This is a genomic window from Actinomadura madurae, assembly GCF_047130825.1.
In the GTDB taxonomy this organism is placed as follows: domain Bacteria; phylum Actinomycetota; class Actinomycetes; order Streptosporangiales; family Streptosporangiaceae; genus Spirillospora; species Spirillospora madurae.
In genome coordinates this window covers 3,683,565-3,913,161 of the sequence record NZ_CP083237.1, presented here as the reverse complement: position 1 = coordinate 3,913,161, position 229,597 = coordinate 3,683,565, and the positions used below count along the sequence as shown (strand labels likewise).

Below are 229,597 nucleotides of genomic sequence, written 5' to 3'. Positions count from 1 at the left end.
GGCTGGCTCGGGCTGCACCTGCCGGAGTCGGCCGGCGGGTCCGGGTTCGGCCTGCCGGAGCTGGCGGTCGTCGTCGACGAGCTGGGGCGCGCGGTCGGTCCCGGTCGGCTGCTGCCGACCGTCACCGCGTCCGCCGTGCTGGCCGGCTCGGGCGGCGAAGCGCTGCGCGAGCTCGTCACGCGGCTGGCCGACGGCTCGGCCGTCGCCGGGCTGGGGCTGGCGCCCGGCCTGACCCGCGAGGCCGACGGTGGCTTCACCGGGGAGCTGACGGTGCTGGCGGGGCAGTGGGCCGACGTGTTCGTGCTCGCGGCCGGCGACGATCTGCTCGTCGTCCCCGCCGGTGCCGGCGCGCTCGCCGTGGCCCCCGTGACCGGGTTGGATCCGTCGCTGGGGCTGGCGAAGGTCACCGTCACCGGCCTGGCCGCGGCCGACGGTCACGTGCTGGCCGGAGCGGCGGGCGCCGCGGTCTCGCTGCTGCGGACGCTGGCCGCCGCCGAGGCCGCCGGCGGGGCGCGGGGCTGTCTGGACTTCGCGTTGGAGTACGCCAGGGTCCGGGAGCAGTTCGGCCGGCCGATCGGCAGTTTCCAGGCCGTCAAGCACCACCTGGCCACCATGCTCGTCGGCGTCGAGCTCGCGACCGCGCTCGCCTGGGACGCGGCGAGGGGCGCGGCCACGGCCGACGAGGCCGGGCTGACGGCGGCGGCCGCGGCCGGGTTCGCGCTGCGCAACTACCAGGACTGCGCGCGCAGGGCCATCCAGATCTTCGGCGGCATCGGCTTCACCTGGGAACACGACGCGCACCTGTACCTGCGGCGTGCCGGTGCGCTCCAGGCCGTGGTGGCGGCACTGGGCTCGCCCGAGGACGAGGTCTTCGCGGCCACGAAGGCCGGCGTGCGGCGGCAGTTCACGATCGACCTGCCCGAGGAGGCGCAGATCCACCGGGCCGAGGCCCGGAAGTTCCTCGAGCGGTACCGCGCCACGCCCGACGGCGAGCGCCGGGCGCTACTCGCGTCGTCCGGCTACCAGGTTCCGCACTGGCCCGAACCGTTCGGGCGGGGCGCCACCGCCGTCGAGCAGCTTGTCCTGGAGGAGGAGCTGTCCGAGGTCGAGGCGCCTTCGCTCGGCATCGGCGGATGGGTGCTGCTGACCCTCGCGCAGACCGCGAACGAGGAGCAGATCCGGCGGTGGATCGCGCCGGGGCTGCTCGGCGAGCAGCGGTGGTGCCAGTTGTTCAGCGAGCCGAACGCCGGCTCGGACGCGGCCGCCGTGCAAACGCGTGGCACGCGGGTCGACGGTGGCTGGCGCGTGAACGGCCAGAAGGTCTGGACCAGTGACGCGCAGAACTGCAACCGGGGCCTGGCGACCGTGCGCACCGACCCGGAAGCCCCCAAGCACAAGGGCATCACGGCGATGGCCGTCGACCTCACCGCGCCCGGTGTCACGATCCGGCCGCTGCGCGAGATCACCGGCCAGGCGTTGTTCAACGAGGTCTTCTTCGACGACGTCTTCGTTCCCGATGAGGACGTGGTGGGGGAGCCGAACGACGGCTGGCGGGTCGCCCGGGCCACGCTCGGCAACGAGCGGGTGTCCATCGGCGGCGGTTCCCGGGAGGGCCTCTCGGCCTGGGATCTGCCGGGCATCGCGAGCCGGTACGGCGTCACCGACACCGAGCACACCCGCGCCATCGCGCGGCTTGTCACCGAGGAACAGGCGATGCGCGCGCTGAACCTGCGTCAGGCGACGCGCGCCGTGGCCGGTGCCGGGGCGGGACCGGAGGGCAACGTGACGAAGCTGCTGTCGGCCGAGCACGCCCAGCGCGTCACCGAGCTGGCGGTCGAGCTGTCCGGCACGGCCGCGGTGACCGGGGACGAGGAGGCGATCATGTTCGAGTACCTCTTCGGTCGCTGCCTGTCGATCGCGGGCGGCACGTCCGAGATCACCCGCAACGTGATCGCGGAGCGGATCCTCGGCCTGCCGCGGGATCCGCTCGCGCGCTGAACCGGCTTTCCGGCGGGAACCCAGCCGTTCAACGCGCTGAGCAGCGCGGAACCGGAGAGCGCGTGACTCAGGACAGCACGTCGAGCACGGTCTCCGCGGGCCCCGCCAGCACGAACTCGCTGACCTGGGTGAGGTGCCGGCGCCAGTGGGCGACGGCCTTGTCGACGTCCTTCTGCCTGATCAGGTCGACGACCTTGGCGTGCGCCTTCTGCACCAGCTGGACCGAGGGCCCGGCGTTCGCGCTGTCGCGGTTGGCGTTGATGACCGACTGGTTGTGCTGTTCGATGATGGCGTAGAGCATGTCGAGCAGCACGATCATGGTCTGGTTGCCGGACAGCTCCATCAGCAGCCGGTGGAACTGCAGGTCGGCCTGCTCGGAGAACGCGATGGGATCTTCCAGCAGCTGCTCTCCCTCGGCGAGTGCCTTGCCGAGGGTCTTCAGGTCCGCCGCGGAGCGCCTGCGGGCAAGGAACTCGACGCCGCTGGCCTCCAGCGCGGTACGCGCGGCGTACACGTCGGCCAGCGTGGTGCCGCGGTACTGCAGCAGGGTCCCGGCGTAACGGCCCGCTGTTCTGGGGTCGGGGACCAGCACGTGTGCTCCGCCGCGGGCACCACGGCGGATCTGGATGATCTGCTCGGACTCCAGGATGCGGAAGGCTTCGCGCAGGGTGGGCCGGGAAACGCCGAACTGCTGCATCAGGGTGTTCTCCGAGGGGAGCCCGTCGCCCTCCTTGAGTTCGCCGGTGACGATCTGCCGCCGCAACTGCGCGGCCACCATCTCGCCGGCCTTCGGCACCCGTACGGTGGTGGGCCTGATCCCGGCCACGACTTCCCCTTCCGGATGATGAACGCGATTATCCTACTTGCCGCGTGCGACCGTAGGGGCGCGGTCGAATCCTATTGTTCAGATCACTCATTCACCGCATTCGCCTGGGCGGCTCGTGGGTGGTCAGCCCGCTTCCCGCACCGCCACACCATGCTGTACGGCGAGCGTGCCCTGTTTTCAGCGCGGCTCGGCGCCGAGTGCGCGGAAGACGAAGTCCGTCACCAGTTCGGCGGCCTTCGTGGCGCTCATCGTGGTCGGACGGGACATCCGGTCGGTGAAGGCTCCGCTGACGACGGCCAGGATCAGCCTGGCGTCGGTCTCGGGTTCGGCCGCGGGGAAGGATCCGTCCGCGTGGCCCTCGCGCAGGATCTGGGCGATGGTCGCCTTGTGCTCCGCCATCACCCGCGTGTGTTCGGCCGGGTAGCCTTCGGCGCGCACGACTTCGGGGGAGTTCAGCAGCGTGACGCGCCGGCGACGCCCGGAGTGCGCGGTGAGTTCGAGGAAGCCGCGGATCCAGGTCTGCATGGCCTCGCGCGGCGAGCCTGCCGCGGCCGTCGCGGCGCGCAGCTCGGCGTCCACGCGTTCGCCGTCCTGGCGGTACAGCGCCAGGAGCAGGCTGTCCTTGGACTCGAAGTGGCGGTAGAAGGCACGTGTGGACAGGCCCGCGGCCGTCAGGATGTCCGTGACCGAGATGCCGCCGGGGCGTGCGGCCAGGCACCGGTAGGCCGCGTCGACGATCCTCGCGCGTTCCGAGGCCTCCGCCTCCACGGCCGTCACCCTATCTGTCTGTTCTCGTGTCCGCTGTCCGGTGGTCGACCGAGAATAGCATTCTCGCCGCCGCGATCTGGGCGGTCAGCGCAGCGCGGTATCCGGCGGTCGGAGCCGTCGTCCGGCGAGCCGGCCCGAGGGCGCGGAGGTCCCGCCATCCTCCTCCGTCACGACAGGTAGGTGGAGCCGAAGGCCTCGATGAACTCGAGCGTTGCGGAGCGCTCCGCGGTGGGGCAGCTGACCGTCACCCAGGTCACGCCGGCCTTCTCGATCTCGGCGAGAGATTCGCGATGGCGGTCGGCGTCGGCGTCCGGACTCTTCAGTCCTGGTGCGTGATAGGGGTGGAGGACGTCGATCTCCTCGGTACGGCCGGCCGCCGCCGCCGCTTCACGGAGATCACGGATGGCCCTCGCGAGTTCGGGCACTCCCTCGAGAACGGCTGTCCGGGTGGTGGCGGCCAGCTGGGCGCTGCCACCCATGGGCATCCACCCCTGCGCGTGCAGCGCGACGCGACGGCGGCTCAGTTTCGAGTTGCCGCCCACCCAGATCGGGATCGGGTTCTGGACCGGCCGCGGCCGTGCGATCACCTCCCGGGCGCTGAAGTGCCGCCCTTGATAGCTGAACGGTTCACCGGCCCAGTGCAGGGGAAGCGCTTCCAGCGCCTCGTCGAACAGCGCGTTGCGCTCGTCCATGTCGACCCCGAGCGCGTAGAACTCGCTCTTCTGGTAACCGGTGCCGAGGCCGAGGATCATCCGGCCGCCCGAGAGCTTGTCCAGCGTTGCGGCGGACTTGGCGAGCAGGAACGGGTTCCGGTACGGCGCCACCGCGAGGTAGGTCAGCAGCCGAATCCGCTCGGTGGCGGCGGCGGCGAAGCTCAGCGCGACGAACGGGTCGAGGCTCTGGTGCCCGCCCGTGTTGAGCCACCGGTTCCCCGGGATGGGGTGCTCGGTCGTGGAGAATCCGTCGAACCCGAACCGTTCCGCGGCCGCGGCCACCTCCGGAATGGGGCCGGCGTCCAGCATGTCCGCGTCGACGCCGCGTGTCTCGGGGTACTGGAATACGAACCGCATCGTCGTCGCCGCTCCTGTCGCCGTGCCCCGGCCTGATCGTCCCGGGCGAACCGAATCGTTGACAATACTACGGTAACCATAACTGTAAGCCTGTTGACGTGACCTCGATGGTCAGTGGACGGGTGCGTCCGGAGAACCTCGCTATGCGATGTTTCGGTATGCCTTACTGTATAGTGGTATGCAAGGTTGCGTTCCCGTGCAAGCTGTCCCGTTGGGTGCTCCGGTATCGGGCTCGGCAATGAGTACTGGATCGCGTGCGGTGCGGCCGGGCGCGGAGGTCAGACTGGTATGCTGCCCGGAGGTTTCGGGCGAGTGCACAGGTGACAGGGAGACGGTGTGCCGAAGGCTGACAGTGCTGGACCGCGGAAGCGGCGTCAGCGTGGCTCGATCAACGCCGAGGATATTCTCGCGGGCGCGTTCGAGATCGCGCGGAGCACTTCGGTCGACGAGCTGAGCATGCCCATCCTCGCCAAGCACCTCGATGTCGGTGTCACGAGCATCTACTGGTACTTCCGCAAGAAGGAAGAACTGCTCAACGCGATGACCGACATCGCGGTGGACAAGTACGCCCGGCTGACGCCCGAGGTCCGCGCGGACGACACGTGGCAGCACGTGCTGATCGAGCACTTCACGGCGCTGCGGGACATCCACCGGGAGGACGAGGTCCTCTCGGACCTGATGTTCATGCGCACGTCGACCTACAGCCGCGACGCCGCGAAGAAGACCATGCAGATCATCGAGTCCGTGGTGGCGAAGCTCGTCGCGGACGGGTTCACCCCGGCCGACGCGCTCAAGGTGCACAGCGCGATCGGGGTGTACACGCGGGGCTCGATCATCCACGACCGCGTGCTGCGACTGGCCAACGCGCCCACCGTCGACCCGGCGCGGCAGCGGAAAATGACCGACTGGTCTGACATGCCGGTACTCAACCAGCTGATCGACCAGCACGCGATCTCCGGGACGAGCGACGAGGACTTCGAGTTCGGCATCGCCGGGCTGATCGCGGGGTTCGAGGTGCTCCTCGCCGAGAGGAAGGGCGGCCGGGCCGCTTCGGCTCGCCGCCCCTCCGCCGCCCGGAGCGGGACGGCGGGGCGGGCCAAGGCGGCGACCACGCGCAAGTCCTCGGCGCGCCGGGCCGCGGGCTGACTCCCACCTTTTCGCGGGCCGTGTCGAGGACGGCGTAGGAGACCATCGCCGATCCGTGCTCCCGAGTCTCGCCGATCGAGCCGGGGTCCACGACGAGGGGTGCCGTGGTGTCGTTCCGCCATTGGCACGTGGGTGTGGCTCAGGAGCAGGAAGTCCTCGATGACCTGCCCGGCGTGAGCTTGATGGTGTCAACGGCCGCGGCCTGCGGCGGGCTATATAGTTAGATTAATACTTTACATCGCAGGATACGCCTGATACCACTGTCGGAGGCGGCCGCGCCGACGCTGGATGGTGACGGGAGTTCGTTGGGGTATGTTCCTGAAGGATGAGACGGCGGTGGTCGGCATCGGGTCGACGCCGTACTACAAGCGCGGGGCGTCCCTGCCCCAGACGAAGATCGAGATGGCGTGCAAGGCCATCCTCGCCGCGTGTGAGGATGCCGGGCTGTCGGTCGAGGACGTCGACGGGTTCGCCTACTACTCGGGCGGTTCCGATACCGCGTTGATCGCGCAGACGCTGGGGATCCCGGAGGTCAGGTTCACCGGGACGCTCACCGGTGGTGGCGGCGGCGCGGCGGGCAGCGTCGGGCTCGCGGCGGCGGCCATCACCTCGGGCCACGCGAATGTGGTCGTGTCGCTGATGACGTTGCAGCAGGTGACCGGGGCGCGGTTCGGCGCCGCGTTCGCGGGCAAGGGGGGCGGGACCTACTCCCGCCCGGTCAGCCCCGAGATGGACTTCGTCGCGCCCCATGGCCTGTTCGCGCCCGGGCAGATGTTCTCGCTGCTGGCCCGGCGGCACATGCACCGCTACGGCACGCGTCGCGAGGCGTTCGCCGAGGTCGCGATCAGCACCCGCGAGAACGCGATCAACCGGCCGACCGCGCGGTTCCGCGATCGGATCACGCTGGACGACTATATGAGCGCGCGGATGATCTCGGATCCGTTGTGCCTGTACGACTACACACAGGAGAACGACGGCGCGGTCGCGGTCATCACCACCGCGGCCGACCGCGCGCGGGACCTGCGCAAGCCGCCGGTCTATGTGGCCGGCGCCGCGAACGGGTCCGCGGGCCGATGGGGGCAGGCCATCACGTGGATGGGCATGCCGGATGAGTACTTCGCCTCGTCCGGGCACCGGACGGTGGCCAGGGACGTCTACGCGCGCGCGGGGGTCACCGCGGCCGACATCGACGTGGCGTTGCTCTACGACCACTTCACCCCGATGGTGGTGATGCAGCTCGAGGACTACGGGTTCTGTGGAATCGGAGAGGGCGGGCCGTTCGTGGAGAGCGGCGCGATCCGGTGGAAGACGGGGTCGATCCCGGTCAACACCCACGGCGGCAACCTCTCCGAGGCGTACATCATCGGCATGACGCACGTGAAGGAAGCGGCCGAACAACTGCGCGGTGAAGCGGTGAACCAGGTCGAGGACGCCGAGTTCGCCCTCGTCACCGGCGGCCCCGCGCCCACCCCGGTCAGCGCGCTCATCCTCAGAAAGTGACGACCATGCCCCGACCCGCGGACGCTCTGCCCGCCGACTTCGCCGACATCCACCCCGACGCGTGGACCGAGCCGTTCTGGCTCGCCACCCGTGAGCACCGGCTCACCATCCCCAAGTGCACCAACTGCGACACGTTCCGCTTCCCGCCCGGCCCGTTCTGCCACGTCTGCCGCCGTCAGGAGGTCGAGCAGGTCGAGATCTCCGGCGTCGGCACCGTGTACACGTACACGGTCGTGCGGCACGCCGTCGTACCGGCCCTGGCCGGCAGCGTGCCCTACGTGATCGCGGTGCTGGAGTTCGACGACGCGCCGGGCGTCCGCATGATCGCGAACATCGTCGAGTCCGATGTGGACGCCGTGCGCGTCGGCTCACGCGTCCAGCTCGCCTGGGACGACATCGACGACGAGGTCACCGTGCCCCGCTTCCGGCCCGCCGCCGGCTGAGCGGTACGACCCGATCAAGATACAGTACATATATATTACTGATTAATGTGGTAAAACGCTGCTCGGGAGATGCCGATGAACCTGGCGATGATCCTCGACATGGTCGCGGAAGGGATGGCGGACCGGGTCCTCCTCGGAGACCGGACCGAGGGCCTGACCGGAGCCGCGATACGGGAGAGGGCGATCGCGGGTGCCGGCCGCCTCGCGACGGAGGGCGTCGACCGCCTGGTCTTCCTCGGCGGCAACGGGCCCGCCTTCCCCGTGGCGATGTTCGCCGCGACGCTGGCCGGTGTCCCGTTCCTGCCGGTGAACTACCGGCTGAGCGCCGAAGCGCTCGGCGACATTCTCGCCCGGCAGGACGCCCCGCTGGTCGTCACGGACAGCCCGGAGCGGGCGCCGGGGCTGAACACGATCAGCACGAGCGAGTTCCTGGCACTGCCCGCCGCCGAGGCGCCGGCCACCGACGACCTCGACCCCGATGCCGTCGCGGTGCTGCTGATGACCAGCGGTACAACGGCCGCTCCCAAGAGTGCCGTGCTGCGACACCGGCACCTCGCCTCCTACATCTTCGGGACGGTCGAGTACGCGTCGGTGCCCGAGACCGACGCGACGCTCGTCTGCGTGCCGCCGTACCACGTCGCCGCGGTGGCGAACGCGCTGTCCAACCTCTACTCCGGGCGCCGGGTGGTCTACCTCGACGAATTCACGGCCGCCGGGTGGCTCGACACGGTGGAGGAGCAGCGGATCACGCACGCGATGGTCGTGCCGACCATGCTCGTGCGCATCGTCGCCGAGCTCCGCGACCGTGGGCGGGCCGCGCCCGCGAGCCTTCGGTCGCTGTCCTACGGTGGTGCGAAGATCGCCGGTGAGGTGCTTTCGGAGGCCCTGACGTTCTTCCCCGCCACCGGGTTCGTCAACGCCTACGGCCTCACCGAGACCGCGTCCTCGATCGCGGTGCTCAGCCCCGAGGACCACCGCGAGGCCTGGGCCAGTGACGACCCCGCGGTGCGCTCCCGGCTCGGTTCGGTGGGCCGTGCGCTGCCGTCGGTGGAAATCGAGGTGCGCGACCTGGACGGCCGCCCCGCGGCGCCCGGTGAGGTCGGGGACATCGTCGTGCGCGGTCCGCAGGTCGCGGGGGAGTACCTGGAGGCGGGCAGCCTCGTCGACGCCGACGGCTGGTTCGCCACGCGCGATCGCGGCTACCTCGACGAGGCGGGCTTCCTCTTCGTGCGGGGCCGCGCCGACGACACGATCATCCGGGGCGGGGAGAACATCGCGCCCGCTGAGATCGAGGAGGTGCTCAGCCGCCACGAAGCGGTGCTCGAGTGCGCCGTCGCGGGCGTCCCGGACCTCGAGTGGGGGCAGCGCATCGCCGCGTTCGTGGTGCTGCGCGACGGCCACGAGACGAGTGCGGACGAGCTGCGCGAGTTCGCCCGGGCGCGGTTGCGCGGGTCGAAGACCCCCGGCGAGATCGTGTTCCTGGGAGAGTTGCCCACCACCGCCACCGGGAAGATCCTGCGCCGCGACCTCATCGCGATGGTGAGCGAGAAGAACACCCAGCACGCCTGAGAGGGCGAGAACGGACCCACAGATGGCCGCGTTGCCCCTGTTGAACCATCTCCGGGTGCCTGTCTTCTGCGCTCCGATGTTCCTCGTCTCGGACCCCGATCTCGTCGTCGCCGCCTGCACCGCGGGCGTCGTCGGGACGTTCAACCATCTGAACGCGCGGACGGCCGGGGACTTCGAGAGGTGGATGGACGAGATCACCGCGCGGCTGGACGAAGCGCGCCGGGCCGATCCACGGCGCACGGTCGCGCCCTTCGCCGTCAACGTCGCGGTCCGCCGGGCGCCCCTGGAAGAACGCTACGACCACGACATGGAGGTCATCCGCGAGCACGAGGTGCCGCTCGTGATCTCCATGAACGGCAGTCCCCGCCGGATCGCGGAGACCGTGCACGGCTACGGCGGGGTGCTGATCCACGACGTCCCGTCCGTGGAACTGGCCCGCAAGGCGGTCGACGCCGGAGCCGACGGCCTCATCGCCCTGTGCGGGGGAGCGGGCGGGCACACCGGCACGGCCAGCCCTTTCGCTCTTGTGCCGCAGATCCGCCGGTTCTTCGACGGCCCCCTGGCGCTGGCCGGCGCCGTCAGCGACGGCCGGGGCATCAGGGCCGCGCAGGCCCTGGGGGCCGACTACGCCTACATGGGGACCCGGTTCATCGCCACCCAGGAGTGCGGTGTGCCGACGGCGTACAAGGAGCTACTCGTGTCACAGGGCACCGAGGACGTCATCGCCACCGATGCGATCACCGGTCTGCAGGCCAACTTCCTCCGCGGCTCGATCGTGGGCGCGGGCCTTGATCCCGCGGCGCTGCCGGTGCCGAAGGGGCTGTTCCAGCCGGCCATTCCCGAAGACGTCAAGGGGTGGCGTGACGTGTGGAGCGGCGGCCACGGCGTCGGGCTCATCGACGACATCCCTTCCGTGGCGGAGCTCGTCGACCGGCTGCGGCGCGAATACCTGGCCACATCCTGAGCGCCCACGGGCCATGACAGAAAGGACAGCGCGGTGGAGCCCGCACTCGTCACCGAACGGCGCGGCCGCGTCGTCATTCTGCGCATTCAGCGGGAGAAGAAGCGCAACGCGATTGACCGGGAGACCGCGCTGGCCATCGACGCCGCGCTGAACGCGCTCGAAGACGATCCCGGGCTCCGGGTCGGTGTCATCACCGGCACGGACAGCATCTTCTCCGCGGGCACCGACCTGAAGGACGGGCGCGACGCCCGCACGGAGCGGGGCGGCGAGTACGGGGTGATCCGCCGACGACGGAGCAAACCGCTCATCGCCGCCGTGGAGGGCGCCGCGCTCGGTGGCGGATTCGAGATCGTCCTCGCCTGCGACCTCGTCGTGGCGTCGAGCACCGCGCGGTTCGGGCTGCCGGAAGGCCTTCGCGGGGTCATGCCGACCTCGGGCGGTCTTTTCCGGGCGCCTCGGGCACTGCCGCGAATGATCGCGAACCAGCTGATGCTCACCGGCGAGAGCCTCTTGCCGCTGCGGGCTTTCGAGCTGGGACTGGTCAACGAACTGGTCGAGCCGGGCCAGGCGGTCGGCAGGGCGGTCGAACTGGCCGAGCGGATCTGCCGGTCCGCGCCGACCTCCGTGGCGCAGATCCTGACGCGACAGCAAGACCTGATCGCCGACGACGAGGCGCGGGGCTGGGAGGCCACCGCGGCCGCGGTGGAGGTCGTCCTTGCCTCCGACGACATGAAGGAAGGTGTGACCGCCTTCTTCGAGAAGCGACCGCCCGCCTGGCCTGGCAGCTGACCGGCGCGAAGAGTGAGGGGCATTGGCGCCCGCGGAGAGGAGTGACGACGTGGTCGAGGACATCCGTAGGGTTTCGCCCGAGGAGCATTGGGACCAGTTCGAGAAGGCGTGGACGGCGCTGCTGACGTATCGGTATCTGGGGAAGCGGAGCCCGGGTCTCGACGCGGGCGTCGAGCGGGAGACGATGCCGTTGCGTCCCGATATGCGTACCTCGTCGGGCGGGATCATGGCCGCGCCGTTGTGCATCGCCGCGCCGGAGCCCTATTGGCGGGATGACCAGGTCATTCCGGCTCCTGTGGTGATGAGCTACGAGATCCTCGACAGCGCCCGTGACGTCACGCAGGTCGACGTGATGCGTGAGGTGGTGCATCTCGGCCGCACGATGGGCTTCAGCAGGTCGAAGATCGTCGATGCCGCTGACCACGGGCGGGTCATCGCGGTGTCGTGTGGGACGGGTGTCAGTCTCGGTGACGTGCCCGACGGGTACGAGAAGGTGACCAACCCGCCGATCGACGTCTCGGATCGGGTGCTTCCTCCGTTGCCGGTCGCGTTCGGCGCTGAACGTGGCGAGGACGGGGTGTGGCGGCTTCCGGTGATGAAGCGGGAGCTGGCCTCGCCGCATGCCGCTCTTCATCTGGGACCGATCAATGTGGTGCTCGAGGCGGCCGCGATGGAACGGGTGGCCGATCATGCGGGCACGGAGTCTGTGCAGGTGGAGAGCTGGACGGTGATGATGATCCGGCCCGGCGTGGTGGGCCCGTTCCGGGCGGAGGCCGAGATCGTCGACGGCGGTACAGAGCGCATGGCCACCCAGCTCACACTGCGCGACGAGGGCAAGGACGATCGGGTGATCAGCGTGGCCAGCGCTGTCTTCCGGCGCGTCTGACAACGAACGAGCTCGTCCTTGAGTGCTATTCATGCTCCCGTATAGGCCGCTGATCCGCTGGCCAGGCGGGCTCGGCTCACGAATTCCTGCAGGGAGTTACCGTGAGGCGTCTCCAAAATTGGGTGTCCTGAATCCTTGACACGCCGCAATCCCGACGTGAGACTCCACACGAGGAAAACGGCGTTTGCGCACAGGCGCGGCCGCACGGGCTCCCCCGCGCCGGACATGACCGGCAAATCCTGGAGGTGTCATGGTCGAGATCGCCACGGAGGTCCGCTGGCAGGACCACCGTCTGGAAATCCCGATGGAGCGGATCCGGCTGTCCGAGGAGCTGGGGTTCGATGCGGTGTTCACCGCGGGCGGCTACGGCTGCGAGGAGCTTGTCGAGCTGGGCTACATCGCGGCACAGACGAGCCGCCTGAAGATCGGGACCCGGATCACGGAGGTCACCGGGCGTGCACCGGCGATGGCCGCCATGGCCTTTCAGACGCTCAACCACCTGACCGGCGGCGGCCGGGTCATCGCCGGACTCGGCACCGGTTCGGTGCCCACCGCGGAAGGGATGCAGGGCAGGCCATGGGGGCGGCCGGTGTCCCGGATGCGCGACTTCGTGACGATCATGCGGCAGCTCCTCGCCGGTGAGAAGGCCGACCACCAGGGCAAGGAATGGTCGGCTCCCTACCAGGGGCCCGGCGCGCGGGGCGCGGAGCCCTCCGCGATCGGGCTCGTACCCCTCGGCGAGATCCCGGTGATGGTCGGCGCCGCCGGCCCGCAGATGACGACCCTCGCCGCCGAGATCGGCGACGGCTGGATGCCGGCCTCCTGGGCGCCGGGGATCATGCCGCTGATGGAACCGTTGCTGCAGAAGGGGTTCGAGCGGGCGGGTGATGGGCGGAGCCTGAAGGATTTCGAGATCTGGGGCCACGTCGACATGAACGTGCACGACGATGTCCGCGAGGCGATGCGGCCGTTCAAGGAATACGTCGTGACCTGGTCGCAGATGCAGCACCAGTTCATGGCGGCCCGCGGCTACCCCGATCTCTCCGCCACCCTGGGCGCGATCATCGCCGAGGCGACCGAGGCCGGCGCGGCCGACGATCCCAGGGCTCGCCACCTGGAGGGCCGCCCGATGCTGGACGAGCCGTACTGGCAGCGTGCACTCGACGCCGTGCCCGACGAGTACATCGACGACGGCTGGCTGGTCGGGCCGGTGCGGCGCATCCGGAACCGGGTGGCGCCCTGGCTGGACTGCGGGCTCACCGGCGTCGTGTTCCGCTACGGCGACCAGCTGACCCATGACCGGCATGTGGAGAACCTCGACGCGTTCCGCGCCGTCGCCGCGGCCGCCGGCCGGGCGTCGTTCACAGGCTGAGCCGCTCGTGCCAGAGCCCACGTCACGGAGGAGCCGCTCGTGCAGTTCGGCCTGAACACCGTCCCTGTCCATCCTGGAGAGTTGAGCAAGGTCGCGATCCGCGCCGAAGAGCTCGGCTTCGAGTCGCTGTGGAGCGGCGAGCACGTCGTCACGCCGACCGTGCTGCAGCACAGCTATCCGGGCCGGACGAGCAAGCCGCCGTTCGCCTGGAACTCCCGGTTCCTGGATCCGCTGGCCACGCTGACCTTCCTCGCCGGGATCACCAGCCGGGTGCGGCTGGGTACCGGGGTGCTGGTCATGCCGCTGCACGACCCGGCCACCCTGGCCCGCGCGATCACCACCGTTGACGTGCTCTCCGGCGGCAGGTTGTCGCTGGGCATCGGCGTGGGCTGGATGCGCGAGGAGTTCGACGCGACCGGGCGGGAATTCGGCAACCGCGGCAGGCGGACCGATGAGATGATCATGCTCCTCGACAGGCTGTTCAGCGAGGAGACCCTGAGCTTCGCGGGCGAGTTCTACTCGATGCCCGAAGTCGGCTTCGAGCCCAAACCGGTCCAGAAGCCCCGGCCGCCGCTGCTGATCGGCGGTCGGGCCCCGGCGGCACTGCGCCGTGCCGCCCGCGATGGTGACGGCTGGTACGGCAGCCTCGAGTCCCCCGACGAGATCCGGCGGATCCTCGCCGCCGTGCACGCGATGCGAGCCGAGCACGGTCGTGCCGACCTGCCGTTCGAGGTCACCGCGATCATGGGGTGGGGCAAGGGCTACGACCATGAGCTCGTGGAGTCGTATGCCGCCGCCGGCGTCGACCGGCTCGTGGTGACGCCATGGACCCGCAGCAGGCAGGCGATGGAGGCGATCGAGCGGTTCGCCGCCGACGCGGGACTGGAGGCACGGTGAGCGAGAACGAAACAGGCGAAGAGTTCGCGGGGCGCACGGCGCTGGTCACCGGCGGCGGCAAGGGGATCGGGCGTGCCATCTCGCTCGAGCTCGGCCGGCGTGGGGCGGACGTCGCCATCAGCTACCGCAGCGACACCCCCGCCGCCGAGGAGACCGCGGCGCTCGTGCGGAAGATGGGCAGGCGGGCACTGCTGGTGCAGACGGACGTCGGCGACGAGTCCGCCAACGTCGCCACCGTCGAGCGGATCCGGGCCGAGCTCGGTCCGATCACCCTGCTGGTCAACAACGCGGCCTACACCAAGCGCCAGCGCCCGGCCGACATCACGCCGCGCAGCTGGCGGGCGATCTTCACGACCAACGTGGACGCGGTCTTCCAGCTGATGTGGCTGGTCCGCGAGGACATGGTCGCGGCGGGTGGGGGAGCGATCGTCAACATCTCCTCCCAGGCCGGGGCCCATGCCGAGCCCGAAATGATCGCCTACGGCGCGTCGAAGGCCGCCCTGAACTCGCTCACCGCGAGTGCCGCACTGGCCTTCGCCAGGGAGAAGATCAGGATCAACGCCGTGTCCCCGGGGTTCATCCGCACCCCGCGCATGGACACCGTGGACGAGGCCACCGTGCAGCAGCTGCTCCGCGGCATTCCGATCGGCAGGATAGGCGAGCCCGAGGACATCGCCGCCACCGTCGGCTTCCTGCTGTCCGACGCCGCCTCGTTCGTCACCGGCCAGGTCTGGGCGGTCAGCGGCGGCAAGTGATCCCGACACATCAGGAACGTCTCAGAAGGGATGCACGAAATGGCGTCAACCAAGGTTCCGTTGCCAGAGCTGGTCGAGCCGCAGACCACAGCCGTGGTCTGCGTCGAATGCCAGAACGGGGTGATCGGCCCGGACTCGATACTGCCTGCGCTGGCCGGTGATGCGCAGGACCTGGTCGCGGGCCTCGGCAGGCTGCTGAAAGTGGCCCGCGAGGCGGGCGTGCTCGTCGTGCACGCGACGTTCGAGGGGACCCTGGGCGCCACCGATCACGGGACGGCGCCGCTGTCGCGGGTGACCCGGCCGCATTCCGCGGCCTGGGGGCCGGGACATCGGGCCACCCAGGTCCTGCCGGAGCTGTTCGACCCCGAAGATCTCGTGCTGGCACGGCACCACGGGTTCAACCCGGCGTGGGGGACCGAACTGCTGCCGGTGCTGCGCGGACGGCAGATCCGCACCCTGGTGCTGGCCGGGGTGTCGCTCAACGTGGCGCTGCCCCTGACCGCCGGCGAAGCGATGCACGGCGGATTCCGCGTGGTCGTGCCGCGCGACGCCGTCGCCGGCACACCCGCCGAGTACGGCGAACAAATGCTGCGGCACACCATCGCGATGCTCGCCAAGGTGGTGACGGTCGACGACCTGGCCTCCGCCTGGGCGAAGACCGCCGGGTGAGCCCGCTGGGGAAGCCCGTCGTCCGCGGCGCCGATGTGTCTTCTTCTGCGGAGTGGGAGGCGTGGACGTGAAGTTCGACGTTCAACATGCGGTGGCTGATCCGCGATGGACGCCCGCGGTTCTCTCGCCGGCGGCGATGACCAGGTTCGCGCGCGCAGCCGAGGAGTCCGGGTACGGGGCACTCGGGTTCACCGATCACCCGGCGCCGTCCGGCAAGTGGGTGCGCTCCGGTGGCGAGGGCAGTGTGGATCCGTTCTCGGCGCTCGGGTTCTGTGCCGCGGTCACGTCGAGGATCAGGCTGCTCACCTGGGTTCTCGTGCTGCCCTACCGTAATCCGATGCTCACCGCGCACCAGACCGCGAGCCTGGACGCGCTCAGCGGCGGGCGGCTGATCGTCGGCGTGGGTACCGGGTACCTGCGCGGCGAGTTCCGCGCGCTGGGCGTCGATTTCACCACCCGGCACGAAGCGTTCGACGAGGCGGTCGAGGTCGTGCGCGCCGCTTGGTCGGACGGGGATGTCACCTACCAGGGCAAGGGCTTCGAGGCCAAGGAGAACCGGGTGCAACCCAGCCCGGCGCAGGGGCCCGGGCCCCCGCTGTGGATCCACGGCAACAGCCGGTTCGGCCTGGAACGCGCCGCCCGGTACGCGGACGGGTGGATGGGCGTGCTCGCCACCGGCCGGCTTGCCGAGACGATGCGAACCGCACCGATCGACGGCATCGACGAGCTCGCGCGACGTATCGAAAAGCTACGCGAGCTGACCCAGAAGGAAGGCCGTCCCGCGGACGGCGTGGAGGTGTCGATCAGCGGGCGCTGGGGAATGCTGGATATCCGCCGTGGCTGGGACACGGCGCGTATCCAGGACGACGTGGCCGCGCTGGAGGCCCGTGGCGTGGACCGGGTGGTCATGGTCATATGCGGCGACGATCCCGGCGCCGCCGAGGACACCGTCCGCCGGTTCGGGGAGGAATTCGCCCTCCCCCCGGGCCAGGCGGGAGCAGGCAAAAGCTGATGCGTTCGACGCATAGGAACGCCGTCGAGATGCATTGGACAAAAGGCTGCGCTCCGGTTCTGATGGACTTATGGAGCGTGGTCTGGGCGCGTGCCGTCCGGTCCAGGGAGCAAGGAGGGCGATGGACCACCGCGAGGGTCGGCTGAGTTTGGTGTTGTTCTTCAATCCGGTCGGTCGTTTCACGCACAGCTGGCGGCGGGTGGGTAGTGGGGTCGAGGACCTGCTGGGTTTGGATATGGCGGCGTACTCGGCGCGGCGGGCGGAGGAGGCGAAGTTCGATGCGATCTTCATTTCGGACAAGGCCTCGTTCGATGATGACCCGGTGAATCCTGACCTGTGTCCTTATGAGCCTTTGACGACGCTGGGTGCGTTGAGTGCGGTGACCCGGAATGTGGGTCTCATCGCGACCGTGTCGACTACTTTCACCGAGCCGTATAACACCGCGCGGATGATGGCGCAGCTCGACTTTCTGTCGAAGGGGCGGGTCGGGTGGAATGTGGTGACGTCTTACAGCGGTGCGCAGAATTTCAATGCGGCGATGCCTGTGAAGGCGGAGCGGTATGCGCAGGCGCAGGAGTTTTTTGATGTGACGCGGTTGTTGTGGGACGCGTGGGATGACGATGCGGTCGTTCTTGACCGGGATGCTGGTGTGTGGGCCGATCAGAGCAAGATCCACCATCCGCGGTTCGAGGGTGCCCGCTTCAAGGTTCATGATGCGTTGACGATGCCGCGGTCGCCGCAGGGCCGTCCTGTCATCGTTCAGGCGGGGCAGTCGGAGGAGGGTGTCGCGTTCGCCGCCCGTAACGCCGAGGTGGTCTTCGCCGCGCAGAGCGATATCGAGGGCGCTGTGTCGTTCTATACGAAGCTCAAGGGGCGTGTCGCCGAGTTCGGGCGTTCGCCGGAGGCGGTCACGGTGTTGCCGGGGCTGATCCCGGTGGTGGGTGAGACCCAGGCGGAGGCCGACGAGATCGCCGAGATGCTCGCCGATCTGATCACCGTGGATGTCGGTCTGGCCGATCTGAGTTTCCAGCTTGTCGGTGCCGACCTGACCGGTCTTGATCTCGATGAGCCGATTCCGGTGGAGCGTCTGCCCACTGTTGAGGAGGCGGCGGCCAGCACGATGCTCAATGCCAGCCGGTATCGGAACATGTACCGGATCATCACCGAGGAGAAGCCGACGCTGCGTCAGCTGATCCGGACCCGGACCAAGTCGGCGAGCCATCAGCTGTTGCGGGGTACCGCGAGCGGTATCGCCGACCAGATGCAGGAATGGTATGACCGGCGGGCGTGCGACGGGTTCACCATCACGCCGCCGTACATGCCCGAAGGACTGGACCGGATCTGCGACCTGCTGGTGCCCGAGTTGCAGGACCGCGGGATCTTCCGGACCGAGTACGAAGGGACAACGCTCCGGGACACGCTGGGGCTTGAGCGGCCGGCCCCGGTTCGAGAGGTCGAGCCGCCGCTGTCCGAACAGAGCAGCCCGGTCCCGTAGCCCGGCGGCCGGTCAACGGGCCGGCGTCGCGCGACCGAGCGGCGAAGAACACGTGAACGCCGGCGGGGCGACCCGCGCCGGGCATTGGGTAGGGAGAGGTATGAAAGCCAGGGCAGCGATTCTCCGGCGCAAGCACCAGGACCACGAAGTGGTCGACATCGAGGTCGACGAGCCGCTGGCCGGCGAAGTGCTGGTACGGATGAAGTTCGCCGGGATCTGCCACTCCGACAACCACTCGAAGTGGGGCACCGTGCCGATGCCGATCGTGGGCGGGCACGAGGGCGCGGGTATCGTCGAAAAGCTGGGGGAGGGCGTCAAGCGGGTCGCCGTCGGTGACCACGTCGCGATGTCGTTCATTCCCGCCTGTGGTGTCTGCCGGTGGTGCGCCAGCGGGCGCGGCAATCTGTGCGACCTGGGCGCGAAGATCCTGAGCGGGGAACTGGTCAACGGCGGTTACCGGTACCGGCTCGACGGAGTCGGCATCCCCGGCGGGGGCGGGCTCGGCACGTTCTCGAACTACGCGGTGGTCGACGAGCGGTCGCTCGTCAAGGTCGACCACGACATTCCCCTCGAATGGGCTTCGCTCGTCAGCTGCGGTGTCGCCACCGGGTGGGGCGCCGTGGTGAACGCGGGCAACCTCCGCTCGGGCGACACGGTGGCGGTCTACGGCGCCGGCGGGATCGGGATCAACACGGTCCGGGCCGCCGTCGCCGGTGGCGCGTCGCTCGTCGCGGTGATCGACCCGATGGAGACGAAGCGGGACTTCGCCAAGGCGTCCGGTGCCGACCTCGTCTACGCCACCGCGGCCGAGGCGCACGCGGATCTGTGGGAGCACACCCATGGGGTGGGTATCGACATCTGCGTGGTCACGGCGGGCGTCGTCGACAGCCAGATCGTGAGCGAGGCGTTCCAACTGGCCCGCAAGGGCGGCTCCATCGTCCTTGTCGGCCTCGCGAACGACTACTCGGAGAACACGATCCAACTGTCCGGGTCGATGCTGACGCTGTTCGAGAAGCGCATCGTCGGCACCCTGTACGGCTCGTGTAACCCGTCGGTCGACATCCCGAGGTTGCTGGGCATGGCCCGGCAGGGCAAGCTCGAGCTCGACGACCTGGTCACTCGGCGGTACTCGCTCGAGGACATCAACGAGGGCTTCGCGGACATGCTGGAAGGGCGCAGCATCCGTGGGCTCATCGTGCATGAGGACTGAGTCCGCGGAGTCCGATGGTTCGGTCCCCCCTCCGGCTCGCATGCTGACTTCCACCACCCCGATGCGACGAAGGAGCTAGAACGATGAGTGGCCCCCTTGACCACCTGCGCGTCGTCGAAATATCCAACGGCCTCACCGGCGCCCAGGCCGGCCAGTTCATGGCCGATCTCGGTGCCGAGGTCGTCGCCGTCGAACCGCCGGGCGGGAGCGTGCTCCGCTCCGAAGCGGCGTACCCGTTCCTGGCGCGTGGCAAGAAGAGCGTGGTGCTCGATCTGCACGAGCTGGCCGACGCGGAGGTGGCGTGGTCCCTGGCCAGTGAGGCCGACGTCCTCATCACCACCCTGCGGCCGGCCGCGCTGGAGCGGTTCGGGCTCGACCACTCGGTGCTCTCCGTGGTCAACCCAGGGCTGGTCTACGGCTCGGTGACCGGGTGGGGCCGGACCGGCCCGATGCGCGACGCCAAGGGTTACGAGGGGATGGTGCTGGCCAAGCTCGGTGCCATGGCGACGACGTACGCGGCGGCTTCCCTCCGCCCCGGCCCGACCTTCATCTCGGTCCCCTTCGCCTCCTGGAGCGCGGCGCAGGCCTTGTTGCAGGGAATCTTCGCGGGCCTCGTGGAGCGGGAGACCAGCGGGCTGGGACAGCTCGTCGAGGTGAGTCTCGCCAAGGCGCTGTCGGGCCAGGACCCCTGGAACCAGGCCAACACGATGATCGCCCAGCGGTTCCCGGACGCGTTCAAGGCCGAGCCGCCGATCTCCAAGGACGGCGTGCCGAACTACACCTTCACGTTCCTGCTGCTCGTCGCGATGACCAAGGACGGGCACTGGTTGCAGTTCTCCCAGACCCAGCCGCGCCTGTTCCGGGCGTTCCTTCGCGCCTGTGGCCTGGAGTGGATGTACGACGATCCCGAGTGGAAGACCCTGCCCAGCTTCGAGGCCACCGAGCAGCGAATGAAGTTCTGGGACATCCTGCTGACCGAGGTGCGGAAGAAGACCCTCGCCGAGTGGGAGGCGGTCTTCGACCAGGACCCGGACGTGTTCGCGGAGACCTTCCGGCACGCCAGAGAAGTGCTGCACCACCCGCAGATGCAGTTCGGCGGCCACACGGTCTCGATCGACGACGCGGAGCGAGGCCCGGTCCTGCAGCCGGGCGCGCTGGTCGAGCTGTCCGGTACCCCGGCCACGCTGGGACGCAGTGCGCCCCGGCTCGATGAGCACGGCGCCGAGCTGCGGGCCAGGGCCGCCGCCGTCCGCCGGGAGCCCGTCATCAGCGACGAGAGCCCCGGCGGCGAGCTGCCCCTGGCCGGGACGACGATCCTCGAACTTGGCACGTTCTACGCGGCGCCCTTCGGGGCGACCATGCTCACCGACCTCGGTGCGCGGGTCATCAAGATCGAGCCGACCGGCGGCGACCCGATGCGGACGATGCAGGCGTTCCCGGAGGCGGGCGGGCTGAAGGTGCTGCAGGGTAAGGAGTCGGTCGCGCTGGACATCTCCACGCCGGAGGCGAAGGAGATCGTCGAGAAGATCGCCGCCACCGCTGACCTCGTGTTGTGCTCGTTCCGGGCCGGGGTCGCCGAGCGGCTGGGCGTAGGCGCGCGCGACCTGCTGTCCCGCCACCCCAACCTGTTCTACCTCGACGCCCCCGGCTACGGGTACGGCGGTCCGCACGGGCACCGGCCGGCGTTCGCGCCGACCATCTCCGCCGGCGCGGGCATCGCGATGCGCAACGCGGGAGCGCTCATCGCCGAGGACGAGCCGGGCGGGCTCGCCGAGCTGCGGGCCCGCTCGATCCAGATCAGCGCGGCGGGAATGAGCTCGGCGACCCAGCCCGACGGGATCGCGGCCTACGCGGTGGCCACGGCGCTGTCTCTCGGTGCGTACCTGCGCAGGCGCGGCGTGGCGGGTCAGCACGCGCTCACCACGATGCTGAACTCGACCACGCACTCACTCTGCGAGGATGCGATCGAGTACGCGAACAGGCCGGCCGCGCCGACCGTGGACGCGGACGGTTTCGGGTTCGGCCCGCTCTACCGGCTGTACGAAACGGCCGAGGACTGGGTGTTCCTCGCGGCACCGGCAACGGGTGACTGGGAGGACCTGACCGCGGTGCCCGCCTTCGCCGCGCTCGGGGAGGATGCCCGCTTCGCTGACGCCGAGGCGCGCGCCGCGCACGCGGACGAGCTGGTCGGCGAACTGGCCGCGGTGTTCGCCACCCGCACGGCCGACGACTGGGAGCGCGAGCTGCTGGCCGCCGACGTCGGTTGCGTGAAGGCCGACACGAGAACCGTCGACCGGAACTACATCGGCGAGTTCGGCGAGCAACACGGCTATCTGGCCACGGTCCACAGCCCGATCTTCGAGGACTATCCCCGGGTGGGCCCGGTCGTCGACTTCTCGCGCTCGGTGACCACCGCGACCGTGGGCTGCACACTGGGGCAGCACACCGAGGCGGTCCTGCGCGAGTACGGCTACGACGACGCGACCATCGCCGACCTCGCCGCACGCGGCGTCATCGTGATCGGCTGATCCCGGCACGGAAACCCACTACCAGGGAGGAAGGATCATGGCGATCCCCAAGAAGATCTGGGCGAATTCCGGTGACTCGCATTTCCTCGAGCCGCCGGACCTGTTCGAGGAGCGGCTGCCGAAGGCGCTCGCGGACCGGATGCCCAGGAGCCAGAAGTTCGACGGCTACGAGATCATCACCGTCGACGGGCAGCAGTTCAAGCGGAACATGCCCAAGCCCGGCAGCTCGGGCGACACGATAAGTGACATGGTCGCGAAGCGCGCGCCGGGGGCGAACGACCCGGTCCTGCGGCTGCGGGACCTCGACGAGGAAGGCATCTGGGCCGAGGTCACCTTCCCCTCGATCGGCATCTGGGCGAGCTCGATCAAGAGCCGGGACCTGCTGGCCGCGGGTGTGCGGGCGCTCAACGACTGGGCCAAGGAGTACATCATGGCCGCGTCACCGCGGCTGGTGCCCACGGCCTCGATCTCGCTGCTCGACGTCGAGGACGCGGTGGCCGAGGTGCGCCGCGCCGCGGACCTCGGGTTCCGGGCGGTGTTCCTGCCGACCGCGGTGCCGCCGGGCCAGAAGCCGTACCACTACATCGACTACTGGAACCCGTTGTGGACCGCGCTCGAGGAGACCAACCAGGTCCTCGCGTTCCACATCGGCACCGAGCCGGTGGACGCCGACAAGGGCTTCGGTCAGGTTTTCCGCGGACCCGGCGGCGCGGTGCTGAACTACACGCAGACCACGTGGGGCGGTCAGGTCGCCACCATGCAGATGATCGCTTCCGGGGCGCTGGAGCGGCATCCGGACCTGCGGATCCTGGTGTCGGAGGGGGGCGCGACGTGGGGCCCGTTCCTTGGTGACCGGATGAACGAGGGCTACCGTCAGCACGGGATGTTCGTGCGGCCGCAGTTGTCGAAGCCACCGAAGCAGTACCTGTACGAGCAGGTCTACGCGTCGTTCCAGCACGACGAGACCGCGGTGGGCGCGATGCAGTACATGGGGTGGAACAACGTGATGTGGGGCAGTGACTACCCGCATCTCGAGGGCACCTACGGGCACACGCAGAAGACGCTGCACGAGCTGTTCGACGACGCGCCCGAAGCGGTGCGTCGGCGGATCACCGTCGGCGCCTTCCAGGACCTCTTCCCCGAGGTCGGCGAACCGCCCGCCGACGAGTACTGAGGCCGGTGCGATGCGGGAGATCGAAGAGGAAGAAGAGGTCCTCGGCACCCCGTCGTTCGAGGTCCTGGTCGTCGACGGCGAGCCGATCGTCAGCGGCTCGTACTACATGGCGCCGCCGCTCTACATGCGGAAGGCGGAGTGGGACCCGGCCGAGCCGGGCAGGCTGACCGTCTTCGCATCGGACGACACGGTCTGGTACGCGACGGATGTTCCCCGGCAGGGGCGCGTCAACGTCGTGCTGGTACCGGTTGAACCGCACCCCTCGATGGCGCGGTGAGCGCACTGCTCCCGGCCACCTCGCGGTGGCCGGGAGCAGTCTCTCATTCGTGACGGAGGGCCTGGGCGAAGCCGGTCGACGCCTGGGCCTTCGGGCGTGCTGGTGGCTCGTCGGGTACCTCGAGTACGACGGTGTGCACGAGTCCGGTGAACACGAAGGGCGGCGTGTAGTCGTCGCACACGGGGAATCCCTGGTCCCGGCCCACGAGCAGGCCGGGGTGGCCCATCTGCCAGAACCACGGGAGGTCCTCGGCGATCCGGCCGTCGCCGCTGGACTTGTCGTCGACGTGGAGTACCACCGTTCCGCCGGATCCCTTCACCTGACGGTAGTCGACGGACAGGGTGTGATCACCGGCGCTGAGGACGACCTCGGCCGGGAAGCGGTACAGGCGACCGAACAACTTGACCACGAAGACCGGCCGGCCGTCGAGGACATACCAGGACCACCCCTGGTTCCAGTCCGCGAACGCGGCCAGGATGCCGTTCGCGGACTCGCCGGCGGTCACGGTGGCGGTAAGGGTGAATCCGAACCTCAGCGGCGGTAGGACGAATTCCGACACCGGGGAACCTCCCGGCCGGAACACCCATCGTCGCGGCGGCTGTTGTGGGGCCCGCCTGCGGTTGCGCCTGAAGAGCCACCCGTCGTCGAGCGGGAGGACGTTGTTGCGGCCGGCTTCGGTCCACCACATGTTGACCAGCCGTGTGACGATCTCGGGGTGCTGGGCGGAGAGGTCGTTGTTCTCCGCGAAGTCGCTGTTGAGGTCGAACAGAGCCCAGTGGTCCGTGTCGTAGGACGGGCTGCCGGGGATCAGCTGGTTCTCCAGCGGAGGTGTGGGTCCCACATGGTTGGTGGTGACCTTCCAGCCGTCGCAGTACATCGCACGCGATCCGACCATCTCGAAGTACTGAGCCGTGCGGGCACTGGGCGTTTCCCGTGCCGAGAAGGACTCTCGGAAGCTGGTGCCGTCGAGGTCCATCTGGGTCACCCCGTTGATCTCCGCCGGGGGAGTGATGCCGGCGATGTCGAGAACCGTCGGCATGACGTCGATGACGTGGCAGAACTGGTCGCGCACCGTGCCCGGTTCCGAGATGCCGTTCGGCCAGTGCGCGATGAGTGAGGTCCGGGTCCCGCCCAGCCAGGTGAACTTCTTCCACAGCCGGAAAGGGGTGTTCCCCGCCCAGGCCCAGCCCCACGCGTAGTGGTTGTAGGACTTGAACCCGCCGAGTTCATCGATCTGTTCGAGAGTCTCCTGCTCGTCGCGCTCGTGGTCGCCGGCGACCTGGTGGTAGTTGTTCGATCCGAAGAGGCCGCCCTCGGGGCTCGCGCCGTTGTCCGACATGACGAAGATCAGCGTGTCGTCGAGGATGTCGAGCTCGGCCAGGAACCGCGTCAGGCGGCCGATCTGCTCGTCCGTGTGGCTCAGGAACGCGGCGTAGACCTCCATGCTCCGCGCGCACAGCCGCCGCTCCTGGGGCGACATCTCCTCCCACGGCGTCACCCATTCGGGCCGGGGGCTCGGTTCCGCGCCGGCGGGCATGATGCCGAGTTCCTTCTGCCGCTCGACGAGCCTTTCGCGCCAGACGTCCCACCCCTCGTCGAACTGTCCCCGGTACCGGTCGATCCATTCCTGCGGAGCATGGTGCGGCGCGTGCATGGCGCCCAGGGCGTAGTACATGAAGAATGGCTTGTCGGTACCGGTCTGCTGCTGGTCCTGGATGAGCCGGATGGCTTTGTCGGTCAGGTCCTCGGTCAGGTGGTAACCCTCTTCGGGCCCCTTCGGGGGTGCTACGGGACCGTTGTCGCTGACGAGGTCCGGGGCCCAGTGATTGGTCTCGGCCCCGAGGAACCCGTAGAACCGTTCGAATCCCATTCCGAGTGGCCAGCGATCGAAGGGTCCGCGGGCGCTGCGTTCCCACCGGGGGGTGAGGTGCCATTTCCCGACCGCCATGGTGTTGTACCGGTTGTTCCGCAGCACCTGCGCGAGGGTCCCCGCGGAGGTGGGGATGTGCGCGGAATAACCCGGACTGGTCTGCGGGCTCTCGGTGAGCTGTCCCATGCCCACCCGATGATGGTTGCGACCGGTCAGCAGGGATGCACGGGTCGGTGAACACAGACCCGTCACATGAAAGCGGTTGTAGCGCGCACCCCCTTCGGCGAGCGCGTCCACGTTGGGCGTCGAGATATCGGAGCCGAAGCATCCGAACTGGCCGTAGCCCAGATCGTCGAAAAGAATGATGACCACATTTGGCTGAGATTTTGGCACGCGAAACTCCCGGTTTGTCGCTATGGCTTCATGCCGAGTATTCAAGGATGTGGGCAGCGAATCGGCTACCCGACTGACAGTGGAATTCGTCTCACCCTGAGCCGCTGCCGCGATCCGGCCCGGGTAAGGCATCGATCAGGAAGTCGGTTCCTTGCCTGCCGCCTCCGCGATCGCCACGAACACGTCGAGGTTCTCCACCGGCGGCGTCGATCCGAGCTGCGGGCCGTAACGTACGATCAGCCCGGTGAGGCCGCAGTCCAGCCATGGTCCGACCCGCTTGCGAATGCGCTCGACCGGGCCGACCAGCCAGCCGTCGTCGATGTACTCGTCCGGGACGGCGTCCAGAGCCTGCTGCCACAGCGGGTCGGGCAGGAGGTTCAGCCCCTGCTGCACGCGTGCTTCGGCGTCGGCGGCGGTCACGTTGCCCATGATGTCGGCGAGCCGGTCCGCGAGGTCGGCGTAACCACGCGCCTCCATGTTCGCGCGCTGCATGCTTGACCAGGTGACGACGTACTCCTTGAACGGCCGCATGGCCGCTTGCACGTCGTCGTCGACCAGGACGTCGACGTGGGACCAGATCTTGAAGTCGTCGAAGCCCTTGCCGCCGCCGGCCTTGTCGAAGCCCCGCCGCAGAATCGGCCGGTAGGCGTCCATCATTCCGGGGGCGAATCCCGGAGGCATCCACCCGTCGCCGATCTCGGCGGCCAGCTCGATCATTCTCGGATAGGACGCGCCGATGCAGATCGGGATGTCGCCCATGGGCTGGAGCCCGATCGGCGCCGGGGCGATCCCCTGATGGCCGGGACCACGGTAGGGCGCCGCCCACTCGCTGCCCTGGTGCTCGATGGTTTGACCGGCGAAGACCTGACGCAGGATGGTGACGTAGTCGCGCATACGCGGGACCGTGCGGCCCCACTTACGGCCGTGGAAACCCTCGGCCGCCTGCGGGGAACCGCTGCCGAGTCCGGCGATCACGCGGTTGCCCCCGCTGATGTGGTTGAGCGTCTGGTAGGCCATCCCGGCGAGCACGGGCGGGCGCCCGGTCACCTCCGTGATGCGCGTCCCGAGCTTGAGTCGTTTGGTGCGGCCGGCGATGTAGCCCAACGGGACGATGCCTTCGTTGCCGTATCCCTCGGCGGTGAAGACGGCGTCGTATCCGACCTTCTCCGAGAGGAGCAGGCGTTCCATCGGGATCGTGCAGATGGGGTCCTGCCATCGAAGCTCCGTGGCGAGTTCAATCATCTTACTGATCCTCCACGGCGGTGCGGGGTGGCGAACCGTTCAGACAGTACGCGAAAACCGCATTTTCGTCGAGAGAAGTGGCTGGCTGGGCGATGTCTCGTGCGATGACCGGGTCGCGCGTGGACGATGTTCTCGGCTGTGCCGTCCCTGGAACGGCAGTCCGAGATCACGATCTCGGACTGCCCTACTGGGCTTCTTCTTCGCTGCGGAGCGCGGCGGAGATGGTGTCGACGAGGACCGTCGAGACCTTCGCCGCGACCGGCGACATGCCATGCTCGCTGGAGTAGATCAACGCGTAGGTGACCGGTCTGGGCGTGGTGAGCGTGTCGAGGTTCAGCGCGACGACTCCGAGGTCGATGCGGTATCTGCTGAAGATGGAGCTGCTGACGAGGATGGCGTCGGTGGTCCGGACGAGGTCGGTGAGCAGGTCGTAGTCGTCGATCTCGATCGTGGGGCGCTGGATGCCCAGGCTGACGACGTCGGTCTCGGAAAGGGTGTCACGGACGAACGTCGCGGCCACCAGCGGGTATGCCGCGATGTCATCGCGAGTCGGTGTGATCTTGAGCAGCGGATGCCCCTCGCGGACGATGAGCTGGAGCCGGGACGTGACGGCGATGGGTTCGACGGTCAGCTCGGAAGAGGTCATGAAGGTGTCCGAGTCCTGCGGTACCCCGCCGATGTAGAAGTCGATCTCGCCGGACCTGAGCAGATTTCGCAGCGCGCTGTTGGAGCCGACCCGGATCCGCACGCGGATGTCGGTGGCACTCTCGAGCAACAGGGGGAGCGCGCCCGGCAGAAATGTGAAGGCGGAGGCCGGGCCGATGCCGAAGCTGATGGTGGCTCCGTGACCTGCCGCGAGCCTCTGGATGTCTTCCTCTAGGGCCTGCGCGTGCCTGAGTAGCCGCTCCGCCTGGGAGATGAAGCGGACGCCGTCGGGGGTCAGCCGGGTACCGGACTTGTCGCGTTCGAACAGGGTCAGGCCGTACTGGCGTTCGAGTGACTGGATGCTGCGGGTCAGTGCCGGCTGGGAGAGGGGGATGGCCTGGGCGGCGGCAGTGTAGCTTCCGGCAGCGGCTACCGCCACCGCGTGGCGGAGCTTCGACAGGTCGATCATGGTGAGCGTTCCCGGGATCGAAAGGTTGATGCGTTCGATGCATAGTAACGGCGTCGAGATGCATTAGACAAAAGGTCGCGCTCCGCTTCTGATGGTGTTGTGCACGTTGGGTTGAGCGTGTGCCGTCCGAGCCAGAAACCGAGGAGGGCGATGGACCACCGCGACTCGGTCGAGCCGACCTTAACGAGCCACTGAAGACAGCCAGTTCAGTAGGTAACGCCGTCGGCGGCGCGGACAAGGGCGTAGGTGTTCGGAGAGGAACCCGTCAGGACAGGGCGGTTCTCCGGGGGGCCCCTTTTCGTCAAGCCGAATCCGTGCACGCCTGCCAGGGGGAACGGTCCGCTGAATTCAAGTGAGCCGTGAAAATGTCCAACGCTCCCACTGACGCTGCCTGAAGGGAAGGCGCTCGATGTCCACCCCTGAAATAGAGCGACCGCGTCGCGACGAAAAGTCGCCCGCACGGAGTGCCGAAGATCCGCCGATGGCCGCCGCGCCGCCGCGGTCCACCGCGCATTATGTATTCATCCTGGTCATCGTTCTGCTCATGGCCGAGACCACGACCTATGGGGCAACGGCGTTCGTCACCGTGCTGCCGCACATGATCCCTCCGTTCACCCCGGCCCAGCTGCCCTGGGTCTTCAGCGTCACCCTGCTCGTCGCGGCGGCCATCCAGCCGCTGATGGGGAAGCTGGCGGACGTCTTCGGCCGCAAGCGGATCCTGATGGTGGTCGCGGTGGTGTTCATCGTCGGCTCACTGGTGGGGGCGTTGACCACATCGTTCGCCCTGATCATGGTGGCCCGGGTGCTCCAGGCGTCCGCGGTGGCCCTGCCCGGCGTCATCTACTCCTTCTTCCGCGAGTACATGCCGCCCAGGATGGTTCCCGTCGCGGTCGGCATGGGCTCGACGGCCACCGGTGTCGCGATCCTCGCCTCGCCCCTGCTCGCGGGAGCGTTGCTGAGCGTCGGCGACTATCACGGGATCTTCTGGTTCTGCGCCGTCTACATGCTCGTCTTCGGCTCCCTGGTCGCGATCTTCGTTCCCTCCACACGTCCTACCGGCGAGCGTTCGAGCCTGCGGCAGGTCGATCTCAAGGGTTCGCTGCTGTTGACACTCGGTGCCCTGTCGCTCCTGATCGGCATCACCCAGGGCGGTTCGAAGGGCTGGGGCTCGACGGCCGCACTGCTCCCGATCGTGATAGCCGTGGTCCTTCTAGCGGGATTCCTCTTCACCGAATCACGCGTGCGGGAACCCATGATTCCGCTGCAACTGCTGCGAACGTCCGGGCTCAGCCGTGCGATGGTCCTCGCGTTCCTCGGTCAGGTGCCGTTGCTGTGGACCTACATGGTTTCACAGATGCTGCAAACGAAGAGCACACCCGGAGCGAGCTATGCATTCGGCCTCTCCGCTTCCGAGGTCGGCGTGGTCATTCTCGGCTGGGGACTCCTGAGCATGGTGTTCGGTCCACTGAGTGGCTATCTCACTCGCCGGATCTCCCCTCGCAAGGTCATGATCATGTGCCTGGGAGTCAGCTCGACCACCTCCCTGCTGACCGCGTTCTTCCATGATCGGTTGTGGTACTTCGCCGTTTTCGCGATCATCGGCGGAATCGCGGGCGGCAGCTACTACGGCGGGCTGAACAACCTCATCATCGAGTCGGTGCCCGGGAAAATGACCGGCGTGGCAACAGGTTTCGGTGCTTTCTGCTCCGCTTTCACGTCGTCCGCGATTCCGGTCATCATGGGCGCCCTCCTCTCTTCGCACGTGCTGACCCACACCGGCCATAAGCCGGTCTATACGGACGCGGGCTACACCATCGTGTTCCTGCTGTTCGCCGCGTGCGCACTGGTCGGTCTCGTGATCGCGGTCCGGATGCGCTACGGCCGCGCTCTGGCCACCGGCGGAGCCGCCCACTGACCCGGATCATCGTCGGGGTCAGGTGCCCCGCAGGCCAAGCGGATCCGGGAGGAATCTTCGGAGGATGGATGCCATGAGCCAGTTGCGAGAGATCATGCGGCACGTGCCGTCCAGCGTCGTGGTCATCACCGCCATGCATGATGGTGCCCCGACCGGCATGACCGTCGGATCGTTCACGTCAGCGTCGCTGGATCCGCCTCTGGTGTCCTTCTTCGCGGGCAAGTCCTCCACGACGTGGCCGTTCATCGAGGTGGCCGGGCGGTTCTGCGTGAACGTGCTGTCTGCGCGTCAGCCGCACGTCGCCGCATCGTTCGCCTCCCAGGGCGCCGACCGGTTCGACGGGCGGACCTGGAGCCTCAGCCCGCTGGGATCTCCGCTGCTGGAAGGTGTCCTGGCCTGGCTGGACTGTGAGCTGTACGCGGTCCATGAGGTAGGTGACCACATCGCGGTGACGGGCCTGGTTCACGGCGCGCATGCACTCGGCGACGCCAAGCCGCTGGTCTTCTTCCGCGGCGAACTGGCGCCTCTGAACTGAGGCCCTTCGTTTGTGACCCATGGCCCGCTGCGCAACGCACATTGCGCAGCGGGCCATGCCGAGATGTTGACGATCCTGCCCTGGCCCTGCGCGGTCATGTGCGGGGCGACGGCTCGGGCGCATCTCAGGTAGCCCAGCACCTTTGTGTCGAAGTCCCGCTGCACCTCGCCGTCGGTCAGGTCGGCGAGGGTCGGGGGCGCGGAGGCGAACGATGGCTGGGCGGCCGCGTTCACCAGGACGTCGACGCCGTTCGTCTCGGGCGCCGAGCGCTACCCTTGCCCCCTCCACCAGGAGGCGGTGGGCTACGGCGAGCCCGATTCCGCGCGAGCCCCCTGTCACGATCGCACGCGCACCGCTCAGACGCAGATCCATGGGTGTCCTCTCGTATCGCTAGCGTTGGAACCGCGGCGTGGTTCTGATGGACGTCGTTGTCGAGGTGATGGCCGAGTCGTTCGCGTCGCGCAGGGATGTCAGGATTCGCTCGACCGCCGCCGGTGCGTTCTCCGTGCATTTGTCGACGAGGCCACGTGCGGCTGCCTCGTGGCCGTTCCAGCGCTCCCCTCCGTACAGGAGCAGACCGGCCGGTCCAGAACCCACGACCTCCACTTCGCCGAAGCGTGCCGCCATGCCCTCCAGCGCCTCCGGGCGCGGCCGGTCCCGCGGCGGCCGGGCGCTCAGCCGCGGCGGTGACCAGGCGGAGTCCTCCACCTCCACGCCGAGTGGTGGACCCGACCGTTCGGGTCAGTGGGCGAGCTGGTGGAGCCAATCACGGAGGAGAGCGGTTTCGGTCGGGCGTAGCGGGAGGTTGAGCTGGTCCGCGGAGGCGAGGGTGGCATCAAGGGCGAGGGCGCGGGCGGCGAGGGCGGGGTCTGCGGCGGCCGCCTGGGGCGGGTCGGTGATGAGGGAGTCGATCAGGGTGTCACGCACTCTGACGGAGATCTGAGGATTGCGGTCCTCTGCGGGAGCGCCGAGCAGCGACAGGGTGACGCCGCTGACGGCGGCCAGGCTGAGGTGGGCGGCGAGGGCGGCCGGGACTCGAAGGCGCCCCGCGGCGGCCACGCGGTCGAGGAATCTCAGCAGGAGCTCGTTGGCCTTGTCGGCGGCGGGTGGACGGCGGCCGGGACGGTCGGTGCCGAACATCAGCAGGTAGAAGGCGGGGTGGCGCAGGCCGAAGTCGACGTGCATGTCCCAGCCGCGGCGCATGTCGTGGACCGGGTCGTCGGTGTGCGCCAGCGTGTGCTTCTCAGCCAGGTAGAGGTCGAAGGCGTGGACGGCCAGGGCCGAGAGGAGGCCGTCCTTGTCGCCGAAGTGCTGGTAGAGGGAAGCGGCGCGGATGCCCGCCGCCGCGGCAACCGACCGGGTGGAGACGGCCTGGGCACCCTCCCGTTCCAGGATGCCGGCCGCCACCTCGATGATGTGCCGCCGAGTTCGGGTCTTCGCGTCGTCCACGTTGCAATGTTACGGCATTCCATGTATCACTGAGTCGATCAGTGATACGTACTTTTGCGGATCAGTGAGACACCGAGGAGAAGCCAGTGAACCGTGTCGGATACGGCGCCATGCAGCTCGCCGGGCCGAACGTCTGGGGACCGCCGGAGGATCCCGAGTTGGCGCGGCGGGTGCTGCGCCTGGCGGTCGAGTTAGGAGTCACGTTCTTCGACAGCGCGAACGCCTACGGGCCGCGCATGGTGAACCGCCTGATCGGGGAGGCGCTGCGGCCGTTCCCGGAGGGGGTGATCGTCGGCAACAAGGTAGGCGCCGGGCGTGGCCCGGGTAAGTCGTGGATCATCACGAACCACCCGGACACGGTCCGTCGGCAGGTGCACGAGGCACTGGCCGACCTGGGGACGGAGACAAGCGAGCTGACGTACCTGCGGCTCGCCGGAGACACTCCGGGAGCGCACAACGATGTGCCTCTGGAGGAATCGCTCGGAGTGCTCGTCGAGCTGCGCGACCAGGGGCTCATCCGCCGCATCGGTCTGTCCGGCGCGTCACCGCAGATGCTGGCCCGCGCGCAGACGATGACACCGATAGCGGCCGTGCAGAACCGCTTCAACCTCCTGGACCGCAGTGGCGTCGAGGTCCTCGCCGACTGCGAGTCTCAGGGCATCATGTTCGTCCCCTATACCCCGCTGGCCTCCGGGCAGCTCACCAGCTACGACGAGCTGACAGGCCCGGCGGAGCGCCTCGGCGCAACGCCGACCCAGGTCGCGCTGGCCTGGCTGCTGCGCCGTTCGGCGGCCATGGTCGTCATCCCCGGTACGACCGATCCCGGTCACCTACGCTCCAACATCGCCGCGTCCGAGGTCGCCGCGAACCTGACCGATGCTGAGGTGGCCCGCCTGACCGGCCTGGTGGACGAGTCGAAGGCCGTCATCGACCAGCCGCCCCAGCCCACGCTCGATGCTCTCCGAGCAGCGACGGAAAGCCGCCACTGAGAGCCCCTCGACAGCGGTGTTCATCCGCTGTACTGGGAGGAGGCGCACTCGCACACGCGTACATGGTGACGCTCTCCGGTCGGCCGGCGTCTCGGCCGGAGCCGGTCCGCAGGCAGCGGTCTGCACGCGAGTCCCCGCCCCGTCACCACGGCCCCCGCGGAGGGTGCGGGCGGGCCGGCTTCCTGGCCGCACAGCGATGGCGGACGCATCGCCATTCACCTCCTGGTAGGCGCATGCCGCGTTGACCAGGCAAGTCTCCAGGCGGACGAGCCTTGACGGCGAACGTGGCTTGTGACACATTGCTCTTGTGTCAACATATTCGACAGTGATGAAGACGGTAGCGCCGGCCGATACCGCGGCAGCGTGGGGCGACGAGTTCCCGCCCGCCGCCTCCACACCCTTCGTGCTCGGGATGGCCGAGCTCGCCTGCCACCGGATTCTGGCGCCGGAGCTGTCACCCGACGAGTTGACCGTCGGCGCCGGGGTCGAACTGAGCCACGACCGACCCAGTCCGGTCGGCATCACGCTGACCGCACGGGCGAGACTCGTCGATCGGCAGGGCCGCCGAGCGACTTTCGAAGTCGAGGTCAGCGACGGCCAACACGTCGTCGCGACCATTCGCCATCGCCGTGTGGTCGTCCCCCGTGCCGCGATCGAGGCCGCCCTGCACTCGGCCGACGGCTGACCGCCTGCCCCAGCCTGGAAGGTATCGACGTGTCTGGCATCAGAACCGCCAATGCCGTGCTCGAACGAGTGCTGGAGACCTGGGCACGGTTCGCCGGCCACCGCGGGCCCGGCTTCCTCGTCGGCGATGAGCCAGGACTCCCGCGACCCTCGCACCCGACGACACCGGCCCCATCCGGGCCCGGCGTGCCGTCACAGGCTCGCCGAGCGCGGCGAACCGAACTCACCTCCGGCCGCGAGACCGCGGCTCCCGCTACTGAGAAGGCAGGTGCGTGACCATGTCAGAGCGCTGGCTCACGTTCGATTGCTACGGCACGATGATCGACTGGCGCACCGGGATGACCGAGGCGCTGGAAAGCGTCGCGCCCGGACGGTCGGCCGACCTCATCGACGCCTACTTCCGGTTCGAACCGCAGGTGGAAGCCGAAGGTCCGTTCCGCGACTACGACGCGGTGCTGACCGAGGGCCTGCGCCGTGCCGCCTACAGCATCGACGTCTCGCTGGCCAACGACCAGTTCGACGTTCTGGCCGCCACCCTGCCGACATGGCAGGCGTTCCCCGACAGCATCGCCGCGCTGCGACGGCTGCGGGACACCGGTTACAAGTTGGGCATTCTGACCAACACCAGCATCGAGATGATTCGCGGGACGCTCGCCGGTCCGCTGCCCGTTCCGTTCGACGAGGTCATCACCGCCGAGGAAGTGCGCAGCTACAAGCCCGGGGACGGCCATTTCGATGAATTCCTGGCCCGCCATGCTCCCGGTCCTCGCGACTGGATTCATATCGGTAACAGCGTCTGGCATGACTGCGAACCAGCGCACAAGCGCGGATATCGCACCGTGTTCGTGCACCGCTCGGACGCCCCGGAGAACAACGAGTGGTTCGATATCGCTGACCGTTCGGACAGCATGAAGCATGGGGGCTGCCCCACGCTGGTCGTGCCCGATCTCGCCGGGCTGCCGGCCGCACTTCAAGAGCTGCCATGACCGAAGTGCTCACCTGGTCCAACGAGCGCGTCCACGCGCTGGAACTCGACCATCCGCGTCGTCGCGACACGCTACGGCGGCACCCGGCCGGGGCTGCAAATGATCGGGCCGGCTCGTACCCGATCGGCGCCACGCAGAACTCGTGCCATCACGGTGCCCACTCGACGACATAGAGATGGAAGGAGCGGATCGTGCTTATTCGGCAGTTCACCGGTCGCCAAGGGACGAATGTGAGTGAGAAGACCAGCCCCAGTCCCGAGTTCCGGGCTGTGATCGAACTCGAAGACGTCGAGAAGTGCTTCGGAGACCATGTGGTTCTCAAGAACGTCTCGATCTCCGTGGACTCCGGTCAAGTATTCGCGCTGATCGGTCCCAGTGGAGCCGGCAAAAGCACACTGCTGCGGTGCATAAATCTGCTGGAGCGCCCGACCTCGGGCACCATCAGGGTCGACGGGGTGACCGTTCACGTCGACCACGCCATCAGAGCAAAAGAGCTGACCGCGCTGCGGTCCCGGGTCGGGATGGTCTTCCAATCATTCAACCTGTTCCCGCACATGACCGCGCTGCGCAACGTTGCGCTTCCGCAGCAGCGCGTGCTGGGACGCAGCAGGGCCGAAGCCGAGGAACGAGCCAACGCCCTCCTGAAGCGAGTTGGGCTGGCCGACAAGGCGACGCAGTACCCCGGCCGATGCTCCGGCGGGCAGCAGCAGCGCATCGCGATCGCGCGGGCCCTGGCCCTGGAGCCCAAGGCCATGCTCTTTGACGAGCCCACATCGGCCCTCGACCCCGAACTCGGACTCGAGGTGCTCAGCGTCATGCGTGAATTGGCCGACGACGGCATGACCATGATCGTGGTCACCCACGAGATGCAGTTCGCTCGCGATGTCAGTGACCATTTGGTCGTCATGAGCGATGGGGCGATCATCGAGGACGGTGAGCCGCACCAGGTCTTCTCCTCTCCGCGCAGGGCCCGCACTCGCGAGTTCCTTCGGGCCGTTCTGGACCGGCAATGACCGGTGGTGTCTGGGAAGCGGTGGCCCAAGGAATCGTTGCGACGATTCAGCTGACGGTGCTGGGCTTCGCCATTGGCGCAGTCCTTGGAATCCCGTTGCTAGTACTCCGCGTCGCTCCCTTTTGGGCTCTTCGTGCGACCGCGCGCGCCTTCATCGAAGTCTCGCGTGGCGTTCCTCTTCTCATATGGCTGTTTCTGATCTACAACGGCACAACCCAGTTCGACCCCGCTCTGGGCGCGGTATTCACACCTTCCCGGTCGGCGATACTTGCCATCGGCCTAGTGTCGGCCGCCTACATGGCGGAAATCTACCGAGGATCGCTCAGGGCCATCAACCAAGGACAGTTCGAGGCGAGTCGGGCACTGGGCATGTCCCAACTCGACACCGCATCACGCATTGTCGGCCCGCAGATGATCAGAGTGGCGATACCGGCATCCGCCTCGTACGCCATCGGGCTGCTCAAGGATTCCTCGCTCGCGTCCACGATCGGGGTCTTCGAAATGACCTACTATGCCAGCACCGCGTCGAGCAACACCAGTTCCGTCACCCCGTTCTTTGTCGCGGGCGCATACTACGTCGCCCTGACCTTCCCTTCAGCGTGGGCGGCTCGGCGGCTCGAGTGGCGAATGCGGAGGAGGGTCGCCTGGTGAGCGGCATCTGGAACGATTGGCTTACCTACCACGACCGGCTTCTCTCCGGCCTTTGGACGAGCGTGCGCCTCACGTTCATGGCGCTGTCGCTGGGTCTCCCGGCGGGCCTCATGCTCGCCGTCGGCGCCTCATCTCGGCACCGCATTCTCCGTTCAGGAGTGATCCTGCTCATCGAGGTCGGCCGGGGAACACCAGCGCTGGTCGTGCTGCAAATCGTCTACAACGGCATACCTGTGACGCTCACGGCGTTCATCTGCGCCTACATCGCTCTGTCTCTGACGACCGCCGCCTACACCAGTGAAATCCTTCGCGGGGGCATCCAGGCGGTGCCCAGCGGTGAAATCGAGGCCGGCCATGCACTGGGTATGAGCCGGTTCCACGTACTGCGAGACGTGGTGATACCACAGGGTGTCCGCATTGCCATCCCCCCGCTCATGAGTTTTTGCATCCTGGTATTCCAGGCCACCTCACTCGCCTTCATCATCGCCGTTCCGGAGTTGACGTCCCAGGCGAAGTCGATTGCGAACAACACCTTCCACTACCTCAACCTCTTCCTGATCGCGGGCGCCCTCTACGCGGTGATCACGATCTCGGCGAGCGTGCTGACGGAGCGAGTCGAGAAGGCTCTACGCCATCCTGCACGGTGATCAGAGCCCTCCAATGAAAGGCGGTACATGACATGGGCGGAAAGACGGCATTCGCCATGGGGGCGATACTCGCGGCCGCGACGCTCGGTGCGTGCGGGATCGGTTCGGCGAACGAAGCTGGACCCAAAGCGGGCTGCACGCCCTCCCACTCCGGCCTGAAGACGGTGAGGCCGGGCGCACTCACGGTCGCGACATACAATTTCCCGCCATTTCTGCAGGTCCAGGGCTCGACAGTCTCCGGTGTCGAGGGAGACATCCTCGAAAAGATCGCCGACCTGGAGTGCCTGACCCTCGCTTCGCAGCCTCTCGATACGGGTTCGGTGATTCCGGCGACTCAGAACGGCCGTACCGATGTGTCGGCCGGGGACTGGTACTGCACCGGGGCAAGGGCGAAGGTCCTCTCCCTGGCCGGTCCGGTTTACGGCGACCAGATCGTGATCGTATCCAGCGATGGCGCCACCACATTCGACGACCTCAAGGGGCGATCAGTCGGCACCGTGGACGGCTATCTTTGGAACAAAGAGCTGGCGGAGATCTACGGGTCGAGCCTGAAGGTGTATCCGAACCCGACGGCAGTGTACAGCGACCTCGAGGTCGGTCGGCTCGACGCGGCGATCGATTCGATCGGTACCGCCTCATACGCCAAGAAGCAAAACGGAGAATCATGGCATATCGAGCGCCCTGAGCCGGATCCGCGGGTGGCGTCGAGTCAGGTTCCGGGGCAGGTTTGCTTTCCGATGTCCAGAAGCAATCCAAACCTGTTCAAGGCCGTTTCGGAGGATATTGTCGAGCTCCGTCGGAACGGAGGCATCGCCCAGGTGCTCACGAAGTACGGGCTGGATCCCGCGGCCGCCGACCCGGGGCCCCTTCGCCTGATCGGCTGAGAGGTCCGGGCGCAACCTTCGGGTCGGGCCGACACTGTCACCTGACCATGAGAGACGGCGCATGACTCGACGCACGTGACCACGACGAGAAGAGATGCAACGGCGATGTTGATACAATCCAGACAGGGAGCGACCTCGATCGAACTACGGGAAGGCGGGAGCGACCGGTGACAGACCAGTTGGGTCGAGTGTCGACGGTGGATGCGCTGGTTTCCGCGATTCGCCAGCGCGTACTCTCTGGTGAGTTTCCGCCGGGTAGCAAGCTGCAAGAAGTGCCGCTGTCAGAGAGTTATGGTGTGGGGCGCTACTCATTGCGCGGTGCGCTGAGGGTACTCACCGACGAAGGTCTGTTGCGTTATGAACAGAACCGGGGCGTATTCGTACCCTCGCTGGCCCGTGACGATGTCGCGGATCTCTACAGGCTCCGGGCCGCCCTTGAGATCGAGGCAGCACGATTGGCCATGAGCCGCGGTGCCTCGTTCGCCGACGCGGAGGGGATGGTCCAGCAGCTGGAATCCATGGACGGCCGGGAACCGTGGGCCGAGGCGATCGCAGTAGACCTGGGCTTTCATTGCGAAGTCGTTCGTGCAGCGGGGAGCCCCCGCATCTTGCGGGCGTTCACCGCAATGTCATCGGAGCTTCGGCTCGCTCTGGCGGGAAGTCGTGAACACTATAAAGATCCCAAGCGAATCGGCCGAGAGCATCGGGAAATTCTGGACGCATTGATCAGCGGTGACAGCGCTGCGGCAGAAGGAGCCCTCCGGTACCACCTTGAGGACGCCGTCGTCGAACTGCTTACTTTGTTCGACTAGACCGTCACGTGCCGTCCGGCCTCGGGGCACGGCCCGACGTTCCGTCGTATGTCACCCTGGTTTGCCGGCGGAAGCATGCGCGCGTCACCTCCTGTGCATTCTGATGTGAGCGTCGGTCGGGTTGTTAGGTCAATGCGTCTGGTTAGAGGAGTTCTCAACAATGCCTTGACCTCCGTCGCGTTTCATGTCACGTTGATATTGTATCAATCTTAATCGCCCGGACGTCGAGTGGAGCGAGCCTTGACTCTTCACGATCTTCAACGCATCACCGACTATGCCGCACACTGGGCAAGAGTCGATGCTGACCAGGAGATGCTGACCCACGCCGAGATCCGGCTGACGAGAGGTCAGGTAGAAGAGCAGTCGGCGGCGCTTGCCCGCGCATTTCTTGCGGCAGGAGTACGACGCGGCGATCGCGTCGCGGTACTCGGCAACCCGCGGCCGGAGTTCTATGTGTCGTTCCTCGCCGCGGCGAGGATTGGAGCCATCTGGCAAGGTCTCAACCCGAAGTACACGGGAGGCGAACTCGACCACGTCGTCTCCGATTCCGGGCCGTGTGTCCTCATGGGCCTCTCCGACGGCTACCGCGACACGCTTGAGTCGCTTCGCGATCGGCTTGGTCTGGGGAGCCAGGTCGTCACCGCGGGCGAATCCTGGGTTGCCTTCCTTCGAGCCGGCGAGACCGTTACGGCCGACGAGCTGGGGCGTGCGGAAGCGGCGGTGGAAAGCGGCGATCCGGCCGTACTCGTCTACACATCCGGTACATCAGGCCGGCCGAAGGGTGCGCTGCTGTCCCATCGTGGTCTGGTCAAGTGCTGCGTGATCCAGGCGGACCGATGGTACGACGAACGTCCTCGCATGCTGTGTGACCTGCCGATCAACCACATCGGTTGCCTTGGAGACATCTGCTCCTCGGTAGTCGTGGCAGGCGGCGTGGTTCACTTCATGGAGAGATACGCCCGCAGCGGCGTGCTGGAGGCGATCGCGCGTGAGCGGATCGAATACTGGCTGGCCATCCCGACCCAGTTCCTACTGGCGGTCGGCACACCCGAATGGGCCAAGGTAGATCTGTCGAGTCTCAAACGCGCTATTTGGGGCGGCGCAGCAGCACCCCGAGAACTGATCCTGGAACTGCAGAAGCGAGTGCCCGTCGTCTGTACCAGCTACGGAATGACGGAGACCGTTGGCTCAGTCATCTACACCGACGACGATGACGACATCGAAGCCCTGGCCAATACCGTCGGGCGGCCTGATCCACGCTACGATGTCCGCGTGGCCCGCTCCGATGGCACTCGGTGTGATATCGGTGAAGAAGGCGAGATCCACGTGCGCGGCGATTTCATTATGTTGGGCTACCTGAATCGCCCGGACGCGACCGCTGAGGCAATCGACTCAGATGGCTGGCTGCACACCGGCGATGTCGGCCTGGTAGACGAAGACGGTCGCGTGCGGTTGGCGGGTCGGCTTACCGACATGTTCAAGTCGGGCGGGTACAACGTCTATCCGCGCGAGATCGAACTCGCCCTGGAGGAGCATCCTCGGGTCTTGGCGGCGGCCGTGATCGGTACTCCGGACGAGCTGTACTCGGAGGTCGGCGTCGCCTTTGTCATCCCTCATGATGACAAGGGTCCGACCGGAGATGAACTGCGGACCTTTCTACGCACTCGGCTGGCGAACTACAAGATCCCCAAACGTTTCGACGTGCGCAGGGAACTACCCCGGCTCGCGATCGGCAAGGTCGACAAGCGAGCGCTGCGAGACATTGCCTCGCGCCAAGCCGCCGGTGAGATGTGACGGAGAAGCCACGATCGACGTAGCCGACGGCCCAGCCCCACACTCGAGGAGCTTCATGAGTCAGGCAAACACCGACGCGACCGGGCGCGACGAACTCGTTGTCACCGGGGCCCAGGAGAATCCCGTCGTCGTTCTGCGGCTCAACCGCCCGCACCGCCTCAACGCGCTCAACACGAACCTGGTCGACGCTCTCGAATCGGCGCTGACGCAGGCGGCCCAAGACGGCCGCAGGGCGATTATCCTCACCGGCACCGGACGCGCATTCTCCGCGGGGTTCGATCTCAAGGAACAACGCGACGACGACGGTGTGCATCAGATCGAGGCTCAGCAGCGCCTGGGTGAGATCCTGACCGCGCTGCCCGTTCCGGTGATCGCCGCGATCAACGGACTGGCCGTGGGCGGAGGCTGTGAGATCGCGCTCGCATGCGATTTCGTGCTGGCGACCAGCAACGCGAGCTTCAGCCTGCCCGAGGTCCGCGTCGGCACGGCGATGGGCGGAGGCTCCTCGTTTCTCCTGGCCCGCGCGGTCGGGCGCCTTCGGGCCTCGCAGGTCGTGCTCCTCGGCGAGCAGATCACCGCTGAGGAGGCTCACGCCATCGGACTCGTGAGCCGGATGGTCGATCCCGATCACCTCATGACGGCGGCAGAGGAATTGGCTGCCAAGCTTGCCGCACGCCCGCCCCACGCGGTCGCCACCGTTAAGGCCGCGTTGTTCCGGGGCCTCAACCAGACGTTTCCCGAAGCCCTCAGAGCCGAGGTCGAAGAGGTCCACGCGACACAGTTCCATCCCGACTCGGCGGCGATCATCGAACGCTTCCGGCAGGACTCCACCTACGGCGAGCGCACCTGACGCCGGCGAGCGGGCTTCCTCGGTTGCCGGCCCGGTGATGGCGGGATCGTTCAGGACGTCTTGGGACGGCTTGGTGGTTCGGTGTCCTGGAGGTATGGGGGAGCCTTGAGGACGAGGAAGGTCATGCGGGTGCGGGTGGGGGCGTCCACCCCGCGTCTGCCGGTGCGCAAGCTTGTTCAAGCAGCCGGGCACCTGACCAATGGCGCCCGCGTCGAACGCGACCACACAACCGGTCGAGCAACGCACCGGCAGTCACGTTCTGGACGCCGACAAACGCACCTGCACGCGCCGCTGCTCGCCTTGCGCCACCTGGCCGACACGGCTTCGTCCCCTCACCCAACCCTGGCGCATCCTGCACATCACCGCCGGCACCAGCCGAATCGGCGAGATCCCCAGAGCCGGCCCCGTCCTCACCCATCTCGAACACGGCCACGCCCGCTGAATCGCTGAGATCAACTCATTGGGTCGACGTGCGTTGGGCGAGCCAGCCTGCCATCGCGCGGACGCCGATGCCAATGGCTCGTTCATCAGGGTCGAAGGTGCCCAGGTGCGGATAGCAGGTGGTGATGTCGGCGCCGGGCGTGCGGACGCCGAGGAAGGTGTAGGTGCCGGGAATGCGGTCCAGGAACAGCGCGTAGTCCTCGCCGTTGAAGGGGACCGCAGCCTGCAGCACGGTGACCGAGTCGGGGCCGAGGACGCGGCGCAGGTGGTGCTTGAGGGCATGGCCTTCCTTCTGCGGGCAGACCATGGCGGGAAATGGCTCGGCGGAGAAGCTCAGCCGAGAGCCGGCGTAGGGCTGGGTGAGGCGTCGGATGGTGTCACGTACCTCGACGTATCGCTCCTCGGGCCAGCACTTGTAGGACGCCTCCACCTTGATCCTTCCTTCGGCGTCGGCCTCGCCCGCTTGGGCCCGGATGGCGATGAACCGGGCCAATGGTCCCGCCGGTGTTTGGATGTCTCGGACGAGTCGCTCGAAGTCCGCGGGGGTCTGCGGGATGGCCACGGTGCCGAGTGCGTTGATCCCGGTCGTGAGCTGCCGTGCCTGCTCGGCCGCGTCGGGGCCGGTCAGGGTGATGGCGGCATGGTCGTGGCCCGGCAGCCCGGTACCGGGGGTGACGGCGAATTGGCCGACCGGGAACGGGCCGCAGTGCAGGGCGTGGATCTCCTGCGGCCTGGTCCGTTCCAGCACGCCGTCGGCGAGCATCGCGCGGGCACCCGTCAGGTTCTCCTCGGCGGGCTGGAAGAGGAAGACCAGCTTGCCGCCGAGTCCGTGCCTCAACCGTGCCAGGACCTGCGCGACGCCGACGCCCACCGTGGTGTGCAGATCATGCCCGCACAGGTGCGCCGCTTCGGCGCCGCCGCCGATCTGATCGGCTGGAGGCACCGCGTCCATGTCCGCGCGATAGGCGACCGTGGGTCCGGCATGGGCGCCTTGGAGGACACCGACGACCCCGTGCCCGCCCACGCCGACGGTCACGCGCAGTCCTGCGGCACGGAGCCGGCCCGCCACCGTTGCGGCGGTGCGGCTTTCGGCACCGGCGAGCTCGGGGTGGTGATGGATGCGCCGGCGCAGGGCGATGAGAGCGCGGTCGAGCCGCGCCGCCACGGCGTCGATCGACTTCTGGTCTACCGGCCGGCCGGCCGGGGCGTGGCGGGGGACAGCGTCGGCGTGGACGGGGGCGGCGACGGCTCCTGCGCCGATCACCGCGGCGCTGCCGAGAAGGGTGCGGCGGGTGAAGTGGTGTTCGTCCGACTGCGGCATTGTTCCCTCCGTTGATGTGGGGAGATACGGCGGTAACCCGAGGTGACCGTGATGCATGCGTCCCGGCGACCCCGGGGGGTGTGGTGAGGCAACGCGGAACACTCCAGTCCGTATTGCAGAACTCTTTGCAAAGAACTATGCAACGAGCTTTGGTAGAGTGCAAGCGATGTCGGACAGTCCGGAACCCCGCCAGCTCTCTGATGCCGCGGCGCTGCGCGCGCTGCGCCACCCGCTGCGGAAGCGGATCATGCGGGTGCTCGATCGGGACGGGCCCGCGACGGCCACTTCACTGGCCCGGGCGCTGGGCGAGAACACCGGTGCGACCAGCTACCACCTGCGGCAGTTGGCCGCGCACGGGTTCATCGAGGAGGCTTCCGAGCACGGCAGCGGCCGGGAGCGCTGGTGGCGGGTTCCTCGGCATGACTTGCGCTTCCCGCCGCGCAGCCGGATGAGCCCGGAGATGCGCCGAGAGTTGGCGAAGTTCGAGCAGTTCGAGGCGGTCGAAGACGCCGAGGCGCTGGCCCGGTTCCAGGCACGGCGCGACCTGATGGGCAGGTGGGGCGACGCCGAACTGTTCGCGCGAGGGGAACTGGCCCTCACCCTTCCGCAGGTCACCGAGTTCTGGAACGACTACATGGCGCTCTTCACCCGCTACGTTCAGGCGAGCGATCCCCCTGACCCGGACGCGCGCACGATACTGGTCCGCTTCATGGCATTCCCCGAAGTCGACTGATGTGCCGCGGCCGGGAGCGCGCCGGTGGTTCCGGTCCGGGCGTGGTGCATGGCGACCTGCGGCGGCCACGAGGGCGGTAACTGCGTTGAGGCGCCGATAATCTCCATCTCGCCGGACAGCGAGTGTTCCTTTACGTGCGGCGAGGTAAAAGCGTACCGCGCATTGCGCGGTATTCCGCTGTGTACCACATCGGGGGCCTGCGGGGCCTCCCCGGACCTTGGCTGATCTACGCCCTCCGGGCCATAAAGTGCTACCCAAATCGTCATGGGCTCTGACCGGGAATGGGGCGGCTGTCATCGGGTACGGCTCGCGCAGGGGGAAGGATGCTGTTCATCTTCGATGCCATGATCCGCGCGCTGGGCTACTACTTCGGGACCGGCCACAAGGTCATGCTCTCTATCGGCTTTATAGTGCTGGTCGCGCTCGTACTATGGCGGATCGTGTTGATCCGGCGGCGCGCCCAAAGACGTCGCCGGTAACGCTCCCGCACAGGTGCCGGCTGCGAGGAGCCCTCAGTCCACGACAAACAGGAGTTACTGCTTGATGCTCCGGCGACGGCCACGCACGCAGGCGGGGTACTGCCCGACCCCGACCACACCGACCACACCACCCCCGGCGGCGGAGACGCGCCCATCCCCTCGTCTTTTCGAGGCACGAGCCGACGGGGCCGGTGGCTGATCGATATCCGATCTCCGGGGGTTGTCCTGTGGCCGCGGACCGGGCGCCGGATCCTGGGTGTCTCGGGCCTGTCGTCTGGCCGTCCGGAACTCTCTCCTTCGAGGCCGATGCGCGATGCCGAGGCGGCTCGCGCGGTGTGCCGTGACTCTGCGTGACACTGTGAGCCTTGACACAGCTCATCCTTGCTGGTGACTATGCGCTTATTCACTTTCGGCTCATCCCTCGGAAGAGTTGAGAAGCATGTTCCGCACCACATCGCTCCGCGCCGGTCTCCCCGCCGGTGTGCTCGGGCTGACGGCCGCGGAGCCCCGCTGGGTCTGCTGGCCGGTGCGCTGTCGGTGGCCCTGCTCGCGCAGGTCGTCGCGGTCACGGCCATGCCCGACTACTTCACCCAGTTGCTCTACGCTGCCCTGCTCGGAGCGATCGTGGCCATCGAGAGCCCCGAACTGCATCAGGCGATGGACCGGCTCCGAGCACACCGCGCGGACGCGACGCCGCACCGGCGGGCGGAACCAGTCAGCGCTGTCGAGGGAGGCCGACGATGACGGAAACGGCCATGTCCATGGTCGAGGACGGTCCGACCTGCGCGTGGAGGCGCGCGTCCTCGAGCAACCGTCCGGGCTCGGCCGGCTTCCCGACGGACGGTCGCCGGTCGTCTCCATGGTCGACCGCAAGATTCTTGCCGCCTGGACGCGGAGGGCGGGCTGTGCGGGCCGACCATGATCCCGCAGGTGGTTCAGGCCGAGTTGCCGACGCTCCGCTTCGGGCCGTCACCCGATCGGCTCGACAGGGATGCGGCGGTCTCCGCGACGAGCGGCCCGAACTCTCGAGCCGACTGGGCGTTCAAGCGGAAGGACGGGCCGCCGATGCCGAGGGCACCCACGACGGCGCCGGTTGAGTCGAAGACGGGGGCCGCGAGCGAGTTCAGGCCCTTTTCCCGCTCCTGTTCGGTCAGGATCCAGCCCTGCTCGCGGGTGAGCGCCAGCTGCGCCTCCAGCTCGGGTGGGACCTCGATCCCGGCGCCCTCATTCATTTCGACGAGAACTGCGCTGAGGAGATGTCGGTCGTAGGCCAGGAACACCTTTCCGGCGGCGCCGGCGCGCATCGGCATCAGTTGCCCGACATAGCCCCGGAAGATGATCGATTGGTGAGAAAGCTTGACCACGACCGCCACACGCGTGGTACCGCGCGGGATGTACATACCCGCTGTCTCGCCCGTCTGGTCGCGGAGATGTGCCGCTGCCCGGTCTGCCGCTTCCAGGAGGTCCGAGGCGGCTGTCGCGGCCGCCGTCCAGGTGAGCACCCGCAACCCGACTTTGTAGGTATCTCCGGTCTTGTGGAGCAGTTCCAGTGCCACCAGCGTGTTGATCAGTCGAGCGACGGTGGTCACCGGCAAACCGGTCAGGCGGTGGAGATCGCCGACGGATAGGTGTGTGCGCTCTGGTGTGAAGCAGTCGAGGAGCTTGACCGCCTTCTCGAGCACGAGGACGGAGGGACCCGCCGCCATGCCTTTCTCCCTTCCTCGCCAGGCGAGTTTCCGTGAGGTCGTTTTCTGTGATGTCGCCTTCATCTGGCCACTGCCCCCGGATCAGGAGCCCGGCGCTTCAGTTTAGGCATTGTGTCCGTAGCGCTCGGCGGTCCAGCGCTCGGCCCAGGTGAGGAGTGCGGTAGGCGCGAGGGCGAGCACCGCGATAAGGATCACCTCTCCCGCGATGTTCTCCATGCGCCCGATGGAGACGTTGCGCAAGAGTTCCTGGCCGAGGCCCGATGAACCAGCGAACATCTCGGCGAGGACCAACCCGAGGAAGGTGAATCCGAAGGACAGCCGCAACCCGCCGGCGATCGCGGGCAGGGCGGAGGGCCACACGATCTTTCGCATCACCTGGATCTCCCCCACACGTAGCGACGCGGCCAGCTTCAGGTGGGTTCGGGACACACCGCGGGTCGCCTCGGCCGCGATGATGAACATGGGCACGACGCCACAGGCGAAGGCGAACGAGCCGCGACTCAGGTCACCCAGCCCGAGCACGAGCAGGAAGACGGGGAACAATGTCACCTTCGGCACGGAGTTCAGCACATAGACCAGGGGAAGGAGCGCACGCGACCAGAAGGCGCGTACGCCCAGCAGGGTACCGGCGATGGCGCCGGCGGCCGCGGCCGCCATGTAGGCGATGGCGAGGACACGCACGGTGTCGAGGACACTCGCCCGGAACCGGGGATTGCCGAGTTCGGCCTGCAATCCCTTGACGGCCGCTCCGGGTGCGGGGACGACGGTGCTCTTCAGCACTGTTGCCGTCCCCCACCAGCACGCCACGACGAGGAGCGCGAACAGGATCGGTGGCCAGAGCCGCCCGAGGCCGTTGGCGACCGCCCTCCGCCGGGGCGAGACGGGGGTTTGCGCGGTCATCGTTGCCTCCAGTCGATGGCGGAACCGAGGCGGTCGACGAGCAGGACGAGAGCGAGGGCGAGGATGGAGACGAGGAAGATGCCGCCGTAGGTATCGCGCGAGTCGAAACTCTCGTAGGCCCGCGAGATGAAGTGTCCCACTCCCCGTGTCGCGAGGATGAACTCGGTCGCGAGGACGGAGATGATCGCGTAGGAGAGCGCGAGTTTGAGGCCCGAGATGATGTCCGGGAGCGCGGCGGGCCCCAGGATCAGGCGGAAGTGCTGCCATCGGGTCAGCCGCAGCGAGTGGGATACCTTCGCGACCGAGGCGGGGACCGAGGAGAAGCCGTCGCGTGCCCGGGCGATCACCACGACTACGCTGAACGATGTCGAGATCAGGATGATGGGCGTCAGCCCGGTGCCGAGGATCACGACCAGGAGCGGATACATGGCGAAGGTCGGGACCGCGTAGAAGACCGAGACATAGGGCTGCAATGCGCGGTCGCACCAGCCGAAGCCGTGCATGCCGAACGCGATGGCGACCCCGAGGATTCCGGCGGCGACGAAGCTGATGCCGACCGCGAGCGCCGTCCACGCGAGGTCATCGCGCAGGAAGGTCGACTCCCTGATGAGCTCGGATGCACGGACCGCCATGTCGGTGACGGGCACGAGTTCGAACGGCGTCGCCAGGACGTAACGCGCATACACCTCCACTCCACCCAGGAAGACGACAAGGGCGGCGATGCGCCACACCGGAGGGGGGAGGCCGAGCGATCGGCCCTGGTCCAGCCGGAGGTAGCCGGGGAGCGTCGAACGCGAGCCCGAGGATGCCAGGCGGGTCACGATGTTGCCTGCATGCTGGTCGAGGCTTCGTGGCGAAGTGTGCTCCAGATGCGTTCGGTCGCCTCGACTGCCATCGGCATGGTCAGTGTGTCCTCGGCGCGGGGTCGAGGCAGGTCGATGCCGATCTCGTCGAGGAACGTTCCGGGGCGGGCACCCATCACCAGCACTCGGTCCGAGAGGAGGACCGCCTCCTGGATGCTGTGGGTGATGAACAGGACGGCCGCGTCCAGCCGTTCGACCACGGCGAGGAGCTCGAAGGCCATGAGGAGGCGGGTCTGTTCGTCGAGCGCACCGAACGGCTCGTCGGCCAGAATGAGGTCCGGCTCCATGATCAGAGCGCGCGCGATGGCGACGCGCTGCCTCATCCCGCCCGAGAGCTGGCCGGGGTGGTGGGCGGCGAACCCGGACAGCCCCACTTTCTCCAGCAGGGCGGCGGCCTGAGCGCGGCGTTCGGCTCGGGCCACCCGGCGGACCTCGAGCGGGAAGGCGACGTTGTCGAGGACCGTGCGCCACGGGAGGGTCGCCGAATCCTGAAAGATGACCGCGGTGTGGCGGCGCGGTCCCTTCAGGGGCTCGTCCGCGACCCTTACCGCGCCCGACGACGGGACCTGGAGTCCGGCGACGAGCTCGAGCAAGGTCGACTTCCCACACCCACTGGGACCGACGATCGACACGAACTCTCCCTGCCGGATGTCCAGGTCGACCGGTCCGAGCGCGTCGACAGTTCCGAACCTGCGCGTCACCTGTCGAGCCTGCACGTGACTCGTGCGGATCGGTGGCTCTGGAACGGACGTTGCGGTCGATTCGTGTGGTGCCACGATGATCAGCCCTCCTGGGTCAGGCTCGTTCACGAGCAGTCGGTGGGTAGCTCCGCGGTGGCGCCTCTGGGAAGGAAGCTGCCGTCGAACAGGCCGCAGTAGTCGACCCCGCCCTTGAGGCCGCTCAGCTCGGCGGACTTGGTGCCCGACTTGAGGGACTCGGGGTTGAAGCCGATATTCCAGGCCACCGCTCCCGTCGCGCCCTTGACGACCTCAAGGGCGGCGTCATACGACACGTCAACGTGGGCGGCGTAGAGTTTCGCCGTTTCCTCGGGATTCCCGGTCGCCCACTTGATCGCCTCCTGATAGCCGGCCAGAACGGCCTTGACGACATCGGGGTGGTCCTTGGCGAATCGCGGGCTCGTCGTGATCACGCTGGCCTGGAACTTGTCGACGTAGTCCTGGGTCCTGACGACGAGCTTGAAGTCGTCCTTGTGGCGGCTGGCCAGCGTGGGAGGAAGCCAAGCGACGTCCACCTTGCCGGCTTCCAGGAGGGCGACGCCTTCGCCGACACCGCCTGCGGCGACGCGCTCGGCCTTGGTCGGCAGGCCGGCCTCCTCCAGGATCATGAAGGACAGCGCGTAGATCGAGGAGCCGGGATTGGTGTATGCCCAGGACCGGATGTCGGCGAGCTTGTTGACCTCATCGTTGTCCTTGCGCGCGTAGTACTCCCCGCCGTGGGTGTTCTGTACGCCACCGCCGACGGCCACGATCGGCACGCCTTCCTTGGCGGCGTGGAGGACGGAGTTGTAGCCGACCTCGCCGATCGGAAGGTCACCGGACAGCTGCGTCCGCAGGGTCGCGCTACCGCCGCTGCCGGCCACGATCTTGCCGACCTTGACGCCGTGTTCCTCGAAGAATCCTCGCTTCTGACCGACGAGCCAGGGGATCGAGTAGAACTCGTTGGCCGCCAGGACCGCGACATCCAGTTGGTAGGGGTTGTCCGGGTCGGCTCCTCTCTGCGACGACGAGCACGCGGCGCTGAGGCTCAGGGCGGCCGCCAGCCCGACGAGGCTCAGGCGTGACGTCAAGCGGTTCATGCGAACCCCCTCTCCAGGATGTGGTGTCATCAACCACATCGTGGCGTGACCGTACTCACGTCGTCGAAGCATTGTCAACGCACAACGCATCGTTCGTCCGCAGGTCGTGAGGGCTAGCATCCAGATCTGCACTGCACTATGGTTTCGTAAACCACGATGTGGTTGATCGGTCGAAGGGAGCGCCGCATGGGCAGGTACGACATCAAGGGTGACGCGCAGAGGATCTACGAGACGGTGGCCGGCGGAGGGGCGGTCATCATGCCCGGGGACGTCGGCTACGCGGCGACCGCGATCTCCTCGGACGCGTTGCTGCGCCTGTTCCAGGCCAAGCGACGCGCCCCGCACAAGCGGCACGCCATGGGCGGCAACTACGAGCTCCATCGTGAGGTCCACCGGCTCGGCAAGCGGGAACAGGACATGATCGACGCGGTGGTCGTGGACGCGGGGCTCCCGCTGGCGATCGCAGCCCACTACGACCCGTCTCACCCGGTGGTCGCCTCGATCGAGCCGGAGACGCTCGCAGCCAGCACCGTCGGCAGCACGCTGGCGATGCTGATCAACGGTGGCGCACTGCACGACGAGGTCGTGCGCATCGCGCACCGTGACGGTGTCGCCCTGCTGGGCTCGTCGGCCAACCTGACCGGGACCGGGACCAGGTTCCGCGTCGAGGACATCCAGCAGGAGATCATCGACGCGGTCGACCTGGTCGTCGACCACGGACTCCGCAAGTACCACCACTACGGCCGGTCCTCGACGATCATCGACTTCAGCACGATGGAGGTCGTGCGGGTCGGGACCTGCTACGAGCTGATCAGCGACATCTTCGAGCGGCAGTTCGGGATCACCCTCCCGGCCGACCCCGGTCGGGACGTGCTTCCGTCGGGCCACCTGCGCGAGCAGGCATCCGCCGGCTGATGGGGACCGCCAAGCGCCTGCGAGAACTGCTCGCGGAGCCGCACCTCCTGGTGGCACCCGGGGTGTACGACGGAATCACCGCGTCCCTGGTACGGTCCGCCGGTTTCGACGCCGCCTATATGTCGGGCGCGGCCGTGTCCGCCTCGGCGGTCGGCCTGCCGGACATCGGACTCGCGACGATGTCGGAGATGGCGGCGCAGGCCGCGGTCATCAGGCGCCAGCTCGACGTACCACTGATCGCGGATGCCGACACGGGCTTCGGTGACCTGAAGAACACCTACCGGACGGTCCGGGAGTACGTCCGCGCCGGGGTTGCCGCCATCCAGCTCGAGGACCAGGCATTCCCGAAGAAGTGCGGGCACCTGGATGACAAGCGTGTCATCGATCCCCCCGAGTTCATGGAGAAGATCGCCGCGGCGGTCGAGGCGCGCGGTGACGGTGATCTCCTGGTCGTCGCCCGGACCGACGCCCGCGCGACCCATGGCTTCGCGGCCGCCGTCCAACGGGCACAGGCCTACGTCGAATCCGGCGCAGACGTGATCTTCATCGAGGCCCCGCGGTCGCTCGACGAGATCCGGGCCATCCCCCGCGAGATCGACGTCCCGGTGCTCTTCAACCTCGTGGGACGCGGCAAGTCGCCGGCCGTGACGTTCCGCGACCTCGAGTCCTTCGGCTATGCCCTCGCCATCGTTCCCGGCGCGTGCCTGAGCCCGGTCGTCTCGTCACTGACGACGGCACTGCGGTCGCTGCGTCGCGGCGACCCCGAGCCGGCAAGCCGGGTCTCGCCTCGCGAACTCTTCGACAACTTGGGCCTGCCCTTCTGGGAGGCACTCCACGAGAACCACGATCGGGGGACGAGAAGTGCCTAGCACGATGATCGAGAAGATCCTGGCAGAGGCGGCCGGAGTGGAGGCGGCCACGCCAGGCGACATCCTCACCTGTGACGTCGACATGACCGTGATCATCGATGTCCAGTTCGCCATGACCAGGCTGCTGGACGTGGTCGCGGTCCACGACCCCGACAAGATCGCGATCGTGATGGACCACGCGGTGCCCGCGCCGACGGTCCGCGACGCCACGCATGGCACCCGGGCGCGCGCGTTCGCCCGGGAACACGGCATCGAGCGCTTCTACGACATCGGCCGGCACGGGATCGTGCACCAGGTGATCGCCGAGCGAGGGCTGGCCACGCCGGGTTCGGTCGTCGCCTGCACCGACTCCCACACGTGCGCGGCGGGCGCGTTCAACGCCGCCGCCCGCGGACTCGGACCGGCCGAGGTGATGCAGATCGTCTGCACCGGGAAGACCTGGCACCAGGTACCGCCGACCATCCGGTACGAGCTGGTGGGGACCAAACCGGCCCACATCAACGGCAAGGACGTCTTCCTCGCCATCGCGGCACGCTACGGCGACGCCACGGACCACGCCATCGAGTTCGGCGGCCCCGGCCTGGCGTCGATCCCCATGAGCGACCGCCGGACCATCGCGACGCAGGGGGCCGAGGTGGGCGCCGACTTCACACTCTTTCCCGCGGACGAGATCTGCGTCGACCACCTGCGCTCGGTGAGGCCCGGCCTGGCGGTGAGCCCCGTTGACGCCGACGCCGACGCCCGGTACGCCGCCGTCCGCACGATCGACCTCGACGAGATCGAGTCGATGGTCGCCCGTCCGGGAACGGTCATCAACAACGGCGTGCCGGTGGCCGAGCTGGAATCCACGACGATCCACCAGGCCTTCATCGGTTCGTGTGCCAACGGTCAACTGGCAGACCTCGAAGAAGCGGCACGAGTGATCGCCGGCCACCGGGTCGCGCCAGGCGTCCGGTTGATCGTGACCCCTGCTTCACAACAGGTGTACCTCGACGCGGTCGAACGTGGATACGTGACGACCCTGACGAAAGCGGGCGCGGTTGTCACGAACTCGACCTGCGGCGCATGTTTCGGCTATGCCATGGGGGTCCTGGCGCCCGGTGAAGTCTGCGTGACGGCCAGCACCCGGAACTTCCAGGGAAGGATGGGCAGCACGAAGGCGTCGGTCTTCATGGCATCGCCGGCCACGGTCGCCGCCTCCGCGGTCGCCGGGTGCATCGTTTCCCCCGAACAGCTGATGGAGGCGTCCCGCGCATGAGCACATCGAGCGACCTCGTCGTCGCTGGACGCGCATGGCTCTTCGGAGATGACGTCAACACCGACGACATGTATCCGGGCTTCGCCATGAAGCTGTCCGCGGCAGAGGCCAGCCGATTCATGTTCGATGCGACCAGACCGGGTTGGCCGGAACTCGTCCAACCCGGGGACATCGTGGTCGCCGGGCGCAACTTCGGACTCGGCTCCAGCCGGCCCGTCGCCGAGTTGTTCACCGAACTCGGTGTCGCGGCGCTGATCGCAGAGCAGTACAACTCACTGTTCCTGCGCAACTGCCTCAACTTCGGGCTACCCGCCATCACCATCGCGGATGCTCGAGCCTTCGTGGTCGAGGGCGACGTCGTGACCCTCGATGTCGATCGCGGCATCGCCAAGAACGAATCCACCGGAGCCCGACGCACGTTCGCCAGGTTCCCGGACTTCATCGTGGACATGCTCCGCAGTGGTGGGCTGATCAGTCAACTCGAAGTGGCCGGGCACCTCCGCCCACCGAGTGTGAACACGAAGGCGGCCGGGCAGTGACGGACACCGGCGCCACAGAGCCACTCGCCGTCGCCGAGCTGGGCAGCTTCCACATCGGGGGTCGCGAGGCCGCCCTGTCCGGGCTCGCCACGCGGATATTGCAGGTGACGCCGGCGGCGCCGCCCCTAGAGATCAACCCGAACGGTGAGTTCGAGGTCGAGCAGATGTATGTCCAGTACGCGCGTCTCGCCGCGCCCAGATCCCGCTACCCGCTGTTGATGTGGCACGGCGGCGGCCTGACCGGCGTCACCTGGGAGACAACGCCCGACGGCCGGCCCGGGTGGATGAACCTCTTCCTCCGCTACGGCCACGACGTCTTCGTGTCCGACGCCGTCGAGCGCGGACGCGCATCGTGGGCCAGATTCCCCGAAGTGTTCGCCACCGAACCCTTCTTCAGGCCGAAGCAGACGGCCTGGGAGGACTTCCGCATCGGACCGTCCTGGCACAGCGATCCAGAGAACCGAATCGCCTATCCGGACACCCAGTTCCCGGTCGCCGCCTTCGACCAGTTCGCCAAGCAGATGGTCCCGCGCTGGGGGACGAACGACCTGTGCACGCAGGCCGCATACGACGAACTGGTGGAACGCGTTGGTCCCTGCGTGCTCCTCGCGCACAGCCAGGGAGCGATCTTCGCTTTGCGGGCCGCTGCCGCCGCGCCTGCGATGGTGAAGGCGGTCGTCGCGCTGGAGCCCGGAGGGGCACCCGATCCGGGACGCGAGGACATCTCCGCAATGCGCGACACCCCCGTCCTCTGCGTCTGGGGCGATCACATCGACGACAGCGAGGTGTGGTCGGACCTGCGTCGTTCGTGTCAGCGCTACTGGCAGGCGCAGTCTGACCAAGGCGGCATCGCCGAAACGATCGACCTGCCGAGAGAGGGCATCACAGGCAACTCGCACATGATCATGATGGATCGCAACTCCGACCTCGTCGGCGCCAGAATCCAACAGTGGCTGAAGTCGCGTGGCCTCATGAAGTAGTCGGCCGCAGTAACTGCGTCAGATCTCCATCACCAGTTCCCGGACCTGCTCGTGAGCCGGGTGAATGATCGTCCAACTTGCAGAAAAAGGGATGAGCCGTGGCCTGTGGGCTTGTCTAGGAGCGCAGCGCCACCGAACGTCCCGCGTCGAAGCACGACACTCCGAGGCCGCAGTGGACGCTTCTCTCGCTGCAGCGAAGCCTTGCCCAGGCAGCCGCCCGCGAACATCGCGAGGCGTTTCGTGCCCTGGTAGGCGGACGCGGCGATGGCCGGTCCAATTTGGCCGGATGCACTCTCGAGCGAGAATGTCTTGGTCGGGCGGGGTGCGCCGTCAGGGACTTGAACCCCGAACCCGCGGATTAAGAGGTCGGAACGATCATCCCGGGTGATCCACTAGCGTCCAGAAACCCCATCAAACCAGGGCACCCCGGACGCCGCTGGACACCCCCGGACGCCACCGGACTGCAACGGCAACCGCAACCGAGGGCAGCCCGATCGGGCAATGTCTCTGTCTCTTGGCTACCCAACCTGCCACTACAACGACGGCCCGGCAGGCTATCCTCCTGCAATCCGCTCCTGGGAGACATTGAGCCATGCGACATGCATTCGCTCGGTCTCTTCTATGACTCTGTCCCAGGTTCGGAACGCTAAACGGATGTCGGTTGAGCTTTCGAGGCTGCGCCTCAGACCGTTCGCTTGAGCCGTATAGCCTTGTGTGATCATGAGGCCGCGCACAGTGGGATGTTCTGTGCTCTTCTGGTAATACTCCCTGACTGCCAACACATAAAGGTGAAACTTGTTGATCTCTTGAGGGGTTACTCTCCGCTCCCGGCCCTTTGAGTCCGTGCCTCGTTTGATCTCGACGACGATGATCTCGTCCAATCGGGCCGGCGCGTGAGGAGCGAGGGCGAACATAAAGTCCAGTCGAAGACCTTCTTCGTCCTGTTCCGGTTCGTAGGAGACACCGAGGGTGGAGACATCGACTTCATCTGCGATGATGTTCCATCTCGGATCTAATAGCCATGGATCGGCGATTACGATCTTATGTATCTCCGGTACCTCGCGCGCCCCCTGCTTGATAGCGTCCTTTAGTTTACGGATGGTTGCTAGACGTGCCTTAATGATGCTAAGAAGTCGACGTGCATCAATAAGCCCGAAATCATGAACGATCTGCCACACGCGTTCCTGAAAGGCATCGTCCTCTTGTTCTATCTCCTCCATCATTTCCCGGACGGCTTTCTCGGACTGTGCATCGACAACCGACTTCATGGTGTCGGCTATGCCCTGCTCATCTATCTCAGGTATCCTGGATACCGTTTTTGCCACGTTGAGAAAGCGTCGTTGCTCGGTTTTGGTGTAAGGTTCTAACATTCGTTTAACGTCATCGTTTACGGTGATTTTTTCGTAAGTTTTTTCGCGCCTTAGCCTGTTCCGCTCTTTGAGGGCCCAGCGGAGACGTTTGCGCCCCCATTCGAGAAAGAATTGAATTCTTTCGTCTTCGAGTTGAAGTTGGTCCCGATTGGATTGAATGAGGTCATCTTCAATGTCTGCCCCGGTGTCGAGCCAGTCGGCATGTGCTTCGCCAACTAGGTACTCTTGGCCGAGTTGTCCCTCTGTTCCCTGTGAAGTCTCGAACTTGAACGGACGTTGCGCCATCTTGCCGTTCGCTATGATGGATATCCCCTGCTGAGAGTCGTCATCAAGCGGCTTCTCAGTAAAGCCGATCCACCACCGTACGAGGCGAGAGTTTCCTTCGCCATCGATGAGAGTCTCTTCTGCCCAATCGTCTGCGGCTTCTCTAACGTCGTCGTTAGGAACTCCGTCTCGTGGGAACCTGAACTGACATTCAATGTCAAAACGCTTCAGCCTATCTTCAGTATTGATGAAGATTTGCATCTCGTTCTCGTTCAAGGCGAAACGTCGGGACATTGAACGCATGAATAGGTCACGAGAAATGCTCTTTTTTAACTTGAGCCGCGACAATCGCACTCGCGTGCCTTGATCCAAGGGTTCGCCGGTTGGAGCAGTGAGGGGCTGAAGGTTGGGAATCTCTTCCACTGTGTAATCATCGGTGGGACGGAGACGGCGAATATTGTCATAGTCTAGGCGGAAATCAGTACGCTCCCCTGAGCGGATAGTTGTGCAGTCCAGTAGACCGGCCGTGCCGAAAGCCGCGAGTTTCCCGATACCTTTTCTTCCATGTACTAGACGCTTCTTGCTCTCCGATTTATTGCCAAACTGGAGCCGGCGCTTCCTGCCAACCACGAGATAGGTGTCCTGCGCCTGTTGCCGAGTCATTCCATGACCGTCATCCAAAACGATGATCTCGTCGTCCGGCTTCCACCTACCGAATGGGATCTGGATCCAGACTCGTGTGGCATCGGCATCCCATGCATTGGAAACCAACTCGGCAACGGTTGCAGTTACGCTTGGGTAGAGTTGGGCGCCAAGCTGCTCAACCAACGACCCTCCGAACTTCAACTGCAACCGATCGTCCGTCATGCTAGGACACTCCTCGAAGGGCGGTGTTCGCGACCTCGGAGCCTAGGATCCTAGGCTTAGGCTAAGCGTCTCTGGTTTCATGGGCGCAGAGCAAGACAAGAGCCGGTTCCGGCCAGTACGATCACACACGTGGGTACTGTGAGAGCTGTGGACCTGTTCGCGGGCGCAGGAGGCGCTACCGCTGGCCTGCGTCAAGCTGGCATCTCGGTTCTGGGCGCTGTTGAGAATGACCCGCAGGCAGTTGAGTCGTTCCGCGCTAACCATCCCGAGGTCCTACTAAAGAGTTGCGACATACGTCTAGTTGATCCAGAGGCTTTCAGGCGCGAGCTCGGGCTGCGTCGAGGAAGCTTGGATCTACTCAAGGCGTGCCCACCTTGTCAGGGCTTCTCCTCACTGGCTAGCGGTGAGATCGATGAGAGTCGCAACGACTTGGTACTGGATATAGCAAACTTCGTGCTGTCTTTCAAGCCCCGTGTCATTCTTCTTGAGAATGTGCCAGGCTTGGCGCGAGATAACAGACTGTCGCAACTCTTGGAACAATTGAGCGCGGAAGGCTATCGTTTTCGTCAATACAGGGTGGACGCCTCGACATTAGGTGTTCCTCAACGACGTAAGCGGCTCATCGTCCTTGGAGTGTCTCGGGCAGTTCGGCGCCAACTTCCCGAAGTCATTGCCGAGATGATTCCTGATAGCTTTGACTTGACAAAAACTACAGTCGGGGACGTTCTGCAAGAGTTGGAGTGGCACATTCTCCCTGACGACCCGCTAAATCGTTACCGGAATAGTAGTCCCGAGGTGGCGGCACGGATCGCGGCTGTTCCGATAAATGGGAACAGGTTCGATCTTCCCCGGGAACATCAATTAGCCTGCCATAAACGCCTGTCCGGTCGGCGAGCAACCGCCTCTTATGGTCGCATTCGTCTGGACGACCTTGCACCGACGATGACAACTCGGTGCACTACGCCTGCCTGTGGTACGTTCATCCATCCCACGAAGAATCGCGGACTTACGCTCCGTGAAGCCGCTGCCTTCCAGACCTTTCCGCCGACGTATAGGTTTATTGGGCATTACGGGTCAATTGAGCAGCAGATAGGAAACGCGGTTCCTGTTCGCATGGCGGCTGCCCTTGGAGAAGTTGTGCGAACACTCCTTGGCCGCTGATTTGCGACTATTTTGATGCTGGTTGTTTCTACGTGCAGATGCCCCGGAGCGCTGTACTCCGGGGCATCTACCGGGTCGACTATTGGTCTAGGTAGTGAAATTTTGGCTTCGGGTGCATGAGGAAGTCGTGGTGGGAGATGTTCCAGGCGTAGGCGCCGGACATGGAGAAGGCGACTAGGTCGCCGACGGCGATGCGGTCCGTGGGGACCTCGCGTGCGAAGACGTCCTTTGGTGTGCAGAGTTGGCCGACCAGGGTTACGGGTTCGCCAGCGACTGCCGGACCGTCGCCGTTGTGGGGCATGACGGTGAACGGGTGGTTGTGTTGCTTGGTGACCGGTGTCCGGATGTGCATGGTGCCGCCGCGTAGGACGGCGTACCACTGGCCGTGTGCCTTCTTCACGTCCAGTACCTCGGTGATGTACCACCCGGCGTAGACGCTGATGGAGCGGCCCGGCTCGGTGCGCAGCGTCTCGCCCGACTCGGCGAGCACGGCGACGTCGGCGCCGTACTGCTTCCAGTCGAATCGGGTGTCGGGCGTCGAGTAGTCGACGGCCATGCCGCCGCCGAGGTTGAACTCACGCGGCCCGGTGTGGCCGATTCTGTTGAGCCACGCGCGACCCCACGCGAGGATCTCGGCCGACTGGGCGACCATGGCGGACGCGTCCAGCCCGGACGCCAGGTGCGCATGGATGCCGCGTAGGCGCACGTGGGGCGAGGCGGTCAGGATGTCGGTGCAGGACTCGATCAGTTCGGGGTCCATGCCGAACGGGCCGCTCATGGCGAGCGCGACGCCGCTGCGGTCGCCGGCGAGGTTGAGGCGTAGCAGGATGTTGACCTCGCGCCCGGCAGCCTGCGCGATGTCGGCGAGGCGCGATAGCTCGTACGGGCTTTCGACGTGGATGCGCTCGACGTCGAGGGCGAGCGCCTGGCGGAGTTCGTCGTCGGTCTTGCCAGGGCCGCCGAACGCAAGGCGCGCGTCCGGTAGCGCCTCGCGGACGTGCGCCAGCTCGCCGCCGGACGCGACCTCGATGCCATCGACGTACGGGGCGAGTGCGCGCAGGATCGGCGCGTCCGGGTTGGCCTTTGCGGCATAGAAGATCTCCGGCGCACTGGGCGCCGAAAGTGCGGCCTTGACCTCGGCCGCGTGCTCGCGCAGCGCGGCCAGGTTGTAAACGAACGCGGGCAGCTCGCCCTTGCCAGCAAGGGTCTGGGCGTGGTCTTGGACTAGGCGCGTGATCATCGGTTGCGATCTTCTCCGGTTGTCAAGCGAGCGGGAACTCGTACTGGGCCGTCAGGTAGTGGGCGGGCGCCACTGTGACGGTCACCTCGACGGCCCGGCCCTCGGCGGTCGTGCCGACGTGCGTGATCTGGATGACAGTCCGCTCGGGACTGATCTCCAGCGCCCGCGCCTCGGTGTCGGTGGGCAGACGGCTAGGGGTGATCCGTTCGCGCGCCGAAACCTGCGGGTAGCCGAGTTCGGCGAGCGCGCTCTTAACACCGCCGACGATCACCGGACCGTCTTCCTCCATAACGGTGCCCTCGGCGATGTCGAGGGGGAACCAACTCTCGTTGAGCCGGACGGGGATGTCGCTCGCGAGGAGACGTCGGCGACGGACAAGGCAGTTCGCCTCACCGGTTGGCACGCCGAGCAGCTCGGCGACATCCGCCGGCGGTTCGGCGTGTTCGGTGGTGATCTCGTGCTTGGGCTCCAGGCCGAGGGCGCGAACCTCGGCGTCGAACGCCCCGCGGGCGCCCTGGTTCTCGCGCGTCGCCCGGTCGTAGCGGGCAGGTGAGTGGAGCATCGGCGGAAGCCAGGTGACCATGGTTCCCCGTCCCTGCCGAGGACGGACCATGCCCTCGGCCGCGAGTACCTGCATTGCCCTGTTCACCAAGCTACGGGACGCCCCGTACCGGTCGGCAAGCTCCGGCTCTGCTGGCAGCACGGACCCCGTGGGGTACTGGCCGTCGATGATTTCCTCACGGATTTTTGCGGCGATGTCGCGGAACCCGTGGCGCTCCGATGTGGGCATCTACCTGCTCCTCTCCACTGTCGACCCGCTGTCTTAGGTCCACCTAACCAGAGCGAGCGCGAAACGCCAAACGATTGGTGCCCCTTGACATCTGCTCCCGGGTGGCCACAATCGAGAGTATGGCAAACGCCAAACGTTTGGCGTATCACGATTTGAGGAGTGCCCGGATGTTCCCGCAGAAGTCCAGCAACATCCCGCAGTGGCTCGCCGGCATCGCTGTCGCGATCTTCGCGATCAACAACCCGGAGAAGGCCGCTGCGCTGGTCAACCAGGTGATCCACGCGATCACGACGTTCTCCGGCTCGCTGGGCTGACCGGCGATGACGACCTACCGCCCGAACCCGCCACCCCTCGACGCACAAGCCACCAAGCACGCCGTCGAGGGCCGCCCTACCCGACCGATCACGACCCGCGAGGAGGACCGCATGCCCGTCGCCCCTTCGTCGCTGTCGCTGGTGGACCTGGTGACCGAACTGGCGACGCGCGGCGACTGCCGGCACGACCCGGATCTGCATATGGGTCCCGATGCGTTCGAGTCCGAGCCGATCGCCGAGCGGCTGGCCCGTCAGGACGTGGCCCGCGAGGTGTGCGAGGACTGCCCGGTCTGGGACATGTGCTTTGACTACGCGCTGCGGATCCGCCCGACGTTCGGTGTCTGGGCGGGTCACCTGCCGCGTGAGCTGGCAGCGTTGCGTCGCGAGGTCCGGACCCTGCCCGCGCCCGACCTGGGCGAGGTGGCGTGATGACCGCCCTGCTTCTGTCGCTGGCCGTGCTCGCCGGTCTGTGCTGGTTGAGCCTGTCCCCGTTCCGTCTCGCCGGCGCCGGTGTGGTGCTGCTGATCACGCACCCCGTGCCGACGTTCGCTCTTGTCACCGTGGTGGCCGTTGCGTTGACGGTGGCCGCCGCTCGGGTGGCGTACCGGTCGCTGCGTGAGGACGGCTGGTATCTGGTCACTGTTCAGCGGCCCGCGCTCGCCGTGAGCCGTGCGGGAGGTGTGACGTCGTGACCCGCCGCCGTAGCCCTGCCCGGTTCTTCGACCCTGCCGGCGCCCGGTTCGGGATCCCCACCTGGCCGTGGCGGATGGCGCCGCCGCACCTGCGCACCCGCCGCCAGCTCGCCGCCGAGGGCCTGCGTCCCGGCGGTCAGGAGGTCGCCGGACAGGTGCTGTGGAACTCCCGCCGGTACAACGCGCCCGGTGGGGTGCGCGCCGCCTATCTCTACGATGTCCGCCTCGCGCTGCCCAAGCGCGTCCCGTCCGAGCGTCAGCGCCTCGCCCTGGGCAAGGCGCTTGCCGCCCGGCGACGGTGCCCGACGTGTCGGCGCGATGCCGGTTACGTCCTGCCCCGCCACCTCGGTACCTGCCTTGAGTGCGCCGAGGTCGCCGCCCTCGGCGAGCCGGAGGTGACCGCGGCATGACCACGCCCACCCCCGGCTACGCCGTCGCGCCGCGCCGGACCCTGCACGCCGGTCCGGTCAAGCGCTGCCCGACCTGCCGCACGCCGCTGGACGGCGGCCCGGTCCGGTTCCGCTGCCACCCGTGCGGCGCACCGGTCATGGCCGCCGACCTCGACCCCGAATACCACCCCGCCGACCACTCGACCGGCCGCTCGACCGGCGACCGTCCGGGCGGCGACTCCAACCCGGCCCGGACCGCCCCCGATGGGAGGCACAACCCATGACCGCCGCCCCGTTCCACGTCCCGGCGAACCTCGGCGCACAGGCCACCAACCCGCACGCCGCCGACCACGCCGCCATCTCGCTCCGACCGCTGACGCCTCCCAACGAGGTTTCGACCGACCCGCCCGCCTCGCCGACCACGCCCGACCACGCCCGACCACGCCGAGGGTGGCGCGTCGCAGGGGCGTGCGCTCACCAGTAACGAGTTCACCGCGGTTGCCGTGGTGGCCGCGCTGGTGACCGTGCTGGGGCTGCTGGGGTTCGTCAACAGCTTCGCCGCGGTCGCCGACGCTGCCCGCCCATCGTTCGGGTGGCTGGCGTGGTCGGTGCCGATCGGTATCGACCTGGGCATTGCGATCTTCGCCGCCCTCGACATCGTTCTTGCCCGGTTGGACATGCGGGTTCGGTGGCTGCGGTTCATCCCGTGGGCGCTGACCGCCGCGACGGTGTATCTGAACGTCGCCGAGCAGTCGACCGCGTTCGGGCGCCTCGCGCACGCGATGCTCCCGGCGCTGTGGGTGTGCGCGGTCGAGATCGCCGCGCATGTGATCCGGATCCGCGCCGGCATCGCCGCCGGAACCCGCATGGACGGGATCCGCGCCTCGCGCTGGATCCTCGCCCCATGGCCCACGCTCAAGCTGTGGCGCCGGATGGTGCTGTGGGAGGTCCGGTCCTATCCCGACGCCCTGAGCCGTGAACGCGCCCGCGTGCTCGCCCTCACCGACTTGCAGGACGCCTACGGCCGGTGGGCATGGCGGCGCCGCGCGCCCCGCCGCGTCCGCGCCTTGTACCGGCTCGGTGACCTCGCCCCCGCCCCGCTGGCCGGTGGTCCGGCCGCCGAGGTGACCGCCGCCCCGTCCGCGGGACCGGTGGTGGACCGTCCGGGCGTCGCCGAGGTGGACCGTCCGGCGCTGGAGTCCGGACCGTCCGCGCCATCGTCCGGTGGACCGTCCGGCACCCGGTCCGGAACCCGCAACCGGACGAGCGCACCCAAGGGGGGAGGCGGTCCCGGCGGACGGTCCGCACGCCCGTCCCGCACACGCAAAGCAGCCAAGACCCCGCCGCCTGACGTGGACGACCTTATGCCCCTTGGCTGGCGCATCGCCGCCGGCCTTGCCGAGTCCGGCGAACCCCTGACGCGCAACAGCCTCGCCGCGCGGCTGCGCGCCGCCGGACAGACCGCCGGTAACGCCCGTGTCGGCGCCCTGCTCGCCCGCCTCAAGACCGAAGCACCCGCCGACACCGCGACCAACGCCGCCCCGGCCGCCGAGGGAGAGAACGCATGATGAACCACGCAAAGGCCATGGGCGAAGTCGTCCGCCTGCCCGTCCAGCACGCCGACCACACCGCCGACCCGGTGCCTGACCTCGACGCCCCTGCCGCCGCACCCGACGACGCTGGCGCCGGTAACCCGCCGAGCGACCCGCCCGCCGTCGTCCCGTCCGGGGACGGCGCCGAGGATGACGGCGAGGCGCTTGAGGGCCGCGTGCTGGTGGACCGTCCGGACACGTTCCGGCCGGACGTGCGTGCCCGCCGGATGTCGGGTGAGCGTGCGCAGCGTCGTCCGATCATCGCGCCGTGGCTGCGCGACCGCAGCGAGGCCAGGGCCACGGTGCGGTGGGCGGTCGGGTACGCCGGTCACGTCACCGGCTACCACGCCGCCCGCGTCCCGCTGTACTCGCTGCGGCTGGCCGGACGCTCGCCGCGTGGCCTGTACCGGGTGGTGGCCGGTACGTGGCGATGGACGTTCGATCTGGAGTCGCGTCCGCTGCGCACGCACGCCATCGACCGCCGCAACGACGAGTCGTATTTGAAGCTGATGGGCGAGCGCAATGACCGCGTCCGGTCCCGCCTGTTCATCTCTGGCGCGGGTGTGGTCGGTGCCGGGCTGGCCGCCGCGTCGGTGGCCGCCGCCGGTGGCGTCACCCAAACCGCCGTCCTGGCCGCGCTGGTGTTCCTGCTGGGCTGGATCGGTACCCCGACCGACCGCCGCATCCTCGACACCGCCGTTGTGTCGACCAAGGCACCCAAGCTCACCTCGGAAATCGTGGTGCGGGCACTGGCCGCGCTGGGAAACGCCGAGATCAACAAGGCGGTCGGCAAGGGCGGATCCGGGATCACCTTCCCCGCGCCGATCACCCGTGACGGCCCCGGCTGGCGCGCCGAGGTTGACTTGCCGTACGGCGTGACGGCGACCGACATCATGGAGCGCCGTGACCGGCTGGCGTCCGGTCTTCGCCGCCCGCTGGGGTGCGTGTGGCCCGAACCCGCGCACGACCAGCACGCGGGGCGGTTGGTGCTGTGGGTTGGTGACCAGGACATGAACCAAGTCCGCCCGCCGGCGTGGCCGCTGGCCAAGACCGGCGCAACCGCGGACCTGTTCAAGCCGTTCCCGTTCGGCACCGACCAGCGCGGACGCCCGATCACCCTGACCCTGATGTCCGCCAACATGCTGATCGGCGCGATGCCCGGCGCTGGCAAGACGTTCGCGCTCAAGGTCCCGCTGCTGGCCGCCGCCCTCGACCCAACCGCGCAGCTTCGCGTGTTCGAGCTCAAGGGGACCGGTGACCTGGACTTCGCCGAGAAGGTCGCCCACCACTACGGGTCCGGTCCCGACGACGTCACCATCGGCGAGTGCCTCGCCAGCCTGCGCGAGGTGCACAAGGACTTGGAGACGCGCGCCAAGACTCTGGCACGGCTACCCAAGGACGTCCGCCCTGAGAACAAGGTCACCCCGCAACTGGCCGCGTCCAAGACCCACGGGCTCGGGCCGCTGGTGTTCGTGATCGACGAATGCCAAGAGCTGTTCTCCCACCCCGAATACGGCAAGGAGGCCGGCGAGCTGGCAACCGCGATCATCAAGCGCGGGCGCGCCCTCGGCGTCATCCTCCTGTTGGCGACACAGCGACCGGACAAGGCGTCGCTGCCGACCGGCATCTCGGCGAACGTCGGTATCCGGTTCTGCCTGCGTGTGATGGGCCAGACCGAGAACGACATGATCCTTGGCACCTCGATGTATCAGAACGGGATCCGCGCCACCACCTTCACCAAGCGGGACCGCGGTATCGGCTACCTCGGCGGCGAGACCGACACCCCGCAGATCGTTCGCGGCTACTACCTCGACGGCCCCACCGCCGACCGCATCGCCGACCGCGCCCGAGCCGCCCGCCGCGCGGCCGGAACCCTCACCGGCTACGCCATCGGCGAGGACACCACCCCCGGCGCCGAGGACGGTTCCTCGCTGCTGGACGACGTCGCCGCCGTGCTGCTGCCCGGCGAGGACAAGGTGTGGTCGGAGGTCATCGTGACCCGCCTCGCCGAGCTACGCCCCACCGTCTACGGCGCCTGGAACGACCTCGACCCCACCGGCAAGGCCAAGCACCTGACCGCCGCCCTCAAGCCCTACGGCATCACGACCGCGCAGCTTTGGGGACAGGACGAAACCGGCAAGGGCACCAACCGCCGCGGCATCACCGCAGCACACATCCTCGACGCCCTCAACGACCGCGGCAACACCTCCCCGTGACGCCCGACCGGCCCGCTAGGTCTAGCAGCCGCCACCGCTAGACCTAGCGGCCCCGCTAGCGACCCACACCCATCCCCACCTGTGATCAAGCACCTAGCGGCCCCTACCTGCACCCATGCCAAAACCGCCCCGGGAGGCACCTGTGAGCCCCCTACTCGCCACCGCTAGCCACACCGCCCACCCGTCCGGCGCCTGGATCCTGCTCGCCGCGCTCGCCGCCGGTGGCTACCTGCTCCACTGCGTGATCTGGCCGTATCGGGCCTGCCGTAAATGCGGCGGCGCCGGACGGTTCCGCTCCCCGTCCGGCCGCGCCTGGCGGTACTGCAACCGCTGCTCAGGCCGCGGCGCGCAACTCCGTGCCGGCCGCCGTATCTGGACCCACCTCAAGAACCTCGACCGCAACCGCCGTTGACCACTCGACCGGCCCCCGGCGGCGCCGCCGACCGCCCGACAGCAAGACGGGCGGCCCGACGCACAAGCCACCAAGCACGCCGCCGGACCGCCCTACCCCAACCGCTCACGTGCCCCAACGAGGACCCGCGAAATGGAGGTCCATCCATCATGACGCACAACCCGTCCGAGTTCCCGCCTGTCGAGCAATGGCCGCTGCTGGCCGGACCCGACTGCCCCACCTGCCAGCGGCCCGCCGACGTGGCATGGATCGGACCCGCCACCATGGCGGACGGCGCCGAGGTCAACGTCTGGCGCTGCCGAGCCTGCCCCGCCGACTTCTCCATCCCCGCCGTCCGCTGGCCCGTCACCGACGGCCCTGACTGCCCGTACTGCCGCACCGAGGTGACGTGCTGGGCAGCGCTCGCCCCTGACGCCCTCGGCGACCTGTGGACGTGCGAGCACGGACACGAATTCGTTCTCACGCCGGATGGGACGGTCATCGTCTCCGGCAACGAGGACCTGTCGGACTGGGCACCGGTCTGGCCGCCCTCCAAGCGAGACCCCCAAGACGGGGGTGCCGCATGAGCGCCGGTCGCCGCCCGCTGGCGGGCGTTCGGATCCTGGATGCGTTCTGCTGCATCGGTGGCGCGGCCCGCGGCTACCTCGACCTGGGCGCGCACGTCACCGGGGTCGACATCGCCCCGCAACGCGACTACTGCGGGCACCGGTTCATCCAGGGCGATGCGGTGGCGTTCATCGCCGAGCAGGGGCACCGCTTCGACTTCATCCACACCTCGCCGCCGTGCCAGGGGGAGGGAGCGCCGACCAAGGGCAGCAACGCCGCCCGCAACGCCGCCGCCGGCCGCACCCACCCCCGTCTCATCGCTCCGACCCGTGCCGCGCTGAAGTTGACCGGTCGCCCGTACGTGATCGAGAACGTGGCCGGTTCCACCGTCCGCAAAGACCTGCGGTTGTGCGGGGAGATGTTCGGACTCGGTGTGATCATGCATCGCTACTTCGAGTGCGGCGGCGGCTTCACCCTCGACCAGCCAGCGCACCCACGGCACCGTGGACGCGTCCGGGGATGGCGGCACGGCGCCTACTACGACGGCCCCTATGTGGCGGCCTACGGCAACGGTGGCGGCAAGGCCACCGTTTCGGAGATGCAGCGCGCCAAGGGCATCGACTGGAGTACCGATCACCTCGGCCTACGCGAGGCGCTCCCACCCGCCTACACACGGCACCTCGGCGCCGCCCTGGCCGCCCTGCGGGCCGTGGGGGAGGTGGCCGCATGACCCGCCCGGCCAAGCCCGCCGAACCTGTGACCCGGATGACCGCGGAGTTGCGTTGCGGGAACGCGATCTACGTCCGCGGCATCGGCACCGTGCCCGTCGTCAGCGTGCTGCCACTGCCGCGCGGTCAGGCGCTCGTTGTGCTGGCGCGTGACGACCTCGCCGTGATCAGCACTCCCGCCGCCGAGTGGGAAGCGCTCTGCCCCGATGCGCCGGTGGAGTTCCTCGCCCGCGTCACCTTCTGCTCCACCTGCCGAGGGGTAGGCCGCACATGCCGACTCTGACCACCAACCCCGCCAGCCTCGCCGCCGCAGCGCTGGCGTGCGCGGCGCGCGGTTGGCATGTGTTTCCGCTGCGGTCCGGTGACAAGCAACCCCTTGCCCGGTTCACCAACTGGGAGGCCAACGCCACCACCGACCCGGCCCGGATCCGAGCCTTCTGGAGCCGCGGCCCGGCCTATAACGTCGCGGTTGCGTGCGGCCCGTCCGGGCTCGTGGTGGTCGACCTCGACATGCCCAAGCCCGGTGAGGTACCGCCGGACGAGTGGGCCATGCCGGGAGTCAACGAGGGCGCCGACGTGCTCGCCGTCCTCGCCGCCCGGCACGGCGAGGCGTTCCCGCTCGACACCTTCACCGTGACCACCCGCCGCGGTGGGATGCATCTGTACTTCACCCCGCCGCCCGGCACGGCGCTGCGCAACACTTCGGGCCGGTACCGCACCGGTCTGGGATGGCTGATCGATACCCGCGCCGCCGGTGGCTACGTCGTGGCGCCTGGCAGCCATGTGGATCTGCCGGACGGTGCCGGCGCCTACCGCATCGTCAACGAGGTGGCGCCCGCCCCGCTCCCGGCATGGCTGGCCCGCCTGCTTACCACGCCGCCAGCTTTCCCCTTGGGTGCCCCAAGCGTTGCCGGGACGGTCGCCGACCCGCCCGCCTACGTTCAAGCGGCACTCAAGGGGGAAGCGGCCCGGGTCACCGATGCGGTGACCGGTGGCCGCAACCATGCCCTCAACAAAGCCGCCTACAACCTTGGCCGCCTCGCCGGCGCCGGCGCCCTTGACGCCGACGTCGCCGGATCGGTGCTGTACGAGGCCGCCGCCGTCCACTTCTGCACCGGCCCCAACGCTTTCACACCCGCCGACGCCCGCGCCACCATCCGTTCCGCGCTCGCCGCCGGCGCCCGCAACCCGCGCACCATCACCAGGGGGAATGCCGCATGACCAACCTCGGCCCCGCCGCCCCGGACGATCAACCGGTGGACGGCGCCGCGCTGCTCGATTCGCTGCGCGCCGCCCTCACCCGGTACGTGATCCTGCCGAGTCCGCAGGCCGCCGATGCGGTCACGCTGTGGATCGCAGCCACGCACGCCCAACCCGCATGGCCGCACGCCCCGCGGTTGGTCATCCGCGCCCCGGAAAAGCGGTGCGGAAAGTCCCGGCTGCTGGACGTGGTGGAGGCGACGTGCCACGTGCCGTTCATCACCGTGAACTCGTCCCCGGCCGCGGTCTACCGGTCCATCACTGACGACCCGCCCACCCTGCTCGTTGACGAGGCCGACACTATTTTCGGTGCGAAAGCCGAGGGCAACGAGGATCTGCGCGGACTGCTGAACGCCGGACATCAGCGCAACCGACCGGCGAAGCGGTACGACGCCAACGCCAACCGAGTCGAGTCCATCCCGACTTTCGCTATGGCGGCGCTCGCTGGAATCGGCGCCATGCCCGACACCATCGAGGACCGCGCCGTCATCATCCGAATGCGCCGCCGCGCACCCGGCGAAAGCGTCGCGCCATTCCGGCATCGCCGCGACCGGCAACCGCTCCGCCAGTTGGCCGCCGACCTTGCCACGTGGCTGCGCGCCGACCTCGCCATCCTCGAATCGGCCGAACCACAAATGCCGGTAGAAGACCGTGCCGCGGACACCTGGGAACCCCTCGTGGCCGTCGCCGACCACACCGGCGGGCAATGGCCCGAACGCGCCCGAACCGCCGTTCTCGCCCTCACCGCCGAAGCTGACGACAACGGCGAGATGTCCACTCGCCTGCGGTTGCTCACCGACTGCCGTAACGCATTCGGCACCGATTCGGCGCTGCCCACCGCCGTCCTACTCGACCGGCTCAAGGCCGAACCGGAAGCGCCATGGGGCGACTACGGCCCCAACGGGCTCACCGCCATGAAACTCGGCACCATCCTGCGTGAATACGAGATCCGATCCGACACCATCCGATTCCAGACCGGGCAGGCCAAGGGCTACCGCCGCGCCGACTTCACCGACGCATGGGCGCGCTACTGCCCTGCCGACGACATCGGCGATGCCGAACCGGCGACCGTCCTCCCACTGCCGGGGGTGAGCCGTACCAGCCGTACCAGCCTCAACGCCGCAGGTCAGACCCAATGAGGCTTGCCCGCCTGGTACGGCTCAAGCCGTACCAACGCCCGCCCCCTGGTACGGCTTGAGCCGTACCGCCCATGCCAAGCCGTACCGCACCTGACCAGCAAAAACGAGGCTGGTACGGCTGGTACGGCTACCCCTCGGCCAACCACCCACCGGTGCCGGCGCACACGCCACCAAGCACGCCGCCGGCCCGCTCTATCAACCGCTCACGGCACATCCTCTGGAGAGGCCGCCATGACTCGTTCCGTGCCCACACTCGCCAAACCGCTCTACCGCGTTTCCGAAGTGGTTGAGCTACTGCCCTACAGTCGAAGCAAGCTCTACGAAATCATCAGCGCGGGACGTCTCCGCACCGTCAAGGAGGGCGGAACCCGATTCGTCACCGCGCAGGCAATCGCCGAGTATGTCGCTCTGCTTGAGCGCGAAGCAGGGGCGGCCTAAATGGGGAATCGCAAGCCGAACGGTCGCTCATCTATCCACTACAGCGAGCGTGACGGAAAGTGGCACGGTTGGGTGACCATGGGCGTAAAGGCCGATGGATCGCCCGACCGGCGTCACCGCCAGGGCAGCACCGAAACCGAGGTCACGCGAAAAGTCAGGGAACTGGAAGGGAAGCGCGACGCCGGAAAGGCAACCAAGCCCGGACATGTGCCGACCGTCGCGGTATGGATGGTGACGTGGCTGGACAAGGTCGCCGCCCGCAAGGTCGACCAGTCCACCATGGACAGCACCTATCGGCCAAAGGTGCACCGCTGGATTATCCCGCGCTTGGGTCATCACCGCTTGGACCGGCTGTTGCCGGAACACCTCGACGCCTTCTACCTGGCGCTCGCCGAGGATGCCGGACTCGCGCCGAATACCATCCTGCAAATCCACCGCATCCTGTCCCGCGCCCTCAAGGTCGCGCATCAAAGGGACCTTGTCTCCCGCAACGTGGCCACCCTCGTAGACGCCCCGCACGGTGAGGAGACGGAAACCGAAACGCTCACGGGAGAGGAAGCAAGCACGCTCTTGGCCCTCGCCGGAGGACTGCGTAACGGAACGCGGTGGTCCGTCGCGCTTTCCCTTGGCCTACGGCAGGGCGAGGCGCTCGGACTGCGCTGGAAGTACGTGGACCTGACGCGCGGCATCATCAAGGTTCATTGGCAATTGAAGTTCGTGGCGTACAAACACGGATGCGCCGACCCGCACGAGTGCGGCGCGCGGTTGCACCGGTGGCCATGCCCGCAGGACTGCCCGAAAGCCGAGCGTAAGGCCGGACGGCGCCACGTCTGCCAGGCGCGTTGTGCGTCGCGCTGTCGGCGCCATGCCAAGGGGAAATGCCCTCGGCTATGCCCGCCGGACTGCACGGCGCACGCGCGTTCCTGCCCGGAACGGACGGGAGGATGGACGTTCACGCGCCCCAAGGGGAAGCGCAAGCGGGAGGTGCCGATACCGCCTCAACTGCTGCCGCTTCTCAAGGCACACAAGGCGATGCAGGACGCCGAACGGCGCGACGCTGGCGACGCTTGGCAGGAATGGGGACTCGTCTGGAGCGGCCCGACCGGCGCCCCGATTCGAGCACGTGACGACTGGGAGGCTTGGAAGGCTCTCCTACGAGCTGGCGGAATCGAAGCGGACGCCTACCGTCTGCACGACGCGCGGCACACCGCGGGGACGCTGCTCGGCGAGCAGGGCGTGAGTATCCACGTGATTCAGCGGATCCTCGGCCATGCCCAGCTCAGCACGACGCGCCGCTACGTCCAGCCGACCGACCCTCTGACGACCGACGCCGTGAGCCGCATCGGGGGAGCGCTCTGGGGCTCTCTAGGGACCTAACTGCAACGGCAATTGCAACGGACACAAACAGGGCGTACGCCGATGATCGGTGTACGCCCTGGTAGTCGTGGGTGCGCCGTCAGGGACTTGAACCCCGAACCCGCGGATTAAGAGTCCGCTGCTCTGCCAATTGAGCTAACGGCGCCTGTCGGTGTGGGCCCTGTGGGCCTTGCGACAGGAAGAACAGTATCAGGAGCGGCGGACCAGTGCGAACCGGTTCAGTCGCGGGCGGGGAGGACGCTCATCATGCCGCGCCAGAGGGCGATGGCGGTGGCGCGGGAGCTGACGCCGAGCTTGCCGTAGATGCGGTTGACGTGGTTCTTCACGGTCTTCTCGCTGAGGAAGAGCTGGCGGGCGATCTCGCCGTTGGAGCGGCCGGTGGCGATGAGGTCCATGACCTCGGCCTCGCGCGCGGACAGGCCGAGGCTGGTGCGGGACGCGGCGCGGACGCCGCGGATGAGGTCGCGGGCGGTGAAGGAGCCGGGGACGAGGTGGCCGCAGGCGCCGGCGCGCAGGGCGGCGTCGACGGCGTGCTGGTCGTCGGTGGCGAGGACGAACACGCGGGACGCGGTGCTGAGGGGGGAGGTGTGGTCGGCGGCGGCCGCGTCCAGCAGGACGATGTCGGGGCGCAGGCGTTCGGCGAGGTCGAGGGCCGTGGCGGGGTCGTGGGTGTCGGCGACGACCTGGAGTTCGTCGCTGGCGTCCAGCAGGGAGATCACGTCGGCTCGGACCCGGGGGTCCCCGTCCACCACGAGTATGCGGAGCGGGGCCGTCTCGTCGACACTCATCCGTCGCCCTTGGCGTGTCGGTGACATCTCTAGGGTGGGAGCATAACGGGACGATCTTCGAGAGTCGATCGGCCGCGCCGAGGGGACGGCGAAGGCCCCGGCCTTGAATGACCGGGGCCTCGCGTCTGGGGTGAGTGAGGGGACTTGAACCCCCGACATCTTGGACCACAACCAAGTGCTCTGCCAGCTGAGCTACACCCACCGTGGCCGGGATCGCGCCCGGCTCCCAGTAGTGTAGCGGCTCCCCGGGGGTGGGTCAGCCGGAGGCGACCTTGGCGGCGATGGCGCGGGCGGTGTCGGAGTCGGGGCCGGGCTGCTGGACGAAGACGGCGGCGCGGTAGTAGCGCAGTTCCTGGATGCTCTCGGTGATGTCGGCGAGGGCGCGGTGGCCGCCCTTCTTCTCGGGGCTGGCGAAGTAGACCCGGGGGTACCAGCGCCGGGCGAGCTCCTTGATGGAGGAGACGTCCACCATGCGGTAGTGGAGGTGGGCGTCGAGGGCCGGCATGTCGCGGGCGAGGAAGGAGCGGTCGGTGGCGATGGAGTTGCCGCAGAGGGGGGCCTTCTTGGCGTCCTTGACGTGCTTCTTGATGTAGTCGAGGACGACGTCCTCGGCCTCGCCGAGGGTGATGCCGCCGGGGAGGGCCTCCAGGAGGCCGGACGTGGTGTGCATGTCCCGGACGACCTTGGTCATCTGCGTGACCGACTCGGGCGGGGGCTTGATCACGACGTCGACGCCCTCGTCCAGAATGTTGAGCTCGCTGTCGGTGACCAGTGCGGCTATCTCGATGAGCGCGTCGTTGCGCAGGTCGAGTCCCGTCATCTCGCAGTCGATCCAGACCAGCCGCTCGTTCATGGACTCACCCTACGGCCATGACCGACCGCACGGGGCATCGCGGGCGATCGATTTAGGAGGTCACACGGCGGGCGATATGCCCCGGGACGGGGATGCCGGGACGGAGGAGGGGGTCCGGGGCGGGTGTGCCGAAGGTCTGGTGGACGGGGAGGACCCCGGCCCAGACGTCGAGGTCGTAGTCGGGTTCGTCATCGCTGGGTGGTCCCTGCCGTACCTTGACGGACGCCTCGTCCAGGGGAAGGGCCAGTACGGAGACGCCTGCGAGTTCCTTGCGGGTGGGCCGGCGAGCCGCGTCCCACTGGCCGGGGGCCATCTGCTCGGTGATGACGCGGAGGCTGTGCAGCTTCTCGTCGGTGTCGGAGACCAGGCGGGGCGTCCCGTAGATGAGGGCGCTGCGGTAGTTGATGGAGTGGTGGAACAGGGACCTGGCCAGGACGATCCCGTCCAGATGGGTGACGGTGATGCAGATTTCCTGGGACGGTCCGGCTCTGAGGCTGCTCGCTCCGGACGAGCCGTGTATGTAGAGGGTGTCGTCCTGACGGCCGTAGCCGGTGGGGATGACGCGTGGTGAGCCGTTCACGATGAGGCCGAGGTGGCAGATCATGCCGTCGTCGAGGATCTCGTAGAGGACGGAACGGTCGGTGCTGGAGCGCTCGGGGTATCGGCCCAGGCGTGTGCGGGCGGTGGAGGAGAGTGGGTTCATGCCCGTTTACGCTAGGAGGGGAGTGGCCTGGTGGGTATGGCCACTCGACGCGTATAGGCGGGGACCACTTGTCGATCGATCTGCCCCTGTCCGTGGAGAGGGACGGTAAGGAGCCGATGAGCGCGCAGCTCGTCGGTCAGTTGCGTGCCGCGATGGGGGAGGGACGTCTGGCCGCCGGGGAGCGGCTTCCGTCCAGTAGGGCGCTGGCAAATCTCCTTGGTGTCAGCCGGACGGTCGTGACCGAGGCCTATGAGCAGTTGTACGCCGAGGGCTGGCTAGAGGGACGGCATGGTTCCGGCACGTACGTCACAGAGGGAGTGGCGGCCGCACCTGTTCCGGCGCCCCAGAGGGTGAAGACGAAGCCGCTCCGCAGGATGGCGGCCGCACATGAGATAGATCTGAGACCTGGAACGGCGTGGATCGGGGCGCTGGACACGCCCGCATGGCGCAGGGCATGGCGGCTGGCGGCGGGGATGCCGCCGCAGCAGCGTCAGGAGGGGCACGGGCTGCCCGGCCTGCGGGAGGCGCTCGCCGACTACATCAGGCGTAGTCGCGGCGTGACCTGCCCTCTGGACGGCCTTCTCGTGACGCGGGGAGCGACGAACGGGCTCGATCTCCTGGCGGCGACCGTGCTCCGGCCGGGCGATCGCGTGGGCGTCGAGGAGCCCGGCTATGGCAAGGCCCGGACGGTCCTCATGGGGCGTGGCGCCGAGCTCGTCCCCTGCCCCGTCGACGAGCACGGCCTCATCGTCGACGGCCTGCCCGATGACCTGCGCATCGTCTATACGACGCCGTCGCACCAGTTCCCGATGGGCGGTGTCCTGCCCGTGCCGCGCCGGCAGGCCCTGCTGGCGTGGGCGAGGCGCAACGGGGCGCTGATCGCCGAGGACGACTACGACGGCGAGTTCCGCTACGACGTCGCGCCCCTGCCCGCGCTGTACGGGCTGGATCCGGACGTGGTGATCTATCTGGGCACCTCGGCCAAGATCCTCACGGCGGACATGGGCGTGGGCTGGCTCGTCGGACGCCCCGACCTGGTCGCCGAGGTGGCGCTGCGGCGGGAGGAGCTGAACGACCGGACCGCCGTGGTGCCCCAGGACGCGCTGAGGCTCCTCCTGGAACGCGGCGATCTGGACCGGTACATCCGCCGGATGCGCGGGGAGTACGCGCGCCGCCGCGAGGTCGTGGTGCGGGCGCTCGACGGCCTGTCCCTGCGCGGCGACACGGCGGGCCTTCACCTGGTCGTGGACGTGCCGGGGCCGGTGGCCGGGCGGGCCGCGGACGAGGCGGCCGAGCGCGGCGTCCTGGTCGAGACGCTCGACCGCCACCACATGGGTCCGGTGCGCGCGTCGGGCCTGGTGATCGGGTACGGCGCCGCCGCTTCCCTCACCGAGCTGCGCAAGGGGTGCGAGGTCGTCCGGGACCTCGTCGGGTAGCGCGAAAGGGCCGACGCGCCCTGGGGCCCATCGGCTGCGAGCCGGTCAGTTGGCGGACGGTCCCACGGGCACCGGCTCGGAGGCCGGGCGCAGCGGTGCGGGGCGTCCCGGGGGCGGGGGGTCGTTCTGCGGGGGGCGGACGGTGTCGGGCGTGCGCGGACGGGGCGGCAGCAGGCGGGGTCCGGCCGCGGTGCCCGGGACGCGGGGCTTCGGGATGGCGGCGAGCGGCGTGTCGGGCCCGGTGATGCGCCGGATGTCGATGCCGCCGGGATCAGGGCGGTCGAGCACCGGGACCTGGGACGCGCCGTAGTGCCCGCCGCGCGCCCAGTCCCTGCGGTTCCGGTGCGCGTGGTACGACTGGGGCGAGGGGAGCGGCGGGCCGGCCGGCCAGCGGCGCGCGACGCCCCACGCGTCCAGCCAGGCGACGATCGCGTCGATGCCGGTGAGCAGCGATCCGGTGAACGGCGACCGGGACTGGCCGATCACCATGAGCTGCGCGCAGACGCGCCCTTCCCGGCCGATCCGCCCGCCGAGCAGCCGGGCCGCGCGGGTTATCGGGAGGAGCTGGACGATCTCGCCGGTGCCGGGATGCCACACCAGGTGCGCCGCCCGGTCCTCCTTGAGGAGGTCGGCGGCCACCGAGCGCGCGGAGACGGTGTGCGGGTCGTACTCGCCGGCGCACCATACGGCGCGGGGAGCACCCCCTCTCAACGCTCCACCGTCATGTCGTGCCGGCATGCGGCCGGCTCCCGGCAGCCATGCGTCTGCCACGGTGCGTCCCCCCCAATCGGGCGGTCTGACCCCGAGTGGTCTAGTCCTCTTCTCTTAGCCCAGCGGGACTCTTAAGTCCAGCCTGCCGTCTCATGGGCCGGATGACGGCTAAGGACATCCGTGCCGGGTAGAGCCCAGTTTGCTCGGGTGTCGGTGCAAATGGGTACCCCGCGTGTCCGAGCATTCCACCTTGTGTCACCTTTTTCCTCCGGGTGTCCCCGGGAATCCGACTCCGGTGTCCGCCGGTCGGCGGTGTCCGCGCAGGTCAGCCGCCATGCTGAAGGTCCGGTGAAGCCCGGCTGCAAGTCGGCCGGAAGTGGCCGGGGTGGCGTCGCTCACGGCGCGGGTACCCCGGTGGGGTTCACAGCCCAGACCGAGCCGCGTTCTAATAGGACGTCATGACCGTTGACGCAGAACTTCCGGCCGGGGTGCCCGGTATCGACGTCCCCCGGCTGGCGGCCTGGCTGGCCCGCGAGCTGCCCGGATCGGGACGGATCACCGCGATCGACCTGATCGCGGGCGGGCGTTCGAACCTCACCTACGGCATCACGCTGGACGGCGGCCGCCGTGTCGTGCTGCGCAGGCCGCCGCTCGGGCACGTCCAGCCGACGGCCCATGACATGGGACGCGAGTACCGGGTGCTCAGCGCCCTCGGCCACGGGACGGCGGTGCCGGTGCCGAAGACGCTGGCGTTCTGCGACGACGAGGACGTCATCGGCGCCCGCTTCTACCTCATGGACTTCGTCGAGGGACGCGTCCTGCGCGCCCGCGAGGACGCCGGGGACATGACCCCCGAGCAGGCGCGCGGCCTCAGCGAGGCGCTGGCCGGGGCGCTCGCCGCGATCCACACGGTCGACGTGGAGGCGGTCGGGCTGGAGGACTTCGGCCGTCCGAGCGGCTACATGGAGCGCCAGCTCAGGCGCTGGGGCAAGCAGTGGGACGGCTCGCAGGAGGCCATCGGGGCGACCGGCACGAGCCGCGACCTGCCCGAGTACGACCGGCTCGTCGCGCGGCTCGCCGAGCGGATGCCGGCCGACTCCCCGGCGCGGCTCGTCCACGGCGACTTCCGGCTCGACAACGCCCTGGCCCGGCTGGAGCCGCGCCCGGAGATCGCCGCCGTCGTCGACTGGGAGATGTCGACGCTGGGCGACCCGCTGTCCGACCTCGGGCTGACGCTCGTCTACTGGGCCGAGGCCGCCGACGAGCGGGAGCTCCCGGTCGGCGCCACGATCACCTCGGCGCCCGGCTTCTTCACGCGCCGCGAGTTCGCCGGCCGGTACGCCGCGCTGACCGGCTTCGACCTCGCGGACATCGACTTCTACGTCGCGTTCGCGTGCTTCAAGCTCGCGGTGATCCTGGAGGGCATCCACGCCCGCTACCTGCAGAACGCCACCGTCGGGGAGGGGTTCGACCAGATCGGCGCCGGGGTCCCGCACCTGCTGGAGCGCGCACACGCGACCCTCGACGCCGGTTTCCTCCGGTAGGCGGCCCGGACCTGCCCCGCGGGCGCGCGCAGATCACGCGGCGCGCACCCGCTCAGCACGTATAGGTGACCGACACGGAGCGGCCCGAGACCGACACGGTGCCGGTCTGCTGGCCCAGGCAGAAGCCGGACGTGCGCGACACGCGCACACCGCTGCTCTCTCCCGCGTCGAGATGCCCGGAGCCGCCGGCCCGCACGGGGCCGGACGTCCCGGTCACGCGCCAGTTCACCGGACCGCCGACCGCGGTGACCCGGACGGTGCAGGAGTTCCCCCGCCCCATGTCGCAGCCGCTCACCGACAGGTCTCCCGGCGTCGGCGGCTTCGGCGCCTCGGTCGAGGGCGGGGCCGGCGGCTTGCTGGACGGCGTCTTCGACGGGCTCTTGGACGGCGACGGCGACTTCGACGGCGACTCCGACTCGCTCGGGGACGGCGACGACACCGTGGGGGACGGGTCTCCCGGCGTCGGCTCGGGCGCGCCCGAGTCACCGGGCGAGCCGCCGCCGGGGGACGCCGGGCCGGTCGCGGAGGCGTTCGTCCCGCCGTTCCCGCCGCCCAGCCAGGCCATCGCGCCGCCGAACAGCACCAGGACGCCGACGCCCACGGCGACGGCGGCGAGCACGGGGCCGCGGCGGCGGGGCGCCCGGTCGCGGGCGCGGGGCGCGGTCTGCTGGTAGGGCAGGGGCCAGCCGTACTCGTCGAACGGCTCGGTCCACGCGGCGATGGCGCGGCGGTTCCCGGCGCGGTCCTCGGCGGTCGCGGCGGTCAGCACGTCCAGCCGCAGCTCGGCGGGGATCGCCGCGATCGGCAGCACCGACAGCAGCCGGTCCGGCGGCAGCGGCGGCGTCTCGCGGGCGCCGCAGACCGGGCAGCTCGCCACGTGCCGGACGAGCGAGGCCGACGTCTGCGGGGACAGCGGCCACGACTCGGTCAGCGCGGAGACGCTGGGGCAGTCCTTCCAGTGGTTCTGCGCGATGAGGGACGCGTGCAGCGCGGCGGCGAGGTCCTCGCGGGCCTTCTCCACCAGCGCGAGGGTCTCCTCCAGCGGCATGCCGAAGACGCCGGACAGGTCCACCTCGTCCAGCTCGTGGCGGACCGAGAGGTCGATCGCCTCGCGCTGCCGCCCGTTGAGCGCGGCGAGCGCGCTGTGCGCGAGCAGCCGGCGCTCCTCGCGGCGGGCGAGCTGCTCGGGGGTGAGCTCGTCGTCGGCCTCCGGGGCCTCCTGCCCGGTGTGCCGGTTGGGGCTGTCGCGGCGCCGCATGCACTCCTTGCGGGCGATGGCGTACAGCCAGCCGCGCAGCCGGTCCGGCTCGGTGAGCCGGTCCACGTGCTCGCGGGCGGCGATCACGACGTTCCGCAGCGCGCCGGCCGCCTCGACGCGGTCGCGCAGCAGGCCGTGGCAGTAGTCGTACAGGAACGGCGCGTAGGTGTCGTACACCTCGGTCAGTGCGATGACGTCCCCGGCTCGCAGCGAGTCCGCCAGCCTGACGTCATCGTTCTGCCGGGGCCCTGGCTCACCGGCCAAGGGAACCCTCCCAGTCGATGGTCTTCGATGTGCTAGATCGTGCCCCCGGTGAGCCCCGACACCTGGCCGGCCGACTCTGGTTGCCTGATCTTGCCACCAAGTCGCTGGAATTTCTCCCCTTTGGGCCGATTTTAGTGACCGGGGCGGTACTCGCTGTGGCCGAATCGCCTTGTGGAACGGTACTTGCGAGTAGGAATGTGATCTAGATCACGTTTGCGTCAGTCGCCGCCCGGACCGTCGCCCGGGGGCTCCTCGTCGCACGACAGCGTGACCGAGCCCGTGCCGCCGGGGGAGAAGCTGACCGTCCCCGATCCACCGGGCGGCGTGCACGTGCCGGAGACACGGACGGAGGTGCTCTGCCCGCTGCGGAGCGTGCCGCCGCCGCCGGCGCTGAGGCCGCCGGATGTGCCCGTGACGGACCAGGTGACCGTCCCGCCCACGGCGCGCACCGGGAGATTGCAGCTGCCCCGTCCGGGACCGCTGATCGTGCAGCCGCCCACCGACAGCCTGCCGGTCCTCGGCGCGCTGCTGGTCGCGGACGGCCTGGACGTGCGCGTCGGCGTGCGCGTCCGGGTCGGCGTCGGGGTCGGGCTGGTCGTGGTGGGCGTGGGCGTCGGCGTCTCCGACTCGGTCGGCGACGGGCTGTCCGACGGGCTCTCGGAGTCGCCCGGGGAGGACGGGGAGGCCGCCGAGCCCGGCGCCCCGCCCGAGGGTCCCTTGGCGGCCGTCGGCTCGCCCGACGAGCCGGACATCACGTAGAAGGCCCCGGCCACGATCACGATGACGGCCACGGCGGCGGCCAGCGCCGCCAGGAGCCCGCGCGGGGGGCGCCGCCCGGAGGGGTCCCGCGCGTCCGCGCGGTCGAGGCCGTGCGGCCAGCCCCAGGCGTCGAACGGTTCGGCCCCGTGCGCGATCGCGGCGAGGTCGGCCGCCAGCGCGGGGTCGGTGGCGGTCGCCATGACGAGCCCGCGCAGGTCGGTCGGCATCATCGCGACCGGCAGCACCTGCAGGAGCCGCGCCGCGGACACGGTCCGGTCGCGCCGCGGACCGCAGATGCCGCACGTCTGGATGTGGTGGACGAGCCGCCGCAGCACGGGCGGCGGCAGCGGCCCGGTGCCGTCGCCGGCGATCGCGGCGATCTCCGGGCAGTCGTCGCGCCCCGCGCGGGCGAGGTAGCCGGCGGCGAGCGCGTCGTCCAGGCGGGCGTGCGCCTGGCCGGTCAGGTCGGTGGCCTCCTGGGCGTCCATGCCGAGGACGCCGCCGACCTCGCCCGCGTCCAGGCCGTGCCGCAGCATGAGGTCCAGCGCCTCGCGCTCGCGCCCGCGCAGCCCGGCCAGGGCGCCGTGGACGAGCCGCCGGGCCTCCTGCCGCCGGGCCTGCTCCGCCTCGTCCAGGAAGCCGTCCTCGACCTCGGGCGCCTCGTGGCGCTCGGCGGGACGGTCCGGGTCGCGCAGCCGCCGCATGCACTCGTTGCGGACGAGCGCGTAGAGCCAGCCGCGGAACCGGTCGGGCTCGCGCAGGACGGACACGTGCGCGTAAGCGGCGATGAGCGCGTCGTGGAGCGCGCCGGCCGCCAGGTCCTGGTCGCGCAGCAGCGCGTGGCAGTAGTCGTACAGGCGGGCCGCGTAGCGGTCCATGACCTGGATGAGGGCGCCTGGGTCGCCCGCCGCCAGCGACCGGGCCAGGCGCTCATCGTCGGCGCGATCGAGACTGGGCCAACCGGACACGAGGTCCTCCCGCGGGCTGTTCGGAATCCTCGTCCGCACCATCGGGGACGGGCTGAGAAGAGCTGAGAGGGGAGCGGTGTTCTCTCCCGGCGGCCCCGGTCCTCCGGACCGGCCGCCTTCCCTGTCACGGGCCAGGGAGGAAGGTGAGTCGGAGGCCCGACGGCCCCGCTCCCCGTCGGGCCTCCACATAGAAAGACGATCGGGTCCCGCACCCGGTTGACACCGAACGCAGGGAAAATTCCAGAACTACCCGGCGCGTCCGGAAGATCACCGGCAGGTGATCACTGGATGCGGCGGGACAGCATCTTCAGGAAGATCTTGGAGATCTCCTGCGGCGTCTGCGCGACCTGGACGTTGCCGTTCGTCGCCGCGGCGATCTGCTCCAGCTCGTTCTTGTCGACCCCCTTGCCGAAACCGATCATGTTGACCTGGATCGGCTTGTTCGGGTCCTGCATCTCCTTCAGCTGCTTCAGCGTCTCCTCCAGCGTCGGGCCGCCGTCGTCGTCGTTCTTGCCGTCCGTGAGCAGCAGGATCGAGTTGCCGAACTCCGGCTTGTAGGTCTCGTTCATCTTCTTGTAGGCGGCCAGCATCGTCCGGTACAGGCCGGTGTCGCCGTTCGGCTTCGGCTTCATCTGGTTCAGCGTCGACAGGACGAGCCCGCGCCGCGTGTTCGACCCGATCCGGTCGCCGAGCGCGCCGATCGGGACCGTCTCCTTGTAGGGGATGCCGCCGTTCATGTTCGTCGAGAACAGCCACTGCCCGAGCTCGGTGTCGTTGGACATCATGCTGAGCCCGCCCTGCGACACCTGCGCGATCGCCTGGAGCCGGTTGGTGTTCGGCCCGACCTTCTCGGCCATCGACCCGGACACGTCGATCAGCGTCAGCATGCGCAGGCCGAGCGACAGCTTCGACCACGCCTGCATGACCTTCGCGACGTCGGCGCTCTTCGGCATGGGCAGCTGCCGCGGCCGGGCCGGGCTGACCCCGGCGGCCGGGGTGAACCCGGAGGGCGCCTTGCCGTCCGGCGTCCGGAACCCGGCGTCGAGGACGTCCTTGCGGGTGGCCTCGGTGCCCATCGCCTTCTCCAGCAGGCGGGCGCCCTTCTGCTTGGCGCCGTCCTTGCTGGTCACGGTGAACGGGTAGTCCATCGACAGCGTGCCCTCGATCGGGTACAGCGCCACCGCGGGCTCGGCCGGCTTGGTCCGGTTGTAGGCGTAGAGGGCCTGCTCGGACGACAGCGAGATCGGCTGCTTGCCGCTGCGGTCCTTGCGGAAGCGCTGGAACTCCGCCGACACGTTGGGGACGGTGCTCTCGCGGACGGTCCGGACGATGCCGGTGAAGATCGAGTCGCGGTTGGGGTCGTTCGCCAGCAGCATGCTCGTGACCATCAGCGAGCCCATGCCCGCGGCGTTCTTCATCGGGTCGGGCGCGAGGAGCCGCACCGAGCCCGCCGGGATCATCTGGTTCTTGGTCACCGCGCCGCCCGCGACGCCGCCGGCGGCCTTCAGCAGGTTGTCCCAGGACGGGCTGGCGGTGACGCCCTGCTTCTTCAGCTGCACCGCGAGCGACTGGGGCAGCCCGACGACGATCGGGCTCTGCGCCACGGACGTCTTGGTGGAGACGACGCCGCCCTGCCCGCCCTTCTCGTCACTGGCCTGGGCCAGGGACGTCCACAGGGACGAGTCCGGGATCCACACGTCCGGCCGGTCGTTCGCCACGGCCTGCCCGGACAGCAGCGTCGTCACCGACGCCGGCTCGACCTTCTTCACCGTCGCCTTGACGCACTTGCCGTCGACCTTCTCCTTGGAGTCGTTGAAGCGCCCGGCGGCCTTCTCCACGACCGGCGCGATGTCGGGCGCCGCCGCGACCGACAGGTTCAGCGCGTCGTCGCCGGAGCAGCCGCCCCCGCTCTCGGCGAACGCGTAGACGCCGACGCCGAGCAGCACCGCGAGGCCGACGGCCCCGGCCATCGGCCCGATCAGCGCGGTCGCGTTGCGCTTGCGCTTGCGGCGCCCGTACTCGTAGCCGCCGGAGCCGCTGCCGTACCCGCCGGAGCCGCCGCCGTAGCCGCCCGAGTCACCGGACCCGCCGCCGTAGCCGCCGGATCCGCCGGAGTCGCCCGGCCCTCCGGAGCCGCCGAAGAAACCCGCCCGGCCGCCGTCCGACCTGCTGATGGCGTCGTACTCGCTGTACCCGGTCCCGGCCAGCGGCGAGGACTCGGGGGGCGGTCCCTGCGGCGAGGAGGCCCCGGGCTCCCGCCCGTAGCCGCCGGACCGCCCGGTCCCGTACCCGCCCGTCTCGGACGGGCCGGACCGCCCGCCGTACACCGGCTGCTCCGACGACTGCCGGGGCGTGAACCACTCCGGCGTCTCGCCCGAGGCCCCCGGCGCCATGCCGGGCGGCGCGCCCTGCGGACCCGCCTGCGGCTGGGCGAGCGGCTGCCCCTGCCCGTCGCGCGTCCCGAACCAGTCGGACGACCCGTCGTTGGCCGGGCCGAAGACGGGCGTGGACGGGTCGTATCCGCCGTCGCCCATCCCCTCGGGGATGTCATTGCGATGACGTCCGCTCATGGCCTGACCTCGATTCACCAGAAACCCGCCGATGTTCCACGGCACTGTAGTAGTACGAACCAGAGGTTACAAAGAACTCAAAACTGATAATGACGCAGGTCATGAGCGTATGTCTTGAAGATCCCGGCATTGCCCTCGACCGTCACAACCAGCGATCACAGCGGTACACCCCGGCGTTGACTGTGGACGGCCCGGGTGGAAAAGACCTCCGGGCGGCCAGATCCGGCCGCCGCTTCGCTGAACCATCCCCTGCCCGGCGGCACACTTGGGGGATGGCCCGCCTGATTCCCGTCCCCGACCCCGCGGACCCGCGCCTCGCGGACTACGTCCGGCTCCGCGACGTGAACCTGCGCAAGAGCCTGGAGGCCGAGCACGGGCTCTTCGTCGCCGAGGGCGAGAAGGTGATCCGCCGGGCCGTCGCCGCCGGCCACCCCGTCCGCTCCCTGCTGATGGCCCGCCGCTGGGCCGAACCGCTCGCCGACGTCCTGGACGGCCTGGACGCACCCGCCTACATCGTCGACGACGCCACCATGGAGTCCCTCACCGGCTTCCAGGTCCACCGAGGCGCCCTCGCGTCCTTGGAACGCCTCCCGCTGCCGCCCCTCGAAGCCGTTCTGGCCGGCGCCCGCCGCATCCTCGTCCTGGAGGACCTGGTGGATCACGCGAACGTCGGCTCCATATACAGGTGCGCCGCCGCGCTGGGCATCGACGCGATCGTCCTGTCCCCCCGCTGCGCGGATCCCCTGTACCGGCGGTCGGTGAAGGTCTCCATGGGCGCGGTCTTCGCGATCCCCTACATGCGCTTGGCCAACTGGCACGACGGCCTCGGCAAGGTGCGCGCCGCCGGCTTCACCCTGCTGGCTCTGACGCCCGACCAGGCGGCCAGGCCCATAGACGAGGCGTCCACGGGCGACCGTGTCGGCCTCATGCTCGGCTCGGAGGGGGACGGCCTCTCCTCGCACTGGCTCGACGAGGCGGACGAGCCGGTGTGCATCCCGATGAGCCCGGACGCGATGTCCGCCGGCGTCGACTCCCTCAACGTCACCGCGGCCGCCGCCATCGCCTGTCATTCCCTCATGCACAAGAGCGCGTCCGGGAAACGGTGAGGTAACACGCCTCTTCTTATCGTGCCGGCAACGGCAGCTCCCGTCGAAGTCCCGTCCTGGATTCGAGATCCGGCCGGCCGGGATATCGACTCCGATAGGCAGGGGAATCGCAAATGGGTAAGTTCGCTTATGTGGTCAGGGCGTCCGCGGCCGCCATTCTTGTTTCGATTCCTCTTGCGGGGGTCGCGGATGCTGGACAGGACGCCCGTGCCCAGACCGCGGCGGCCGGCCGGTACCCCAAGGGCGCCGGGAGCATGGAGTTCAAGGCTCACGGAGAGCACTTCATCCTCACCGACAGTTCCCCGGACGGCGCCGGGGTCCATGTGGAGGCCGTGGCCGGTAACCAGATCCTCCCGGACATGGTGAACACGCGAGGCGCGGGCACCTCGAAGGATTTCAACTATTCGTTGCCGGAGGGCGCCGTCGTTACCTACAGGGTGTGTCTCATCGACAACGGAAACGTCCTCGTAAATACGTGCACCGCGGGGCAGGCCGTCGCCTGAGCACAGAGCCCGCCGGCCAGGAGCTCAGCCGGTCGGTTCCGCCCCGAACGTCGGGCGGCCCGGCGTCGGCTGCGGGCACGGCGCACGGAAGCAGTAGATGGTCCCGCCGGGCTTCCTCTGCGGTGACGGCGTGGGGCTGGTCGTCGGCTGCGGGCACGGAGCCTGGACGCAGTAGATGGTGGGCGGCAGCTCCTTCGACGGACGGGTGGCGGGCGCGTCGTCGTCCTCGCAGCCGCCGTCCTGCACGAGCCGGCAGGTCGCGGCCCCGATCGATCCGCTGATCCGCTCGCCGATCCCGCTCACCAGGGTGGCCACGACCGTGGCTCCCACGCAGATGACGGCGACATAGGCGACGGCGCCCTCACCCCTGTCCCGGCGCTCGTTCATGACCGCTTCTCCCCGCTCGCATGCGTCCCGACCATCGAATACCAGCGGCCGGAGAAACGCATGAGCCCGGAGTCCCAAAAGGCGATGGGGCGGCGGACCCGGGCCGGGCCTACCTGCCGAACATGCCGTGGCGGGGACGGCGGTGCGTGCCCTTCGTGCGCCTGGGCGCCCCCGCCGGCTGGCGGCGACGTCCGAGCCGCACCTGCGTCAGCAGCAGCGAGAACGCGACCAGCAGCGCCGCCAGCCACGCGATCTGCGTGCTGGCCATCCGCTCGAACGTCAGGTCCTGCGCGACGGGCGCCTTGTTGCCCTGCAGGCGGCTCTGCGGCGTCCCCGACCCGGGAGCCGGGCTCGGCGCGACGGACGGGCTGGGCGCCTGGATCGGCGGCAGCGCCACCTGCGGGTTCCGCGCGTCGAACGACGAGTTCGGCGACGGCCCCGCATAACCGCCCGACCCCGACCCCGACCCACTGGACCCGCTGGAGCCACCGGACCCGCTGCCACCACCCGACGACGTCCCGGAGGACGACGAGGAACTGGCGGACGGCGACGGCGACTTCGTCGGCTTCTTGGTCGGCTTCTTCGTCGGACTCTTCGTGGGCGTCTTCGTCGGCGTGGGCGACTTCGTGGGCACGACGTAGGTGAGACTGATGGGCTCGGCGGAAGCGGGGTCCACGTCGGCGGCGTCAACGGTGACGCTGATCGTGAACTTGATGGTGCTCTCCGGTCCCTTCTCAGGCACCGTCACCACCGACCCGACGGAGTCGGACTCACCCTCAGCGATGTCACCCAGGTCGCAACCGGCCGTCGCGGCGAACGGATCCCTGCACGTTCCCGAGATCGTCGTGCCCTCAAGGGCGGGCGCGATCCTCGTGACCTTGACGTCCGTCAGGTTGCCGTCCACGGCGCTGACGGTGGTCGTGACAGTCACCGACTGCCCAGGAGCCACGGTGGTGTCACTCGCTTTGACGCTCACCGCGAGCTTGCCCACAGCCGGGGTGCCCGGGTCGGAGGGGGTGGGCGAGTCGTCGGCGATGGCGGATGCGCCGCCGGCGGCGAGGATGGCCGCCGTGCCGAGCCCCACAAAGACCGGTTTTACCGCCGATCGGCAGATCACTGCCGCCGCACCTCCGTCGCGTCGCCGTTGAGCGCCCGTTTCACTACCCGAGGGATCGCCCCGGGAATCATGCGAACATGGATCCCCGGCGCAAATCAACCCGTGTCCGCGATCAGATGAACTCCTCCCGGATGTCCTCGATCTCGGCGCCGGGTGCCCACGTCTGCCAGATGCCCTGGTCAATGCGGTCGAGGCCGAGCGCTTCGGCGACCGGGGCGCGCCCGCCCGCGTACTCGACGCGCAGCCACGATTCATGCTCGCCGACGATGACGAAGCGCTCGCCGCGCCAGCGGCACGTCGTCCGGACGTAGCGGAGCTCCTCGACCTCGGACGCGGGGACGATGCGGCGGAAGCGTCCTGGCCGGAGCTCCTCGAAGCCGTCCGTCGGGCCGGGCGCGTACAGCCTGATCTCGCCGTCGGCGCCCGGCGCGGCCTCGAAGTCGCGGCCGAGCCAGCGCGCGACGTACCCGTCCCGGATCACTGGGTGGCCTCCGTCCGTCCGTCCCAGGCCTCGGCGTTGGCGTCCGGCCGCAGCCAGGCGAGCCGGTCGGGGTCGTACATGGCGATGAACCGTTCGGACCGGTCCCGGCCGAGGAAGTACATCTCCGCCCCGTACGGCAGCCGGACGCTGACCACCTTGTACTCGCGGATCGACCCGGCGCTGCCCGGCGCGAAGCCGCTGCCCAGGAACGGCGGCCGCTCGATGACCCATCCGGCCTCGCCCCAGGCCGCCATCTCCTCGGCGTCCCTCCCCCCGAAGGGGACGCGGTACAGGTCGGGGCAGTACGCGGGCCACCGGATGACGTACACGCCTTCATCGCCGGGCGAGAACGGGGAGCCCTCGTAGAGCAGCCCGAGCGCCTCGTACAGCTGGGCGGGCGTCTGCAGCTCGGCCACGTCGCCGGTCGAGTGCACGAACCCGCCGACCCGGTCGTACCCCTGCTCCAGGTACCAGGCGACGTGCCCGTGCGGGACGACCTTCTGCATGATGGTCGGGGACGAGAGACGGTCGTCCAGGTCGGACGGCGGTTGCGGCGCCGGCTCCGGCCGCGGCGGCGGGACGGGGACCTCCGGCCGCGCCGGGACGAGCCCGACCCGGATCGCCCACTCGCTCAGCGCCCGCACCTGGTCGCCGCGCAGTGACGCGCCGATCCGCGTGCCTGGGTTAAGCAGCATCGTCCAGTCTTCACGGGGCCAGGCGCCGATCAGCTCCCGGAAGTCCGCGTACACGAACCGGGACTCCGGCATCACCTCGCGCAGCCTCACGAGCGACGTGAACACCTGCACGGCCGTCGCGCTCCGCAGCGCCGCGTCCCACCGGAACTCCGGCTGCATCGGCGTGACCTCAAGGGGCGCGTCACCGGGGATCGGCACGAGCACGTTCGCGTTCAGCAGCACCCGCAGGAAGGCGTCCGAGTCACCGCCCGCCGCCGCGTCGAAGAGCTCCTGGTCGATCCGGTTCCCCGGCTCGAACGGCGGCTCGGGCTCTTCCACGGCGCGCAACGCCCGGCCCTGCGGAACGTCCGAGCCCCCCGCGTGCCCGGGACCACCCGCATCGGGTGCACCGCCGGCGTCCGGGACGGTGGGCTCCGCCGGGTGCACAGGGCCTGGGGGAACGCCCGGCGCGCCATGCCTGGGACCTTCTCCCTGTCCACCGACCGCCCCGACGCCGTACCCGCCTGGTTCTCCCGCGGGCGCAGGCGCTTCCTCCCGCCCGCCTTGCATGGCCGGGGGCGGGACGTTGGGCGCCTCCATACCGCTTCCGCTCGGCTCACTGGCGGGCGCAGGGTTCTGTGGGCTGGGGTGCTGCCCGGGAATGTCTCTCTGTCCGCCAGGCGCGGTCTGTGGTGGGACGTCGAGTGCGCCTGTGCCGCCTCCGCTCGGCTCGTTGGCGGGCGTGGGAGTTTGGGGTGTGCTGTGGGTGTCGGGGTCGGCCTCGGGGGGGTTTGGTTGTCCGCCGAGTGTGCTTGCGAGGCCTCCGGTGGGTTCGCTGGGTTGCGGTTCTTGCGGGGCGTTCTGTGGGTTGGGGTGTTGCTGCGCGGGGGTGTCTGCTTGCCCGCTAGGCGCGGTCTGTGGTGGGACGTCGAGTGCGCCTGTGCCGCTTCCGGCTGGTTCGCTGGCGGGTGTAGGAGTTTCGGGCGCGCTGTGCGTGCTGGGCTCGTGCCCCGGGACTTCTGCTTGTCCGCCGGGGATGCCTGCGCTGCTCGCGAAAGGCTCGCTGGGTTGCGGCTCTTGGGGGGCCTGCTGAGGCGGGACGTTGGGCGCGCTTGTGTCGCTCCCACCTGGTTCGCCGACGGGTGCGGCGCCTTGGGGAGTGCCATGCGTTGCGGGGTCGTGCCCCGGTGTTTGTTCCTGTCCGCTTGGTGTGGCTTGGGGTGGGAGGTTGGGTGTCCCTATGTCGCTTCCGGACGGCGTCGGCTCGTTGGCGGGCGCGGCGTTCTGGGCTGCGCCTTGCGTGCTGGGGGCGGGCCCCGGGACTTCTACCTGTCCGGCGGGTGTGGCTGCGCCGGTCGCGAAGGGTTCGCCGGGCGCGCTTGTGCTGCTCCCGCCCGGCTCGCCGGCTTGGGGAGTGCCGTGCGTCGGCTCGTTGGCGGGCGCGGGGTTCTGGGGGGCGGCGTGGGGGCCCGGGGGTGCTTCGGGCGTCGGTGCCGCGGCCAGGGCTTGGGGGTCGCTGGACGGGCCGGAGTGTCGGCCGGTTCCGCCCGGTGCCGCGGGCACTGGACCAGTGGCCTGGGCGGGCTCGATGGGGGCGGCTTCCGCGGGCGCCGGCGGGGCGGGGTCGGTGCTGGGGACGGCCGGGGCGACGGGGACCGCCGGCGCCTCCGGGGGCGGCGGGGTGGACGCGGACGGCGGGGTGGCCGGGCCGCGGAGCGTGCGGACCTGGTCGCCCGGCATGGACGCGTCGATGGGGGTGCCCGGGTTCAGGACGAGCGTCCAGTTCGTGTCGGGCCAGGCGCTGACCATCTCCAGGAGGCTCGGCATGATGAAGCGGGACGTGCCGAGGGCCTCGTTCATCCACTTCAGTGACGTGAACAGCTGGATGGACGTGCGGCCGTGGACGGGGACGGGCCGCCACGGGAACTCGGCGTCGCCCGGGACGATGCCCCACGGGGTGTCGGTGTCGGCGGGCACCAGGACCTGCGCGCCGAGGAGGATCTTGAAGAAGCCGTCGGTGTCGCGGCGGCGGGCGGCGTCCAGGAGGCGCTGCTCGATGTCGTTCTGCGGTTCGAAGCGGTCCGCCATGCGCTGGGCGGCGCGCTGGTCGGCCCAGGTGGCGAGGCCGGGGAGCTGCTGGGCGAGGACGGTGCCGCCGGCGGGGGAGCCGGAGTTGATGGCGAGGAGCCAGTCGTGGTTCGGCCAGTAGCGCAGCACGACGGTGAACGGCAGCGTGATGAACTCGGTGCCGGTCCCGGCGGCGCGGGCGGCCTCGGTGAGGCGCTCGGGCGAGGTGAAGACGGGGACGACGGTGGCGCCGTCGACCTCCCTGGTCTGCCAGGGGAAGCCGGGCCGGCCCGGACGCAGCGAGAAGTCGAGGTCGTCCGGGACGGGCAGCAGCACCTCGGTGCCGGCGAGCGTCTGCAGGAACAGGTCGTGGTCGTTGGTGGAGGCGGCCCGCAGCAGGTCGCGCTCGACGTCGTTCGCCGGCTGGAACTCGGTGCGGGACGTCTCGCGGGGCAGGTCGCGGTGCTGGTCGCGGAGCTCCTCCCAGGGGGCGGCCACGCGGCCGACCTGCGGGGGGCGGCCGTCGCCCTCGGTGACCTGCCGGATGAACCAGGACGGCATCCGCGCCTCGATGGGCAGGACGGTGCCGACGCCGTGGGCGGGCGCGTCGATGGCGAGCCACCAGCGGGAGTCCGGCCAGGTCTCCGCGATGTCGCCGAACCGGACCGTCATGAAGTGCTGGTAGGACGGCCCCATGCAGGCGCGCATCGCCGAGGCCGACGTGTAAACCAGGACGTGGACCCGGCCGTCCTCCTCCTGGGTGGGCCAGGACGGCTGCGCCTCGCCCGCGAGGACGCCGTCCACGGCCTCGGGCGGGACGGGTACGACGAGCTCACTGTCCGCTAGCAGGCGGAAGTAGCTCTCCTGGTCCCCGGCCCGTACGGTCTCCTGCAGTCGGTGCTCCAGTTCCGACGTGGGTCGCCACGCGTCGGCCACGGTCGCCACCCCCTGTTTCCTCCGTGCTCGTCCCCGCGCGACTGCCTACGCTACATGGGCGAACAGGACCAAAGAGCCTAATCATCTGACTGCGCGGGAGAGACCGCAGGTCAGCGCTTTGACAGCCCGGCGAGAGCGGTCAGGAGACGGTCGACGTGCTCCTCGGTCGTCCCGATGCCGAGGCTCGCGCGGACGGCGGAGCCGGGTTCCGAGCAGCCCGCCTCACCGCCCAGCAGGTGCCGGACGAACGGGTGCGCGCAGAACTTCCCGTCCCGGACTCCGATGCCGTGCTCGTCCGACAGCGTGAGCGCCACCTCGCGGGCGTCCCAGCCGTCCACGACGAACGACACGATGCCGACGCGCGGCGCGCGGGCGCCCCACAGGGACAGCTCCCGGACGGCCGGGAGCGTGGCCAGCCCGGACCGCAGGCGCGCCACCAGGGCCTCCTCGCGTGCGGCCAGCGCCTCCCACGAGGCGGACAGCGTCTCGCAGGCGGCGGCGAGCGCGATGGCCCCGAGGACGTTCGGCGACCCGGCCTCGTGGCGCTGCTCGGCGGACGGCGCCCACCGCGTCGCCGTCCCGACGGAGGCGCTCGCGCCGCCGCCCTTCAGGTACGGCTCGGCGGCGCGCAGCCAGTCGGCGCGCCCGGCGAGCACGCCCGCGCCGAACGGCGCGTACAGCTTGTGCCCGGAGAACGCGACGTAGTCGAGGCCGAGCGCGGTCATGTCCAGGGGGCGGTGCGGGACGAGCTGGGCGGCGTCGACCGCGATGCGGGCGCCGTTGCGGTGCGCGACGCGCGCCAGTTCCTCGATCGGCCACAGTTCGCCGGTGACGTTGGACGCGGCGGTGACGACGAGCAGCCGCGACCCGATCGGGCAGTCGCGCAGAGCGCGGTCGGCGGCGGAGACGGCGTCGGCGGGGGTGGCGGGCGCGGGGAGGCGCACCGCGCGCTTCCAGGGCAGCAGCGACGCGTGGTGCTCGGTCTCGAACACGACGACGCTCGTCCCGGTGGGCACGGCGCGGGCGAGCAGGTTCATCGCGTCGGTGGTGTTCCGGGTGAACACGACGGCCGAGCGCCGCCACGCCCCGAGGAACCACCGGACGGTCTCCCGCGCCTCCTCGTAGGCGCGGGTCGTGACCTGGGACGCGTAGCCCGCCCCGCGGTGGACGCTGCTGTAGTACGGCAGCGCATGGGTGACGGCCTCGTGCACCGCCTCCAGACAGGGCGCGCTCGCCGCGTAGTCGAAGTTGGCGTAGGGGACCTGTCCGCCGTCCCGCACCGGAACCGGGACGTCCGCCCCGATGACGCGGGGAACGGGGCGAACCCGGACCCCCTCGGGCGGCGTCACAGCAGGGGTGGCGATGGGGGAGCTTGCGAGCAGCGTGGGCATACCGGAACCCTTCGGGTCAGGGACCCCGGGAGAGTCGGCGGGGTCCGCGCTTGCCGGGACGCGGTGGTGCGTCCGGCCAGGTCCTCACCCGGGGCACCCCATCGCGGACGAAGGGTTGCCGGCCAGCAAGCCGGGGCTTGACGCTGGCGCTCATGACCTAATGCGGAATCATATACGCGGCCGATCTGGGCGCAAAGGGGAGGGTGCGATGCGGTACGGGGTGGTGCGGACGGTGGCCGGGGGCGTGGTGGCGCTCGGCGCGTCCGGCCTGCTGGGCGGGTGCGGGATGCTGGGCGGCGGGAACTCCGCCCAGGTGTGCACCGACACCAAGAAGGCGTTCCAGCAGTACGTCACCCAGGTCAGGAGCATCCCGGCGGCGGAGCCGGCGCGGTGGCGGCAGGCCACCGAGCAGCTCGCCGGACGGGTCGACGGCCTGGCGAAGCAGGCCGACGACGCCGCGCTGGAGAAGGCGCTGAAGACCGAGGCGGGCAGGCTCCGCGCCGCCGCGCCGGCCGTCGGCACCGGTGACGTGTCCAAGCTCGACGCCGTGATGAGGGACACGCCGGCCACCATCGGCAAGGCCTGCGACTGACGCGCGGCCCGGGTGCGGCGGCGCGCCGCACCCGGCGCTAGCCTCTGGGGAAGCCGCCGATCGGGCCGTCGCCGCCCCCGCCTCCGCCGCCGTTGCCGCCGCTCCCGCCGTCACCGTCGCCGTCGCCTCCGCCGTCACCGTCTCCGCCCCCGCCGGGCGGTGTCGGGATGCCGGTCGGGATGCCGGTCGGCGGCGTCGGGATCTCGGGCTCCTCGGTGGACGGCGGCGGCGCGGACGGACCGTCGTCCCCGGGCCGCTCCGTGCCGTCCGGCGGCGCCTCGCGCGTCGGGCCGCCGTAGCCGCCGCCCGGCGTCATCGACGGGGACCCGAACGACTCCGGCTCGTAGTCCTTGATGTTCACCGCGTCGCTCATGTACGTGCGCCACATCTGCGCGGGGAGCTGCCCGCCGTACGCGCCGTAGCCGGGGATGTTCAGCGGCTTGCCGTCGCTGCGGAACATCGCGACCGTCGTCGCCATCTGCGGGATGAACCCGTTGAACCAGATCGCGCGGCCCTTGTCGGTCGTGCCGGTCTTGCCGGCGACGTCGCGGCCGTCGGGGAGCTGCGCGTTCGTCCCGGTGCCGCCCTGGACGACCCGCTGCATCGCGTACGTGGCGTCCCGCGCGTTCTGCTGGCTGAACGCCCGCTTGCCCTTCTCGGTGAAGGTGCGCTTGTGGTCCTGGTTGTCGGTGACGGACTTGACGACGAACGGCGCCCGGTACAGCCCCTCGGACGCGAACGTGGAGTACACGCCCGCCTGCTGGACAGGGTGCAGCGACACGATGCCGAGCGGGAACGTGGCGGCGGACCGCTGCTCCGGCTTCATCTGCGACGCCGGGATGCCCATCTTCTCCGCCATCTCGGCGATCTTCTCGGTGCCGATGTCCTGGCCGAGGTTGACGTACGCGGTGTTGATCGAGTGCTGGGTGGCGGTGGCGAGGTTCACCATGCCGAAGTTCTCGTTGCTGTCGTTGCGGATGTCGGAGCCGGCGAAGTACTGCGGGGAGCTGCCGTCATAGGTCGTGCTGAGCGACCTGCCGTCGTCCAGCGCGGCGGCGAGCGCGATCGGCTTGAACCCGGACCCGGCCTGGGCCCAGTCGCCGAAGGCGCTGCTCAGCGCCTCGTCCAGGTAGCCGCGGCCGCCGTAGAACGCGAGGACCTGCCCGGTGGACGGGTCGACCGACACCGCCCCGGTGCGGATCTTCTTGCTCATCCCCTGCGGGGTGTTCTGGGCGACGGAGCGCTTCATCGCGTCCATCAGCCGCTTGTCGAACGTCGTGGTGATCTTCAGGCCGCTCCGGTTGATCTCGTCCTCGCTGTAGCCGCGGCGCTCGGTGAGCTCCTTCTTGGCCACGTTGACCATGTAGCCCTTCTGGCCCTTGAGGACGTCGGTGATCTTCGCCTTGTCCGGGACGGGGAACTTCAGCGACGCGGCCTCGGCGGAGGTGAGCGCGCCGTCCCGGACCATGTTGCCGACGACCGCGCGCCAGCGCTGCTCGGCGTAGGCCCGCTGGGGGCCGCTCGGGTCGGCGAAGTTGCTCGGCTGCTGGATCGCGGCGGCGAGGTAGGCGCCCTCCGCGGGCGTCAGCTGCGAGACGTCCTTGTCGTAGTAGGCGCGCGCGGCGGCCTGCACCCCGTAGGCGTCGCGCCCGAAGTAGATGGTGTTGAGGTACTGCTCCAGGATCCAGTCCTTGGACTTCTCCCGCCCCACCTTCAGGGAGACCATGACCTCCTTGAGCTTGCGGGTGACGGAGCGCTCCTTGCCGATGCCGCCGTAGTAGTTGCGGACCATCTGCTGGGTGATCGTCGAGCCGCCCTGCAACTGCCGGCCGGTGACCGTGGACCAGACCGCCCGCGTGGTGCCCTGGACCGACACCCCCGGGTCGTCGTAGAAGCTGCGGTTCTCCGCCGCGATCACCGCGTTGCGGGTGCTCTCGGGGATCCGGTCGAGCTTGACGGCGTCCCGGTTCACGCCGGTCTTCGCGATCGGCGTCTTGCCGTCCGAGTAGTAGAACGTGGGGCCCTGCGCGATCGCCTGCTCCTGCGGCGACGGCACCGGCGTGAACAGGTAGGCGACGGCGAACGCGACGACGCAGAAGCCGATGAGGCCGAGCAGCGTGAACAGCGCCCGGCGGAGGAAGCGCGACCTGCGGCTCCGCGGCTTCCGGGGGTCCTTGCCCCCGCCCGCGCCGCCTCCGCCGCGGCCGGATCCGGCGCCGGGCGGCGGCGCTCCACGTTCGGGCGAGGCGGCCATGGTCTTGGTATCACCGGTCGTCGCCTCGCCGACACCATCCGGCACCGTCGCATCCGTGACCGCGTCCTGCTCGGAAGACGTTCCGGACCCGGCCGTCTTCGCCGCGCCCCCGGCGGCGGGAGATTCGGCCGCGGATTCGGCGGCCGTTTCGGTTCCGGCCTTATCGGCGGCGGGCGATTCGGTCTCGCCCGCCTCTTCGGCGGCCTTATCGCCGTTCCGAGATATGTCGCCCTCGCGGGTGAATTCCGCGTCCTGGGTGGATTCTCCGGTGCCCGGTTCGATGTCCTCGGTCAGCGTCGCGGTCGCGGGACCGTCGGCGCCGGCCGGCGTTCCGGCCTCGGTGTCGTGCCGCTCCACCTCGCCCGTCCCGGCGGGCCGTTCGCCCTCCGGAACCTTTTCGCTGTCGCTCACAAGCCCCCCGTGATCAATGCGTTACCGACGATACCTGAGGGGATCCGTGCGCCGGCCGCCCAATGCGCATCTCCTGGCCTCCCAATAGGAGGACGGGCAATGCGCCTCGCCGGTTGTCGTGATGGATGTCGCATCTGCCGGCCTTTCGCAAACGCCGAGCGGCGGGACCCGGCCCCGGGTGCCCGCCGCTCTCGCGTCCGCGCCTCGCGGCCTACTTGTAGACCTTGGCGAGGATGTCCACGACGAACACCAGGGTGTCGTCGCCCTTGATGGTGGGCGGGCTGCCCTTCTTGCCGTAGCCCTCCTCGGGCGGCAGGACGAGCATCACGCGGCTGCCGACCTTCGCGCCGGTGAGGCCCTTGTCGAAGCCGGGGATGGTCTGCCCGCCGCCGATCGGGAACGTCGCGGGCTGCTTGTTGTCCCAGCTGGAGTCGAACTTCTTGCCGGTCTTCCAGATCTTGCCGGTGTAGTTGACCACCGCCTCGTCGCCCTTGGCGAGCGCGGGACCGGAGCCCTCGACGAGCGTCTTGACCTGGAGCTTGTCCGGCGCGTCCTTGTCCGGGACGGTGACCTTCGGCTCCTTGCCGGCGCCCTTGTCCTCGACCTTGGGCAGCGCCTTGTCGTCCAGCTTCTTCTCGGTGCCCTGCGGCTGCTGGCTCTTCGGGACGACGGCCTGGATGTCCATGACGAACAGGATCGCGTCCTTGGCCGAGATCTGCTGCGGGCTCAGCTGGGTGAGCTCCTTCGACGGCGGCAGTTGCAGGACGAGCCGGCTGCCGGCGGTCTTGCCGACGAGGCTCTTGTCGATGTCCTTCAGCCCGCTCTTGCCGACGACGAGGTGCATGGGGCCGCCGCCCTGCGGGTTCTGCGCGCCCTCCTCGTAGGACGAGCGGACCTTCTCGCTGGAGCTCTTCACCCGCGAGTTCTCCTCGTCCTTGTCCTTCGCCCACTTGTACGTGGCGAACTGGACGTAGACGGTGTCGCCGTCCGCGATCGCGGGGCCGGAGCCCTTGATCGGGGTGCTCGTCTTCAGCGTTCTGGTCGGCGCCAGCTTGGTCGGGATCTCGACCTTGGGCTCGGCGGCGAACTTGCCGGTCACCTCGATCTCGGGATCGGGGCGGTTGACCCACCAGTAGACGCCGCCGGAGATCGCCAGCGCGGCGACCACCACCCCGGCGATCACCTTCAGCCGGCGCTTCTTGGCGTCCTTGGCGGTCAGCCCGGACGGCCGGTTCAGCCCGCTGCCGCGCCCCGCGCTGATGCCGTGCGGGGTGAACTCCGGGCTGCGGATGTTCTGGGCGCTCGGGATCTTCGCCTTGACCGCCGGCTTGCCCCGGGGCTTGTCATCCTCGGCCATGTTTCCTCACTCGCGACGGGTTCGACGACACCACGAACGTGACCACCCTTCCAGGGCCGGGCTAAGCACAGCGTGAAAACCGTGTAAAGGCGGCCGACCCGCAATCTACCGGTCACAGGCTAGGGGTGAAGCCGTCTGGCAGGGGACAGGGAAGCAGCCAGGATATCCCCGCCGCCCGACCGGCTCGCGCCCTCCGGCCACATGGCGGGTGGCACCCTGGAGGGATGCGCCTCGCCACGTGGAACGTGAACTCGGTCAAGGCACGGCTTCCGCGCCTTCTCTCCTGGCTGGACGAGACGAGGCCGGACGTCGTCTGCCTCCAGGAGACCAAGTGCCGCGCCGACCAGTTCCCCGCCGCCGAGGTGGGGGAACTCGGCTACGAGACCGCCGCGCACGGGGACGGCCGGTGGAACGGCGTGGCGATCCTCTCCCGGGTCGGCGCCGAGGACGTCTCCAACGGCTTCCCGGGGGAGCCCGCCTACGAGGGCGAGGCCGACGACCAGATGAAGCTGGACGAGCCCGTCATGCTCGTTCCGGAGGCCCGCGCGGTCGGCGCGACGTGCGGCGGTGTCCGGGTCTGGTCGCTGTACGCGCCGAACGGCCGCACCCCGGAGTCGGCCCACTACGCCTACAAGCTCGCGTGGTTCGCCGCCCTCCGGGACGCCCTGCGCGCCGAACTGGCCGATGGAACGCAGCTCGTGGCGTGCGGCGACTACAACGTCGCGCCCACGGACGAGGACGTCTGGGACCCGGCCGTCTTCGTCGGCTCCACCCACGTCACGCCCGCCGAGCGGCAGGCGCTCGCCGAACTGCGCGACCTCGGCCTCCACGACGTCGTCCCGACGCCCATGAAGGGCCCTCATCCGTACACGTACTGGGATTACCGGGCGGGGATGTTCCACAAGAACATGGGGATGCGCATCGACCTCTTCTACGCGAGCGAGGCCGTCGCCGGGCGGGTCGGGTCCGCGTACGTCGACCGGGAGGCCCGCAAGGGCAAGGGCCCGTCCGACCACGCTCCGGTCGTCGTCGACCTGGACTAGCTCCCGGCGCGGGCGAGGAAGCGGCGCTTGCCGGCGTCGTCGGCCTGTTCGAGGACGGTGAAGCCGCCCGGCAGCAGCGACGCGGGCTCCCCGGCGCCGAGGCACCACGCGGCGGGCAGGTGCGGCCGGTCGCGGCGGGCCTCCTCGGTGAACGCCTCCCAGGCCAGGAGCCCGCCCGGCAGGACGGCGCGGGCGGCCCGCTCGAAGACGGCGCGGTCCCAGAACCCGGTGCACAGGACGAGCGCGTATCCCGGGCCGTCCGGCCGCCAGGCGCCCAGATCGGCCTGCACGAGCGTGATCAGCGAGGCGAGGCCGCGCCGCCGGGCCTGCGCGCCGAGCCGCCCGAGGGCGATCTCGGAGATGTCCACGGCCGTCACGGGGCGTCCCGTCGCGGCGGCCTGCAGGGCGCTCCCGGACGGCCCGGACGCGAGGTCGAGCACCCCGCCGTCCGGCAGCTCCAGCGACAGCGCCCGCTCCGCCAGCGGATGCGCGGCCGGCGGTCGGCCGCCGCCGTCCGGCTCCGCGTCCGCGTACTTGGCGTTCCACCGGAGCCTGTCCGGGTGCTCGGCCAGCTCCGCGGGTACCCGCTCCGGTGCCACGTCGTCCATGGGGACGAGGTTAACGGCGCTCCGCGACCAGGAGCATGAACATGGCCGTGGGGAAGCCCTTGCGCCACCACGGGTCGTCGCGCAGCTGCTCTTCCGACGGGTGCGGCTCGCGCAGGTCCGCGATGACGAATCCGGAGTCCCGGAGCGTTCCAGCGTAGTACTCCAGCGGCCGGAGCCAGCTTGTGATCATCGAAGGGGACTCCAGCCCGTCCACCAGGAAGTGCTGGTCGATCCCGCGCGAGGCGAAGTAGTCCGCCGCCGGGACGCCGCCGGCGGCGCCCTGCTCGGCGTTCTCGACGTAGAAGCAGGGGTGCAGCGTCAGCAGGATCATCCGCCCGCCGCTCTTGAGGACCCGCCCGAACTCGCCGATGGCGCGCGCCGGGTCCTGCAGGTGGCTGAACAGGTGGTTGCACAGGACGAGGTCGAACGCGTCGTCCTCCAGCGGCAGGTCCTCCACGCTGGCGCGCAGGAACCGGGTGTTCTCCGGGCGGGACGGGTGGGACGCGGCCGCGTCGACCAGCCCCTGCGCCGCGTCGACCCCGGTCACGTCCGCGCCCCTGGACGCGAGCGTGCGGGAGAGGTAGCCCTCGCCGCATCCCGCGTCCAGGACGCGCAGGCCCGCGCAGGGCCCGACGGCGTCGAGGACCGCCGTGTCGGTCAGTTCGGTGCGGTACCGGTCGCGGCGCTCTCTGATCACCTTGACCCAGTACTGCGCGTTCGCCTCCCAACGCTCACGCGTCAGGTTCGCGATGGCTTGCGCCGTGTCCTCCACCGGCTCCCCATTCTTCGGTACCTGGTTCAGGCGATGCTCTTGAGCCGCCGCACCAGTGATTCGCAGGTCTGTCTGGTCCTTCTGTCCCGGCAGTCGGCTCCGCGCAGGCGCAGCGCCTGGATCAGCTCGGGGATCTTCCCGCCGAACGCGGGGTCGCGTTTGAGCGCCAGCGGGATGTACGTCGACGCCAGGTAGTACAGGTAGGCGTCGCTGTACACCATGATCTCGCGCAGCACCTCGACGGCCGTGTTGCGCAGCGACAGGGAGCTCGGGAGGGTGAAGTCGCTGCTGATCCGGCCGTCCTTGCTGTAGGTGGGGAACGCCCATTCCTCAAGCGCCGCGTACACGGGCGTCGCGTCGAGTTCCCGGCGGTACCGCTCCGCCAGCTCGAAGTCGTTCGAGTTGATCAGGCATCCCATCACGACCCCGCGCATCATGAACGCGGTCTGGCGGCCCGGCATCTCGAAGCCGAGGTCGGCCTCCAGCTCCCCGGTCACCTTGCTGACCTGGTGGGTCAGGATGTTCAGCGCGAGGATCGAGTGGAACGAGTAGGTCTTGCGGTTCAGGCGCGGGGCCAGCTCGACGGTCGAGTCGAGCAGCTTCTGCGGGTCGACCAGGAGACCGTGGCCGTTCTCGGGTGAGTACAGCGCCTCCAGCGCGGTGTCCTGCTCGCGCCCCCAGAATCGGGCGATGAACGACGACGTCTTCTGCGTCGCCTGGCCGCGCATGACGTGCACGGCGGCCTCTAGGGCGTTCAGGAGGTGCTGCTTCGCGACCGCCGAGTTCTCCAGGGCGGCCAGATCGACGGCGAGCCCCGCGTTCTGCAGGTCGGCGACCAGCCCGTCCCGCCTCTTCCGGACGGCGTGCGCCATCGAGTACTCGGCGATTCCGGGGACGGACGACATGAGGCTCTGCAACGACCGGCCGCTGACCCGGTCGAGCCATTCCTCGTTGTCCCACAGCCGGAAGATGGTGCTCTCGTCGAGCCCGGAGAAGGCCGCCACGTCGGACATGTTGAGCCCCATGTCCTTGGTGATGTCCGAGAGAGACCTCGGCTCGCCGTCCGCTGTCATCGCTCGCCCTAGATGTGGCACTTGCTGACGCTCCGATCGTAGCGAAGCGCCGGGCGCGTGGAACGGGCGATCCGCAGATGTGCCCGTCCTGTCACCTTTGGCGATGAGCACCGTCATGGCCGCCCGTCACCCCGGCACGCGGCCGATGCAGCCGAAGAGCGGCAGCGGCCCGGTGGCGTTGCCGGCGGCCCGCGGCTGCGGCAGCCGGGCCGGGTAGGGCTCGATCATCTTCAGGCTCCGGCAGATGTCCGCGATCTCGTCCTCCGCGCGCGGGTGGAACGGTGTGTCGACGCCGGGCCGTGGCCCGGCGATCGGCGCGAGCTCCGCCGCCCGCTCGGCGTGGGTGACGACCACGTGGCTGCCGGGGGCCAGCCCTGCGGCCAGCGCGTCCACGATCCCGCGCGGGCCGGCCTCGTCGGGCAGGAAGTCCAGCACGCCGAGGAGGAACACCGCGGCGGGCTCGCCGAAGTCGATCAGCTTCCGCAGCCCCTCGGCGGCGAGCAGTGCCTCCGGGTCCCGGACGTCTCCGGCGAAGGCGCCGGTGTTCGCGTCGACGGCGAGCAGGGCCCGCGCGTGCGCCAGCACCATCGGGTCGTTGTCGACGTAGGCGACGCGGCAGGACGGATCGGTCCGCCGGACGATGTCGCCGAGGTTGTCGTCCGCGGGCAGCCCGCAGCCGATGTCGACGAACTGGCGCAGCCCGGCCGTCCCGGCGAGCAGCGTGGCGGCGCGGTCCAGGAAGCCCCTGTTCGCCTGGACTAGCCGCAGCACGATCGGGCACCTGCGCAGCACCCGTTCGGCGGAGTCGCGGTCGGCGGCGTAGTTGTCCTTGCCGCCGAGGAAGTAGTTGCACATGCGGGCGACGCCCGCGGTCGACGTGCTGAACCCCGTCCCCTCCCCGGGAGGGGTCTCCCCGGCCCGGCGGGCCGTGCTCAGCGTCGACCCGGGCGTCACGGCAGCCGCCAGCCCTCCCGGACGCCCACCCCGAACCAGAAGGTGGAGGCCCCGTTCTTGCCCCGGCAGGTGCCGAAGTCGGTGGCGAGCGCCTTCATCAGGACGAGCCCGCGCCCGTGCGCCGGCAGCGGGTCCTCGGCCGGCCGCGGCCGCCCCGGCGAGGCCCCGCCGTCGGTGACCTCGACGCGGACGTACCGGTCGACGTGCAGGACCGACAGGGTGATCGTCCCGTCCTTGCGCGGCCGCGCGTGCAGGACCGAGTTGGTCACGGCCTCGCTGGTCAGCAGTTCGAGGTCGCCGAGCTCGGACCGGTCGGCGCCGAAGTGCTGGCCGACGAGCTCGCGGACGTAGGACCGGGCGAGCCGGACGGCGGGCGGCGTGGCGGCGAGGTCGATCTCGCCGATCAGGCGCCCGGACGACTTGCCGTTGTTCAGGGCGGACGGGATTCCGACTTCCAGGGAAGGAGCGGGCGCGGGGACCAGCACGGGCACCCCGGACCACGCGTTCGATGCATTCATGGCGGCGTTGGCTTCACGTCTCCGTGTCGGGCTGTAAGCGAACATGTGCTCTTCGGCCTGGTCGAATTCGGACGTGGAAGTGAAACAACACACACTCTGACGCAGGCCAGGCGAACCAGTCACCAACGCTTGCGCGCATGCAAGGACCCTGCCCTGTCCTGCGAACTCTCACCTCTCGTGCAAGATCCGACACGGACCGCAGGATCACCCCTGGAACCGGTGGACGGCGAAGGTCTGCTCTGCCCCGGTCCCCACCCCTTGCACGGTCGTGTACGGCATCAGGAGGGCGTATCCGTCGCCGAGGTCCGCGGGCCTGCCGGGGAGGTTCGCGGCGAGCCGTCGGCCCTCGCCGTCCAGCGCCAGGTACTGGGCCTGTTCGCCCGTGCGGGTGGGCGGCCGGACGGAGAAGAACCAGTTCCCGATCGCGCCGTGGCGGGTGAGGTTCCCGGTCTCCAGCAGGTCGCGGATCGTCGTCGTGCCGCCCGCGGTCCGGATCGTCATCGCCCGTCCGCCCGGATCGATGCCGTCGCCGTCGCCCGCCTGGCAGACGATCAGCTCGTCGGTGTCGCCGTCGCAGCGGACGAGCGGCGCCCCCGTCCTGCCCAGCTCGCGGCCGGTGGCCCGGTCGAGGACGACCCCGCCCTCGGCCGTCCCGACGACGACCGTCCGGCCGCCGCCGTCGTGGAGGAGCTCGGGGTCGGCGTAGCGCCCGGCGAGGTTCCAGCGCCGCCTCCCGTCCGTCGCCCCGTAGGCGATGACGTCGAGATGCTTGCGCGTCCAGTCCTCGCCCCGCTCGGTCTTGGCGGCCAGGACCAGGCCCGCGCCGGCGCTCTCGGCCTCCAGCCCGCGCTTGCGCCAGAGCTCGCGCCGGGATCCGGTCGCGAAGACGGCCAGCTCGTCCCGTCCGCCGGATGAGACGTGGACCGTGAACGTCTCGTCGTCGGCCTCTTCGAGCAGCACGTAGCCGTCGCCGGTCAGGACCCGCTTCGTCCAGCGGACGCGGCCGTCCTTCAGGGAGAGCGCCGCGATGCCGTACTCGTTCCCGGCCGCCTCGTACTCCACGAGCGACAGCCGGTCCCCGTCCTTGCCGACGATGTGCGGCACGCTGACGAAATCCGCCTTGAGCCCGTCGCCGAGCCGCCCGCCCTCCCTGATCGACCAGCGCACCGCGCCGGTTCGCGCGTCGGCGACGACCTGCCGCGACAGGTGGTCGTCCTCGCGGTCCCGGCCCGCGTAGACGAGCGCGTCACCGGCGAGTTCGGTGCCGGTCAGCGAGCTCAGCCCGGTGTCCTTGAACGGCGGTCCCGGCGGGGTGCGTCCGGTGGCGGCCGTCCACAGCGGCGCCGCGTCGATCCGGGGCGGGGAGAGCGCCGGCTCGGGCGGCGCGCTCGGTTCGGACGGCCGGCCGCCGGCGGCCGCGGCGCGCATCACGAGGCCGGCCGGCGTGGACGAGGACGACCCGGCCCGCTCGACGCGGAACGCCGCGGCCCGCTCCGACACGGCGGCGACCTCGCCGGGCGGCGCGGCGCCCAGCGGGTTCGCGGCCCGGTCGACGACGGCGTACCGGTCGGGCGTCCCCTCCCTGCCCGAGCCCCTGACGAAGATCCTGTCCTTCCAGATCTTCACGACGTGGGCCATCGTCTCCTCGCCGAACGGCCGTTTCGCGGTGGCGACGGGCTCGCCGCCACCGTCCGTGCGGACCGTCACGAGCCGGCCGTACAGTCCCGAGCAGGCGATGAGCGTGGCGCCGTCGTCGGCGCAGCCGTACAGGTCATCGGTCGTGTCGCCGTCCTCCGTCTTGACCGAGATCTTCGTGACGCGGCCGGTGACGACGTCGACCAGGACCGCGTGGTCGTCGGGGTAGGTCCGTCCCGGGAGCCTCTCGCTCACATGGACGGCGGCCGTCCTCCCCGCGGCGGCCTCAAGGTGGGACGTCTCGAACTTCCCTTCCAGGTCCCAGAGCTTCCGGCCGGTCCGCACGTCCAGCGCGTAGACGCCGGCGCCCTTGCGCCGTTCGTCGAAATCCATCGGCGGCTTGGAGCCGAGCGTCTCTCCGAGGACCACCGGCCCGGAGATCCGGAACGCCCAGCCGTCCGCGTTCTGCCACAGCTCGCGGCCGGTGGCCGGGTCGAGCGCGATCGTCTTCGGGTCGACGCCGTCTCGTTCCTCGACACTCGCGAGCACGACCCGCGTGTCCGCGGAGAGGAGCCGCACCTTCTTGTCGCGGTCGTCCTCTCCCTTCTCGCCCGCACGCGGCCGGATCAGCGCGTGCTTCCAGCGGACCGAGCCGTCCTTCCCGGAGAGCGCGGCGACCCCGACCTCGGTCTCGCGCCTCTCAAGGCCCTTCGTGTACTGGACGAGGGCCGTCCAGTCGTTCCCCTGGCCGTACACGACGGGCTTCCCTGTCACGCCCCGCAGAAGTTCCGCCTTGTAGCCGGGTCTCGAATGGGCGACGGCGCCTTCACCGCCCCGGAGCGGGTAGCCGCCGTCGACCGTCCAGCGCGGGTCACCGGTCCGCGGATCGACGGCGGCGAGCCGGGCACCGCCGGACGGCACGTCCCCGGCGACGAGGGCGATATCGCCGAGCAGCCCGACCCCGGCGACGCGTTCCATGCCGAGCTTCCGCTCGTCCCACAGCGGCCTCTCGCTGAACGCGACCGGCGACGGTCGCCTCTCCCCGTCCGGCAGCGCGTCGGCACCGGACCCACCGCAGGCCTTCACCCCGATGAGGACGAGAACCAGCACGGCCGCGAGCAGACCGCCGCCCCACCGCAGAGCGGTCTTCCTGTCGACGTCCATCGGCCTCATCCCGTCCTCGGCGTCACGCGGGGGGGCCGCGTGATCGCGCATTCTTCCGGGTGAGATGGCCGGGACCGCCCGGGAGGTTCCCTCAGAACATCCAGTGACCGCCCGCGGACCACCCGAGGAACCGGCGGCCGTGCGGCGACGGCCCGGCGTCGAGGGCGCCGCCGGTCAGGACGTGCCGGAGACCCGCCAGCACGGGGTCGAGGCGCCGGACGGCATGGGACGGCTGCCGGTCGAGTTCGTCCTGCATCCAGGCGATGGCGGCGATCTGCTCCTTCAGCCCGCACAGCGCGAGGAAGAAGACGGCCTGCCGCCACGCGTAGGCGGCGTCCTTGACGGTCCTCAGCGGATACGGGTTCCCCTGCACCCGCCGCACCAGGCGGCACACGACGCCGAACGCGCGGCGCGCGAGATCGTCCCATCCGCCCGCCGGCTGGATCCCGACCGGGTGGACGAGCGCCGCCAGGTTGTGCGTGGTGAGGATCTGCGCCTGCTCGATCACCATCCCGTTGGCCACGACCCACGACGACGCCGGAAGGTCCCCGGCGCGCTCCGCGCAGAGGTCGCCGAAGCCGTCCCGGAGCCGCCGGACGGCCGCGTAGTCGATCCCGTAGTAGCGCGCGTAGAGGGTCCCCTCCATGACCTCGCCCGCGAGCTGTGCCGCCTGGAGGAACTTCGGCGAGAACCTGCCCATGAAGATGTCGGCGGCCAGTTCCTCCACGAACGGCACGCGCACACCGGCGCGGTCGGCCAGCGTGCCCAGCTCCCCGATCATCGGATTCGGGACGATGGTCCCCGGGAAGGACCGCAGCGCCAGCTCGCCGAGCTGGACCAGCACGGCGTGCGCGTTCGCCTGCGCGGCGCCGGTCGTGCGCCGGTACCCGGCCACGGCCGCGACCCACGGAAGCTCGTCCTGCCGCACCTGGTGCGCCAGGTCGAGCAGCAGCAGTGAACGGCGGTTGCGGAACGCCCTGTGGACGGCCGCCATCAGCCCTCTCAGCGCGTCATCGGGGTAGGACCGCGCCGACGCCGCCGCGACCAGCTGCGGGACTAGGCGCGCGAGCACCTCCGCCGACGGGACGACACCGCGCTCGACGAGCGTGCTGACCGGCGCCTCCAGCGCGTTCTCGGCCACGCGGCGGAGCCGCTCGGGCACTTCGGCGGTCCGTCCGCCGGTGGTGACGGGCGCGACGAACGGGTCGATCGACGGCACCCCGCCGTCCTGCGGCACCGCTTCGAGCCGTCCCGCCACGGCCTGGGCCAGCGCGTGATGCGTCGGACGCGCGGCCTCGGCAGCCTGCTGCTCCCGCAGCGCGGCATGCTCCGCCTCACCCGGCACGCCGCGCTTCGCGACCATCGAGTCCACGGCGTGCTGCAGCAGTCCGGAGGGAGGCTGCCCTTCCAGCACCTGCTTGAGTGACACGCGAAGGATGGCCAGGTTCGCCCTGGGGTCGCGGTGCTTCCCGCACAGCGTGTGCCGTGCCGCCAGCTCCGCGTACCGGTCGAGCAGCGCGGCGCCCCGCGCCCGCCACCCGTCGGGCTCGGCGGCGAGGACCCGCCCGTCCCGGACGGTCTCCAGCCAGTGCGCCAGCAGCTCGTCCGCGAACGGATTCCACACCGACAGCGCCTCGTTCATCGTGGCCACCGCCCGGTTCGGCCGCCGGTCCGCGAGCCGCTCGCGCACCCGCCCGGCCGTCTCCCGCCGGACCAGCGACGGATCGCCGGGGTTCCGCGCGGGCCTCGGGAGGAACCGCAGCCGGCCGGCGAACGGCCCGATGGCGTCCAGGACGTCCAGCGCCGCCGCCCGGTCGCCGGCCCGAAGCAGCCACGCCACCACGAGCAGCGCGGCCTCCTCCGGCAAGGCCACCTCGTACCGCCCGGTGTCGAGCAGCTCGTACAGCTCGTCCAGCCCGGCGTCGGTCAGGTGGTACGCGAAGAGGGCCTGCCGTGCGGCGGGCACCCCGGCGCGCCGCGCCGCCTCCAGCTCGTGGTCGAGCAGCGGCCCGGCGGCGGCGTCCCCGGTCGCGAACCCGCCCCGGACGACCTCGGGCGTCACCCACGCCGGAAGCCCGGCGACCGGCGTTCTGGACCCGATGTCCAGCGAGCCGTCCTTCATCCCCGAGACGACGCGCTCCCAGCGGCCGAGGCGCTCCTCGGCGCGCCGCCGCGTCGCGTCGTCCTCGTGGGCCAGCGCCGTCACGAGCGCCTTGGCCATCTGCCCGGCGGCGTAGCCGGGGTTCACCCGCGCGTCCTCGTTCACGCCAGCGTGGCGGGTTCCGCCCCCGCGCCCTCCGGGATGAAAGCCCGGCGCTCTCCTGCTGAGCTACACGCTGTCGAGGGCCCACGGTAAAGATCGCGTCGTCCTGCCGCAACGCATTACCCGGGCTTGCGACCTGTGGGCCGTGGCGTGCGCCGACGCCGATCAGGCCCGCGCGCCGTCAGGGGACGAGCTGGGGGAGGAGGGCGTCGCGGAGGCTCGCCAGCGCCGTCGTCTCGGCCGCGGCCGCCTCCACCCGGCGCGCCAGCGTGGCCGCGAGCTCGCCGAACCTCCGGGCCCGGTCGTCTCCGGGCCAGGGGACCTTGTAGGCGGCGAGGTCGGGCCAGCCGGTGCGCGGCATCCTCGTCCCGTCGCCGACGGCGGACGCGTGCGCCACGACCTCGTCGCTCGCCAGGGCCGCGAGCAGCCAGCCCCGGTGGGCGGGGTCCTCCGGGCGGACGACGAGGATGTCGGTCGACGCGACGCCGTCCACGAAGGCGAGCCCGACCTTGTGGAAGTACGGGCGGAGCTTGCCGAAGAGGATGTCCCCGGCCGCGAACCGCCGTTTCGCGCTGGCTATCCCGGACGCGTCGGCCCATGTCGAAAGCCACATATGTCGTTTCGGCATGTGCTCCAGGCCGATGTAGTTCTCGTCCCCGCCGATCAGATCGAGCGGCGCGTTCGCGCGGACCAGCCGCCCGAGCCCGCCGATCGGGACGAGGGAGGTCGCCGCCGTCTCCTCGTACCGGGCGCGCAGGAGCGCGTCGGCGCAGGCGGCGATGCGTCCGTTCACGGCGATCTTGTCGTCCAGGGCTCCGAGGACCGACGCCGCCCTGTCCTGCTCCGCCCGGGTCGGGCGCCGGGTCGTGAGCCGGTTCAGGATGCCGTGGGTGAGGAGCGGCTGCCCGGATCCGATGCGGTACCTGTTCAGGCCGAGCCGCTTGAGCAGGTAGTAGACGTACCGGGGATTCACCCCGTCCCTGGCCGTGGCGATGATGGCGTTGTCGGTGACCCAGCAGCGGCCGGGGCTGTAATGGACGGCTCCGCAGTACGACCCGACGCGTCCGACGATCGTGGAGCCGGGTTCCGCGTTGTGGCCGCCGGACGAGCCGATGACGCCGTTGGCGCCGTACGTCCGGTAGGCGGAGCCCTCCGCCGGGTGCGAGCGGCCGTTGGAGAACGTGACGAGGTCGCTCAGCGGAACCTGCCCGTCAGCCATCCAGGCGCCCGAGTTCCGCCCGGACGATCTGGTCGAGCCGCGCCGACTCCTCGAAATGGGTGAGGAGCTCCTTGGTGAGGCGCTCGACCCTGTCGGCCGCGGGCTCGTCGCCGGGGTCGGGTTCGGCGGTGCCCACGTAGCGGCCGGGTGTGAGGACATGGTCATGGGATCTGATCTCGTCCACGTCCGCCGAACGGCAGAACCCCGGGACGTCCGAATGGTCGTGGGCGCGCCAGGACCGGTAGGCGCCGGCGATCCGGGCGATGTCGTCGCCGGTGAGAACCCTCTCCGTGCGGTCGACCATCGTGCCCATGTCGCGGGCGTCGATGAAGAGCACCCGGCCCGGCGTGTCCTTGTTCCGGTCGAGGAACCAGAGGCACGCGGGGATCTGGGTGCTGCGGAAGAGGCGGTCGGGGAGCGCGACGACGCACGACACGAGGTCCGCCTCCACGATCGCCGCGCGGATCTCGCCCTCGCCGGACTGCCGGGACGACATCGAGCCGTTCGCCATCACGACGCCGGCGCGGCCGTGCGGGCCGAGCTTGGCGAGGATGTGCTGCAACCAGGCGAAATTGGCGTTCCCGGCCGGCGGGACGCCGTACCGCCAGCGCGGATCGCCCGCGTCGCGGTACCAGTCCGACATGTTGAACGGCGGGTTGGCCAGCACGTGGTCGGCCTCGATCCCGGGGTGCGCGTCCTCGACGAACGTGTCGGCGAGGCGGATGTCGCCCCCGAGCTCGTGCACGGCGAGGTTCATCCTGGCCAGCCGCCACGTCCGCTCGTTCGCCTCCTGCCCGTAGACGGCGATGTCGTCCAGCCGCCCCCGATGGCTGAGGACGAACCTCTCCGCCTGCACGAACATCCCGCCGGAACCGCAGCAGGGGTCGTACACCCGTCCCTTGAACGGCTCCAGGATCTCCACCAGCAGCTTGACCACGCTTGAGGGCGTGTAGAACTCGCCGCCGCGTTTCCCTTCGGCCCGCGCGAACCGCTCCAGGAAGTACTCGTAGACCTCGCCGAGCACGTCCCGCGCGGACCGCCCGCCGAACTCCACCTGCCCGATCAGCTCGACCAGGTCACCGAGGCGCCGCTGGTCGACCCCGGCGAAGATCTTCGGCAGCACGCCGTCCAGGGACGCATCGGCCCGCATGATCGTGTCCATCGCGGCGTCGATCCGCTCGCCGAGCGTGCCGGGCCCGGACGCCGCGGCGAGGTCCGCCCACCGTGCCCCGGCCGGCACCGGCAGGGCCCTGTCCGATATGTGCTTGTCGGACATGTGCTTGTCGGAGGCGTACTTGAGGAAGACGAGCCCGAGGACGAAGTCCTTGTACCTTGCCGCGTCGACGGATCCGCGCAGCTTGGCGGCGGCCTTCCAGAGGACCTCGTCCACCCGCGCGACTTTAGCGCGCCCCCGCCCCGCCGGCCGGTTCATGGTGTTGGACGGCCGCGCCGGTGCGATGCGAGGCTGCGGGACGTGGTGGTCGTGGGTGTTCTGGCCGTGGCGGCGCTGGCGGGCTGGCTGTATCTGGCGTTCGGCCACGGCGGCTTCTGGAGGACCGGCCCCGGCCTCCCGGACGCGGCGGACCCGGACGCCTGGCCCGACGTCGTGGCCGTGGTCCCGGCTCGCGACGAGGCGGCCGTCCTGCCGGTGACTCTGCCGACCCTGCTGGCCCAGGAGTATCCGGGACGCTTCCGCGTGGTTCTGGTCGACGACGGCAGCAGCGACGGCACCGCGGAGACGGCCGTCCGGGTGGCGGCAGGGAATCCCCGGCTGCGGGTGGTGGCCGCCGGCGAACGCCCGCCGGGATGGGCGGGCAAGGTGTGGGCGATGTCGGAGGGCGACGGCGCGGCGGGGGAGCCTGGCTACCTCCTCTTCACCGACGCGGACATCGCCTACCGACCCGGCACGGTGATGAAGCTCGTCCGCGCGGCCGTGGCAGAGCGGCGCGATCTCGTCTCCCTGATGGCGACGCTGAACACCCGCACCCGCTGGGAACGCCTGATCGTCCCCGCGTTCGTGTACTTCTTCGCCCAGCTCTACCCGTTCCGCCGCGTGACCCGGGACGGGACGCGCACGGCCGCGGCGGCGGGCGGCTGCATGCTCGTCCGCCGCGCCGCCCTCGCCGCCGCCGGCGGGCTCGCGGCGATCCACGACGCGCTGATCGACGACGTGGCGATGGGGCGCCTGGTCAAGCGCGCCGGCGGGCGCTGCCGCCTCGACCTCGCCCGCGACGTGGTCAGCCGCCGCCCCTACCCCCGCCTCGGCGACCTCTGGGCGATGATCGCCCGCAGCGCCTACCACCAGCTCCGCTACTCGCCGCCGCTGCTCGCCGGGACCGTCCTCGGCCTGGTCCTGCTGTACGCGGTCCCGCCCGCCGCGGCGATCGCCGGCCTGGCCGCCGGGAACGGCGCGGTCCTCGCGGCCGGGGCGCTCGGCTGGTCGCTCATGGCGCTCACCTACGCGCCCATGCTCCGCTTCTACGGCCTGTCGCCGCTGCGGGCCCCGGCGCTGCCGCTTGTGGCCCTGATGTACGCCGCCATGACCCTTGACTCCGCCCGCAGGCACCGGGCCGGTCAGGGCGGCGCCTGGAAAGGACGTACTGCGGCGACGCCGCTGAACAGGTGAGTCAGGGCGTCTTTGTCAGGACGGTGACAATCCGAGCTCGGCGATGCACGCTCATCCTCATTGGAGTAAGTGTCTAATTACGTTACGGTCGGGTGGCCGTCACGCCGACGGCAGGGGCGACGACGAAGGGTTACCCGCCATGTCCATCACCGTCCGCCGGCTCGCGCGCGCCGCGGTGGCGTCCTGCATCGGGATCGCCATGACGGCCGCCGCGCTCCAGGGCCCGGCCACCGCGGCGCCGCCGGATCCCCCGACCCCCGCAGAGGACCCGTTCTACACGCCGCCGTCCCCGCTCCCGGACGGCGCGCCCCCGGAGACGTCATCCGCTCGCGCCCCGCGGTGTTCACCGTGGACCCGTTCGGTCACGCGCCGTACGAAAGCGTGAAGTCCTGGCAGGTGCTGTACCGGTCGGAGACCGCCGACGGCCGCCCGACCGCCGTGTCCGGCATGGTCCTCGTCCCGGCCAGGGCCTGGACGGGCCAGGGCAGGCGCCCGCTCCTCTCCTACGCCGTCGGGACCCGCGGGCTCGGCGACGCGTGCGCCCCGTCCTACACGCTCACGCGGGGTCTGGACTACGAGGAGCTGTTCATCGCCGACGCGCTCAGCCGGGGCTGGGCCGTCGCCGTCACCGACATGGAGGGCCTGGGGACGCCCGGCCGGCACACCTACGAGGTCGGCCGATCCCAGGGCAAGGCGCTGCTGAACGTGGCGCGGGCCGCGCAGCGCCTCCCGGAAGCGGGCCTCGGCGGCAGTCCGGTCGGGCTCTGGGGCTACTCGCAGGGCGGGACGTCCTCGGGCTGGGCGGCGGAACTGGCCGCGACCTACGCGCCGGAGCTCGCGATCAAGGGCACGTTCGCCGGCGGTGTCCCGGCGGACCTGGGAGCCGTGGCCAGAAGCCTGGACGGCTCCCCGTTCATCGCGCTCATGTTCATGGCGGCGGTCGGCTACGACGCCGCCTACTCCGAGCTCGACCTGGAGAAGTACCTGAACGGCAACGGCCGCGAGCTGCTGGAGAAGGCCAAGGACATGTGCCTGGTCAGCGTCGACGGGCCCCTCACGGTCGTGGAGACCGCGTTCAAGCACATCAGCGACTACACGACCAGCGATCCCCTGACCAGGCCCGAGTGGCAGGCGCGCCTCGACGCCAACAAGCTCGGCAGCACCGCGCCGAGCGCGCCCGTCCTCCAGACGCAGGCCGTCTACGACGAGATCATCCCGTTCGCGCAGGCCGACACCCTCCACAAGACGTGGTGCGCCAAGGGCGCCAACGTCACGTGGAAGACCTACACGCTCGCCGAGCACGCCACCGGCATGCTCTGGAGCGAGCCGGACGCGATGGCGTTCCTCGCCGACCGTTTCGCGGGCAAGCCGGTCACCGGCAACTGTGCCGCCTGATGGATCTCCCAGGGCCATCCCGCCCGTGACCCGGGCAGGATGGCCCTATGGATCTGGTGGAGTTCCTCCGCGCCCGGCTGGACAGGGACGAGCAGACGGCCCGCGCCTGCTCCGGCGCCCCCTGGCTGGCGACACCCTCCGGAACGGTCAGCACCGACCCCGGAACCGGCGACGCCGGAACCGGCGACGCCGACACCGGCGAGCCCGCCTACGTCGCGACGGCGGAGAACGGGGCGTACGCCGAGCACATCGCCCGGCACGACCCGTTCCGCACGCTCGCCGAGGTCGCGGCGAGGCGCCAGATCCTCGACGAGTACGAGAAGCAGTCCTGGATTCTCGGGCAGGGGCATCGGACGCCCGAGCTGGAGGCCGCCCAGTCCGTCCGCGAGAAGGTCCTGCGCCTTCTCGCCCTTCCCTACGCGACCCATCCCGCCTACCAGGAGGAATGGCGCCCCTAAGCGTCGGTGACCAGCGCCGGGTGCGCGGGGTCGTCCATCTTGAGCACGACGTCGGCGCTCCGGACCGGGTCGGCCTCGGCCTCGTAGCGCGCGTAGGCGGGGAGCGTCCAGGAGCCGGCGTCCGGAGTGCCGCGGGCCAGCGCGCCGCGCGACAAGGTCAGGTGGACGGTCAGCTCGAAGGGGAGCCCCCGCCCGAGCAGCAGCGAGCCGTCCAGCAGGAGGACCCCGCCGGGCTGGACGGTGATGTAGCGGGCCCGCGTCGCGCGGTCGAGGTCGGCGTCCCACAGGCTCGGCAGGACCTTCCCGCTGCCGGACGGCTCCAGCGGCCCGAGCACCTCCCGCACGAGCCCGCCCGTGTCGAGCCACTCGTCGTAGAACGCGTCCGGGTCGTCCCGCCCGAACTCGTAGCGCAGCGACGCCGGACGCAGGAATCCGCCCGCCGAGACCCGCACGACGTCCCGTCCCAGGGCGCGCAGGGGGGAGACGAGCGCGTCCGCGAGGTCGGCGGGCGCCGCGGGCGGGGCACCGTCGATCGCGACCCGCGACCAGGAATCCCGCGGGAGGGCGGCGATCCGCTCCGACAGTTCCGTGACCACGAGCGACGGCGAGATCGGTCGTGCGCGCATCACCTCATCCTGCCCGCATCCTGGGGCGCGCCTGACACATCGGGCCATCGGACGGTAACCTCGACATGTGGCCGAGAGGCGCTGCAACGGGCGAGAGCCCGCCACGCTCGGCCCCCAGTGATCCGATTCCGCAAGGGCGCCTCCCATATGACCTGGGAGGTGCTCGGAAACAATGAACGACCGGCAGAACGACCTGCGTGAGCTTCTTGAGCAGCGGATCGCGGTGCTGGACGGCGCCTGGGGCACGATGCTCCAGGGCGCGGGCCTGACCCCGGAGGACTACCGCGGTGACCGCATCGCCGGTGACCATCCGAAGGACGTCACCGGCGACCCCGACCTGCTCAACCTGACCCGCCCGGACGTGATCCTGGACGTCCACCGGCAGTACCTCGACGCCGGCGCCGACATCACCACCACCAACACGTTCACCGCGACGAGCATCGGCCAGGCCGACTACGGCCTGGAGGGCCTCGTCCGCGAGATGAACGTGCGCGGCGCCGAGATCGCCCGGCAGGCCGCCGACGAGTACGGCGACCGGTTCGTCGCGGGATCGGTCGGCCCGCTGAACGTCACGCTGTCGCTGTCCCCGCGGGTCGAGGACCCGGCCTACCGCGCCGTCACGTTCGACCGGGTCAAGGACACCTACGCCGAGCAGATCGCCGGCCTCGCCGAAGGCGGCGTCGACCTGCTGCTGATCGAGACGATCTTCGACACGCTGAACGCGAAGGCCGCGATCGCCGCCGCCCGCGAGGTCGCCCCGCACCTGCCGCTGTGGATCTCGGTGACGATCGTCGACCTGTCCGGCCGGACGCTGTCCGGCCAGACCGTCGAGGCGTTCTGGCGGTCGATCGAGCACGCCGAGCCGCTCGTCGCCGGCGTGAACTGCTCGCTGGGCGCCGACCAGATCCGCCCCCACGTGGAGGAGCTCGCGCGGATCGCCGGCACCTACACCGCCTCCCACCCGAACGCCGGGCTGCCGAACGCGTTCGGCGGCTACGACGAGACGCCGGACGAGACGGGCGCCAAGCTCGGCGAGTTCGCGGCGTCCGGCATGGTCAACGCGGTCGGCGGCTGCTGCGGGACCGGCCCCGCGCACATCGCCAAGATCGCCGAGGCGGTCCGCGGGGCGGCGCCCCGCGAGGTCGCGCGGCCCGCGAAGGCCAGCCGGTTCAGCGGCCTGGAGCCGTTCGAGATCGGCGCCGACACCGGCTTCATCATGATCGGCGAGCGGACGAACGTCACCGGCTCCAAGCGGTTCCGCAAGCTGATCGAGGCGGGCGACCACCAGGCCGCGGTGGACGTGGCGCTGGAGCAGGTCCGCGGCGGCGCGAACCTCCTCGACGTCAACATGGACGCCGACCTGCTCGACAGCGAGCGGGAGATGACGACGTTCCTCAACCTGATCGCGACCGAGCCCGAGGTGGCCCGCATCCCGATCATGGTCGACAGCTCGCGGTGGAGCGTCCTGGAGGCGGGGCTGAAGACCGTCCAGGGCAAGGGCGTCGTCAACTCGATCAGCCTCAAGGAGGGCGAGGGCCCCTTCCTGGAGCAGGCCCGCCGCATCCGCGACTTCGGCGCCGGCGTCGTCGTCATGGCCTTCGACGAGACCGGCCAGGCCGACACCACCGAGCGCAAGGTGGAGATCTGCGGCCGCGCCTACGACCTGCTCACGCGGAAGGCCGGGTTCCCCGCCGAGGACATCGTGTTCGACCCGAACGTCCTCGCCGTCGCGACCGGCATCTCCGAGCACAACGGGTACGCGAAGGCGTTCATCGACGCGCTGCCCCTGATCAAGGAGCGCTGCCCGGGCGCCCGGACCAGCGGCGGCATCTCCAACCTCTCCTTCTCGTTCCGGGGCAACGAGGTCGTCCGCGAGGCGATGCACTCGGCGTTCCTGTTCCACGCCGTCCGCGCCGGGCTCGACATGGGCATCGTCAACGCCGGGCAGCTCGCCGTCTACGAGGACATCCCGGCCGACCTGCTCGAACTGGTCGAGGACGTGCTGTTCGACCGCCGCCCCGACGCGACCGACCGGCTCGTGTCGTTCGCGGAGAACGTCAAGGGCGAGGCCACCAAGCGCGAGGTCGACCTGTCCTGGCGGGACGCGCCGGTCGAGCAGCGGTTGTCGCACGCCCTCGTCCACGGCATCGTCGACTTCATCGAGGAGGACACCGAGGAGGCCCGGCGGAAGGCCGCCCGCCCCCTCGACGTGATCGAGGGCCCGCTGATGGACGGCATGAAGGTCGTCGGCGACCTGTTCGGCTCCGGCAAGATGTTCCTCCCGCAGGTGGTGAAGAGCGCCCGCGCGATGAAGCGGTCGGTCGCCTACCTGGAGCCCTTCATGGAGAAGGAGAAGGAGGAGGCGCTGCGGGCCGGCCGCGTCCACACCGAGCGCGGCCAGGGCAAGGTCGTCCTCGCGACGGTCAAGGGCGACGTGCACGACATCGGCAAGAACATCGTCGGCGTCGTCCTCGGCTGCAACAACTACGACGTGATCGACCTCGGCGTGATGGTGCCCGCCGCGAAGATCCTCGACACCGCGATCGCCGAGAACGCCGACGCGATCGGGCTGTCCGGGCTGATCACCCCGTCGCTGGACGAGATGGTCTCGGTCGCCGCCGAGATGGAGCGGCGCGGGATGCGGCTGCCGCTGCTGATCGGCGGCGCCACCACGTCCCGCCAGCACACCGCCGTGAAGATCGCGCCCGCCTACGACGCGACGACCGTGCACGTCCTGGACGCCTCCCGCGTCGTCGGCGTCGTCTCCGACCTGCTCGACGAGGACCGCGCCTCCGCGCTGGACGCCGCGAACCGCGAGGAGCAGGCGCGGCTCCGCGTGCAGCACGAGAACAAGCAGCGGCGCCCCCTCCTCACCATCGAGCGGGCGCGGGCGAACAAGGAGCGGGTCGACTTCGGCGACGTCCCGGTCCCGGACTTCACCGGCGTCCGGATCGTCCGGCCCGAGCTGACCGCGATCCGCGAGATGATCGACTGGCAGTTCTTCTTCCTGGCCTGGGAGCTGAAGGGCAAGTACCCGGCGATCCTCGACCAGCCCGTCGCCCGCGAGCTGTTCGACGACGGCAACGCGCTGCTCGACCAGATCATCGCGGACGGCTCGTTCGAGGCCAGCGGCGCCTACGGCTTCTGGCCCGCCCACTCCGAGGGCGACGACATCCTCCTGGACGACGGGCCGCGGTTCCCGATGCTGCGCCAGCAGACGTCCAAGCCGGAGGGCCGCCCGAACCGCTGCCTCGCCGACTACGTCGCCCCGTCCGGCGACCACCTCGGCGGCTTCGCCGTGACGATCCTCGGCGCCGAGGACCTCGCCGCGAAGTACGAGGAGGAGAACGACGACTACAAGTCGATCATGGTGAAGGCGCTCGCGGACCGGCTCGCCGAGGCGTTCGCCGAGTACGTCCACCTGGAGGCCCGCCGCGCCTGGTTCGAGCCGGACGCCGACCCCCTCCTGGAGGACCTGCACGCCGAGCGCTTCCGCGGCATCCGCCCGGCGCTCGGCTACCCGGCGAGCCCCGACCACAGCCTGAAGCGGACGCTGTTCGACCTGCTCGACGCCGGCCGCATCGGCGTGAAGCTCACCGAGTCGTACGCGATGTCCCCGGCCGCCAGCGTCAGCGGTCTGATCTTCGCCCACCCGGAGTCCCGGTACTTCACGGTCGGTCGCGTGGGCAAGGACCAGATCGAGGACTACGCCCGCCGCTGCGACCTCCCCGTGGCCGAGGTCGAGCGCTGGCTGGCCCCCAACCTCGCCTACGACCCGTCGTAGGGTTTCCGCAAACCGGATTGTGAAAAACACCTGGCGGTCGCCCGCGCCGCGACCGCCAGGTGCGTTCCGGTCCCGTCAGGGGCGGCCGACGCGGACGCGCCAGACCTCCGGGCCGGACTCCTCGTAGTCCCAGGTGAACCCGCCCGGGTGCTCGGCGGCGAACTGGTAGTAGAGCGGCTTCGGGTCGTGGTCGTTGACCAGGACGAACGCCGTCCCCGGCGCGAGCGCCCCGAACGCGGCGAAGATCTGCTGATGGCGCTGTGCCGGGACGAGCGTCCGGACGTCCAGTTCGCCGTCCTCGGTGACCTCGGCCGTGGCGCCCGGCGTGCCGGGGTCGTCATGGCCCCCGCAGGTGCAGTGATGGCCGCCGGCGGGCTCCTGGCCGCCGCCGAGGATCTCGTGCATTCCGGCGAGGAGCGCGCCGAGATCGACGCCCGCGTCCACCAGGGCGGGCAGGAGCAGATCGTTCTCCTTCTCCAGGTGGGACTGGAACAGGGCGTTCACCGCGGCCGCCACGCTGACCGCCTCTCCGGGCGTCCGCGCCGTTCCCAGTTCGGCGACCCTCTCGCGCAGGACGGTGTGCTCGCGGAGCATCGAACGAAGCAGTAGCCGGGCGCCGGGCAGATCCTCCGCCGCCTCGTAGAGGGTCCCCTCCTCGGCCTCGGCATGGGGGAGGACCTCCTCCAGGCAGAACGCGACGAGCTGGTCACGCCGCTCGTAGGGGGCGGCGAGCTGGTCGACGGCGCGGGAGACGGTGAGCGCGTGGTCGGCCATCGTCCGGCCGAGGCGCTCGTGGTGGTCGAGGATCGCCCGCACGGTCTCCTGCTGCGGGCTCGCGGTCGATGTGGTCATGAGCACTCCTCGGTGCCGGGCATTTTTTACAACAGTACTTGTATTTATAATCGATGGCATGGAGGATCGGATCGTCGGGGTAGCCGGCCGCCCCCGGGCCGCACCCCGCCCGGCGGCGCGCCGGTTCCCGCTGCTCGCCGGCGCGCTGCTCTCCCTCATCGCCGGGCTGTGGGGGGCGCTGGGGCTGCTGGACGCCGGCGTCCCGGTCCCGCGCACGTCCTTCGCGCAGCAGCACGGCCCGCTGATGGCGCTCGGCTTCCTCGGCACGCTGATCTCGCTCGAACGGGCCGTCGCCCTCGGACGTCCGTGGGCCTACATCTCCCCGGCGCTCGCGGGCGTCGGGGCCCTGACCACCGCCGCCGGTCTCACCGTCCCCGGGCGGCTGCTCCTCACCGCAGCGGGCGGCTGGCTCGTCGCGGTCTACATCGCCGTCCTCGGCCGCCGGACAGGACGCGACCTGGCGGTCCAGGCGTCCGGCGCCGTCGCCTGGTACACCGGCGGCCTGCTGTGGATCGGCGGCCGGACGGTCGCGGAGATCGTCCCGTGGCTCGCCGCCTTCCTCGTCCTCACGATCGCGGGGGAGCGCCTCGAACTCGCCCGCGTCGCCTTCCTCGGGCGCCGCGCGTCCGACGGCCTTCTCGGAGCCGCCGCGCTCATCGGCGCGGGCGCCGCCGCCTCCGCCCTGTGGCCGGACGCGGGCTGGCGGCTCACCGGCCTGGGGATGGCCGTGCTGGCGGGCTGGCTCGCCGTGCACGACATCGCGCGCCGGACCGTCCGCTCGACGGGCCTGCCCCGCTACGCCGCCGCCTGCCTGCTCGCCGGATACCTGTGGCTCGCCGTCGCCGGGACGATCTGGCTCGCCGCCGGACGGCCGTCGGGCGGCCTGTACGACGCCGCCCTGCACGCCGTCTTCCTCGGCTTCGTGATGTCGATGGTCTTCGGGCACGCGCCCGTGATCCTGCCCGCGGTCCTGCGGGTGCGGCTGCCGTACCACCCCCTCCTGTACGCGCCTCTCGTGCTGCTGCACGCGTCCCTGCTGGTCCGCGTCGCCGGAGACGTCTCCGCCGTCACCGGCCTGCGGACCCTCGGCGGCGTCCTGGGAGAGGTGTCGCTCCTGCTCTTCGGCGGCTGCGCCGTGGCCGCGTCCCGCCTGCCGCGAGGGGAACCGTCATGACGTCCATCGGAGTGCGCCCGGCAGTGGGCCCGCCCCCGGCCCCGCGCCGTTCGCGGTCGGTGTGGCACGCCGTGGCCAACGGGGTGGTGCTGGCCTGGCTGGCGCTGACCGTGGCCGCCGCCCTCGTCCATCGCGAACTGCCCGCGCCGCAGTGGCTGCTCCTTCACCTGTTCCTGCTGGGCGCGGTCACCAACGCCATCGTGACCTGGACGGAACACTTCGCCGCCGCGCTCCTGCGCCTACCGCCGCCCCCGGACTGGTGGCCCATGACGCGGCTGGCGGTGCTGAACGCGGGCATCATCGCGGTTCTCTGCGGCGTCTCCGAAGGGTTCCCGTGGGTGGCTGTCGGCGGCGCTGGGGCGGTCGTGGCCGTGGTCGCCGCACACACCGTCGTGGTGGCGCTGCGCGGCCGGAACGCCCTCGGCGGACGGTTCGCGCACGTCGTCACCTGGTACCTGTGGGCCGGCGCCGCGCTGGTCACCGGCGGGACGCTGGGCGGGCTGATGGCGTCCGGCCGCGTCCCGTCCGGATGGCATGAGCCGATGCGCGCCGCGCATGCGCAGGTCAACATCCTCGGCTGGGTCGGGCTGGCGGTCCTCGGCACGCTGTTCACGCTGTGGCCGACCGTCCTGCGAACCCGCGTGGCGGACGGGACGGGCCGGATCGCACGCTGGTCCCTGCGCCTCGCCGTACCCGGACTCGGATGCGCCGCCGGCGGCCTGCTCGCCGAACTCCGATGGCTCGCCGCCGCCGGGCTCTTCCTCTACGCGGGCGCCGCCGCGCTGGCGCTCGTCCCCTTCGTCCAGACGGTTCGCCGGCGCCATCCCCACACCCCCGCCTCGTGGATGCTCGCCGCCGGGACCGCTTGGTTCGCGGTCACGCTGGTCGTGGACGCGTCCCGGCAGAGCCTGTCCGACCTGCTCCCGCTCGTTCTCGTCGGCTTCATCGGGCAGACGCTCCTGGGCGCCCTGACCTTCCTGCTCCCGGTCGTCCTGGGCGGCGGCCCGGCGGCGCTGAAGGCCAACGCATCCCTGATCGAACGCGCTTGGAAGCTCCGAACGGCAGCGATCAATCTCGCCGTGCCGCTGCTGGCGGCCCCCGTGCCCTGGTGGCTGAACCGCGCGGCTTGGACGATCGTCCTCGCCGCGCTGGCCGCCTTCGTCCTACTGGCAGCCGCGACGATCCTGCGCTCTCACCGTCCCTCACCGACCGTCGCGGCCATCACCGCCGGAATCCTCTTTACCGCGCTGGCGGTGGGGGTCACGGCCGGCGGCGAACGCCCCGCCCAGACCGTCACGGCATCGGGCACACGAGTCGTGGACGTCACACTCGCCGACATGCGCATCCGCCCCGGGACGATCGAGGCCGCCCCAGGCACCCGTCTCGTCCTGCGCGTCACCAACAAGGACACGATGCAGCACGACCTGCGGCTAGCGTCCGGCCAGGCGACCCCGATGCTCGATCAAGGACGGTCAGCGACGCTGACGGTCCCTTCGGTGAAGGGGGCGATCGACGGCTGGTGCACAGTGGCCGGCCACCGTGCCGCAGGCATGACCATGCAGATCCGGACGACGCATGCAAACCACCAGATGTCGTCGGGCCCCTTGGACCTGACGGCCCCGATGTCCCCGACCTGGCGCCCCTACGACGCCACGCTCAAGCCCGCCCCAGGCGCCAAGGAACACCGCCTCGACCTGCACGCCACAGAACAGGAACTGGAGGTCGCCCCAGGCGTGCGCCAGCGCATGTGGACGTTCGGCGGAACCGTCCCAGGCCCGGTACTGCACGGCAAGGTAGGCGACGTTTTCACCATCACGTTCGTCAACGACGGGACCATGGGACACGGCATCGACTTCCACGCCGGATCCCTCGCCCCGGACGTCCCTATGCGGACCATCCAGCCAGGAGAGCGCCTCACCTACCGCTTCCGCGCCGAACACGCGGGCGCCTGGCTCTACCACTGCTCGACGATGCCGATGCTCCAGCACATGGGCAACGGCATGTACGGCGCGGTCATCATCGACCCACCCGACCTGCCCCGCGCCGACCGCGAGTACGTCCTCGTCCAGGGCGAGCTCTACCTGGGCGCTCCCGGCTCTTCCGCCCAAGTCGCCAAGATGCGCGACGGCCGCCCCGACGCCTGGATGTTCAATGGCACCGCCGCCGGCTACGACCACGCCCCTCTCAACGCCCGAGCAGGCGACCGCGTCCGCGTCTGGGTAGTGGACGCGGGCCCGTCCTCGAACACGGCATTCCACATCGTCGGAGCCCAGTTCGACACCGTCTACAAGGAAGGCGCCTACCTTCTCCGCAAGGGAGACCCGGGCGGTGCCCAAATCCTCGACCTGGCCCCCGGCCAAGGCGGCTTCGCAGAAGCCGTCATGCCCGCCCCCGGCCACTACCCCTTCGTAGACCACGACATGCGCCACGCCGAAACCGGCGCCCACGGCACCCTACATGTCAGCAAATAGTCGCATTTCACTTCGAACATGGTCGGTTCTATTTTCGAAACCGCATGACATCTCATTCCGAACGCTCATAGCCTTCGTCCATGCCTCCCAAGAAAAGACACGAGCTGCCCCTGGAGATGGTCCGCAACCAGCCGCAGCTCGTCCCGACGATCCTGCGGACCGTGTTCGGCCTCGACTTCTCCGACCAGGGCGACGTCACGATCAGCTCGGAGTCCTTCACGGACCTTGAGCCCGCCGAACTGCGCTGCGACGCGACCGTCCTCCTGGACGACCCCAAGAAGCCCAGCCACGGCGTCGTCGTGGAGGCCCAGACCCGCTTCGAGAAGGGAAAGCTCTACAGCTGGCCCGCCTACCTGGCCATGCTGCGGCGCCGCTACAAGTGCGGCACGACGCTGCTGGTCATCTGCCCCGACCAGGCCAGCGCGCGGGCCTGTGCCGCGCCGATCGACATGGGACACCCAGGCTGGGTGCTCAAGCCGCTCACCTTCCACCCCGGCATGCTGCCGTCCATCACCGACCCCAAGATGGCGGGCGCGCTCCCTGAACTGGCGGTCCTGAGCTCACTGGGCCATGCCAACGGACCGGACGCCGAAGCGGTCGTGTGCGGTGCGCTCGCGGCACTCGACAAAGTCGGCAGCAAAACCGGAGGAAAGAGGGAGAACGCCGACGAAAGGTCAGAGGGCGCCAGTGATCTAAGTGATAACCCGGCCGCTCTGTACTATGACTACCTGCTGGCCTTCTATCCCGAGCCCGCCCGCAAGCTTCTGGAGGAGATGGTGAAGACCGCTGGCTACGAGTGGCAGTCCGAATGGGCCAAGTCCCACCGTGCCGAGGGCCGTGCCGAGGGCCGTGCCGAGGGCGTGGCACAGGGTGAAGCGAAGGGCGAGGCCAAGGCGCTCCTGCTCATGCTGGAAGCGCGCGGCATGGCGGTCCCGGACGAGATCCGCGAGCGGGTCACCGGCTGCACCGACACCGACCAGCTCGAACGCTGGGTGAAGCGCGCCGCCGTCATCGACAAGGCCGAAGACCTCCTCGACTGACGACTCATAGGCCCCGCCCCCGCGGGTGGGCGGGGCTGTTCAGCGGGCCGCATCGGTAGCGGGCGGCTACCGGTTCGATGCCCTGCCCGAGCATCGGTCGTCAGGCCGGCGGCCAGTTCCGCAGAGCGGCGTCGGCCACTCGCTGGAGATCCTCGCAGGCCGCGCCACCCGCCGCCTGCACGGCTATGCCGTTCGCGATCGTCATGACGTAGCGAGCGATCTGTTCCGGGTCGGCGTCGGCGGGCAGGTCGCCCTCCGCGACGGCCCGCTGGAATCGGTCGCGCAGGTGCACCTGGCCCTGGGCGCGCCACTCGGTCAGGATGTCGCGCGCGACCTGCCCGGTCTCGCCGACGGCCAGCGCGCCCTGCACACCCAGGCACCCAGTGGGGCCTCCGGGCCGGGTGTTGGCCCGGACCGAGCCGGCGAGGAACACCGCGGCCACCTCGCGGGCGGTGGGTGCTCGCAACGCCTGGACGACGTAGGCGCCGGGACCTTCCGTGTAGCGCTGCAACACCTTTCGGAAGAGCTGCTCCTTGTTGCCGAAGGCCGCGTACATGCTCTTGCGGGAGATACCCATGGCCTCGGTCAGGTCGGCGAGGCTGGCACCCTCGTAGCCCTGCCCCCAGAAGACCACCATCGCCTTCTCGAGCGCCGTCTCGGCATCGAACGCTCGCGGACGACCCAGCTGTGCCTTCTGCATCACACCACCCTACCTTCTGCACCGATCGGTGCAGAAGTGCTACAGTCCCATTCGGCACTGATCGGTGCCGAAATCTGCGGAGGTCGGAGACGCTCCGTGACAGAGCGGTACAGAAGAAGGGGCGATCCGATGACCGAGAAGGATCTGCGCAGCTGGTACATGCGCTATGCGGCGGCGCTCAACGCCCATGAGTTCGACGGCATGGACGAGTTCATCGATGACCAGGTCATGCTGAATGGCGAGCCTGGCACCCGGGACGACGTCGTCGCGGTCCTGAAGGGGATCGTCGAAGCCGTTCCGGACATTCACTGGGAGATCAAGGAGCTGCTGTTCGACCGTGACGGAATCGCCGTACGCGCGATCAACACCGGCACTCCAGCGAAGGAGTGGCTCGGTGTTCCTCCTTCCGGCGCCTCGTTCGAGATCGTCGAGTACGCCATTTACAAGGTCGGTAACGGTCGATTCGTGCAGATGACGAACCTGCACGATTCGGCCGAGATGCTTCGACAGTTGACCGCCTGACAGCAGGGGTCTTTGGTCGGCTTCCAGGAAACAGTCGACCAGAGACCCCGACTGGTACGGCGGCGGGCCTCATCGGTAGCGGGCGGTGTGTCGGCGGGGTGTGCAATCCTCTTGGGCGTGAAGATTGCGGAGCTGGTTGAGCAGTTGGCCGGAGGCGAGAAGAAGCCCGCGGGGGATGCTCTCGTTGCCCTCGGTGAGGTGGCTGTGCGGCCTGTGTTGGACGTTCTGTGCGACGAGGGGTCGCCGGTCGACTGGGTGACCAGTGCGGTGGTACTGCGCCGCATCGGTCTTCCCGCGCTCGATCCGCTGATCGAGGCCATGGCCACGGCCTCCTCCGCCGAGGTGGCGCGGCGTTGTGGGTGGGCGCATTCCGGGCTTGAGATCGACGATCTTTCTGTGTTCGTCCCGGGGTTGGGGCATCCGAGCCCGAAAGTGCGGGATAACACGGCCTATGTGCTCCAGCTCAAGGGGGCGGCCGCCCTGCCGTACGTGCCTGACCTGATCGTTCTTCTGGACGACCCCGATGAGGATGTGCGGCGGCGGGTCGTTTGGGCGCTTCAGGAGATCGGGCCTGGGGCGCTTTCGTCCTTGCGTGACGCGCGGCGCTCGTCTGGGCGGCTTCGGCGGCGCGCGTTGGAGGCCCTTGTCGCGGTCGGTGGTCCTGCCGCCCTGGACGACCGCGACCGGGCGCTCATCCGGCGTCTGATCCGGGTGAAGCTCGCGACCGAGACGCCTGAGCCGATGCATTTGTGCGGCACCTGGTACGCCGTCCCCACCGTTGATCAGCCTGCCGTCCTGGACGCGTTCGGCCTCTCCGATCCCGAGCCCGTCACGATGCGGCTGGGCGCTTCCGCGTGGAACCACGACCACCACGCCTTCTCCGGTGAGCACCGCTCGTGCCGCCGGGTGTACGTGACCCCGCGGGTGGATGGCTGGACGCTTCTGTTCGGGGACCCCTTCGACTATCACGACGAGGAAGTCGATGCCGCCGCCGTTCAGAGCCACTGCCGTGAGCTGAGCCTCCGTTTCGGTACGGCTCACTGGTACGGCGCGAGCTGCGGAGACAGCTGGACCGCCTGGTGTGTCGCAGAGAAGGGCGAGATCGTCCGCTACTACGACATCGAGGAGCCGGAAGACCAGATCGGTTCCCACCCCGCCGAGGACGGTTATGTCCTCCCGCACATCGACGCCTTCCCCGACGATGCCTTCGACGGCGTCGACATCAACGACAGTGACGCCTTCCTGGCCCGCTATCTCCAGGTCAAGAAGGACCTTGGCATTCCCGACGACGCTCACGCGACGACCGTCGCCGCCCGCGCCTCGGTCGACCCGTCCGCACTGGGGCCGGAGACGGACGTCCAGGGACATGGCGTCGTGGCCCTGACCCCGTGCGGCCGGGAGCGCGGACACCCCCGGGGCGCCCTCGAAATCTGAACAGGCCGGGTATACGGCCGGTAGATCTTTCGTTTTTGCTGGTCAGTGACGTTTCCGTCGTTTTGTTGCAGTCTGTCGGGCTATGTCCCGGGAGTCGGGGACAACGGCCTAGAGAGCGAAGTGCTGATCATGACGGAAACGGGCAACGGAGGCAACGGCGGCAAGGCGGCCCAGGACCTTCCGGTCGAGGAGCTCAAGAAGGCCGGCCGGGAGTTCGTCCAGGCGCTCATGGTGCGGACGCTGGAGCAGGCCGGCGGCAGGATCGCGGGTCTGACCGAGCGGTTGAACGACGCCGCGGAAGGCGGGGGAGCCGGGAAGAAGGCGGCGGCCGCCGGTGTGAAGAAACTCGCCGAGGGCGAGTCACCGGTCAAGGCGGGCCTCAGCGCGGGCGCGGCCGGCGCGAAGGAGAAGGTGAAGGAGGCCGTGAGCGGCAAGGGCGGCGGAGGCAAGGGCGGTGGCGGCGGCAAGCTGAAGGTCACCAACATCATCGAGCAGTTCGATGTGGGGCTGCCGCGGCGCGTCGCCTACGACCAGTGGACGCAGTTCGCCGACTACCCGAGCTTCACCAAGAAGGTGGAGAGCGTCGAGCAGGAGTCCGACGAGAAGATCAACTGGCGGGCGCAGATCTTCCTGTCCCACCGCACCTGGGAATCGACGATCATGGAACAGGTGCCCGACGAGCGGATCGTCTGGAGGTCCAAGGGCCCCAAGGGCTATGTCGACGGTGCCGTGACGTTCCACGAGCTCGCGCCCACCATGACGCGGATCCTGCTGGTGGCCGAGTACCACCCGGACGGCTTCTTCGAGAAGACCGCGAACCTCTGGCGCGCCCAGGGCCGCCGGCTCCGCCTCGACTTCAAGCACATCAAGCGCCACATGATGACGCAGACGCTGCTGAAGCAGGAGGAGGTCGAGGGCTGGCGCGGCGAGATCCGCGACGGCGAGGTGGTCAAGACCCACGAGGATGCCCTCAAGGAGGAAGAGGAGGCCAAGGCGCGCGAGGAAGGCCAGGCGCGCGAGGAAGGCCAGGAGCCCGAGGAGGGCGAGCGCGGTCAGGCCGGCGAGGACCAGGAAGAAGACAAGGGCGGCGAGGCTCGCGAGGACGGCGAGGACCGCTCCGCGAAGGCCGAGGACGAGGAGAAGGAGAAGGCCGAGAGCGCCAAGGTCTGACGTCTCCGCTGGTGGAGCCGCATGTTCACCCGCGGATCCGGGAAGTCATGGGGCGGGGCAGACGGAGCATCGGGGGGAACGATGGGCGACGACCGCACGTCCGACAGGCCGGAGCGTGACCGCGACCGGAACGGATCCGGCGCCGAGTCGAACGGCCTGACCGGCAGGACCCTGACACCGGGCAAACGGCCGCATCCGAGTGAAGGGCCGGACGTCTACCTGGACGTACCGCTCGTCAAGGTGGACGAGATCTCCCTCGAAGTCGAGAACCTGGACGCGCACGTCTCGCTCGTCGCCGAAGTGCTCGATCTGCTCAAGCTGAACGTGGGCGCGGACGTGTTCCTCGGCAGGGTCAAGCTGGAGATCAAGGGCGTCGAGGCGCAGGCCCAGCTGGAGGTGCGGCTCGACAACGTGGCCCTCATCGTCGACCGCGTCCTGACCACCCTCGACCGAAACCCGGAGATCCTCCAGCACATCGGACGCGGCGTGGAGTCGGCCGCCCGCAACATCGGCGCCGGCACCGGGACCGCGGTGGGCGAGGTCGGCAAGGGTGCCAAGGGAGCGGTCGAGGACGTCGGTCGCGGCGCCGGCGAAGCCGTCGAGAGCGTCGGCGAAGGCGCTGGGGGTGCGGTGGAGAGCGTCGGTGAGGGTGCCGGAGGTGCGGTCCGGGACGTCGGCAAGGGCGCGGGCGGCGCGGTCGAGAGCGTCGGCGAGGGCGCCGGTGGCGCCGTCCGGGACGTCGGCAAGGGCACCGGGCGCGCGGCCGAGGAGGTCGGCAAGGGCGCTGGTGAGGGCGTCGGCGAGGTCGGCAAGGGTGCGGGCGGCGCGGTCGAGGACGTCGGCAAAGGCACCGGACGTGCCGCTGAGGGAGTAGGGGAGGGCGTCAGCGACGTCGGCCAAGGCGCCGGGCGTGCGGCCGAGGAGGTCGGCAAGGGCGCGGGCGAGGGTGTCAGCGACGTCGGCAAGGGTGCGGGTGAGGCCGCCGAGGGAGCGGGCCGGGCGGCGGAGGCCACCGGCAAGGACGTCACCGACAAGGCAGGCGAGGCGGCTGAGGACGTCAGCGGCAAGGCGGGCGAGGCGGTCGAGGACGTCACCGGTGACGGCCCTGACCAGGAGGACGAATCAGAAGGCAAGAGGGACACAGAGGCGAACCCAGTCAGCGAGCAGGAGGAAACGGCTGTTCGCAACGCCTTCCACGAGACCGAGGATTCCGTGCGCGACCTGGGACGGGCATTGCTCCGAGTGATCTCCGAGCGGTCCCGTTCGAGCAAGGGGTGATCATGGCCCGTGACGAGTTCCCCGACGACGAGCTCCGCCGCACGGCGGACATCCTCTTCACAGCCAAGGTGAAAGCCGACGAACTCCGCTTCGAGACCGCCCCCGAGAACTCGGTCGAGTTCACCGAAGAGGCCGACGCCGCGTCCGGAAGCCGCCGCACCAACCTCCCCGACAGGGTGGAGGAGAACGTCACGTATCGCAACGTCGAAGTCGACTACGCCATCGCCGCGAAGCTAGGCATCAACCGATCTCTTTGATGACGGCATTGCCATCGGCGGCCGCGCGGGCGTAGAAATCGCGGACGGTGGAGAAGACCGTCGCGAGGACGCCATGTTCCACCATGTCCTCGCTCGGCGGCCATCCCCAACCCTCGAATGAATAGGGCCGGACTTCTTTCAGGAACGCGTAACGCTCACGAATCAAGGCGTCGCGATCGAGTTCGCGCAGGAAGCCGTCAACGGCGCGCACCTGGTCGGGGCGCAGGAGGCGCGGCACCCTATAGATCGTCCCTTCACCCATGACGAGCCCGCCCAGCACTACGTCGGCGGCGGGAGGGTCTCCAAGGTCGTGCTCCAGGTGCTCGTCAGAGAGGCCGGTAAGCAGGACGTGGAGGGCCTCCCACGTCCGGTGCGTGTCCACCTCCTCAAGCTTGCACAGGGAACCGGACGGGTCGTATCCGGCATCGTTCGGCAGGTCTTCCCAGACGTCCCGCAGCCGCTTCAGGCCCGCGTCCAAGCCATGCGGATGGTCGAGCACGGCCGCGACCTCGGCACCGTCGTACCTGCTCAGCCACATCCAGTAGCCCATGTCTAGCCGTGCCGGGTCAGCCGGACGTAGCCGTAGGGGTTGTAGAAGAAGTCGTCCTCGTCATAGCGGTCGCACGCGCCGGTGCGGAGGACCCAGCGCGGGGAGTCCTCGGTCAGCCGGAAACCGGCGCCGTCCTCGATCTCCTCCGCGCGCGGGTCGGTGAGCAGGTAGATCGCCAGCGTGTCCAGATGCACGACCAGATCGGCCAGCTCATCCCTGGTCAGCTGCGACGCCTCGGCCTCGATCTCCACGTCCGGCGCGCCCAGAAGGTGCATGCCACAGCTGTAGAGCACCTTCCCATCGGAGATCGGCCGCTTCACCCAGGCGGTGATGAGCGCGTCGGCCAGATCCTCCGCCTCGGCGCCGGACGCTCGTTCGGCCAGCGCGAGCCAGCGCTCCCGGCCGTGCGCGATGCCGCTGCTCTCGTTCTTCACGGCGGTGGCACCCGACTCCAGCAGTGCGGCCGTTGCCGCCAGCAGCCGCCGCGAGGTGTCGGCCGCCATTTCTCGCATCATCGGCACGGACAGCAAGTACGCGACGGTGTCGTGGGACTCCACGGCCGCCCAGTCCGCGTCGTCGAACGAGGCCGCGGCCATGCACGCCTCGAACGCCTCCGGCATCCGAGGATCGGGTTCGGACTCGGAGTACTCGCGGTCGAGCACGAACCCGCCGAACCCGGCCGCGACCCGCTCGACCTCCGAAAGGTCCAGCCCGGACCCGAGCACGCACAGCACATGTCGAGGACTCACTTCAACCATCCCGGCACGTTACCGATCTTGACCCGATCATGCGATGTCGGAGGCCATCGCTACGCTCCGTCAGCGTGCACACCACTCGATCGGGGGATCCGTTGATCGTCGAGAGGACGGGAGACCTCCTGCGGGACGACGCGCAGGCGCTCGTCAACCCCGTCAACACGGCGGGCGTCATGGGAAAGGGCCTCGCGCTCCAGTTCAAACGCGCCTACCCCGACAACTTCACCGCCTACGCCAAAGCATGCGCCGAAGGCCGCCTGCATCCGGGAGAGATCCTCTGCGTCCCGGTGGACGACCGCTGGATCCTCAACTTCCCCACCAAACGACACTGGCGAAGCAAATCGCGCCTCGAAGACATCGAGATCGGCCTGGAGGCCCTGGCCCGCGTGCTGGCCGAACGAAACATCACCAGCGTGGCCGTCCCACCCCTGGGCTGCGGCCACGGCGGCCTCGCCTGGACGACCGTCCGCCCCCTAATCACAACGACACTCGCCCCCCTGCACGTGACCGTCCACCTCTACCCACCAAACACGATGACCCCACCACCTCCCGCAACCCGCTGAACACCGCATCCGTGGGCGGGCCTGGGCACGCGCCGTCGAGCCTCGGTAGAGGTCCGGTCCGCAGGTGGCACTGACAAGGCGGTCTCTGTCGACCTCCCCCATCAAGCAGTGCCGCCGCCGGATGCCGCTGGTGTAGAAGAAGTTCTCTAACAGCACGATTCCCTGCCCGGTCATCACCAGGACCCCATGGTGCTGGAACCAACCGCCGTCGATCGCGACCGACGCCCACGCCGCGGAGGGCTTTGGCGGGCGCGGCGCTGGCGGTGGCGGTGACGGCGGCGGCGCCTCACCTTCCTGCCCTCGGCCGTGCTGTTCATCGCAATCCTCGTTGAGGACGCTATTGCGCCGTGTTTGCGTGGTGGCTCGTCGCAGTCTGTGGTCGCCAGTGGTGACCGATTGCAAGTGGAATGGTCTCGCTCAGCGCGGCGGTGGAGTCGCTCTTTGATGCGTCGAGGACGAGTGGTCTATTCGAATGGTATTTGCCGAACGGGACCAAAGTTGGCCGCGCTATTGCGCTGTGCATCGCAGGCTTCTACGATTTCCTGGCCTTCGAAGTCGGCTGAGGTTCACATTGAGGACCTAAAAGGGCAGCAGGCGGTATAGGTCTGCCGATGGTCGCTCTTTTGGGGCCGTCCGGAAGGGGTGGAGTCCCTCGAAGTGAGGCGGGGACATGATGAACGGGGGACCGCATGGTCGGTGAGATGACGCCGTACGACCGCAAGGCGTGGGATCAGATCGAGGGATGGCGCGAGAAGCGTCTGGCCGCGCGCACGCGGCGTGCTCTTCCGGAAGGGGCGCGAGAGCGTATCCGGGATGTCGGCCAGAAGGTCCGCACCCGTGTCGAGGCCGTGCCCGGCCTCCCCGACTTCGAGAGCATCTTCCTCAAGTCGCTCCAAGGACTGGTGGACTTGGGAGGCCGGACGGCAGTCGCGACCGTCCCGAAGAAGACCATCGTCAAGGCGTATCGCAAGCACGACGCCGACGTAGAAGAGCTTGAGGACATCCAGAAGCTCGACCTTGCGGTAATCGACAAGGTCAAGCCGCGGCTCGGCCTTCGCTACACCGCCTTCGCCGGGGCCGAAGGTGCGGGCGCGGGCTTCGCCGCGTCCGGGGGTGGACTGCTCGCCACTGGGGGCACAGTCGCAGGCGCCGGAGCAGGTGCCGCACCCGGCGCGGCTCTCGTCATCGGAATGCTGGTGGCCGACTCCGCGGCGGTCCTCCTCGCCGGTCAGCGGGCCATCGCGCACATCGGCGCGTACTACGGCTACGACCCCGAGCACCCTGACGAGCAGCTCTTCATGCTCAGCATCCTCAACTTCGGCACAGCCTCCGAGGCGGGGAAAGTCGTCGCCTACGCGGAAATCAACAAGCTCGTCCAAGCACTCGCCCGGAATGCGACGTGGGACAAGCTCAATCAGAACGTCGTCACCAAGGTTGTGGAGAAGGTGTTCACGCGCCTCGGGTTCCGCCTGACGAAGGCGAAGCTGGGGCAAGCGGTACCGGTCGTGGGCATCGCGATCGGTGCCGGGATGAACACGCGCTTCTTGAAGCGCATCACGGATGACGCGGAGTACCTGTACCGCGAGAGGTTCCTGCGCGACCGTTACGGGATTGAGGCAGAGGCAGACCCGGTCGCCGCCGATGCGGACTCCGATGAAGATGTCGACATCGTTGACATCGTCGACGCTGAGATCGTCGAGGACGACGACGAGCGCGAGCGCCACGATTCCATGCCGGGTGCGGAAGGCGGCGAGCGTGGGTGAGCCTGCTGGACGACTTCATCGAGCTGCTCCAGCGAGGGTCAGCCGAGCTGTACGCCGACAACCCCGACTTCATGAGTACCGGGGAACTGAATCCCACGGACAACCCGATCGACGCCGGCGACCTCGCACTGTTCTTCGTGGGGCTTGAGCGCGGACTCATCACGCTGCACCGCGGGGCGCGGTTCAACACGCTCGATCGCCCGACGCCTACCGGCCGTTGGGGGCTGTTGTCGCGGTCGCGGGCCGGCGGTTGGTACAACGCTGAGTACCTTCCCCAGATCGCGGCCTACGTGGACGCGATCACCAACCTTTGTTACCCGGCCGAGCGCGTGCTCTTCGAGCTGCCTGCCGCGGCTCTGCAACTGGATCTGGCCATTCTCGACGACGAGTCGAATGTTGTGGTTCTCGGTGAGGCGAAGCGGGACACCGGCGCGCTGAAACGGCTACGCGAGGGCATGCTGAGCCGGTTCGCCGACCAGGCGCCTGGCCCCGAGACGAAGAAGCGGGGCGACGAACAGCGCCAACTCGCCTGGCGTCTATGGACCGTCCGACCTCGTTTCACGTGGTTGATCGGCCCCGGTCACCGGGCCGCTTTCTCGACCAGCGCGCCGCCGCTGCGATTGACGCCGCTTCCATGCCTTCCGGACGCTGAGGCGCTGGACCTTGCGCACCGCCCGGCGCGGATGATGGTCCCGCCTGCTCTGGCAACGTGGTCTGAATGAGAAGAGAGCTGCCAGCCTCGGTCTTGGGTGGCCGGGGCTGGCAGCCGGGGATTGCGGGTCAGAGCGGCGAGCGGACAGCAGGGCGGCCGTCCACCCCGCGCCCGTGCCGATGTCCAGGACGCGATGGTCGTCGAAGGGGTCGAGCTGGTCCAGGAACTCGACCACCATCGTCGGCATGGACAGCGACGAGCTGGCCAGCCCTTCACCCTCGGTCCGGCCGTCCTCGAATTGGGTCACCAGGGGCTGGTCGAGCGCTACGACCTCGTCCCACTTGGCGGGCTCGGTCGTGCGGTCGATGCGCACCCAGGGGCCGGGCTCCAGGTCCGCCCACACCACGTCGGGTGAGAACGAACGCCGGGGCACCGAGCCGATGATCTCGTGCCAGTCGGTCACTGACGCTTCCCGTCGCTGGGATTGCCGTTGGTCTTGTCGCCGTTCCCACGGGATCCGCCCTGCGGCTTGCTCCCGTCGGTGGTGGTCTTCTCGTCGCTGTTTCCCTTGTCGCGGTCGCCCATCATCTTCTCCTTCGTTGTGACGTTGCGGCTGGTGAACCGCAGTGGAACCTCTGGACGGACGGCCATGTGCCACGCTTGGAACGCCGTCCGCCCGGAGGGGTCTAGGTGCCGGGGTCGCCGTAGGTGTGGACCTCGGCGGTCGTGGTCACGGATGAGCTCCGACCGCTCGGGCGATCGTGTCGGCCGCGGTGGTCGGGGTCTCGGCCGTGCTGATCGTGGCGCCGGTGTCGGCCCAGGTGAACACCCAGGCGCCGCTGATGTAGTCGGCGCCGACCTCCGTGAATCTGCTGGGCGACTCGGTGTTGATCACGTACAGGACGGGCGTGCCGCTGCGCTGGACGATGCCGCACGACATCCCGCCGCGCCTGCGCACTGCCTCATCGAGAGCGGCCAGGAACGGACGCCGCCCCGCCGTGGCCCTTTGATCGTCAATGGTCATGCTCGTGCTACCTCCCGTCGAGGGGCACCGCTACGGGTGCATGCGTGACCACACCCACTTGCCGCCGGCCGGGTCGGCGGTGACACCGCATTCGGCGGACAGGGCCTGGACGATGTGCAGGCCCCAGCCGCCGTTCTCGTCGAACGCCTCTTCGGACAGGTCGAGGTCTTCGAGGGTGAGTTCGGTCATCGGCTTGGCTTTGGGCAACTCGTGGTCGGCGTCCCAGACGGCGATGATGACCCCGTGGGCGTCCCGGCTGAGCTGGAGACGGATCTCCTTGTCCGGCGTCTGGCGGGCCGCGTTGGTGACGAGTTCCGAGACGATGAGAAGCGCGCCGTCGAGAATGTGCGAGTAGTCCCATTTGCGGATTTGTGTGTCCGCAAAAGTGCGCGCTAGCCCCACTGCGGAAGGTGTGCCCATAAGGGGCGTGATCGGCTCTGCGGTCGCCGTCATCGCCATCGTCCCGTCCCTGCCCAAGATTCCGAATTCCTGTGACAAGGATCACCGACCTGTTCTACGTTTCGCCTGTAGCCATCGAAGATGAATACAGGGAGGACGCAATGCCGATCGTTCGCGAACCCCTCGATCCGAAGGTTTCGATGTGGTACTTCCTGGCCTTCTACCTGCGGTTTTGGCGAGAGAAGACGGGACTATCGCTGACCCAGTGCGGGGAGATCATGGGAGTAACGCGGGGCACTGTATCCAACTTCGAGGCGGGGCGGCGGCGCCTGCAAGACGACCACGTTCGAGCGCTGGACCGACACTTCGGGACAGGATAGCTATTTCAGCTTCTGCTCTGGTTTGCCCGAATGGCCCACGATCCTAACTGGGGAAAACAGCTCGTCAAATATGAGCAGGAGGCGACCCTGATCAAGGCCTACCACGGCCAGGTCATCCCGCTTGCCCTCCAGACCGACGAATACACCTGGGCCTACGTCCAGTCCGGTACACCGAAGGACTTCGAGGCCGCGATGGAGAGGCGCGTTGCTCGAAAGAGGTCCTTCTTCGAGCGGGGGACTGAGGTCGAGTTGTGGGCGACGATCGATGAGAGCGTGTTGGCGCGTGAGGTCGGAAGCCCGGAGGTGCACAAGGCGCAGTTGAACCACTTGCTAGCCATGGCTGCCCTTCCGCAGGTCAGCCTACGTATCGTCCCGTTCAAGTCGGGTGCTCACCTTGGTGTTGACGGCTCGCTCCAGATTCTCAGCCTGGAGAGCCGCGACATCGCCTATTCGGGCGCCCAGAACGGTGGCCGCTTGATCGAAACGCCTGGCGAGGTTCGCGAATTGTCGGTTAAGTTCGATCGCATCGGCGCGAAGGCGGCCTCCCTGGAGGACTCGCACGAGATCATCAAGCGGTACTTGGAGAGCTACGAATGATCATGCAGTGGCGCAAGAGCACCCACAGTGGCGGAGCGGACGATGAGCACTGCGTTGAGCTGGGACGACTTGCGCCAGGTGTCGGGATCGGGGTGCGGGACAGCAAGGATCCGGATGGGGGACAGCTCACCTTGTCGGTTGCGCAGTTCGCCGGCCTGATCGAGCAGGTCAAGGGGTGCTCGGACCGCTGTCCGTCCTGACCGTTCTGTCGCTCGTTCGATGCGTTCCGCCCCCGCACTGCGGCTCGCTCCTGGAGTTTGGGCTCATCCGCGTCCGACTGCCGCCGGTGTCCGCTGTCGAGCCGCCGGGTGTAGGGACACGCTCGACCGGCCGCCCTCGACCGTCTCCAGCCGCTCTCAGAGTTCGGTCTGGCCGTGTGTGGCCGCGCTGATCGCGCATGACGGCGGGGTCACCACGGAATGGCCATGCCCGAGGGGGACTGCAAAGTCCGACAGACGCGGCCGGTCCGCTGGAGGGGTTTCCGCATGGAGCCGTTGCGGCAGGGGGATCCACCTGCGGTCGGTCCCTATCAGCTGGAGCGGAGGCTCGGTGGCGGCGGGATGGGGGAGGTGTTCCTCGGCTGGTCGCCGGGCGGGCGGCCGGTCGCGGTCAAGATCGTCCGTCCGGAGCTGGTCGGGGACGCGGGGTTCCGGCGCCGTTTCGCCCTGGAAGCGGAGGCGGCTCGCCAGGTCGGGGGCTTTTATACCGCGCAGGTCGTGGACGCCGACCTGGACGCGGATCCACCGTGGCTCGTCACCGCGTACATCCCTGGCCCGTCCCTGCAAGAGGCCGTCAAACAGCACGGGCTGCTTCCGATGTCCACGCTCAGCGTGCTTGCGCCCGGCCTGGCCGAAGGGCTCGCCGCGATCCACCGGTGCGGTTTGGTGCACCGCGATCTGAAGCCGTCCAACGTGATTCTCGCCGAGGACGGCCCCCGCGTCATCGACTTCGGCATCGCTCGCGCATTGGACGCTACGTCGCACACCACCCCGCGGGCCGTGCTCGGGACTCCGTCCTTCATGTCTCCGGAACAGGCACGAGGAGACGAGGTCGGACCACCGAGCGACGTGTTCTCGCTGGCCTCCGTCCTGGTCTATGCCGCGACCGGACGTACTCCGTTCGGGACAGGCCCGGCTCACGCCCTCCCGTACCGCATCGTTCACGAGAAACCGGACCTGTCCGGAGTGCCGGCCTCACTCAGGGGCCTGCTTGCAGACTGCCTCGCCAAGTCTCCGGCCGCCCGACCCACCGTCGCCGACATCCTCGTTCGCCTCACCGTCTCGAACGGCGCCGCCACGCGGTGGCTTCCGCCCGACCTCACGACCCTGATCAGTGAACGCCGCACCGCGACGGGGAAGACCGATCCTGCCTCGCCCGGCGCGAACCCAAAGCAGGCGACCCTGGAAATCGGAAATCTGGCCTATCGGCCCCTCGACGTCATCGTGGACCGCACCGCCCTGGGCCGGGTCTCCCCAGGAGGCCGCCAGGTTTTCCAGCTCGCCCCGGGCTCCCACTCACTGCAGGTTCGTGCCGGTCGGCGTCGCGGCACACCTCGCCGCATCGAGACACCTCCCAGCAGCCGGACGAGGCTCGCCTTCGGCATGAAATCCCCGAGCGCCACTCCGGTTCCCGTGGATGCGGTCGTCTTTCCCCGTTCTGGGGGGCTGCGCGATGTCCCGATCGGCCTGGCCTGCGGTCTGGCCGTGGGCCTCGGGCCAGCGCTGGCCGTCGGACTGGTGGGCGGCGGAAGCGGCACGAGCCTGGTCGTCATGCTCCTGTACATCGTGATGTTCAGCTTGAGCGGCGGCATCGCCGCCTTGCTGATCAAGTCCATGGGCTTCCGCCCACGCAGTCTGCTTTCCAGCGGCCCTACTCTGCCCACCGGAGACCGTGGCCCGCCGTTCGGCGGCCTCACCTTGCGTTCGAACGGCCTGACCTTCGATCCCGGCCGCAGGGGCACAGAGACCGTGATCGACTGGGACGTCCTGGAACGCATCAGCCTGATCGGCGACGGCCGTGACGCCAAGCTCGCCGCCTGGTACCGCGAGGGGCACCGCCCTACGAACGGAGTGGACGTCCACGGCGGCGTGCTTGTGTGTGAGGTCAAAGGACTGATCGGCGGCCAGAGAAACGCCGAGCTCCGAAGGGCCCTGCGATGGTTCGCCCCTGACCTTTACTCCGAACGATCGCCCTGAACCACACCCGTCCACGCGGACGGTTCCGTGAACGAGGGACCAGCGGCAGAGCAGACGTGACAGCACGGATGCGGGTGGGGACAGCTCACCTTGTCGGTTGCGCGGTTCGCCTGCCTGATCGAGCAGGTCAAGCAGTACCCGACCTGCTGACCGTCCCGTTCGGCCTGACTCTTCGAACGCGCTCCTGCGTTCCCACCCGGTCGGCCCCCGCTGTGCCTCCAGTTGTGGGGTGCGATGTGTGGGAGGACGATCCGGGCGTCGCCGGCGTCCTTGCGGTCGCCTTCCGGTGGAGTCCAGGTCGGCTGCCGTGGCGGCAGTGTCGTGCCGCGATGGAGCCAATGTGGAGGCGCGGGCTTGTGGTGGAGGCTCGTGCCGGGGCTGGACGGGTTGGCCGCCTATTGTGCTTCGGGAGGCGTTCTGGACGTGCGTCGGGGGAGGACGAGCGAGAACAGGACGGTGCCGAGCCCGACTGCGCCCGCCGTCCAGCCCGTCCATTCGGGGACCCTGCCCAGCGTCACGGAACTGGCGGGTCGCACATGCAGCCCGGCGGTGCTGGCGCGGTTCCCCAGGACGCGCGCGTCGAAGTGGTGCGCGTTGTCCGGGGCCGTCCCCGACGACTGGCGGAGGGAGCGGTACTCGGCACGGGACATGGTGACCCCGCCGTGAACCGTCTTTCCGTTCGACGTCCAATGGCCCCCACATGTATAGCCGGACAGCGTGCAGGTCCTTTCGTAGGGGATGGCGACGCTGGTCGGCTCGCCGTACTTCCAGACGTAGCCGGGCTTGGCGCGCTCGATCGAGCCGATGATCGCCAGAACTCCCACCGACAGGCACGCCCCGACCAGGACCACCGCCGCCGTGATGCCCCACCGGTCGGCCACGGCGCCGGCCGCGAGGGTGACCGGCGCCAGCGCGAACACGCCGATGAACCCCAGCAGTATGGAGAGCAAGACCAGCCCGACGAGCCGTCCTCCAGGGTTGGCCAGCAGAGCCCACTCTGCGAGCGCGAACAGCAGAACCCCCAAGGGCGCAGCCCACAGCAGGGTGTGTTTCATGGCCCTTCTTCCTGCGGTCCGCATGCTCTGGCGAGGCTGGTGATCACCCGAAGCCAGGCGCTCACGGTAGACCATCACCACCGGCCACCGCCTCCCTGGACCACGGTCCCGGCAGACGCCGCCCGCTCACCTGTCACGCCCGACGGGACCGGTGCCAGGTCACGCGGCCTCGGCGCCGAGGGGGTGCGGGCGCGCCGTCCTCACTCGGCCAGGGCGCGGCGCAGGACGGCGCCGAGTTCGGCGATCTGCCGCTGCGACACGTCGGCGGACAGGATCGCGTGCGAGCCGTGGAACGTCCCGGGGCACTGGTGCAGTTCGACCGTGACGCCCGCCTGGAGCAGGCGCAGCGCGTAGCCGATGTCCTCGTCGCGGAGCGGGTCGAACTCCGCGGCGGACACGTACGCCGGTGGCAGGCCTGACAGGTCGCCGGCGCGGGCCGGGGCGGCGTACGGGGGCGCGGGAGCGTCGCCCAGGTAGTGCCGCCACACCGTGGTGAGGCTGTCGCGGTCCTGCCAGGGGGTGTCCGTGAAGTTGCGCTGCGACCACGTCTCCTGCCGGTCGTCCAGCGCGGGCTGGTTGAGCAGTTGGAAGCGGATCGACGGCCCCTGCTCGTCGCGCGCCCTCAACGCCGCTCCGGCCGCGAGGCCCGCGCCGGCGCTGTGCCCGCCGACCGCGATGCGGTCCGGGGCGATGCCGAGGCCGGACGCGTTCTCGGCGGCCCACTCCAGCACCGCGTAGGCGTCGTCCAGCGCGGCCGGGAACCGGTGTTCGGGGGCCTGGCGGTAGTCCACCGAGATCACCATCGCCCCGGACGCTCCGGCGAGCCGGGCGGCGGTCGGGTGCTCGGTGTCCAGGTCGCCGACGATCCAGCCGCCGCCGCGCAGCCAGACGATGGCGCCGTGAGCGCGGCTCGGGCGGTAGATGCGCACAGGGACGTCCGGGTCGGCGGGCACCGTGCGGTCCTCGACCTCCATGCCCTCGGTGCCCGGGGCCGCCGCCGCGGTGACCTCGCTCGGCGCCGCGGCGGCAAGTTCGGCGAGCCGCTTGCGCGCGGCGACCGGATCGGTCAGGTCGGCCTTCGGGATGAACGGAAGGAACGCGTCGAGTTCGGGATCCATGACGTCCATCCTCATGACGGCGGGCGTCGTGAGCATCCGCCGTCCGTCGCGCGTTCGGCCCGGATCGCGCGACGACCGTGGCCTTATCCTTCGGGCATGGAGGCTCTGGCCGTCCGGCTGTCGAGACTGGACTCGTACGCCGAGGGCGCGATCCGCATCGTCGCCTTCTACGACACCTTGATGCGGCGGCGGGTGGATCTCCCGGCGCTCGCGCGGGCCTCGGCGGGCCTGGCCGAGTGCGCGGCCGGCATTCGGATCCACGGGACGGGACAGGTCGTCCGTGCCGCGTCCGACGGCACGCCGGTGCCCGGCCCGCCGCCGCACGCGTCCAGCTCGGCGCCCATCGTCCTCGATGAGGAGGAGATCGGCACGGTGTGGCTGGAGCGTCCCGGCCCGCCCGTCCCGCTGGACGAGGTCCTGCTGGACCGGCTCGCCATCGCCGCCGCGGCCGTCCTCGAACGGTACGGGCCCGCCCACACCACCATGGCCGACCCCGCACTCGTCGAACTGGCGATCAGCGGCGGCGACCAGGCGGCCAGGGCTCGCGCGCTGCGCCTGCTGGGATTCGCCGCCCCCTCGCCGCTCCATGTCGCCGCCGTGCGGTCGGCGCTGCCCCTCGACCAGGTCGCCGGCCTGGTGTGCCCGTCCTGTCCGGTCAAGTCGGCACCGCTCGACGGCGTGGGCGTCATCATGGCCGCCGCCATCGACCCGTCCCGATTCCCGCCGGACGTGCGAGCGGGCATCGGCGCCGGCGGGAGCCCCGACCGCTCCTGGCAACAGGCCCGTACCGCGCTCCGCTTCACGGCGCCCCTGCGCCCCGTCGTCCACCACGATGAGCTGGGCGCGATGGCGCTGCTCGCCGAGATCCCTCCGGACGCCTTGCGCGACAACTGCGACGTCGCCGCCATCGCCCGCCTGTCCGCCGAAGACTTGGAGACCCTGGACGCCTACTGCACCACCGGTTCGCTGCGCCGCGCCGCCGACGTCCTGCACCGGCACCACAGCAGCGTCGCCCGCCGCCTCGACCAGATCGGCAGAACCCTGGCCGCCGACCTGACCGCCCCGACCGGTCTGACACGCGCCCGTCTCGCCCTGACCGCCTGGCACCTGCTGAACAACTGACAAGCACCCTCCCGGCCAGGCACCGCCACCCCAGACCGCGGGAAAGGTGGTGGGTCCTCAGTCTTGCACCAGGACCAGGTCTCGGGGGGAGACCATTAGGGCTTTGATGTTCGCCTCCGGTGTAAGCGCGATGAGTGTGCACAGGGAATCGCGTAGGAGCTGGGAAAGTTCTGGCGTCGAGTTCTCGCTGAGGGTAAGAGCCGCCAGGATCGACGTTGCCGACAAGACCAGGCGGCTTTGCTTGGCGGTTCTCTGGTTCCAGAGTGGAGCGGCCAGTATCAAGGCGTCCTTGATCAGATCCGCCACTTTTGGCTCGCCATGAGTCTCCGCGAGCCTTCCTGCGCGTGCCAAGGCCAGGGCCGGGTCCTCCGCGGGTGACCAGAAATTCGCGTTGCCCAATTGATCTTGGAGTACGTCCGACAGCCAGTTCCGACCTGTCCCCCGGGGCCGGTTGGACGCGTCAGTCTCTACGAAGATGTGTCTCACCCAATAGTGGATCAGATGAGAACACGCCCGTCCTGTCCCGGTAACGGCTTCAGGGCCCAGCGTCCAGAGATCACTGTCGGCGGTGATGCGCGCGAAGGCGAGATCGTGTGCGAGTTCATGAGCGGAACCGCTGGAATGCCGCAGCGTCCGAACCCGGGACTGAGCGATCGTGAGGTCCCGGACGCGGGTCAGGAGGCGTTCGAGAGTCTGATCGCGGTCGGCGCTGGCGAGTGTGATGGCAAGAGAGAGGTTGCGGGCCAGGTCGGGGACTTCGCGGGGAGGCACCCTGGCCAGGGCGCTGATGAGTGGGGCGATGGGACGCCCCGCGTGTGCCGACTCGGAGTCGCGGGCGTGGCCAAGGGCGAGGTCGAGGGTCCTTGCGATATCCCGGCTGAGGGCCTGGTCAAGGGTGAGGTCGATGTCGCGGCTCACGTCTCCGAGGGAGCGGAGGTCTCCGCCGACGCTGGGCTCGCCAACGCGGGTTTCGCGGCTCAACAGCTTCGAGAGGGCGTCGGCAAGGATATCGACGTTGCTCGCTGCGAAGTCGTCGGTGCCGAGCCCGAGGTCGAGGTCGAGGTCATGGCAGACGCGGCGTGCTCGGTGGAGAACCATGGCACTGGCGGGTTCGACATCGCGATCGAGATGCAAACGGAGTCCGGCGGCGAGGTCGAGAGCGCGGTCGCGGGTGAGTTCAGGGGTGCCTTCGCGGTCGAAGGAGAGGTCGAGGGCCACGTCGAGGAGCTGGAGAAGTCGATGCTCGGGACGCGCGAGGTCGCGGGGGGCGGCGAACGCGGCCAGTTGGGGGAACTTGAGAGACGAACGGTGCCGGAGGAGCCGGAAGATCATGTGCGTGTGGTCGAGGATCAGGTCCGGGTAGTTCTCGACCTGCTGGACGGTCGGGCGGTGGGGATGCTTCGCCGGGTCGGCCGTGACGAGGCGCAACTGGCCCTGCTCCCCGGGCCAGTCGTGGTCGGCGGCATAGAGGATCGTTCCGGTATGGATGTCGCTCGCGAGGGCGAGCCGGGCCTCGGACGGAGTAGGCAGGCGGTAGCTGGTGCCGTCGCCGAAAAGGCCGTTCAGCCAGGTTAGGAAGTCCTTGAGATCGCTGGTCCATAAATAGCCGGTGAGAAATCCGCGTGGCGTGGGGGTGCGGCCGGTACGGGTCGCGAACCGGTTCCACAGGGTGGCATCGACGGGATGGGCGCAGATACGGGTGCCCGTGTCGTCGAGGGTGTGAGTGTCTTGGAGGGCCCGTGCGGCGGCGACGCCGTCGAACAGCCGGAACTCGTCCGGGTCGCCGGGGGCGGTGGTCAGCAGCCGGTCGAGCCGGTCGCGTAGGGCCGGGTCCAGCTCGCGGGCTTCGCTCGCGCAGGCGAAGGCGAGGTTGAGCGCGGGGACGGTACGGGCCGCCAGGCTCGCTTCCACGACGGGACCGGCGTCCGCGCGGGCCGCCCACAGGAGGGTGGTCTCCCGCCACCATGGGTCGCTGACGTTGTCCACCAGGACTTGGCGCCGGGACGCATGGCCGGGGACGAGCGCGGCGGCCAGATACTCCTGGAGAGTGAGGTGCGCGAAGCCGTAGCGCCGGTACCGGTGCTCCAGGAGCAGACCGCTGCGCCTGACGTAGCGGAGGAACGCTTCGGGGGCGATGTCCGGGGCCGTGCGCTGGAGCACGGTGCGGATCGCGCGTTCGGCCTCCTCGGCCGGGACGTCGCGCAACCTTCGGCGCATCATGTACCAGGCCAGTTCCTGGACGATGCGTTCCTTCTTGTCGCCACTCAGGCCGTCCAGCTCGGTGTCGGCGAGGTTCTTGGCCTCCTGGCGGCGGTGCAGCAGGACCTGGCACACCTCCTCGTACAGCGCGGCGCGGCTGCCCGGCAGGCTGCTTCGGTAGCGGTGGACATTGGCGATCATGGTCAGCAGCAGCGGGTTGGCGGCCAGGTCGTAGAGCGCCGGACGCTCGATGATCCGCCGGAACAGGTCGTCGGCGGCCTGCGCGGCGATCCGGTCGATCTCCTCCGGGTCGCCCTCCCGGGAGCGGCGCTCGATGGCCCGGTACCACGCGTCCAGGAAGGCACGGATCTGCCGGCTGGTGAACCGCTGCACCTGGAGGACATCGGCCCGCGACAGGCGGTTGCCGTCATAACCGAACGGACGGGACGTGACGACGAACGCATTGCCCGGGTAGCGGCTGATCTGGTCCTCGACCCACTGGACCACGCGGCCGCGGCTCTGGGCGTCGGCGACCTCGTCCAGGCCGTCCAGCAGCACCACGCACCGGCCCCGCTCCAGCCGCTTCTCCAGCCACTCGGCGGAGACCGCGCCGCCCAGCCACGGGGCTGCCGCCACGATCTCCGGCAGGCCCGCCGGCTCCTCGGCCTGAAGGTCCTGCACGTGGTCGCGCAGGAACAGCAGCACCGGAAGCGGCCCCCGCGACCACCGCCGCTCCGCCATCTCCAACGCCGTGTATCTCGCCAGGGTCGTCTTCCCGGACCCGGCGGCGCCCAGGACCGCCAGCACCCGTCCCGGAGCCAGGAAGGACGCGAGCGGTTCCCGCCTGCCCACCACCGTCGGCGGGACGTGACCGATGCCGGCATCGGTCACGGCATCGGTCACCGGCCTGGGCTGGAGCATCACGTCGACGTACACCTGCCGGGTCCGAAGTACGTACTCGGCCTGGGTGACCAGCCCGATCGTCTCCATCTGGTCGACGGCCGAGCGCATGCGCCGCAGGTACTCCCGCCGTGATCCCCTCCGCGGGCTCCGCGCCTGCGCAGGGGTGGAAGCGGTCTCCATCTGCTGAGGCGCTTGCGTCAACGCGCCCAGCACGGTGAAGACGAGCGCCAGATATCCCCAGCTCCAGCTCAGCTTCCCGTTGTTCAGGATCTGGTTGACCGCCACCCCGGCCGCGACGGTCAGCGACGCCGCGATCAGAGTGCGGCCCCCGACCTTCAGCATCCGCACCACAGCCGCCCCCGGCGCCCGACGACAAGACCCGTGAATCCACTAAACCCGGCCATTTCGCCGTTCGGCGCGACCGTCGCCAATCTGAGACCTGGCGTCCGGTCCAGGCCAACGGCGCGGGGTCACTGAGGTGGGGTTGCTAGGCGGGTCAGCCATTCTTTGAGGAGGGCTTTTTCGCCTTCGGTGAGGGTTGTGGTTTGTGGGAGGTGGGCTCGGAGGGCTGTTGCGGCGGCGGCCGGGCCGGGGGTCGGGGCGGCCGGGGTGTCGGTGGTGATGGCGGCGATGACCGCTTCGCGGGCCAGGGTGGAGAGGCCGAGGTCGCGGCGGTCGGGGGGCATGGCGATCAGGGCGACCGTGGTGCCGGAGCCTGCGGCGTGGACGAGGTGCACGGCGCGTTCCTCGGTGACGCGGAGGCGGCCCGCCTCGGCGATGCGGCGGATGTGCCCGGCGAGGATCTCGATGCCCGCGAGGGCGGCCGGGGGGACGGCCCCGGGGCGCGGCTCGTACATGACCAGGTACAGCGCCGGGTTGGCCAGGCCGAACTCGATGTGCAGGTCCCAGCCGGTGCGGAGGACGTCGACGGGGTCGCCGGTGGGCTCCTGGACGGTCTTGCTGTTCAGGTAGGCGGCGAAGCCTTCGGCGGCGACGGCGTCGAGCAGGCCCTGCTTGTCGCCGAAGAGGCGGTAGAGGGTGGGGGCCTGGACGCCGGCGGCGGCGCTCACGGCGCGAGTCGACACGGCCTCCCGGCCGCCCTCGGCGAGCAGCTTCGCGGTGGCGGCGAGGATGCGGTCGCGGGGTCCGTCCGGGTCGGTGTCCTTCACGGTAATGACGATAACAAAATCTGGTTAGCGATGGTTCGCTATCAGTGTTAGCGTTGTAGCGTTAGCACTGATACGAGGAGGCGTCATGATCGTCGTTACCGGAGCGAACGGGCGGCTGGGGCGGGAGGTCGTCGAGCGGCTCGCCGAGCGGGTGCCCGCGGAGCGCATCGGGGTGAGCGTCCGCGACCCGGAGAAGGCGCGGGTGTTGCAGGAAAAGGGGATCCGTGTCCGGCGGGGTGACTTCGCCGAGCCGGAGAGTCTCGTCGAGGCCTTCGAGGGGGCGTCGCAGGTTCTGGTGGTGTCCGTGGACGCGATCGGTGAGGCGGCGGTCGGCGCGCACCGCGCCGCGATCGAGGCCGCCGAGAAGGCGGGGGTGGGGCGTGTGCTCTACACCAGCCATATGGGGGTGAACCCGGACTCGCCCTTCCCGCCCATGCTCGACCACGCCGCCACGGAGGCCGTGCTGCGGGAGTCGGGGCCGGCGTTCACGGCCCTGCGCAACGGCTTCTACGCGTCCACGACCGGGATGCTGCTCGCGGCGGCTCTGGAGACGGGCGAGCTGGCCGTGCCCGAGGACGGTCCGGTCTCGTGGACGGCCCACGCCGACCTCGCCGAGGCCGCCGCGATCATCCTGGCCGAGGTGCCGTTCGACGGTCCGACGCCCCCGCTCACGGGCGGCGAGGCGATCGACATGGCCGGGGTCGCGGCGGTCGCGTCCGAGGTGACCGGGCGGACGATCCGCCGGGTGGTCGTCCCGGACGAGGAGTACCGGGCCGGTCTCGTCGGCCACGGTGTGCCGGAGGCCGCGGCGGACATGCTCGTGGGCATGTTCGCCGCCAGCCGGAAGGGCGAGTTCGCCGGTGTCGACCCGGCGCTCGCCGACCTGCTCGGCCGCCCGCCCATGCCGCTGCGCGACGTCCTGAAGGCGGTGCTCTAGCCGGGGTCGGTGGTCGTGTGCGGGAGGGCGACCTGGGACATGACGTGCTGGGCCGGGCTGCCCGCCGGGGCGTACAGCAGGAGGGGGCGGCCCAGGGCGTCGGTATGGGCGCGGGCCTCGTGGAGGACGGCGACGCCGGCGCTGCCCAGGTGGGTGACGCCGGTCAGGTCGACGGTGAGGGCGGCGGTGCCGCCGCGGGTGCGCATCTGCAGCTCCTCGCGCAGCTGCCCGGCGGTGGCGGCGTCCACCGGGCCGTCCACCCGGATCCGCGGGGCCGCCCCCTCCGACGGCTGCTCGAAGATCAGCAGGAGTTCGGGAACGTCCGGCGGCCGGGCGGCGGGCGGTGTGATCTCGCCCGCGGACAGCAGCCGCACCGGCCGGGTGAGGCGGTGCAGGACGGTCGCGGTCGTCCCGGACGGCTCGGTCTCGATGCGCAGGTGGCCGACGAAGTCGGTGGCCATGGCCAGGCCGCGGCCGCGCTCGACCTCCAGGTCGGGGACGTGCTCGCGCCAGCGACCGTCGTCGGCGACCTCGACCTCGACCGAGCCGCGCCCGGTGCACTCCGCCCGGATCCGCACGGTGCCGGGCGGCGAGGCGTAGGCGTGCTCGACGACGTTGCCGACGAGCTCGCCGACGGCGTGCCGCAGCAGGATCACGTCCTCCGCGCGGGTGCCGAGGTCGTGCAGCCAGTCGTCCAGGGCCTTGCGGACGGCCGGGACCGCCTCCGTCCCGGCCGGCATCTCCAGCAGCAGCGGCGACGGCGGGAGGGTCCGCTGCGCGGCCAGCAGCGCGATGTCGTCGGAGTGGCCGCTCACCCGGACCAGCAGCTCCAGCGTCTGCGTGGTCAGCCGGTCGACGGGGGCGAGCCATTCCTCGCGCATCGCCCGGCCGGCGGCGACGTCGGTGGCGGTCCGCGCGAACTCCACGGTGCCGCCCGCCGGCCCGACGCCGGGCCGATCGATGATCCCGTTGGTGTAGAGGAGCAGGTGGTCGCCGAGCCCGAGGCGCGCCTCGGCGAGCGGGAAGCGGGAGCCGGTGCCGAGCGGCCCGCCGCCGGTCGACGGCAGGTAGCGGGCCTGCCCGCCGGACGGGATCAGCAGCGGCGGCGGATGGCCGGCCGTGGAGTACGTCAGCCGCCCGTCCGCCGGGTCCACCGCCGCGACGCACACGCTCGCCGCCCGCGCCGCATCGGACCGGACGGCCAGCCGGTCCGCGGCGGCGAGCGCCTCCCCGATGTCGCCGCTGTTGTCGAGCCGGTCCTCCAGGACGGTCCGGAGCCGCCCCATCGCCGCCGCCGCGGCGGCGCCGTGCCCGGCCACGTCACCGGCGACCAGGGCGGTCCGGCCGTCCGGCAGCGGGACCGCGTCGAACCAGTCGCCGCTCGCCGCGTCGCCGGAGCCGGCGGGCAGGTGGACGCCGCCGATCTGGAGGCCGGGCAGGATCGGCAGGCCGGCCGGGAGCAGGTGCCGCCGGAACACGTCGGCGGGGTCGTGCCGCCCCGCCTGCCGCCGCCCCGACCTCCGCTCCAGGACCCGCTCGGTGACGTCCTGGACGTGGGCGACGAGACCGATCACCGAGCCGTCGGGGGCGCGGCGCGGCAGGATCACGCCGTCGATGTAGATCTCCCCGCGCTCACCGTCCTCCCCGCGGCCGAGCTGGACGCGCCACTCGCTGATCGGCTCGGCCTCGCCGGTGGCGAGGGGGCGGTCGAAGGCGCCGAGCAGCTGCTGTCCGACGATCTCGGGGAGCACGTCGCGCATCCTGCGCCCGAGGACGTCCTGCCGCCCGACGAACCTGCGGTAGGCGGCGTTCGCGGCGACGACCGTGTGGTCGGGGGTGCCGAGACCGACGAGCGGGACGGGCGCCGTCTCGAAGACCTCCCGCACCGTGCGGGCGTCGCCGGTGCGCCGCGCGAACGCCTCCTCGTCATCGGGGTCGTGCACCACACCTCCAGCGATCGCCGTCGTGCGTCCCTTGTTTCCGGCTCGTCCTGTTTCACACCTGCGGGACGGGACGGCCGCGCGCACCGACCGTAAAGGGGCGCCCGCCGGGAGAAGGCGGGCGCCCCGGTACCGCGGACGGCTCAGCGTGCGAGGGCGGGAGCCTCGGTGATCGTGACGCCGGGGACGACGGCGCCGCGGCCGTTCTGGAAGTTGCGTTCCACCTCGGCGACCTCGGCGGGGTTGGGGTTCGGGTTGCGGCAGGACGTCCCGGCGCTGGCCCCGGACATCAGGTCGGTGCACAGCCCTGTCCGCCGGTCGGGCAGGCCGAGGATGTGGCCCAGCTCGTGCGCGGCGATGCGGACCGGGTAGTGCCCTTCCTGGACGGCCTGCCGCCCCATCCACACCCTGCCGCTGCCGAGGCCGGTGGGCTGGGCGCGGGGCCATCCGTCGTCGGCGTACACGACGACGTCCGCCGGGGTGCCGGCGACGAACCGGACGTTGCTCACGTGCTCGTTCCAGATCCGGGCGCCCTCGTCGACCGCCGACCGGAACTCGGCGGCCTGGCTCGCGTCGTACGTGACCGTGCGGACGGCGGCGGTCTGAGGAACGGGCGACGCCGAAGCGGGAGCGCCCGTGCCGGTCAGGCTCGTGCCGGTGAGGAAGGCGAGGCCGAGCAGCAGCGCGGCGCAGGCCCGTAGGAGTTTGGAAGCCATGCAGACTCCTCGTGGTAGCGGGGGGTTGCCTCGACTATCGATCAAGCGCCGGGAAAACGCCACCGCCGGAGGGTCCTAGGCCGAACGGACGTGGCGGACCGGGACCGGCGACCGACGCGCGCGACCCGGTCCGGCGATCAGCATGGACGCATGACCACTACAGAGCTCACCGCCAAGGGCCCCGCCCGCCCGGCCGCGGCGACGCCCGGCTGGGCCGCCCTGCTGGCCGCGTCCATCGGGCAGTTCCTCGTCGTCCTGGACATCTCCGTCGTCAACGTCGCCCTGCCCCACATCCGGGAAGGCCTCGGCCTCGGCGCCACGGGTCTGCAGTGGGTCGTCAACGCCTACTCGCTGACGTTCGCCGGGTTCCTCCTCCTGGGCGGGCGGGCCGCCGACCTGTACGGGCGCAAGCGCGTCTTCATCACCGGCCTCGGCCTGTTCACCGTCGCCAGCCTCGTCGGCGGGTTCGCCCCGGACGGCGGCATGCTGATCGCGGCCCGCGCCGCGCAGGGCCTCGGCGCCGCGATCCTGGCGCCCGTCACGCTGTCGCTGATCACCGGGACGTTCCCCGAGGGGCCGGCGCGGACGAAGGCGATCGCCATGTGGACGGCCGTCGGCACCGTGGGCGGCGCCACCGGCGGCCTGGTCGGCGGGCTGCTGACCGACTACCTCAGCTGGCGCTGGGTGCTGCTGATCAACGTCCCGGTCGGCGCGGTCGTCGCCGTGATCGCCGCCCGCTGGCTGCGCGGCGACCGAGACACCGCCGGGCGCCGCCGCCTGGACGTGCCCGGCGCCGTCCTCGTCACCGCCGGGGTGGGGCTGCTGGCGTTCGGCATCAGCCGGGCCGAGAACCACGGCTGGGCGGCGCTGTTCCCGCTCGCCGCCGGGCTCGGCCTACTCGCCCTGTTCGTCGCCGTCGAGTCGCGCGCCGCGGAGCCGCTCGTCCAGCTCCGGCTGTTCCGGCTGCGGAGCGTGGCGGTCGGCAACCTCGCGACCCTCGTCGGGACGATGGCGGGCTTCGCGCTCTGGTACTTCCTGTCGCTGTACATGCAGAACGTCCTGCACTACAGCGCCGTCCGGACCGGTCTGTCGTTCCTGCCGCACACCGCCGGCATCATCATCGGCTCCCGGCTCGCGCCCACCCTGATGGCCCGGATGGACGCCCGGCTCCTCGCCGGGATCGGCGGGCTCATGGCCGCGGCGGGCTTCGCCTGGCAGAGCGTCGTGCTGGACGCCGACGGAACGTTCCTGACGTCCATCCTCGGCCCCGGAGCGACCATGGCCCTCGGCTTCGGCCTGCTGATGACCCCGCTGGTGGAGGCGTCGACCAGCGGTGTCGAGGGGTCCGAGGCGGGCGCGGTGGCGGGCGTCGTCAACACGTCCCGGACGATCGGCGGCGCGATCGGCCTGAGCCTCCTCGGCACGGTCGCCGCCAAGGCCGGCCCGGACCTCGTGGACGGCTACTCGATGGCCTTCGTGGTCGCCGCGGTGGTCACGACCGCGGGCACGGCCGTCGTCCCGTTCCTGCCGAAGCCCGGCCGCGCGCCTCAGCAGGAGGCCGCGACGGCATGACGCCGGGCACTGTCGCCGGCAGCGCGCGAGCGCTCTGCCGGCGACCGGACGTGGTCGCGGCCTGGCTCGCCCACCGCTTGATCGACGACAATCGAGGTCGGTCCATCTCCTAATCCGGGGAGCCTGGGATGCGTCGGCGATCGGCTGCGCTGATGGCGTTGTTCCTGCTGCTCCCCGCCGGGTGCGGGGGCGGCGACGAGAGCGGCCCGCGGGGAGGGGGGACCCGGTCCGCGACTCCTTCCGCACGTGCTCCCTCGCCGTCGGCGACCACGGAACCGGCCGTTCGGGGCCCGGTCTACCTGGACAGGGACGACTGCGTGCGGCAGGCGAAGGTCGGCGGCGGGACGGGCTACCCCGAGGTGGACTGCGCCGACCCCCGGGCCTACGCCAAGGTGCTGTCCAGGTACCTGGTGGAGAGGGTCCCCCAGTTGACCGCGAGCGAGTGCCACGACGACGCCGACCTGATAGTGGACATGCGGGAAAGCCTCCGCCTGCTCGGCACGTACGGAGGTGACGAGGGGTATGCGTGCCTGCGCCTCCGCAAGCCGCCCCATCCCAGTGACCCGGGCCGCGGGGGCGGGCCGCGCGCCCGGGTCGGCGACTGCGTGACGGTCAGCGAGGACGATTCCGGCGTGATCACCCGGCTCGTCATGGGGAACGAGGTGCCCTGCGCCAAGGCCAAGCGGGGTTCCACCTACCGGGTCGTCAAGCTCGTCACGGCTCCTCGCATCAAGGGGCCGAAGTGCCCCGGCTCGTCCGAGCAGTTCACCCCCACGTCGCTGCTGGGCGGCTCGACCGACCCGTTGGAGCAAGTGGAATTCGTCTGCGCCAAGAAGCTCTAGGCGCGTCAGGTGACCGCCGGATGGGGTTCCAGCCGCGGGTCGCGGGCGCGCGGACGGGTGAGGCGCCGTCCGAGCCGCTGGGCGGGAGCCTCGATCCAGCGTTGCGAGGCCCAGCTCAGCACGATCAGGGCGAGGAGGAAGAAGCCCAGGCCGACCGCGTCCTCGCGTCCGGAGACACCGAGGAACTGCGCCGCGACCATCAGCAGCAGCGGATGCAGGAGGTAGACCGAGAAGCTGATGGTTCCGAGGCCGGTCGCCCAGCCGGGGAAGCGGGCGTGGCGCAGCCGCCAGGCCGCCCCGAACGCCAGGGCCGCCGCCACGACCGCGCCGCACCAGACCAGCTGGGCGTTCCGCCCGTAGGGGGCCGCGTTCCACGTCCCGGCGACGAGCGCGCCGCCGATCACCACCGCGCCCGCCGCCGTGCCGGAGCGCCGCGTGATCTGGCCGTGCTCGGCGCGGTGGATCGCGGTACCGAGGAACATGACCGCCAGCATGACGAGCCCCTCCCACGCGCTGATCCGGCCGTTCAGCGTGACCAGCGCGGCGGCGAGCAGGCCGCCGAGGAGGCCGCCGGCGGTCCGCGTCGCGGGGCGGCGGGACATCGCCGCGCCGATCGCCACCACCAGCGCGGCGGCGGTCACCGCGACCACCGGGCCCGTCCCGACGGTGCGCGACAGCAGGCCCGCCGGAGCGTGCGCGCCGGTGAGCAGCCCGCCCGCGGTCAGCGTGACGGCCACCAGCGCGACCACGGTGATGACGACGGCGGCCGGCGCCGAGCGGCGGTGCCCACCGACCACGAACAGCGCGACGATCAGCAGGTAGAAGGCCATCTCGTAGGAGAGCGTCCACAGCACGTTCATCGCGTTCGGGACGTTCAGGACGTCCTGGAGCATCGTCATGTGCGCCAGGACGGCCGTCGCGGGGGAGTACGTCTCCAGCCCGGCCCGCAGTCCCAGCACACCCAGCAGGAACGGCAGGACGGCGAGGAGGCACGTCACCGCGAGCAGCGGGTAGATGCGGAAGAACCGGCCGATCCAGAACCCGCGCACACTGCCCCGCCGTTCCAGCGACGCGGGCACGATGTACCCGCTGACCAGGAAGAACACGAGCACGCCGACCAGGCCCGGATCGAACCAGTCGGCCATCCGCGCACGTAGTCCTGGGAGGTACACATAGCTCGCGTGATGCAGCGCCACCGCCAGGGCCGCCCCGCCCCGCAGCGCATCAAGCCACCCAAGCCGGGACGTTGCGGGGGAAACATCCGAGGCGGGAATCATCCCGACAGACTAGACGCTCAGCCCCCATCCGTACCGCCGAATCTGGGTCGCGTATCAATCGGATATACGCCGTGAAATAGGCGAGAACGGATGTCCGAGGTCCCCGGTGCCGGGCGGCCCCGGGCGGCTCGGCACGATGAGGGGATGACGACACTCCCGTTGAGCCCTGATGAGCTGCTGACCACGACCCGTACCGTCCGCAAGCGACTCGACCTGGAACGTCCCGTCCCGATGGAGCTCGTCCGCGAATGCCTGGAGGTCGCCCTCCAGGCGCCGAGCGGCAGCAACCGGCAGGGCTGGCAGTGGGTCGTCGTCACCGACGCCGGCAAGCGCGCGGAGATCGGCGAGTACTACCGGCGCTCGTTCAGCGCGTACGCCCAGGGCGGGGGATCCGCCGCCGGCCTCTACAAGGACGATCCCGAGCGCGCCGAGGTGCAGCGCCGCGTCGGGGACAGCGCGGCCTACCTCGGCGAGCGCATGGGCGACGTGCCCGTACTGGTGATCCCATGCCTGCGGCTGCCCGGCGGCGAGTTCCCGGACGGCAACCAGGCCGGCCTCTGGGGCTCGCTGCTCCCCGCCGCGTGGAACTACTGCCTCGCCGCCCGCGCCCGCGGGCTCGGCACGGCGTGGACGTCGCTGCACCTCGCGTACGAGCGGGAGGTGGCGGAGCTGCTCGGCCTGCCCGAGGACGTCCGCCAGGGCGCGCTCATCCCGACGGCGTACTACACCGGCGAGACCTTCCGTCCCGCCTCCCGCGTGCCGCTGGACGAGATCCTCCACGTCGACGGCTGGTGACCGACCGCCGACAGGGGGCCGCGCGACGCGCGGCCCCGCCCCCCGTCAGCGCGCCGTGCGGGAGGCGGGGCCGCCGGCCCCGGGCGGGGCCCACCGACCCGGGCCGGGAGGGGGCCGGCGCCGAGAGCGGGGGGAGCGGCGCCGGCCCCGGGATCGTGTTACGGAAGGCCGTTCAAGAAGGGCTCGTGGCTGTTCATGAACTCCCAGCCGTAGTAGCCGTCCCAGTTGACCGACCACGCCATCAGCCCGCGCAGGGCCGGGGACGTCCCGCCGCGCAGCGGGTACGACCCGCAGTCCTGCCCCTTGACCAGGCAGTTCACCGCTTGCTGGACCTGGGCGGGCGGCGTGTGCCCGTTGCCCGCGCTGACGGCGGCGGGCAGGCCGATGCCGATCTGCTCCGGACGCAGCCCGGGGAACGTGTGACCGGTGTTCGCGACCGGGAAACCGGCCTTCACCATGTCGGTCATCGCGATGTGGAAATCGGCGCCGCCCATGGTGTGGTACTGGCCGTCCAGGCCCATGACGGGACCGGAGTTGTAGTCCTGCACGTGCAGGACGGTCAGGTCGTCCCGCAGCGCGTCGATCACCGGCAGGTACGCGCCCGTGCGGTTGTCGCCGGCGCCCGCGCCGCCGTAGAACTGGTGGCCGACCTGCACGAAGAACGTCTCGGGCGCCATCGTCAGCACGAAGCCGCTCCCGTACTTGGCCTTGAGCGACCTCAGCGCCGAGATCAGGTTGACGATCACCGGCGTGGTCGGGTTGCGGAAGTCGGTGTCGCCCGGGTCCAGGTAGAGCGAGTGGCCCTCGAAATCGATGTCCAGGCCGTCCAGCCCGTACCGGTCGATGATCTCCGAGACGGACCGGACGAACGCGTCCCGCGCGGCCGTCGTCGTGAGCTGCACCTGGCCGTTCTGGCCGCCGATCGAGATCAGCACCTTCTTGCCCTGCGCCTGCTTCGCGCGGATCGCGGCGAGGAACTCCTCGTCGCTCTCCACGTTCGGGCACTCGCTCGCCGGGCACCGCGTGAAGCGGATGTCACCGGACGTCGGCGACGTCGGCTCGCCGAACGCGAGGTCGATGATGTCCCACGCGTCGGGGACGTCCGCCATCCGCACGTAGCCGGACCCGTTGGCGAAGCTGGCGTGCAGGTACCCGATGAGCGCGTGCCTCGGGAGGTCGGCGGCGGCCGGGACGTTCTTCGCCTGCGCGGGGCTCGTGGCCCCGACCAGCAGCACGGCGGCCAGCGCCGCCAGAACCCGGATCTTCGTCATGACGGCCCCCTACGGCAGCGTGTCGAGGTGCGGGCCGACGGTGCCGGCGAAGCGGCCGCCGTTGGTGACGTCCCAGTTGATGGACCACGTCATCGCGCCGCGGATGTCCGGGTAGGTGCGCGCCGGCGTGAACGAGCCGCATCCGGTGCCCTTGGCGAGGCAGTCGAGCGCGCCGGTGACCGCCGACGGCTCGACCACGCCGCCGCCCGCCGCGCCCGGCCCGGCGGGCAGGCCCAGCGCGACCTGGTCCGGGCGCAGGCCGTTCTCCAGCTGGATGCACGCCAGCGCGGTCATGAAGTCGACCGTCCCCTGCCCGTACACCTTCTGGTCGCAGCCGAGCATGGTGCCCGAGTTGTAGTACTGCATGTGGACGACGGTGAGGATGTCCTTGATCTTCAGCGCGAGCTGGAAGTACGACCCGCCGGTGGACTGCATGTCGATCGTCTGCGGCGCCATCGTGATGATCAGGCCGTCCCCCGCCGCGGAGCGGAGCGACCTGAGCGCCTTCTCCATGTACGTCGGGTTCAGGCCGTTCTCCAGGTCGATGTCGACGCCGTCGAAGCCGTACTCGGTCATCAGCCCGTGGACGGAGTCGGCGAAGAGCTGCGCGGAGGCGTCGTCGGAGACCTGGATGGCGCCCTTCTCGCCGCCGACCGAGAGGATGACCTTCTTGCCGGCGGCCTGCAGGGCCGCGATGTCGGCCTTGAACTGCTCGTCGGTGTAGCCGCCGAGGGCCGTCGACAGCTCGGGGTCGACCCGGAACGTGACCTCGCCGGCGCGGGCGGTGGCCTCGCCGAACGCGACCGCGATGAGGTCGTACTCGTCCGGTATCTGGGAGAGCTTGAGCTCCTCCGCGGGATTGACGAAGTCGTGCCAGTACCCGGTCAGGAAGTGCTCGGGGAGCTCCGCGGCGGCGGGCCTGGCGGGCGCCGCGGCCGTCGTCGCGGCATGTGCCGCGGGCGCGACGGCGAGTGGGAGGAGCAGGGCGGCGAGGACGCTGAGAGTGGAGCGGGGGGACAAGGGGGTACTCCCTGGGTCTGGTTGCCGACGGATTCCCCCGAAACCCGTGTCGTTCGCGTTATAGATAGGAAGGTTTCCTGTCTAATTGGCCACAGTAGGCCACCGTCCACAGCCGGGCAAGGCCCTTCCGAAAAGGCCCGATCGGCCCGCCGCAACCAGCCCAGTTCGAGGACCGAACCACCGGTCCCGGGCTCCGAAAATCAGCGACTAACGCCCAAGAACGCGCTCGCCACCAGCAAATCTCACCAATCACGCCGCGACACGCGGCCCATCACACGGGCGGCGCGGATCGTCCGGTGGACGATCCGCGCCGCTGTTCGGAGGTGTGGGTCAGAAGCCGGCCGTGATTCTGGTGAACTCCCAGTTCTGCTGGTCGATGCCGCTGCAGCTGGACGTCACGCCGCCGCCGGGGCAGGGCCGGTCGCGGTTGACGGACCAGTACGCCAGGCGGGCCAGGCCGTGCGACTTCGCCCAGTCGCGGATCCGCGTCCAGGTCGCCGGGGACGTCAGCTCCTGCTGGTCGGACAGGCCGTTCATACCGGAGATGCCCATGTGGGAGTAAGCGGTGGCGTCCGACCACCCGAACGCCGACTTGAGCGCGTTCTTCAGGCCCTCGGAGGCGTTGACGGTGTTGCCGTACATGTCCGCGCCGCCGCCGAAGTCGAACGGCATGATCGTGAACACGTCCACGTTCGCCTGGAGCGCCGCGGCCCGGTTGATGAGGCGGGTGCCCCAGTAGTTCGGGCCGGTGGTGCTCGTGCCGAAGGTCAGGATCGTCTGGATGCCGGGGTTCCGCTGCTTGACGATCTTGAGGGCGCCGAGGATGCGGTCCTGGACGACCTCGTTCTCGAACTCGTCGCTGTTCTCGATGTCGACGTCGACGGCCTTGAGCCCGAACGCGTCGATCACCTGCTGGTAGGCGCCGGCGAGCGCCTCGGGGGAGGAGCAGTTCGGGCCGAGCTTGTTGCCCGACCAGCCGCCGATGGACGGCAGCACGTCACCGCCGGCCGCGCGGATCTGGGCGATGGCCTGCTCGTCCGCGCCGCCCCTGAGCGGGCGGTTGCCGTCCCACGCCGCGTTGCACCCGCCGCCGGACAGGATGAACGCCATCGTGAACCACTTGATCCCGGTCGCGTTCATGACCGTGGCCGGGTTCGGCGGTTCGCCCCAGCCCATGTACAGGTAGGGCGCGGCGTGCTTGCCGCCGGCCGGCGGGGTCGTGCAGCCGCTCGTGGTCGCCGTCACCGAGCCGCTCGCCGCGGACTCCCCGGCGGAGTTGTACGCCCTCACCGTGTAGGTGTGGTCCGAGCAGGTGGCCAGCCCGCCGATGGTGGCGCTCGTCCCGGTCACGGTGGCCCGGACGGCGGAGCCCTCGTAGACGCGGTAGCCGGTGACCGACCCGGACGACGCCGGCCACGACAGTGTGAGCGAGGTGTTCGTCTTGCCGGTCACGCTCGGCGCCCCGGGTGCGGACGGCGCACCGGGGTTGCCGCCTCCGGTGCAGGACGAACCGTTGATCGTGCAGTTCTGCGGCGTCCCGGACCCGCTGACGATGAAGCCGAACGAGACGCTCGCGCCCGCGGCGACGGAGCCGTTGTACTCGCGGTTGGCGAACGCGGCGTGCTGCCCGGACGTGGTGAGCAGCGCGTCCCAGTAGGTCCCGACCGAGGAGCCGGACGGCAGGTCGAACTCCACCTTCCAGCCGGGGACCGCGGCGGCGGTCTCGTTCTTGATCGTGTACTTGGCCTCGTAGCCGGAGCCCCAGTCGGCCGACTTGGTGAAGGTCGCCGTCACGGAGGCGGCACTGGCCGGGACGGGGACGAGCAGGGCGAGGAGCAGGGAGCAGAGGGCGGTGAGCAGGAGGCCGGGCAGGAGGCGTCTTCTTCGCAAGGTCACTCCCGGGTAGGAAGACGTGGACGAGCGGGCATCCCCCGAACCCCGAGTCGGTCGCGGTGATCTAATAGGAAACTTTCCTATAAAGTCGACTGAACGGTAACCACCCGGACGCCGTCCTGCAACCCCCGTGGAACGCGCCCGCTCGCGCGCATGACGGACCCCGTGCCGACCACTCCAGGTAGCCGGCCGGTCCACCCGCCGAATGGCTCCGGCGGAAGTCCCGAAATCAGTCGTCGGCGGTGCTCTCCGTTCCGATCCGCGTGATGAGACCGCTCTTGTAGGCGACCGCGACCGCCTGCCCGCGCGTTCCGACGCCCAGTTTCTTCAGGACGTTGTGCACATGGGTGCGCACGGTCGTGATGGAGATGGAGAGCTCCCGCGCGATCTCGACATTGGACGCGCCGCGGCCGAGCAGCAGGAGCACTTCCTTCTCGCGGCCGGTGAGGTCGGCGCTCAGCGAGTGCCCGGCCTCCTTCGGGGCGGGCGCGTGGCGGGGGCACAGGGCCTGCCGGGCGCTCTCCGGGAGGAGCAGCGTCTCCCCGGCCATGACCAGGCGCAATGCCTGGATCAGTTGGTCCGACGAGGTGTCCAGGGAGAGCACGGCGGAGACGCCGAGCCCGACCGCCTCGACCGACCGGTGCGCGCTCTCCGTCTTGGCGATGAGGATGACCTTGGAGAGGTCGGCCAATTCCGCGAGTTCCCGCTGATGACCGACGAGGGTCAATGCGGGAGCGACGACGAGCGTGATGTCGGGACAGTTCTCGGCGGCGTCCCGCAGGACCAGTTCCCCGGTGGTGCGGCCGATGATCTCGATCTCCGGCTCGCTTTCCAGGAGCGCGGAGAAGCCGTCGGCGAAGAGCGGCTTATCGCAGCAGAGGAGCAGCCTTTGTTTCAACCCCATCGGACCTTTTTGCCACCTCGTGCCGGTGCTGCAGGCAGAACACTGCATTCGATTCTTGACCCCCGGTCGTGCTTCGAGAATCGGGCTCCGGCCACCGGGGCGGCGGTGAGCGGAGGCGTCGGTGGTTGAAGATTCATCGGATCTACGGGCGTGCACTCTCCAATAGGGTCACGTGCCGAGCGCACGCCGATGATGGCGGGCGCTTCGTCGTGACAATGTATCGCGATCACGGCGGTGGGCTCTGGGGCCTTTTAGTCATGTCTTTATCCCTCGGTCCTTCGGCAACCCGAAGGCCGCCGAGAAACATGAACGATCATGACTCGGCGGCCCCGGCCCGCGGCACGGCTCATGGATTCGCTGTCAATTGGTCGGGCAATTGCCGGGCCGGCCCGCCCCGGCCGGGAAGTCGGCCGCTGTCAAAGGGCGTTCGACCCGGCCGTGGTCGCCATCACGGCCCGGTCAGTGGTTCGTCAGCGCGATCGTCAGCGCAATGCACGACAGTCGGACCGTCCACTGATCTCAACGCCGTTCACGCGGCATGGGGGGAAGTCGTGAGTGACGTGTACGACCGGTTGGTCGATCTGCTGGTGGACCGCTTCGAGGTCGACCGGACGGCGGTGGGGCCGGACGTCGTCTTCCAGGAACTGGAGGTCGACTCGCTGTTCCTGGTGGAGCTGCTGCTGGTCGCCCAGACCGAGTTCGGCGCCGAGTTCGGCGAGGACCTGGTGTCGCCCTCGGACACGATCGGCCGCGCGGCCGACCTGATCGAGCGGCAGATCACGACGGCGGCCTCGCCGTGACCACGGCGGACTTCCTCATCGGATACATCGCCGACGCCTGGATGGGCGGGGACGCCGACGGGCTGCGCACCGACACGCCGATCCTCGACCTGAACATCATCGACTCGGCGGCGATCTTCGACCTGGTGCACGCGCTGCAGGCCGAGTTCGGCGTCACCGTCCCGCTCCGGGAGATCACGCCCGCGAACTTCGGGTCGGTCGGCGCGATCGCCGCGCTGGTCGGCCGCCTGGACCAGGAGGAGAAGAGCGTCCGATGACCGACCTGGCCCACAGCGCCCCGGCCGGCCGGCAGGTGCTGGAGATCATCGCCTCGAACACCCTCTACGACGTCTCGCGGCTGCGGCCCGAAAGCCACCTCGAAGGCGAGCTCGGCGTCGACGCGGCCGTGCTGGACGCCATCCTCGGCGACGTGCGGGACCGCTTCGGCCCGGACGTGCGGCTGCCCCGCGAGGCGGCCACGCCGCAGGACCTGATCGACGCGGTGGAGCGCTCGCTCGCCGCGACCCCCGGCCCGGCCGCGCAGGCCGGCCCGCCGGACGGCGCGAAGCTCGCCGAGGCGGTCATGACGGCGGCGATGCGGCACACCCACTACCGGCGCGACCAGCTCGACCTCGACGCCGAGCTGGAGGCCGAGCTCGGCATCGACTCGGTCGTGCTCGCCTCGATCATCGCCGACGCCGCCGAGGAGCTCGGGCTCTCCGGCCCGGCGCCGGAGCTCACGGTGCCGAATCTGCGTGCCCTCATCGCCGAGCTGGGCGACCGCGCGGCCGGGGACGCGCCCCGCCCGGAGCCCGCGCCGGCGGCCCCCGCGCCCGCCGGCCCCGGTCCGCGCGAACTCGCGGTCGGCGAGCTGGATCCCGTCCGGCCCGCAACGGGCACGACGTGGGACGACCGGTCCATGCGCGACTTCATGGACGACCGCGACCCCGACCTCTTCGCGAAGGCCCGCGGGTTCGCCTCCTACCTGCGCGGGCGCGAGGCCGAGCACCTGTACTGGTACGGGATGCCGCTGCGGTCGCGGTGCGCGAACCGGGCGCGGATCCACGACGAGCTGACGGGCCGGACCCGCGAGTTCCTCATGTTCGCCTCGAACAACTACCTCGGGCTCGCCAACCACCCGCGGGTCATCGACGCGGTCTGCGAGGCGACGCGGGCCTACGGCGCCACCAACACCGGCTGCCGCATCATCGGCGGCACCAATCATCTGCACAAGGAACTGGAGCGCAGGCTCGCCGCGTTCAAGCGCCGGCCCGCCTGCATCGTCTACCCCGGCGGCTACCCGGCCAACCTCGGCGCGGTGTCCGCGCTGGTCAAGAGCCACGACGCGGTCATCGTGGACAAGCTCAACCACATGAGCATCGCGGACGGCTGCAAGCTGTCCGGCGGCGTCCGCAAGATTTACGGGCACAACGACATGCGGGCCCTGGAGCGGGTGCTGGAGCGGTGCCGGGACCAGGTGCGCGGCAAGCTCATCGTCACCGACGGCGTGTTCAGCATGCACGGGGACGTGTGCGACCTGCCGGAGATCGTCCGGCTGGCGCGCCGCTACGGGGCCCGGGTCATGGTGGACGACGCGCACTCGACCGGCGTGCTCGGCGAGCGCGGCTCCGGCACCGCCGAGCACTTCGGCCTCAAGGGAGAGGTCGACCTGGAGCTCGGCACCATGAGCAAGACCCTCGCCGGCATGGGCGGGTTCGTGGCCGGCGACGAGGAGGTCATCGACTACCTCCGCTTCTACTCCAACTCGTACGTGTTCGCGGCGACGATCCCGGCCGGGGTCGCGGCCGGGCTGATCGCGGCGATCGACGTCATGGAGGAGGAGCCGGAGCGGCTCACCGCCCTCTGGGCGAACATCCGCCGGCTGCGCGCCGACCTCGCCGGCGCCGGGTTCGACCTGGAGAACACCCAGAGCGCGATCCTGCCGATCGTCGTCGGGGACGAGCGCCGGGCGATGGAGATGGGCCGGGCGGTGCGCGCCCGCGGCCTGTTCTGCCAGACCGTCGTCTTCCCCGGGGTGCCGCTCGGCGACGCCCGGCTGCGGGTGAGCGTCACCTCCGAGCACACACCCGAGGACCTGTCCCTCGCCGCGCAGATCTTCGTCGACGCGGCGCGCGAGACCGGCGTCCTGCCGCGAGGGGCGGCCCGGTGAGCGCGCGGCGGCTCGGCATCCTGGACGAGGGCCTCGCCGGGCTCCCGGACGTGGAGTCGGCGGAGCACGCGGCCCGCCCGGCCCTCCTCGGGCGGCGGACCGTCTCCTACGGGGAACTGGCCGCGACCGTGGAGCGGACGGCCGCCGGCATCCTCGGGCTCGGGGCGCGCCTCGGCGACCGCGTCGCCGTCTGGATGGACAAGGGGCCGGAGTACGCCGAGGCCGTCCTCGCCGCCCTGCGCGCCGGGTGCGCCTACGTGCCGATCGACGGCGGGCAGCCCGCGGCACGGGCGGACACGATCCTGCGGGACGCGGAACCGCTCGTGCTGTTCACCGACGCCCGCCACCTCGCGCTGCTGTCCGGCATGGAGCCGCCGCCGTCCGTCAAGGCGATCGTCGTGGCCGACGGGGCCGCGGCGGGCGGTCCGGCCGTCGGCCGGGACGCGTTCCTGGACGGCGCAGGGAAGGTGGAACCGCCGCGGGTCACGACCGGCGACCTGGCCGCGATCCTCTACACGTCCGGCTCCACCGGGGCGCCGAAGGGCGTGAAGATCTCGCACCGCAACCTCACGGCGTTCACCGGCTGGTCGCGCGGCGAACTGGACGTCGGCGCCGACGACGTGTTCGCCAACCACGCGTCGTTCAACTTCGACCTCAGCACCTTCGACCTGTTCGTGGCGCTGTCGGTCGGCGCCGCCGTGTGGATCGTCGAGGACGGGCAGGCCCGGGACGTCGCCGCACTGGCGGCCGGCGTCCGCGAGCACGGCGTGACCGTCTGGTACTCGGTGCCGTCCATCCTCACCCTGCTGACCGTCGCGGGGGCTCTGACGGACGAGACCGTCCGGAGCCTGCGCTACGTGCTGTTCGCCGGGGAGGTCTACCCGATGCCGCGGCTGCGGGAGCTGAGCGCCCGGCTGCCGCGCGGGACCGTCCTGTACAACCTGTACGGGCCGACGGAGACCAACGTCTGCACCTACCACCGGGTCCGTCCCGAGGACCTGGAGCGGGACGAGCCGCCGCCCATCGGCCTGCCGGTCGGGAACGCGCGGCTCATCGTCGTGGACGAGCACGACCGCCCGCTGGACGGCCCGGACGCCCTCGGCGAGCTGGTCGTCGAGGGCGACTGCGTCACCCCCGGCTACTGGGGCCGCGACTCCGAGCCGCCCGCCGACCTGCACCGCCGGCACCGGCACCCCACCGGCGACCTGGTGACCCGGGGCAAGGACGGGCTGCTCGTCTACCGGGGCCGCAAGGACCGCATGGTGAAGGTGTCCGGCTACCGCGTCGAGCTCGGCGAGATCGAGGCCGTGGTGCTGCGGCATCCCGCGATCGCCGAGGCCGCGGTCCTCGTCACCGGCGAGGGCACCGGCGCCCGCCTCGCCCTCTACTACGCGGTCCGCGACGGCGCCGCGCCGCCCGGCCTGATCGAGGTCAAGCGGCATTGCGCGGAGCATCTGCCGAAGTACATGGTCCCGCACGCGGCGACCCGCCTCGCGGCGCTGCCGCGCAACTCCAACGGCAAGGTCGACCTCGGCCGGCTCCGCGGCGGCGGGGCGGACAGCCCGGCCGCCCCGGCGCCCCTCCCGTCATGAGCGGTGGAACGATGACGCGCACGCACCTGATCGACGGCCACTGGGACGGCCCCGAACCGGAGACGGTGGCGGGGATCCTGCGGCACCACCTCCGGCGGACGCCGGACCGGCTCGCGTACCGGTTCCTGACCGGGACGGGCGGGCAGAGCGAGTCCTGGACCTACCGGGACCTGGACGCGCGCGCCCGCGCCGTGGCGGGACGGCTCCAGCGGGAGGGGCTGCGGAACCGGCCCGTCCTGCTGCTCCTGCCGCCCGGCCTGGAGTACGTCGCGGGGTTCCTCGGCTGCCTGTACGCGGGCGCGATCGCGGTCCCCGCCTACCCGCCGGACACCGGGCGGACCGGCCAGACCCTGGACCGGCTCGCCGTCATCGCCCGGAACGTGCGGGCGGGGTGGGCGCTCGTGGACGAGGAACAGAAGCGCTCCCTGGAGACCGGGGCCGGAAGCCGTGGCGAGCTGGGCGCGACCGGGATCCGCTGGCTGGCGAGCACAGACTGCGGCCCGGACGACGCGGACGCGTACGCCGATCCCGGCGTGAGCCCGGGATCGCTGGCGTTCCTTCAGTACACCTCCGGCTCCACCGCGACGCCGAAGGGCGTCATGGTCAGCAACGAGAACCTGGTCGCCAACCTCCGGACGATCCACCTGACGCTGGAGCACGACCGCGACTCCACCCTGGTGTCCTGGCTCCCGCCGTACCACGACATGGGGCTGATCGGCGGCCTGCTGACGCCGCTGTACGGGGGTCTCCCGGCGCACCTCATGGCGCCGAGGACGTTCATCCAGCGTCCGCTGCTGTGGCTGGAGACGATCTCCGAGACCCGCGCGACGACCGCGACCTCCCCGAACTTCGGCTTCGACTACTGCCTGCGCAGGATCTCCGCCGGGCAGGCGGCCGGGCTCGACCTGCGCTCCTGGCGGCTGGCGCTCAACGGCGCCGAGCCGGTGCGCGCCGACACCCTGGACCGGTTCGCCGAGCGGTTCGCGCCCTGCGGCTTCGACCGGCGGGCGCTGCTGCCCTGCTACGGGCTGGCGGAGGCGACCCTGCTGGTCAGCGGGGCCGCCGCCGGGCGGGAACCACAGGTCGGGACGCTCGACGCCGAGGCGCTGGAGAACGGCCGCGCCGAACCCGCGGCGGAGGGGCGCCGCTCCGTCCGCAGCGTCGGCTGCGGGCCCGCCGCCGACCGCGTCGGCGTCGCGATCGTCGACCCGGCCACCCGGCGGCGCCTCCCCGCCGGCCGGGTCGGCGAGATCTGGGTCAGCGGGCCGGGCGTCGCCCGCGGGTACTGGCGCGACTCGGGCGCCACCCGCGAGACGTTCCAGGCCCGGATCGAGGACGGGGACGGCACCGCGCACCTGCGCACCGGCGACCTCGGCTTCGAGCGGGACGGTGAGCTGCACGTCGTCGGGCGGCTGAAGGACGTCGTGATCGTCCAGGGCCGCAACCACTACCCGCAGGACGTCGAGCTGACCGTGGAGCGCGCGGACGGCGCGGTCCGCGCGGGCTGCGGCGCCGCGTTCGCCGTCGACGTCGACGGCGCCGAGGAGATGGTCGTCGTCTTCGAGGTGGACGGGAACCGCGCCGGGGACACCGGTGAGCTGCTCGCCCGGCTCCGCGCCGCCATCGCCCGCGACCACGACGTCTCGCCGCACGCGATCGTCCTGGTCGGGCGGGCGTCCGTGGGCAGGACGACCAGCGGCAAGATCCAGCGGCAGGGCTGCCGGCGGGCGTTCCTGTCCCTCGCCCTGCCGGTCGTCGCGGCGAGCGTGGTCCGCGAGTCCGGTTCCGCCGCGGCCACGGCCGCGGCGCCGGACCGGGCGAAGATCCTCGGCCTCATCGGGTCCGCGACCGGCCGGACGGACGTCGAGCGGTCCTCGCTCGCCGACCTCGGCCTGGACTACACCGGCCTGCTGGATCTCGCCGCTCGGCTGGAACGCGACCTCGGCCTGCGCGTGCCCATGGGCGAGCTGCTCACGGACCCCACCGTGCCCGCGCTGCTGAGACTCCTCGGCGCGGACGAGGACCGCGCGCCCGCCGGGCACCCGGCGCCCGGGGCGTCCGGCCGCAGCGCGGCCGACATCGAGGCGTGGCTGGTGGAGAAGGTCGCCGCCCGGCTCGGGCTGCCCGCGCGGACGATCGGCACGACCGTCCCGTTCGCGACGCTCGGCCTCGCGTCCAGGACGGCGGTCGCCATCGTCGAGGAGCTCGGGGCCTGGCTCGGACGCGACCTCGCGCCGAGCACCGTCTTCGAGCGTCCCACCATCCGCGATGTGGCGGACCTCCTCGGCGCCGAACCCGAACCCGGCGCGCGTCCCGTCCCCGGGAGCGATGAGCCGGGACCCGCGGAACCGGTCGCGGTCGTCGGGATCGGCTGCCGCTTCCCGGGCGCGCCCGACCCCGACGGGTACTGGCGGCTGCTCCTCGACGGGCGGGACGCCGTCGCCGGCGTGCCCGCCGGACGCTGGGACGCCGCCGGCGTCGACGCGCCGGCCAGGGGCGGGTTCCTCGACCAGATCGACCGGTTCGACGCCCGCTTCTTCGGGATCTCCGCGCGCGAGGCCGAGCGCATGGACCCCCAGCAGCGCCTCCTCCTGGAGGTCGCCTGGGAGGCCTTCGAGGACGCGGGCATCGCCCCGGACGGCGCGGCGGGCGGCGACACAGGCGTGTTCGTCGGCATCAGCAGCCACGACTACGGCGACCTCCAGATGAACGACCCCGCGTCCGTCGACGTGTACGCGGCGACCGGCACCGCGCACTCCATCGCGGCGAACCGGCTGTCGTACCACTTCGACCTGCGCGGGCCGAGCCTGGCGATCGACACCGCCTGCTCGTCTTCGCTCGTCGCGGTGCACGCCGCCTGCCGGAGCCTGCGCGCCGGCGAGTGCGGCATGGCGCTCGCGGGCGGTGTCAACCTGCTGATCAACCCGGTGCTGTCCGTCGCGTTCGCGCGGGGCGGGATGCTGTCGCCGGACGGGGCGTGCCGCACCTTCGACGACGCGGCCGGCGGGTACGTGCGCGGCGAGGGCGCCGGCCTGGTCTGCCTGAAGCCGCTGTCCCGGGCCCGCGCCGACGGCGACCGGATCTACGCCGTGATCACCGGCGCGGCCGTCGGGCACGGGGGCCGCGCCAACGGCCTCACCGCGCCGAAGGGATCGGCGCAGCGCGCGGTGATCGAGCGGGCGCTCGCCGAGGCGGGCACCGGCGGCCGGGGGATCGACTACGTCGAGGCGCACGGCACCGGCACCGCCCTCGGCGACCCGGTCGAGTGGGAGACGCTCGCCGCCGTGTACGGCGCGGGCCGGGCCGCGGACGCGCCCTGCCCGGTCGGTTCCGTCAAGGCCAACATCGGGCATCTGGAGGCGGCGGCCGGCATCGCCGGGCTGATCAAGTCCGCGCTGGCCGTCTGGCACGGGGAGCTGCCCCCGCAGCTGCACTTCACCACCCCGAACCGCCATCTGACCTGGGAAGGCTCCGGCCTCACCGTGCTGACCGGGCTGGCCGGGCGGACCCGCGTCCCGCCGTCCCGGATCGCCGTCAGCTCGTTCGGGTTCGGCGGCGCCAACGCGCACGTGATCATCGGACGCGCGGACGAGGCGCGCCCCACCGAGCGGCCGGGGCCCGAGCGGCCCGTCCAGGCGCTCTGCCTGTCCGCGCACACGCCGACCGCGCTCGCGACCCTCGCCCGGCGGTACCGGGCGCACATCGCGGCCCGGCCGGACGTGGAGCTCGCCGACCTGTGCCACGCGGCGAACACCGGCCGCGCCGCGCTCGGGCACCGCGCCGCCATCACCGCGCGGTCGATGACCGAACTGGACGGGGCCCTCACGGCGCTGGGGTCCGGCGAGGCGTCCGCCGGCGTGCTGCGGGGGGAGCCCGCCGGACGCGGTCCCCGCGCGGCGTTCCTGTTCAGCGGGCAGGGCACGCAGTACCCGGGCATGGGACGCGGGCTCTACGAGTCCAGCCCGGTGTTCGCGGAGGTCATCGACCGGGCCGACGAGGTGCTGCGCCCGCTGATCGGCGGTTCGCTCCGCGACCTCGTCTTCACCGAGGACGATCCGGCCCGGCTGAAGGCCACCCGGTACTGCCAGCCGGCCCTGGTCGCCGTCGAGGTCGCGCTCGCGCGGCTGTGGGAGTCGATCGGCGTCCGGCCGGCGGGCGTGCTCGGCCACAGCGTCGGCGCTTTCGCGGCGGCGTGCGTCGCGGGCGCGCTGACCCTGGAGGACGCGCTCACCCTCGCCGCGACCCGCGGCCGCCTCATGGACGAGCTGCCCGGCTCCGGCGCGATGATCGCCTGTGCCGGGGACGCGGCGGCGATCGAGTCGGCCGCCGCCGCGAGCCCCGCGGTCGCGGTCGCCGCCGCCAACGCGCCCGGCCACCTCGTCCTGTCCGGCCCGGAGGAGGAGATCGGGCGGCTCACCGGCGACCTCCAGGCGAAGGGCGTCACCGTCCGGCGCCTCGCCGTCTCGCACGCCTTCCACTCGCCGCTGATGGACGGCGCCGCCGAGCCGCTGCGGGAGGCCGCCCGCGCGGTCGCGGCCCGCGAGCCGGACATCCCGTGGATCTCCGACCACACCGGCGAGGCCATGGGCCGTCCCGACGCCGGGTACTGGGCCGGCCACCTGCTCGGCACCGTCCGGTTCACCGACGGTGTCGGCGCCCTCCGGCGCCTCGGCTGCGACGCGTTCGTGGAGGCGGGGCCGCACCCCGCCCTCCTCGGCCTGGTGCGCGCCGGGCTCGCGGACGCCGCCGGGACCGTGCTGTCGCTGCCGTCCCTGCGCCGCGGGGGAGACGACTGGCAGACGTTCCTGCGGTCGGCCGGCCGCTGGTACTGCGCGGGCGGCGGCGTCCGGTGGGCCGGCCTCGACGCCGGGCGCCCGCGGCGCCGGGTCCCGGTGCCCCACGCGGTGTTCGAACGCAGCCCCTACTGGCTCGGACAGCGAAGGGAGATCGAAGTGAACGGCAACGGATACGGGCACGCCGGCCGGACGGAGGGGGCGGCGGCGCCGGGCGCCGAGGCCGGCAGGGTCCTGGCCTGCGTCGCCCAGGTCTCCGGCTTCCCCGCCGACCAGATCCCGCCCCACGCCCACGTCGGCAGCGAGCTGGGGCTCGACTCGCTCATGAAGGGCGAGCTGGAACGCCGCCTCGCCCCGATGTACCCCGGCCGGGTCGCGGAGCTCCGCCACACCCTGCCCGAGGACTTCACCGTCGCCCAGCTCCTCGACGCCCTCGGCATCGCCGATGCGGCCCCGCCTGCTCGGGCGTACGAGCCCGCCGTCCAGGCACCGCCCGCCGCGCCCGCCCCGGCCCCCGCTCCCGCACCCGCTCCGGCGCCTGCCCCGGCACCGGCTCCGGTGCCGGAGGAGTCGCGGCCGGTGGTGATCCAGCGGCGGTTCGAGGAGTGGGACGAGTACGCCGAGATGCTGGAGCGGCTCCGGCTGATCGAGTCGAGCGGCCCGAACGCCTACGAGCGCGTCCACGACGGGTTCAACTCCGGCCTGATCCAGATGCACGGCCGCCGGATGGTCAACTTCTCGGCGTTCAACTACCTGGCGCTGTCCTCCCACCCCCGGCTGCGCGCGGCGGCCAAGGCGGCCATCGACCGCTACGGGACGTCCTGCTCGGCGACCCCGCTGCTGTGCGGGGAGACGCCGCTGCACCACGAACTGGAGGCGGAGATCGCCGGGTTCCTCGGCACCGAGGCCGCGATCGTGTTCGCCGGCGGGCACGCCACCAACGTCGCTACCGTCGGGCACCTGTTCGGACCCGAGGACCTCGTCCTGCACGACGAGTGGATCCACGACAGCACGGTTCGCGGCACCCTCCTGTCGGGCGCCCGCCGCCGGTCGTTCCCGCACAACGACTGGCAGGCCCTCGACCGCGTCCTCGGCGCGATGCGCGGCCGGTACCGGCGGGCCGTCGTCGTCATCGAGGGCGCCTACAGCCAGGACGGCGACTTCCCCGACCTGCCCCGCTTCATCGAGGTCAAGCGGCGCCACGACGCGATGCTGATGATCGACGAGGCGCACTCGCTCGGCGTCCTCGGCCGGACGGGACGCGGCATCGGCGAGCACTTCGGGGTGGACCCGGGCGACGTCGACCTCTGGATGGGGACGCTCAGCAAGGCCATCGGCAGCCTCGGCGGCTACATCGCGGCGCGCCGCCCGCTCATCCAGTTCATGAAGTACACGACGCCGCTCTACATCTTCAGCACCGGGATCTCCCCGGCCAGCGCCGCCGCCGCGCTGGAGGCGTTCCGCGTCATCCGGGACGAGCCCGAGCGGGTCGCGCGGCTGCGCGAGCTGGCGGAGCACTTCCGGAGCGCGGCCCGCGCCCGCGGCCTCGACACCGGCGTCTCGCGCGAGACCGCCGTCGTCCCCATCATCGTCGGCGACTGGGGCCGGGCCATGGAGATCTCCAGCGCACTGCTCGACCGCGGCGTGAACGTGATGCCGATCGGCCACCCGGCCGTGCCGCGCGACAAGTGCCGGCTCAGGTTCTTCGTCAACGCAGACCACCGCGAAGCCGACCTCGACCGCTCCCTCGACCTTCTGGTGGACGCCATGGACCCGACCTCGCAGAACAAGAGAACGCCGTACGAGCCGTCGCACGTGCCGCGCCACCGCACGTCGCCGCGCGTGGAGGACAGGGCCGAGGCGGGCGGCGCCGACGTGCTCGTCACCGGCGCGTCCGGGTTCATCGGCGGCCACCTGACCCGGCGGCTGACCGAGATCGGGCACCGCGTCCGCGTCCTGGTCCGGGAGGGGAGCGACCGGTCGGCGTTCGCGGACCTGCCCGTCGAGGTCGAGGTGGGGTCGCTGACCGACCTCGACGCGCTGCTGCGCGCCACCGCCGGAGTCCGGCACGTCTACAACTGCGCGGGCAAGTCCGCCGACTGGGGGCCGTGGGAGGAGTTCGAACAGGCCAACGTCACCGGCTGCCGCAACCTGGTCGACGCCGCGCACCACGCGGGCACCGTCGAGCGGTTCGTGCACCTCAGCACCACCGACGTGTACGGGTACCCGGTCCGGCCGTGCGACGAGCGCACCGAGCCGAAGGACATCGGCCTGCCCTACAACCGCAGCAAGGTCCTCGGCGAGAGGGCGGTGAGGCGGGCCGCCGAGAAGGCGGGCCTGCCGCTCACGGTCATCCGGCCGGTGTCGGTGTACGGGCCGCGCAGCAAGGACTTCGTCATCGAGATCGCGAACCTGCTGAAGAGCCGGCAGATGGTCTACGTCCGCAAGGGCACGGCCCCGGCCGGGCTCCTCTACGTCGGCAACGCCGTGGACGGCATGATCGCCGCCTGCGGGTCGGACGCCGCCGCCGGGAAGGCCTACAACCTGCGGGACCCGGAGACGGTCACCTGGCGGGAGTACATCGAGGCGCTCGCCGCCGGGCTGGGCGTCCGGCCGCCCGCGGTGAGCCTGCCCCGCCCGCTGGCCGCCGGCGTCGCGGGCGCGGCGGAGAAGGTGTACGGGACGCTGCGCCTGAAGTCCCGTCCCGTGCTCACGCGGCACGCCGTGCATCTGCTGGAGCGCGACCAGTCCTACCCGATCGACCGGGCCCGCGAGGACTTCGGCTTCAAGGGCGAGGTCGCCTTCGAGGAGGGCATGGCACGGACGATCGAATGGCTGGAGTCCCCCGAAGGCCGCGAGCACCTCGGTGGCTGACATGTCGACGGGCACAGTGACAGGCACAGTCACGGGCACGGGCATGGTCGCCGCCCGCAGGGCCGGCGGGCCGTGGTTCCCGGGTGTGACGCCCGACCCCGCCGCGGACGTCCGCCTCGTCTGCTTCCCGCACGCGGGCGGGACGCCCTCGGTCTACCGGGACTGGCACGCGCACGTCGGCGACCGCGTCCAGGTCGTCCCCGTGCTGCTGCCCGGACGGAGCTTCCGGCTCGGGGAGCCGCCGCGCCGCGAGATGGGGCCGATGGCCGCCGACATCGCGGTGGCCCTCGTCGGCCAGGGCCTCGCGGACGCGTTCGCGCTGTTCGGACACAGCATGGGCGCGCTGCTCGCCTACGAGGTCGCGTGCGAGCTGCGAGACCGCGGAGCCGGGGAGCCCGTCCACCTGTTCGTGTCCGGCAGCCGGGCACCGCACTTCTACGGCGCCCGGATCGGTGCGGAGCTCACCGACGACGCCCTGCTCGCCATGGTCCGCGACCTCGGCGGGCTCGCCGGCGCGGGCGTCGACCCCGAGGGCGGCGGCGCCGCGTTCGCCCGCCGGATGCCGGTGCTGCGCGCCGACCTCACCGCGTGCGAGCGCTACCGGTGGGCGCCGCGCCGCCCGCTGGCCTGCCCGATCACGGCGTTCTCCGCGGCCGGCGACCCGATCGCGCCGCCCGGCCAGGTGGACGAGTGGCGCGAGTACACCTACGGCTCGACGTTGCGCCGGCACCTGCCGGGCGGCCACTTCTACCTGACCGGTCCGGACCGGCCGGCGCTGCTGCACGAGCTCCGCCGCGAGCTCGGCCGGCACGCCGCCCGCCGGACGCCGGTCTCCACCACCGAACCCGGAGGACTCTGACATGAAAGTCGCGACCCTGGCCAAGGTGGCCGGCGGCCGTCAGGTTCCGCTGCTGCTGTCTCTGAGCCGGCGGCTGGTCACCCCCGTGTACCGGGCGTCGTTCCTCGCCGCGGCCTCCGGCAACGGGGTGCTGCGGCGGCTCGCCGTCCGGCCCTGCGACCTGGACACGCTCGCCGCGGCGCTCGACGTCCGCGAGGACCGGCACGTCCTTCGGGCCTGGCTGGAGATCGGGGTGCGGCTCGGCGAGCTGAAGTTCGACGACGGCTGCTACGCGCTCCGCGGCCGGGCCGCCAAGGCGCTCGGCAAGGCGCGCAACGACAGTGTCGCCGCCGCGCTGGAGGAGGTCGCGCGGTTCCACCTGCCCGTCCTGCTGGACGCCCCGGCCATGGCCCGCGGTGGACGGCGGCTGACCCTCCGGGATCAGGACGGCGAGGTCATCGCCCGCTCGACCCGCGTCGTCCAGCCGTTCGTGGAGGAGGCCGTCGGCCGCGCCGTGCCCCGGACCCGCCCGTGCCGGCTGCTGGAGGTCGGCTGCGGCAGCGGCGTCCACGTCCGGCACGCCGCGTCGCTGAACCCGCGGCTGACCGCGCTGGCGATCGACCTGCAGGACGACGTGGCCGCCGCCGCCACCGTGAACATGGCCGAGTGGGGCCTCGCCGACCGGGTGGACGTCCGCCGCGCCGACGTCCGCGACCTCGACATGGAGCCGGTGTTCGACCTGGTGACCCTGCACAACAACATCTACTACTTCCCCGAGGAGGAGCGGGTGAAGGTGCTGGAGAAGGTGCGCTCCCTGCTGGCCCCCGGCGGCCGGCTGCTGCTCACCACCCCGTGCCGGGGCGGCGGCATCGGCATGGAGGTCCTCGACCTGTGGTTCGAGTGCGCCGACTTCGGCGGCCCGCTGCCGCACGCCGACGGCCTCGCCGCGCAGCTGGAGAGCGCGGGCTTCACCGGCGTCCGCGAGCGCCGCCTCATCCCCGGCGAGCAGTTCCGGGCGTTCACCGGCACCAACCGCGACCCGGACCACCGCACCGACGCCGAGGAGCTGATCGCATGACGACCCCGACCTCCGCCAAGCGCGCGGCGAAGACGACCGGGGGCGGCAAGCGCGCCAAGCCCGCCGCGGGCGACCAGATCGTCGTGCTCGGCGCGGGCGACGTCCCCGACCCCGCGCTGCTCGGCGGCAAGGCGGCCCGGCTGGACGGGATGCTCCGCGCGGGCCTGCCCGTGCCGCCCGCGTTCTGCCTGACGACCGCGCTGTTCGACCGGTTCGTCCGGGAGACGGGCCTGGACGCCGACATCGCCGGCACCGAGCCCGCCAAGCTCCGGGAACGGGTCCTCGCGGCGGACGTCCCCGACGACATCGCGGCGGCCGTCCTGGAGGCGTACGGGGAGCTCGGCAGGCCGCGCGTCGCGGTCCGCTCGTCGGCGTCCGCCGAGGACTCCGCGTCCCACTCCTTCGCGGGCCAGCACGACACCGTGCTCGACACCGCCGGGGACAGCGCGCTCCTCGACGCCGTCAAGGTGTGCTGGGCGTCGCTGTGGACCGACCGCGCCGCCGCCTACCGGGACGCGTCCGAGGCCGGGTCGATCGCCGTGGTCGTCCAGCAGATGGTGCACGCCGACACCGGCGGCGTCCTGTTCACCCGCGACCCCGTCAGCGGGCGCACCGACCGGTTCGTCGTCGAGGCCTGCTGGGGCCTCGGCGAGGGGCTCGTCGCAGGCAAGGTCACCTCGGACTTCTTCCTCGTCGACCCGGCCGGCCCGGAGGTCGTCGACCGGAAGATCCGCTACAAGGTCACCAAGTGCGCGCCCGTCGAGCCCGGCACGGTCGGGCTCGTCAAGGTGGACGCCGCCGCGCGCAACACGCCCTGCCTGGAGCCCGGCGAGCTGGCCGAGCTGGCGGGGCTGGCGGTCCGCGTCCGCGACCACTACGGCGCCGAGCAGGACATCGAGTGGGCCGTGCGGGACGGGGTGCCGTACCTGCTCCAGACCCGCCCGATCACGACGACGCCCGTCCGCGACCGGCGGACGAGCCCGTACGTGCACCCGCAGCCCGAGGCCGTCCAGAAGGGGACGCTCTGGTCGCGTATGGACATCGGCGAGATCTTCACCGGCATCATGTCGCCGCTCGGCCGGTCGTTCGCGCAGTACTACCAGCACAACGTGCACCGCGGCTGCGCCGTGTCGACCGGTGTCCGCGACCCCGGCGACATGTCCCTGCACATGGGCTACCTGCAAGGACACGTCTACCTCAACATCTCGTACACGGCCTACTTGCTGGGCCAGTGCCTCCCCACCCGGGACCAGAGCCGTTTCACGAACCGGTTCGTCAGCGAGGAGGTGGACCTCGACACCTACTCCAACCCGTTCGGCACCTGGCCGGACGGCATCGAGGAGCTGCTCTCCGCCGGGTTCTGGCTGAAGAGCTCCGTCTCCGAGCTACGGAACATGAAGAAGCGCGCCCGGCGGATGGTCCGGTCGCGGTTCTACGAGTTCGATCGCGCCCAGGGCATCGACCTGACCAGGCTCGACCGTCCCGAGCTGAACGCCGAGATGAAGCGGCGGCTGGCCTACTTCCACGACATGCACGTCGGCTACATGCCGTACTACATGAACGCGTTCGGCTTCTACGGCGTGCTCGAAGCGCTCTGCGGCGCGTGGCTCGGCCAGGCCGGCGCCGGCCTGCGCAACCGCGTCAAGAGCGACATGTCGAGCCTGCGGACGGTCGAGTCGGCGCGCGAGTTCTGGACGCTGGCCCAGGTCGCCCGGCGCGATCCCCGCGTCATGGAGATCATCCGCGCCGGGGCCGCGGCCGACGTGCCCGCCCTGCTCCGCGCGGACGAGGCGGGCCGTGCCTTCTGGGACCGCCACATGATCCCGTTCCTGCGCGAGAACGGCACCCGCGGCCGGCAGGAGATGGAGCTGACGCACCCGCGCTGGATCGACGACCCGTCCTACATCTTCCAGATGATCCGGCGGTACGCCGACGAGGGCTTCTCCATCGACGGCGTCCTCGACCGGGCCCCCGACCCCGAGGAGGACGCGGCGGCGGACGCGCTCGCCCGGCTGCCGCTGCCGAAGCGGCGCGCGATCGAGAAGGTCACCGAGCTGTACGAGACGTGCAGCCGGCTCCGCGAGACCACCCGGATGTCGATGATCACCTCGATCTGGCTGGTGCGGTGCGTCGTCCACGAGGTCGGCCGCCGGCTCGTCGCCGCCGGGGTCCTGCGGTCGCTGGACGAGGTCGCCGACCTGGACTTCGCCGACGTCCAGGAGTACCTGGCCGGCGGCGGGGACGCCCGGGAGGTGTTCTCCCGCGCGAAGCTGGAGGAGGCCCGGCGCACGTTCCAGGCGTACGCCCGGCTGCCCGAGCCGCCGCTCAGCTTCGTCGGCGAGTGGGACGTCACGCAGGCGGTCCGGCCCGCGCCGGACGGGGTCCGGCTGGAGGGCCTCGGCGCCAGCCCCGGCCGCGTCGTCGGACGGGCCCGCATCATCGAGGACCTGGTCTGGCAGGCCGACGAGTTCCAGGTCGGCGAGGTCCTGGTGACCCGGTTCACCGACGCCTCCTGGACACCGCTGTTCGCCATCGCGGGCGCGGTCGTCACCGACATCGGGTCGATGCTCTCGCACAGCTCGATCGTGTCCCGCGAGTTCCGCGTCCCGTCGGTCGTCAACACCAAGCACGCCACCCAGACGATCACGACGGGCGACCTGGTCACGGTGGACGGCGACCGGGGCGTGGTCGAGGTCGTCGAGACCGACGAAAGGACGAACGGATGATCCCCGGCCGGCAAGAGGCGGACCCCGGACCGGCCGCGCTCGACAGGGCGTCCGTGGAGGACGCCGCTCGGGTGTGACGGCCGCCGTGCGCGAACCCATCGCGATCATCGGCATCGCGTGCCTCTACCCGGAGGCGCGCGGTGCCGGTGACTTCTGGCGGCGGCTGTGCGAGGACCCGGCCGGCCCGCCGCCCTCCACGGCGAGCCTCGACGACGTGGACGTCGACGTGGCGCGCTTCGGCATCCCGCCGGTGCAGCGCACGTCGATGACCCGCATGCAGGTCCTCATGCTGGAGGCGGCCCGGCAGTGCCTCACCGACGCCGGGTACACCGGGCGCCCGCTCGGCACGGTCCGGACGGACGTCATCGCCGGCACCTGCCTCGGCCTCGACCGCCAGTACGCCAACGCCCTGCGGATCGAGGCCGCGCGGTACGCCCGCGACCTCGAACGCGAGGTGCCGGCCCTGTTCGGCGGGCACGCCCGCCCGGCCGCGGCGCGGGCGGCCCGGGAGCTGCGGGCGCGGGTGACCGAGCGGCTCGGGGCGTCCCCGCACGACCGGGTGGGGGAGATGGCGAGCACGATCCCCGCCCGGATCGCGGGCGCGTTCCGGCTGCGGGGCCGCACGCTCGCCGTGGAGTCGGCGGACGCGACCTCGTTCGCGGCGCTCGCGCACGCGGTCAACGGGCTGCGCGGCGACCTGTGCGACGCGGTGCTCGTCCTCACCGGCCAGCGGCGGGAGAGCCCGCTCGCCGCCGAGCTGCTCGCCGCCAAGGGGCTGCCCGCCACGCTCGGCGAGGGGGTCGGGGCGCTGCTGCTCAAGCGGCGGTCCTCGGCCGTCCGCGACGGGGACCGGATCTACGCCTCGATCCTCGAATGCGCGATGGAGCACGATGCCCGGCCCGGGGTGCTGCGCTATTCGGCGTCCGCCGAGCGCCGGTACCGCCTCGCCCGCGCCTGCCATGACGCGGCCGACGTGCCGCCCCGATCCGTCCGGTACGTCGAGCGGGCGGGCGGGGGCCCGCCCGCCGCGGCGCAGGCCTGCCTCGACGCGCTCGGCCGCCTGTTCGGGGAGGCTCCGCCCGGGGCGGTGACCCTCGGCGGCCCGGGGGAGGGGCTGGGCGACACGTTCGCCAACGCCGGGCTCGCGGCGGTGGCCAAGGCCGCGCTCGCCCTCTACCACCGCAGGCTGCCCGCGCCCGGTCCGGCGTCCGGCGCGCCCTTCCGGTCCGCGCGCACGGCCGAGAGCTGGCCGGACGAGCCGGGCCCGGAACCCCGCCGCGCGGCCGTCTGCGGGGCCTCGCTGACGGGCACGCTCTCCCATCTTCTCCTGGAGGAGGACGACTCGCGCAGGCCGGAGGCCCGGACGGCGCCGCGGGCGGGCGGGGCCGTCGTCACGAGCCGGCCCGAGCCGATCGCCGTCGTCGGGTTCGGCGGACGCTTCGCCGGCGCCCCCGACGCCACCGCGTTCTGGGACGCCGTCCACTCGGGCGAGGACCGCATCGGGCCGCTCCCGGACGACGTCCTCGACCGGGAGCTGTACTTCCAGGAGGAGGGCGTCAGCCTCACCCACAGCTACACCGAACTGGGCGCCCCGGTCCCGGTCCCGGACGCGCCGCCGGACGGGCTGCCCATCACGCCGCACCGGTGGGAGGCGATGGACGCCGTCCAGCGGGTCGCGCTCGCGGTCGCGCACGAGACCCTCACCGGCTACGGGGGAGCCGGCACGCTCGCCGGGAGGCCCGGCATCGTCGCGATCGGCGGCAACCTCAGCCTCACCAGAGAACGGCGGCTGAACGCCGGCCGCGCCGTCGGGGAGCTGGAGGCGGCCGTCGCGGAGATCGAGGCGCTCGCCACGCTGCCCGACCGTGCCCGCCGCCTGCTGCTCGACCGCGTCCGGCGCCGCCACGGGGCGCCCGGCGGGCCGCCGTCGGACGTGGACCTGGACGGCTGCCTCGCGAGCGGCGTCGCCGCGCTCATCGCGGCCGAGCACCGGTTGCCGGCCGTGCCGGTCGCGGTCGAGGCGGCCTGCGCGTCGTCGCTCGCCGCGCTGGACATCGCGCTCGGCGCGCTGCGGTCCGGGCAGGCCGACTACGCGCTGGCGGGCGGGGCCGAGCTGGCGTGCAACCCGCGCGACCTCGTGCTCTGCTCGGCCCTCGGGCTGCTGTCGCACACCCGGATCACCCCGTTCGACGCCGCCGCCGACGGGTTCAGCCCCGGCGACGGGTGCGCGCTGTTCCTGCTGAAGCGGCTGCCGGACGCCGTCCGCGACGGGGACCGCGTCCACGGGCTGCTGCGCGGCATGGGCGGCTCGAACGACGCCCGGTCGCTGATCGCGCCGGACGCCGACGGGCAGGTCCGCGCGATGCGGCAGGCGTTCGACCAGGTCGAGTTCGACCCGGCCGCGGTCGACTACCTGGAGGCGCACGGGACGGGCACCCGGGTCGGCGACCGGGTGGAGATCTCCGCCACGGCCGAGGTGTACGCCAAGCCCGGCCGCCCGAACCCGCTGGTGATCGGGTCGGCGAAGTCGTTCTTCGGGCACACGTTCGCGGCGGCCGGCGCGGCCGGGCTGCTGAAGGCGCTGCTGAGCATCCGCGCCCGCACCTTCCCGCCGAACGCCGGCCTGCGGACGCCCGCCCCGGGGCTTCCGCTCGACGACGTCCCGGCCCGGCTGCCCGTGGCGCCCGAGCCGTGGCCCGCCGGGCCGGGACGGCCGCGCCGCGCGGGCGTCAGCTCGTTCGGCACCGGCGGGATCAACTACCACCTGCTCATCGAGGAGTACCAGGACGGAGCCGGATGAACCCTCGACTGACCCCGGAGACCGCGGCGATGCGCGAGATGGTGCTCGCCTTCGCCGGCCGCGACCTGCCGCCCGCCGGGAACGGCCCGTTCGACGCCGGGGAGTTCCGGCGGCGCTGGGGCCTCGCCGGGAAGCAGGGCCTGACCGGCGCCACCGTGCCGGCCGAGTACGGCGGGAGCGGGCTGGACGCCGAGTCCGCCGCCGTCCTGATGGAGGCCCTCGGCGAGGGCTGCGCCGACACCGGCTTCGCGTTCTCGGTGGCCGCGCACCTGTTCGCCTGCCTGATGCCGATCGTCGAGTTCGGGACGGAGGAGCAGAAGCGGCACTGGCTGCCCGCCCTGTGCTCCGGCGAGCGGATCGCCGCGCACGGCATCACCGAGCCCGGAGCCGGGTCGGACACGCTCAACCTGCGGACCCGCGCCGAGCGCGACGGCGACCGCTACGTCCTCAACGGGAGCAAGTGCTTCACCACGAACTCGCCCGCCGCCGACGTCTTCGTCGTCCAGGCGGCCACCCGGCCCGGCGGCGGCTTCTTCGGCCTGACCGCGTTCGTCGTCGAGGCCGGGACGCCCGGACTGCGCGTCGGCCGCCCCTACGACAAGACCGGGCTGCGCGGGTCGCCGACCGCCGACGTGTACTTCGAGGACTGCGCGGTCCCGGCCGCCAACGTCCTCGGCGCGGAGGGCACCGGGGCCGCCGTGTTCACCGGATCCATGACATGGGAGCGCACCTGCCTGTTCGCGGTCTACCTGGGCGCGATGCGGCGCGTCCTGGACGACACGATCGCGTTCGTCGCCGAGCGCGAGCAGTTCGGCGCGCCCATCGGCGAGTTCCAGGCGGTGAGCCACCGCATCGTGGACATGGTGCTCGGCCTGGAGTCGGCCCGGCTGCTGCTCTTCGACGCCGCGCGCCGGCTGTCGGCCGGGGAGGACTGCGACGTCGCCTCCGGGCTGGCCAAGCTCGCGGTGAGCGAGGCGGCGGTCAGGCTCGGCCTGGACGCCGTCCAGCTGCGGGGCGCCGCCGGCGTGCTCGACGGCGGGCCCGGGGCCCTGCTCCGCGACGCGCTGCCGGCGCGCGTCTTCTCCGGCACCAACGAGATCCAGAAGAACAACATCGCCCGCGCCCTCGGCATCGGCCGCCGCCGGCCCGCCCCCCGGCGCTGAGAGGACCGCACCATGGAGATCATCGTGCACACCATCGCGCTGCACCCGGGCGCCGATCCCGCGGAGTTCGAGGCGTGGGTGCGGGACGTCGACTACGCGACCTGCCCCGAACTGCCGAGCGTGCAGGCCTTCGACGTCGTCCGCGTGCCCGGCGAGCGGGCCGGACGCTACGTCGAGATCATCCGGGTCAGCAGCGCCGCCGAGTTCGAGAAGGACATGCGGACGCCCGCCTTCCAGCGGCTCGAAACCGCGTTCTCGACGATGGCCGCCGTGACGGAGGAGACGTCCGGGACGCGGCTGGACCCCGGTTACGTCAGCGGCCGATCCGGGCGTTGAGAGGCGTCCCGCCAAACTCAACGAAAGGATGATTTCTGCCTGGTCTTCCGTGCGCATGTTGAGAAGAGAATGGCCACCGGATGGATGGCGGGAGCGGCGCCCGGTCTGTAAGACTTGCCGCTGAACAGTTGTTCGGCCTTTGTACGGGGGAGATTCGTCTCGATGACGCACGGATGAACACCCCTGAACACCCCGCGGGGCCGTCATGCCAAAGAACGTTCTCCGCTCAATGTCAAGGGTGATGATGACTGTTGACACTCTGGGGCAGCGCGCCGGCCGACCGGCCGGCGCCGCCCACGGGGACGGTGTGGGCATCGACCTGCTGGGCACCGTCTCCATCGTCGTCCAGCGATCCCGTACCGAACTGCGGGCCGGCAAGGTACGCGCCATGGTCGCGACGCTCGCGCTGGAGGCCGGCCGGACGGTCTCCCACGATGAACTGTCCGAAGAACTGTGGCCCGGAGAGGATCTTCGTAATCCGCGTAATGCGTTGCAGGCGCACGCCACCCGGATCAGGAGAATCCTGGACTGCTGCGCGGAACGCGCCCGCACCGAGCTTCCGCTGCGCGCCGTCTGCAACGGTTACGTTCTCGATATTCCCCGCGAATTCGTAGACGGAAACCGCTTCCTCGACCGTACTGCGCGGGCGGTGGCGCTGCTCACCGACGATCCCTCCCGCGCCCGCGACCTGCTGCAGGCCGGCCTCGCCCTCTGGACCGGTCCGGCCCTGCTGCACACCCGGACCGGACGCCGCTGCCAGGGCGCCGCGGCGCTGCTGGAGGAGCGGCGGCTCGGGGCCTGGGAGGACCTCGTCAGCGCGCGGCTGCTCCTCGGCGAGGAGCGGCAGGCCATCGCGGAGCTGCAGCGCCTCGTCGCCTCCCACCCCACCAGGGAGCGGCTCTGCGAGCTGCTGATGCTCGCCCTCTACCGGTCGGGACGGCAGTCCGAGGCGCTGCACCTGTTCCACCGGACGCGGGCGCGGCTCGACGAGGAGCTGGGCGTCCAGCCCGGCCGGTCCCTCCAGCGGCTGTACGGGCACATCCTCGGCCAGCACGCGATCCTGGAGTCGCCGGACGCGGTGCTGCGGGTCCGCCGCGCGTCGGCGGCGGGCTGAGAAGGCACGGGGCCCGGCCCCCGGACGCTCGTCCGGGCGGCCGGGCCCTCGCCTGTCATGGGGCGGCCGCCGGCGGGGCGGCTCGTCAGCGGCTCGTCAGCGGCACGGTCAGCGTCCGGCTGCAAGGTGGACACCGTCCAGGTGACCCGGCGATCCGGCAGGAGGTGCCCCCATGGGGACCGCGGTCGTGGCAGGGATCGGCGGCCGGCTCCCGCCGCGGGTGGTGGAGAACGCCGAGCTCGCGGAGCGGCTCGGCAGCTCCGACGAGTGGATCCGCACCCGCACGGGGATCGGCCGCCGCCACGTCGCGTCCCCCGGGACGGCCGTCTCCGACCTGGCGGTCGAGGCCGGCGCCCGCGCCCTGAAGTCCGCGGGCGGCGACCCGGCCGACGCGGTCGTCCTCGCGACCGCCACCCCGGACCGCCCGTGCCCCGGCACGGCGCCCGACGTCGCGACGCGCCTCGGCCTGTGGTCCGCCGCCGCGTTCGACGTGGCCGCGGTGTGCAGCGGGTTCGTCTACGCGCTCGCCGCCGGGACCGGGCTGATCAGCGCCGGCATCGCCGGGCGGGTGGTGGTGATCGGCGCCGACGTGTTCTCCAGCATCCTCGACCCCGGCGACCGGGCCACCTCCGTCATCTTCGGCGACGGCGCGGGCGCGGTGGTGCTGCGCCCCGGAGAGCCGGACGAGCCCGGCGCGCTCGGCCCGTTCGATCTCGGCAGCGACGGCGGCGGCGCCGACCTCATCACGGTCCGGGCCGGCGGGTCGCGGCAGCGGCTGTCCGGCACCGAGCCCGGACCGCGCGACCACTACTTCGCGATGGCCGGCAAGTCGGTGTTCCGGCGCGCCGTGCGGCAGATGGCCCGGTCGTCGGAGGCGGCGCTCGACCGGGCCGGCTGGAGCCCGGGCGACCTCGACCACCTGGTCTGCCACCAGGCGAACCAGCGGATCACCGACCATCTCGCCGACGAGCTCGGCCTGCCGCGCGAACGGGCGCTGAGCAACATCGCCGACGTCGGCAACACCGCCGCCGCCTCCATCCCGCTCGCGCTCGACCAGGGTCACACCGAGGGCCGGCTGCGGGAAGGGGACCGGATCCTGCTCACCGCGTTCGGCGGCGGCCTCGCCTGGGGCTCGGTCACACTGCGCTGGCCGCGGCTCGACGTCCCTACCGGAGGGGAACACCATGAGTGAGATCGCCGTCACCGGCATCGGCCTGGTCACCCCGGCCGGCATCGGCACGGCCCCGACCTGGGACGGCGTCTGCGCGGGACGGTCCACCGCCGCCACCGCCCCCCGGCTCGCGGGCCTGCCCGTCGACATCGCCTGCGCCGTCCCGGGCTTCTCGCCCGCCGAGCACGTCGGCCGGCGCAGTTCCCTCATGCACGACAGGCACGTCCAGTTCGCGATCCCGGCCGCCCGCGAGGCGGTCGCCGACGCCGGCCTCGACCCCGCGACGTGGGACGGTGCGCGGGTCGGCGTCGTCATGGGCAACGGGGCCGGCGGGTACACCTCGGCGTGCCGGGAGCACGAGCGGCTGCTCGGACGCGGCGCGCGGGCGGTGTCCGCGCTGCTCATCCCGCTGATCGTGCCCAACATGGTGGCCGGTCACCTCGCCATGGAGTTCGGCGCCACCGGCCCGAACCTGGTGACCGCCACCGCATGCGCGTCCGGCGCCACCGCCATCGGCGTCGCGATGCGGCTGCTCCAGCGCGGCGACTGCGACGTGATCATCGCGGGCGGCACCGAGGCACCGGTGACGCCCCTGATGGTCGCCGGGTTCGCGCGGATGGGCGCGCTCTCCCGGCGGACCGCCGACCCGGCGGCGGCCTCCCGGCCCTTCGACGCCGGGCGGGACGGCTTCGTCATCGGCGAGGGCAGCGGCGTTCTCGTCCTGGAACGCGCCGTCGCCGCGCGCGCCCGGGGCGCGCGGATCCGCGCGCGGCTCGCCGGGTACGGGGCCACCGCCGACGCCCACCACATGACCGCCCCCGACCCGGAGGGCACCCAGGTCCGCCGCGCCGTGCGGGACGCGCTGGCGGAGGCCGGCGCGGAGCCCGGGGACGTCGGCCACGTCAACGCGCACGGCACCTCGACGCCGCTCAACGACGCGGCGGAGGCGGCCGTCGTCCGCGACCTGTTCGGCGAGGCGCCCGCCGTGACCTCGGCCAAGGGCGTCGTCGGGCACACGCTCGGCGCGGCCGGGGCGATCGAGGCCGCGCTCACCGTCCTCGCGATCGAGCACGCCACGGTGCCGCCCACGGCCAACCACGACGACCCCGACCCGAAGATCGACATCGATGTGGTGGCCGGCGCGCCGCGCCCCCGCGCCATCGAGGTCGCGGTCAGCCACTCGTTCGGGTTCGGCGGGCAGAACGCCGTCCTCGTCTTCACCGGCGCCTAGACCGGGCGCCAATCCGTGTCCGCGCACAGAACCCAACACACAGAGAACGCACACAGGGAGAGAACAGATGAACCTTCGCCGTGTCTTCGGGATCGTCGCCGTCCTCGCCGCGGTCGCGCTGGTGATCCGGCTCCGCTCCGCGCGGGCCGCCGACGACGGACTCGACGGGGAGTTCTGAGCCCATGGCGTTCACCGTCCCGCACGAGGAACTGCTGCGGCTGGAGCGCGGCGTCCAGCGGGCGCTCGCCACAACCGACGCCACCGCCCTCGATGTGCTCGGCTACGGCGAGGTCACCCTGGTCCTCCGGCTGGAGACCGGCGCGGGGTCGTTCGCCTGCAAGCGGCTCCCCGTCTTCCCGTCCCGGCAGCGGTTCGACCGGTACCGCAGGCTGCTGGACGCCTACCTGTCCCGGCTCGGTGAGCGGGGACTGAAGGTGGCCGACACCAGGTTGTGGCACCAGGCACGCCCTTCCGGCCTGATCGTCGCCTACTGCGTCCAGGAGGAGCTGCCGGGCGAGCGCCTGTGCTCGACGCTGCTGCACACCGAGAACGAGGAGTGGGCGCGCGGCTTCTTCAAGCGGTTCCTCGACACGGTCGACCGTGTCGTCGTGCCCGACCTCGGGCTCGACGCGCAGGCGTCCAACTGGACCGACGTCGGCGGGGAGCTGGTGTACCTCGACATCACCACCCCGCTGATGCGGGACGGCCGCGGCCGGGAGCGGCTCGACGTGAAACTGTTCTTCACCTCGCTGCCGTGGGCGCTGCGCGACGCCGTCCGGATCTCGATGACGAAGTCGATCTTCGAGAAGTTCTACTCGCCCCGGGGGGCGGTGCTGGACTTCCTCGGCAACCTGCACAAGGAGCGGCTCGGGCACCTCGTCCCGGTGTTCCTGGAGCAGGCGGCCGAGCGCCTGGACGAGCCCATCACCGCGGAGGAGGTCGCCGCCTACTACAAGGAGGACGCGCGGATGTGGGAGCTGATCCAGCGGCTGCGGAAGGCCGACCGGTTCTGGCACAACCGGATCCGGCGCCGGACGTACCCGTTCCTGCTCCCGCCCGACGTCGACCGTTGACCGGGACGCTCGCCCCCGCGTTCGCTGACGCCCTGTCCGCGGCGCTGGACATCGCCGCCCTGAGCCCGTCGTCGCACAACTGCCAGCCCTGGGGCCTCGCGCGGATGGCGAGCCCGCCGGCCCGCGCGGCGGTCTCGGCCGCTCTCGGCGCCGCACCGGAGGCCGGCGGGGAGTTCCTCGTCCTGGCCGCCGACCGCGAGCGCCGGCTCGGCGCACTGCCCGCGCACGCCCTGGAGATGGAGCTGAGCTGCGGCCTGTACTGGCGCTTCCTGGAGCGCGCCCTGGCGGCGCAGGGATGGACGCGGGTGCGGTCGCAGGTCTTCCCGCGGGAGGCGCCCCCGTCCGGGCTCGGGCTGCCCCGCACGTGGGAGCCGCTGTGCGCCGCCGAGTTCCGCCGGGACGGGGAGCCGGACGGCGCGCTCGGCGCCCTCGCCCGCCTCGCCCGGCACCGCCACACCAACCGGGCGCCGTTCCGTCCCGACGCGGTCGACCCGGAGGTGCTCGCCTCGCTCGCCCGCCACCGGGGGGACGGGGACGCGTTGCCGGTCGCCGTCAGGCATCTGCGGTCCTGGCCGGAACGGTCCCGGTTCGCCGGGTTCGTCGCCGGCCACGGGGGGCGCGACTTCGCGCACGGCGGCGCCTGGCGGGAGACCCACTCGTTCATCCGCTGGAGCGCGGGCGCCGCGTCCGCCCGCGGCGACGGGTTCACCCCGGAGCACCTGTTCGGGCCGCTGCCCGCGCACGACCGCTGGGCCATGCGGCTCGCGCTGGCCCCGGCCGTCATGGCCGCCCTGAGCCGGATCGGCTACCCGCGCTTCCTCGCCGGGCGGCTCGCGGCCGTCGTGCGCCGCTCACCGGTCATCGTCCTGATGGGCCTGCCGGTGGCGGACCCCGAGCTGCCCGACGTGCTGTCGGCCGCGGGGGCGCTCGCGGACTACTGGCTGGACGCCACCGGCGCCGGCCTCGTCCTGCACCCGATCAGCATCGTGATCCAGCACGACGACCTCCGCCTCGCCCTCCAGCGGCGGTTCTGCCTGCCCGGCCGCGTGTTCTTCGCGGCGCGGCTCGGGCACCCCGCCGCCGCGTTCCCGGCGTCCCCCCGGCGCCCCGCCGCGGTGGCCTGCCGCGCGCTCTGACCCCGCACGCCCTGACCCCGCGTCACGGGATCCCCGCACGGATGCCGTCGCGGTGGACGTCGGCGCCCACCCGCGCCCGGCGCGCCGCCTCCTCGGGGTCGAGCGGGTCGCGGCCGAGGAACCCCCTCCGCCGCCGCGGCGACCTGCCGCAGGCCGACGTTGTCGGGGCCGTTCGCGGCGAACAGGCGCAGTGCCTGGTCGCAGATCTCGGTTCGCGCCGTCTTGTCCGCTGAATGCATCCGGCACCTCCCGGGAGGGCGGCGCGGGCGCCCGCGGGGTGGACGCCCGCGCCGGTCGGAGAACGTTTCGAGCTCCGTCTCGGTCTCCGGCCCGTCAGCCGGGGAGATGCTGCCCGGCGGGCGGATGCACCCCCTCCACGCCGGCCCGCGGCAGCCGCCCGCCGAACCTCCCGGGCAGCCACCAGTTCCAGTCGCCGAACAGCCGCATCAGCGCCGGGACGAGCACCAGCCGCACCAGCGTGGCGTCCAGCGCGATCGCGACCGACAGCGAGAGGCCGAACTCCTTCAGCTCCAGGATCCCGGCGGTCATGAAGCCGCCGAACACCGCCACCATGATCGCCGCTGCGGCCGCGATGGGACGGGCGGTGTGCTCGATCCCGGCGGCGACGGCGGCGGCGTTGTCGTGGCCGTCCTCCCACGCCTCCTTCATCCGGCGGATGAGGAACACCTCGTAGTCCATCGAGAGGCCGAACAGCAGGACGAACACGGTGATGGGCAGGTACACCTGCAGGAACCCGACGCTCTGGAAGCCGAGCAGGCTCTCACCGTGGCCGTGCTGGAACACCGCGACGGTGAGGCCCACGGCCGCCGCCGTGACGAGCAGGTTCATCGCGACCGCCTTGATCGGCAGCGCGACGCTGCGGAACACCACGAGCAGGAACAGCAGCGACAGGCCGAGCACCAGCGCCATGACGTAGGGCAGCTTGCCCGTGGTCTCCTCGGAGAGGTCGACGAAGGTGGCGGTGGCGCCGCCGACGAGCACCTCCTGGCCCGCCGCGGTCCGGGGGGCGATGTCGTGCCGGATGTCCCTGACGAGGTCGGTGGCCTGCGTGGAGTCGATGGGCACCGTGGGGACGGCGTTGATCAGCACCCGTCCGGACCCGGGCACGGTCTCCACGCCGGCGACCCGCTTGTCCTTGCCGATGAGGGCCGCGAGCTGCGCGGCGTTGCGCTGCCCCGCGGAGTCGAGGGCGGCGCCGTCCGGTCCGGTGACCACGACCTGCACCGGCGACACCGCGCCCGCGCTGAACGAGCGTTCGAGGACGGCCTGGGCCTTGGCGGTCGGGCGCCCGTCCAGCGAGGCGGTGCCGAGGTCGATGCCGTACTTCAGGCCCGTCACGGGAATCGCGGCGGCGACCAGCAGGGCCGCGGCGACCACGCCGAAGACGACGGGACGGCGCATCACCAGATGGGCCCACCGCGCCCAGGGCCCGTGCTCGGCCCGCGCGCCCGACCGGGTGTCGGCCGGCCGCCAGCGCTCGGGCAGCGAACCGGCGTCCACCCGCGGCCCGAGCGCCGCGAGGACGGCGGGCAGCAGGGTCAGCGCGGCGATCAGCGTGCAGATCACCGAGAGCAGCACGCCGGTGGAGATCTCCCGGAAGACGGGGGCGTCCATGATGTACAGCGAGCACACCGAGATCGCGACGACGACGCCGGAGAACAGCACGGTCCGCCCGGACGTCGCGACCGCCACCCCGGCGGCCTCGGCGATCTCCGCGTCCCGCCGCGGGCCGCCCCGGGTCACGCCCCGCCTGGCCAGCTCCTCCCGGAACCGGCTGACGATGAACATGGCGTAGTCGATGCCGATGCCCGTGCCGATCATCGTGACGATCGTCAGCAGGAACGCGTCGAAGTGGAAGCCGAAGGACAGCAGGTAGATGGCGCCGAACGTCAGGACGAGGCCCGCCACCGACAGCAGCATCGGCAGCACGGCCGCCGTCACGGCGCCGAACGCGATGACCATCACCACGAACGCGATCGGCATCCCGACCGCCTCGGCCCGCTCGGCGTCCGCGGTCTCCACGATCGTCTGGTCGTTGGTGATGGGGGAGAAGCCGGTCAGGTAGGCCGCCACGCCCTGCCCGTCCGCCTTGCCGACGGCGTCCTGGAGGTCGCCCGCCCGCGAGGGCAGGTCCTTGGCCTCGCCCTTGAGGCCGACGATCGCGAGGGCGGCGCGGCCGTCGGGGGACACCTGGCCCTTGGCCTGCGGGTCGAACGGCCCGATGACGGTGACCACGCCCGTCTCCTGGCGGGCCTGCGCCACCACCTTCTGCACGACGGCCTTGCGGGCCGGGTCGGTGATCGGCCCTCGCGCGCTGTCGAAGACGATGACGTCCTGCTCGTCGCCCTGGCCGGCGAAGTGCCGCTCCACCAGTTCGGCGGCCCGCGTCGACTGGGCGCCCTCCACGCCGTAGTTGGGTGCCTTGAGCTGCTTGAAGAGGAAGGGGAAGCTCACCCCGCACGCGATCAGCACCACGATCCAGGTGGTGATCACCAGCCGGCGGTGCTCGGCCATGAGGGTGCCCCAGCGTCGTCGTCCCATCATCCGCCTCTCAGGAGGGTTCGCACGGCCTCGGCCGCGCCCTGCAGATCGAGCTCGGGGTCGAGGATCAGGTGCAGCAGCAGCCCGTCCAGCAGTGCCGCGACCACCGTGGCCGTCCCGGACGCGGGCGGGGCCGCGGTGACGGCGCCCCGCTCCTGGTCCCGCCGGACCAGCTCGGTGAGCGCGACCCGGAACCCGCGCATCTCGGTGGCGAGGGGCTCGCGCAGGGACGGATCCCGCGAGGACTGGCGCACCGTCTCCAGCAGCAGCGCCACGGACGGGTCCTCGAGGCCGCCGCCGGCGAACCAGCCGAGGGTGCCCTCGAACATCTCCCGGACGTCGCCGGCCGCCTGCGCCATCGCCAGCGGCTCCGCCAGAGCCTGGAGGGTCCCGGCGATCGCGGCCTGCCGCAGCAGGTCGTCCTTGCCCTGGAAGTGGTAGCTGATCGCCCCGTGCGGGACCCCGGCCCGAGCCGCGATCGCCCGCATGGTGACCTGCCCCCACCCCAGCTCGCCGATCAGCGCGGCCGTCGCCGTGAGGATCGCCGCGCGGGTGGCCGCTCCCTGCTCGGCACTGCTTGGCCGAGTGCCTTGTCCAGTCGCCTTGTCCACTTGGCCAAGATACGCGCTGAACGTTGCACAATGCAAGAGAGGCGGGAAGGGCGAGCAGAACGCCGTTCGGCAAATTCAACAGGTCAGCTGCGCTTGGGCCTGTTCAAGTAGCACGTCCGGTGATTATGTTCTTCCCTATCGGGGTGCACGATCTGTTGTGAAAACGCTTCCCGACCCCCTGGAGGCCCGCGTGGCGCTCTCCTTCCTCGACCAGCGGCACACCGTCGCGAAACCGGGCTACAACCGCTGGCTGATCCCGCCCGCGGCCCTGGCCGTCCACCTCTGCATCGGGCAGGCCTACGCCACCAGCGTCTACAAGACCGCCCTCGTCAAGCACTTCGACGTCAGCCTCACCGCGATCGGCGTCATCTTCTCCATCGCGATCGTCATGCTCGGCGCCTCGGCGGCCGTCATGGGCACCTGGGTCGACCGGGTCGGGCCGCGGCGCGCCATGTTCACCGCCGCGTGCTTCTGGGCGTCCGGCTTCCTCGTCGGCGCCCTCGGCATCGCCACCAAGCAGCTGTGGCTCGTCTACATCGGCTACGGGTTCATCGGCGGCATCGGGCTCGGCATCGGCTACATCTCCCCGGTGTCGACGCTGATCAAGTGGTTCCCGGACCGGCCGGGCCTCGCGACCGGCATGGCCATCATGGGCTTCGGCGGCGGCGCGCTGGTCGCCTCCCCGCTGTCGCGCGAGCTGCTGTCCCGCTACGACCCGGACGGCGACCCCTCGTCCGGCGCGGCCGTCGCCTGGCTCTTCGTCACGCTCGGCGCCGTCTACTTCCTGGTGATGATGCTCGGCGTCTTCAACGTCCGGGTCCCCGCCCCCGGATGGCGCCCCGCCGGGTTCGACCCGGCGGCGGCGCAGGCCAGGACGCTGGTGACGGCGAACAGCGTGTCCGCCGCGTCCGCCATCAAGACGCCCCAGTTCTGGCTGCTCTGGACGGTGCTGTTCTGCAACGTCACCGCCGGGATCGGCATCCTCGAACAGGCCGGGCCGATGATCAGCGACTTCTTCCGCTCCGGCGGCTCCACCTCGGTGTCGGCGACCGAGGCGGCCGGCTTCGTCGGGCTGCTGTCGATGTTCAACATGGCCGGCCGGTTCGTCTGGTCGTCGACCTCGGACTACATCGGCCGCAAGCCCACCTACATCGGCTACCTCGGCGTCGGGATGGGCGCCTACATTCTGCTGGCGCTGTTCGGGGACGCCTCCACCGCGTTCTTCATCGCGCTCGCCGCCCTGATCATCTCGTTCTACGGCGGCGGCTTCTCGACCGTCCCGGCCTACCTGCGCGACCTGTTCGGCACCTACCAGGTCGGCGCCATCCACGGCCGGCTGCTGACCGCCTGGTCGGCGGCGGGCATCGCCGGGCCGCTGATCGTGAACCGGTTCCTGGACGCCCGCGGCGAACCGGGCGCCCTGGTCGCCGGCGACTACCGGCCCGCCCTGTTCACCATGGTCGGCGTCCTCGCGATCGGCTTCGCCGCCAACCTGTTCATCAGCCCGGTCGCCGAACGCCACCACGTCACCGCGGCCGAACCCCGCGTCCCCGACCGCAGCCCGGCCACCTGACGCGGCCCGGCCCCACCACCCGAAGGAGCACCACCATGGCGTCGACCGAGGGCAGTGCACCGGACGAGGTCCGCACCGATCCGGCCGTCCCGCGACTCGTCATCTCCTGGACCATCGTCGGCCTCCCGCTGATCTACGGGGTCGTCGAGACGATCAGGGCGATCCTCCCCCTCTTCGGACAGTGACCCCGGCTCCCCTGCCAGGGGCGCGCGCCGGCACGCGGAGGACGACCGGGCCCAGCAGCCCGGTCGTCCGCTGCCCGGAGAACACGAAGTGGGTGGGACTGGTCTCGTCGAGGTAGGGGGCGAGGGTTCCGTGGACGACGACCTCGATCTCGTTGCGGCCGGCGCGCAGCGAGGCGCCGAGGTCGAAGGTGTACGGGGTGCAGATCCGCACGCCCGCCGGGGTCCCGTTCACGATGGCCTCGGCGGTGCCGCGGACGCGGCCGAGGTCGAGCACGGCCCGCTCCGGGCGCGCCGGGAGGTCCAGGACGCGCCGGTAGCGGACGCCGCCGCTGTATCCGGCGAGCCCGGCGTCCTCCCAGTCGCCCAGCTCGATCACTCCCGGGCCGGTCGTGAACCGGACCGGGCCCGCCAGTGTCGCGCCGTCCCGGTGCTCGGGCCGGGTCCGCAGGCGCAGCTCGGCGGTCCCGGCCGGTTTTCCGCGCCCGGGGAGTTCGAGATCGAACCGGCCCGTCCCGTCGTGGGCGATGCCGAGCGCTGTCCCGTCGAGTGAGATGCCGAGGACCTCGGCCCGCGCGGTGAAGCGCATCCGGGTCGCGCCGGGCGGCACCGCGAACCGCAGCCGCTCGATCCTGGGCGGCGCGCCGGGAACGGCGAAGGACGCGGGCAGGACGGTGCCGTCGGCCGCGCCGTCCTCCAGCCAGTGCGCGCCGGGCAGCGGATGCGGGCGCCTCCGCACGTGGAGGGCGGCGGGGTCGCCGGACTGCGCCCGCCTGGGCGCGACGGGCACCGGTACGCCGTCGCGGGCGGCGTGCCAGCCGGTGCCCGACACGACCGGGCCGTCCACCAGGGCGGCGGCCGGGTTCCCGTTCTCGGTGAGGACGAGCGTCAGCCGTCCCCCGGGGACGTCCGGCAGCGCGTAGCGCCCGACCCGTGGAGCCTCCTGCTCGGCGTACGGGTCGAAGCCGCCCTGCCGTCCGATCTCCGCGCCGTCGACCAGGATCCGGCATGGGGAGGCGGACGCCACCTGGAGGAGCGACGCGCCCGTGCCGCGCGGGAGTTCGGTGCTGAAGACGACCTCCGCCCCCGGACGGGCGGCACCCGCCGCGGTGATCCACTCCGGCCGCAGGCAGCGGGCGGGATCGGTCACGACCGACAGGTGGCCGCGGAGCCGCACGTCCGTCTCGGGGACCAGGCGCAGTTCCAGGACGTGGTCGCCGGGCGGAAGCGGGGCCCGTCCCACGGCCAGGTAGCCGTGGTCGTCCAGGGGGATCTCGGTCCCGTCCGCCGTGAGGGTCTTGGCGGCGGGGAAGCCGATCAGGGGGAACCCGCCGGAGCCGGGCACGGTGACGCGGGCGCGCAGGGTCACCGTCCGTCCCGCCGCGGCGTCGCCGAAGTCGAGGAACTCCTCGGGGACGTGCCCCTTCGGGCCGAGCACCGCCCGATGGACCGGGTCCTTGCGGATGCCGCGCGAGTCGGAGTAGACGACCGGCCGCCACTGACCGTCCGGTCCGGACCACAGCCCGTGAGGCCCGAAGGTCGCGTGCACCGGTGCCCATTCGCCGGACGGGTCGTCCTCCGCCCTGTGCCACAGCCGCCAGCGCTCCACCGGCGCGATCTCACCGGCCGGGCGGGCGAAGTCGCCCCAGGTGTTGTCGAGGGTCGGCACCAGCTCCATGTCCCAGGTGGACCCGAGGTCGATCTCCTCTTCCGGGCCCCGTTCGGTCGTCTCCGGCTCCTCGCCTCCCGCCTCGCCCGGGAACACCAGCAGGGCCGCCGGGCCGTCATCGAACGGGACGACGACCTCCACCCCCGACGGCACCGGGGTTGAAGGCAGCGTGCGCGGCGGGCCGCCGAAGGGGCCGACCAGCAGCGCGGGGCCCGTGACACCGTGGACGCGGACGCGCATGCCGCGGTGATAGCGGCCCGGGTCGAAGTCGTAGGTCACGTCGAGCCAGCCCAGGTCGGCGCCGCGCTCGTCCGGACGGCCGACCGACACCCGGCTCGCCATGGACTCCGCCGCCGTCAGGAACACCACCGTCGCGCCGTCGACCTCGCGGACGAGGGCGGGCACCGGGGCCTCCACCCGCCGGGAGCCCTCCAGCAGCGGCCCGAGGGAACCGGCGTCCGGCACGGTCTCCACCATCGTCGCGAGCCGCGCCACGGCCGCGCCCGCGGCGGGGTCGCCGACGCCGTGCCGGGGCACCGGCCCGACGGACACCACCCGGCCGCCGCGCTCGGCCAGCGCGACCAGCCGCCGCGCGGTCTCGCCCTCAAGGACGGTGCACGCGGGCAGCAGGACCGTGCCGTACGACTCGCCCGCGACGTCCAGCCGTCCCCCGGTCACCGTGGCCCGCTGGACGGAGTCGTCGTCGATGACGTCGGCGTCGACACGGAGCCGGTCCAGGACACCGGGAACCATCTGGAACCACGCCATGTCGCCCACCAGCGCCCGGTAGGTCTCCTGCGCCAGCGCGGCGGACGGATCCACACCGTCCAGCCGGGTGCCCGCCTGGGCGGTCGCGGTCGGGAGCAGCACGGCCACGTCGCAGACATGGCGGCCCAGCGACAGCGCCGCGCACAGCCGCGCGACCGCGTCGGCGAAGACGCGGTGATGGGCCCAGTACGGCTGCCGCCAGTCGGTGGAGGGCGGCGCCCACTCCCACCAGCCGCCCTTGGTCGTGTAGTAGACGGCGTGCGGGTTGTAGAGGGTGGCGCCGGCGCGCAGCCACGGCAGCAGCCAGTCGAAGGTCTCCTCCAGCGTGCCTCCCCACCCGCTGGAGTGGAACGCCTCGATCCAGACCCGGTCCCGGCCGTACAGGTGGGCGAGGGACGCGTGGATCCGCGCGTCGCCGTGGTGGTCCGAGCCCGGGGCGCCGAACCAGCGGTGCGTCCGGGTGTAGTCGGCGTACAGCCGCACTCCGTCCACCGGGTGCCCGGCGCGGGCCGGATCCTGCTGGTCGCAGCCGTGCAGGAGGCCGTGCCGGGCGTGCCACGCGGCCAGCGGGCGGAAGAACGCCTCCTCCGCCAGCTCCGCCCGGGTGAGGTGGTAGTCGCGGCGGACCCGGCCCGCCCCGTCGCCGGCGAGGACGTCGCCGCCCTTCCACAGGGACGGCAGGTGCGGCTCCAGGTCGTAGCCGCGGCGGGCGGCGAACTCCGCGGCGAACCCCCGCGTCCAGGTCGGCAGCGCGGGCAGCTCGTCCTGGAACGACCCGACGATCACGGTGCCGAGGCGGTGCCCCAGCCGCCGCTCGAACTCCCCGTGGACGCGGTCGAGCAGTGCCGCGCACGCGTCCGCCGACAGGTAGTCGAAGCCGCGCGGCGCCGTCCGGCCGTCCGGCTCCAGCCACCGCCCGGCGAACTCGGGGACGTCGCGGACGAGCCGCGCCTGGAGGTCGGCGCCGGAGAAGCCGAGCTGGTCGTAGAACCACAGCGACACCCCGAGGCCCGCCGCGTCCTCGCACACCCCGTCGAGCAGCTCCCACCAGGCGCCGGTGAAGAACGCGGGCTCGTCGGCGTCCGCGCCGAACATCGGGCCGGACGGCGCGAGGTTGAGGATCACCAGGTTGTACACGCCGCCCTCGGCGAAGCGTTCGAGCTGGCCGCGCAACCGCCGCCGGTCCAGCCGCTCGCCGCTCCACCACCAGATCGGGGCGGGGGAGAAGGCGCGGGGCGGCGCGTCCAGCACCGCCCGAAGCCGGCCGGGGATCATCCCTTCAGCCCGCTCGCGAAGCCCTTGATCACGTACCGCTGGAGCACCAGGAACACGGCCAGGATCGGCAGCGACGCGAGCACCAGCCCGGCGAACACCAGCCCGTTGTCCGAGACGTACTGGCCGACGAAGGCGAAGATCCGCACCGGGACCGTCTCCCGGGTCGAGCCGCCGAGGTACAGCAGGGGCGTGAAGAAGTCGTTCCAGATGAACACCGCGTTGAGGATCAGCACGGTGCCCGTGACGGGCCGCAGCAGCGGGAACACCACCCGGGTGAACGCCCGGACGTGGCCGGCGCCGTCGATCAGCGCGGCGTGCGCGTAGTCGCCGGGCAGCGCCCGGATGAATCCCGTGTAGAGGAAGATCGTGAAGGGCAGCTGGATCCCGGTGTAGAAGATGATCATGCCCTGGTAGGTGCCGAGCAGCCCCGCCCCGTCCACCAGCTTGAACAGCGGGATCATCCCGAGCTGGAACGGGAGCACGATGCCCAGCAGGAACAGCACGTACAGCCCGTAGCCCAGCCGGGAGGCGCGCCGGGACAGGAAGTAGGCGGCGAACGAGCCGAGCGCGATCAGCGCCACCAGGCTCGCCACCGTGATCACCGTGCTGTTCATAAGGGCCGGGCCCAGCTCCGCGCGCGTCCACGCCGCGGAGTAGTTGTCCAGCGCCGGGCTCCCGGGCGGTGCCAGCGGCGACTCGGCGACCTGCCGCTCGTCCTTCAGCGACAGCGTGACCAGGGCGTACACGGGGAACAGGAAGGCGACCGCGGCGGCGATCATCACCAGCTCCAGCCCGAACGTGCGCAGCCCGTACCGGACGTTCACGTGACCTCCCGTCCTCGCAGGTAGTGGATCTGCACCATGGACACCGCGGCCACGAACAGGGCCAGCACCAGCGCGATCGACGTGCTGTAGCCGAAGTTGCCGAACACGAACGCCTGCTTGTACAGCACCGTCGACAGCGTCTCGCTGGCGTGCCCCGGACCGCCGCTCGTCGCGGCGTAGACCTGGTCGAACAGCTTGAGGCCGCCGATCGTCGACAGCATCAGGTTGATCGTGACCGCGGGCGCCAGCAGCGGCCACGTCACGTTCCGGAACCGCTGGAACCGGCCCGCCCCGTCGATCATGGCCGCCTCGTGCAGCTCCTCCGGCACCCCCTCCAGCCCGGCCAGGAAGATCACCATCGAGTACCCGGCGAACTGCCAGATCACCATCCCCGCGACCGACCACAGCGCCAGGGACGGGTCGCCCAGCCAGTCCTGCCGCAGCCCGCCGAGGCCCACCGCGCCGAGGATCCCGTTGAGCCCGGCGCCGGGCGCCGGGTTGTAGATGTACTTCCACAGGAACGCCACCATCACGGGGCTGACGACGGCCGGGGCGAAGAACACGACCCGCAGCACCGTCCGGGACTTCAGCCGGGCGTGCACGCCGAGCGCCAGCAGCAGCCCGATGGCGTTCTGGACGACCACGATCGCCACGGTCAGCCCCAGCGTGTTCATCAGGGAGCCGCGCGCCGCCTCGTCCCGGAACAGCCGGGTGAAGTTCGCCAGCCCGTTGAAGCCGCGCTCGCCCAGCCCGTTCCAGTCGGTGAAGGCGTACACGACGCCGCTGAGGCTCGGGTACAGCACGACCAGCGCGTAGACGGCCAGGGCGGGCGCCGCGAACCACCACGGCGGCGAGAGGAAGCGGGCGCTCCGCCGCCGGCGGGCCGCGGCGCGCGGCCGGGCGGGCCGTTTCGCCGCGGCGGGACGGAGGGTGGAGGTCAAGGTCACTTCTTCCGGTAGGTCTCGTCCAGCGTGGCCAGCGCCTTCGCGACGGTCGTCTTCCCGCCGAGCAGTTCCTGCACCGCCGCGAAGTGGGCCGGCTGCACCTCGGCGTTCGGCCACGCCTGGTCCATGAACGGCACGGCCTTGTTGCCGTCGATGAACGGCAGGAACGGCTCCAGGACCGGGTCGATCTTCGATCCGGAGTCGCGGCTGAGCGGCACGCAGGCGACGGCCTCGGCCCAGCGGTTCATGTTCTTCTGCTCGCCGAGGAACTCGATGAACGCCTTGGCGGCGTCCTTGTTCTTGCTGCGCGCGCTGACGCCCAGGCCGACGACCACGCCCGCCGGGATCCAGACCCGGTTCGCGTCGTCCGCGCCCGGCACCGGGAACATGGCGAGGTCATCGGGGCTCGCGGCGGCCTTGCGGAAGTCGGGGAGCACCGCCGACACCTGGATCGCCATCGCGGCCTTGCCGGTGGCGACCATCGACGTCTGCTGCTCGAAGGTGGTGCCGTTGGGGTTGTCGTTGAAGTACCCGCGCTTCTGCAACTCCAGGTACATGTCCAGGGCGTCCGCCCAGCCCGAGTTCGCGAAGCTCGCCTGGCCCGCCTGCATCTGCTCGTCGAACTTCGGGTTCTTCGCGTACACCGTGGACGGGACGAGGGCGTACGTGATCAGCTGGGTGACCCACGGGGTCTGCGCGCCCAGCGCGATCGGCACCGTGCCCTTCTTCTTCAGCTTCTCGCAGACGTCCAGGAACCCCTGCCAGGTGGTGGGAGGCTCGACGCCCGCCTTCGTGAAGGCCTTCTTGTTGTAGACGGCGCCGATGACGCTCGACCCGGCCGAATACAGGAACGTCTTGCCGTCGAGCTGGAAGGCCGGCGTGAGGCCGGCCGGGATGCGCTTGGTCCACGCCTGGTCGCTCAGGTCGGCCAGCAGGCCCGTCTGGGCGATCTGCGCCATGCTCATCGCGGAGCCGTTCCCGGGGAACACCACGTGCACGTCCGGGGCGTTGCCCGCGCCGAGCTGGGTGCGCACCGAGGTCTGCACCTGGTCGGTGGGGGCGTAGGACGTGCTGAACTTCGCCGCGGTGTACTCCTTGAGCAGCAGGTCGAGCGGCTTCTGCTGGTCGGCGACCCCGACCAGCCGCAGCGTCCCGCCGCCCGAGCCGGACGTCCCGCCGCAGGCCGCGAGCGCCCCGAGGGCGGCGACGCCGCCGGTCAGGCCGAGGAAGCCGCGGCGGCTGAGGGGCGCCGTCCGGATCGACGATGTCATGAGTCCTCCTCGCGACCGGGGCGGGGCGGGGAGCTTGCCTCCCCCGATCGATGCATCCGAAAGCTGTGAATTAACACCCACAAGTGTGAGATGGAGGCTAGAGATAGCGAGGAGGGGAGTCAAGATGTCAGATGCATCACGTTATGACGTGCTGGAACGTCAGCACGCAGCAACGCTCTCCGGCGTCGGGGGGTACATCGAGGTGAGATAACAACAACATCCCACGTTATGGAGCCGTCAGACGGTGGCGATCTCGTAGGCGACCTTGTGCTCGTCCAGCTCGCGCAGCGCCTCGGCGCCCGCGCCGTCGTCGACGATGACGCGGTCGAACGCCGACAGCGGCGCCACCCGGTGCAGCGCGACGCGGGCGAGCTTGGAGTGGTCCACCAGCAGCACGTTGCGGGCGGCGGCCTCCAGCATCGCCCGCTTGACCGACACGATGTGCTGCTCCTGGTGGTAGGCGAACCCGCCGGAGACGGCCGAGGTCGACACGAAGCAGAGGTCGACGCGCAGCGCCATGACGGCGTCCACGCAGGAGACCCCGAGGAAGGAGTCGTGCAGCGAGTCGTACTCCCCGCCGAGCGCCATCAGGCGGATGCCGCGCTCGCGCGCCAGCAGGTTGGTGGTCTCCAGGAAGTTCGTGATCACCGTGAGGGGGGTGATGCCGGTCAGCCGGCGCGCCAGGGCCAGCGTGGTCGTGGAGTCGTCCAGCATCACCGCCATGCCGGGCTCCACCAGGGCGGCGGCCTTCGCGGCGATGGCGTCCTTGGCGGCCTGCATCGACTTCATGCGGTAGGCCACGTTGCTCTCGAACACGCCCGACGGCTGCGCGGTGACCCCGCCCCGGTACTTGCGGACGATGCCCTGCCGTTCGAGCTCGTCCAGGTCGCGGTGGATCGTCATGAGGCTCACGCCGAACCGCTCGGCCAGCTCCCCGGCGGTCACCGAGCCCGCCGACAGCACGTGGTCGGCGATGGCCTGGCGGCGGGCGTCCGGCCCGCGCCGGCCGCTGATGTCCTTGGTCATGCTGCGATCCTCTCGTGGCCGCGCACCGGCGGGCGGGCGATCCGCGGCGGAGCGCCAACGGTAAATTCACACCTTACAGTGATAACTCCCGGCCGGACGTCCCGCGTGCGGGAGACACGCGAGGCGCGGCGCCCGAGGAACCCGGCCTCCCATCTGGCAACCTTCGTGTGTGACCGAGAGATCCTTCGCCGTCAGAGCCCTGCCCGAGGGGCTGCGCGCGTTCCTGGCGACGGAGACCGGCAGCACCAGCGTGCTCCTCGCCGGGACGCTCGCCGGCCTGGTGTGGGCGAACCTCCCGCTGGGCTACTCCTACGACGAGTTCTGGCACACCGATCTCGCGGTGACCCTCGGGGAGCACGGCTTCTCCCTCACCCTGCGCGAGTGGGTGAACGACGGGCTGATGACGCTGTTCTTCTTCGTCATCGGCCTGGAGGTCAGCCGCGAGCTCCGGCTCGGGCAGCTGCGCGACCGGCGCCTCATCGCGGTGCCGGCGGTGGCCGCGCTCGGCGGCGTCATCTTGCCGGCGGTGGTGTACTTCGCGCTGAACGCCGGCGGCCCCGGCGCGTCCGGCTGGGGCATCCCGATCGCCAGCGACACCGCGTTCGTGCTGGGGCTGCTGGCGGTGATCGGCACGCGCTGCCCCGAGCCGCTGCGCGCGTTCCTGCTGACCCTCGCGGTCGTCGACGACGTCGCCGCGATCCTGGTGGTCGCGGTCTTCTACACCGAGGACCTGTCGCTGCTCGCGCTGGCGGCCGCGGTGGTGCTCGTCGGGCTGATCGTCGCGCTGCGGTGGCTGCGGATCTGGCGCGCGCCCGCCTACACCCTGCTCGGCGTCGGCGTGTGGGCCGCGATGCTGGCGAGCGGCGTCCACCCGACCCTGGCCGGCCTGCTCCTCGGCGTGCTGGTCGCCGTCTACGCGCCGACCGAGTACAAGCTCCTCGCGGCGAGCGAGATCGTCCAGGCCCTGTCGCGCGACCCGAGCCCCGCCCTCGCCACCGAGGCGCTCCGGACCGTCCGGCGGACCGTGTCGGTCAACGAGCGCCTCCAGCTGCGCATGCACCCGTACACGAGCTACGTCATCGTGCCGATCTTCGCGCTCGCCAACGCGGGCGTCGTCCTCGACGGCGAGGCGTTGCGCGCCGCGGCCACGTCCCCGGTCACCCTCGGAATCGTCGCCGGCCTCGTGCTCGGCAAGTTCGCGGGCATCGCGGCCGGGGCCTGGCTCCCGCTCCGGCTCAACTGGGGCGACCTGCCCGGGAACCTGGTGTGGGGCCAGCTGCTCGGCGGCGCCGCGGTGTCGGGCATCGGCTTCACGGTCTCCCTCTTCGTCACCGAGCTGGCGTTCTCCGGAGAGCCCGCCCTGCAGAGCGACGCCAAGATCGGGATCATCGCCGGCTCCCTGCTGGCCGCCGCGTGCGGCTGGCTGATCTTCCGGCTCGCCTGGAACCGGGGCGCCGTCTGCGCCCCGCCCGGCGCCGCCCCGCCCGAGCCGGACTTCGTGCCCGAGCCGCCGCCGCCCGTCACGTCCCGCGACCACGTCCTCGGCCCCGCCGACGCCCCCGTGACCCTGATCGAGTACGGCGACTTCGAGTGCCCGTACTGCGGCCGCGCGAAGGACGCGATCAGGGCGACCCGGGAACACTGGGGCGACCGGTTGCGCTTCGTGTTCCGGCACTTCCCGCTGCGCGAGGTCCATCCCCACGCGGTCTCCACGGCCGTGGTCTCGGAGTCCGCCGCCGACGCGGGCCGCTTCTGGGAGATGCACGACATCCTCTTCGACAACCAGCTGGCCCTGACCGACGCGGACCTGACCGAGTACGGCGACCGGCTCGGCCTCCAGGTATGGACCGACCTGGACCGCCACCGCGACCGCGTCCAGTCCGACCGCGACAAGGGCGAGCGCGCCGGCGTCAGCGGCACCCCCACCTTCTTCATCAACGGAACCCTCTACGACGGCCCCTACGACACCGACTCCCTGATAGCCGCAATAGCCACCGCCCTGAACGAACCCCCTGCCCCCTGACCGGGGCCGGGAGTGTCGGCGGGGGGTCGTAGGGTCGGGGTATGTCGCGGCGGCGGTTCGATCAGGCGATGGGGAAGATGCGGGAGCCGGACGTGCGGGTCCGGGAGCACGCGTTCGACTTCCTGCGGGAGCATGCGGACGCGTACGTCGATGAGCTGATCGCGGAGTTCAGGACGGAGGGGGACCTCGACCTGCGCTGCCGGCTGCTGGAGCTCATCGCCGAGGCGCGGTCCGCGAAGGCACTGGAGGTGTTCCGCGACGAGCTGGAGAGCATGGACGAGCCGCTCCAGTTCTGGGCGACCCGTGGCCTGGAGATGCTCGACTCCCGCGAGGCGGAGCGGGTCCTCGACGAAGCACGCGCCGACGGCCTGATCTCCTGACCGGCTCGGCGACCGCTCAGAAGCACTGGTCGGCCGTGACGATCTCCGCGCGCATGTTCTCCTCCATCATGCGGAGGGCCGCGTCGCCCAGGTCCGCGTGAATGTGCGCGACCGCGTCCCGGACGACCTTGATCTGGAAGTGCCGGACGTAGGCGTCCAGCGCGCTGTAGAGCACGCACTGCTCGGTGACCTGACCGGTGAGAACGACCTGGTCGACCTTCTCGCGGGAGAGCACGTACTCCAGCGCGGTGCCGTAGAAGGCGCTGTGCCTGACCTTCGCCAGGAAGCCGCAGCCGGACGGCGGCACGATGGGTTCGACGAGGTCGGGCCGCCGCCCTTCCAGCGCCCGTTCGATGAGGTCCTGCCGGTCGGCCGAGAAGTCGCCGTAGTTGTCGTTCACGTAGAGGACGAGGACATCGTCGTTTTTACCGGCGACGTCCAGCAGGTGGCGGAGCGGGCCGATCATGTCCTGGACGTTCTCCGCCAGCGGCCCCGCGTCCGGGTGCTCGTAGGGATTCAGCATGTCGATGACGATCAGCGCGCTTCGGGTCACAGCCAAGCCCTGCCCGCCCGAGACCGCGACGATGCCACATCGACCGCCCGAATCTGCTCTAAGTGTGACCTTGGATCAACGCCAGTAAATCCAGGGATTGACGAGGGCCTCTGATGATCTCAAGCTGTCCACGGGACGGTGAAGGGAGCGAGGGATGACGGCAGAAACGGCGGCGACGGAACTGCTGGTCGCCAAGGGAGCCCGTGCGGTCAAGCATCCGGGCGGGACGCTGCTGGAGCACCTCCTGCGCGTCCATGCCCTCCTGGACAGCTGGGGTGCGCGGCCTGCGCTGGGCCTTGCCGGTCTGTGCCACGCCTTCTACGGAACCGATGGATTCGCCACCTCCCTCGGTGACACCGGCCGGCGCGGGGAATTGCGCGAGGTCATCGGGGCGGAGGCCGAGGGGCTCGTGTACCTCTACGGCAGTTGTGAACGGGCCGGTACTTATCCGACCCTGAACCGGTTGGACGGTGCCTTCGCCGATCGCTTCGCCGGGACCGCACGTTCCATCTCGCCCGTGCAGCGCCGGGACTTCGCCGAACTGACCGTCGCCAACGAACTCGACGTCTTGGGTGCCGTCCGCGACGCCGATCGGGCAGAGGTCACCGCTCTACTGGATCTGTTCTCCTCTTGGAGGGCCCTGCTGACCGACCACGCCAACCAGGCCGTTGAGGACGCGTATTGAAGCTTCCGTGGGGCGCCTTTCGCCGCCTTTCATCCGGGCCTGCCGGTCCCGCGGAGCGAGCTCCTCCTTCTCGATCGCCGCGTCCTGTGGTACTCAGGCCGTACGGACGGAGCGGGCCGCGTCTTCCGCTCGGGGCGGTGATGCAGAGGCGATGGGTGCGAGCGCCGACATGCTGGCGGAAGCGTTAACGGCCGGGAACCGGAGCCGGACGGCGGCGGAGGGCCTGCCCCGCAGGCTGGTCGTGGTGCTGTTCGACGGCGCGCTGCTGGGGAGCATGTCCTTCGCGTCCGGGGTGTTCGAGCTCGCCGCGCACTACGGCGTCCTGCCCGGTGCGGACCTGCGGATCGTCGCGGGTGAGCCGGACGCCGCGCTCGTCGGGGGCGGGCTGTCGTGCCCCGTCCCCCACGACCTGGACGCGATCCGCGCGGCGGACCTGATCGTCGTCCCGAACCTGCCGCAGCCGAGGGCGGAACGCCCGCCCGAGCCGGTCCTGGAGGCATTGCGCGCGGCCCACGCGCGGGGCGCACGCGTGGCGGGACTGTGCAGCGGGGCCTTCGTCCTGGCCGCCGCCGGACTGCTGGACGGCCGCCGCGCGACCACGCACTGGTTGCTGGCGGCGCGGCTGGCCGAACTCCACCCGGCGGTCGAGGTGGACCCGGCCGTCCTGTACGTCGACGGCGGGGACGTGCTGACCGCGGGCGGAGGCGCCGCGGGGGTCGACCTCGGGCTGCACCTCATCCGGTCCATGCTGGGCGCCGCGGACGCCAACCGGCTGGCCAGGGCGCTGGTGGTGCCGCCGCACCGGCACGGCGGCCAGGCCCAGTTCGTCCGGTCGCCGGTCCCCGAACTCGACGCCGGGGACGACCCGGTGGCCGAGACGATCGTCTGGGCGCTCGGCCGCCTGGACTCGGCACTGCCCGTGTCCGCCCTGGCCCGGCGGGCGCACATGAGCAGGCGCAACTACGACCGCCGGTTCCGGGAGATCACCGGCTGCGCGCCGGCGCAGTGGCTGGCCCACCAGCGCGTCATCCGCGCGCAGCAACTGCTGGAGACGAGCGACCTGCCGGTCGACCAGGTCGCCCGGCGCTGCGGCTTCCCCTCGGCCGCCGCGCTGCGCACGCACTTCCGGCGGTCGGCCGGGGTCACCCCCACCGAGTACCGCGAGACGTTCTCGCATCGAGGGCAGGACCCCGGGTTGTCCTGAAACCGTCGCCCGTTGGCCGAATCCGGGCTGATGCCGGGCCGTGCGGCCGGTGAGAATCGGGATGCCGGACCGCCGTCCATCCGGGACGACCGCCGGAACGCCCCGCGAGCCAGAGGGAACCCCGCCAGAACAGGAAGGCAGACCCGCTCATGCGCTCCCGTGGTCTGACGCTCGGCGCCGCCGCGATCCTCGCGGCCACCGGCCTCACCGTCCCCGCGTCCGCCGCCGCCCCTCCGCGCGCCGGAACGGCCGCCATCACAGCCACCGCCACGTTCAACACCCCGGGCGGAACCGAGATCGTCGATCACCTCACCGACCTGGTCCAGAACGCCGACCGGGGTTCGACGATCATGTTCACCGCGTACCGGTTCGAGGAGGGGGGCATCGCCGACTCGCTGATCGACGCCGCGCGGTCGCGGGGGGTGAAGGTCAGGCTCCTGGTGGACGGCGGCGCGCCCGGCACCGAGAACCAGCAGTTCGCACGCGTCAAGCAGGCACTCGACGGCGACGGCGACGACGACACGTGGGCGCGCTACTGCCGGGACGCCGCCGGTGCGCCCGACCACCACTCCTGCCAGGGCACGGGCTCGATGCACAACAAGTTCGTGCTGTTCTCCAAGACCAAGGGGACCTCGAACGTGGTCTCGACCGGCTCGGCGAACCTGAACGGCACGTCCGGCCGCGCCGCCTGGAACAGCTGGTACACCCGCACGGGTGACGCGGCCCTCTTCCAGCGCTACGCCGGCTATTTCGCGGACATGGCGCGGATGCGGACTGACCTCGACTACTACAACACGAACCCGCCGGCGACCATCGGCGACATCAAGAGCTACTTCTACCCGCGCGAGCGCGTGGACGGCGACCTGTCCGCGAACGACACCGTCGTCCACACCCTGGAGGCGACCGGCTGCCCCGGGACGATCCGCATCGCCAACTGGTCCCTGACCAGGAGCGAGGTGGGCAAGGAGCTCGTCCGGAAGGCGAAGCAGGGCTGCACGGTCAGCATCGTCGCCCGCAAGATCCACGAGGCGGCCTGCACGCCGCTGGCCACCGCCGTCGAGGACGGTCTCCCGGTGCGGATGTGGTCGTACGAGCAGGGCGACGGCGAGGCCCCGAACTATGTGCACGCCAAGGACCTCCTGATCGAGGCGCCCTACCCGAACACCACGCGGGCCAAGGTCGTGTTCACCGGGACCGCCAACCTCAACCGGCCGTCCCTGGAGGCGAACGACGAGAACGTCATCAGGATCATGAACGACGACGCGACCTACACCGCGTTCGTGCGCAATCACGACCGGATCCTGGACCACGTCCAGAGCTCGGGGCAGGGCTTCGCCGTCAAGGGCGTCGCCGACTGCGACCGGGCCTGGTGATCGGGGGCCGTGCCCGCTGACGCCGCCGGCCCACGGCGGCGTCAGCGGGCGCGCCGCGCCGCCCGCGACCTGCGGGTGTACTCCTGGCCGAGCGCGACCAGCAGCCAGGTGAACGCGGTGGCGTCGTCGACGACGCCGACCGGCAGGAAGACGTCGGGGATCAGGTCGACCGGCGAGACGATGTAGACGACCGCGACGACCATGGCGACGATCTTGCCGGTGGACGTCCGGTAGTAGGCCTGTGCCGCGCCGCCCGGGCCGGCGCGGCGGCGCCCGCGCAGCCGCAGGATGCCGGCGACCAGCAGCACCGCGCCCGCGGCCATCGCGATCGCGCCGGCCACCGTGAGGTCGACGCCGGCGAGGTCGCCGCTCGCGGTGAGCGCGGGGACGGCCCCCGCCACGACGAGGACGAGTCCGAGCCACACCATCGCGCACCTCCGGGGGGAGTCCTCTCGGGTATTGCCGCTCCGCGCCGTTCCACTCGCGCGCCGGCCGTCCGTCCTCACCGGCGCGACGGCGCCCTTGGCCGCGCGGGCGATCGGGTGTATTGGTGGTTGAACGATCGTTCAGGAGGATTTGTGGATTTTGCTCTGCCCGACGACCTGATCCGGCTCCTGGCCGACCTCGACGCCTTCATCGAGCGCGAGATCCTCCCGCTCCAGGCGCGGGACGACAACGAGCGCTTCTTCGACCACCGCCGCGAGTACGCGCGCACCGACTTCGAGAACGGCGGCGTCCCGCGTCCCGAGTGGGAGGAGCTGCTCGGCGAGATGTTCCGCCGCGCGGACGCCGCGGGCTGGCTGCGCTACGGGCTGCCCGAGGAGGTCGGCGGCTCCGGTGGGACGAACCTGGATATGGCGGTGATACGCGAGCATCTCGCCCACCGGGGGCTCGGGCTCCACAACGATCTCCAGAACGAGTCGTCGGTCGTGGGGAACTTCCCGTTCGTCCACATGCTGCTGGAGTACGGGACGCCGGAGCAGAAGGAGGAGTTCCTGGAGCCGATGCTGGCCCGGGAGAAGCGGATCGGGTTCGGCCTCACCGAGCCCGACCACGGCAGCGACGCGACCTGGATGGAGACCACGGCCGTCCGGGACGGCGGCGACTGGGTCCTCAACGGGGCCAAACGCTTCAACTCCGGCATGCACTCGGCGACCCACGACGTGGTGTTCGCCCGGACGTCCGGCGAGCCCGGGGACGCGCGGGGCATCACGGCCTTCTTCGTGCCCGCCGACGCCGCGGGGTTCTCCGTCGACTTCCACTGGTGGACGCTGAACATGCCCACCGACCACGCCGAGGTCACCATCCGGGACGTGCGCGTGCCCGGCTCGGCGGTCTTCGGCGCCGAGGGCGGAGGGCTCGCCGTCGCACAGACGTTCGTGCACGAGAACCGCATCCGGCAGGCCGCGTCCGGTGTCGGCGCCGGGCAGTACTGCATCGACCGCAGCGTCGAGTACGCGCGCAAGCGGCTGACGTTCGGGCGGCCGCTGGCCACCCGGCAGGCGATCCAGTGGCCCCTGGTCGAGCTGCGGACCGAGGCGGAGATGCTGCGCGGCCTCGTCCGCAAGACGGCCTGGGAATTGGACCGGGTCCCGCACCTGGAGATCAGCGACCGGGTGTCGATGTGCAACTACCGGGCGAACCGGTTCGTGTGCGAGGCGGCCGACCGGGCGATGCAGGTGCACGGCGGCCTCGGCTACACCCGCCACACCCCGTTCGAGCACATCTACCGGCACCACCGCCGCTACCGGATCACCGAGGGGGCCGAGGAGGTCCAGATGCGGAAGGTGGCCGGCTACCTGTTCGGGTTCGCCGGCCCCGGCAAGGTGAAGAACTGACGCGTGGCGCCCACTGTCGGGGCGGCCCGGGTCAGGCGGCGTGGCCCTGGAGGATGGCGGTGAAGCGCTCGTCGGCGCGGTCGAGCTGGCCGGTGATGTGCCGCTTGATCCGGTCGCGCAGCGGGGTGTCCGGGCGGTTGATCAGCTCCTTGAGCTCGGGGACGAGCGGCCGGTACTTGCGCGCGAGCTTGCGGACCTTGGGGCCGGTGGTGTGGATCAGGCCGACGCCGTTGTCGGTGAAGTCCGACGCCTTGATGATCCGCGCCGCGGGATGGCGGTCCAGGCTCGCGGTGACGTGGGCGCGGTACTGGGCGTGGACGTCGCCGTCGCGGTCGTAGGCCGGGTTGGTCACGGCGCGGACGAGGCCGGCGACGCGCGGGCCGAACCGCCCGGCGAGGACGTCCAGCGCCGCCCCGGCGGGATCGTCGTGCCCCTCGCCGGCCAGGTCGGCCGGGTGGTCCTCGACGGAGTCGTGCAGCAGGCAGGCGACGAGCAGGTCCACGTCGTCCACCTCGTAGTGGCACATCACGCGCAGCGTCACCCGGAGCAGGTGGTTCACCACCGGCTCGCGCGATCGGCGGTCCTGCCGGTGCAGGTCGCCGGCCAGGGCCAGCGCCGTGCTCAGCCGCCGCCAGTCCGGCTCCCGGAAGCGGAGGATCTCGCGGGCGAACCGGTCGCGGAGCCCCGCCTCGCCGTACACCTCGGTGATCGTGTGGAGCGGGAGTGTCTGCAGGTAACTGGGCACCGTGCTCCCTTCTCGCGGGAAGGTGCCCCTGTCCGGGAGCGTGCGTGCCGTTCCCGCGTGCACCTCGGACGCGCCCGCCGGCGGTCCGGTTCCGCCGATGAGTTTCCGGGTCGGCGCAGGTCAGTACGGCCATGAACACTCACAAGCTCCAGACGGCCGGGGCCGAGATCGTCTACGACGTCCACGGCCCCGAGGACGTGCGCCCGCCGCTCGTCATGATCGGCCAGCCCATGGACGCCACCGGATTCCGCGCGCTCGCCTCGCACTTCCCCGATCGCACCGTGGTCGCCTACGACCCGCGCGGCCTCGGCCGCAGCACGCGCGCGGACGGCCGGGACGACCATGTGCCCGAGACCCAGGCCGCCGACGTGCACGCGCTCATCGAGGCGCTCGGCGCGGGTCCGGTCGAGATGTTCGCGAGCAGCGGCGGCGCGGTGACCGCGCTCGCCCTGGTGGCGGCGCACCCCGAGGACGTGACCGTCCTGGTGGCGCACGAGCCGCCCCTCATCCCGGTGCTCCCCGACGCCGAGGCCGCCGAACGCGCCCGCGCCGGCGTCCGCGACGCCTACGAGGGCGGGGGCTGGGGTGCCGGAATGGCGGCCTTCATCGCGATGACGTCGTGGCGGGGCGAGTTCACCGACGCCTACTTCGAGCAGCCCGCGCCCGACCCCGCCGCGTTCGGGATGCTGGCCGAGGACGACGGCTCGCGCGACGATCCGCTGCTCTCCGACCGGTCGTGGGCGGTCAGCGACCACCGGCCCGATGCCGGGGCCCTCGCCGCGGCGCCCACGCGGATCGTGATCGCGGTGGGCGAGGAGTCCGAGGGCGTCTTCACCGGGCGCACGTCGGTGGCGATGGCCGAGCTGCTCGGCCAGCGGGCGGAGGTGTTCCCGAGCCACCACGGCGGGTTCCTCGACGGCGAGTTCGGCTACGCCGGGCAGCCCGAGGCGTTCGCGCGCAGGCTTCGCGGGGTCCTCGGCGGCTGACCGATCTCTGGAGAGATCTCCCGAACCTGTCACAGGCGGAGGAGGTGCCCGGTCATAGCTGGCGACCGGGCGGCGACGGAGGCCCCCGGCGGACGGGAGGTCTCTCATGAAGATCGTGGTCATCGGCGGTACCGGCATGATCGGCTCCAAGCTCGTGGCGCGGCTCGGCGAGCACGGCCACGAGGCGGTCGCGGCCGCGCCGAACACCGGCGTCAACGCGCTCACCGGCGAGGGGCTGGCCGGGGCGCTGGACGGCGCGTCGGTGGTGATCGACGTGTCCAACTCGCCGTCCTTCGAGGACGCCGCGGTGCTGGAGTTCTTCGAGACCTCGACCGGCAACCTGCTGGCCGCGGAGGAGGCGGCCGGGGTCGGCCACCACGTCGCGCTGTCGGTGGTCGGCACCGGGCGGCGGCCCGACATCGGCTACTTCCGGGCGAAGGTCGCCCAGGAGGAGCTGATCAAGGACTCGCCGATCCCGTTCTCGATCGTGCACGCGACGCAGTTCTTCGAGTTCGCCCGCCGGATCGCGGACGAGGCCACGGACGGCGACGCGGTGCGGATGCCGCCGGTGCTCTTCCAGCCCATGGCGGGCGACGAGGTGGCCCAGAACGTCGGCAGGGTGGCGGTGGGCTCGCCGCTGAACGGCGCGGTCGAGATCGGCGGCCCCGAGCGGTTCCGGATGGACGAGTTCTTCCGGGACGCCCTGACGGCGTGGGACGACCCGCGCCGGATCGTCACCGACCCGCACGCGCACTACTTCGGCGCCGAGATGCGGGAGGGCGACCTCGTGCCGGGCGACGGCGCGACGCTCGGCGAGATCAAGTACGCCGACTGGCTGGCGAGCGGCGCCGGCAGGTAGCGCGGCCCGCCCGGACGGCGCCCGGAGGACGTCCGGGCGGAACGACACCGAAGGGAAGAAGCCATGAGCAGCACCGAACGGCCCACCGTCGTCCTGGTCCACGGGGCCTTCGCCGAGTCGGCGAGCTGGAACCGCGTCATCGCGGGCCTGCACGACCGCGGCCTGCCCGCCGTCGCCGTCGCCAACCCGCTGCGCGGCCTGGCCGGGGACGCCGCCTACGTGCGCGACGTGATCGACGGCATCGGCCGGCCGGTCGTCCTCGTCGGCCACTCCTACGGCGGCATGGTGATCACCGAGGCGGCGGCGGGCCTGGAGGCCGTGCGCTCGCTGGTCTACGTCGCGGCGTTCGCCCCGGACCCCGGCGAGAGCGCGCTGCTGCTGTCCGGCAAGTTCGAGGGCAGCACCCTGGCGAGCGCGCTGGTCGCGTACCCGGTGTCCACGGGGGGCAACGAGGTCCGGATCGCCGACGACAAGTACCACCGGCAGTTCTGCGCCGATGTGGACGCCGGCGAGGCGGCCCTCATGGCGTCGACCCAGCGCCCGGTCACCGAGCGCGCGCTGACCGACGGGCTCGGCACGAGCGAGCCGGCGTGGAGCACCAGGCCGTCGTGGTTCGTCATCGGCGAGGGCGACCTCAACATCCCCGCGGCGGCGGTGCGGTTCATGGCCGAACGCGCCTCCTCGCGCGGAACCCGGGAGATCCCCGGCGGCTCGCACGCGATCGCGGTGTCCCGGCCCGACGCCGTGGTCGCGAGCATCCTCGACGCCGTCGGGGACGAGGCAGGCTGAGCCCCGAGCCGTCGTCCGGGAGGGCCCGGTGCCCTGCCGGGAGCCGTTCGCGGGTAGGAGAGGATCGGAGGTGTCCGGCTACCAGCGAGACGGGGGGATCATCGTGGGGGGCATCGGGCCGGCAGAACGGGACGATCTCGGCGAGGCCGCGGCGGTGTTCGCCGGCGTGCGGCCGCGCCTGTTCGGCATCGCGTACCGGATGCTGGGCAGCGCCACCGAGGCCGAGGACCTGGTGCAGGACGTCTGGCTGCGCTGGCAGACCACCGACCGCGGCACCGTGGCCGAGCCCGCCGCGTTCCTTGCGACGGCGACCACCCGGCTCGCGATCAACGTGCTGCGGTCGGCGCGGGTCCGCCGCGAGACCTATGTCGGCCCCTGGCTGCCCGAGCCCGTCGACACCGGCGCCGACCCGCACCTCGGCGCCGAGCGCGGGGAGGCCCTCAGCCTGGCGATCCTGTTCCTTCTGGAGAAGCTCTCGCCCACCGAGCGCGCGGCCTACGTCCTGCGGGAGGCGTTCGACTACCCCTATCCGCAGATCGCCGAGATCGTCCAGGTCAGCGACGTCGCGGTCCGGCAGCTCGTCAGCCGGGCCCGCAAGCACCTGCGGTCCGAGCGGCGGGCCCCGGTGACCGGGGCCGAGCGGCGGCGGCTGCTGACCGCCTTCGTCGCCGCCGCCCGCACCGGGGACCTCACCGCCCTGGAGGCGATCCTCGCGGCGGACGTGATCAGCTACTCCGACGGCGGCGGCGCCGTCCGGGCCTCGCGCTTCCCCGTGGTGGGGGCGTTCCGCGTCGCCAAGTACGTCCGGGCCTTCGCGGACCGGTTCTGGGACGGGGTCGACGTCCAGTGGGCCCACGTGAACGGGCAGGAGGCCGCCCTGCTCCACCGGGAGGGCGAGCTGTTCACCGTCCTCGCCGTCGACGCCTCCGGCCCGCGCATCGACCGGGTCCTGTGGATGATGAATCCCGCCAAGATCACGGCGGCGTCCGCCGGGTGAGCCGGCCGGCCGGGGCCCGCGGCGCCGGCGCCGCGGGCCCCGGCGCTCACCACCAGCCGAAGGCGAGCCAGGTGAGGAACGGCGCGATGGGGATCGAGACGAGCCCGTAGATGAGCAGCTGGCGGAACAGCCGGGGCCGCGCCGAGGGTTCGGCGGCTCCGAGGATCAGGCCGCCGGTGATGCCGAGCGGGTTGATGTCGACCAGCACCGACGCCAGCGCGAGCGCGAGGACCCCGCCGACCGGGGAGACGCCGTCGGCGACCAGCGGCGGCAGCAGCGGCATCGTGGTCACGAACACCGCGATGGAGCTGGCGGCGAACGAGGTGACCCCGGCGATGTAGCAGAGCACCAGCAGGCTGAGCAGGGGCGAGCCGTCCACCCTGAGCATGTCGCTGATCTGCTTGAACGCGCCCAGGTGCTGCATCAGGCCGACGTAGGTCAGCAGCCCGCCGATCAGCAGCACCACGTTCCACGGGATCCGGGAGACGATCTCGCCGGACGGCAGCCGGAACGCCAGCTGCAGGAGCAGCGCCGCGGTGACGCCGAGGTAGCCGACGTGCATGTCCCAGCCGACGGAGAGGACGACGACCGCGAGCAGGGCGCCGATCGTGAGGGCGCGGACGCCGGGGGGCTGATCGGCCGTCTCCGCCGGCGGGGTGGAGACGACCGTCGCCGTCCCGCCCTTGGCGGTGGAGACCGGCGCCGCCCCCGGAGCCTCCGATCCGCCGCCGCCGGATCCGCCGCCGCCCGGTGCGGGGTCGTCCGGGGCGAGGTCGTCCGGTGCGGTGCCCTCCGGGGTGGCGGGACGGGGCGCGCCGGAGATCCGGCCGGGCGGGACGGCGCCCGTCCGGGTGCCGACGACCAGCAGGGCCGTGCACACGACCAGCCCGGTGACCAGGCCGCCGAGCAGGAAGGTCACCGGTGCCGAGCCGGGCAGCCCGAGGCCCTGCTTCTCGCTCAGCTCGCGCGCCGTGACGCCGTAGACGGCGAGCGGCGAGAGCAGCCCGCTGATGATCCCGGTGACGCCGAGGACGGCCGCGATCAGCGGCGAGATCCGGTAGCGCGCGGCGAAGCCGAGCGCGATCGGCGAGACGATGGCGGTCGCCGCGGCCGGCAGGGTGCCGACCGCGGTGAGCACCGCGCCGATCACGAACGGGACCAGCACGATCAGCACCAGCCGGCCGCGGACCAGCCGCAGCAGCAGGTCGAGCAGCCAGTCGAGGGTCCCGTTCAGATGCGCGACGGCGAACAGTGCCGTCACCCCGACGATCAGCACGAAGAAGTCGGCCGGGAAGAAGCCCGTCACGTCGTCGGTGGCGACATCGGCGGCGAGGCCGATCAGGAACGCGGCCGCGAGGGCGCCCAGCCCGAGGTCGAACGCGGGGATCAGGGTCGCCGCGAAGAGGGCGACCAGGATGATGATGGACAGGGTTGCCATGCTCATGGGCGGTTCTTTCTCGGTCAGACCACGCCGCGGTGGCGCAGGTCGTCGATCTCCGGGTCCCCGAGCCCGGCGAGGTCTCGCAGTACCTCGGCGGTGTGCTCGCCGAGGGCCGGCGCCGTGCGGCCGATCGTGCCGCCGAAGCCGGAGAAGCGGCCGGCCGGCGCCTGCATGAGGTGCCGGCGCCCGGTGCGCTCGTCCCGTACCTCCACCACCGACCCGCGGGCGCGGATGTGCGGGTCGGCGCAGATGTCCGCCGCCGAGTTCACCGGTCCGGCGGCCACCCCGGCGTCGTCGAGCAGCGCCATCAGCGGGTCGAGGTCGTGGGCCGCGACGAAGGCGGCGACCCGCGCCTCGATCTCCTCGCGGTGCTCCAGCCGGGCGGTCATGGTGTCGTGGACGGCGAGGTCCGCGGCGTCCATGACCTTGATCAGCCGGCGCCACATCTGCTCGGTCGAGGCGGGCAGGGCCAGCCACCGGCCGTCGCGGGTCCGGTAGAGGCTGTTGGGGCTGATGTGGGGGTTCTGGTTGCCCTGGCGCTCGCGGTTCTCCCCGGTCGCGCCGTACTCGACGACGAAGTCCTCCATCATCCGCAGCAGCGGCTCGTAGAGGGGGATGTCGGCGAGCTGGGCCTCGCCGGTGAGGTCCCGCTGGCGCAGCGCGAGCATGGCCGCGAACGCGGCGTAGATGCCGGTGACGCCGTCGGCCACCGGGTATCCGGCGAAGACCGGCGGCCGCTCCGGGTCGCCCGTGCGGTAGGTCAGGCCCGCGAAGGCCTCCGCGACGCGGGCGAAGCCGGGGCGGTCGGCGTAGGGGCCGGTGCGCCCGAACGCGCTCACGTGCACCATGACCAGGTCGGGCCGGTACGCCCGGAGGTCGTCGAAGTCGATGCGGAACCGCCGCAGCGTCGCCGGGCGGAAGTTGGTCACGACGATGTCCGCGGACGCGGCCAGCCGGCCGACGAGGGCGGCGGCCTCGGCGTGGTGCAGGTCGATCGTGACGCTCCGCTTGGCGCGCGCCAGCATCGACCAGGCCGCCGACTCGCCGTCCTCCAGCGGCGGGTACCGGCGCGCCGGGTCGCCGTCGGCGGGATGCTCGATCTTGATCACCTCGGCGCCGAACTCGCCGAGCAGCGAGGACGCCAGGGGGCCGGCCAGGATCGTCGAGACGTCCAGGACGCGCACTCCGCTCAGCGGACCGTCGGGCACTGGGGATTCCTTTCACGTCGGCGGCATCGCCGGCCCGGAGATCGGGCTTACGTCAACATGCCCTGTCGCTGGGCTGCGGGGAAGACGTGATCAGAGCTCACGGGTGAAAGCTTTTACCTTTATAGTGGCCCGGTGCGGGTGGAGCGGGCGCGGTACTTCCTCGCCGCGATCGAGACCGGGTCGCTGCGCGCGGCGGCGGCGCGGTGCGGCGTGAGCCAGCCCACCATCGGGCAGCAGATCGCGTTGCTGGAGGAGGAGCTCGACGTCGTCCTGCTCACCCGCAGCAGGCACGGCGTGCGTCCGACGGCGGCCGGCCAGGCCCTGATCGAGCCGCTCGGACGGCTCGTGGCGGCCGAGGACGCGGTGCGCGAGTCGGCCATGGAGTCCGGCGCCGCCTACCACGGCCGGGTCCGGATCGGCGGCGTCTCGGTGACCGCGGAGACGATCATCGCGCCGGTGGTCGGCCGGCTGCGGGAGCGGCACCCGGGGCTGCGGTTCACCGTCCACGAGGGCGCCTCGGCCGCCATCGAGGCCGCGGTGCTCGACGGGACGCTGGACTTCGGGGTGGTCACCACGCCGGTGAGCCCGGCCGCCCCGGGGCTGCGCCGGATCCCGCTCGTGTCCGCCGCCGTCGGGGTCTGGGTGCGGACCGACCACCCGCTGGCCGGACGCGACCACGTCCACTGGCGCGACCTGGAGACCTGGCCCATCGTCACCATGCGCGCGGGCACGGTCCTGTGGGAGATGCTGCACCGGCACATGGCCGATCCCGACGTCGTCGTCCAGGCCATGTCGGCGCGCACCGTGAAGGTGATGGTCGGCCGGGGGGCCGGGCTCGGCATCCTCGCCCGCTTCGACACGTCGGCGGACATCACCGAGCTGGTCTGGCTCCCCGTGCGCGACGCGCCGCCCGTCCAGCTGTGCCTGACGCAGCGGCGGGACGGGCGGCCGTCGCGGTCCGCCCTGATCGTCCGCCGGCTCATCCGCGCCGAGGCCGACGGGCTGGCCGGACGGGAGTCCCCGCCACGGGAGGAAGGGCGGGGGGACGGCCCCGTCCGGCCGGACCGCGTACCCTGACGGGCCACCGGGTCCCGGCGGCCCGCCGGGCGCGTTCTCCCGCGCTCCGGTCAGCCGATGGCGCAGGTGTTGACCACGTCGCCGGAGGTCTGGCGGGGGATGGTGGCGCTGGGCGGGGGCGCCTGACCGCCACCCGGGCCCACCCAGCGTTCGAGGGCCTCGAAGGCCGTCCGCATGCAGGGGAGCAGCGGCCGCATCCTGCCGGGGAACAGGTCGTATTCGAGGTCGAGATGGGACGCGCCCTCGATCCGGTAGTAGCGGTGCAGCCCGCCCCGGCCCTGCGCACGGATCTTCCGGGCGTAGGCGTCGCCGTGGACCTTGATCGGAAGCAGGGTGTCCAGCGTGCCCTGCACCGTGATCATCGGCTTGCCGATGCGGCCGGTCATGCCCAGCCGCGCCACCGTCCGGTGGACGCTCCTCGGGCGCGAGTAGTAGCGGTAGTCGGTGTCGCAGTTCGGCGTGCCGCTCTCGCAGTACGGGATGCCCGCCTCCAGGTCGCCGTCGTAGGCCGGGTCGACCTCCTCACGGTAGATGCGCTGCGTGTTGTCCCAGATGAAGCGGTAGTTGAAGTCCCACAGGAACTCCGAGCCGGGGGCGAAGCCGGCCTTCAACATCGCGGCGTGCGCCTTCGGGTCGCCCGTCGCCGCGTAGGCGGGGTAGTTGCGCAGCGCCTCCGGCAGGTAGACCAGCGCGTTGTTCCCGTTGTCGCGCGGCCAGTACGTGCCTTCGGAGTCCACCCCGCCGTCGTACAACTCGGGGTGGTTCTCCAGGGCCCAGCGCACCATCTGGCCGCCGTTGGAGATGCCCGCGGCGTACGTCCTGGTCGGGCGCCTGCCGTAGTGGCGGGCCACCGTCGTCTTGGCGGCCACGGTGACCTGGATCATCCGCCGGTACCACTCCGCGACGGCGTCCCCCGGCCGCTTGCCGTCCCGGTAGAACTGGTTGCCGTTGCTGCCCTTGTCGGTCGAGGCGAAGGCGTACCCCTTCGACAGCACCCAGTCGGAGATGGTGAAGTCGTTGGCGTACTGGCGGCGGGTCCCCGGCGCCCCGGACACCACCAGCCCGCCGTTCCACCGCTTCGGAAGGCGGATCACGAACTGGGAGTCGTGGTTCCAACCGTGGGTGGTGTTGAACGAGGAGTCGTCGCGGAAGTACCCGTCGATCTGGATCCCCGGCACTCCGCTCGGGTTCCGGGTGGCCGCCGAGTGCAATCCCTCCCAGTCGGACTTGTCGGTGTGGCCCGAGGCGACCGTGCCGGCGGTGGTCAGGTCGTCCAGGCAGGCGGCGACCTGATGCACCGCGCCGGGGACGCGCACCCGGTTCATGTGGGCGCAGCGGGCGTCCGCGTGGGCGGACGGCACCGCGACGGCCAGCGGAACCGCCAGCAGCGACCCCAGCAGGGCCGGGAGAACGGGGGATCTGCGGAGGAACGGCATGAGCGGCTCCCTGGGGGTGGGAACGGGCTTCGTCGGTCAGTCGGTCAGACCCGTGGACTGCCATGCTGAACGACGGGCGGCGGGGCGAGCCACGTCGGCGAGCACACTGTTCACCGGAATCCTGTGGTGGCTCCGTCCATGAAGCCGCCGCCGGGTGCCCGCCGGACCTCCGGGAACGCCCAGCCAGGACGCCTTTTCTCCCGCCGATCGAGCGCGCGGTGTGCGCCGCCTCATATCAGGCCGCCCGAATGTGTGTCCAGGTCACCTGGTTCACCCCCCGGCCGCCGCCTAGCGTTCACGGTCACGGCGTCCCCGGTGTGGCCCGGGTCACGCCATGACGCGTGAGGAGGGCGCATGGGAGGTGGTCCCACGGAGGGCGGGCAGGGTGCCGCTCCGGAAGGCGCCGCTCCGGGCGGGGCCGCTCAGGATGGTGTCGCCCATGACGGGGCGGTCCCCGTCCTGACGGCGCGGGGGCTGGTCCGGGAGTTCCGCGGTTTCCGTGCCGTGGACGAGGTCGACCTGGACGTGGCCGAGGGCAGCGTGCACGCGCTGGTGGGCCCGAACGGCGCGGGCAAGACGACGCTGTTCAACCTGCTCACCGGGTTCCTGAAGCCGAGCGCGGGCAGCGTCCGGCTGGACGGGCACGAGCTGGCCGGGCGCAGCCCGGAGTCGATCACCCGGCTGGGGGTGGCGCGCTCGTTCCAGATCACCAGCCTGTTCGCCGAGCTGACCCCGCGCCGGCACCTGGAGCTGGCGCTGGCGAGCCCGACCGGCCTCGGCTGGCGGTTCTGGCGTTCGGACAAGGCGCTCAGCCGCTTCGCCGCGCGCGCCGGGGAACTGCTCGACGAGGCGGGGCTGTCCGGGCAGGGCGACGTCCCGGCGGGCTCGCTGTCGTACGGGAGCAAGCGGGCGCTGGAGCTGGCGCTCGCCCTGGCCCTGGACCCGAAGGTGCTGCTGCTCGACGAGCCGACCGCGGGCATGGGCGTCGAGGACGTCGACCGCACCATCGAGCTCGTCCGGAAGATCCGCGCCGGCCGCACGGTGGTGCTGGTCGAGCACAACATGAACGTGGTGGCGAGTCTCGCCGACCGGGTGACCGTCCTTCAGCACGGCAAGGTGCTGATCGAGGGTCCGTACGCGGAGATCCGCCACGACCCGCGGGTCGTCACCGCCTACCTGGGAGACTCCAATGCTGCGCATTGACGGACTGTCCGCCTGGTACGGCGAGGCCCAAGCCCTGCGCGAGGTGTCGCTGCACGTCGACCAGGGCGAGATCGTCACGCTGGTCGGCCGCAACGGCGCGGGCAAGACCACGCTGCTGCGCTGCCTGATGGGCCTGCACGGCGCCCACGGCAGGATCGCGGGCACGATCTCGCTGTCCGGCGCCGACATCACCGGCCGCGCCCCGCACGGGCTGGCCCGCCGCGGGCTCGGCTACGTCCCGGACGATCGCGGCATCTTCGCGTCGCTGTCGGTGGAGGAGAACCTCACGCTGCCGCCCGTGATGGGCCCCGATCCCTGGTCGCTGGAGCGCGTGTACGAGACGTTCCCGATGCTGCGGGAGCGGCGGCGGTTCCCCGGGACGAAGTTGTCGGGCGGTGAGCAGCAGATGCTCGCGCTGGCCCGGGTTTTGCGGACGGGTGCCCGGTTGCTGCTGTGCGACGAGCCCACCGAGGGCCTGTCCCCGCTGATCGTCCAGCGGATCGGAGAGATCCTCCGTGAGGTGAAGGAGGCGGGCGTGACCGTCCTGCTCATCGAGCAGAACGTGCACTTCGCCGCCACCGTCGCCGACCGTCACTATCTGCTCGCCGAGGGGCGGATCGTCGAGTCGCTGGACCGCGACCAGGTCCGCGAGCGAGAGCACGAGCTGCTCGACTACCTCGGAATCTGACCACGGCCGAGTTCTTGGAGATCAGAGGAGACGCGGAATGAGAGTCAAGGGGTGGAGCGGCGGCCTGGTGGCCGCGGGGCTGCTGCTGGCCGGGTGCGGAGGCGGGCCGGGCGGCGGCGGAGGGAAGATCAGTGACGACGGAGTGGTGCTGGCGGTCCTGAACGACGCGTCGGGCGTCTACGCCGACACCTCGGGCAGCAAGTCGGTCGAGGCGGTGAAGATGGCCGTCGCCGACTTCAAGGCCAAGTACGGCGACAAGGCGGTCACCGACAAGATCGAGGTGCTCTCCGCCGACCACCAGAACAAGCCGGAGATCGCCAACTCGAAGGCGCAGGAGCTCTACGACCGCCAGCACGCCGACGTGATCCTGGACGTGCCGACGTCCTCGGCCGCGTTCGCCGTCGCCACGATCGCCAAGAACAAGAAGAAGGTGTTCATCGACGTCGGTGCCGCCAGCACGGAGCTGGAGGGCAAGCAGTGCAACAAGTACACCTTCCACTACGGCTACAACAGCTACATGCTGGCCCACAGCACGGGTACCGAGGTGACGAAGGACGGCGGCAAGAACTGGTACATCGTCTACCCGGACTACGCGTTCGGCGAGGACATGCAGAGGACGTTCTCGACCGCCATCAAGGCCGCGGGCGGCAGCGTCGTGAAGAGCGACCCGACGCCGTTCCCCAACGACAACTTCTCCACGTTCCTGCTGAAGGCGCCGGGTCTGAAGCCGAAGCCGCAGGTGCTCGGGACGATGCAGGCGGGCGGTGACCTGGTCAACCTGGTGAAGCAGTACAACGAGTACAAGCTGCGCGACAAGGGCGTCAGCCTCGCCGTCGGGCTGCTGGTCATCAGCGACATCCACTCGCTCGGACCGGACGCGCTGGCCGGCACACGCTACACCGACATGTGGTACTGGAACCTCGACGCCAGGAGCCGCGCCTGGGCCGACAAGTTCCAGGCCAAGGTCGGTGTGCGGCCGACCTCCAACATGGCCGGCAACTACTCGGCCGCCCTGCAGTACCTGGAGGCCGTGCAGCGCGGCGGCACCGACAAGTCCGACGAGGTGGTCAAGCAGCTAGAGGGATACAAGTTCGACGACTTGTTCGCCCGCAACGCCACCATCCGCGCCCAGGACCACCTGCTGCTGCACGACGCGTACCTCGGGCAGGTGAAGCCGAAGAGCGAGGTCAAGGAGGAGTGGGACTACGTCAAGGTCCTCAAGACCGTTCCGGCGGCGGAGGCGTTCCAGCCGCAGCCGGACGCTGCCTGCAAGCTGTAGGCGGGCGCGACGTGCTGCAGCAGGCGTTCAACGGGTTGGTGGGTGGGGCGTTCTACGCCCTGCTCGCCCTCGGTCTGGCCGTGATTTTCGGGATGCTGGGTGTGGTGAACCTGGCGCATGGCGCGTTCTACATGCTGGGGGCGTTCGGGGCGTTCATCGCGCTGGATTCGTTCGGGTTGAACTTCTGGGTGTCCCTGATCCTGGTGCCGCCCCTACTCGGGGTGGCCGGGATCATCGTGGAACGGCTGTTCGTGCGGCGGTTGACGCCGCTGGATCCGCTGTACAACTTTCTGTTCACCTTCGGGCTGGCGCTGATTTTGCAGGATGTGATGAAGCGGCAGTACGGGGTGAACTCCCAGCCCTATCCGCGTCCGTCGCAGCTGGGCGGCACGCTCAATCTGGGGTTGTTCACCTATCCGGCCTATCAGGTGTTCGTGCTGGGGGTGTCGGTGCTGGTGTGCGGAGCGGTGTGGGTGGTGCTGACCCGGACCCGGGTGGGGATGATCGTGCGGGCGTCGACCGAGCGGCCCGAGCTGACGAGGGCGCTGGGGATCGATGTGGGGCGGTGGGTGACGCCGGTGTTCGGGTTCGGGATCGCGCTGGCGGCGTTGGCGGGGGTGTTGGCGGCGCCGATGCGGGCGGTGAACCCGCTGATGGGCGCCGATCTGATCATCACGGTGTTCGCGGTGGTGGTGATCGGGGGTCTGGGGTCGGTGTTCGGGTCGGTCGCCGCGGGGTTCGCGGTGGGGTTGCTGTCGGCGCTGGGCAACTACTACGTGCCCTCGCTGTCGCAGACGCTGGTGTTCATTTTGATGGCCGCGGTGCTGCTGTGGCGTCCCGCCGGGCTGTTTGGACGTGAGGAGGCGCTGCGATGATCCTGGCCAGGCTGGCCCGCTCGGGCCGGGCCGGACCCTTGCTGCTGGCGGTCGGGCTGGTGGCGGCGCTGGCGCTGCCGTGGATGATCTATCCGCCGGTGGCGTTGGACATCGTCTGCTGGGCGCTGTTCGCCGCCGCGGTCGACCTGCTGCTGGGGTTCACCGGGCTGCTGTCGTTCGGGCACGCGGCGTTTTGGGGCGGGTCGGCCTACTGCACCGGCCTGATCGCGCTGCACACCCCGCTGCCGTTCCCGGTCGCGATCGCCGGCGGCGCCGGCTTCGCAGCCCTTCTCGCGCTGCCGATCGGGTTCTTGTCGGTCCGGCTGACCGGGATCTACTTCGCCATGGTCACCCTGGCGTTCGCGCAGATGATGTACTTCGTGGCCAACCAATGGCGCGAGGTCACCGGCGGGGAGAACGGCCTGCAGGGCATCCCCAGAGAGTTCTTCGGCGTCGATCTGTCCGAGCCGTTCTACTTCTACTACGCCGGCCTGCCGTTCGTCCTGGCCGGACTCTGGGTCGCCTGGCGGATCGTGCGGTCACCCTTCGGGCGCGTGCTGGTGTCCATCCGCGACAACCCCGCCCGCGCCCGCGCCCTGGGCTATCCGGTCGACCGGTACCGGCTGCTGGCCTTCGTGCTGTCGGCCGGGCTGTCGGGCCTGGCCGGGGGCGTGTTCGCGGTCGGGCACGGCTTCGCCTCCCTGGAAGGGGTGTACTGGACCACCTCCGGGCAGGCGGTGATGATGGTCATCCTGGGCGGCATCGGCACCCTGTGGGGCGGCGCCATCGGCGCGGCCCTGGTCGTCCAACTCCAGGACTTTTTGGCCACCGCCGGATTCCAGGAAACCGGAATCGTCACCGGATCCATCTTCATCGTCATCGTCCTGCTGTTCCGCCGCGGCATCTGGGGCACCGCCCGCCACCTCCTGACCACCCGCCACCCACCCACACCCGACCAACCCGCACCCGAAACCAAAGAACCCGTCGACACCCCAGCCTGACCCGCGAACGCGCGGGTCAGGCCGGTCCTGATCGTGCGGTCCGGGCGCGCCGTGCGTCAGGCCGCGGGCACGGCCACCCGGATGGCGAGCAGCTCCGCCTCCCGGGCGGCCTTGCGGGCGTGCTCATGGAAGTCGGGCGCGGCGCACGCGAAGAGCGTGCGGCCGTCGGAGCCGCCGAGCGCGCAGGCGAAGACGTTGATGCCGAGGCTCAGCTCGTCGGTGATCTCGCCGCCGTCCGTCACGCGGATCAGCCGGGCGCCGAGCGCGTCCGCCACCCACAGCCCGCCGCCGGCGTCCAGGCAGGCGCCGTCCGGGGCGACCGAGACGCTGGCCAGCATCCGCTCGACGGACCGGTCGGTCGGCAGCGGCCCGAACCGGGCCCACGTGCGCCGGTTGACGAGCCGGCCGTCCCCGGTCACGTCGAACGCGCTGATCCGGTCGCCGAACGTCTCGTTCACGACGAGGACGCCGTCCGCCGTGATCGCGCTGCCGTTGGGGAACCAGAGGTCGTCCGCCACCTCGGTCACCTCGCCGCCCGGATCCACCCGGTGCAGGGCCGCCGGCTCCAGCGGCGCGCCGTTCATGAGGTCGAAGCCGAAGTTGCCGACGTACGCCCGGCCCTCGGCGTCGACGACCATGTCGTTGAGGTGGCCCGCCGCGTGCCCGCTCAGGTCCGCGTGGACGGCGAGCGAGCCGTCCGCCTCGCGCCGCAGGATCCTGCGGTCGCGCATGGAGACGATGAGCAGCCGGCCGTCCGGAAGCCAGCCCAGCCCGGACGGCTGCTCGGGGACGTCCGCCTCCACCTGGAGATCGGATCCGTCCTCGCGCACCGAGTACACCTGGTGCGTGTAGAAGTCGGAGAACCAGAGGCGCTCGTCACGCCAGCGCGGCGCCTCCAGGAAGGCGAAGTCGCTGAGCACAGTGCTCGCCTTGGTGGACATGTTGCCTCCTGCGGTTGTGGATGCCGGGACCTGGCCGCGTCACACTGAGATACCCCCGTCCACCGGCAGCACGACGCCGGTGATGTAGGAGGCCTCGGCCGAGGCGAGGAACGCCACGGCGCCGGCGATCTCCGAGGGGTCGGCGAAGCGTCCCATCGGGATCGAGGCGGTGAGCCGCTCCAGCGTCTCGGCCGGGACGGAGTCGATCATGCGGGTCTGCGCGTTGGGCGAGATCGCGTTCACCGTGATGCCGAACCGCGCGAGCTCCTTGGCCGCCGTCTTGGTGAAGCCGATGATGCCGGCCTTGGCCATGGCGTAGTTGGACTGCCCGGGATTGCCCCGCAGCCCGGTGAAGGAGGTGACGTTGATGACGCGCCCGCCGCCCTGCCGCCGGAAGTGGGGGACCGCGGCGCGGGTGAACCGGAACGTTCCGCCGGCGTGGACCGCCATGACGGCCTCGTAGTCCTCGTCCGTGAGCTTCCACAGCACGCCGTCGCGCAGGATGCCCGCGTTGTTGACCAGCACGTCGATGCGGCCGGACTCCGCGACGACCCGCTCCACGACCTCGTTCACCCGCGCGGTGTCGGAGACGTCGGCGACCAGCCCCGTCGCGCCGGTCTCAGCCGCCGCGAGCTTGACCTCCTCGGCGTCGGAGTCGACGAGGTACACCGTCGCGCCCGCGTCCCGGAAGTGCTGCCCGACGGCCCGCCCGACGCCGCGGGCGGCGCCGGTCACGACGACGGTCCGGCCGGTGAAGTCGAAGGTCAGGTTCGACGTCACGACGCCTCCTCCCGGACGGTCACGGCGGCGGGCAGGGGATGGGGCGGGCTACTGGTCGTCGGCATGCTGCTCCTGCTGGTGTGCGGCGAACTGCTCTCTGAGGGTCGTCTTGGAGAACTTGCCGGTCCCGGTCTTGGGGATCTCGGCGAGGATCCGGATCCGCTCGGGGATCCACCAGGAGGCCACCCGGCCGGTCAGGTGCTCCCGCAGGCCCGCCGCGTCGAGGTCGCGCCCGGGGGCGAGGACGACGCAGGCGAGGGGGCGCTCGCCCCACCGGGCGTCCGGCACGCCGATGACCGCCGCCTCCACCACGTCGGGGTGGGCCATGATCTCGTTCTCCAGGGCGCCGGAGGAGATCCACTCGCCGCCCGACTTCACCATGTCCTTGGTGCGGTCGACGATGCGGACGTAGCCGTACCGGTCGATGGTCGCGACGTCGCCGGTGCGCAGCCAGCCGTCCTCGGTGAACTGCGACTCGCCCGGATCGGCGCCGAAGTAGCGGGACGCGACCGTGGGCCCGGCCACCTGGAGCTCGCCGGGCGTCGTGCCGTCGTGGTCGACGCGGCCGCCGTCCTCGCCGACCAGCCGCAGCTCGGTGAGCGGGAGGGACGGGCCGGGAGCGGCGAGTATCGCCCGCCGGGCGCCCGCGTCGAGCCCGTCGTGCACGGTCGCGAGCCGGGCGGAGGCCACCACCGGGCTGGTCTCGGTCATGCCCCACGAGCTGCTGAGCGGGACGCCGGTCGCCTCGTGCCACTCCCGCGCGAGCGCGTCCGGTACCGGGCTGCCCCCGGACACGACCTTGCGCAGCGACGAGACGTCGACCTGCCCGATCAGCGGGAGGAGGGAGCGCCAGATCGCCGGCACCCCGGCCGTGAACGTCACGCGGTGCCCGGACATCTGGCGGGCGAGCGCCGCCGAGTTCATCGCGGGGCCCGGCAGCACGAGGTCGGCGCCGGCGAGCGCCGCGGCGTAGGGCAGGCCCCACGCGTTGACGTGGAACATCGGCACGATCGGCATCACGACGTCGCGCTCGCCGATCCCGAAGTTGTCGGTGCCGAGGATCAGCAGCGTGTGCAGGACGATCGAGCGGTGGCTGTAGAGCACGCCCTTGGGCCGCCCGGTCGTGCCCGAGGTGTAGCAGAGGCTCGCGGCGTCGTTCTCGTCGATCGCGATGGGCGGTGCCTCGCCGGGCGTCTCCGCGAGGAGCGCCTCGTAGTCGATGATCCGGGGGTCGTCCGGTACCTCTTCGGTGCCGCCGTCGTCCATCAGCACGACGTGCCGGACGGCCGGGGCCTTCTCCACCAGAGGCCACACCGTGGCGATGAGGGAGCGGTCGACGAACAGGACGCCGTCCTCGGCGTCGTTGAGGATGTAGGTCAGCTCGGCGGCGAACAGCCGGTGGTTCAGGGTGTGCAGCACCCGGCGGCCGCTCGGCACCCCGAGGTAGAGCTCGACATGGCGCTGGGAGTTCCAGGCGAACGTGCCCACGCGGGCGCCGCGCGGCACGCCGAGGACGTCCAGGGCGGCGGTGAGCCGGCGCGCGCGGGCGACGACCTGCCCCCAGGTGGCGGTGGTCTCGCCGTCGGCGGTGGCGGTGACGACCCGCTTGTGCGCGAACATCCGCTCGGCGCGGCGCATGAGGACGGGGACGTCGAGAGACCGGTCCTGCATCAGACCGTGCATGGAACCTCCGGCACCGCGGCGGGAGCTGGTGCTTACTAAGCGCATAGTTAGCGTCGCGGCGGTCGCTTGTCAACAGGTGGGACGGGACGGGGAACGGCCTACTTCGCGACCAGCTTCAGCGCGAGTTCGGCGTAGAAATCACCGAGCTGCTCCGGCGAGTCGGGGCCGTCGAGCCGGTACCAGCGGACGAGGTCGATGCTCAGCGAGAGCATCGCGCGGGCGACCCGCTTGACGTCGACGTCCGCGAAGGACCCGTCGCCGACCCCGCGGGCGACCGCGTCGCGGAAGAACTCGTTGGTCCGGTGGCGCAGCTCCAGGATCTCCTCGTAGTGCTCGGCCGTCAGCCCGGTCAGCTCGATCTGGCAGACGCGCGCCGCCACGTGATGGCGGGCGTGCCAGATCGTGTACGCCGAGACGATGGCGCGCAGCCGGTCGGCCGCCCCTTCCAGGGCCAGGATGGCGGGATCCTGGACGTGCGACAGGACCCGTTCGTGGCTGACCCGGATGATCTCGAACAGGACCAGTTCCTTCGAGGGGAAGTGGACGTAGAGGGCCGCGGGGCTGAGCCCGACCCCCTCGGCGATGTCCCGCGTCGTCGTCGCGTGGAAGCCGTTGGCGGCGAAGCAGCGCACCGCCGAGGTCAGCAGGTTCCGCTGCACCGTGCCGAGCTCGGCGCGCCACAGATCGGGGGAGTGGTCCTGCAGCCGGGGATCGTCCGCCAGGTCCTGTGCCGTGAACCTGGCCTGCCGTTTGGCCATCCGCGACCCTCGCCTCCTTCACGTGCCCGGCACGGTACCGATGCCGCTCGGCGGGCCCGGCGGACGCGGTCCGCGGCGGCCCCTGACGTCCGCATCCTAGCGGCTGACTATGCGCTTAGTTATAGTGGCGTGTACCGCGTTGACGGGAGAAGGTGTGAACAGGCCCAGTTTTCTCCGGCTTCTCGTCGACGGGGCGCCGCTGCCCCTCTACGACGAGGTCCTGAACCGCATGGTGGCGGAAGCCGCCTCTTCCGCCGAGGTAGCGGACCTCCAGGCGGAGCATACGCTCGCCCTCCACCTTCGCGACACGCTGGAGAAGCGGCATTCCCGCCAGGAACAGCAGCGGGCGCTGGTCGAGTGCGCGAAGGAGCTCGCGGAGGACCGCAGCGACCCCGACACGATCCTGACCCTGATCGTGAGCCAGGCGCAGCGGCTGCTCGGCTGCGACATGGCCTATCTGAGCCTGAACGACAACGAGGAACGCGTCACCTGCATGCGGGTGATGGTCGGCGCGACGTCCTCGGCCTGGAAGGACGTCCGGATCCCGTTCGGCGCCGGCGTCGGCGGCAGGGTCGCCGCCACCGGCACGCCGTTCTCGACGCCCGACTACTTCAGCGACGAGCGCCTGGCGCACGATCCGGACGTCGACGCCTCGGTCAGGGCGGAGCGGCAGGTGTCGATCGTCGGCGTGCCGCTGCGCACCGGCACCGTCATCGGGGTGCTCTTCGGGGCCAACCGCACGCCGGGGCCGTTCTCCCACGACGCCATCGCCCTGCTCGGCTCCTTCGCCGACCTCGCCGCGTCCGCGATCGACCGGGCGCGGGAGAGGTACGAGAAGGACCGGGCGCTGACCGCCCTGCGGCAGCGGACGGTCGACCAGGAGCGGGCGGTCGCGGCGCACGACCAGAGCATGGACATCGTGCTGCGCGGCGGCGGTGTCCAGGAGGTCGTGACCGCGGTGGGCGACCAGCTCGGCGGCGTGCTCGCCATCTTCGACGAGTTCCAGACGCCCGTCGCCTGGACGCCCGGGGCGCCGCCGGAGGCCCTCCAGGCGATGGCGGTCGCGGCGGGCGGCCGGCCGGGCGGCTCCTCCGGCGTCACGCGGGACGGGACGTACTGGGCCACCGGCCTCGTCGCCGGCGGCGAGAACCTCGGCACCCTGGTCTGGGCCCCGCCGGCGGCCCCCGCCGGGGTCGGCGACCTGGACCGGCGCCTGCTCGGGCGGGCGGCCGTCGTCGCCTCGCTGCTCCAGCTGTTCGGCCGCAACCTGGCCGCCGCCGAGGCCCGGGTGCGCGGCGAGCTGCTGGACGACCTGCTCACGCCCAACCCGCGCACGTACTCCTCCCTGGCCGAGCGCGCCCTGCGGATCGGCTACCAGCCGCAGAAGCGGCACGCCGTCGTCGTCGCGCACATCCGGGCGGAGAAACGGCACAGCCTCGCCTCGGTGGCGTCCGACCTCGCGGCCGCCCGCGACGGGCTGAGCACCGTGCGGGACGGTCTCGCGGTGCTGGTCATCCCCTCCGACGACCCGTCGCTCACCGGCCGCCAGATCTCGCGGTCGATGACCACGCGGCTGAGGTCGCCGGTCACCGTCGGCGCCGCGGGGCCGGTCGACGACCCGGCGGACCTGCCCGCCGCCTACGCCGAGGCGCTGGCCTGCGCCCAGGCGCTGCTCCGGCTCGAACGCACCGGCTCCGCCGCCACGGCCGACGACCTCGGCTACGCCGGTCTGCTCCTCGGCGACGGCGCGTCCGCGGCCCGGTTCGTGATGCGGACGCTGGGCCCGGTCATCCAGCACGACGAGCAGCGCTCGACCGTCCTGATGGAGACGCTGGACACCTACTTCGCCACCGGGCAGAGCCTCGTCGCGAGCGCCAAGCGGCTGCACATCCACCCGAACACCGTCACGCAGCGCCTCGACCGGGTCAAGCGCCTCCTCGGCAAGGACTGGAACAGCCCGGATCACACGCTCGAAGTGCAGCTGGCCCTCCGCCTCCACCGCCTCAGCCGCGACCTCGACGACTGACCGCGGGCGGGGGCGGCCGGTCGGTGACCGAGGCGCTTCCCCCCCGGTCAGCGGCGTGCGCCTTCGGTGCAACGATGATCTCCCCGCCCTCCGGCCGCCGGAGGGGCGGCCCAGGGGGATCGCCCGCGCGAGCTGCGGCGGCGGGCCCGGAACGCCGCGACCTTCCTCCTCAGCACGTCGTCCGTCCTCGCCGGCCCCGCGGCGAGGAACTCCTCGCCCGCCTCGGCGCGGTCGGGCTCCAGGCGCGGGGTGGTGCCGCGGTCGGCGATCCGCGCCGAGGTGATCGTGAGTTCGTAGTGGGCCCACACCATGGCGGCGTTGACCAGCCGCCGGGGGGTGGCGCGCACGAGATAGACGTCGGACAGCGCGGTGACGATCAGCAGGACGGGCGCGCCGCCGTCCAGGTTGACCGCCGTGGGGTCCGTCGGCCAGACCGCCACGCGCAGGTGCCGGTCGTCGACGGCGCGCAACTCGCCCCAGTCGGGCACGCAGACCTGGGGCGGCCCGTCCGCGCCGCAGGTGATCATGACGACGGGTCGCTGGTGGGAGGGGGAGCTGGTGATCGCAGTGACGGCGGCTGGGAGTACCCCGTGGCGTTCGATCATACGTTCGATATTACCGCAGAGGGGGGACATCGCGGCATCGGCGCGACGGTGACAGTTCTGGCGACGGCCGGCGATGCTCAGGGCACCGAAAGGTCGTGCGCGCCGCCGCGGGGCCGGTCGCCATCGGTGGTCGCCGCGGCGGTGAGGTAGTCCTGGAGTTCGCGGTGCCGGAACTGGTAGGTGGCACCGCTGACGCGCAGCAGCCTCGCCTCGCAGGCCCAGTCGAGGAAGGTCCACAGCCGCAGCGGGAGCAGACCGCGGGCGGCCGCGACGATCAGGCCGATCATGGTGCGGGACCAGGCGATCGCGCCGAAGGCGAGGCCGAACGCCACGCCGCCGATGAGCGCGCAGGCCAGGGACGTGAGGACGTCCTGGTTCATCACGAACACCAGGAAGGCCGCGACGCCGCCGGTGAGGCCGAACGCGACCCCGATCATCGGGTTGCGGTGCAGGGCCTCGCGGGGGTGGGCCAGCTCGGCGTCCTTGCTCCAGCCGCCCGTGGCGATCTTGAAGGTGATGCCGAGCGCGACGGCCAGGGCGAACGCGCCCGCGACCCCCGCGGCAAGGGGGAGCGGGTCGGCGTGGGCGAGGCGGACCGGCGGCAGCCCGGTGAGGGCGCCGCACAGGCCGAAGCCCAGCAGGGTGAGCGGCTGGGCGCGGACAGCCTCCGGCACGGTCAGGCGCTCGGCTCCCCGCCGCCCGATCGCGGTCAGCCCGATGACCGCCCCGAACACCGTGCCGCCGGTCGCGCCCGCGGCGGCGGCGAAGGCGGGACCGAAGACGTCGCCGCCGGTCAGCGCGAACCCGGTCAGTCCGCCCAGCACGCCGGCCGGGGCGCCGGCGAGGGCGCCGAGCAGGCCGCCGGTCACGCGCCGCCGGTAGGGCACGCTGGTGCGCCCGCCGGCGGCGGTCGGCCACGGCGACAGGGCCAGGCCGGTCGCGGTCGCCACCCAGCCCGCCATGAGCGCCAGGGTGAGCCCCGCCTCCGGGACGGGGACGCCGAGCGGGTCGCCGGGACGGTCGAGGGCCGAGCCCGTCCAGAACGCCAGCATCGCGACGACCGCGAGGGCCGCGCAGCACAGGCCGTGCAGGGCCCGGATCCGGCGCCGGCCGCCGATCGGCCACAGCAGGTGCGGGACGATGTCGATCGCCGTCAGGCCGGACGGCGGCCGGTCCGTCTGGGCGGCCTGCCACTGGAGGTGGGCGGCCAGGCGCACGAGCCACGAACGCACCTGTTCGGGACGGTAGGGGACCCCGTGGGTGGTGCGGGGCGTCAGCCGGGTCGCCGCGGGGATGTAGGCGTCCAGGAGCCTGCGGGTGATCCGCGATGCCTCGGTGTAGGGGTCGCCGGCCGGGTCGGCGCCGAGCAGCTCGGCCGGGTCGGCGCCGGACTCCACGGCGGTCGCGGTCAGCAGCAGCCGCCACGGGGTGGCCAGGGCGGTGTGGACCGCCTTGCCCGCCGGGCCCGACAGGGCCGCGAGGATGCCGTCCCGGCCCGTCCGGTGCGGGTGGCCGTCCGGCCAGCGGGCGCGCAGGTAGGTGTCGATCTGCTCGATCGTCAGGTCGTGCAGGTGGATCCGGACCGCGCCGTCGAGCCCGGCCCGCGCCTCCGACAGCTCGGCGTGGCGGTCGGCCCGGCAGGTCACCACGGCCGCGCCGGGCCGCCGTCCGGAGAAGTCGCTGTACCGGTTGAGCTCGGTGAGCAGCCCGATCGCGCGGCGGGGCGGGCCGGTGGCGGGTTCGGGGTCCAGCTCGTCCAGCCCGTCCACGACCGGCAGCACCCGGCGGTCCCGCACCAGCCGCTCGGCGTCCCCGGACGAGAGCCCGAAGTCCTGCACCAGCTGCTCGCTCAGCCATGACTCGAACGGGGTGCCCGGGGTCCACCGGGCGGCGTTCAGGCGTACCGGCACCATCGCGCGGCCGTCCGCAGGCCCGCCGGACGTCATGAAGGACTCCAGGAGCTGCAGGACGAGCTCGATGGCGAGGACCGTCTTGCCCGCCCCCGACTCGCCCACGACGAGCAGGCGTTTCGAGGGCAGGCCGGTGAAGACGCGGCCGATCGAGGAGAGGTCGTCCGCCACCTCGGCCGCGGCGTCCCGGGGGAGCGGTCCCGTGTCCGGTCCGAAGGAGACCGGCGCGATGCTGTAGCCGCCGAGCAGGCCTTTGCGCGCTCTGTCCTCCTCGCGGACCACCCGGCGCGCCAGCAGTTCCAGGGCTTGGTCCGGCTCGGCACGGACGATGGTCCGCTCCGCCTGGACCGTCGCGCCGACCGTCACGGCCGCCTCTTCCCGCACGGCCGCCTCTTCCCGCACGGCCGGTTCTTCCCGCGCCGCCGGTTCCTCCGGCACCGGGCCGGGGGAGGACCCGGCGAGCACGTCTCTGGCCGCCCGCCAGCGCTGGAGCTCCCCGGGGATCAGCTCGGCCGGATGGTCGCCGTTGCGGAGGCAGGCGGTGACGAACGCCTTCACGAAGTCCCAGCGGGGCAGCTTGCCGGTCTGCCGCAGGACGTGCGAGGTCGTGCTCTTGGGCAGCGCGTCGATCGTGGTCCCGTCGGAGGACACGATCTGGCCGCCGAGGGCGCGGAGCCTGCTCAGCGACGGCTCGCCCGCCCACCGCCGCAGCAGGACGAGCGACCGGACGAAGTCCGCCGTCGTGCCGTCCTCCCGCGGACCCGGAGGAGCCGGTGGACCGGACCGGTCCGTGGTCATCGGCCCGCCCTCCTCACCAGCGACCACTCGAACTCCGCCCAGCCGCGCCCTCGCCACCGGCCGCCCTCCCGGACGGTGCCCTCCAGCGTCTGCACATGGCGTGATTCCATCAGGAAGTTGCGCGCCTCGTCGACGGCGACCAGCTCGCGGCCGACCGCGATGGGGACGAACCCGTGCTTGGGGATGTAGACCCATCGGCCGCGATCCCAGTCGTAGGGATCGAACCAATGGTGGCGGACCGTTCCCGACACCCGTGTCTCCGCTCCCGTCCGGGTCAGCGTGAACGAGCCCTCCGAGCGCAGGAGGCTCATCCGGCTGACATAGAACAGCTCCGTGCCGATGAACGCGTTGATCCGGGCGTCCCAGTGGTCGTGCACCCAGGTCGAGGAGCCGTCGCGCATCTTCCTCGCCTCCCGTTCGAGCTGCCGCTCGAACCGGCGGTGGTTCTTGCGCTCGGCCCGCTGGATCGCCTTGAAGGAGCGCAGCCAGCGCAGCGACATCGTCCTGGAGGCGCCGGCGCCGTCCATGAAGTGCTCCAGGAAGTCGCCCGCGATCGGGTGGACCTGCCTGCCCTCGTCGATGATCGAGCGGAACAGCGCGACCAGTTCCGGGGCGGGCCTGTCGGTCCGCCGCCGGAAACCGCGAAGGAACATTCCTAGCGACATATCTGCTGGTAAGGCTCGTCCGGGATGTACTGCTTCCATTCGGCGCGGGTGAGGGACCGGCCCGCGCCCGCGCAGACCGTCCCGGCGGGGTCGGCGGGCACGGCGACGTCCCACAGCCGCACCTTCTTGTCGTTGCCCACGCTGGCGAGGGCGCGCCCGTCCGGGCTGTAGGCGAGGGCCGTGACCGATCCGGTATGGCCCGTCAGCGGCGGCCCGATCTGGCGGCGTGTCCGCAGGTCCCACAGCCGCACGCTCTCGTCCACCGAGCCGGTGGCGAGGACGGTGCCGTCCGGGCTGAAGGCGGTCGTGTAGACGGCGTCGGTGTGGCCGGTGAGGGCGGCTCCGCTCTCGCGGCGGCGCGCCACGTCCCACAGCCGCACGGTGCCGTCGCCCGGCGAGGTGGCGAGGGTCCCGCCGTCCGGGGAGAACGTCAGGTCGCCGGTGAGGGCTCCGCCGACCGCGTTCGGCAGCGCGCGCCCGACCTGGCGGCGGGCGGCCACATCGAAGAACCGGACGGCGCGGTCATTGCCCGCGGTGGCCAGCAGAGTGCCGTCGGGGCTGAACGACATCGTCTCGACCGAGTCGGCGCCGCCCGGGAAGGTGATGCGGGGCCCGACCTCGCGGCGGCGGGCGAGGTCCCAGAAC

The 229,597-nt window shown here is 70.8% G+C and carries 200 protein-coding genes, 3 tRNA genes, 2 pseudogenes and 1 riboswitch (2 of these 206 only partly in view); of the genes and pseudogenes, 120 read left to right on the top strand and 85 right to left on the bottom strand.

Going from position 1 to position 229,597, the window contains the following annotated elements:
• On the top strand, window positions 1-1,998 hold the 3' portion of the coding sequence (locus K8Z49_RS17645; RefSeq protein WP_021591955.1) for an acyl-CoA dehydrogenase. Its footprint begins 150 nt before the window's first position; the window shows 1,998 of its 2,148 coding nt (coding positions 151-2,148); its start codon lies off the left edge, out of view; its stop codon occupies window positions 1,996-1,998.
• A gap of 67 nt (window positions 1,999-2,065) precedes the next feature.
• Here the strand turns inward: K8Z49_RS17645 and K8Z49_RS17640 are convergent, their stop codons facing one another.
• The 3 genes from K8Z49_RS17640 to K8Z49_RS17630 form a co-directional block, all read right to left on the bottom strand.
• Window positions 2,066-2,824, bottom strand: coding sequence for a FadR/GntR family transcriptional regulator (locus K8Z49_RS17640; protein ID WP_412519788.1), 759 nt, complete (start codon window positions 2,822-2,824; stop codon window positions 2,066-2,068).
• Window positions 2,825-3,001: 177 nt separating this feature from the next.
• Window positions 3,002-3,592, bottom strand: a complete 591-nt coding sequence (locus K8Z49_RS17635; protein WP_412519786.1) for a TetR/AcrR family transcriptional regulator — start codon at window positions 3,590-3,592, stop codon at window positions 3,002-3,004.
• A gap of 167 nt (window positions 3,593-3,759) precedes the next feature.
• Window positions 3,760-4,614: an LLM class F420-dependent oxidoreductase gene (locus tag K8Z49_RS17630; RefSeq protein WP_412519784.1), complete on the bottom strand. Its 855-nt coding sequence runs from the start codon at window positions 4,612-4,614 to the stop codon at window positions 3,760-3,762.
• A 384-nt stretch (window positions 4,615-4,998) separates the two neighbouring features.
• On the opposite strand from K8Z49_RS17630, the gene K8Z49_RS17625 reads away from it, so the two are divergent.
• The 17 genes from K8Z49_RS17625 (at window position 4,999) to K8Z49_RS17545 (ending at window position 23,348) form a co-directional block, all read left to right on the top strand.
• Window positions 4,999-5,808, top strand: a complete 810-nt coding sequence (locus tag K8Z49_RS17625; protein ID WP_075023083.1) for a TetR/AcrR family transcriptional regulator — start codon at window positions 4,999-5,001, stop codon at window positions 5,806-5,808.
• A 312-nt stretch (window positions 5,809-6,120) separates the two neighbouring features.
• On the top strand, window positions 6,121-7,308 hold the full coding sequence (locus tag K8Z49_RS17620) for a thiolase C-terminal domain-containing protein (RefSeq protein WP_412519782.1): 1,188 nt from the start codon (window positions 6,121-6,123) through the stop codon (window positions 7,306-7,308).
• Window positions 7,309-7,313: 5 nt separating this feature from the next.
• On the top strand, window positions 7,314-7,751 hold the full coding sequence (locus tag K8Z49_RS17615) for a Zn-ribbon domain-containing OB-fold protein (protein WP_021591949.1): 438 nt from the start codon (window positions 7,314-7,316) through the stop codon (window positions 7,749-7,751).
• A 75-nt stretch (window positions 7,752-7,826) separates the two neighbouring features.
• Window positions 7,827-9,320 (top strand): class I adenylate-forming enzyme family protein, encoded by a 1,494-nt coding sequence (locus K8Z49_RS17610; RefSeq protein WP_412519779.1) that lies wholly within the window; start codon window positions 7,827-7,829, stop codon window positions 9,318-9,320.
• 55 nt (window positions 9,321-9,375) lie between these two features.
• Window positions 9,376-10,284 (top strand): NAD(P)H-dependent flavin oxidoreductase, encoded by a 909-nt coding sequence (locus K8Z49_RS17605; protein WP_412519777.1) that lies wholly within the window; start codon window positions 9,376-9,378, stop codon window positions 10,282-10,284.
• Window positions 10,285-10,317: 33 nt separating this feature from the next.
• Entirely contained in the window at window positions 10,318-11,073 is a 756-nt protein-coding gene (locus K8Z49_RS17600) for an enoyl-CoA hydratase-related protein (protein ID WP_021591946.1), read from the top strand.
• A gap of 49 nt (window positions 11,074-11,122) precedes the next feature.
• Window positions 11,123-11,959, top strand: a complete 837-nt coding sequence (locus K8Z49_RS17595; RefSeq protein ID WP_075023088.1) for a hypothetical protein — start codon at window positions 11,123-11,125, stop codon at window positions 11,957-11,959.
• A gap of 250 nt (window positions 11,960-12,209) precedes the next feature.
• Window positions 12,210-13,331, top strand: a complete 1,122-nt coding sequence (locus tag K8Z49_RS17590; protein ID WP_075023089.1) for an LLM class flavin-dependent oxidoreductase — start codon at window positions 12,210-12,212, stop codon at window positions 13,329-13,331.
• A 39-nt stretch (window positions 13,332-13,370) separates the two neighbouring features.
• Window positions 13,371-14,228 carry a TIGR03619 family F420-dependent LLM class oxidoreductase gene (locus K8Z49_RS17585; protein WP_021591943.1) on the top strand — a complete coding sequence of 286 codons (858 nt, stop codon included), beginning with the start codon at window positions 13,371-13,373 and terminating at the stop codon, window positions 14,226-14,228.
• Window positions 14,225-14,983: an SDR family NAD(P)-dependent oxidoreductase gene (locus K8Z49_RS17580; protein WP_021591942.1), complete on the top strand. Its 759-nt coding sequence runs from the start codon at window positions 14,225-14,227 to the stop codon at window positions 14,981-14,983. The genes K8Z49_RS17585 and K8Z49_RS17580 overlap by 4 nt, the downstream gene beginning before the upstream one ends.
• Window positions 14,984-15,022: 39 nt before the next feature.
• The gene (locus tag K8Z49_RS17575) at window positions 15,023-15,652 is read left to right on the top strand and encodes a cysteine hydrolase (protein ID WP_075023091.1); all 630 of its coding nucleotides are present in this window, start codon (window positions 15,023-15,025) and stop codon (window positions 15,650-15,652) included.
• Between the two features lie 61 nt (window positions 15,653-15,713).
• Complete coding sequence (locus K8Z49_RS17570) at window positions 15,714-16,664, top strand: LLM class F420-dependent oxidoreductase (protein ID WP_200871688.1); 951 nt, start codon at window positions 15,714-15,716, stop codon at window positions 16,662-16,664.
• 121 nt (window positions 16,665-16,785) lie between these two features.
• Complete coding sequence (locus tag K8Z49_RS17565) at window positions 16,786-18,159, top strand: NtaA/DmoA family FMN-dependent monooxygenase (RefSeq protein WP_021591939.1); 1,374 nt, start codon at window positions 16,786-16,788, stop codon at window positions 18,157-18,159.
• Between the two features lie 100 nt (window positions 18,160-18,259).
• Window positions 18,260-19,369 carry an NDMA-dependent alcohol dehydrogenase gene (locus K8Z49_RS17560; protein ID WP_412519773.1) on the top strand — a complete coding sequence of 370 codons (1,110 nt, stop codon included), beginning with the start codon at window positions 18,260-18,262 and terminating at the stop codon, window positions 19,367-19,369.
• An 83-nt stretch (window positions 19,370-19,452) separates the two neighbouring features.
• Window positions 19,453-21,897 carry a CaiB/BaiF CoA-transferase family protein gene (locus K8Z49_RS17555; RefSeq protein ID WP_021591937.1) on the top strand — a complete coding sequence of 815 codons (2,445 nt, stop codon included), beginning with the start codon at window positions 19,453-19,455 and terminating at the stop codon, window positions 21,895-21,897.
• Between the two features lie 37 nt (window positions 21,898-21,934).
• On the top strand, window positions 21,935-23,071 hold the full coding sequence (locus K8Z49_RS17550; protein WP_021591936.1) for an amidohydrolase family protein: 1,137 nt from the start codon (window positions 21,935-21,937) through the stop codon (window positions 23,069-23,071).
• A gap of 10 nt (window positions 23,072-23,081) precedes the next feature.
• Window positions 23,082-23,348: a hypothetical protein gene (locus K8Z49_RS17545; RefSeq protein WP_021591935.1), complete on the top strand. Its 267-nt coding sequence runs from the start codon at window positions 23,082-23,084 to the stop codon at window positions 23,346-23,348.
• A gap of 43 nt (window positions 23,349-23,391) precedes the next feature.
• Here the strand turns inward: K8Z49_RS17545 and K8Z49_RS17540 are convergent, their stop codons facing one another.
• The 3 genes from K8Z49_RS17540 to K8Z49_RS17530 all read right to left on the bottom strand — a co-directional run bounded on the left by K8Z49_RS17540 (window position 23,392) and on the right by K8Z49_RS17530 (window position 27,967).
• Entirely contained in the window at window positions 23,392-25,743 is a 2,352-nt protein-coding gene (locus K8Z49_RS17540) for an arylsulfatase (RefSeq protein WP_412519770.1), read from the bottom strand.
• A 3-nt stretch (window positions 25,744-25,746) separates the two neighbouring features.
• Complete coding sequence (locus K8Z49_RS17535) at window positions 25,747-26,853, bottom strand: LLM class flavin-dependent oxidoreductase (protein WP_075023094.1); 1,107 nt, start codon at window positions 26,851-26,853, stop codon at window positions 25,747-25,749.
• 184 nt (window positions 26,854-27,037) lie between these two features.
• On the bottom strand, window positions 27,038-27,967 hold the full coding sequence (locus tag K8Z49_RS17530) for a LysR family transcriptional regulator (RefSeq protein ID WP_412519768.1): 930 nt from the start codon (window positions 27,965-27,967) through the stop codon (window positions 27,038-27,040).
• 409 nt (window positions 27,968-28,376) lie between these two features.
• On the opposite strand from K8Z49_RS17530, the gene K8Z49_RS17525 reads away from it, so the two are divergent.
• A complete protein-coding gene (locus K8Z49_RS17525; RefSeq protein ID WP_081842167.1) occupies window positions 28,377-29,882 on the top strand; it encodes an MFS transporter in 1,506 nt (501 codons plus the stop codon).
• A gap of 64 nt (window positions 29,883-29,946) precedes the next feature.
• Window positions 29,947-30,417, top strand: coding sequence for a flavin reductase family protein (locus K8Z49_RS17520; RefSeq protein WP_033329899.1), 471 nt, complete (start codon window positions 29,947-29,949; stop codon window positions 30,415-30,417).
• On the opposite strand, the pseudogene K8Z49_RS17515 reads toward K8Z49_RS17520, so the two are convergent.
• The 3 genes and pseudogenes from K8Z49_RS17515 to K8Z49_RS17505 all read right to left on the bottom strand — a co-directional run bounded on the left by K8Z49_RS17515 (window position 30,345) and on the right by K8Z49_RS17505 (window position 31,866).
• Window positions 30,345-30,789, bottom strand: a pseudogene (locus K8Z49_RS17515) (SDR family NAD(P)-dependent oxidoreductase). The gene K8Z49_RS17520 and the pseudogene K8Z49_RS17515 sit on opposite strands and share 73 nt — an antisense overlap.
• 18 nt (window positions 30,790-30,807) lie before the next feature.
• Window positions 30,808-31,131, bottom strand: coding sequence for a hypothetical protein (locus K8Z49_RS17510; protein WP_412519765.1), 324 nt, complete (start codon window positions 31,129-31,131; stop codon window positions 30,808-30,810).
• Between the two features lie 27 nt (window positions 31,132-31,158).
• Window positions 31,159-31,866 carry a TetR/AcrR family transcriptional regulator gene (locus K8Z49_RS17505; RefSeq protein WP_412519763.1) on the bottom strand — a complete coding sequence of 236 codons (708 nt, stop codon included), beginning with the start codon at window positions 31,864-31,866 and terminating at the stop codon, window positions 31,159-31,161.
• An 86-nt stretch (window positions 31,867-31,952) separates the two neighbouring features.
• Here K8Z49_RS17505 and K8Z49_RS17500 point away from each other — a divergent pair, with 86 nt between their 5' ends.
• From K8Z49_RS17500 to K8Z49_RS17450, 11 genes are all read left to right on the top strand, one after another.
• On the top strand, window positions 31,953-32,855 hold the full coding sequence (locus tag K8Z49_RS17500) for an aldo/keto reductase (RefSeq protein WP_021591927.1): 903 nt from the start codon (window positions 31,953-31,955) through the stop codon (window positions 32,853-32,855).
• A gap of 328 nt (window positions 32,856-33,183) precedes the next feature.
• On the top strand, window positions 33,184-33,540 hold the full coding sequence (locus tag K8Z49_RS17495; RefSeq protein WP_412519761.1) for a thioesterase family protein: 357 nt from the start codon (window positions 33,184-33,186) through the stop codon (window positions 33,538-33,540).
• Between the two features lie 277 nt (window positions 33,541-33,817).
• Window positions 33,818-34,525, top strand: a complete 708-nt coding sequence (locus tag K8Z49_RS17490; RefSeq protein ID WP_412521093.1) for an HAD family hydrolase — start codon at window positions 33,818-33,820, stop codon at window positions 34,523-34,525.
• Window positions 34,522-34,698, top strand: a complete 177-nt coding sequence (locus K8Z49_RS17485; RefSeq protein WP_161790949.1) for a hypothetical protein — start codon at window positions 34,522-34,524, stop codon at window positions 34,696-34,698. Before K8Z49_RS17490 ends, K8Z49_RS17485 begins: the two co-directional genes overlap by 4 nt.
• Window positions 34,699-34,794: 96 nt before the next feature.
• Complete coding sequence (locus K8Z49_RS17480) at window positions 34,795-35,538, top strand: amino acid ABC transporter ATP-binding protein (protein WP_412521091.1); 744 nt, start codon at window positions 34,795-34,797, stop codon at window positions 35,536-35,538.
• Window positions 35,535-36,188 (top strand): amino acid ABC transporter permease, encoded by a 654-nt coding sequence (locus tag K8Z49_RS17475; RefSeq protein ID WP_024934048.1) that lies wholly within the window; start codon window positions 35,535-35,537, stop codon window positions 36,186-36,188. Before K8Z49_RS17480 ends, K8Z49_RS17475 begins: the two co-directional genes overlap by 4 nt.
• Complete coding sequence (locus tag K8Z49_RS17470; RefSeq protein WP_412519758.1) at window positions 36,185-36,835, top strand: amino acid ABC transporter permease; 651 nt, start codon at window positions 36,185-36,187, stop codon at window positions 36,833-36,835. Before K8Z49_RS17475 ends, K8Z49_RS17470 begins: the two co-directional genes overlap by 4 nt.
• 32 nt (window positions 36,836-36,867) lie before the next feature.
• Complete coding sequence (locus K8Z49_RS17465) at window positions 36,868-37,719, top strand: substrate-binding periplasmic protein (protein ID WP_412519756.1); 852 nt, start codon at window positions 36,868-36,870, stop codon at window positions 37,717-37,719.
• Between the two features lie 167 nt (window positions 37,720-37,886).
• Window positions 37,887-38,531 (top strand): GntR family transcriptional regulator, encoded by a 645-nt coding sequence (locus K8Z49_RS17460; RefSeq protein ID WP_024934047.1) that lies wholly within the window; start codon window positions 37,887-37,889, stop codon window positions 38,529-38,531.
• Between the two features lie 240 nt (window positions 38,532-38,771).
• Window positions 38,772-40,325, top strand: coding sequence for a class I adenylate-forming enzyme family protein (locus K8Z49_RS17455; protein WP_152563770.1), 1,554 nt, complete (start codon window positions 38,772-38,774; stop codon window positions 40,323-40,325).
• 55 nt (window positions 40,326-40,380) lie between these two features.
• Complete coding sequence (locus K8Z49_RS17450) at window positions 40,381-41,175, top strand: enoyl-CoA hydratase/isomerase family protein (RefSeq protein WP_412519753.1); 795 nt, start codon at window positions 40,381-40,383, stop codon at window positions 41,173-41,175.
• Window positions 41,176-41,632: 457 nt separating this feature from the next.
• Here the strand turns inward: K8Z49_RS17450 and K8Z49_RS17445 are convergent, their stop codons facing one another.
• Complete coding sequence (locus K8Z49_RS17445) at window positions 41,633-42,937, bottom strand: M20 metallopeptidase family protein (RefSeq protein WP_021591917.1); 1,305 nt, start codon at window positions 42,935-42,937, stop codon at window positions 41,633-41,635.
• A 166-nt stretch (window positions 42,938-43,103) separates the two neighbouring features.
• Here K8Z49_RS17445 and K8Z49_RS17440 point away from each other — a divergent pair, with 166 nt between their 5' ends.
• The 3 genes from K8Z49_RS17440 to K8Z49_RS17430 all read left to right on the top strand — a co-directional run bounded on the left by K8Z49_RS17440 (window position 43,104) and on the right by K8Z49_RS17430 (window position 44,893).
• A complete protein-coding gene (locus K8Z49_RS17440) occupies window positions 43,104-43,670 on the top strand; it encodes a helix-turn-helix domain-containing protein (RefSeq protein ID WP_412519751.1) in 567 nt (188 codons plus the stop codon).
• A gap of 323 nt (window positions 43,671-43,993) precedes the next feature.
• Window positions 43,994-44,149 (top strand): hypothetical protein, encoded by a 156-nt coding sequence (locus tag K8Z49_RS17435; protein WP_412519749.1) that lies wholly within the window; start codon window positions 43,994-43,996, stop codon window positions 44,147-44,149.
• Window positions 44,150-44,686: 537 nt separating this feature from the next.
• Entirely contained in the window at window positions 44,687-44,893 is a 207-nt protein-coding gene (locus tag K8Z49_RS17430) for a hypothetical protein (RefSeq protein ID WP_412519747.1), read from the top strand.
• 191 nt (window positions 44,894-45,084) lie between these two features.
• On the opposite strand, the gene K8Z49_RS17425 is transcribed toward K8Z49_RS17430, so the two are convergent.
• The 5 genes from K8Z49_RS17425 to K8Z49_RS17405 all read right to left on the bottom strand — a co-directional run bounded on the left by K8Z49_RS17425 (window position 45,085) and on the right by K8Z49_RS17405 (window position 49,566).
• A complete protein-coding gene (locus tag K8Z49_RS17425; protein WP_412519745.1) occupies window positions 45,085-45,855 on the bottom strand; it encodes an IclR family transcriptional regulator in 771 nt (256 codons plus the stop codon).
• A gap of 102 nt (window positions 45,856-45,957) precedes the next feature.
• A complete protein-coding gene (locus K8Z49_RS17420; RefSeq protein WP_218163805.1) occupies window positions 45,958-46,635 on the bottom strand; it encodes an ABC transporter permease in 678 nt (225 codons plus the stop codon).
• Between the two features lie 116 nt (window positions 46,636-46,751).
• The gene (locus K8Z49_RS17415; RefSeq protein ID WP_083598144.1) at window positions 46,752-47,576 is read right to left on the bottom strand and encodes an ABC transporter permease; all 825 of its coding nucleotides are present in this window, start codon (window positions 47,574-47,576) and stop codon (window positions 46,752-46,754) included.
• Window positions 47,573-48,427 (bottom strand): ABC transporter ATP-binding protein, encoded by an 855-nt coding sequence (locus K8Z49_RS17410; RefSeq protein ID WP_218163806.1) that lies wholly within the window; start codon window positions 48,425-48,427, stop codon window positions 47,573-47,575. Before K8Z49_RS17410 ends, K8Z49_RS17415 begins: the two co-directional genes overlap by 4 nt.
• A complete protein-coding gene (locus K8Z49_RS17405) occupies window positions 48,424-49,566 on the bottom strand; it encodes an ABC transporter substrate-binding protein (RefSeq protein WP_081842163.1) in 1,143 nt (380 codons plus the stop codon). The genes K8Z49_RS17410 and K8Z49_RS17405 overlap by 4 nt, the downstream gene beginning before the upstream one ends.
• 54 nt (window positions 49,567-49,620) lie before the next feature.
• On the opposite strand from K8Z49_RS17405, the gene K8Z49_RS17400 reads away from it, so the two are divergent.
• Genes K8Z49_RS17400 through K8Z49_RS17380 form a run of 5 tightly spaced genes read left to right on the top strand, consistent with a single transcriptional unit; the run spans window position 49,621 to window position 53,995 of the window.
• Window positions 49,621-50,349 (top strand): L-threonylcarbamoyladenylate synthase, encoded by a 729-nt coding sequence (locus K8Z49_RS17400; protein WP_021591908.1) that lies wholly within the window; start codon window positions 49,621-49,623, stop codon window positions 50,347-50,349.
• Window positions 50,349-51,218 carry an isocitrate lyase/PEP mutase family protein gene (locus K8Z49_RS17395; protein WP_021591907.1) on the top strand — a complete coding sequence of 290 codons (870 nt, stop codon included), beginning with the start codon at window positions 50,349-50,351 and terminating at the stop codon, window positions 51,216-51,218. Before K8Z49_RS17400 ends, K8Z49_RS17395 begins: the two co-directional genes overlap by 1 nt.
• A gap of 4 nt (window positions 51,219-51,222) precedes the next feature.
• Complete coding sequence (locus tag K8Z49_RS17390) at window positions 51,223-52,476, top strand: 3-isopropylmalate dehydratase large subunit (RefSeq protein WP_412519741.1); 1,254 nt, start codon at window positions 51,223-51,225, stop codon at window positions 52,474-52,476.
• Entirely contained in the window at window positions 52,473-53,015 is a 543-nt protein-coding gene (locus K8Z49_RS17385; protein ID WP_412519739.1) for a hypothetical protein, read from the top strand. The genes K8Z49_RS17390 and K8Z49_RS17385 overlap by 4 nt, the downstream gene beginning before the upstream one ends.
• Complete coding sequence (locus K8Z49_RS17380) at window positions 53,012-53,995, top strand: hypothetical protein (protein WP_412519737.1); 984 nt, start codon at window positions 53,012-53,014, stop codon at window positions 53,993-53,995. Before K8Z49_RS17385 ends, K8Z49_RS17380 begins: the two co-directional genes overlap by 4 nt.
• A gap of 554 nt (window positions 53,996-54,549) precedes the next feature.
• Here K8Z49_RS17380 and K8Z49_RS17375 read toward each other — a convergent pair.
• Window positions 54,550-56,496: an ATP-binding protein gene (locus tag K8Z49_RS17375; RefSeq protein WP_412519735.1), complete on the bottom strand. Its 1,947-nt coding sequence runs from the start codon at window positions 56,494-56,496 to the stop codon at window positions 54,550-54,552.
• A gap of 147 nt (window positions 56,497-56,643) precedes the next feature.
• Here K8Z49_RS17375 and K8Z49_RS17370 point away from each other — a divergent pair, with 147 nt between their 5' ends.
• Entirely contained in the window at window positions 56,644-57,657 is a 1,014-nt protein-coding gene (locus K8Z49_RS17370; RefSeq protein WP_412519733.1) for a DNA cytosine methyltransferase, read from the top strand.
• A 79-nt stretch (window positions 57,658-57,736) separates the two neighbouring features.
• Here K8Z49_RS17370 and K8Z49_RS17365 read toward each other — a convergent pair whose 3' ends face one another.
• Window positions 57,737-58,897 carry a type III PLP-dependent enzyme gene (locus K8Z49_RS17365; RefSeq protein ID WP_412519731.1) on the bottom strand — a complete coding sequence of 387 codons (1,161 nt, stop codon included), beginning with the start codon at window positions 58,895-58,897 and terminating at the stop codon, window positions 57,737-57,739.
• Between the two features lie 22 nt (window positions 58,898-58,919).
• Window positions 58,920-59,687, bottom strand: coding sequence for a GntR family transcriptional regulator (locus K8Z49_RS17360; protein ID WP_412519729.1), 768 nt, complete (start codon window positions 59,685-59,687; stop codon window positions 58,920-58,922).
• 167 nt (window positions 59,688-59,854) lie between these two features.
• On the opposite strand from K8Z49_RS17360, the gene K8Z49_RS17355 reads away from it, so the two are divergent.
• The 15 genes from K8Z49_RS17355 to K8Z49_RS17285 all read left to right on the top strand — a co-directional run bounded on the left by K8Z49_RS17355 (window position 59,855) and on the right by K8Z49_RS17285 (window position 70,790).
• A complete protein-coding gene (locus tag K8Z49_RS17355) occupies window positions 59,855-60,001 on the top strand; it encodes a hypothetical protein (RefSeq protein WP_157419387.1) in 147 nt (48 codons plus the stop codon).
• A gap of 6 nt (window positions 60,002-60,007) precedes the next feature.
• On the top strand, window positions 60,008-60,430 hold the full coding sequence (locus K8Z49_RS17350) for a WhiB family transcriptional regulator (protein ID WP_412519727.1): 423 nt from the start codon (window positions 60,008-60,010) through the stop codon (window positions 60,428-60,430).
• Entirely contained in the window at window positions 60,430-60,693 is a 264-nt protein-coding gene (locus K8Z49_RS17345) for a hypothetical protein (RefSeq protein ID WP_412519725.1), read from the top strand. The genes K8Z49_RS17350 and K8Z49_RS17345 overlap by 1 nt, the downstream gene beginning before the upstream one ends.
• On the top strand, window positions 60,690-61,103 hold the full coding sequence (locus tag K8Z49_RS17340; protein WP_412519723.1) for an RRQRL motif-containing zinc-binding protein: 414 nt from the start codon (window positions 60,690-60,692) through the stop codon (window positions 61,101-61,103). Before K8Z49_RS17345 ends, K8Z49_RS17340 begins: the two co-directional genes overlap by 4 nt.
• Window positions 61,100-61,366: a hypothetical protein gene (locus K8Z49_RS17335; protein WP_412519721.1), complete on the top strand. Its 267-nt coding sequence runs from the start codon at window positions 61,100-61,102 to the stop codon at window positions 61,364-61,366. Before K8Z49_RS17340 ends, K8Z49_RS17335 begins: the two co-directional genes overlap by 4 nt.
• Window positions 61,367-61,588: 222 nt before the next feature.
• Window positions 61,589-62,650, top strand: coding sequence for a DUF2637 domain-containing protein (locus K8Z49_RS17330; RefSeq protein ID WP_412519719.1), 1,062 nt, complete (start codon window positions 61,589-61,591; stop codon window positions 62,648-62,650).
• Window positions 62,647-64,890 (top strand): cell division protein FtsK, encoded by a 2,244-nt coding sequence (locus tag K8Z49_RS17325; protein WP_412519717.1) that lies wholly within the window; start codon window positions 62,647-62,649, stop codon window positions 64,888-64,890. Before K8Z49_RS17330 ends, K8Z49_RS17325 begins: the two co-directional genes overlap by 4 nt.
• A gap of 142 nt (window positions 64,891-65,032) precedes the next feature.
• Window positions 65,033-65,302 (top strand): hypothetical protein, encoded by a 270-nt coding sequence (locus K8Z49_RS17320; protein WP_412519715.1) that lies wholly within the window; start codon window positions 65,033-65,035, stop codon window positions 65,300-65,302.
• A 149-nt stretch (window positions 65,303-65,451) separates the two neighbouring features.
• On the top strand, window positions 65,452-65,868 hold the full coding sequence (locus tag K8Z49_RS17315) for a hypothetical protein (RefSeq protein ID WP_412519714.1): 417 nt from the start codon (window positions 65,452-65,454) through the stop codon (window positions 65,866-65,868).
• Complete coding sequence (locus K8Z49_RS17310; RefSeq protein WP_412519712.1) at window positions 65,865-66,578, top strand: hypothetical protein; 714 nt, start codon at window positions 65,865-65,867, stop codon at window positions 66,576-66,578. The genes K8Z49_RS17315 and K8Z49_RS17310 overlap by 4 nt, the downstream gene beginning before the upstream one ends.
• On the top strand, window positions 66,575-66,859 hold the full coding sequence (locus K8Z49_RS17305; RefSeq protein ID WP_412519710.1) for a hypothetical protein: 285 nt from the start codon (window positions 66,575-66,577) through the stop codon (window positions 66,857-66,859). The genes K8Z49_RS17310 and K8Z49_RS17305 overlap by 4 nt, the downstream gene beginning before the upstream one ends.
• Complete coding sequence (locus tag K8Z49_RS17300; RefSeq protein ID WP_412519708.1) at window positions 66,847-67,797, top strand: bifunctional DNA primase/polymerase; 951 nt, start codon at window positions 66,847-66,849, stop codon at window positions 67,795-67,797. Before K8Z49_RS17305 ends, K8Z49_RS17300 begins: the two co-directional genes overlap by 13 nt.
• Complete coding sequence (locus K8Z49_RS17295) at window positions 67,794-68,975, top strand: DUF3631 domain-containing protein (RefSeq protein WP_412519706.1); 1,182 nt, start codon at window positions 67,794-67,796, stop codon at window positions 68,973-68,975. Before K8Z49_RS17300 ends, K8Z49_RS17295 begins: the two co-directional genes overlap by 4 nt.
• 231 nt (window positions 68,976-69,206) lie before the next feature.
• On the top strand, window positions 69,207-69,413 hold the full coding sequence (locus K8Z49_RS17290) for a helix-turn-helix domain-containing protein (protein ID WP_412519704.1): 207 nt from the start codon (window positions 69,207-69,209) through the stop codon (window positions 69,411-69,413).
• Window positions 69,414-70,790 carry a tyrosine-type recombinase/integrase gene (locus K8Z49_RS17285; protein WP_412519703.1) on the top strand — a complete coding sequence of 459 codons (1,377 nt, stop codon included), beginning with the start codon at window positions 69,414-69,416 and terminating at the stop codon, window positions 70,788-70,790.
• Window positions 70,791-70,862: 72 nt separating this feature from the next.
• Here the strand turns inward: K8Z49_RS17285 and K8Z49_RS17280 are convergent.
• From K8Z49_RS17280 to K8Z49_RS17260, 5 genes are all read right to left on the bottom strand, one after another.
• Window positions 70,863-70,935, bottom strand: a tRNA-Lys gene (locus K8Z49_RS17280).
• A 73-nt stretch (window positions 70,936-71,008) separates the two neighbouring features.
• Window positions 71,009-71,578, bottom strand: a complete 570-nt coding sequence (locus tag K8Z49_RS17275; protein ID WP_021591903.1) for a response regulator transcription factor — start codon at window positions 71,576-71,578, stop codon at window positions 71,009-71,011.
• 126 nt (window positions 71,579-71,704) lie between these two features.
• Window positions 71,705-71,780 (bottom strand) — tRNA-His (locus K8Z49_RS17270).
• Window positions 71,781-71,834: 54 nt separating this feature from the next.
• Window positions 71,835-72,431, bottom strand: coding sequence for an oligoribonuclease (gene orn, locus K8Z49_RS17265; RefSeq protein ID WP_075023107.1), 597 nt, complete (start codon window positions 72,429-72,431; stop codon window positions 71,835-71,837).
• A 52-nt stretch (window positions 72,432-72,483) separates the two neighbouring features.
• A complete protein-coding gene (locus K8Z49_RS17260; RefSeq protein ID WP_075023108.1) occupies window positions 72,484-73,134 on the bottom strand; it encodes a pyridoxamine 5'-phosphate oxidase family protein in 651 nt (216 codons plus the stop codon).
• A gap of 116 nt (window positions 73,135-73,250) precedes the next feature.
• On the opposite strand from K8Z49_RS17260, the gene K8Z49_RS17255 reads away from it, so the two are divergent.
• A complete protein-coding gene (locus K8Z49_RS17255) occupies window positions 73,251-74,570 on the top strand; it encodes a PLP-dependent aminotransferase family protein (protein ID WP_052357224.1) in 1,320 nt (439 codons plus the stop codon).
• Window positions 74,571-74,615: 45 nt separating this feature from the next.
• On the opposite strand, the gene K8Z49_RS17250 is transcribed toward K8Z49_RS17255, so the two are convergent.
• Window positions 74,616-75,308 carry a hypothetical protein gene (locus K8Z49_RS17250; RefSeq protein WP_052357211.1) on the bottom strand — a complete coding sequence of 231 codons (693 nt, stop codon included), beginning with the start codon at window positions 75,306-75,308 and terminating at the stop codon, window positions 74,616-74,618.
• 431 nt (window positions 75,309-75,739) lie between these two features.
• Here K8Z49_RS17250 and K8Z49_RS17245 point away from each other — a divergent pair, with 431 nt between their 5' ends.
• Complete coding sequence (locus K8Z49_RS17245) at window positions 75,740-76,825, top strand: phosphotransferase family protein (RefSeq protein ID WP_412519700.1); 1,086 nt, start codon at window positions 75,740-75,742, stop codon at window positions 76,823-76,825.
• A 52-nt stretch (window positions 76,826-76,877) separates the two neighbouring features.
• Here K8Z49_RS17245 and K8Z49_RS17240 read toward each other — a convergent pair whose 3' ends face one another.
• The 3 genes from K8Z49_RS17240 to K8Z49_RS17230 form a co-directional block, all read right to left on the bottom strand.
• The gene (locus tag K8Z49_RS17240) at window positions 76,878-78,347 is read right to left on the bottom strand and encodes an RNA polymerase sigma factor (RefSeq protein ID WP_075023110.1); all 1,470 of its coding nucleotides are present in this window, start codon (window positions 78,345-78,347) and stop codon (window positions 76,878-76,880) included.
• A 218-nt stretch (window positions 78,348-78,565) separates the two neighbouring features.
• Window positions 78,566-80,074, bottom strand: a complete 1,509-nt coding sequence (locus K8Z49_RS17235; protein ID WP_075023111.1) for an RNA polymerase sigma factor — start codon at window positions 80,072-80,074, stop codon at window positions 78,566-78,568.
• A 281-nt stretch (window positions 80,075-80,355) separates the two neighbouring features.
• Window positions 80,356-82,644, bottom strand: a complete 2,289-nt coding sequence (locus tag K8Z49_RS17230; protein ID WP_024934041.1) for a substrate-binding domain-containing protein — start codon at window positions 82,642-82,644, stop codon at window positions 80,356-80,358.
• A 272-nt stretch (window positions 82,645-82,916) separates the two neighbouring features.
• Here K8Z49_RS17230 and K8Z49_RS17225 point away from each other — a divergent pair, with 272 nt between their 5' ends.
• Both K8Z49_RS17225 and K8Z49_RS17220 read left to right on the top strand, forming a co-directional pair.
• Window positions 82,917-83,750 carry a TrmH family RNA methyltransferase gene (locus K8Z49_RS17225; protein WP_412519697.1) on the top strand — a complete coding sequence of 278 codons (834 nt, stop codon included), beginning with the start codon at window positions 82,917-82,919 and terminating at the stop codon, window positions 83,748-83,750.
• Between the two features lie 113 nt (window positions 83,751-83,863).
• A complete protein-coding gene (locus K8Z49_RS17220) occupies window positions 83,864-84,253 on the top strand; it encodes a hypothetical protein (protein WP_412519695.1) in 390 nt (129 codons plus the stop codon).
• Window positions 84,254-84,277: 24 nt separating this feature from the next.
• Here K8Z49_RS17220 and K8Z49_RS17215 read toward each other — a convergent pair whose 3' ends face one another.
• From K8Z49_RS17215 to K8Z49_RS17195, 5 genes are all read right to left on the bottom strand, one after another.
• Window positions 84,278-84,640 (bottom strand): hypothetical protein, encoded by a 363-nt coding sequence (locus tag K8Z49_RS17215; RefSeq protein ID WP_412519693.1) that lies wholly within the window; start codon window positions 84,638-84,640, stop codon window positions 84,278-84,280.
• A 109-nt stretch (window positions 84,641-84,749) separates the two neighbouring features.
• Window positions 84,750-85,724, bottom strand: a complete 975-nt coding sequence (locus K8Z49_RS17210) for a hypothetical protein (protein ID WP_412519691.1) — start codon at window positions 85,722-85,724, stop codon at window positions 84,750-84,752.
• A gap of 145 nt (window positions 85,725-85,869) precedes the next feature.
• On the bottom strand, window positions 85,870-86,238 hold the full coding sequence (locus K8Z49_RS17205) for a hypothetical protein (RefSeq protein ID WP_021598153.1): 369 nt from the start codon (window positions 86,236-86,238) through the stop codon (window positions 85,870-85,872).
• Window positions 86,235-89,924, bottom strand: a complete 3,690-nt coding sequence (locus tag K8Z49_RS17200) for an SseB family protein (RefSeq protein ID WP_412519689.1) — start codon at window positions 89,922-89,924, stop codon at window positions 86,235-86,237. Before K8Z49_RS17200 ends, K8Z49_RS17205 begins: the two co-directional genes overlap by 4 nt.
• A 101-nt stretch (window positions 89,925-90,025) precedes the next feature.
• Window positions 90,026-91,306, bottom strand: a complete 1,281-nt coding sequence (locus K8Z49_RS17195) for an aminotransferase class V-fold PLP-dependent enzyme (RefSeq protein WP_412519687.1) — start codon at window positions 91,304-91,306, stop codon at window positions 90,026-90,028.
• 41 nt (window positions 91,307-91,347) lie between these two features.
• Window positions 91,348-91,464: riboswitch (SAM riboswitch) on the bottom strand.
• Between the two features lie 50 nt (window positions 91,465-91,514).
• Here K8Z49_RS17195 and K8Z49_RS17190 point away from each other — a divergent pair.
• Window positions 91,515-91,898 (top strand): hypothetical protein, encoded by a 384-nt coding sequence (locus K8Z49_RS17190; RefSeq protein ID WP_021600038.1) that lies wholly within the window; start codon window positions 91,515-91,517, stop codon window positions 91,896-91,898.
• A gap of 37 nt (window positions 91,899-91,935) precedes the next feature.
• Here the strand turns inward: K8Z49_RS17190 and K8Z49_RS17185 are convergent, their stop codons facing one another.
• Both K8Z49_RS17185 and K8Z49_RS17180 read right to left on the bottom strand, forming a co-directional pair.
• Window positions 91,936-94,563 (bottom strand): transglycosylase domain-containing protein, encoded by a 2,628-nt coding sequence (locus tag K8Z49_RS17185; RefSeq protein ID WP_412519685.1) that lies wholly within the window; start codon window positions 94,561-94,563, stop codon window positions 91,936-91,938.
• A 211-nt stretch (window positions 94,564-94,774) separates the two neighbouring features.
• The gene (locus tag K8Z49_RS17180; RefSeq protein ID WP_021598226.1) at window positions 94,775-95,920 is read right to left on the bottom strand and encodes an FKBP-type peptidyl-prolyl cis-trans isomerase; all 1,146 of its coding nucleotides are present in this window, start codon (window positions 95,918-95,920) and stop codon (window positions 94,775-94,777) included.
• 224 nt (window positions 95,921-96,144) lie between these two features.
• Here K8Z49_RS17180 and K8Z49_RS17175 point away from each other — a divergent pair, with 224 nt between their 5' ends.
• On the top strand, window positions 96,145-96,963 hold the full coding sequence (locus tag K8Z49_RS17175) for an exodeoxyribonuclease III (RefSeq protein WP_075023118.1): 819 nt from the start codon (window positions 96,145-96,147) through the stop codon (window positions 96,961-96,963).
• On the opposite strand, the gene K8Z49_RS17170 is transcribed toward K8Z49_RS17175, so the two are convergent.
• The 10 genes from K8Z49_RS17170 to K8Z49_RS17125 form a co-directional block, all read right to left on the bottom strand.
• A complete protein-coding gene (locus K8Z49_RS17170) occupies window positions 96,960-97,571 on the bottom strand; it encodes an SAM-dependent methyltransferase (RefSeq protein WP_083598148.1) in 612 nt (203 codons plus the stop codon). The genes K8Z49_RS17175 and K8Z49_RS17170 overlap by 4 nt on opposite strands.
• Window positions 97,572-97,581: 10 nt before the next feature.
• Window positions 97,582-98,343 (bottom strand): class I SAM-dependent methyltransferase, encoded by a 762-nt coding sequence (locus K8Z49_RS17165; RefSeq protein WP_021598223.1) that lies wholly within the window; start codon window positions 98,341-98,343, stop codon window positions 97,582-97,584.
• Window positions 98,344-98,369: 26 nt separating this feature from the next.
• Entirely contained in the window at window positions 98,370-99,416 is a 1,047-nt protein-coding gene (locus tag K8Z49_RS17160; protein WP_024935167.1) for a hypothetical protein, read from the bottom strand.
• Window positions 99,417-99,542: 126 nt separating this feature from the next.
• The gene (locus K8Z49_RS17155) at window positions 99,543-100,370 is read right to left on the bottom strand and encodes an SAM-dependent methyltransferase (RefSeq protein ID WP_083598152.1); all 828 of its coding nucleotides are present in this window, start codon (window positions 100,368-100,370) and stop codon (window positions 99,543-99,545) included.
• A complete protein-coding gene (locus tag K8Z49_RS17150; protein WP_161791016.1) occupies window positions 100,367-100,888 on the bottom strand; it encodes an ATP-binding protein in 522 nt (173 codons plus the stop codon). Before K8Z49_RS17150 ends, K8Z49_RS17155 begins: the two co-directional genes overlap by 4 nt.
• A gap of 204 nt (window positions 100,889-101,092) precedes the next feature.
• The gene (locus K8Z49_RS17145) at window positions 101,093-103,687 is read right to left on the bottom strand and encodes a PQQ-binding-like beta-propeller repeat protein (RefSeq protein ID WP_412519681.1); all 2,595 of its coding nucleotides are present in this window, start codon (window positions 103,685-103,687) and stop codon (window positions 101,093-101,095) included.
• A 91-nt stretch (window positions 103,688-103,778) separates the two neighbouring features.
• Window positions 103,779-105,953 carry a transcriptional regulator gene (locus K8Z49_RS17140; protein ID WP_412519679.1) on the bottom strand — a complete coding sequence of 725 codons (2,175 nt, stop codon included), beginning with the start codon at window positions 105,951-105,953 and terminating at the stop codon, window positions 103,779-103,781.
• Between the two features lies 1 nt (window position 105,954).
• Window positions 105,955-106,026 (bottom strand) — tRNA-Glu (locus K8Z49_RS17135).
• A gap of 105 nt (window positions 106,027-106,131) precedes the next feature.
• Window positions 106,132-107,169 carry a restriction endonuclease subunit S gene (locus K8Z49_RS17130; protein ID WP_021593136.1) on the bottom strand — a complete coding sequence of 346 codons (1,038 nt, stop codon included), beginning with the start codon at window positions 107,167-107,169 and terminating at the stop codon, window positions 106,132-106,134.
• Entirely contained in the window at window positions 107,162-108,559 is a 1,398-nt protein-coding gene (locus K8Z49_RS17125; RefSeq protein WP_412519677.1) for a type I restriction-modification system subunit M, read from the bottom strand. Before K8Z49_RS17125 ends, K8Z49_RS17130 begins: the two co-directional genes overlap by 8 nt.
• An 84-nt stretch (window positions 108,560-108,643) precedes the next feature.
• On the opposite strand from K8Z49_RS17125, the gene K8Z49_RS17120 reads away from it, so the two are divergent.
• The 3 genes from K8Z49_RS17120 (at window position 108,644) to K8Z49_RS17110 (ending at window position 111,648) form a co-directional block, all read left to right on the top strand.
• On the top strand, window positions 108,644-109,795 hold the full coding sequence (locus K8Z49_RS17120) for a glycosyltransferase (protein ID WP_412519675.1): 1,152 nt from the start codon (window positions 108,644-108,646) through the stop codon (window positions 109,793-109,795).
• A gap of 348 nt (window positions 109,796-110,143) precedes the next feature.
• A complete protein-coding gene (locus K8Z49_RS17115) occupies window positions 110,144-111,190 on the top strand; it encodes a lipase family protein (protein WP_412519673.1) in 1,047 nt (348 codons plus the stop codon).
• A gap of 47 nt (window positions 111,191-111,237) precedes the next feature.
• Window positions 111,238-111,648 (top strand): DUF6221 family protein, encoded by a 411-nt coding sequence (locus K8Z49_RS17110; RefSeq protein ID WP_075023123.1) that lies wholly within the window; start codon window positions 111,238-111,240, stop codon window positions 111,646-111,648.
• Here K8Z49_RS17110 and K8Z49_RS17105 read toward each other — a convergent pair.
• Window positions 111,645-112,274, bottom strand: coding sequence for a uridine kinase (locus tag K8Z49_RS17105; RefSeq protein ID WP_412519670.1), 630 nt, complete (start codon window positions 112,272-112,274; stop codon window positions 111,645-111,647). The two genes, K8Z49_RS17110 and K8Z49_RS17105, sit on opposite strands and share 4 nt — an antisense overlap.
• A gap of 172 nt (window positions 112,275-112,446) precedes the next feature.
• Here K8Z49_RS17105 and metH point away from each other — a divergent pair, with 172 nt between their 5' ends.
• On the top strand, window positions 112,447-116,058 hold the full coding sequence (gene metH, locus K8Z49_RS17100; RefSeq protein ID WP_075023125.1) for a methionine synthase: 3,612 nt from the start codon (window positions 112,447-112,449) through the stop codon (window positions 116,056-116,058).
• Between the two features lie 75 nt (window positions 116,059-116,133).
• Here metH and K8Z49_RS17095 read toward each other — a convergent pair whose 3' ends face one another.
• Complete coding sequence (locus tag K8Z49_RS17095; protein WP_412519668.1) at window positions 116,134-116,910, bottom strand: DUF2249 domain-containing protein; 777 nt, start codon at window positions 116,908-116,910, stop codon at window positions 116,134-116,136.
• 58 nt (window positions 116,911-116,968) lie between these two features.
• On the opposite strand from K8Z49_RS17095, the gene K8Z49_RS17090 reads away from it, so the two are divergent.
• The 3 genes from K8Z49_RS17090 (at window position 116,969) to K8Z49_RS17080 (ending at window position 121,595) form a co-directional block, all read left to right on the top strand.
• Window positions 116,969-118,084, top strand: a complete 1,116-nt coding sequence (locus K8Z49_RS17090) for a hypothetical protein (RefSeq protein ID WP_412519666.1) — start codon at window positions 116,969-116,971, stop codon at window positions 118,082-118,084.
• Entirely contained in the window at window positions 118,081-120,555 is a 2,475-nt protein-coding gene (locus tag K8Z49_RS17085) for a multicopper oxidase domain-containing protein (protein WP_412519664.1), read from the top strand. The genes K8Z49_RS17090 and K8Z49_RS17085 overlap by 4 nt, the downstream gene beginning before the upstream one ends.
• An 80-nt stretch (window positions 120,556-120,635) precedes the next feature.
• Window positions 120,636-121,595 (top strand): hypothetical protein, encoded by a 960-nt coding sequence (locus K8Z49_RS17080; protein ID WP_412519662.1) that lies wholly within the window; start codon window positions 120,636-120,638, stop codon window positions 121,593-121,595.
• A gap of 100 nt (window positions 121,596-121,695) precedes the next feature.
• On the opposite strand, the gene K8Z49_RS17075 is transcribed toward K8Z49_RS17080, so the two are convergent.
• Window positions 121,696-122,295 (bottom strand): TetR/AcrR family transcriptional regulator, encoded by a 600-nt coding sequence (locus K8Z49_RS17075; protein WP_412519660.1) that lies wholly within the window; start codon window positions 122,293-122,295, stop codon window positions 121,696-121,698.
• 129 nt (window positions 122,296-122,424) lie between these two features.
• Here K8Z49_RS17075 and K8Z49_RS17070 point away from each other — a divergent pair, with 129 nt between their 5' ends.
• From K8Z49_RS17070 to K8Z49_RS17050, 5 genes are all read left to right on the top strand, one after another.
• Window positions 122,425-122,817 carry an ester cyclase gene (locus tag K8Z49_RS17070; protein WP_021593148.1) on the top strand — a complete coding sequence of 131 codons (393 nt, stop codon included), beginning with the start codon at window positions 122,425-122,427 and terminating at the stop codon, window positions 122,815-122,817.
• A gap of 117 nt (window positions 122,818-122,934) precedes the next feature.
• On the top strand, window positions 122,935-124,251 hold the full coding sequence (locus K8Z49_RS17065) for a HEAT repeat domain-containing protein (RefSeq protein WP_412519658.1): 1,317 nt from the start codon (window positions 122,935-122,937) through the stop codon (window positions 124,249-124,251).
• A 129-nt stretch (window positions 124,252-124,380) separates the two neighbouring features.
• Entirely contained in the window at window positions 124,381-125,421 is a 1,041-nt protein-coding gene (locus K8Z49_RS17060) for an SRPBCC family protein (RefSeq protein ID WP_412519656.1), read from the top strand.
• A gap of 81 nt (window positions 125,422-125,502) precedes the next feature.
• The gene (locus tag K8Z49_RS17055; RefSeq protein ID WP_412519654.1) at window positions 125,503-126,699 is read left to right on the top strand and encodes a hypothetical protein; all 1,197 of its coding nucleotides are present in this window, start codon (window positions 125,503-125,505) and stop codon (window positions 126,697-126,699) included.
• A gap of 2 nt (window positions 126,700-126,701) precedes the next feature.
• Entirely contained in the window at window positions 126,702-126,956 is a 255-nt protein-coding gene (locus K8Z49_RS17050) for a hypothetical protein (protein WP_033331530.1), read from the top strand.
• Here K8Z49_RS17050 and K8Z49_RS17045 read toward each other — a convergent pair.
• The gene (locus K8Z49_RS17045; RefSeq protein WP_250357354.1) at window positions 126,940-127,506 is read right to left on the bottom strand and encodes a DUF1877 family protein; all 567 of its coding nucleotides are present in this window, start codon (window positions 127,504-127,506) and stop codon (window positions 126,940-126,942) included. The two genes, K8Z49_RS17050 and K8Z49_RS17045, sit on opposite strands and share 17 nt — an antisense overlap.
• Before the next feature lie 2 nt (window positions 127,507-127,508).
• Entirely contained in the window at window positions 127,509-128,255 is a 747-nt protein-coding gene (locus K8Z49_RS17040; RefSeq protein ID WP_412519652.1) for a hypothetical protein, read from the bottom strand.
• Window positions 128,256-128,329: 74 nt separating this feature from the next.
• Between K8Z49_RS17040 and K8Z49_RS17035 the strand changes: the two genes are divergently transcribed.
• The 3 genes from K8Z49_RS17035 (at window position 128,330) to K8Z49_RS17025 (ending at window position 131,309) form a co-directional block, all read left to right on the top strand.
• On the top strand, window positions 128,330-128,824 hold the full coding sequence (locus tag K8Z49_RS17035) for a macro domain-containing protein (RefSeq protein WP_412519650.1): 495 nt from the start codon (window positions 128,330-128,332) through the stop codon (window positions 128,822-128,824).
• Between the two features lie 701 nt (window positions 128,825-129,525).
• A complete protein-coding gene (locus K8Z49_RS17030; protein WP_412519648.1) occupies window positions 129,526-130,587 on the top strand; it encodes an EcsC family protein in 1,062 nt (353 codons plus the stop codon).
• Window positions 130,584-131,309 (top strand): hypothetical protein, encoded by a 726-nt coding sequence (locus K8Z49_RS17025; RefSeq protein WP_412521360.1) that lies wholly within the window; start codon window positions 130,584-130,586, stop codon window positions 131,307-131,309. Before K8Z49_RS17030 ends, K8Z49_RS17025 begins: the two co-directional genes overlap by 4 nt.
• 84 nt (window positions 131,310-131,393) lie before the next feature.
• Here K8Z49_RS17025 and K8Z49_RS17020 read toward each other — a convergent pair.
• From K8Z49_RS17020 to K8Z49_RS17005, 4 genes and pseudogenes are all read right to left on the bottom strand, one after another.
• Window positions 131,394-131,546, bottom strand: a pseudogene (locus tag K8Z49_RS17020) (protein-L-isoaspartate(D-aspartate) O-methyltransferase); the annotation flags it as partial.
• 152 nt (window positions 131,547-131,698) lie between these two features.
• Window positions 131,699-131,824, bottom strand: a complete 126-nt coding sequence (locus K8Z49_RS17015; RefSeq protein ID WP_256255524.1) for a hypothetical protein — start codon at window positions 131,822-131,824, stop codon at window positions 131,699-131,701.
• A 145-nt stretch (window positions 131,825-131,969) separates the two neighbouring features.
• Entirely contained in the window at window positions 131,970-132,263 is a 294-nt protein-coding gene (locus tag K8Z49_RS17010) for a hypothetical protein (protein WP_143118670.1), read from the bottom strand.
• Window positions 132,264-132,293: 30 nt separating this feature from the next.
• Window positions 132,294-132,722 (bottom strand): ATP-binding protein, encoded by a 429-nt coding sequence (locus K8Z49_RS17005; protein WP_412519645.1) that lies wholly within the window; start codon window positions 132,720-132,722, stop codon window positions 132,294-132,296.
• A gap of 32 nt (window positions 132,723-132,754) precedes the next feature.
• On the opposite strand from K8Z49_RS17005, the gene K8Z49_RS17000 reads away from it, so the two are divergent.
• The 4 genes from K8Z49_RS17000 to K8Z49_RS16985 all read left to right on the top strand — a co-directional run bounded on the left by K8Z49_RS17000 (window position 132,755) and on the right by K8Z49_RS16985 (window position 135,834).
• Complete coding sequence (locus tag K8Z49_RS17000) at window positions 132,755-133,042, top strand: helix-turn-helix domain-containing protein (RefSeq protein ID WP_412519643.1); 288 nt, start codon at window positions 132,755-132,757, stop codon at window positions 133,040-133,042.
• 30 nt (window positions 133,043-133,072) lie between these two features.
• A complete protein-coding gene (locus K8Z49_RS16995) occupies window positions 133,073-133,639 on the top strand; it encodes a DUF5753 domain-containing protein (RefSeq protein ID WP_024935159.1) in 567 nt (188 codons plus the stop codon).
• Complete coding sequence (locus K8Z49_RS16990; protein ID WP_412519641.1) at window positions 133,636-133,839, top strand: DUF397 domain-containing protein; 204 nt, start codon at window positions 133,636-133,638, stop codon at window positions 133,837-133,839. The genes K8Z49_RS16995 and K8Z49_RS16990 overlap by 4 nt, the downstream gene beginning before the upstream one ends.
• A gap of 285 nt (window positions 133,840-134,124) precedes the next feature.
• Window positions 134,125-135,834: a protein kinase domain-containing protein gene (locus K8Z49_RS16985; protein WP_412519639.1), complete on the top strand. Its 1,710-nt coding sequence runs from the start codon at window positions 134,125-134,127 to the stop codon at window positions 135,832-135,834.
• Between the two features lie 395 nt (window positions 135,835-136,229).
• On the opposite strand, the gene K8Z49_RS16980 is transcribed toward K8Z49_RS16985, so the two are convergent.
• On the bottom strand, window positions 136,230-136,889 hold the full coding sequence (locus K8Z49_RS16980) for a hypothetical protein (protein WP_412519637.1): 660 nt from the start codon (window positions 136,887-136,889) through the stop codon (window positions 136,230-136,232).
• Between the two features lie 200 nt (window positions 136,890-137,089).
• The gene (locus tag K8Z49_RS16975) at window positions 137,090-138,007 is read right to left on the bottom strand and encodes an alpha/beta hydrolase (RefSeq protein ID WP_412519635.1); all 918 of its coding nucleotides are present in this window, start codon (window positions 138,005-138,007) and stop codon (window positions 137,090-137,092) included.
• A 96-nt stretch (window positions 138,008-138,103) separates the two neighbouring features.
• On the opposite strand from K8Z49_RS16975, the gene K8Z49_RS16970 reads away from it, so the two are divergent.
• Complete coding sequence (locus tag K8Z49_RS16970; protein WP_412519633.1) at window positions 138,104-139,129, top strand: helix-turn-helix domain-containing protein; 1,026 nt, start codon at window positions 138,104-138,106, stop codon at window positions 139,127-139,129.
• Between the two features lie 57 nt (window positions 139,130-139,186).
• On the opposite strand, the gene K8Z49_RS16965 is transcribed toward K8Z49_RS16970, so the two are convergent.
• Together K8Z49_RS16965 and K8Z49_RS16960 are read right to left on the bottom strand one after the other, a co-directional pair.
• The gene (locus K8Z49_RS16965) at window positions 139,187-142,573 is read right to left on the bottom strand and encodes an NACHT domain-containing protein (RefSeq protein ID WP_412521089.1); all 3,387 of its coding nucleotides are present in this window, start codon (window positions 142,571-142,573) and stop codon (window positions 139,187-139,189) included.
• A gap of 128 nt (window positions 142,574-142,701) precedes the next feature.
• Window positions 142,702-143,400, bottom strand: a complete 699-nt coding sequence (locus tag K8Z49_RS16960) for a TetR/AcrR family transcriptional regulator (RefSeq protein WP_412519631.1) — start codon at window positions 143,398-143,400, stop codon at window positions 142,702-142,704.
• An 85-nt stretch (window positions 143,401-143,485) separates the two neighbouring features.
• Between K8Z49_RS16960 and K8Z49_RS16955 the strand changes: the two genes are divergently transcribed.
• The gene (locus K8Z49_RS16955; protein WP_412519629.1) at window positions 143,486-144,337 is read left to right on the top strand and encodes an SDR family oxidoreductase; all 852 of its coding nucleotides are present in this window, start codon (window positions 143,486-143,488) and stop codon (window positions 144,335-144,337) included.
• Here the strand turns inward: K8Z49_RS16955 and K8Z49_RS16950 are convergent.
• Window positions 144,334-146,280, bottom strand: a complete 1,947-nt coding sequence (locus K8Z49_RS16950) for a SpoIIE family protein phosphatase (RefSeq protein WP_412519627.1) — start codon at window positions 146,278-146,280, stop codon at window positions 144,334-144,336. The genes K8Z49_RS16955 and K8Z49_RS16950 overlap by 4 nt on opposite strands.
• Before the next feature lie 140 nt (window positions 146,281-146,420).
• Window positions 146,421-146,993, bottom strand: coding sequence for a snapalysin family zinc-dependent metalloprotease (locus K8Z49_RS16945; RefSeq protein ID WP_021594431.1), 573 nt, complete (start codon window positions 146,991-146,993; stop codon window positions 146,421-146,423).
• Window positions 146,994-147,143: 150 nt separating this feature from the next.
• Here K8Z49_RS16945 and K8Z49_RS16940 point away from each other — a divergent pair, with 150 nt between their 5' ends.
• Complete coding sequence (locus tag K8Z49_RS16940) at window positions 147,144-148,565, top strand: MFS transporter (RefSeq protein WP_412519625.1); 1,422 nt, start codon at window positions 147,144-147,146, stop codon at window positions 148,563-148,565.
• Between the two features lie 317 nt (window positions 148,566-148,882).
• Entirely contained in the window at window positions 148,883-149,407 is a 525-nt protein-coding gene (locus K8Z49_RS16935) for a hypothetical protein (RefSeq protein ID WP_021594429.1), read from the top strand.
• Window positions 149,408-149,412: 5 nt separating this feature from the next.
• Here K8Z49_RS16935 and K8Z49_RS16930 read toward each other — a convergent pair whose 3' ends face one another.
• Window positions 149,413-150,684: an acyltransferase family protein gene (locus K8Z49_RS16930; RefSeq protein ID WP_063747759.1), complete on the bottom strand. Its 1,272-nt coding sequence runs from the start codon at window positions 150,682-150,684 to the stop codon at window positions 149,413-149,415.
• A gap of 144 nt (window positions 150,685-150,828) precedes the next feature.
• Between K8Z49_RS16930 and K8Z49_RS16925 the strand changes: the two genes are divergently transcribed.
• The gene (locus K8Z49_RS16925) at window positions 150,829-151,479 is read left to right on the top strand and encodes a nitroreductase family protein (RefSeq protein WP_412519622.1); all 651 of its coding nucleotides are present in this window, start codon (window positions 150,829-150,831) and stop codon (window positions 151,477-151,479) included.
• Window positions 151,480-151,637: 158 nt separating this feature from the next.
• Here K8Z49_RS16925 and K8Z49_RS16920 read toward each other — a convergent pair whose 3' ends face one another.
• The 4 genes from K8Z49_RS16920 to K8Z49_RS16905 all read right to left on the bottom strand — a co-directional run bounded on the left by K8Z49_RS16920 (window position 151,638) and on the right by K8Z49_RS16905 (window position 156,567).
• Window positions 151,638-152,750: a chitinase gene (locus K8Z49_RS16920; protein WP_021599298.1), complete on the bottom strand. Its 1,113-nt coding sequence runs from the start codon at window positions 152,748-152,750 to the stop codon at window positions 151,638-151,640.
• Between the two features lie 9 nt (window positions 152,751-152,759).
• Complete coding sequence (locus tag K8Z49_RS16915) at window positions 152,760-153,770, bottom strand: chitinase (protein ID WP_412519620.1); 1,011 nt, start codon at window positions 153,768-153,770, stop codon at window positions 152,760-152,762.
• A 330-nt stretch (window positions 153,771-154,100) separates the two neighbouring features.
• Window positions 154,101-155,660: a cellulose binding domain-containing protein gene (locus tag K8Z49_RS16910; RefSeq protein WP_024935150.1), complete on the bottom strand. Its 1,560-nt coding sequence runs from the start codon at window positions 155,658-155,660 to the stop codon at window positions 154,101-154,103.
• A 232-nt stretch (window positions 155,661-155,892) separates the two neighbouring features.
• Entirely contained in the window at window positions 155,893-156,567 is a 675-nt protein-coding gene (locus K8Z49_RS16905; protein WP_412519618.1) for a DNA-binding response regulator, read from the bottom strand.
• Window positions 156,568-157,118: 551 nt separating this feature from the next.
• Between K8Z49_RS16905 and K8Z49_RS16900 the strand changes: the two genes are divergently transcribed.
• The 16 genes from K8Z49_RS16900 (at window position 157,119) to K8Z49_RS16825 (ending at window position 183,441) form a co-directional block, all read left to right on the top strand.
• The gene (locus K8Z49_RS16900; RefSeq protein ID WP_024935148.1) at window positions 157,119-157,367 is read left to right on the top strand and encodes an acyl carrier protein; all 249 of its coding nucleotides are present in this window, start codon (window positions 157,119-157,121) and stop codon (window positions 157,365-157,367) included.
• A complete protein-coding gene (locus tag K8Z49_RS16895) occupies window positions 157,364-157,624 on the top strand; it encodes an acyl carrier protein (RefSeq protein WP_412519616.1) in 261 nt (86 codons plus the stop codon). The genes K8Z49_RS16900 and K8Z49_RS16895 overlap by 4 nt, the downstream gene beginning before the upstream one ends.
• Window positions 157,621-159,516 carry an aminotransferase class I/II-fold pyridoxal phosphate-dependent enzyme gene (locus tag K8Z49_RS16890; RefSeq protein ID WP_024935147.1) on the top strand — a complete coding sequence of 632 codons (1,896 nt, stop codon included), beginning with the start codon at window positions 157,621-157,623 and terminating at the stop codon, window positions 159,514-159,516. Before K8Z49_RS16895 ends, K8Z49_RS16890 begins: the two co-directional genes overlap by 4 nt.
• Complete coding sequence (locus K8Z49_RS16885; RefSeq protein ID WP_412519614.1) at window positions 159,513-161,108, top strand: amino acid adenylation domain-containing protein; 1,596 nt, start codon at window positions 159,513-159,515, stop codon at window positions 161,106-161,108. Before K8Z49_RS16890 ends, K8Z49_RS16885 begins: the two co-directional genes overlap by 4 nt.
• Window positions 161,109-161,119: 11 nt before the next feature.
• Window positions 161,120-168,775, top strand: a complete 7,656-nt coding sequence (locus K8Z49_RS16880; protein ID WP_412519612.1) for an aminotransferase class I/II-fold pyridoxal phosphate-dependent enzyme — start codon at window positions 161,120-161,122, stop codon at window positions 168,773-168,775.
• 16 nt (window positions 168,776-168,791) lie between these two features.
• The gene (locus K8Z49_RS16875) at window positions 168,792-169,634 is read left to right on the top strand and encodes a thioesterase II family protein (protein ID WP_412519610.1); all 843 of its coding nucleotides are present in this window, start codon (window positions 168,792-168,794) and stop codon (window positions 169,632-169,634) included.
• A gap of 1 nt (window position 169,635) precedes the next feature.
• Window positions 169,636-170,691, top strand: coding sequence for an SAM-dependent methyltransferase (locus tag K8Z49_RS16870; RefSeq protein WP_021596385.1), 1,056 nt, complete (start codon window positions 169,636-169,638; stop codon window positions 170,689-170,691).
• The gene (locus K8Z49_RS16865; RefSeq protein WP_412519608.1) at window positions 170,688-173,417 is read left to right on the top strand and encodes a PEP/pyruvate-binding domain-containing protein; all 2,730 of its coding nucleotides are present in this window, start codon (window positions 170,688-170,690) and stop codon (window positions 173,415-173,417) included. The genes K8Z49_RS16870 and K8Z49_RS16865 overlap by 4 nt, the downstream gene beginning before the upstream one ends.
• 73 nt (window positions 173,418-173,490) lie before the next feature.
• Complete coding sequence (locus tag K8Z49_RS16860; RefSeq protein WP_412519606.1) at window positions 173,491-176,217, top strand: polyketide synthase; 2,727 nt, start codon at window positions 173,491-173,493, stop codon at window positions 176,215-176,217.
• Window positions 176,214-177,380, top strand: a complete 1,167-nt coding sequence (gene redW, locus K8Z49_RS16855) for an L-prolyl-[peptidyl-carrier protein] dehydrogenase (RefSeq protein WP_412519604.1) — start codon at window positions 176,214-176,216, stop codon at window positions 177,378-177,380. Before K8Z49_RS16860 ends, redW begins: the two co-directional genes overlap by 4 nt.
• Window positions 177,381-177,392: 12 nt before the next feature.
• Window positions 177,393-177,716 carry a RedY protein gene (locus K8Z49_RS16850; RefSeq protein ID WP_075024806.1) on the top strand — a complete coding sequence of 108 codons (324 nt, stop codon included), beginning with the start codon at window positions 177,393-177,395 and terminating at the stop codon, window positions 177,714-177,716.
• Between the two features lie 241 nt (window positions 177,717-177,957).
• Entirely contained in the window at window positions 177,958-178,830 is an 873-nt protein-coding gene (locus K8Z49_RS16845) for an AfsR/SARP family transcriptional regulator (protein WP_412519602.1), read from the top strand.
• 172 nt (window positions 178,831-179,002) lie between these two features.
• The gene (locus tag K8Z49_RS16840) at window positions 179,003-180,022 is read left to right on the top strand and encodes a beta-ketoacyl-ACP synthase III (RefSeq protein ID WP_111829952.1); all 1,020 of its coding nucleotides are present in this window, start codon (window positions 179,003-179,005) and stop codon (window positions 180,020-180,022) included.
• On the top strand, window positions 180,015-181,232 hold the full coding sequence (locus K8Z49_RS16835; protein WP_412519599.1) for a beta-ketoacyl-[acyl-carrier-protein] synthase family protein: 1,218 nt from the start codon (window positions 180,015-180,017) through the stop codon (window positions 181,230-181,232). The genes K8Z49_RS16840 and K8Z49_RS16835 overlap by 8 nt, the downstream gene beginning before the upstream one ends.
• Before the next feature lie 182 nt (window positions 181,233-181,414).
• The gene (locus K8Z49_RS16830; RefSeq protein ID WP_021593769.1) at window positions 181,415-182,305 is read left to right on the top strand and encodes a DUF6206 family protein; all 891 of its coding nucleotides are present in this window, start codon (window positions 181,415-181,417) and stop codon (window positions 182,303-182,305) included.
• Window positions 182,302-183,441 (top strand): hypothetical protein, encoded by a 1,140-nt coding sequence (locus K8Z49_RS16825; protein ID WP_412519597.1) that lies wholly within the window; start codon window positions 182,302-182,304, stop codon window positions 183,439-183,441. The genes K8Z49_RS16830 and K8Z49_RS16825 overlap by 4 nt, the downstream gene beginning before the upstream one ends.
• Window positions 183,442-183,774: 333 nt before the next feature.
• Here K8Z49_RS16825 and K8Z49_RS16820 read toward each other — a convergent pair whose 3' ends face one another.
• Both K8Z49_RS16820 and K8Z49_RS16815 read right to left on the bottom strand, forming a co-directional pair.
• A complete protein-coding gene (locus K8Z49_RS16820; RefSeq protein ID WP_412519595.1) occupies window positions 183,775-186,006 on the bottom strand; it encodes an MMPL family transporter in 2,232 nt (743 codons plus the stop codon).
• Window positions 186,003-186,614: a TetR/AcrR family transcriptional regulator gene (locus tag K8Z49_RS16815; RefSeq protein WP_021593772.1), complete on the bottom strand. Its 612-nt coding sequence runs from the start codon at window positions 186,612-186,614 to the stop codon at window positions 186,003-186,005. The genes K8Z49_RS16820 and K8Z49_RS16815 overlap by 4 nt, the downstream gene beginning before the upstream one ends.
• Window positions 186,615-186,771: 157 nt before the next feature.
• Between K8Z49_RS16815 and K8Z49_RS16810 the strand changes: the two genes are divergently transcribed.
• Window positions 186,772-188,187: an OFA family MFS transporter gene (locus K8Z49_RS16810; RefSeq protein WP_021593773.1), complete on the top strand. Its 1,416-nt coding sequence runs from the start codon at window positions 186,772-186,774 to the stop codon at window positions 188,185-188,187.
• Between the two features lie 35 nt (window positions 188,188-188,222).
• Window positions 188,223-188,372, top strand: coding sequence for an MFS transporter small subunit (locus K8Z49_RS16805; protein ID WP_412519593.1), 150 nt, complete (start codon window positions 188,223-188,225; stop codon window positions 188,370-188,372).
• Here the strand turns inward: K8Z49_RS16805 and K8Z49_RS16800 are convergent.
• From K8Z49_RS16800 to K8Z49_RS16780, 5 genes are all read right to left on the bottom strand, one after another.
• A complete protein-coding gene (locus tag K8Z49_RS16800; RefSeq protein ID WP_412519591.1) occupies window positions 188,341-192,081 on the bottom strand; it encodes a glycosyl hydrolase in 3,741 nt (1,246 codons plus the stop codon). The genes K8Z49_RS16805 and K8Z49_RS16800 overlap by 32 nt on opposite strands.
• Entirely contained in the window at window positions 192,078-192,905 is an 828-nt protein-coding gene (locus K8Z49_RS16795; protein ID WP_021593777.1) for a carbohydrate ABC transporter permease, read from the bottom strand. The genes K8Z49_RS16800 and K8Z49_RS16795 overlap by 4 nt, the downstream gene beginning before the upstream one ends.
• Window positions 192,902-193,846 (bottom strand): carbohydrate ABC transporter permease, encoded by a 945-nt coding sequence (locus K8Z49_RS16790; RefSeq protein WP_033331525.1) that lies wholly within the window; start codon window positions 193,844-193,846, stop codon window positions 192,902-192,904. Before K8Z49_RS16790 ends, K8Z49_RS16795 begins: the two co-directional genes overlap by 4 nt.
• A 2-nt stretch (window positions 193,847-193,848) precedes the next feature.
• Window positions 193,849-195,120 (bottom strand): ABC transporter substrate-binding protein, encoded by a 1,272-nt coding sequence (locus K8Z49_RS16785; RefSeq protein WP_111829945.1) that lies wholly within the window; start codon window positions 195,118-195,120, stop codon window positions 193,849-193,851.
• A gap of 237 nt (window positions 195,121-195,357) precedes the next feature.
• A complete protein-coding gene (locus tag K8Z49_RS16780) occupies window positions 195,358-196,146 on the bottom strand; it encodes a DeoR/GlpR family DNA-binding transcription regulator (protein ID WP_021593780.1) in 789 nt (262 codons plus the stop codon).
• A 169-nt stretch (window positions 196,147-196,315) separates the two neighbouring features.
• Here K8Z49_RS16780 and nhaA point away from each other — a divergent pair, with 169 nt between their 5' ends.
• Both nhaA and K8Z49_RS16770 read left to right on the top strand, forming a co-directional pair.
• A complete protein-coding gene (gene nhaA, locus K8Z49_RS16775) occupies window positions 196,316-198,169 on the top strand; it encodes a Na+/H+ antiporter NhaA (RefSeq protein ID WP_412519587.1) in 1,854 nt (617 codons plus the stop codon).
• 41 nt (window positions 198,170-198,210) lie between these two features.
• Entirely contained in the window at window positions 198,211-198,549 is a 339-nt protein-coding gene (locus K8Z49_RS16770) for a hypothetical protein (protein ID WP_021593782.1), read from the top strand.
• 16 nt (window positions 198,550-198,565) lie between these two features.
• On the opposite strand, the gene K8Z49_RS16765 is transcribed toward K8Z49_RS16770, so the two are convergent.
• Window positions 198,566-199,102, bottom strand: a complete 537-nt coding sequence (locus K8Z49_RS16765; RefSeq protein ID WP_075024813.1) for a cysteine hydrolase family protein — start codon at window positions 199,100-199,102, stop codon at window positions 198,566-198,568.
• Window positions 199,103-199,256: 154 nt separating this feature from the next.
• On the opposite strand from K8Z49_RS16765, the gene K8Z49_RS16760 reads away from it, so the two are divergent.
• The 3 genes from K8Z49_RS16760 to K8Z49_RS16750 all read left to right on the top strand — a co-directional run bounded on the left by K8Z49_RS16760 (window position 199,257) and on the right by K8Z49_RS16750 (window position 202,364).
• The gene (locus K8Z49_RS16760; RefSeq protein WP_412519585.1) at window positions 199,257-199,787 is read left to right on the top strand and encodes a DUF6817 domain-containing protein; all 531 of its coding nucleotides are present in this window, start codon (window positions 199,257-199,259) and stop codon (window positions 199,785-199,787) included.
• 274 nt (window positions 199,788-200,061) lie between these two features.
• Window positions 200,062-200,991, top strand: coding sequence for a GlxA family transcriptional regulator (locus K8Z49_RS16755; protein ID WP_052357452.1), 930 nt, complete (start codon window positions 200,062-200,064; stop codon window positions 200,989-200,991).
• A gap of 149 nt (window positions 200,992-201,140) precedes the next feature.
• On the top strand, window positions 201,141-202,364 hold the full coding sequence (locus K8Z49_RS16750) for a phospholipase D-like domain-containing protein (RefSeq protein ID WP_412519583.1): 1,224 nt from the start codon (window positions 201,141-201,143) through the stop codon (window positions 202,362-202,364).
• Between the two features lie 41 nt (window positions 202,365-202,405).
• Here K8Z49_RS16750 and K8Z49_RS16745 read toward each other — a convergent pair whose 3' ends face one another.
• Entirely contained in the window at window positions 202,406-202,792 is a 387-nt protein-coding gene (locus tag K8Z49_RS16745; protein WP_075024816.1) for a YkvA family protein, read from the bottom strand.
• Between the two features lie 150 nt (window positions 202,793-202,942).
• Here K8Z49_RS16745 and K8Z49_RS16740 point away from each other — a divergent pair, with 150 nt between their 5' ends.
• Window positions 202,943-204,202 (top strand): acyl-CoA dehydrogenase family protein, encoded by a 1,260-nt coding sequence (locus tag K8Z49_RS16740; protein WP_111829941.1) that lies wholly within the window; start codon window positions 202,943-202,945, stop codon window positions 204,200-204,202.
• A gap of 31 nt (window positions 204,203-204,233) precedes the next feature.
• Here the strand turns inward: K8Z49_RS16740 and K8Z49_RS16735 are convergent, their stop codons facing one another.
• The gene (locus tag K8Z49_RS16735; RefSeq protein ID WP_021593789.1) at window positions 204,234-204,947 is read right to left on the bottom strand and encodes an HD domain-containing protein; all 714 of its coding nucleotides are present in this window, start codon (window positions 204,945-204,947) and stop codon (window positions 204,234-204,236) included.
• A gap of 131 nt (window positions 204,948-205,078) precedes the next feature.
• On the opposite strand from K8Z49_RS16735, the gene K8Z49_RS16730 reads away from it, so the two are divergent.
• The 4 genes from K8Z49_RS16730 (at window position 205,079) to K8Z49_RS16715 (ending at window position 208,578) form a co-directional block, all read left to right on the top strand.
• Window positions 205,079-205,933, top strand: coding sequence for an alpha/beta fold hydrolase (locus K8Z49_RS16730; protein ID WP_412519580.1), 855 nt, complete (start codon window positions 205,079-205,081; stop codon window positions 205,931-205,933).
• A gap of 106 nt (window positions 205,934-206,039) precedes the next feature.
• On the top strand, window positions 206,040-206,792 hold the full coding sequence (locus K8Z49_RS16725; RefSeq protein WP_021593791.1) for an SDR family oxidoreductase: 753 nt from the start codon (window positions 206,040-206,042) through the stop codon (window positions 206,790-206,792).
• A 63-nt stretch (window positions 206,793-206,855) separates the two neighbouring features.
• Complete coding sequence (locus K8Z49_RS16720; protein ID WP_021593792.1) at window positions 206,856-207,581, top strand: alpha/beta fold hydrolase; 726 nt, start codon at window positions 206,856-206,858, stop codon at window positions 207,579-207,581.
• Between the two features lie 70 nt (window positions 207,582-207,651).
• Entirely contained in the window at window positions 207,652-208,578 is a 927-nt protein-coding gene (locus tag K8Z49_RS16715; protein WP_021593793.1) for an RNA polymerase sigma-70 factor, read from the top strand.
• A gap of 46 nt (window positions 208,579-208,624) precedes the next feature.
• Here the strand turns inward: K8Z49_RS16715 and K8Z49_RS16710 are convergent, their stop codons facing one another.
• A complete protein-coding gene (locus K8Z49_RS16710) occupies window positions 208,625-210,022 on the bottom strand; it encodes an SLC13 family permease (RefSeq protein ID WP_250357271.1) in 1,398 nt (465 codons plus the stop codon).
• Between the two features lie 17 nt (window positions 210,023-210,039).
• A complete protein-coding gene (locus K8Z49_RS16705; protein ID WP_021593795.1) occupies window positions 210,040-211,227 on the bottom strand; it encodes a CaiB/BaiF CoA transferase family protein in 1,188 nt (395 codons plus the stop codon).
• Window positions 211,228-211,359: 132 nt separating this feature from the next.
• Between K8Z49_RS16705 and K8Z49_RS16700 the strand changes: the two genes are divergently transcribed.
• Window positions 211,360-212,304: a LysR family transcriptional regulator gene (locus tag K8Z49_RS16700; RefSeq protein WP_075024819.1), complete on the top strand. Its 945-nt coding sequence runs from the start codon at window positions 211,360-211,362 to the stop codon at window positions 212,302-212,304.
• A 50-nt stretch (window positions 212,305-212,354) separates the two neighbouring features.
• Here K8Z49_RS16700 and K8Z49_RS16695 read toward each other — a convergent pair whose 3' ends face one another.
• On the bottom strand, window positions 212,355-213,740 hold the full coding sequence (locus K8Z49_RS16695; protein ID WP_412519576.1) for a tannase/feruloyl esterase family alpha/beta hydrolase: 1,386 nt from the start codon (window positions 213,738-213,740) through the stop codon (window positions 212,355-212,357).
• 354 nt (window positions 213,741-214,094) lie between these two features.
• Between K8Z49_RS16695 and K8Z49_RS16690 the strand changes: the two genes are divergently transcribed.
• Genes K8Z49_RS16690 through K8Z49_RS16670 form a run of 5 tightly spaced genes read left to right on the top strand, consistent with a single transcriptional unit; the run spans window position 214,095 to window position 218,786 of the window.
• A complete protein-coding gene (locus K8Z49_RS16690) occupies window positions 214,095-214,943 on the top strand; it encodes an ABC transporter ATP-binding protein (protein WP_083598553.1) in 849 nt (282 codons plus the stop codon).
• A complete protein-coding gene (locus K8Z49_RS16685; protein ID WP_021593799.1) occupies window positions 214,930-215,631 on the top strand; it encodes an ABC transporter ATP-binding protein in 702 nt (233 codons plus the stop codon). The genes K8Z49_RS16690 and K8Z49_RS16685 overlap by 14 nt, the downstream gene beginning before the upstream one ends.
• A gap of 37 nt (window positions 215,632-215,668) precedes the next feature.
• The gene (locus tag K8Z49_RS16680; RefSeq protein ID WP_021593800.1) at window positions 215,669-216,910 is read left to right on the top strand and encodes an ABC transporter substrate-binding protein; all 1,242 of its coding nucleotides are present in this window, start codon (window positions 215,669-215,671) and stop codon (window positions 216,908-216,910) included.
• Between the two features lie 11 nt (window positions 216,911-216,921).
• Window positions 216,922-217,785, top strand: a complete 864-nt coding sequence (locus K8Z49_RS16675; protein ID WP_111829747.1) for a branched-chain amino acid ABC transporter permease — start codon at window positions 216,922-216,924, stop codon at window positions 217,783-217,785.
• The gene (locus K8Z49_RS16670; protein WP_412519151.1) at window positions 217,782-218,786 is read left to right on the top strand and encodes a branched-chain amino acid ABC transporter permease; all 1,005 of its coding nucleotides are present in this window, start codon (window positions 217,782-217,784) and stop codon (window positions 218,784-218,786) included. The genes K8Z49_RS16675 and K8Z49_RS16670 overlap by 4 nt, the downstream gene beginning before the upstream one ends.
• A gap of 56 nt (window positions 218,787-218,842) precedes the next feature.
• Here the strand turns inward: K8Z49_RS16670 and K8Z49_RS16665 are convergent, their stop codons facing one another.
• The 4 genes from K8Z49_RS16665 to K8Z49_RS16650 all read right to left on the bottom strand — a co-directional run bounded on the left by K8Z49_RS16665 (window position 218,843) and on the right by K8Z49_RS16650 (window position 222,948).
• Window positions 218,843-219,727 carry an SMP-30/gluconolactonase/LRE family protein gene (locus tag K8Z49_RS16665; RefSeq protein ID WP_021598505.1) on the bottom strand — a complete coding sequence of 295 codons (885 nt, stop codon included), beginning with the start codon at window positions 219,725-219,727 and terminating at the stop codon, window positions 218,843-218,845.
• A gap of 39 nt (window positions 219,728-219,766) precedes the next feature.
• A complete protein-coding gene (locus tag K8Z49_RS16660; RefSeq protein WP_021598504.1) occupies window positions 219,767-220,507 on the bottom strand; it encodes an SDR family NAD(P)-dependent oxidoreductase in 741 nt (246 codons plus the stop codon).
• A 48-nt stretch (window positions 220,508-220,555) separates the two neighbouring features.
• Window positions 220,556-222,190: a long-chain fatty acid--CoA ligase gene (locus K8Z49_RS16655; RefSeq protein WP_021598503.1), complete on the bottom strand. Its 1,635-nt coding sequence runs from the start codon at window positions 222,188-222,190 to the stop codon at window positions 220,556-220,558.
• Between the two features lie 98 nt (window positions 222,191-222,288).
• Window positions 222,289-222,948 (bottom strand): TetR/AcrR family transcriptional regulator, encoded by a 660-nt coding sequence (locus K8Z49_RS16650; RefSeq protein WP_021598502.1) that lies wholly within the window; start codon window positions 222,946-222,948, stop codon window positions 222,289-222,291.
• Window positions 222,949-223,102: 154 nt separating this feature from the next.
• Between K8Z49_RS16650 and K8Z49_RS16645 the strand changes: the two genes are divergently transcribed.
• Window positions 223,103-224,974 carry a helix-turn-helix domain-containing protein gene (locus K8Z49_RS16645; protein WP_021598501.1) on the top strand — a complete coding sequence of 624 codons (1,872 nt, stop codon included), beginning with the start codon at window positions 223,103-223,105 and terminating at the stop codon, window positions 224,972-224,974.
• Window positions 224,975-225,021: 47 nt separating this feature from the next.
• Here the strand turns inward: K8Z49_RS16645 and K8Z49_RS16640 are convergent, their stop codons facing one another.
• From K8Z49_RS16640 to K8Z49_RS16625, 4 genes are all read right to left on the bottom strand, one after another.
• Window positions 225,022-225,579, bottom strand: coding sequence for a hypothetical protein (locus tag K8Z49_RS16640; RefSeq protein ID WP_021598500.1), 558 nt, complete (start codon window positions 225,577-225,579; stop codon window positions 225,022-225,024).
• A 77-nt stretch (window positions 225,580-225,656) separates the two neighbouring features.
• A complete protein-coding gene (locus tag K8Z49_RS16635) occupies window positions 225,657-228,287 on the bottom strand; it encodes an NACHT domain-containing protein (protein ID WP_412519571.1) in 2,631 nt (876 codons plus the stop codon).
• On the bottom strand, window positions 228,284-228,940 hold the full coding sequence (locus tag K8Z49_RS16630; RefSeq protein WP_021598884.1) for a hypothetical protein: 657 nt from the start codon (window positions 228,938-228,940) through the stop codon (window positions 228,284-228,286). The genes K8Z49_RS16635 and K8Z49_RS16630 overlap by 4 nt, the downstream gene beginning before the upstream one ends.
• Before the next feature lie 2 nt (window positions 228,941-228,942).
• On the bottom strand, window positions 228,943-229,597 hold the end of the coding sequence (locus K8Z49_RS16625; protein ID WP_412519569.1) for an AAA family ATPase. The gene runs 3,053 nt beyond the window's last position; 655 of the gene's 3,708 nt are visible here — the last part of the coding sequence; its start codon lies off the right edge, out of view; the stop codon is at window positions 228,943-228,945.

Excerpts from the sequence above, each read along its gene's own strand:
- K8Z49_RS16780 (WP_021593780.1), bottom strand. The coding sequence starts at position 196,146 with ATGACCAAGGACATCAGCGGCCGGCGCGGGCCGGACGCCCGCCGCCAG.
- K8Z49_RS17335 (WP_412519721.1), top strand. The coding sequence starts at position 61,100 with ATGACCACGCCCACCCCCGGCTACGCCGTCGCGCCGCGCCGGACCCTG.
- K8Z49_RS16905 (WP_412519618.1), bottom strand. The coding sequence starts at position 156,567 with ATGGGGTTGAAACAAAGGCTGCTCCTCTGCTGCGATAAGCCGCTCTTC.
- K8Z49_RS16975 (WP_412519635.1), bottom strand. The coding sequence starts at position 138,007 with ATGGATCCCGAACTCGACGCGTTCCTTCCGTTCATCCCGAAGGCCGAC.
- K8Z49_RS17030 (WP_412519648.1), top strand. The coding sequence starts at position 129,526 with ATGACGCCGTACGACCGCAAGGCGTGGGATCAGATCGAGGGATGGCGC.
- K8Z49_RS17110 (WP_075023123.1), top strand. The coding sequence starts at position 111,238 with ATGGATCTGGTGGAGTTCCTCCGCGCCCGGCTGGACAGGGACGAGCAG.
- K8Z49_RS16940 (WP_412519625.1), top strand. The coding sequence starts at position 147,144 with ATGACCACTACAGAGCTCACCGCCAAGGGCCCCGCCCGCCCGGCCGCG.
- K8Z49_RS17285 (WP_412519703.1), top strand. The coding sequence starts at position 69,414 with ATGGGGAATCGCAAGCCGAACGGTCGCTCATCTATCCACTACAGCGAG.
- K8Z49_RS17350 (WP_412519727.1), top strand. The coding sequence starts at position 60,008 with ATGACGACCTACCGCCCGAACCCGCCACCCCTCGACGCACAAGCCACC.
- K8Z49_RS17345 (WP_412519725.1), top strand. The coding sequence starts at position 60,430 with ATGACCGCCCTGCTTCTGTCGCTGGCCGTGCTCGCCGGTCTGTGCTGG.
- K8Z49_RS17540 (WP_412519770.1), bottom strand. The coding sequence starts at position 25,743 with ATGCCTTACCCGGGCCGGATCGCGGCAGCGGCTCAGGGTGAGACGAAT.
- K8Z49_RS17390 (WP_412519741.1), top strand. The coding sequence starts at position 51,223 with ATGATCGAGAAGATCCTGGCAGAGGCGGCCGGAGTGGAGGCGGCCACG.
- K8Z49_RS16630 (WP_021598884.1), bottom strand. The coding sequence starts at position 228,940 with ATGTTCCTTCGCGGTTTCCGGCGGCGGACCGACAGGCCCGCCCCGGAA.
- K8Z49_RS17095 (WP_412519668.1), bottom strand. The coding sequence starts at position 116,910 with ATGACCACATCGACCGCGAGCCCGCAGCAGGAGACCGTGCGGGCGATC.
- K8Z49_RS17610 (WP_412519779.1), top strand. The coding sequence starts at position 7,827 with ATGAACCTGGCGATGATCCTCGACATGGTCGCGGAAGGGATGGCGGAC.
- K8Z49_RS16930 (WP_063747759.1), bottom strand. The coding sequence starts at position 150,684 with ATGATTCCCGCCTCGGATGTTTCCCCCGCAACGTCCCGGCTTGGGTGG.
- K8Z49_RS17425 (WP_412519745.1), bottom strand. The coding sequence starts at position 45,855 with ATGGCGGCGGGTCCCTCCGTCCTCGTGCTCGAGAAGGCGGTCAAGCTC.
- K8Z49_RS17620 (WP_412519782.1), top strand. The coding sequence starts at position 6,121 with ATGTTCCTGAAGGATGAGACGGCGGTGGTCGGCATCGGGTCGACGCCG.
- K8Z49_RS16995 (WP_024935159.1), top strand. The coding sequence starts at position 133,073 with ATGGCCCACGATCCTAACTGGGGAAAACAGCTCGTCAAATATGAGCAG.
- K8Z49_RS17260 (WP_075023108.1), bottom strand. The coding sequence starts at position 73,134 with ATGAACCCACTCTCCTCCACCGCCCGCACACGCCTGGGCCGATACCCC.
- K8Z49_RS16725 (WP_021593791.1), top strand. The coding sequence starts at position 206,040 with ATGAAGATCGTGGTCATCGGCGGTACCGGCATGATCGGCTCCAAGCTC.
- K8Z49_RS17305 (WP_412519710.1), top strand. The coding sequence starts at position 66,575 with ATGACCCGCCCGGCCAAGCCCGCCGAACCTGTGACCCGGATGACCGCG.
- K8Z49_RS16985 (WP_412519639.1), top strand. The coding sequence starts at position 134,125 with ATGGAGCCGTTGCGGCAGGGGGATCCACCTGCGGTCGGTCCCTATCAG.
- K8Z49_RS17060 (WP_412519656.1), top strand. The coding sequence starts at position 124,381 with ATGACGGAAACGGGCAACGGAGGCAACGGCGGCAAGGCGGCCCAGGAC.
- K8Z49_RS17015 (WP_256255524.1), bottom strand. The coding sequence starts at position 131,824 with ATGGGCGACCGCGACAAGGGAAACAGCGACGAGAAGACCACCACCGAC.
- K8Z49_RS17295 (WP_412519706.1), top strand. The coding sequence starts at position 67,794 with ATGACCAACCTCGGCCCCGCCGCCCCGGACGATCAACCGGTGGACGGC.
- K8Z49_RS16920 (WP_021599298.1), bottom strand. The coding sequence starts at position 152,750 with ATGACGAAGATCCGGGTTCTGGCGGCGCTGGCCGCCGTGCTGCTGGTC.
- K8Z49_RS17630 (WP_412519784.1), bottom strand. The coding sequence starts at position 4,614 with ATGCTGGACGCCGGCCCCATTCCGGAGGTGGCCGCGGCCGCGGAACGG.
- K8Z49_RS17445 (WP_021591917.1), bottom strand. The coding sequence starts at position 42,937 with ATGCCGCAGTCGGACGAACACCACTTCACCCGCCGCACCCTTCTCGGC.
- K8Z49_RS17300 (WP_412519708.1), top strand. The coding sequence starts at position 66,847 with ATGCCGACTCTGACCACCAACCCCGCCAGCCTCGCCGCCGCAGCGCTG.
- K8Z49_RS17490 (WP_412521093.1), top strand. The coding sequence starts at position 33,818 with ATGTCAGAGCGCTGGCTCACGTTCGATTGCTACGGCACGATGATCGAC.
- K8Z49_RS17375 (WP_412519735.1), bottom strand. The coding sequence starts at position 56,496 with ATGACGGACGATCGGTTGCAGTTGAAGTTCGGAGGGTCGTTGGTTGAG.
- K8Z49_RS17160 (WP_024935167.1), bottom strand. The coding sequence starts at position 99,416 with ATGACAGCGGACGGCGAGCCGAGGTCTCTCTCGGACATCACCAAGGAC.
- K8Z49_RS17440 (WP_412519751.1), top strand. The coding sequence starts at position 43,104 with ATGTCGGACAGTCCGGAACCCCGCCAGCTCTCTGATGCCGCGGCGCTG.
- K8Z49_RS16835 (WP_412519599.1), top strand. The coding sequence starts at position 180,015 with ATGAGTGAGATCGCCGTCACCGGCATCGGCCTGGTCACCCCGGCCGGC.
- K8Z49_RS17395 (WP_021591907.1), top strand. The coding sequence starts at position 50,349 with ATGGGGACCGCCAAGCGCCTGCGAGAACTGCTCGCGGAGCCGCACCTC.
- K8Z49_RS17225 (WP_412519697.1), top strand. The coding sequence starts at position 82,917 with ATGGCCCGCCTGATTCCCGTCCCCGACCCCGCGGACCCGCGCCTCGCG.
- K8Z49_RS16990 (WP_412519641.1), top strand. The coding sequence starts at position 133,636 with ATGATCATGCAGTGGCGCAAGAGCACCCACAGTGGCGGAGCGGACGAT.
- K8Z49_RS17495 (WP_412519761.1), top strand. The coding sequence starts at position 33,184 with ATGAAGACGGTAGCGCCGGCCGATACCGCGGCAGCGTGGGGCGACGAG.
- K8Z49_RS17465 (WP_412519756.1), top strand. The coding sequence starts at position 36,868 with ATGGGCGGAAAGACGGCATTCGCCATGGGGGCGATACTCGCGGCCGCG.
- K8Z49_RS17360 (WP_412519729.1), bottom strand. The coding sequence starts at position 59,687 with ATGCCCACATCGGAGCGCCACGGGTTCCGCGACATCGCCGCAAAAATC.
- K8Z49_RS17085 (WP_412519664.1), top strand. The coding sequence starts at position 118,081 with ATGACGTCCATCGGAGTGCGCCCGGCAGTGGGCCCGCCCCCGGCCCCG.
- K8Z49_RS17005 (WP_412519645.1), bottom strand. The coding sequence starts at position 132,722 with ATGGCGATGACGGCGACCGCAGAGCCGATCACGCCCCTTATGGGCACA.
- K8Z49_RS17130 (WP_021593136.1), bottom strand. The coding sequence starts at position 107,169 with ATGGCTGACGGGCAGGTTCCGCTGAGCGACCTCGTCACGTTCTCCAAC.
- K8Z49_RS16965 (WP_412521089.1), bottom strand. The coding sequence starts at position 142,573 with ATGCTGAAGGTCGGGGGCCGCACTCTGATCGCGGCGTCGCTGACCGTC.
- K8Z49_RS16720 (WP_021593792.1), top strand. The coding sequence starts at position 206,856 with ATGAGCAGCACCGAACGGCCCACCGTCGTCCTGGTCCACGGGGCCTTC.
- K8Z49_RS17450 (WP_412519753.1), top strand. The coding sequence starts at position 40,381 with ATGAGTCAGGCAAACACCGACGCGACCGGGCGCGACGAACTCGTTGTC.
- K8Z49_RS16820 (WP_412519595.1), bottom strand. The coding sequence starts at position 186,006 with ATGATGGGACGACGACGCTGGGGCACCCTCATGGCCGAGCACCGCCGG.
- K8Z49_RS17275 (WP_021591903.1), bottom strand. The coding sequence starts at position 71,578 with ATGAGTGTCGACGAGACGGCCCCGCTCCGCATACTCGTGGTGGACGGG.
- K8Z49_RS17555 (WP_021591937.1), top strand. The coding sequence starts at position 19,453 with ATGAGTGGCCCCCTTGACCACCTGCGCGTCGTCGAAATATCCAACGGC.
- K8Z49_RS16695 (WP_412519576.1), bottom strand. The coding sequence starts at position 213,740 with ATGCCGTTCCTCCGCAGATCCCCCGTTCTCCCGGCCCTGCTGGGGTCG.
- K8Z49_RS17090 (WP_412519666.1), top strand. The coding sequence starts at position 116,969 with ATGGAGGATCGGATCGTCGGGGTAGCCGGCCGCCCCCGGGCCGCACCC.
- K8Z49_RS16750 (WP_412519583.1), top strand. The coding sequence starts at position 201,141 with ATGCGCTCCCGTGGTCTGACGCTCGGCGCCGCCGCGATCCTCGCGGCC.
- K8Z49_RS17245 (WP_412519700.1), top strand. The coding sequence starts at position 75,740 with ATGACCGTTGACGCAGAACTTCCGGCCGGGGTGCCCGGTATCGACGTC.
- K8Z49_RS17365 (WP_412519731.1), bottom strand. The coding sequence starts at position 58,897 with ATGATCACGCGCCTAGTCCAAGACCACGCCCAGACCCTTGCTGGCAAG.
- K8Z49_RS16710 (WP_250357271.1), bottom strand. The coding sequence starts at position 210,022 with ATGAGCATGGCAACCCTGTCCATCATCATCCTGGTCGCCCTCTTCGCG.
- K8Z49_RS17575 (WP_075023091.1), top strand. The coding sequence starts at position 15,023 with ATGGCGTCAACCAAGGTTCCGTTGCCAGAGCTGGTCGAGCCGCAGACC.
- K8Z49_RS17325 (WP_412519717.1), top strand. The coding sequence starts at position 62,647 with ATGATGAACCACGCAAAGGCCATGGGCGAAGTCGTCCGCCTGCCCGTC.
- K8Z49_RS16665 (WP_021598505.1), bottom strand. The coding sequence starts at position 219,727 with ATGTCCACCAAGGCGAGCACTGTGCTCAGCGACTTCGCCTTCCTGGAG.
- K8Z49_RS16655 (WP_021598503.1), bottom strand. The coding sequence starts at position 222,190 with ATGCACGGTCTGATGCAGGACCGGTCTCTCGACGTCCCCGTCCTCATG.
- K8Z49_RS16890 (WP_024935147.1), top strand. The coding sequence starts at position 157,621 with ATGACCGACCTGGCCCACAGCGCCCCGGCCGGCCGGCAGGTGCTGGAG.
- K8Z49_RS17315 (WP_412519714.1), top strand. The coding sequence starts at position 65,452 with ATGACGCACAACCCGTCCGAGTTCCCGCCTGTCGAGCAATGGCCGCTG.
- K8Z49_RS17565 (WP_021591939.1), top strand. The coding sequence starts at position 16,786 with ATGGACCACCGCGAGGGTCGGCTGAGTTTGGTGTTGTTCTTCAATCCG.
- K8Z49_RS17520 (WP_033329899.1), top strand. The coding sequence starts at position 29,947 with ATGGATGCCATGAGCCAGTTGCGAGAGATCATGCGGCACGTGCCGTCC.
- K8Z49_RS17475 (WP_024934048.1), top strand. The coding sequence starts at position 35,535 with ATGACCGGTGGTGTCTGGGAAGCGGTGGCCCAAGGAATCGTTGCGACG.
- K8Z49_RS16745 (WP_075024816.1), bottom strand. The coding sequence starts at position 202,792 with ATGGTGTGGCTCGGACTCGTCCTCGTCGTGGCGGGGGCCGTCCCCGCG.
- K8Z49_RS17530 (WP_412519768.1), bottom strand. The coding sequence starts at position 27,967 with ATGATCGACCTGTCGAAGCTCCGCCACGCGGTGGCGGTAGCCGCTGCC.
- K8Z49_RS16760 (WP_412519585.1), top strand. The coding sequence starts at position 199,257 with ATGACGGCAGAAACGGCGGCGACGGAACTGCTGGTCGCCAAGGGAGCC.
- K8Z49_RS16865 (WP_412519608.1), top strand. The coding sequence starts at position 170,688 with ATGACGACCCCGACCTCCGCCAAGCGCGCGGCGAAGACGACCGGGGGC.
- orn (WP_075023107.1), bottom strand. The coding sequence starts at position 72,431 with ATGAACGAGCGGCTGGTCTGGATCGACTGCGAGATGACGGGACTCGAC.
- K8Z49_RS16755 (WP_052357452.1), top strand. The coding sequence starts at position 200,062 with ATGTCCTTCGCGTCCGGGGTGTTCGAGCTCGCCGCGCACTACGGCGTC.
- K8Z49_RS16850 (WP_075024806.1), top strand. The coding sequence starts at position 177,393 with ATGGAGATCATCGTGCACACCATCGCGCTGCACCCGGGCGCCGATCCC.
- K8Z49_RS17145 (WP_412519681.1), bottom strand. The coding sequence starts at position 103,687 with ATGGACGTCGACAGGAAGACCGCTCTGCGGTGGGGCGGCGGTCTGCTC.
- K8Z49_RS17180 (WP_021598226.1), bottom strand. The coding sequence starts at position 95,920 with ATGGCCGAGGATGACAAGCCCCGGGGCAAGCCGGCGGTCAAGGCGAAG.
- K8Z49_RS16805 (WP_412519593.1), top strand. The coding sequence starts at position 188,223 with ATGGCGTCGACCGAGGGCAGTGCACCGGACGAGGTCCGCACCGATCCG.
- K8Z49_RS16685 (WP_021593799.1), top strand. The coding sequence starts at position 214,930 with ATGCTGCGCATTGACGGACTGTCCGCCTGGTACGGCGAGGCCCAAGCC.
- K8Z49_RS16670 (WP_412519151.1), top strand. The coding sequence starts at position 217,782 with ATGATCCTGGCCAGGCTGGCCCGCTCGGGCCGGGCCGGACCCTTGCTG.
- K8Z49_RS17070 (WP_021593148.1), top strand. The coding sequence starts at position 122,425 with ATGACCGAGAAGGATCTGCGCAGCTGGTACATGCGCTATGCGGCGGCG.
- K8Z49_RS16845 (WP_412519602.1), top strand. The coding sequence starts at position 177,958 with ATGATGACTGTTGACACTCTGGGGCAGCGCGCCGGCCGACCGGCCGGC.
- K8Z49_RS17525 (WP_081842167.1), top strand. The coding sequence starts at position 28,377 with ATGTCCACCCCTGAAATAGAGCGACCGCGTCGCGACGAAAAGTCGCCC.
- redW (WP_412519604.1), top strand. The coding sequence starts at position 176,214 with ATGAACCCTCGACTGACCCCGGAGACCGCGGCGATGCGCGAGATGGTG.
- K8Z49_RS16785 (WP_111829945.1), bottom strand. The coding sequence starts at position 195,120 with ATGACATCGTCGATCCGGACGGCGCCCCTCAGCCGCCGCGGCTTCCTC.
- K8Z49_RS17560 (WP_412519773.1), top strand. The coding sequence starts at position 18,260 with ATGAAAGCCAGGGCAGCGATTCTCCGGCGCAAGCACCAGGACCACGAA.
- K8Z49_RS16830 (WP_021593769.1), top strand. The coding sequence starts at position 181,415 with ATGGCGTTCACCGTCCCGCACGAGGAACTGCTGCGGCTGGAGCGCGGC.
- K8Z49_RS16680 (WP_021593800.1), top strand. The coding sequence starts at position 215,669 with ATGAGAGTCAAGGGGTGGAGCGGCGGCCTGGTGGCCGCGGGGCTGCTG.
- K8Z49_RS17195 (WP_412519687.1), bottom strand. The coding sequence starts at position 91,306 with ATGCCCACGCTGCTCGCAAGCTCCCCCATCGCCACCCCTGCTGTGACG.
- metH (WP_075023125.1), top strand. The coding sequence starts at position 112,447 with ATGAACGACCGGCAGAACGACCTGCGTGAGCTTCTTGAGCAGCGGATC.
- K8Z49_RS16840 (WP_111829952.1), top strand. The coding sequence starts at position 179,003 with ATGGGGACCGCGGTCGTGGCAGGGATCGGCGGCCGGCTCCCGCCGCGG.
- K8Z49_RS17310 (WP_412519712.1), top strand. The coding sequence starts at position 65,865 with ATGAGCGCCGGTCGCCGCCCGCTGGCGGGCGTTCGGATCCTGGATGCG.
- K8Z49_RS17230 (WP_024934041.1), bottom strand. The coding sequence starts at position 82,644 with ATGAGCGGACGTCATCGCAATGACATCCCCGAGGGGATGGGCGACGGC.
- K8Z49_RS17175 (WP_075023118.1), top strand. The coding sequence starts at position 96,145 with ATGCGCCTCGCCACGTGGAACGTGAACTCGGTCAAGGCACGGCTTCCG.
- K8Z49_RS16945 (WP_021594431.1), bottom strand. The coding sequence starts at position 146,993 with ATGGCTTCCAAACTCCTACGGGCCTGCGCCGCGCTGCTGCTCGGCCTC.
- K8Z49_RS16690 (WP_083598553.1), top strand. The coding sequence starts at position 214,095 with ATGGGAGGTGGTCCCACGGAGGGCGGGCAGGGTGCCGCTCCGGAAGGC.
- K8Z49_RS16635 (WP_412519571.1), bottom strand. The coding sequence starts at position 228,287 with ATGACCACGGACCGGTCCGGTCCACCGGCTCCTCCGGGTCCGCGGGAG.
- K8Z49_RS17050 (WP_033331530.1), top strand. The coding sequence starts at position 126,702 with ATGGCCCGTGACGAGTTCCCCGACGACGAGCTCCGCCGCACGGCGGAC.
- K8Z49_RS16800 (WP_412519591.1), bottom strand. The coding sequence starts at position 192,081 with ATGATCCCCGGCCGGCTTCGGGCGGTGCTGGACGCGCCGCCCCGCGCC.
- K8Z49_RS17545 (WP_021591935.1), top strand. The coding sequence starts at position 23,082 with ATGCGGGAGATCGAAGAGGAAGAAGAGGTCCTCGGCACCCCGTCGTTC.
- K8Z49_RS17485 (WP_161790949.1), top strand. The coding sequence starts at position 34,522 with ATGACCGAAGTGCTCACCTGGTCCAACGAGCGCGTCCACGCGCTGGAA.
- K8Z49_RS17150 (WP_161791016.1), bottom strand. The coding sequence starts at position 100,888 with ATGAATGCATCGAACGCGTGGTCCGGGGTGCCCGTGCTGGTCCCCGCG.
- K8Z49_RS16650 (WP_021598502.1), bottom strand. The coding sequence starts at position 222,948 with ATGGCCAAACGGCAGGCCAGGTTCACGGCACAGGACCTGGCGGACGAT.
- K8Z49_RS17215 (WP_412519693.1), bottom strand. The coding sequence starts at position 84,640 with ATGAACGAGCGCCGGGACAGGGGTGAGGGCGCCGTCGCCTATGTCGCC.
- K8Z49_RS16880 (WP_412519612.1), top strand. The coding sequence starts at position 161,120 with ATGACGCGCACGCACCTGATCGACGGCCACTGGGACGGCCCCGAACCG.
- K8Z49_RS17250 (WP_052357211.1), bottom strand. The coding sequence starts at position 75,308 with ATGCCGGCACGACATGACGGTGGAGCGTTGAGAGGGGGTGCTCCCCGC.
- K8Z49_RS17590 (WP_075023089.1), top strand. The coding sequence starts at position 12,210 with ATGGTCGAGATCGCCACGGAGGTCCGCTGGCAGGACCACCGTCTGGAA.
- K8Z49_RS16870 (WP_021596385.1), top strand. The coding sequence starts at position 169,636 with ATGAAAGTCGCGACCCTGGCCAAGGTGGCCGGCGGCCGTCAGGTTCCG.
- K8Z49_RS17170 (WP_083598148.1), bottom strand. The coding sequence starts at position 97,571 with ATGGACGACGTGGCACCGGAGCGGGTACCCGCGGAGCTGGCCGAGCAC.
- K8Z49_RS16770 (WP_021593782.1), top strand. The coding sequence starts at position 198,211 with ATGTCGCGGCGGCGGTTCGATCAGGCGATGGGGAAGATGCGGGAGCCG.
- K8Z49_RS17255 (WP_052357224.1), top strand. The coding sequence starts at position 73,251 with ATGAGCGCGCAGCTCGTCGGTCAGTTGCGTGCCGCGATGGGGGAGGGA.
- K8Z49_RS17550 (WP_021591936.1), top strand. The coding sequence starts at position 21,935 with ATGGCGATCCCCAAGAAGATCTGGGCGAATTCCGGTGACTCGCATTTC.
- K8Z49_RS16955 (WP_412519629.1), top strand. The coding sequence starts at position 143,486 with ATGATCGTCGTTACCGGAGCGAACGGGCGGCTGGGGCGGGAGGTCGTC.
- K8Z49_RS17435 (WP_412519749.1), top strand. The coding sequence starts at position 43,994 with ATGCTGTTCATCTTCGATGCCATGATCCGCGCGCTGGGCTACTACTTC.
- K8Z49_RS16925 (WP_412519622.1), top strand. The coding sequence starts at position 150,829 with ATGACGACACTCCCGTTGAGCCCTGATGAGCTGCTGACCACGACCCGT.
- K8Z49_RS17385 (WP_412519739.1), top strand. The coding sequence starts at position 52,473 with ATGAGCACATCGAGCGACCTCGTCGTCGCTGGACGCGCATGGCTCTTC.
- K8Z49_RS16980 (WP_412519637.1), bottom strand. The coding sequence starts at position 136,889 with ATGAAACACACCCTGCTGTGGGCTGCGCCCTTGGGGGTTCTGCTGTTC.
- K8Z49_RS16970 (WP_412519633.1), top strand. The coding sequence starts at position 138,104 with ATGGAGGCTCTGGCCGTCCGGCTGTCGAGACTGGACTCGTACGCCGAG.
- K8Z49_RS17105 (WP_412519670.1), bottom strand. The coding sequence starts at position 112,274 with ATGCGCGCACGACCGATCTCGCCGTCGCTCGTGGTCACGGAACTGTCG.
- K8Z49_RS17355 (WP_157419387.1), top strand. The coding sequence starts at position 59,855 with ATGTTCCCGCAGAAGTCCAGCAACATCCCGCAGTGGCTCGCCGGCATC.
- K8Z49_RS17075 (WP_412519660.1), bottom strand. The coding sequence starts at position 122,295 with ATGCAGAAGGCACAGCTGGGTCGTCCGCGAGCGTTCGATGCCGAGACG.
- K8Z49_RS17400 (WP_021591908.1), top strand. The coding sequence starts at position 49,621 with ATGGGCAGGTACGACATCAAGGGTGACGCGCAGAGGATCTACGAGACG.
- K8Z49_RS16730 (WP_412519580.1), top strand. The coding sequence starts at position 205,079 with ATGAACACTCACAAGCTCCAGACGGCCGGGGCCGAGATCGTCTACGAC.
- K8Z49_RS17615 (WP_021591949.1), top strand. The coding sequence starts at position 7,314 with ATGCCCCGACCCGCGGACGCTCTGCCCGCCGACTTCGCCGACATCCAC.
- K8Z49_RS17010 (WP_143118670.1), bottom strand. The coding sequence starts at position 132,263 with ATGACCATTGACGATCAAAGGGCCACGGCGGGGCGGCGTCCGTTCCTG.
- K8Z49_RS17080 (WP_412519662.1), top strand. The coding sequence starts at position 120,636 with ATGCCTCCCAAGAAAAGACACGAGCTGCCCCTGGAGATGGTCCGCAAC.
- K8Z49_RS17190 (WP_021600038.1), top strand. The coding sequence starts at position 91,515 with ATGCGGTACGGGGTGGTGCGGACGGTGGCCGGGGGCGTGGTGGCGCTC.
- K8Z49_RS17290 (WP_412519704.1), top strand. The coding sequence starts at position 69,207 with ATGACTCGTTCCGTGCCCACACTCGCCAAACCGCTCTACCGCGTTTCC.
- K8Z49_RS17045 (WP_250357354.1), bottom strand. The coding sequence starts at position 127,506 with ATGGGCTACTGGATGTGGCTGAGCAGGTACGACGGTGCCGAGGTCGCG.
- K8Z49_RS17220 (WP_412519695.1), top strand. The coding sequence starts at position 83,864 with ATGGGTAAGTTCGCTTATGTGGTCAGGGCGTCCGCGGCCGCCATTCTT.
- K8Z49_RS17055 (WP_412519654.1), top strand. The coding sequence starts at position 125,503 with ATGGGCGACGACCGCACGTCCGACAGGCCGGAGCGTGACCGCGACCGG.
- K8Z49_RS17535 (WP_075023094.1), bottom strand. The coding sequence starts at position 26,853 with ATGATTGAACTCGCCACGGAGCTTCGATGGCAGGACCCCATCTGCACG.
- K8Z49_RS16640 (WP_021598500.1), bottom strand. The coding sequence starts at position 225,579 with ATGATCGAACGCCACGGGGTACTCCCAGCCGCCGTCACTGCGATCACC.